This is a genomic window from Peribacillus sp. N1, from assembly GCF_054600815.1.
Genome location: NZ_BAAHZO010000002.1, coordinates 57,672 through 288,357 on the forward strand (window position 1 = coordinate 57,672; position 230,686 = coordinate 288,357).

Consider the following 230,686-nt stretch of genomic DNA (forward strand, 5'->3'; position numbering starts at 1 on the left):
TATTACGCACCATATTTTACTTTTTTCAAAGGATACTTCCCAAGTCAGGTATAATCCTAAAAGTGAAATAACAAGTAATAACATCATGATGAAAGGTGGTTTTCCAAACGGAATGGAGGCAAGCGGCAAATCCGATGCACCCTCCGCAGTTTTATTGCAGAGTATGAAGGTATAATTCAATAATGAGATGAGGGGTTGCCCCAAGGAAGGCAGTAATAGATGGGTGAAGAGGGAAATCAGTGAAAATGGCAGCAATATGATGGAATAAAGCGGAACATACAATACGTTCAGAAACACACCAAGAATGGATGCTTCATAAAAGTGAAAAAGCAAAATCGGAAGGGCTGCCAATTGGCAGATGGAACTGACGATGAATAGCTGCGTTGTTTTCTTCGGGTATTGCAAGAAAATGCTTGAAGACATGATAATGGAGAAAGTGACCGCGAATGAAAGCTGAAAACCTATATCATAGAGCATATTAGGCCGAAAAAACAAAAGTGCCATATAAGCCGATCCGATTGCGGCACCCGCCGAGATCCGCTTCTTGAATAGCAGAAGTAGAAAGAAAAGCATAGCCATTAAACAGGATCTCACCACTGATGGACTGGCACCTGAAAGTAACATGTAAACCGGAAGGAAGATTAAGATTGCCATCATCATTCTTTCCCGTGTAATCCCCACCCTGATGCCGAAGTAAAATAACAGCCCCGTTAAAAAACTGACATGAAGACCGGAAATAGCCAGTAAATGAACCAGACCGAGCCGCTGATAATTAGTAAGGTCGCCTTCATCTATATATGTCTGGTCGCCGAAAATTAGAGCAGTGACAAAACCGCTCGATTCTTCTGGAAAGTGTTCTCTAATATACGTAATCCCCTTTAGGCGCAAATTACGTATCGAAACAAGAATCGGATTTCCAACGACTTTACATTCCTGAAATGAAATGGAATCCGCTTTGAAAATCCAATGGGTGCCTTGACGCAAAAGATAACGCTGATAATCGAAACTGTTTTCATTTCTGTTTTTGTCGGGAATTTGCAATGTCCCTTCGGCCGGACATGATAAACCGATTCGCAGAAAACGACCCAGCTTTTCCTGTTCCAGTTCAGTGTTGATTTTATAACGAAGCACTAACCGTTCGCCTTTCTCACTGGAAACGAATCCTTTTAAAGAATTTCCATCTATATTCGGTTGATCCGTAAATGTAATGATAAATTGGCTTTCCGTTCCATTATAGGCAGTTTTGTTGCGGTGATCGGTGAAGGAGGCGGCCCCTAAAAACATCCCCATGATAACCAAATGAAAACTAAGGGCCTTCACACTTAATCCCACCAAAAAGTAAAGTAAACAGAGAAAAATAAGGATGATGATCAGCAGCCTTACATTAAAAAAAGAATGGGCCGTAACACCAAATGTGGCCGAAACGGCTAATAAGATAAGGTGTCGAGCCATGCCTGCCCCCCGTCCTATTTAATTTTCAAATATCTGATTGGCCTGCTTTTCCAGCTCCGATACAGCTTCTTTTCCCATGCCTGTTCGTTCAAGTTGAGCTAACAATGAGAATACAAAGTCCTTTTTTTGTTTTCCATTAACATCGATGGCCCCTTTTGCTTCAACCTTCTCGGTCTTGACACCAGCCTGTTTAAATAATTCCAGGGCATATGGATGATTTTTGTAATCTTCCGCATAATAAACAGCCTTGATGCCAGCTTGGATGAGTGATTTACAGCACTGAAGACACGGAAAATGCGTCACATATATTTCCGCCCCATCAGTAGGCACCCCAAATTTGGCACATTGTAAAAGTGCATTCATTTCTGCATGTATCGTTCTGACACAATGATTATCAATTACATAGCAGCCGTCATCAATACAATGCGTCCCTCCAGCAATGGACCCATTATATCCCCCCGCAATGATTCTGTTGTCCCTTACGATGGTCGCCCCTACAGTGAGGCGTGTACATGTGCTTCTTAAGGCTAATAAATGGCTTTGCGCCATGAAATATTGATCCCAACTAATTCTGTTCATGTTGTATCCCCTTACCACTAGAATGATTTTCTTCAATTTTACCCTCTTCCTGTCCATTTGTGTAGCATATTCAATCATTCATTTCACCGAAATGGAATCCCGTAACCTTTCAAACGTTTTATCACCGATTCCCGTTACCTTCTTCAATTCATCGACTTCATTGAATTTCCCAACCGTTTCCCTGTATTCCAGGATCGCATTCGCTTTGGATGGTCCAATACCCGTCAAGGTTTCCAAATCTTCCTGTGTAGCTGTATTCAAGTTCACCAGTCCTCCTGACGCCCCCTTAGTGGCGGCATCACCAGACGACCCGACTTGTATATTCTCCAAGTCCCCCGTGATTTCTTCACCTATTTCCGGAACATAAATGACCATTTGGTCTTCGACGATTTGGGCAAAATTCACTTTATTTTTATCGGCCTTGTCCGTAAAGCTGCCTGCAGCCGAAATTAAATCAATCACCCGTTCACCTGCCTGTGCAGTAAAAATGCCTGGGGACTTGACCGCTCCTTTAACGTCCACTTTAATGATTACAGGTTCGGCAGCCGTTTCATTTTCACTTTGTTCGATTTCAGCTTCCTTTTCAGAAATGGAAAATATATCTTCCGTATCCGCCGAATCCGCCCCTTGTTGCAAAAAAAAGTAAATGCCCGCTGCAACAAATGCCACCGCAACGGTAATCTTGGTCATTTTCCTTTTTAAAATTTCATCCATTTTCTTTGCCTCCTTATTGGATTTCGCACGATACATTGTCATAGGACAGATTAAAAATACATAGTGTTTTTAGGAGAATCAATCGCTTTAAGTGAGAGGAGTTGATCGGAATTGAAGAAAATCGGTGTTATCGGAACCGGAAATATGGGTACCATTTTAATCGAGGCATGGCTGGAGGCAAAAATATTGAATCCGGCAGATCTAGTCATTACAAATCGCACGCTTTCCAAGGCATTGGTGCTGAAAGATAAACACCCTGGCATCAAGGTTGCGGAAACCGCAGCCGAAATCGCCCAACAAGCCGACTTTATCTTTCTCTGTGTAAAACCATTACAAATTAACAGCCTATTACAAGGCATCAAACATCATATAAAAAGGGATCAGCTGGTCATTTCCATCACAAGCCCGCTTTCAGTCTCCCAGCTGGAATCGGCAGTGAATGCCCCCTGTGCCCGTTTTATACCGAGCATAACGAACCGTGTCGGTTCAGGGGTATCGTTACTGAGTTTCAGCAAGAGCTGCAGTAAAGAGAAAGTATCAGCTTTATATGATTTGGCCTCTGCCATATCGGCACCGGTCATCATTGAAAATGATATCACCCGGGTAGCTTCCGATATCGTCAGCTGCGGACCTGCCTTCTTCAGCTATTTAGCACAAGCTTTTATTGATGCGGCCTGCCAAACGACGAAGATAGATAAAGAAACGGCTACGACTTTGACTGAGAATATGCTGGTTGGCTTAGGGGAATTGCTTGGTAAAGGGGTTTATACATTGCCGACCTTGCAGGAAAAGGTTTGTGTAAAGGGTGGAATAACGGGTGAGGGGATCAAGGTTTTAGAAGCTGAAACAGGGGAAATGTTCCATCATCTTTTTCAAGCGACACACGAAAAGTTTGCAGAGGACCTTCACGAAGTTGAAAAGCAGTTCGGCCATCCTTATTAATATTCGTAATTTATATCTCAATTCCTTCTTAAAATAAAAAAAGAAGAGGTCAGACCTCCGCTCGTACAGGATGATGTACGAACGGGGATTCTTGACCTCTTTATTATTTACTGGCTACAAACAAGATTCTTTCGGTTTCCGTTACAAGCGGTGCTTCTTCAAGATCCGCCAGAATTTCAGAAACCGTAAAACCTGCTTGCTCCAACCACTTTTTATATTGTTCAACCGGATAGGTCCGTTGATAATGCAACTCATCAAAACGGTCATACAGTCCGCTTTCATCGTCCCTTACGAAAAAACTTAAATCATGCTCAACACTGTATGGTTCTTCACCCGGGAAGCAGTCCCATATATAGGACACTTCTTCACCGTTGACAGCAAACGTATTATCGCGAAAGATTTCTTCCATTTTATAAATGGAATGGATATCAAACAAGAATAATCCGCCATCCTTCAAATGCTCATGAACCCGGCTGAACGTCTTGACTATATCCTCCTCATCGCGAAGGTAGTTCAGCGAATCACAAAAAATCGTGACACAATCAAATTGGCCAAGTCCCTCGAGTTCTGCCATATTCTGCTGGAAAAACGGAATAGATAATCCAAGCTTAACCGCCTTTTCATTGGCAACAAGAAGCATTTCATCAGATAAATCCACGCCGGTGACTTCGAATCCGTGTTGCGCCAATTCAACGGTCATTTCCCCGGTTCCACACGCTAAATCCAGGACTTTCCTTCCACCAATTCCATACTGTTCCAGCTTCGCCGTAAGGATCATCAGCCATTTTTCATAAGGTGCGTCCTTCATCAATTCATCGTATACATAGGCAAAGCGTTCATAAGTCATGTAGTCAGTTCACTCTCTAGATCTTCAAAAGGTGCATCTCCCCATAAACGTTCAAGATTATAGTAGTTTCTTTCATCTTTATGGAAAATATGGGCCACTACATCGCCAAGATCCACAAGCACCCATTTCGCCTCGTCAAAACCTTCAAGACGTTTTACATTGATTCCTGATTCATCAGCTTTGCTCTTCATTTCACGAGCTATTGCTTGTACTTGTTTTTCAGAATTACCGTGGCAGATCAAAAAGTAATCCGCTACAAGGGAAATACCTTGCATGTTCAATGCCACGATATCCTCCGCTCTTTTATCATCCGCCGCTTTTGCTGCAATTACAAGAAGTTCACGTTCAGTCATTACATCTTCTCCTTCAAATTCATGATCAAGTCATTATATGTCTTAAATGTGTCAGGGTAAATTGCCTGATTTCTTTTCATTAAAAAAACAACTGTATTCCTTAACGCCTGGATGACAGCATGATCCAAATTTTGCTTTGCTGTCTGCCTGACTTCGTCGACACCGGGAAAAGAACGTCCCGGCTCAATATAGTCGGCAAGGTATACGACTTTATCCAAAAGGCTCATGCCAACCCTGCCAGACGTGTGATAGGCAATCGCATCCAAGATTTCAGCGTCCTGAATGCCAGCTTCCTTTTTCACCAGATAAGCCCCGACAGGAGCGTGCCATAGCTCCATATTGTATTCAAGTAACGCCGGGTCCATTTTTTCAGCGATTATAATTTGCTCCATTTCCTCTTTTGGACGGAATTTTGCATAATCATGGAAAATGGCTGCCAGTTCCGCTTTTTTGACGTCGGCACCATACCGTTCAGCAAGTTCAACCGCTGACTCGACCACACCCAAGGTATGAATGTACCTGCGCTCAGTGATTTGTTCTTTGACCAGTGCCAATGCTTCCTCACGATTCATATAAACCATTCCCTTTAATATACTTCACCACTGGATCTGCTATTAAATATTTCACGGTTTTCCCCGTTCTTAACTTCCTTCTTATCATGGAAGACGAAATGAACATCTGAGGGACTTTCACCATCGTTATTGGGTATACGGTCTTTTCATCATATCCAGGGCGCTTCACCCCGACGAAATTGACCATATGCACCAGCTCGTCGATACGGTGCCAATTCGGTAAGTACTCAATCATATCTGCGCCAATTATGAAATAGAACTCATTGGTTGGCTCAAGCTCTTTCAGCAATTTTATCGTGTCATACGTATAAGATGTGCCTTTTCTTTCTATTTCAATACCCTCAATATAAAAAGATGGGTTTCCGGCTATCGCGTTTTCCAACATAGCCAGCCTGTCCATATCGGTTACTTCCTCCGATTTTTCCTTATGTGGAGGAACGTGATTTGGCATGAACCTGATTTCATCTAGCTCAAGGGCATCAAGCACTTCATTCGCTATAATCAAATGCCCGATATGCGGAGGATTGAATGTACCGCCAAGAATTCCAATTTTTTTCATAGATAGGTTCCTTAAGGTAATTTAAGTTGTTTGTTTTCTTTTGATTCTTTATACAGCACAATTGTGTTGCCGATAATCTGAACCAATTCCGCCCGTGCACCCTTTGATAAAGAACGACCCACATCATCACGGTCCTCTTCACAGTTTTGCAGGATGCTGACCTTGATTAATTCACGTACTTCAAGCGCCTCACCAATTTGCTTGATGAGATTATCATTGACGCCGCCTTTACCAACTTGAAAAATTGGATTGAGGTGGTGGGCCTTTGATCGTAAAAATCTTTTCTGTTTACCTGTTAACATGTGTTACCTCCTAGTTTGTTCAAGACAATATCTGTCATTCTTGCTGTATCCGGCATAATGCCTGTCCATATCTCAAAAGCGAGCGCGGCCTGGTTGATGAACATCCCTAGCCCATTTTGTGTTTCCGCCCCTTTTCCCCCCGCTTCACGCAGCAGCTTGGTTTGCAAAGGGTTATAAATGATATCACTGACAATGGCACCGGTTTTAAGCTGGTCGACCTTTAACGGAGAATGATCCAATTCAGGACTCATTCCGGAAGAAGTCGTTTGGATGATTAAATCATATTGTGATAAGCTTTCTTCCGCTTCGATAATCGAGAGTGCCTTCGATACTTTATCATATGGGCAATCAGAAACAAGCTGGGCCGCCCTTTCCTTTGTCCGGTTTGCAATATCAACTTGCTTTACCCCTTCTTTCACGAGGGTAAAATAAATCGCACGCGCAGCACCGCCCGCTCCGATCACTAACGTTTTTTTAGCCTTGATGTCACCTGATATTTCATCGCATAAAGATTTGAAAAATCCATTTCCGTCTGTATTATACCCTATAAACCGACCATTTTTGTTAACAACCGTATTTACAGCCCCGATTGCAAGGGCCAGCTCATCCACTTCATCAAGGAAAGGGATGATTGAAGTCTTATGAGGAATCGTGATGTTAAACCCTTCTATACCAAGGGCCTTCATGCCTTTTACGGCATCGTTCAAACGCTCAGGTGTCACATGAAAATGATGATAAACCGCTTCTATATTTTCTTTTTCAAATGCATCATTATGAATGTCCGGTGACATCGAATGTGCAATTGGATCTCCCATTACCCCATATATCTTTTTCATAGACTAGACGACCCCTATATTTAGATTAATGATTTGCGAACGATCACATTGACGCCCTTTGGAACATGTGCAACGATTTTCGCTCCTGGCTCATTGACCGTCACCCAGCCAAGACCAGAAAACACAATATCCATTTTACCATCTTTCAAGGAGAATTCATGTGGAATCAGCTTCGGAAACTCCTCGATTTGTTCAGGCCGTGGGGGCGTCAATAATTCCCCGGCATGGTTTTTATACAATTCATCGGCATTTTCCAGTTTCGTACGGTGAATATTCAATTCATTCGAAAGGTAGCAAGTCAGTGAACGCCTTCCGCCTGAGACATAGTCCAGTCGGGCCAACCCTCCGAAAAATAGCGTCTGTCCTTCATTCAGTTGGTATACTCTCGGCTTGATTTCCTTTTTCGGCATGATCACCTTGAAGTCCCGTTTGTCCACATAGTGAGCCATTTGATGATGATTAATGATTCCTGGTGTATCGATCAATGCCTGTTCATCATCCAAAGGAATTTCGATCATATCCAAGGTAGTCCCTGGGAAGTGGGAAGTCGTAATGATATCGTCTTCACCGCTCAATTCTTTTATAAGGCGGTTGATGAAAGTGGATTTACCTACATTCGTACAGCCAACCACATAGACATCTTTACCTTTGCGGTACCGCTCAATCGCATCAGCAGCTTCCAGTATGTGCTTTCCCTTTTCCGCACTGACAAGCAGGACATCAACCGGGTTAAGACCCAATTCCTTGGACGATTGCTTCATCCAATTGATCAACTTGTTCGTTTTTACTGATTTAGGCAATAAATCGACCTTATTTCCGATCAAAAGAACATCATTTCTTCCTACAAATCGATGAAGGCCAGGCAGCCAGCTTCCATTGAAATCAAAAATATCGACGATTTTGACGATTAAAGAGTCGGTTTCGCCTACTTTATTCAAGATTTTCAAGAAGTCATCGTCTGTTAAGGATACATCCTGAACTTCGTTATAATGTTTCAATTTAAAGCAGCGCTGACAGACGATCGTTTCTTTTTCCAGGGCTGATTTAGGGGCATAGCCCAACTCTTTCGGATCTTCAGTCTGGACCTTCACACCGCAGCCGATGCACACTAATTCTTGATGATTGTTCAATTGTGATCCTCCCATTCTATCATTCCTTTTCGTTTAAAAAACGCCATGATCTTTCTTTCAAAATAACGATTGATCCTTGTTCTGAATTCGTCGGTTTGTGCTACAGGGAGCACTAAGATCGTATGAAACCCGCCTCTGTTCCCTCCCAATACATCCGTCAATAGCTGATCGCCGATTACCACCGTTTCTTCCAATTTCAATCCCATTGACTTACGGGCTTTATTGAAAGCTCTTACCATCGGTTTTCTGGCCTGGAAGATAAACGGAATGTGAAGCGGATCGGAAAAAGCTCGAACTCGATTTTCATTATTATTGGACACGATCGTCACTAAAATCCCATGATCCCGCAAATTGTCGAACCATTTGATTAAATCGGGGGTGGCAGTTGGCCTGTCCCATTCAACGAGCGTATTATCCAAATCGGTAATGACTCCCTTGATCCCTCTTTTTTTCAATTCTTGAGGATCTATATTAAAAATGCTTTTAACATGTTCACTCGGCAAAAATAATTTAAGCATATTGACACCTCTATATTTTCATTAAAATTTACCGTTTCCATCATATCGAATTTTTAGCTCACTTTCAAAAAAAATTAGGAAAGAAGGGCTGACGGTAAAGAAACATCATAATGGATGTTTTCAGATATGGAAAGGCATTTTTTATTAAATAATGGGAAATTTGCTGGCAGACCATAACCAAAGAACTAATTATTCATAAAAGATTTCGACAAAAATTTCATTTGTTCAACCTGTGGATAACTTTACTAACATTTTCCATACTGATGTGCACCATTTCGTTCACCTTGTAAACAACTTAACCACAGGTTATCCACTTTCAACTGTGGATAACAGAACGATTGTTCTCCACGTTTATTTCTGATACAGTAGGGGTACATCAAGGAAGACTTATCAATATATGCAAGTAAATACCAAATTATTCCTCGCAATCCCAACTGGAGGTGAGCAGCCGTATATGGCGTTCTGATGCAAAAACTATCTGATGACCTGTTGCTTGAATCCTATTTTAAAGCACAGAATTTAAAGTTGAGTACCGATTTCATCCGCCTCATAGAAACGGAAATTCATCGAAGATCCCTAACGCATAAAATCCGATCAATATTTTAATATGGAATACATAGGCTGACATCAATTGTCAGCCTCTTATTTTCAAATGAAGTTAGACGGCCCTCATGAAACCGATCGTTTCACCTACACGGACATCTGCTGGAATGGATATGTTTCCTTCAAGTTCAAAATTTCCTTTTTCAAAAAGAAGCACCACTGTTGAACCAAAGCTGAAATAAGAAAATTCCTGCCCTTTTTCCAATTCCTGAGATTCATCAGTAATGACGATCGAATTTATGAACATGGCACCGACTTTCACCATCGCCAAACTTCCCGCTTCATTTTGCAATTCAGTTACTGTCCGATAATTTTTTGATAAAGGCTCTTTTCCATATTTCATCCCCCATTTATTAACGGGGTACGATTTCCTTCCAAGGGTCCAGCGTTTGACTACAGAACCCTTGATTGGCGAATGGATCCTATGGTAATGACTCGGGCTTAAGTATAACACGAGATATTTGCCGCCTAAGTACTTTTCCAACCGAAGTTCATCCCCGAGCATTTCCTCCATTGAATATATCTTTCCCTTAACGACGATCTTTTTATCAGCCCGTATCTCCCCTGAATCCTCAAGAACACCGTCAACAGGACAAGCCACCGCGGAAGGAACTGCCGTAATTGGCCTGGAGTCCGCCTTTAACTGCCTTGTAAATAGTTCGTGCAGATTGGTATAAGCTTTTAACTCCTTACCAAATTCTTGTTGATTAAGGTTAAATGTTTTTACATAAAGTAATATTAAGGGCCTGCTCCAACGAGATTGGCTAAAATGCTTTAATAATCCTGATGAATACTGACCATTCGTCAGTTCAATAAGAATGCGATATAAAGACTGAAACAAATAAAACCACTCCAAATTGTAAAATTATTCTAAAATTCCCTTGCATAAATTGTGTTAAGTAAAATATTATTATATAATAAATACTTATGTTTACTATATTTTGTTTTAATTTGTTTCATTTGAAAGGAGTGAAAAGATGTTTTTATTACACGCCCTCGATCAAACCATTAAAAAAGTGAAAGCACAAACAGCAAATATACTTACTTTAATGAATTTATCCCTTGGTGGATTTGCAATAATTGCCGTGATGCACGGCCAATTGAATTTAAGCCTGCTTTTAATCTTCCTGGCTGCCCTTGCAGATCGCTTTGACGGTATGGTTGCACGGAAGTTCAACATTGAATCGGAATTGGGTAAGCAGCTTGATTCCATGTGTGACATCATATCTTTTGGCGTCGCACCAGCTCTATTATTATACCAAGGAATATTGATAGAATTCGGAGCACCCGGCACACTCTTCACCGTTTTCTATATTGGCTGTGGCGCATTTCGTCTCGCCCGCTTCAATATAAGTGAAAGCAATGGATATTTTACAGGAGTGCCAATTACGGTTGCGGGCTGCATCGCCACTTTAAGTTATCTCGCCATCCCGTATTTCCATCCGGTCTTTTTCTTATCCCTCATGATTATATTATCATTACTTATGGTCAGTCCATTTAAACTGAAGAAAGTTTAAATAAGAAAGCGGATGTCCTAAACCGGACATCCGCCTTTTTTCGTTCATATTCAGCCTAAAACCCACCTTATGCTTTTCGGACTAATGGGTCGGTCAAACGCATGAATTCTTCAACATCCTCCATACAGGCATTGACCGCTTCTTCCCAAAAATCCCGGGTCTCCAAATCGACGCCTAAATGTTTCTCCGCCAGATCCTCGACCTTCATGGAACCTGTATCCTTTAATAGAGCGATATATTTTTCTTCGAATCCTGCAGGTTCTTTCAGGGCATTCGCGTATATGCCTAATGAGAATAAGTAACCGAATGTGTACGGAAAATTATAAAATGGTACACCTGTAATATAGAAATGGAGCTTCGAGGCCCAGAACGTTGGATTATAATCACTTAAAGCATCGCCATAAGCTTCTTTTTGTGCATCTACCATCAGTTCATTCAATCGTTCGGCACTGACATACCCTTGTTTCCTCTCGTCATAAAACCTTGTCTCGAATAAGTAGCGGGCATGGATATTCATGAGTAATGCCACGGAACGCTGAATTTTATCTTCTAAAAGCACAAGCTTTTCTTCCTCACTGGCCGCTTCCTTCACAGCCGCATCCGCTACGACCATTTCAGCAAAGGTAGAGGCGGTTTCAGCCACATTCATGGCATATGACCGATTCAATGGATGGATATCCCTCATTGCATAAGAATGGAATGCATGTCCCAATTCATGAGCCAATGTCGATACATTGGATGGGGTGCCCGAATACGTCATGAAAATCCTTGACTGCTTATTTAATGGAAAGCCGGTGCAAAAACCTCCTGGTCTCTTACCTGGTCTGTCCTCCGCTTCAATCCAGCTGTCTTCAAAAGCTTTCTGGGTGAAGCTTGCTAATTGAGAACCGAACTTCGAGAATTGCTGTATGATGAAGTCTGCACCTTCTTGATAATCCATTACTTTGGACTGTGCCGTAACAGCAAGCGGTGCATCCAAATCCGCCCAACTTAATTTATCCAGATCCAATAACTCCGCTTTCCTTTTTAAAAACCTCACAAGCGGCTCCTTATGATCGGCAATGACATTCCACATGCTTTCGAGCGTTTCTTTTTTCATCCTCCCTATTTCAAGAGGCTCTTTCAGTATATCATCCCAGCCCCTTTTTTCATTCACACTGAGACGGAATCCAGCCAAGTGGTTCAGCGTCCGGGCAAAAAGGTCACTCTTTTCCTCCCAAGCCTGTTCCCACGCGGTAAATAATTCTTTCCTGGCCCCTTCATCAGGATCAGAAAATTTATTCGCCGCTTGGCCTACAGAAAGCTTTTCACCCTTATATGTGACGGTCATTGAACCGACGATCGTATCATACATTTGGCTCCAACCTTCGAAACCGTCCATGGCCAATTGGGTGATTAATGATTCTTCCTTTACGGAAAGCTTTTCCTTGGCCTTTTCCCGGCGTTCATTCAATACGAATTTCAATTCATCCAATGGTTCTTTTTCGAGGATTTTGTTAAAAACCGCATCATCAAGCTGTATCAACTTTTCATCCAGCCTGCTTAACACCATTTTTAGTGAAGCGACTATCTTCATTTGTTTGATCCGCAGCTGACCAGCCTTTTTATCCTGCGCATTTTGAGCTTCCAGGCATCCAATGAAGGCACTGGCCTGCGTGGATTTCATATTTGTATTTTTATAAAGATCAAATGCCTCGATTAAACTGATTTCATCATTGCCTTTTGGATTGATATTGCTTACAAGTCGGTCTAATTCTTTTACCTCTTCGTTAATTTCATCTAAAAAAATCAGGAACTCCTTAGAAGAGCTTCCTCCTTTAAAAAAAATATCCAAATCCCACGTCAAAGAATATCCCATCCTGCATTGCCCCCTTTTTATCACTAACCCCATTATAGGGGTTAATTCAAATTTTTTCTAATTAAAAGGAATTTTCAGATATTTGTCAGAACATTTTTCTATATCCCAGATTAAAAGCATGTTATGATGAATATATTCTTAGGAAAGGGGTGGTTGATTCATATGAAATTCTTTATTCACATGTCTGCCATCATCCTGCTCCTTTGGACGCTGCCCATACAGTTCCATCATCATGCACAGCAGCTGACCATTGAAGAACATACCGATGTTCACCATTGGGATAAGGCCGACAAGAAACAGCCTTTCGTGCCTTCCTTCAATTCCTGGCAGTCACTTATCATTGTTCTAATTTTCGAATTTTCCATTTTGAGTTTTCTTTATTTTCACTCAAATTTACGCCTGCGGTATCTCAGCCCGGTTTTTTTTCAGGCGAATTACGTAGCCCTACGCTCTGACATTTTATAAAAAAATAAAATGGAGGAGTGATTCATATGTGGTTCCGACTAATTATGATAGGGGTCTTTTCTTTAACCGCTTCACGTCTGTTCCTTTTTCAGGGAATCGAGATTTATCATGCATTTACGGATTTGATCCGAAATAAATATTAAAAAGAAGAGTGCGGGGAAATTTTCCCCGCACTCTCTTTGACTTTATCATTCCTATCCTTTAGCTTTCTTTTCCTTCTCTTTTTCTGCTCTGTAAAATTCGTGGAACATCTTCATCAAGGCACGTTTTTCGATCCTTGATACATAACTGCGGGAAATGCCAAGCTCCTTAGCGATTTCCCTCTGGGTTTTTTCCTTTTTCAAATCCAGTCCGAACCTGCCTACAATGACTTCCTTTTCCCGTTCATCCAAAATATCAATATACTTTTTCACTTTTTCAATTTCCATATTGAGCTGAATCGTATCGATGACATCTTCCGATTCCGATTTCAGTACATCGATTAAACTGATTTCATTTCCTTCTTTATCCTGACCGATCGGATCATGCAGGGAAATATCTTTCTTCGTTTTCTTTGTCGCTCGTAAATGCATCAGGATTTCATTCTCAATGCATCGCGCCGCATATGTGGCCAGCTTCGTGCCCTTCCCATCCGAATAACTCTCAATGGCCTTTATCAAACCAATTGTCCCAATCGAAATCAAATCCTCTGTATCTTCGCCCGTGTTCTCGAATTTCTTGACGATATGGGCAACAAGCCTGAGATTATGCTCGATCAGGATGTTACGGGCATCACCATCACCCTCACTCATAAGCTTCAGATATTTCTTTTCATCCTGAGATGACAGAGGCTGGGGAAAAGCGTTGTTTTTCACATAGGAAACGAATAAGTAAAATTCTTTGATAATATAACCGACAACTGTAAGTATTCCGGGCATTGGTTTCATCCCCCGTTTCTTTGGTTTCCCTATTCATACCTATGCAGCAGTGGGCTTGTTCGTGTCTGTCCCACTAAAAGAAATAAGGAAAGTGTTAAATGTTCAAACCAGCCAGGAGGAATTCCCAAGCGAACGAAGGCAATTGTTCATATAATGATAGGGAATTTTTTAGGGAAAGGGGGTTTTACGATGGGATATAACTATGGACCATACGGATGCAGCTATGGTTATCCGGCTCCTGCGCCTTGCTATGCAGGGTCCGGTTACGGCTTTGGTTATGGCCTGTTTATTGTCCTCTTGATTTTATTGCTCATTTTCGGGTTTTGGTGGTTGCCGGGATGTGGATTTGGTTATGGAGGATCAGGTCAGTGCTGCTGATCAGGCAAAGAAAAAAACTCGGCCGGAGTGCCGAGTTTCCCCTTTTACATATTCATTTCACTACGCTTGTAGCGTCATAACAACATAACTTCAATTTTATCCCTTGGCCTCTTCCCCTGTACATATATATAAACCATGGCGATGCACCGGCAAATCCGTTAGCCGGTATCCTTCTCCTGCCAATAGCAACGCTTCTCTCCTTTTACGTATAACAAGTTCAACATATTAACCTCCACCTTTCTTAATTTTTTATGAACGGAATACCAACCTCGTATTTTTTTTTAGAAAAAAGGACGATGCTTCATCGCTTTATCTAGATGTTCTTCCCGAATCTTGTGGATTCTCTCCTGCTGCAAACATTCCTCGGCAGTCATTTTTTTCATTTTAATCGTGATTGTGAAAAAAAGCATATTCAGTGTCATAATATCACCTCCTTTAAAGGGGCGGCCTACAAAAAGGCATAAAAAGGCCGCAGAAAGTTACGTCCTCCTGCGGGTTCTTTTTGAAAATATAAAAAGGCCGCAGGATAAAACACTTCTCCCTGCGGCCGCTATGTCTGAATGATTAATAAAGCCAAATTGCTTTAGAAATATTCCGCTTGGCACAGGTCGAATGTTATTTGATTGTCATTTGAAACGGACCGGCTGATTGCAATTGCGACGACTCCATGTAGATACAATGTCATTTTCTTCGACCTCCTTTGGAATATTTTTTATTACTTGGTAAGTATATCCACAAATTCGATATTTGTAAACGGCTTTTGCCTATTTATTTGAAAATTTCGATCTTTTCACCCATTTTCAAGGGCTATTATTACCTAAATGGCACGAAGTATGATAAATCCGCCCTATTGGCAACAACACTAGAAAAAAAACCTGATCCTTTTAAAGGATCAGGTTTTTTTATGAGGGTTTGTAACGTCGATTTCCGCGGGCGGTCCGGGAGCCTCCTAGGAGCGCTTTTCCCGCAGGAGTCTCGCACAACCGCTCCAATCAACTTTGTTTTGAAATTTAGATAAAACCCTTTTGTCTAAACTAAGGTTTGCTTTTATTGTTTTAAAGAGTCCTGGTCATCCATTTCGGCCAAGATCTTTTTATATTTTTTGGATAATGAGAAAAATACTATGGATATGCCCAGGAACGTTATTGTCGCTCCCATATAGACATATGTGTCAATGATCGCTTTGTCGCCAGAGGGAAGGATGGTTCCTAAATAGAAGAACGAACCCACACATAACAAAGTGATCGCAAATTGTTTAAAATCGACCATTTTCGAACGCAGCATTGCCGCCGTTTGTATTTTGCGGTTTCTCATGCCATTCCACCTTCTTTCAAGCTAATAAGATATCGATATCTCATTCTACCATATTTATTCCAAATTCCAGGGTGTAAATAATGGCAGTAAGCTTGGAAGCGTTCCCTCTCAGATTATCCTTGTAGCGCCTGTTCCAAGTCTTCCAACAGGTCTTCAACATCTTCCAGGCCAACTGAAATGCGAATCAACCCATCGGTTATTCCAAGCTCAGCACGGCGCTCAGCCGGAATGGAGGCATGTGTCATCAGGGCTGGAATGGAAATTAAGCTCTCCACTGCTCCCAGACTTTCCGCAAGTGTAAAGAATCTCACTTTATTCAAAACGGATGCGGCTTTTTCGGCACTGCCGACATCAAATGAAACCATACCGCCGAATCCACGCGATTGTTTTTTGGCAATATCATGATTCGGGTGGCTTTCAAGACCAGGGTAATAGATTTTCGAAACGTCTTTATGCCCGGATAGGAAACGGACGATTTCGGATGTGTTTTTTTCATGCTCTTCCATCCGGATACCCAGCGTTTTAATGCCTCGCATCAGCAGCCATGAATCCTGGGGCCCTAGCACGCCTCCTGTAGAGTTTTGGATGAAATGAAGGTCATTGCCAAGTTTTTCATCATTCACCACCACAAGACCCGCTACAACATCGCTGTGTCCCCCCAGGTACTTCGTGGCGCTATGAAGCACGACATCGGCTCCAAGTGCAAGTGGATTTTGCCAGTACGGCGTACTGAAGGTATTATCCACAATGGTCAGGATGCCGTTTTCTTTAGCTATTTTTGATACTTCCCCCAAATCGGTGATTTTCAATAATGGATTCGTCGGGGTTTCAATGAACAGCGCCTTCGTATTGTCCTTTATCTCTTTTTCGATCGAGTGTATGTCACTCGTATTGATGAACGTAGCCTCCACCCCGAAGCGGTTAAGCACTTTAGTGATGACCCGGAAAGACCCTCCATAAACGTCATCGGTCATCAATACATGATCACCTTGATTGAACAGCATCATAACCGCGGTCATCGCTGCCATTCCTGATCCGAAGGCAAAGCCTCTTTTTCCTTCTTCGAGATCCTTGATCAACTCTTCTAGGGCATGTCGGGTTGGGTTTCCTGTGCGGGAATATTCATAGCCCCGGTGATTTCCCGGTCCATCCTGTTTATAGGTGCTCACTTGATAAATCGGCACCGAAACCGCTCCTGTTTTTTCATCACCAACAATGCCGCCATGGATCAATTGTGTTTTTTTTCTCATTTTACATACCTCCCTGATAAATTTTTTTGCTTAAGTATCGTTCACTGGAATCCGGAAATATGACGACGATATTTGACCCACGTGGAGCCTTGGCTGCTTCTTTCATGGCCGCTGCAAATGCCGCGCCCGAAGAACTGCCGACAAGGAGGCCTTCTTTAAGCGCCAATTCCTTTACCATATGGAAAGCGTCATGATCGCTTATCGTATGGATTTGGTCAAAATACGTTTCATCCATATAGGTTGGCAAAAATTCCATCCCGATGCCCTCTGTTTTATGGGGTCCTGCTTTGCCGCCGTTTAAAATCGATCCTTCTGGTTCGACGATGACCGTTTTGACAGCAGTGTTCTTTTCTTTTATATATCGCGATGTTCCCATGAATGTCCCGCCCGTCCCGGCGCCGGCAACAAACACATCTACATCGCCTTCCATCTGTTCCCATATTTCAGGTCCCAGCGTTTTATAATATGCATCAGGATTGGATGGGTTGGCGAACTGCTGAGGACAATAAGATCCTGGAATTTCTGCCAGCAGCGATTTAGCCTTGGCAATCGCACCTGTCATTCCTTCCTCTGTCGGGGTCTGGATCACATTCGCTCCAAGAGCACGCATCAATTCCTGTTTCTCTGCACTGAATTTCTCCGGAACGCAAAAAATCACGTCCACGCCACTGTTTATCGCAGCCAACGCCAATCCGATTCCAGTATTTCCGGCAGTCGGTTCGATGATCGTCCCGCCCTTTTTCACCTTCCCTGTCTGTAACGCTTGAGCTAACAATTCCTGACCAAGCCGATCCTTCACACTGCCTCCCGGATTAAAGTATTCCAGTTTGGCAAAGATACGGACTTCATCCGGAAGCGGGAAATGGGTGATTTCCATCATCGGTGTTTCCCCTATCAGCTCATGAATGTTTTTAAAGACTTTCATATTCGGACATCCTTTCATAGTTATCCTACCAATTTAATAAGGATTATGCAATAAAGAATGATCAGCGGAAAGGCTTCCGCTGATCACTTACCATTCATTTCATTTTTTCGACCATTTTCAAAATCAGTGCCGCTGAATGAAGAGCCGCAGTTTCCAGGAATTTATCAAAGGAAATATTGGACTCCTTACCTGCGATATCCGAAAGGGAACGAATGATGACAAACGGTGTTTTGAATTGGAAGGCTACCTGTGCAATGGCTGCCGCTTCCATTTCCACCGCGTATAAATCAGAGAATTTCCCTCTGACGAATTCAACCCTGACAGGATCATTCATGAAAGAATCCCCCGTAACGATCAACCCTTTCGCCACTTGAATATCCTCGATTTCTTTTGCTGCTTCTTCTGCGATTGCGAGAAGCTTTTCATCCGGGATGAAAGCTGCCGGAAGCTGAGGGACTTGACCGTACTCATATCCAAAAATCGTCACATCGACATCATGGTGCCGAACTTCCGTGGATATGACCACATCCCCTACATTAAGTGCTGGATGATATCCGCCGGCAGAGCCAGTATTGATGACTGCATCCGGTTTGAATTTTTCTAACAGGATCGTTGTTGACATTGCCGCATTCACTTTACCTATTCCCGATTTAAGCAAAATGACCTCGACACCATTCAGTGTTCCTGTATTGAACTCGGAACCGGCAATGGTCACCCGCTCCAAACCTTCCAATTTATCACGTAAAATCGTAACTTCTTCTTCCATTGCTCCGATTATGGCTACCTTCATTAGTAAAAACCTCTTCCTATAATTTTTCCGCCTCCATAATCCAGACAAATTGATTGCAGCGCTCGAAGTTCACCTTGTAACCATTTGCTTCAAGTGCTTTTTCCAAAAAAGGAATCGTAGTATAATATTCCGTTTGCAAATCGTTCGCCAAATTATGAAAGCCTGCCTGCCTTGCATCTTGAATCGCCCGTTCATGAGCTTCCCTTGATTGATACATCGTATCCGCAAACACTATTTTACCACCAGTATTCAGTAACTTTCCATAGTTGGCTATCGCTTTTTCTTTTTCTTCATCGGTTAAATGATGAAACGCATACGTGCTCACGATCGAATCGACCTGTTCCGGCTTCGGAAAATCGATAAAATCCCCATCTGCAATTTCTGTTTTTCCACGCAGCTTGCCTACCGCTATTTCCCTCATCGCAGGTGATGGTTCAATTCCCGATACCTTTAGGCCTTTCCTCAAAAGCCTTTCCGTCAAATTCCCGGTACCTACGCCGAACTCCAGCACATGACCATGAGCCCGGTCCGTGACGCTATCCAATATCCTATCATAATGTTTAAAAACCTCTTGATACTCAATATCGTGTCCACTAACCGAATCATCATACGATTTCGACCATTCTTCAAATAAATCGATAAATTCTCTGCCCATTTTTAATCACCTTTTTATGATAAGATAATAAAACCTATAAGCATAATATGAAATAAACACAGAAACAGTTCTTGTTTTTTAGGCAAATCCATCATTCGGTTCAGATTCGGCGAAAATGGTGTTAAACTAACAGTATCTAAATGTTGGAGGGGAACAGTCATGAGTTTTCAACTTGACTTAAACTTATTTGAAGATAAAATAGAATTTTTCGAGGCAGAAAGCATCAAGAATCTTGAAGAAAAAATCCAAGCACAAATTGAAATCAATAAAGCGATCATGCTTCAGGTGGAATCAGTATCACACCAAATGTATGTAAGTGAGGAAGGCAGACGTTTTTATAGTGCTGTCGTCCACTTTAAAGCAAAAAAATGATCACGATGAAAAACCCCCGAAAGCGGAATTCCTTTCGGGGGTTTTATGTTTATGATTTGAACATTACCTTTTATCGTTTGTCTTCAGTTCTTCGACTTTTACAGGTTTCCAACCTGATCCGTCCACCCATTCAATATAAACTCGGAAGGTTTTAGGATTATCTCCTTCAGAAACGGTTCCGATTGCGGTGTTTGACGAACCGCCGTTTTGCAGCCACCATAGCTTCATGCTGCCTTCATCGATTCCGGCTCCGCTTGCTATGGCTTTACTCATTTCATTCCAATCGACCGAGCCCTTATCGAAGCTTGTAGTGTGCTCCCCGGATTGCTCAGTTCCAACTGGTTTCCAGCCTTCGCTCTTATAGGTGGCCGCAACATTGCCATCACCGCTGCCTTCCACTTCCACAAGGTCGGCATCCCCTGCTTTTTCTGGATCTTCACCATCTTCTGCCTTCTCTTCTGAATCTTCCTCTGTTGCTTTACTATCTTCTTCTGCATCTTCCTCTGTTGTTGCTTCACTATCTCCTACTGCGTCTTCCTTCTCTGAATCCGTTTCTTCCTTTTTGCCAGCAGGCTTGTCCGCTACCTTCCCTGAATCTGTATCGGCGATTTGCTTTGGTTCAGTCGTGGCTTTTTTTGTTTCGGTGCCATCGTCACTTAAGAAAATCGTGACTGCGACAATGACGATTAAAATGGAAACGATGGTGATAGCAATATTATATATTTTATTTACTTTTCTTTTTTGATCTCTCTGATTAAAACGTGAGCCCAAGGTCCATTCCTCCCTTACCTTTTCTTACTGCCTCATTTTAACATGATTTAGCTAGAGATAGAAGGGAAGGGTTTCCTACACTTTTCGTCAATTCTCGCTATTGTCCTGGTCCTTGGAGTACAGGACTTTTACAATATCTGAAAAAAGAGGCGTCATGCTGGAACTGTTTTCCTTTGTTTCAAAACTTACGGTAACAAGAGCATATTTGGGATCTTTATATGGAAAGTAGCCCGCAAACCATTTATTGAGCTCCCCTTTTTCGATATTGGTCTGAGCTGTTCCGGACTTGCCGGCGACCTCAACAGGCAAATCTCTCAGGGCAGCGCCCGTCCCCTTCTCTTCCGTCACGACCTTCCTAAGAAGATGCTGCATCTTCATCGCCGTATATGGAGACAGTGTCTCGCCGCCAATACTTTGATTGGGAAAATCGACTACGGTCGTACTGTTGTTAAATTCCACCTTTGAAACGGCTTTGACCTGTTCTTTCTTGCCGCCGCGTGCAATCGTAGCCATCATATTCGCTATAGCGAGCGGTGTCGTTTGGACATCCTGCTGGCCAATTGCCGTTTTGGCAATCATTTTCGGATCTTTTTTTAAATCGTCATCATGCCAGACCTTACCGGCTTGTTCATGATGCAACTGAGTGACTTCGGTGTGATACACGTCCCCTTGCCAGCCCGTTTCACCAACCAGCCCTAACATTTTAGCATATTTATCCAAAAAGTCCGGATCCTTCTCAGCTATTTCCTGTGACAATTCGGCAAACGTCCTGTTGCAGCTTTGGGCAAAGCTATTTTCAAAATTAAGCATGCCCAGTTCCCTCTGTTTATCCGTTTTCCCGTCTATCGTCAAATTACAATTAAATGTCCGGGTGTGACTAGCGGCTTCATAATCGATGGCAGCTGCTGCCGTGACCGTTTTAAAGACGGAGCCCGGAGTTTTTTGAGTCAGCATCATATTGACGGCTCCTTCGCCATTCGGATCTTTTATATTAAGCGCCGGACGTGATACCATTGCGACGATTTCACTTTTTTCAATATCGATCAGTACAAGACCGCCTTTTTTTATCCCGCGTTCATCGACGAGCTTCTCCGCTTTTTCCTGAATTTCTTTATCGACCGTCGTCACGACCTTCACCGGGTAAAGCGGATTTGCAGGTTCCACATATTTAACATCGACACCGAACATTGGTCCTCCGCTGGCGTCCACGTGAAAAACGAGCTTCGATTCCCCAGCGGAAAGCAAGAACTCATCGAAGGTCCTTTGCAGCCCCGTATTGCCTATTTTCGTTTCAGGAGATAAATTCATGTCCGGATAACGTTTTTTCTTTTCCGCATCTGATATATTCGTCGTGCCGATCAATTGCGCTGCAGGAGTTTGATCATGATATAATTTCTCGTTCACGGCAAAGACCCCGGGAATCTTCAGTTCATTGATTGCCTTCGATTGGCTGGATGACAACTCTATCGGTTCATCCCCGCCAAATACGAATGGTTCTTCCGCTTGTTCTATCGCACGTTTTAACTCCGCTTCCGATTTGCCTATTATCGAGGCCACTTCATCTATAGGCCAAGTCATTTTTTTTAAAAATGGAAATAGGACGAGCGTCGGGATTTCTTCATGTGCAAGCGGTTCTCCATTTCTGTCATAAAACTTTCCGCGTCCATCATCAATCTTTAATATCTGTGAACGCTGATTCACGCTTGCCTCTAACAGGTTCACATTATGCTTTGAAAAAGATTCAGTCGATACAAGTTGGATGTAGGCAAGCCTGCCCATGAGCATCAGCATGAAAGCGGTCAAAAAAAGAGCCAGCAACCTCATTCGTTTCTTTTTCATAAAATACACCTCGTAACCATTGTTGACGAGGTGCGAATTTTTAAACAATTATGAACAAATTTAACGCGGCATTTTTCCATAAAAAAGAGGATGCCCAATGGACATCCCTTTTGCATTTAATTAGTCGATGGAAACAATCTTGACGCTCATTTCGCCGCCAGGTGTCATGATTGATACCTTGTCGCCGACCCTTTTCCCTATCAGGCTTTTCGCGATCGGGGAATCATTGGAGATTTTCCCTTCGAATGGATCCGCTTCAACGCTTCCTACGATGGAATATGTTTCTTCGTCACCATTTGGAAGTTCAACGAACGTTACCGACTTTCCAAGTGAAACTGTATCTGTATTCGAATCATTGCCTTCAATGATTTTTGCATTACGGATCATGTTTTCGATAGTTGTAATACGTCCTTCAACGAAAGCCTGCTCTTCTTTTGCGGAATCGTACTCTGAGTTCTCGGAAAGGTCTCCAAAACTGCGGGCGATTTTGATTCTTTCCACCACTTCTTTACGTTTAACCGTTTTTAACTGTTCAAGTTCCTGTTCAAGCTTTAACTTACCTTCAATAGTCATTGGATATTCTTTTTCAATTGCCAAAACCCTTCACTCCTTCAAATTCTTTACAGCAAGCATTCGCTGTGACAAGTTTATGTACTATATAGTGCTTAACCCAGAAATCGAGTCAGAATATATAATTGCGCGACTTAAAAAGTACGCGCTTCGATACTAAGAAACATCCGTTCCTTAGTATATAAACCGACTGCGGTGTGCAGCCGGTTCGTTCAGTATCAAGAATAGAGTATTGCGTTTTCCAACATTTGTCCAGTCTTTCCCAATAAATAGTTGGGATTATTTAAATAAACGGAGGAAAATGGCACCTATCATTATTTATGCTATGTTATTACAAAAAAGACTTTTGTTCAAGGATTGTTTGAATTTTTGTCACCATGAGGTCAATTGCCACATGGTTTTGACCGCCTTCAGGAATGATGATGTCGGCATAACGCTTCGTCGGTTCTATGAATTGATTATGCATCGGCCGAACGACACTGATGTATTGTTCGATGACGGAATCTATGGAACGGCCGCGTTCTTTAATATCACGGGTCATCCGACGAAGGATCCGCAAGTCTGCATCCGTATCAACATATAGCTTCATATCCATCAGGTCCCGGAGGCGCTCGTCCTCCAGCACAAGAATCCCTTCAAGGATGATGACATCCTGGGGCTCAACTGTGATGACTTCTTCCGAACGCGTATGGATCGAATAATCATAAACCGGTTTTTCTATCGTTTCATAGCGCAGCAATGCGTTAATGTGATCGATTAGCAAATCATTATCAAAGGCAAGCGGATGATCATAGTTCGTTTTCAAGCGCTCTTCAAAAGGCAGATGACTTTGATCTTTATAGTAATAATCTTGTTCGATCATCAGGATGGAATGTCCTTGAAAGAATTCAAAAATGGAACGGGTAACACTTGTTTTACCTGATCCAGACCCTCCGGTAACTCCGATGACCACTGGTTTCTTTCTTGTCATGTCAATTCTCCTTCCGCATCATATTGTTCACATAAACTCTATTATCTACTTGAATGCGGACAATTTGAAGCGGATGGCGGGCTGCCTCCAGCTCCTTACCTGACTCATCCCAGATCGTACCGATTTTTTGAGTGAAGTTTTCGATTTCCGGTCCAAAAAACTCCACTTCATCTCCAGGCTTGAAGAAGTTACGTTGCTGCATGGTAACGATTTTAGTTTCCTCGTCGTAATCAAGCACCAACCCTGCGAAGTCGAAGCGAGTCTTTACGGTATGATTCCCGAACATTTGCTGTTTATACCCAGGAATTTCACCTTCCATGAACGATGATGCCGTCTCACGATTCGCACACTTATCAAGCTCTTCCAGCCATTCTTGTTCAATCTTGAAATTGTCCGGATCGGCACAATACGCATCAATCACTTTACGATAGACGCTGACAACTGTTGCTATATAATGAATGGACTTCATTCTTCCTTCGACTTTTAAGCTGTCTATGCCAATTTCAATCATGCCTGGCAGTGATTCAATCAGCTTCAAGTCTTTTGGACTCATTGCGAATGGAGCATCTTCTTTATCGAATAAAGCCTTTTCCCCGTCTTGATCCAACTCATATAAATCATAATCCCAACGGCAAGACTGACAGCAGCCGCCGCGGTTCGAATCACGCGCCGTCATATGGTTCGAAAGGGTGCATCGTCCAGAATAGGCAATGCACATGGCTCCATGAACGAAAGCCTCGATTTCGATATCGACCTTCTCCTTCATTTCACGGATTTCATCAGCACTCGTCTCACGTGCCAAAACAACCCGCTCCAAGCCTTCCTCTTTCCAATACTGAACAGCCTTCCAGTTCGATAGCGATTGCTGTGTGCTTAAATGGATCTCGACGTTCGGAGCGACCCGTTTACAGGTTTCGATGATTAATGGATCGGCTACGATGATACCATGAACCCCAGCCTCCTGAAGTCCTTCCAGGTATTCATCCAGGCCATCGATATTTTCATTATGGGCGAAGATATTTGTCGTTACATATACTTTAGCGCCATACTTTTTAGCGAATTCGACGCCTTCCTTCATTTCCTCAAACGTGAAGTTGCCGGCATTGGAACGAAGACCATATTCCTGACCGCCAATGAACACGGCATCCGCACCGTAATGGACGGCAATTTTTAATTTTTCAAGGTTGCCGGCCGGAGCCAGCAATTCAGGTTTTTTTACAATGACTCTCTTTCCATCAACGATCTTGGAAATTTTATCAGCAATAGCATTCAAGGCTATTCCTCCTCTTTCTCTTACCCTTTTCTTTAATAAACCGATTCTTTAAAGAAGAACCCGGTATCCAACTCGCGGTTATCCGGCTGAACCGCTTTGACCTTTTCAAAGAGCTCAGATTTCATATCATCATAGCGGTCAGGGTCTTCAGCACATACGTCAATCGCTTCCCGATATAGCTTTGTCATTTCAATGATATACTCCGGTGTTTGCAATACCCCTTCGATTTTCAATGAATCGATTTCCGCTTCAACCAATTCCTGAAGTTCATCAATCATGCACATATCATTCGGACTCATGATATGTGTGCCATTTTCATCTTCATAAATCGGATATTTATTTTCACGTTCCTTATCATGCAAGAACATACTTCTATTTTCCTTCCGATTTTCCACTTCCATTGCCTTGCCTTGGTATTCAAAGTAATTACCTAGAAGCGTACGCTTCGATTGGAACATGCATGTCATGCCGTGCACTTGCACTTCAATCTCCACTTCGGCATTTTCCTTCATTTCCACTATCTCGTCCAGACTTATCTCACGGGCAGCCACTGCACGGACAGCACCGCGTTTCCCCCAGTAATTACAGGTGTACCAGTTCGTTACCGTCATCTCTGTATTCCAGTGCAGGGGCATATCAGGTGCCACTGCACGGACAGCCATCAAGACTGCGGGATCACCGAATATGATCCGGTCGGCACCAGCTTCTTTAAGGAAAGTGACATACCCTTCAAGCTCGTCCACTTTTTCATTATGAAATATGGCGTTCATGGATACATACACTTTCTTGCCCGCGGCATGTGCAAGCTCAATCGCCTTCTCGACATCTTCACGTTTGAACTCTCCTGCCAGCCTTAGTGCATAGCGTTGTTCGCCAATGACGAAGGCGTCAGCGCCTGCATCGATGAGTTCTGTTATATGATCGACACTTGTCGGAGTCACGAGTAATTCAGGCTTTTTCATTTTTGTCACCTCTATGTTTACTTATGGCCACACCATCACCAATCGGCAAAATTACGGTATCGAAATTGGGATGGTCTTGTAACCAGATGTTAAAGTCTCTGATTTTTTTAATGAGAGCACGCTTTCTTCTCGTCATTTCCATTTCTTCAATGTTTTCGGCAACCAGGCCTTTGAATAAAACATTATCAGTAATGATTATGCCAGCACCAGCCAGGAATGGTTCAAACAGCTCAAAGAATCGCTTGTACTGCCCTTTAGCTGCATCAACGAAGATGATATCAAACGGACCATGTTCCATGACTTTCGGTCCAGCTTCAAGGGCATCCCCTTCAATGAGGGTGATCCTTTCCGACAGTCCCGCCTTCTTGAAGTTAGCTCTTGCCTGCTCAATACGGGCTTCATTCCGTTCAAGTGTGACGATTCGAGCTTCCGGAAGGGTCTCAGCCATCCTTATTGCCGAATAGCCAATCGCCGAACCAACCTCCAATATCGCCTTAGGCTGATGAAGCCTTAAAATCTGAAGCAGCACCTCAATGCCTTCGGGCTCCATGATCGGCACATTATTTTCCATCGCAAAATCTTCCAACTCCTTAAGCAAACCCGTACGCTCCGGAATTAAGGAATGAAGATATTGTTCTATTTTTCCGTTCAAAACGTTTCCTCCAATTATAAGGAAAACAAAAGCGCTTGGTCAGTAACATGAAGAAATTTATAGGTCAATTTCCTCACAAGGAGCAGCTGAAACAAGTATGCTTGACGATCTACATTTCCTTATCTTTCAAAATAAAACCCGGCATTCGCCGAGTTACGTCACCGATAGGAATCGGATCTAAAATTCACTTGTACTATTCTATCATAAAAACAAGGGGAAAGTAATATCTCTCCCCCCTCAGTCTCATTGCATTTTTTTATTTATTTATTGGAAATATGCTCTGCCTTTTTGATATTGTGGTCATCCAAGGTCTTCGAGTAAAGGACTTCCCCTTCAGGTGTTGCCAAAAAGTATAGGTAATCCGTTTTCTCAGGCTTCAGTACCGCATCGATCGATGTCGTTCCGGCATTTGCAATCGGCCCTGGAGGCAGCCCCTTATTCTTATACGTATTATAAGGCGATTTCACCTCAAGGTCTTTATAATACACCCTGCTCTTATGTGAACCTTTTGCATACAAAACGGTCGGATCCGTTTGAAGCGGCATATCTTCCTCGATACGATTGTAAAAGACGGAAGCTATTTTTCCGCGATCGACCTGTGCCGTCGCCTCTTCTTCAACAAGCGAAGCGAAGGTCAGCATCTCATGTACGGAATAATCGTTTTTGCCCATCTGGGTCTCGTATGCCTGCAATGTCTCTTCGGTTTTCTTCAGCATCTCGATGACGATCGATTCCAGTGTCGGCTTTTCCTCATAAAAGTCATAAGTAGCTGGGAAAAGGTATCCTTCAAGCGGATATAAAACCTTTTCATTTTCAATTTCAGAGGTCAAGAGCTGCGGAAATTTCTCTTGCATGGAATTAACGAATTTCTTATCATTCAATTTCTTAAAGACCTTTTTCGGATCTTCACCCGTCTTCACTGCGATGATATCGGCAATTTGAACAAGCTGCTTTCCTTCAGGAATCGTTATCTTCATTGCAGCTTCCTTCATGAGTTTTCCGGTTTTGATGCTTGTGACGATATCTTCAATTGGCATGGAAGGTGATAATTTATACTCTCCTGCCTGAAAACCGGATTCATTGCGGAATTTAATATAATATTTGAATACGCGTGCGTCCTTGATTATCCCCTGCTCTTCAAGCAGCGTTGAAATTCCGTTAACGGAAGAACCGATTGGGATTTTCACTTTTTTGATGGTATCATCATCCGGATCGACTGGTTTCATGGCTGAGTTGATATATAAAAAGCCCACAAGACCAACTATCCCAATTAGTACAATAAGCGAAGCTATCGTAATCATGATGATTTTACGAACCAGCTTGGCTTCTCCTTGCTGTTCTAACAATTTCATTCGGATATGTTCCTTTTTAGATAAATTTTTATCTTTTTCATCCATGTTCATTCCCCCTGCAAACTCACACCAACTACAGAATGGTTTCTAGATGATGCTTTCTCTAATTAATCTTTGCTTCGAACATTATACTAAAATCAACAAATAATTACATGTTTTTTGCAAAACTACATTCATCAATACTCTATTTATGGCAAAAACGCACTAGTTTTGTCAATATACAGGTGTGATTTAATAGGAAAATAGTGATATCTTTGTCTAAAGTGTTTTTGAGGGTATATTGATTTCCGCTCCAGGCACTCGCTTTCCGCGGGCGGTCCGGGAGCCTCCTCGGCTTACACCTGCGGGGTCTCCCCTAGACGCGCTTTTCCCGCAGGAGTCTCGCACCTTACTCTCCAATCAACTTTGTTTTAATTATTTACTCAGCTTAAAAATTTGTTTCCTGCATGTGTCAGGCATTTCAGGCAAGGGCAGGAATATTCATATAGGAATGCCATAAAAATTTGAAGAAAAAGAAAGGTGTGAAGGAGTTGGATAATTCTTATTTTGTAGGTTGGGGGACATCGGCACTCATAAACGCCGGACTTGCTCAAGGTAAAAATAGAACGGCATTGAATTGGTTCTTGCTATCATTATTTTTAGGTCCGTTCGCTACTTTTATGCTTTTATTCGCAGAGAAAAGATAAGGTGTTACTGGTACATAAATGAAAAAAACGACCTTCATGTCCACAGTTTATTACAGGTTTGTTGAACGTTTATTTGTTTTCAGGCACTCGCTCCAATCGATTCAGATAGTAACCCTTTTGTCTAAAAAAGTGGCTCGGAATGTCACAACCGAACCATGAAATGTTCTTTGGTGGTGGACTTAAATTTCCACTCCAGGCACTCGCTTTCCGCGGGCGTCTCGCACCTTCCGTTCCAATCGACTTTGTATTAAAAATTCAGATTGAAACCCTTTTACCTAAAAAAATGGCTCAGAATGGTCACAACCGAACCATGAAATGTTATTTGGTGGTGGACTTAAATTTCCACTCCGGGCACTCGCTTTCCGCGGGCGGTCTCGGGAGCCTCCTCGGCTTCCGCCTGCGGGGTCTCCTTAGATACGCTTTTCCCGCAGAAGTCTCGCACCTTCCGTTCCAAATCTTCCTCTTTTCAAAAAAAAAACCGACCTTTAAGGGCCGGTTTTTTCTCTTATTCTTCTTCCGCTTCTTCTTGGTCAAGGAATGTATTTAACATTTCCTCGACAAGATCCCACTCTTCTTCTGTTTCGATCGGTGTAAGTTCACCATCTTTATTATCTTCGCTAGGTACGAATGATGAAGCGTGGATTTCGATTTCTTCCTCATCATCTTCTGCAGACATCGGATAGTAAAGTACATAAGATTTGTTGAATTTATCTGAGTCGAATGTGAAAAGGATTTCGCAAAGCTGCTCGTTTCCGTTTTCATCTACTACTGTAATGTTGTTTTCGCCGTGTTCCATTTGTATTCACCTCATATTGAATTTGTTTGTCTGTCCAAGAATCCTTGCAGAATCATGACAGCCGCCATTTTATCAATGACTTTCTTGCGTTTGCTTCGGCTCACGTCCGCCTCAAGAAGGACACGTTCAGCCGCCATAGTTGTCAACCGTTCATCCCAGAGAAACACCGGCAGCTTGAATTTGTTTTCTAATCGTTTAGCGAAGTCTTGGCTGATCTCGCCTCGCGGTCCAACGGTACCATTCATGTTTTTAGGTAATCCGAGGACAATTTTAGAAACATCATGCTCTTTTATGATTTCATTGAGGCGTTTAAAGCCGAAGTCATTTCCAGCTTCGTTAATTTTGATCGTTTCCAATCCTTGTGCAGTCCAACCCATCGCGTCACTCAGGGCAACGCCGATGGTTTTTGAACCTAAATCAAGTCCCATTGTGCGCATTAGTATTCCTCTCGATGGTTCTTAAGATACGACTTAACCAATTCTTCGATGATTTCATCGCGTTCAAGCTTACGAATAATGTTTCGAGCATCCATATGGCGCGGGATGTAGGCCGGGTCACCAGATAATAGATAACCGACAATCTGGTTTATCGGGTTATAACCTTTTTCCTGAAGTGCAACATAAACTTGAGACAATACTTCTTGTACATCTCTTTCGAATGGTTCTTCGGGAAAATTAAATTTCATCGTTTTATCAAAGGAACTCATAAACATGCACCTCTCCTCAGCGTCCAGAATCCACTATTACCTACATTGTACAACACTTTCCATTGATTATGAAATCGATAAGACCCATTCTTCAACAAAATTAAGCGCTGCATCCAATTTTTCAGGGTCTTTTCCGCCGGCTTGGGCCATATCTGGACGTCCGCCACCGCCGCCGCCGCAACGGGAAGCAACTTCTTTGACCAATTTACCAGCATGGAAGCCGCGGTCGATGTAATCCTTAGTCACCCCGGCAATCAAATTGACTTTATCACCTTGGGCCGAACCTAATACGATAATGACAGAATCGAGCTTTTGTTTCAAATCATCCGCCATGGCACGCAGATTATTCATGTCGGTAGCTTGAACCTTTGCCACCAATACTTGAACTCCATTAACGTCTTTTACGTTAGAAACAAGGCTGCTTGCTTCAATATTACTTAATTTTGCAGTAAGGCTTTCATTCTCACGATGAAGTTCCTTCACTTCAGCTAGTACCGTTTCAATTCTTGAAGGTACATCTTTCAAGTTCGTTTTCAATTTGGAAGCCGCGTCTTTCAAGACACCGATTTGATCAGTCATCAATTTGTATGCCCCTGCACCCGTTACGGCTTCAATACGGCGAGTACCTGCACCGATGCCGCTTTCAGATACGATTTTGAACAAGCCGATTACCGCTGTATTCGGCACGTGGACACCCCCGCAAAGCTCGAGGCTGTAATCGCCGATTTGAACGACACGGACAATCTTGCCGTATTTTTCGCCGAACAACGCCATTGCGCCCATAGCCTTAGCTTCCTCGATGTTTTTATAGTCCGTATTCACTTGTAAGCTTTGCCAAATCTTTTCATTTACAATCGTTTCGATTTGTTCAATCTCTTCAGCCGTTATCTGGCCAAAATGAGAGAAGTCAAAGCGAAGGCGTTCAGCCTGTACGAGTGAACCTGCTTGATTGACATGTGTACCAAGCACATCTTTCAACGCCTGATGCAGAAGATGCGTCGCTGTATGATTTTTCGTGATATGGATCCGATTTTCTTGATTTACAGTAGCGACGATATCGGAATCTGCTGTTAAAGTGCCGGCAGTAACTGTTACACGGTGCAGATTTTGGCCATTAGGAGCCTTTTGGACATCATGGACATCAACCTTCACTGATTCACTGGCCATCGTTCCTATATCGGCTATTTGTCCGCCGCTTTCCGCATAGAAAGGAGTCTTGTTCAGTATCACTTGAACTTCTTCACCTTCTTGTGCCTCCGTTACAAGCTCGCCATTTTTTACTATGGCAGCAACTTTGGCTTCGACAGCGACTTGATCATAGCCGACAAATTCACTTTCAACTTTAATATCACCCAATACCCCGCCTTGGATTTGCATGGAATCCACATCTTGACGCGCTGAACGGGCACGTTCACGCTGTGCATCCATTTCCTTTTCAAATCCAGCATGATCGACCGTCATGCCTTCTTCTTCTGCATATTCTTCCGTTAACTCAATCGGGAAGCCATATGTGTCATATAAACGGAATGCGTCACTGCCAGGAATGGTTGTACCGCCTTTTTCCTTTTCCTTTTTAATGACTTCAGAAAGGATGGCGAGTCCATCATTTAGAGTTTCATGGAAGCGTTCCTCTTCATTCTTGATTACTTTTGCAATGAACTCTTTATTCTTAAGGACTTCAGGGTAGAAGTCTTTCATGATTTCGCCGACGACCGTCACAAGCTCGAACATGAATGGTCGATTGATGTTGATTTGCTTAGCATACCGAACCGCTCTGCGGAGTAAACGGCGCAATACATAACCGCGGCCTTCGTTGGATGGAAGAGCCCCGTCACCTACTGCAAAGGCTACCGTACGAATATGGTCTGCAATGACCTTGAATGCAACATCTTTTTCTGAATCAACACCATACTTCACATCGGAAATCTCTTCGACTGCCCGGATGATCGGCATGAATAGATCTGTATCATAGTTCGTCGCCACATCTTGAACGACGGAAGCCATACGTTCAAGGCCCATGCCTGTATCGATATTTTTCTTTGGAAGCGGTGTGTAAGAACCGTCCGGATTATGGTTGAATTGGGAAAACACAAGATTCCAGACTTCTAGATGCCGTTCATTTTCCCCGCCTGGATATAATTCCGGATCATTCGGATCATCGCCATATGCTGCTCCGCGGTCATAGAAAATCTCTGTGTTCGGGCCGCTTGGACCTTCACCGATATCCCAGAAGTTCTCCTCCAGGCGAATGATCCTTTCTGCAGGAACACCGATTTTCTTATTCCAGAGTTCGAATGCTTCATCATCTTCAGGATGGATCGTCACAGCCAATTTGTCCTTGTCGAACCCAATCCATTTTTCATCGGTCAAAAATTCCCATGCCCATGTGATGGCTTCTTCTTTGAAGTATTCACCAATGGAGAAGTTTCCGAGCATTTCGAAGAACGTATGATGACGTGCCGTTTTCCCCACGTTTTCAATATCGTTTGTACGGATGGCCTTTTGAGCATTTGTAATCCTTGGATTTTCAGGAATCACCCGTCCATCAAAATATTTCTTTAACGTCGCCACCCCGGAATTGATCCAAAGCAATGATGGATCTTCATGAGGAACCAATGACGCACTTGGTTCGATGTTATGGCCTTTTTCACTAAAAAAATCTAAATACATTTGGCGGATTTGAGCACCAGTTAAATACTTCATATATATATCCTCCTTTAAAAATTATGTAATTTTGAGCACACAAAAAACCCCCATCCCAAAAACAGGGACGAGAGTTAACTCGCGGTACCACCCTGATTATGGACGCAGGAATTCATCCTAGGCCCATCACCTTCATAAAAGCCTTAACGCGGCATGACGGCAGGTATTAGCTGCTCTCAGGACTAGCTTTCTGCTGCTCTTCACCTTACAGCCCCTTTCAGCCTGGGGGACCACTCTCTTTTAGATGGACTTCAGCATACTTCATCCTTCAACGAATTATCTTATGTAATGGATTATATTCACAAGACTTTTATTTGTCAATAAGGGGCGGCTTCTTTCTAAAGTGAACGCGGGCATGAAGTACAAAAACTTTCAATACTGCCAATATGGGAATTGAAAGGACCATGCCCATGATACCTCCTATTTCACCCCCGGCCAATAATGCGAGCATGATGAACAGCGGATGCATATGGAGGCTTTTACCGACTATAAGCGGCGAAAGGATATTTCCCTCAAGAAATTGAAGTACAAGCACGATGACGGCGATAATCAACACCATCTTAACCGACATTGTCGCGGCGATGACCAGTGCAGGAATCGCCCCAATAATCGGTCCGAAATACGGAATGACATTCGTTATCCCGATTATCGCCCCCAATAGAAGCGGATATTGCATTCCGACTATCCAGAAGAGCAGCGAGGAAATCAAACCGATCACGACACAGACGATGATTTGTCCGCGGATATAGCCGCCAAGCGACGCATCCACATCACGAATGAATGCCCGTCCCTGCTTGCGCCATTTTTTCGGCGTCATATACCATGCCATTTTTTTTAAAACAGTGAAATCTTTCAGGATATAAAATGCAATGAATGGAATCAATGCAATCAGGACGATGAAATCAATCATCTTCATTGCATACTCCATCGCCTTTTCAGGTATACGCTTCAGCCAATCTTCGAAAAGGGTGACACCTTCTTCGAACCTTTCATGAATTCCGAACGGCCAGGCAGCCGTTTGATGATTGAGTTTATCGATGCTGCCCCGGTACTGTTCAACCAGTTCCGGCACGCTTTCCGACAGCTCGCGGACCTGGCTGACGATCACTGGAATGCCTTTATAAACAGCAAAGCCGATCCCTCCGAAAAACAATAAATAGATGATCGTAATCGAAAGCCAGCGACGCATCCCCTTCTCATTTAAATATTCCACTACAGGGTGGAGCAAGTAACTGATGAACGCACCAATCAAAAAAGGCAGCAGTACCGTCACACATACAGTAACGACAGGTCCCCACATGGGCTTAAGTTTCATAAAAATATAGATAACGAAAAATAAGAGCAATAAAAAACCCAGGCGATAAAACCACTTTAGACGAATACTCACAATAAACACCTCCCGCTCATTTATTCTTCGAAAAGCGGGAGGTTTTCATACATAAAAAAGAGTGCCCTCATTATCAGGACACCCATTCCTGCTATAATAATGATTTTAATCTTTTGCGTATTTTCTTCATGTTCCGTTTAAACATCTTCGAGTTCATCAAGTCCGAACCCATATTCATTAGAGTATTGCGTGAACGTCTAGCCATTGCAAACACCTCTTCCGTTATTTACATACCGAAGCGGCGGTCATTTTCCTCAAACAAATCGTCCAATGAACTTAAACTTCCATCTTCCTCGACTTGGTGCGTATTTATGAGCCCTTCGGATAGAGTCATTTCAATAAAACAATTCCAACAATAATATTGATTTACGCCAATCTTCCCAACATCTTTACTGCGGCAATTCGGACATTTAATTTCCAAAATGGACACCTCACTGTTCATAAACTGAAACAATGATGGTATCCTTCCCTAATGCAGGCGGCTGTTTTGATTCTATCACTGTCGACTCCGAGAAAAACCCATCCGTTGTTTCATACGCTATAATCGTGCCCATTTTTCCCTTGAAATATACATCCTGCAGTAAACCAAGCTCTTCGCCCATTTCTGAAAAAAGCATGCGTCCCAATAATTCGTCCTTCGAAAGGCAAATGGAATCCGCAGGCACTTTCCTTAAGGTTGAATCCTGTTGCATGATGACGATCCCATCTGGACCGAATGAAGAAATATCGTCGAGTTTCAAATGAAAAGCTCTTTTGAACAATGCATGTTGATGAACGACCAAGCCTGTTACCTGACCCATTTCAGAAATTGATAAATCGTGGACCGTACCGATTCTTTCTCCTTTGATTGTAAAAACCGGCATCCCTTTCAATAAAGAAAACGTCCGCAAGGTCATCCCGCCTTTCCGAACATTTTTATTATCTCTTTACTATTGTAAATAGATGTGCTGAAAGGTTTTCCATTGTTGGTCCCTTTTCCAGTAATACAGAAACCAGGCCATAAAAAAAGACCGGTTTCCCGGTCTAATACACTTACTTTACCATCCTCTGCTGGCACCTCCGCCACCGGAACTTCCTCCGCCGCCGCCCCGTGGACCGCCGCTGCCGCCTCCACGGCCGCCGCCACCTCCGCGACTGATGATTATCAAGAGAATATTGATTAGCGTTTGAAGGAAAAATCCTTTAAAGAACTTGGCATCGAGGATGACTACGATGATGACTACGATGATAATGAGGAAAATCTGTAAACCTGATGGCTGAAAGGTTTCTGATTCGGGCTGAACGGAGAGATCTTGATAAAACTCGTCACCTAGGTCGTATTCCTTCGTGACATCGTTATATACAGCCTTATAGGTCTCCGTCAGGGCAACATCATATTTACCCTCTTTCAGCGCAGGGATAGCCACATCATCCAAAATCTGTCCAGATCTTATATCGGTAATGGCCCCTTCCAAACCGTACCCCACTTCAATGCGGATTTTCTGTTCTTCCATGGCCAGCACAATGAGGACTCCATTGTTCAGCTCGGCATCACCAAGCTTGAATGATCTAAATGCCTCGACCGAGTACTCCTCGATTTCGGATCCTTCGATCGAATCAACCGTCAAAACGGAAATTTGTGCTTTTGTGGCATCATCCAATCGTTTCCCAAGTTCGATGAGTTCGGATTTTTCCTGATCATCCAGGACTCCAGCAAAGTCCTGAACATATATATCCCCAACTGGTTCAGGGATGTTAGGTTGTGCTGCGGCTACGTTTGCTAAACCGAACGTGAGAATGAAGAATAGCGCAAACACAGCGAGTCTTTTCATTATTTATCGCTCCCGAAATCAACCTTTGGCGTTTCTTTTTCTTGATCGGTCACTTCAAAATATGGTTTGGCATCGAACCCGAACACTCCTGCCATCATATTCTTCGGAAAGCGTTTAATCATTTTATTATAGTTGGTAACTTCATCATTATAGTCTTTTCGTGCTACCGTCAGCCGATTTTCCGTTCCTTCCAAACTATCCATGAGACCCTTAAAGTTCTCATTGGCCTTTAAATCCGGATAGTTTTCGACAACCACCAAAAGTCGGCTCAAGGCCCCACTCAATTCTTGATCGGCATCAATCGCATCTTCAGTGGAATTGGCACCGGCCAGCTTCGAGCGTGCATCACTTACCGCTTTAATGGCTTCCGTTTCATGCGAAGCATAACCCTTCACCGTTTCGACAAGATTTGGAATCAAATCCGCTCTTCGTTTTAATTGATTATCCACTTGCGACCATTTATTGTCGACGTCTTCACTGGCACTTACAAGGCCGTTGTATGAAGATGCCCCATAAATGACAAGTAAAACGACAATGACTATTCCTATTATCCAACCTTTTTTCATCAAATCCCCCCTACTCTTTCACATATTAGTTATAATTCCACCAAAACTATGAATTTTAAACAAAATGCATCCAAAAGAACCCGCTACATAAAATCATAAGGCGTGACATTCTCCATCCCGATCATCGGGTCAGCATGCATGAGAATATCAAGATAACTCGATTGTTGAGGTACTTCTCCCTTTTCCGCCGGCATTTCTTCTTCGCTCAAAATTTCCCGCAGCTTTTCACGCAAAGTCGTTTTGCGGCGCATCTCATCATTACGCTCGATCCCTAAACGGAATGCATCTTCTTCACCACAAAGGATCAAGAAATTTTTACTGCGCGTAATCGCCGTATACAATAAATTACGTCGGAGCATCCGATAATAGCTTTTCACTACAGGTAAAATGACAATGGGGAATTCGCTTCCCTGCGACTTATGGATGGAGCAGCAATATGCATGTGTGATCTGGTTCAAGTCCTGCTTCGTGTATGTCACCTCAATGCCTTCGAACGATATGATTACTTTATCGACATGATCGGTATTTTCTTTAGCGAACAATATGGACACGATTTCTCCCATATCGCCATTAAAGACACCCTCCTCTGGCTGGTTCACCAGTTGAAGCACCTTATCTCCCGTTCTGTATATTACGTCTCCGAATTTTATTTCCCGCCGCTTTTCATCCGCATTGCTATTGAACACTTCCTGAAGCATTTTATTCAGTGCATCAATCCCGGCAGGCCCTCTATACATGGGAGCCAGTACCTGTATATCCTTGGCCGTGAAGCCTTTCGTCCTGGCATTGGCAACGACTTTCTCGATTACTTGGGCGATTTGACCGGTTTGGCAGCGAATGAACGATCGGTCTTCTTGCTGTTTCGTGACATCAGCCGGAAGCCTTCCCTTTTTGATTTCATGGGCCAATTCAATGATCGACGAGCCATCGGCTTGACGATAAATATGTTCCAGACTGACAGTCGGTACACAATTCGATGCAAGCAAATCCTTTAAAACCTGCCCAGGGCCAACAGATGGCAGCTGATCTTCATCACCAACCAATATCACTTGGACATTTTCCGGCAGAGCTTTAAACAATTGATGGGCCAGCCACGTATCCACCATGGAAACCTCATCGATGATTACAATACGGCCATCCAGCTGATTATCCTCATCATGGGAAAAGCCTTCACTCCCGTTCCACCCGAGCAAACGGTGGATCGTAACAGCGGGAAGCCCAGTCGATTCGGCCATGCGTTTCGCTGCACGGCCAGTAGGAGCCGCAAGTACGAATGGAAATGGATCGCTTCCTTCTTTTTTATAATCGTTAATGTCCATCGATACGCCATGCAACTCTGCATATAGCTCAACGATTCCTTTAATGACTGTCGTCTTACCGGTACCCGGTCCGCCCGTCAAGATTAACATGGGTGATTGCAGGGCCGTTTGGATCGCTTCCTTTTGGGCCGGGGCATAAGAAACATCCAGACGCTCTTCAAGCTCCCCAAGTGCAAGCAAGAACTCCGATTCGGGGAACTGGTCCTCATACTCGGTTTGAGCAAGCAGCCGCTTTATGTTCATTACGATTCCCTTTTCCGAATAGAATAGCGAAGGCGGATAAATTCGTTGATCCTCGACAACTATTTTCCCCTCTTGCGTCAATTCGATTATTTCCGAGGAAATGTTCGTGAATTCAATGCGATCCCGTTTATTTTCCTCCAACAGCCGTTTGACTGCTTCCAAAAGCTGCTCGGCTTCTATGTAGATATTTCCGTCCTGCAGGCATTGTGATTCAAGCGTATACAAGCACGCAGCCTTGATTCGGTCGGGATGGCTGCCGGAAATGCCCAGCTGATGCCCAAGCTCATCCGCCCGTCCAAAACCAATCCCTTCGATATCCTCTACGAGCTTATACGGATTTCCCTGAACCATCGTTATCGTATCCTGTTTATACATTTGATATATCTTCATCGACAACTGCGGACCGAAGCCATATTGATTCAGGGCGATCATCACCTGCTCCAGACCTTGATGCTCGACCAATGTATCATAGAGGCCCTTTGCCTTTTCACCGGATAGCTTCGGGATATCATCAAGCAGCGAGGGCTGAGCCAGAATTTTTGAAATTGCCTTTTCACCCAGTGTCTCAACAATGCTTTCAGCTGTTTTCTTCCCAATGCCCTTGAAAAGGTCACCTGATAAATAACTGACGATGCCTTCCTTGGATTGAGGCAAATCCTTGCGAAAATGCTCTACATGAAATTGAAGGCCAAAACGCGGATGTTCCTTCATGGCCCCATAAAAAATATAGATCTCATCCTCATGCATCCTTGGAAAATAACCAGTTACGACCGCTTCCTTCTCTTCATAATTCAGATTCGTTTCATGCACACGAATTCTTACAACCGAGTACATATTTTCTTCATTATGAAAGATCGTCACTAAATGACTTCCCTTCATGAACATTTTCTCTTCTGAAAACAAATCCAACGAGTCTTGCTGGCTCAACGCTTCTCCCCACCTTTCCATGCATATGCTTTTTATTTACTCTGCATTCATTTCTTCCAACAGTTTCTTACCGTGTGCAGCAAGCATATGGTCTGGCTGTGCTTCCAAAGCCTTGTCAAAATAAGCCATCGCTGCTTGCGCATCCTCACGATACCCTGCAAACGCAACACCTAAATTATAATAAGCATCCGCATGTCCCGGATCCTGTTCCACAACTAAATTCAGCTGGTTGATCAATTCATCATATAATTCCGCATTAGCAAGACATAACGCATATTGGAATCTTGCATCAACGTCCTCAGGGCTCAGCTCCACCGTTCTCTGTAAATAAGGCATAGCCAATTTCGGCTGATCCAATGCCATCAAAGTCAATCCAAGCATGAAGTAAGCATCGCTGTTATCCAATCCCAATCGGATTGCCTTTTCGAACATATCCTTCGCTTCGACCAGTTTAGAATCTGATTCATAATATAAGTTTCCTAATGAATAGTAAGCCGCTGCCGCATTTTCATCCAGCTCGATCGCCTTTTTGTAAAACTTGACCGCTTTTTCCGTTTCACCAACGGCAGTCAATACATTCCCAAAGTTTATGTAGGCAACAGGCTCATTCGGATTTTCCTCGATCGCCTCATTAAAAACCTTCGCCGCTTCTTCGTATTTCCCTTGCTGCATAAATTCAATTCCTTGTTGATTCTTATCCATATCCATTCACACTCCATTTTTATATTAAAAAGTATAGCATAAGCCAGTGGCCGAATTCAGGCGGTATACCCGCAATCCAAAAGAAGTCCCCAACCGCAAACACAGCTGGGGACATGCTTATTTTACCCTACGTAAGTCAGTTTTTCACCTTTTTTAAATACTTCATCAATCGTACCGCCGCCAAGGCATACTTCACCTTCATAGAATACGACTGCTTGTCCAGGTGTGATCGCGCGGACTGGCTCGTCAAAGATGACTTCGACGTCACCATTGTCCAAGACCTTCACCTTAACACCGCTATCCTCTTGACGGTACCTGAACTTTGCCGTACATGTAAATTCACCCGCAGGCGCATGTTCCGCTACCCAGCTGACATTCACTGCACGAAGGGAATTGGAATACAGTACATCATTATCAAAGCCTTGACACACATATAAAACATTGCGCTTCAAGTCTTTTCCCGCAACAAACCAAGGTTCGCCGCTGCCGCCGATCCCTAGACCGTGACGCTGACCGATGGTGTAATACATCAATCCGTCATGCTTGCCCATGACCTTGCCATCCATCGTGACCATATCACCGGGCTGAGCTGGGAGGTAATTGCTTAAAAACTCTTTGAAATTGCGTTCACCGATAAAACAGATGCCTGTAGAATCTTTTTTCGTTGCCGTGGCAAGACCCGCTTCTTTTGCAATTTCACGGACTTCCTTCTTATCAATGTGTCCAAGCGGAAACATGACTTTTTCCAACTGTTCTTGAGTAAGCTGGTTCAAGAAGTACGTTTGATCTTTATTATTATCGACACCGCGAAGCATTTTGTATTCGCCATCCCGGTATTCAACCTGTGCGTAATGACCTGTGGCCACATAATCGGCACCAAGGCTTACGGCATGTTCAAGAAATGCCTTGAACTTGATTTCCTTATTGCACATTACATCCGGATTCGGGGTACGGCCCGCTTTATACTCATCCAAGAAATAAGTGAAAACTTTATCCCAATACTGCTTTTCAAAATTGACCGCATAATAAGGGATGCCGATTTGATTACAAACGGCAATTACATCATTGTAATCTTCCGTTGCCGTACAGACTCCGTTTTCATCTGTATCATCCCAGTTCTTCATGAAAATCCCGACAACATCATAGCCTTGATTCTTCAATAGCAGGGCTGACACAGAAGAATCCACGCCTCCTGACATACCCACGACGACGCGGGTGTCCTGTGGTGCTTTTCTCATTCTGTCACCTCATTTATTTAAAGTGAGAATTATCTTCTCACTAATCTATTAACGATTTTAACGGTGGTTTCAGCCGCCTGCCTTACTTCCTCTTCCGTGTTGTTCAGACCGAAGCTGTAACGAATCGAATTCTTCGTCCGCTCCGAATCTTTCCCGAACATCGCCACAAGCACATGCGACGGATCGATTGACCCAGCAGTACAAGCGGACCCGCTCGATACAGCAACACCTGCCAAGTCCATATTAACGAGCATCGATTCCACATTCGTACCAGGAAAACTAACATTCAGCAAATGCGGCAGCGACTGTTCCATAGATCCGTTAATTTCATATTGTACATCCGCCTCATCAAAGACGGCAAGCAATACGTCTTTAAAACGCTTGTATTGCTCCTTTTTCTTTTCCATCATGCTTTGTGCAATTAAAACAGCTTCTGCAAAACCGGCAATTGAAGGCACGCTCTCCGTACCAGCACGGCGCTTGCGTTCTTGTTCCCCGCCATATAAATGTGGATTCAGCTTCAAGCCTTCACGTATATAAAGAAAGCCGATTCCTTTTGGACCGTTGATTTTATGTGCGGATACGCTAAGCAAATCCACACCCAACTCACGGACGTCGATAGAGATCAAACCATATGCCTGAACCGCATCCGTATGGAAAATGGCTTGATGCACCCTGAGCAGCTGCCCAATTTCAGCAATCGGCTGGACCGTTCCAACCTCATTATTGCCGAACATGACCGAAACCAAAATCGTGTCATCCCGCAATGCGGCCTTTAAATCGGCAATTGAAATAAGCCCCGCTTCATTCACAGGTAAATATGTGACCTCAAAGCCAGACTTCTCAAGGTATTGGCATGTATGCAAAACCGCATGATGCTCAATCTCCGTAGTAATGATGTGCTTTCCTTGTTCTTTATAAGCATTCGCAACACCAATGATCGCCGTATTATCCGCCTCGGTTCCGCCGCTCGTGAAAATGATTTCATTCCGCCCTGCACCGATGCTCGCTGCAATACTCGAACGCGCCTCATCCAAAACATGGCGCGCCTCCCGCCCGAACGCATGAATGCTCGACGGATTCCCGAAGTCATTACTCATGACCGTCATCATCCTATCGATCACATTCGGATGCATCGGTGAAGTCGCAGCATGATCTAAATATATTCTGTCCACTTTTTTGTCGCCTCCATTAAAAAACGCAAGCGCCTACATAATAGGCGCATTGCTAATCACTTAAATATAATACATATAAGAATCGATTTCACCCGTATCCTTGTAGCTCGCCAAATCCATAAGCGTCGTATTATCCAATACATCCTTCACAGCATCGCGAATCCGGATCCAAAGCTGGCGCTTCACCGGCTCCTCATCCTCAATTCCTTCAACAGGGGTAATCGGCCCTTCCAATACACGAATCACATCACCCGAAGTAATCTCCTGAGGATCCTTAGACAGGACATACCCGCCATACGCACCGCGCACACTCTTCACCAATCCCGCATTACGAAGCGGCGCAATCAACTGCTCCAAATAATGCTCCGACAGATTATGCGTCTGGGCAATCGATTTCAAACTCTTCGGGCCTTCACCATAATGTTTAGCAAGCTCGATCATAATCGTCAAACCATAACGGCCTTTAGTAGATATCTTCATACATATACACCTCAAATTATTTATCCGTTTCTAAATTCTTTTGAAATTATAGCATATTCCCGCCGGAAATGCATTCACCCGCCCTTCATTTGTCAAATTATCCTAATTGGATAGGTAGGAAAAGATATAAAAAAGGTTGGGTTAGGACGGATTTTTTGCCTGGAACGGTCAGATTTTTGCGGGGATAGGTCGAATCTTTCGCTCGAACGGTCGGATTATTGCAGAGATAGGTCGGATCTTTGTGAGGATAGGTCGGATCTTTCGTCCGGACGGTCGGATTATTGGGTGCTAGAACGAATTTTTCGATCAGAAGCTGGATTATTTACGCTAGGTCGGATTTTTCGCTCGAACGGTCGGATTATTGCAGAGATAGGTCGGATTTTTCGCCCGGACGGTCGGATTTTTGTGGGGATAGGTCGGATCTTTCGCCCGGACGGTTGGATTATTGCAGGGATAGGTCGAATTAATACAAAAGTTCATCCATGCCACATTTAATTTCACTAAAATACAGGAAATCACTTTATTAACCGAGAATACTTCACTTAAATCTATAAGGAGTGGTAATCATGATCATTAAAAACTGCAAGAGGCCTTTAAAAATAGACATGCTCGAAGCTCTGATGAGACGCTTACCTCCTGGGCATGCGAAGCACCCGGCAATTATTGAAGATATTAAAAAAATCAAGGCTGGATACAACGGTGAAAACAGAGTCTTTCAATCTCTTAAATCCCTTCCTGAAAAAGAGTATCTACTCTTTCATGACCTCCGACTTATTGGATCACCTTTCCCCTTCCAAATGGACATCCTCATTCTCACATCCTCTTTCCTTTTAATCCTTGAAGTCAAAAACATGGCTGGTGAAATCTTTTTCGATAATGCATTCAATCAACTTATCCGTACAAATCCAGATGGAAAAACCGAAGCTTTTGATGATCCCATATTGCAAGTGAGCCGGCAGCGCCAGCACTTGTTAGACTGGTTAAAAACAAAAAGAACGAACAACCTTCCAGTTGAAACTCTCGTAGTCAGTGCCAATTCTTCAACGATCATTCGGGCCGGGAATACGGATATTAATAGAATAGTGACACGCAAGGATCGGATTCTACTTAAAATTGAGGAATTAAAAAACAAGTATAACGAAGCGGTCCTTTCTACTAGAGCAATGAAACGATTATCGAATTTATTGCTTGATAGTCACATCCCTTATATTCCTAAACCGCTCGAGAATTATAGAATTCCGATTACCGCCCTCCAAACCGGAGTATTCTGCGATAAGTGTCATGCATTTTCGATGGAGCGGAAATCAAGAAAGTGGATTTGCCGTACCTGTTTGGATATTTCCCTCGATGCACACATTTCGGCACTATATGATTATCTATACCTCGTCAAACCTACCATTACCAACAGGGAATTTCGAAACTTCCTACAACTCCAATCCCCATCCAGTGCAAAAAAACTATTACTTTCACTAAAACTGAATCATTCCGGCCATACTAGAGGCAGAGTTTATCTATTAAATTCTCTCATAGAAGGAGAGGTCGGATTATTACGTCAGTAGGTCGGATTTTTCCGCCGGTAGGTCGAATTCGTCAACCGCTAGGTCGGATTTTTCCGCCGATAGGTCGATTTAGTCACCTGCTAGGTCGGATTTTCCCGCCGGTAGGTCGAATTCGTCCACTGCTAGGTCGAATTATCGATCTCACAGCATAAATTAAATCCCGAAACGGACTACTATAATAGGAATTCACCCTCTTTTACAGCATAATCAGCGCATTTCCCCTATCAGTTGTGATACCTTATATTAAAAGGAGAGGTGCGCAATGAATATTAAACCGCTTGCTTTCCGGATGCGGCCTCGTTCGATTGATGAGATCATCGGGCAGGAGCATCTGGTCGGTGAAGGGAAAATTATCGCAAGGATGGTGAAAGCCAAGCAGCTTTCTTCCATGATATTGTATGGTCCGCCGGGAATTGGCAAGACTTCGATTGCAAGTGCGATTGCCGGAAGCACGAAGTTTGCTTTCAGGACACTGAACGCGGTGACCAATAATAAAAAGGATATGGAAATCGTGGCTGCCGAGGCTAAGATGTCCGGAAAAGTGATTCTGCTGCTTGATGAGGTTCACCGGCTCGATAAGGCGAAGCAGGATTTCCTTTTGCCTTATCTTGAAAACGGGATGATCACCTTGATCGGTGCAACGACCAGCAATCCCTATCATGCAATCAATCCGGCCATCCGAAGCAGGTGCCAGATTTTCGAGCTCAAATCATTGGAAACCAATGATATTACCAAAGCTCTGGAACGGGCACTTCATGATGAAGAGCGCGGGCTTGGTGCGTATATAACGGATGTCAGCCTTGATGCCCTTACCCATTTCGCGACGGCTTCGAACGGAGATGTCCGCAGTGCGCTTAACGCTCTTGAGCTCGCCGTCATTTCCACCGAACCCGATGAGTCCGGAACGATACATATAGATTTGCAAATTGCCGAGGAATGCATGCAGAAAAAAAGCTTCTCACATGACAAGGATGGAGATGCCCATTATGATGTTCTGTCGGCTTTCCAAAAATCTATTCGCGGCAGTGATGTGAATGCAGCCCTTCATTATTTGGGGCGCTTGGTCGAAGCCGGCGATCTTGTCAGCATTGCCCGCCGCATGGTGGTCATTGCCTACGAAGACATTGGTCTCGCCAATCCGCAGGCTGGTCCCAGGGCCCTCGCTGCAGTCGAAGCCGCTGAACGGCTCGGGTTTCCTGAAGCCCGGATTCCACTTGCCAACTCCGTGATCGAGTTATGCCTATCACCTAAATCGAATACGGCCATTACCGCAATTGATGCGGCTCTTTCCGACATTCGCAGCGGCCATAGTGGAGATGTACCGGATCATCTTAAGGATGCCCATTACAAAGGGGCCACTGAACTCGGACGCGGCATCGGCTACCTATATCCGCATGACTACGAGAATGGCTGGGTGAAGCAGCAATACTTACCCGACAAACTGCGCAGAAAAAAATACTACAAACCGAAAAAGAGCGGGAAATTCGAACAAGCCCTTGCCTCGGTCTATGAAAATATCGAGAAAAAGAAATAACTCCGGATCGCTTCAGACCCGGAGTTTCTTTATTGTGGGAAATGAAAACTTTTAACATGCCTCATGTTGACAAAAATCGCCTCCCCTTGAGCATTCACCATCTCAATGATGCCATCTTTCACTGCACTGATCATCCCGATATTCTGCGGATGCATCCCCAAGTCGAGCACCACCAGTTTATTGGTTAACTTTTTCACCTGTTCCTCCAATGTCCTGGCCCAGCTTAAAGAAGAAACCTGTGCCAATTGTTCCCCTTTATTCAAACCGTATGGACCCTTTTCATCATCACAAACCGAAAGCCACTTTAAATGATCCATCGAAATGAACATCGTTTTAAATACTGGCGAATAAAAGACGAAATAGTTATTCATGATGCCCACGATATAACCATGAACCGAGTTTTTTTTCGTGAGCAGGATTTCAACAAACATCCCCTTCGCATTCATCAGTAATTTTCGGAACGAGGTCTCGTCAATCTCCGGCTCTCCTCCCGAACCAATCTCCTCATCGATTATAGGAAAGGAAATATTCTTAATGTGCCGGAATGGAACGTAACGGTAGGCTTTTCCAGTATACAAAACGATGATGTCAGAACTTACTTCAATTAAAATTCCCGCTTCATGTATATTCCCTGATAGCTCCAGTTCCATATACTGGCCTATATGTTTTGCTAACAAGCGACGCTTCCCCCTTTATATTAAGATCAACCAAACAAAATGGTTGCTTGGCCATTTTAAAAGCATTTGAACATAAACTTTTGCAAATGAAAAAATAAATCAAAGGTGTATTGAATCCCAATGAATCCATCTTAGGCAATAACGGCATGTCCACCTTCCATAAGAAGGCACAACAACTCGATTTTGGTTGCTGTACCTGTTTGGTATTTCTTTACCGAATATTTTGATTTGAAGCTTTGATTAAGTTCTCAATCCAAATTTGCTTGAATGCATTTGCACGAGGACTTCTGCGTCTTCCTAATCTTTCATCTGAGCTTGAGCTTGAAGAGCTTTCATATGAGCTTGAGCTTGAAGAGCTTTCATATGAAGAACTGCTCTCTTCTAATGAACTGCTTTCATCCTTTCTACTTCCGTTTGCTGAATTTCCATTTGCTGAATTCGCGTTTGATGCACCTCCGTCCGACGAACCTCCATCTTCGGAATTTTCATCTGTCTCCTCTTCAGCTTCTTCCTCTACCCTCACAGTTAAGGCAACGAATTGGACATGATCAGTTGGCACATAAAATAATTCTTGATTATGCACAACGATAAGGTACGTATCAGCCACTTCCATCAGGATGCCCTCAACCCTCTCAGGTCCACCAGCGAAAACGGATACCCAGTTGTGGACTACGCGAGTCAGAAGGCCATTAAGTGTATCGGTTCCGTTATAAACAAATTCAGGCAATAATTGTTCGTCTGATTCTTCGATCACTGTTACACTTTTAATATGGGAAATCGGGTATAAAACAAGCCCATCCTTCTCCGTGGATAAAACTAAAAATTCATCTTTCACATCTACAACCCGGCCAACTTTAGATCCCGGACCGCCGCCATTCACTTGAATGCAGCTAGTTTGAAGTGTTGACAGCACTCCTAAAAAACTGGTCGGATATACTGTTTCTTCTTCCTCGGCCAATAAATCGACTTGTGACTTTTTCGCATTCGCGACAACTATTTTCAAATGATCCCTTGCGTAATACACAAGTTGAGTTTGTTCATCTTTCCCTGTTTGTAAAACGATATAATCGCTTAATACTCCTATAAGCCTGCCTTCTCTAGAATCAGGCCCGCCTTTAAACACCCTCACCGGTTTTCCTGTTAAAGCATCAAGGTACGGTAAACCAACAGTCTCTGCCATTTTTCCTTTAGCCTCCAATAGTTATTTATACTTTAATGATATCCGTACTGCATATATATGCGCCTGCTTTCCAATACGGACTCTGCTTATCACCCATTTTGTGGGAAATCGTCGTACGCCTAGAAATTCCCTTTTGAAAAATCACTTTTTCCATTCTATTCAACTTTTAATAAAGGGCCTTACTTTTTAATAAAAAAACTCGGGAATTTTTTCCGGAGTTACATCAACATATTTCTATATAGAATGAAATGGCTACACAGGAGCTTTCTTTTGCCTGGATTTTGTCACGGTTCATGCAGCTTGCCAAACTATAACTTCGTTTACATCACAGAATAACTGGTGATTTTTTTCTGATTCTGTATATAGCTCCACATACTGCTCAGCTGAAACATTTTGCGGAGCTGCCTCGATCAGCGGCGGATACCGTCCTTCCCCTACCGGGAATTGAAAAGGTAGCTGGAACTCACCGTTTTCAAAACAGCCTACCCTTCATAAATTCCACGACTATTTACCTAGATGAAATCCAGACTTTTATATAGCCGTGCTGCTACAACGTCATAGCTTTAAACCCCTGCTATATCAGCATTCAATTCAAAAAAATTCAAACCAATTATAAAAACCTATTAAACTTTCATGTCATAACAATAACCTTTTATTGGCTTCCAAATATGTCAAAGGTATTATAAAGTAGCAAAATATACTATTCTTTTATTATGAAATTAAATATAATAGATGAAGTGGTTACAAAAAGAGGAAGGAAGTAAAATATGAGACATGAAAAAAAGAAGAAAAAGAAACGGACATGGCTGAAGGTAGTCGGGGTAATTGTCCTGCTATTCATATTAGCTGGGGGAGCCTTTGCCTATTCCATATGGAATTCACTGACAAAAACCGTTGACACGATGCATACACCAATAGACCGTACCACCGATAAACGAACTAAGGACCTTGCACTATCAGACCAGGAGCCATTCTCGATGCTCATGCTCGGTGTCGATGAGCGTGATGGCGACAAAGGCCGCTCAGATACAATGATCGTCTTGACGGTCAATCCGCAAAAGAAATCGGTCAAAATGCTAAGCATTCCGCGTGATACACGGACCGAAATCGTCGGTCATGGAACACAGGATAAAATCAACCATGCATTTGCCTTCGGCGGCGCGAAAATGTCCATGGATACCGTTGAAAACTTCCTTGATATCCCAATCGACTATTATATGAAGATCAATATGGAAGGCTTTAAGGATATCGTTGACGCAGTCGGCGGTGTGACTGTGCAAAACGATCTGGATTTCACTTATGAAGGCGTCCATTTTGCAAAGGGAAGTATTAATCTAAATGGAGAAGATGCGCTTAAATATTCACAAATGAGGTATGATGATCCGAATGGTGATTATGGCCGTCAATCCAGACAACGTTCTATCATCGAGGCTGTCATCAAGGAAGGCGCTAGCCTTTCATCATTGACGAAATACGATGAAGTCTTCGCTGCACTTGGTAATAATATCCAGACGAATTTGACGTTTGATGACATGATGGACATCCAAAAGAACTACAGAGATGCAAGCAAAAGCATAACGCAAGCAACCATTCCAGGAAATGGAACGAAAATCGACGGAGTCTACTATAATATCGTGTCGGATGAAGAAAAAGAAAAGGTTCAATCCGAATTAAAAGAACAATTATCCATAAAATAAGAAAAAGTGAAAGAGCTGTCCGGACCCGCATCCTGACAGCTTTTTCATTTTCCCCGTCCAATATTCTGACAAAAAACGAACACCAATTGTAGAGATTTGTTGGAATTTTTGTTGTTTATTAGGCACTAAAAGACGGTATAATCTAATATGAGCTGACAATTCCATCTTCCCCTTGCCCCTATAATCACTTGACACTATCATTCACTGGACCCGGAATTCCATCAACCGTCATTCATCAACCATAATAAATAATCCTAAACCAAAGGAGTGGATTTGTATGAAAATCAAAGCAGGCAGCTGGGCTATGCTAAGCAAACAGGACAAAATGTTTATTCTGAAAGCCATCAGTGATCGATCAAGAATGAAATATGTTTCATGAGAAGTAGCTCTTTTCGGCAATACATGAGAGCATTGCCTCTCCCTTTTCAATAAAACGAACTCGAGCCTGAAAAAGGAGAGGAACCTATTTAAACCGAATAATCCCATAACAAACAGCTTTCGCCTTTTTCTGTGAAAACATAGCTATCTTGTTCAAGATAAACACCCTAATGCGAGAATTGAAGACCTGTGTAACTGGAATTTCATAGGCCGTTTTATGCTGCCCTCCAACCTTATCCAGAATCCAGTTCTTCACATTCTTAAGTATCGGCCTGCAAATCATATTGAAAGGACTTCACATTCATATGCTGTAAAAATACATGTGACCGATTTTGCACATAATCTGCACGATTCGGAAATCGAAGCTTTATTTTAGAGCTTAACAAATCCCAGGACTTCCCGAACTCCGCCTCACTTTCATCACTCGCTTTTTGAACCGCTTGAAAAAAAAGAATGATACTAACTCCTGCAGCTAACACCCCGAGAATAGCCGTCAATTCTCCTCATACTCATCACCCTCACAGGTTATCATTCATTTATATATAAATGAAAACGATAAAAAAGAAGCATGTTTTAAACATGCTCCTTTAGTATATGTAACGGAAATGATTTCTTAAATTCATTGACGCTTTCTTCTTCGATACCAGAAAAGAGAAAAGAAGATTCCTAGCAAACCGCCAAACGTGTCCGTGATAACATCCACAAAGGGACACGGCCACCGGTTAGTTTTTGATGCAGATCATCTGCACTAAAAAGGCAACATATAAGAGCCCCTGAAAACGATAGAATAACATTCTATACAAAACTGCACCAAACAACACCCAACGTCAATAAGCCCGGGAAGAAGTATCTACGGATCATATTCTTTCAGGTTGTTCAATAATCCCGCTTAATTTCTCCTTAATCTCTTCCACAAGTTCATTTACAGTAACATCTTGTCCAGACTCACCCTTGGCAAAAGTGTCTTTTAAAATATCAAAAAAATCCATTTAAAATTTCCACTCCACAATCTCATAAGTTGTCCCAATTTTTTTCAAAAATAAGGAATATAGCTCTTTTATAATCACATATATAGTAGCGATTGGCAAGTAGGAACTAGTTTAAAAACCAAAAATTTACCCAATTTTAACATTTCTGAAATATCCCTTTGGAATGAACACTAGTATGTTTTAGGTAAATACGTGAGGATATAAGAAAACAAAAAAAGGACCGATTCCTCAGCCCTTCGAAACCCCATATTATGCTTGTCCCATAAAATATGTCATTAATGCAATTAAAACTAATGTAATGGTAATATAAGTCCCAATAAAAATTTTCTTGCTTCTTTGTTTCTTTTCATAAACTTCCTCGAACGTAATGAACCTGTTTTTTGTCATCAAATAATCTCCTTCTATTTTGATGGCAGCTATCTGACATCGCCTTTTGCGAAGTCCCTTTGCTTAATCTCTATATGTAGTATCGGCACATAACCAAAATATTTAAGTATTATTAACTGTTTTTTATAGGTAATATTTCTTAAATCTGTAGAATTTAACGACTAACGTATTATGTACTTTAACTAAATTCTATGATCATTCTGTTAAATCCTGCCTAGGTATCATTTTAATATCTAAATTTATTAAGCGCTTACTTTATAAAATTCATTATTATTTTTATCCAACCGCAAAATGATAACCATAACGGTACACAGAATAAAGTTCCCCATATTAATCCCCTTATAAAAGTACAAGGTACATCCATAATAAAATCCCTCTCATTTAGGTTGCATTTTTAATATTGTCCCCTTGTTCTTTATTTCAGATACTTTTTTACGAAAAAAAAACAAAAAAAGAAGACTGTATAACAGCCTTCCCTAACGTATTTTTTCATTTTCCTTTGATGAACTCCCGCACATCTTCAATAGATAATCCTAGATTTTTAGCCTCCAAAATTAGATGAAACCATTCTTCCCGTTCATTGTTAGCTTCCATGATAAATCCCACCCAACTTGTGGTAACACAGCCGTCTTAGCAATTAGCCTTAGACCTGTAATTTTGCGTCCCTACTTTTCAATAGGTTTGCCTTTCTCAAGAATATTTCACATTAGTTTTTATTACTCTTTCAAGTTTAATAAATATCTTGAAAAACTCTTTCGATTCCCTTGTCCAAGTGAACCATTATGCCCTAAAAAAATTTCCCCTTAATTAAAACTATATTAATGTTAATTATACTTAAAAACGTAATAATAGCTCTTAATACTATTCGTTTTTTTATGTCATTTTTCAACACAATTCATCAAAAAGTGACATTATAATGTAAAAATACTGGTAGAATGCGATTTCTTTAAAACAATTTTCTAAAAAGCAGAGATATAATCGCTATAACAATTTATTATTTACTATTCTAAAAAAGTATTTTTTCGAATTAAGTAGGCTAAGTCATTCATTATTAATTTATCTCCCCTAAGAAAAAAGCCAGCATTACAAACCATAAAATGGTTGTAACCTGACTGTCGTGAACTTCCAATTTATACTCTTGATTCCATTTGGATACCTAATAAATTGCTAAACATCCCTCTTTTTTCATTCGCTAATTGGTTATATTCACCGACCTGAATGATTTCTCCCTGATCCATGACCAGTACTTGGTCGGCATTGCGAATCGTCGATAATCGATGAGCTATTACGATGATGGTCATTTTTCCTTTTAATCGTTCAATAGCGGATTGAATCTTTGCTTCGTTCTCCGTATCCAATGCACTTGTGGCTTCATCCAATACCAGGATGGCCGGTTTGCGTAAAATTGCTCTGGCTAACACTAACCGTTGCCTTTCTCCTCCAGACAGTCGCACACCTCGATCTCCGATGAGTGTATCCAAACCTTGTGGAAGTTTACTGACAAAATCAGCAGCTGCAGCGAAATCCAAAGATTCCCATATGAATTCATCACTTGCATCAGGGTCAATGATCAGCAAATTTTCCCTTATTGTTGCATTAAAGAGATATGGATCTTGCGGGATATAACTTATGGACCTCCGCAGTGATAATAATCGGTCATTAGTAAGGGGACTATCATCTATTCTGACTTCGCCCCTATTAGGATGATTCAACCCCATTAATATATCTATTAATGTGCTTTTTCCGGCACCCGATCGGCCGACAATAGCCGTCATACGGTTAGAGGGGATGTGTAGGCTTATATTTTTAAGGGCATAAGTGCTCTCATTTTGATCATAACTAAAAAAAACATTACGGCAATCCAGCCCTCGTTTAATTTCAATAGGCATGATATTTTTATAATCAGATTCATATAATTCTCTTGCATCTCTACATTCGTTTTGTAAATCGGACAATGCTTTAAAAGACGGAAGCGTAGATCCTATTTGCTCTAAATTGGATTGAATGCTTGTAAACCTTGGCCATAACCTTGAAAAAATAACCATTATCAGCATTAATTGTGCTGGCTGGGCCATGAACATCTTTATCGAAAAAAAGACGAAGATCGCAATTAAGACTGAAGATACAATTTTGAAAATCATCTGGGAGGTAGTATTTAAAGTCGTTAACTTGATTCTATTTTTTTCTATTCTTTTACTTAAGGAAAGAAACCAATTCAAATGTGATTCCTCTAGTGAATTACTTTTGATATCTTTCATTCCGTTAAGGTGATCAGTCATGCCCGCTAAATATGTTTGTGTTAGCTGAAAGGTTTCCTTTCCAATAGACTGAGACTTTTTTACAAACTTCCGGGAAGAAAAAATAAGAATGATCCCAAAAGCTATTATAAAACTTGTCATTGGAACAGATAAATAAAAAGCTATACCGATTTGAATGAAAGTAAATATAAGAGAGGATATAAATTGTAAAAATAAATTTATCCCTGCACTTACATTGAAGGTTTCATTTGTCATGATGTTGATAATATCGGATTTCCTCTTTTTTAAGTAAAATCCCCAATTGACTTGCAGCAGACTGCCATACGCCTCATCCCTTAACTTTCTAACAAAACCTTGTTGGATTTTCACTCCCAAGATAGTTTGATTCCGCTTAAATACACTTTGTCCCACCATTAATATCACATAAGCGCCAAGTATTATTAAAAGACTTACCGTTTCCGGAATTCCTATGAATAATCCATTAACCCAGCTTAAGAAAGGAACTTCATCCGTTTTTATATCCATTATACCGGTCAATCCAATCAGAGGGATCAACAAGAAAATTCCTACGCCTTCTAAAAAACCTATTAAAATCATACAAATAAGATTGATATATAGTATTTTTCCTGAAAAATCATGTATTCGTTTCGTAAAAAGTAAAAGATGCTTCATAACCATATCCTCCATTCAGGCCATATTTGATCGTTTTCCTTCATGTTACTAGTGATAAAGCGCGAAAATGGAAGGAAAGGTATTAGGTTCTAAGATTATTATTCACATTGAAGATAGTATGGGTGGGGTGGTGACGCGTGGACTCCTGGATAAACCTTGGAGGGTTTATTTTGTTCAAATTGAATGTTATCAGATTAACCAGACTCTTGTTCTTTCAGACTTCCACCCCTGTTCTTTTTAGAGAACTTAGAAACAACAGTGAACCTATCCATCACTTCTGCTCCCGTTATGTAAAAAGGTCCACTGCGTAGCCAAGCATGTGCAATGAGCCCTCCATTCTCATCTTTGGCTGTACCTAAATAAAGAGTGCTATCAATTTCTCGTTTTTCCAGCATCTTCATAGCCGCCATTGCCTTTACAAGACACTGGCTTTCCCATATGGTGTAGCGGCTCATAATATTTATAGCCCGTGAAACATTTGCTAAAATCTCTTTATCCGCTGCAATCAACTCATATGATGACTCTTTCATCTGTTCACCAAGTGTTGGGGCAACTTTTGAAAAGGAAATGCTTTTAAGATAACGGGCCTTGCCTAAATGTATAAAGGCCTCGATATACAGCAGCTTTGTCTTGAAGTTTAATTTAAGAAAAGTCTGAGCTTTCTTTACGATGTTCATTTTTTAGCCTCCTAGACTAAAGATTCATGATACTAGGAATGGATGCTAACTAAACCTTGTTCTAGCAATTGACTTAAAAAGTCAGTGACATGTGACTGACAATCGGTTTGATGGACATTGTATTGTGACTGTAATGTTGTTACTAACTCTTGAATCGTGATGGGCTCCTTCATTAACTCCCATATTTCCCCGCCTAGTTCACCTAAATTATAATATTTACCGTTAGAAACACTTAACATTACTTTTTCCCCATCCATATCACTTACTATGTTCCCTGGACTTTGGCTATATTTCGTATCAAGTTGTTTAGTAATCATGAACTTTTTCCTCCCTTTTTAAAACATTTAAAATAATTTCCGATAAGTGTGGCGCCGTGAAGCGATTCGTTGGTCTACGTAATTGGAAAAACTCGATTTTCTTAATCATTTTGGCAGAAGTATTAAAGTGCCAGTCCATCAACCCAGATTTTTGGATAAAAAAATTACGGTATGTATGATGATACAATTTATAAAATCTTTGAAGAGATGGTATAGGCGTAATATCTATCTCGTTATTTTCTCCCTTGATCAATTCAAAAACACCAGCGAGCGGGAGTTGTTCGGTAATAAACTGTTCTTGAACAGGAACAGCGAATTTATCTTCTCTAACAATGAGTGGCTGATAATTATTTGAATCCATTTCAAAATGATTTAAGCTTTCCAGCCATAATTTTTGTTGTGGATATGAAGGTGTTACAATTGGTACATTTTCATCATTTAGTGTTACTGGTATGACATCATCACTCATGAGCTTATAGCCCCTTTTTAAAAAAGCTGAAGCAAGAGTGGATTTCCCAGCCCCAGAATCACCAACAATTGCATATGCCTTTCCATCTATGGCTACCGCACTTCCGTGTATAGGAAGGATTTTTCTTTGCATCAAAATGGCACCCATGCATGTTCCGAGGATATAAAGACGAATCTCATCCTCTTGTGCCGCATCAATTGGACAAAATTTTATTCTATTTCCGCCTTGGATCAGGAAAATGGCCGTCCTGGAAACATGGAACATAATCCAGTCTTTCTTAATGACAAAATCATCATCAGGAACTGAATGCTCAGACCATAATGTATGTAGATCCGCTTTTTCAATAACAATATCCGTTTTATCATCCACTATATTAATAGGAAGCAATTCAGGCAAAGCTATATCACTTGAGACGGTTAAACCATATGCTTCATAAACTGTCCTTGTTTTAATACCAATCATATAAATACCCCCGAACATAAATAACGTCTAGACAGGTCTAATGTTTAATACTTTATTATTCTTGAAGTCATACCCCTATTAACTGGATAAATAGGGGCTTAGGGGAACCTAACAGACTTTATTGCGTAAAAAGTTTAACTAAAAGTTATGTCACCTTTAGGAGTGCCTGCTGGAAATGCAGCATCTGTGTAATCACCATCTGTTCCAAGCATTGTTTGATTAACATCAAGAACTTCTAATTCAGGCTTTTTCCATTCCTTTTTCATAGTATTCACCTCCTTTTAATTGAATCGTTTTAAAAATCGATACACGATTAAACTTCGCATTAGGAATTTATGGTCAGGGTTTGTAGCAAGTTCGGGTTCCGTTCCTTTTTTAACCGTTACTAAGGCATTCTTTATCGCTTGTCCATCCAGGAATTCCAGGGCTTTATCATCTGTGCTCAGCTGCTCAATCTCCTCTATGAATTCACCCCATTTAGGAAGCATACGGTGAACCCAATCAGCACCTTGCACACCCCTGTACCGTTGATTTAGCCTTACTTTATCGGGTAAGACATTCAATGTAGCATTTCGAATCAGGGCACGATCCATCCCATTCTGTACATATTGACTTTCCGGGAGTGATAAACAAAAGCGAATAACTCGGATATCATTCGTCGGATCTCGCTTCCACAACTTGTATCGTAAGGAGAGCTTTGTGGAAAGCGTATTCCCTGCATTCCACTGAAAGATATCTTCAAAATGTTTTTTTCTTTCATTAAAAATATCAGATTTCGAATACCAGCCTGTTTCATCCATGCCGAATTCTTTAAATCTGTCATATACCCCTGTTCCTTCTGCAAATCTTGGATTGATTAATGAAGGAATTTTATATGGCACACCTTCCGGAAAGATCCGATCAATGATTGGAAAGCCGATTCTTGCAATGGTTTTCACCTTTCGCAATCTAGATCCGCCAACATTACTCCTATATTGTTCCAACTCTTGATATAATAGAACCCACTTTAGCCTTTTTAATAGAAGGGAGTAATACTCCAAGGGGAATCCCCAGGAAATTGAAAAGTTCCCTCTATCTCCATTAAGTAAAACACCTATGTCATCCTCATTCGCTTTTTCAAACATCCCTTTCAACCAGAAAGAATTTTCAAAAAACTTATATGGCATCTCCATGATGTCGAGAAAGTCTTCCATTTCAGAATAGGAGTCTTTCCCCTTAAAGTCACAATAATGATCAATAATGCCACCAACATGTCCTACCGTCGATTTGATGAAAGGCCGCTCATCAGCCAATAAGTATTTAGGAGTAAAATCCTTGAAATCTTCGGGAGGAATATAACTATATGTATGTAGTGCAGTGCTTTCCCGCTGCAATTTATTCACAGCAAAGCCAACAACAGCCCCAGAATCCAGCCCACCACTTAACTGGGCACCAACTTTTCGATGTGTCCTTAATCTAGATTTAACAGCCTCCTGGAATACACCTTGAAATGCTTCGATGTAATCTTCATTAGATTTAAGTTTTAACTTATCCCCTTGAGTTAAAAAGGAATATCGTTTTAAAGTCACCCTATTATTCTCTATTGTTAAACTATGAGAGGGTGGTATCTGACTTATGGTTGTATACGGCGTTAATGAAGAATCTACTGCATCAATCATTCCCGATACGGCCAAATACTCAGCAAGCCACTGCTCATTCAACCTTTTTTCAATAAAAGGTAATGACAAAAGCGGATCCATAGTCGTGCAAAAGGCAAATTTCTGATAGTTTTGGTGATAATAAAGGGTTCTGCTTCCTGAAAAATCCCTTGCCCCAAACAACTTCTGTTTCTTTTCGTCCCAAATGACAAAAGCAAAATCCCCTACTAAGAATTTGGGAGCATCTTCACCCCACTTATAGTATGAAAGTAGAATCAGTTCACTATCCGTCATGCCTTTTTGATCTAATGGTTTTACTTGCAACACCTGAAATAAATCTTTACGATTATCAATAATAGCATCCGCAGTGATTGTACATCGCCTTTCAAAATCGTAAAACGGGAGTTGTTCACCTACAGATTCAGGAGTAATCCATTGAGCGTGACAACCGAGAAAAACCTTTTCTGAATGCCATATTTGAATAGAATCCGCAGGGTACTTTTGTAATGCTGTCATTAAATTGCGGCATTGCTTGAGATCTACAGGCTCTTCATTTAAATGATAAATACCGGTTATAGCACTCATGTTTTCCCCCTGCTCGTTTTGTTATGTAAATGATTATTACAATAGCTTCCTTCGATGTTGATTAAAAACTTTAATGAAAATACTTCTATCATCTGATTTAAAAAATTTCACCCCCACTAATTTTAAGGGTGTCCATATTTCTTTCATATATATAAGTGGCATATTTTTCATCCTTTCCTTATCCCAACAAGCTACTTCCATAACTATTTGTGAAAAAAAAAAAAAAAATAAACATCGTGCTATGTTAAGAACTCTTTGTTCTCTATAACGAATTATATAAGCTAAATTTACCATCTTTTTAGGCCTATGTCAATAATTTAAGACACCACTAGTTATATAAATTCAATATAGGTTTTCACTAATACTCGTATCAAAGTTGATTAAATTGCAATATTTATTTAGAAAGGAAGTTAAAGAAAGTGGAACTACTAAGGGAGAAAACAACCTTTGAAAAATATTTTTTTAAAATGAATTCATATATTTCGGGGATAATCATCATCAACTTATTAAGTAATAATGAGGTGGAAAGACACATTGTAAAAAAATAGGAAAGGCTAATTGATCTTTTCGAAAAGTTTTTAGACTATACTTACATTGGGAACCATTTTAAATATTTAATTTTTCTATAGTTAACCAATCCCCGGCTTAGTGAGTTTTACATTTATTCATTTTACCTCTTGGCTGTCTAAACCATAATTTTCTTCAAGTCATTGGACAAGAGGAACTTAGAATACCTGATTCACCACAAAATATACGAGTCTCTTGGTAAGAATCCAAGAAACCGTATATGTGGTGAGAGGAACTCATTTTTTTGACATACCCAAAACCAAGCAGCTGCTACGAGGAACTTCTAAGCAATCATAGAAAAATCATTCAAATAATCATCCTAATTAATGGCAATGAACAATTTAAAATGCTAGATGAAAGTTACGTTGCCAACCCAGAAATTGCAGAATTGTTTAACATTCTTCCCGAAATAAGTATTCGAGTATTTATAGGTAAATCAGCTAAGGAATTGTTCTCTTTTTTCACTTCAAACAATAGCTTTTCACCATCACTCATAACACTTTTTAAATTCAAAAAATAGGTTTCATTATCATCACTTTCTAATAAAAGTTGTACTGCGAAAGTGTAGTTGTATAATTCTCCTTTAGTAAAGGAGTCCCACTCATACTTACCAGTACTTATTTTGGAAATTGTATTTACTCGTCCAAAAATATTTGTGGTATATGCACTATCCCCCTCCCCATTTCCATTTGAGCTAATTTTGAAAACTGCATTTATATTAATAGGGAATGGCCTAATACCTTCAGTGAAACTTCCAGATAATCTACAATTTTCATGATAAACTTTTATTGCCATACCCGATTTATCCCATGTTAATATTGAGGAAGAAGTAAGAATCAAACAATCTCTTAAATAAACCATCTGATTGTGTTTTGGGTTTTTAACTTCCATTCCGTTCGACTGAGTCCAAGTTAAACCTTCTAAATAATATTTTAAAGCACTTCCACCGGATTGTGCTGCAGAAAATAGCCAGTTACCAATTTTGACATCTAAATAATTTTCGTTAATTATTTTAACAATATTGTGGTAGTTAGAGAATTTAGTTCCTGAGTCTTTATAAAAACGATACACATAAGAACATCTATTTGTAATGTAGATATTTTCCTTAATGATAATTTTCCCTTTATTATCATGTGTCCAGTTATAAATTGAGATAATAGTACCTTTTCCTGTTGTCTTAATGGTATTTCTTTCAATAATGGCTGAATTACATTTTATAAATATAGCTCCTATACCTAAATCATCTTCAGGAGTAATTCTAGTAATTTCAATTTCATTATCTATTATCTTCAGGTTTCCACCTGTAGAGATAATAGCATACTGGTCATCCTCTATAACCACTTTATTATTATGGAAACTCATCCATGTATCCTTATCTCCTATCCACCCAGTCTGCCATCCCCAATTACTTAGGTTAACGGTACCATAAATTAAATTATTACTAATACTTAGACTATCTATTGCATATCGTTTACTGGGATCTGACTCAACATGAAGTACATCACCTATTATTGGAGCTAATAATAGTTTAGTTCCTCCAAAATGATTGTTAGTAATATTTCCAGATACACAACCAACGGCAGTTAGCCCTCCACGGCCATTATTATTAAAGTAGCAGTTCTGGACAAGCATACTTTGCGTAGATTTATTTCTATCATTTACTTGCTCAGATGAAATGAATAGTCCATCTCCAACAAACTTTGTAAAGGAACAGTTTACAACATATAATCGTTTTGTTGAGTATACACCAATGCCTATTGCATTTTGATTTGGAGAAACACCTACTTCTCCTGGCCCCTCAAAATTTATGCCGACTATATTTATATATTCCATTTTAAAAAATGAAATATAAGCAATATCTAATCTTTTAAATAAAACTGTAGCACTTTTTCCAACCCAGTCTATGAACCTTCCATCAAAGGCTCCATCCATAAAAAGGGTTGTCGCTCGGTCATATAGGTAAGTCCCGCTTTCGAAGTCTAATGCTTTTTTATTATTAAATGCAAAGCTAATGGCACTGTTAATAGCGTTTGTATCATCTGTTACTCCGTCACCAACTGCACCAAAATCTTTTAACCTTATGCTTTCTGGCCTAATTGATAATTCTCCCATTTCCACTTCAAGATTATTATTTTCCATGGAATTAGAAGCCCCCCCCCATCATTAATAAACACTATAATTCACTTCCTTTATAAAACTTTTCAAAATAAAATATAGAATATAACTTACCAGCTTAATAATCTTTCAGATCTAATGGTCAGAAGGAAATAAAAAGCATTATTTATTCCCTTAATAATCAATCAAAATTTATATACATAGTTTAAAAGTACCTTTCTAATTGATGAAAGAAATCTAAGAAGGTCTCATTATAGGTAATATGATCTAATATAGTATATGAGTTATTATAATTTTTGTTACCACCTCAAAGTCATAAAATTAATTGTTTAGTAATGAATTAAAATTAATATTAATGGGATAAAGATTTAAGTGGTATTGGAGAGTGAGCAATGGAGTTAAAGTTGATAGGTACCATGCAGTAAGTGTCATTCAGTTTATGAAATAGGTAAGAAATCCTTAAGCCTGGGGCTATTTAGGCAAAGTAAACAGTCAAAGACTTCTATTATATAATTTAAAAATATCTAAAAGAGGGAGTTTAAAAAAACAGTCATCATCAATACCTTCAAATATTTAAAATGCGAACGAAATTAATAAATTACTAAAGAAATTCTGCAAATTTCCAGAGCATCCCGTTTTTTAAATTCACTCTGACCTGTTTTATTAAGTCACTATTTTTTTCATAAAATAAATACAATAATTGCCAGATTATAAAAACTTCACGTATGAACTAGTAAATTATTCTTTTTCTCTTTAGTTTATATATTATAGTTTTATTGATTGTTCTAATTCAGGTCCCAGCTTCCCATAGCTACTTTTTAATGGGGAAACAATTACTTATCTTCAGCTTCTAGAGTATTGTTAGACTTTTAAGTAATCTTCATATATGTCTATTTCCATTATCATTCGTCACTTATAAAATCGTAAAAAAGATACTTTGACAGGAGATTCCCCCTTCCAAAGTATCTTTATAGTATTCTGAAGAAAATAATGAAAAGTAAATTTTAATAAAAGAAAAAATATGGATTATTTATCAAATTCACTATAAGAAACTATTTTTTTGCGAATATAGGTTTGCAATATCTTTACCCTTTGTGCTAAATTGGTTTCCTTGACTTTCTCCATACCCATAAAAAAGGACGTAACGGAAAATATAATAGATGTAATGGTTTAGGCAACCTTAATGTCATAGCATCAATAGGTTTTGGATATAAAAATCTAATAATAAAGAAGCATTTTTGAAAGCTACTCATCATTGAAAACAGAACTCGATCAAAGAAAATTGAATTTTTAAAATAAAAAAGTGTTGAAATTGGATTATACTTATACTTTTTACCAGGAACATCTGTAGCCTTGTTGATATGTAACTGTCCCATTTCTATAATATATCGTATCGTCAATTTTGCTAGCCTTCTTGAACGTTTTCCTACTGTTAATAAATACATCTCACTATTGATTGGAGATTTTAAGAGTTGAGAGGTTAATATAAATGCTTGTCCTATTATATGAGAATGTTGATAAATATTTAATCCTAACTGATTTTTTCCAGTAATAAATCCTTTTCTTATTATTAGGTCAATGTCTACCAACCATCGAAGACGAAACCAACCATGTCTAGCCCCATGTACAACAAGGAATAAAAATAAATCTTGTTTTCCTAAAAAATAGATAGGAGTGCTTGTCAGAATACTAGTCCTTTTTCGTTCCCATAATTCATTAAAGCTTGGTTCTTTTGAAGGGTAAGGATGTAGTCTCCAATGAATTTCAATTTCTATTCCCATTAGGGGATGAAAGTATGTTTTGTGATGATTAAGCCATTGCCACTCGTTAAATATCGCTGGAAATTCTTCTTTTTTTACATATCCAAAATTCAATAAAAGTTCTTCTGCCCTTTTTAAATCGGTTAATGGTATTATTATATCTAAATCCTTGGAAGTTCTTAGAGAAATATCTCCGTAAATGTCAGCAGCAATTGCCGGACCTTTCAAAAAAAGTACACGTATTTGCTGTTCTGAGAAAACCTTACCTAATCGTTCCATTTCTCCGCATAATTTAAGCATCTGAAACGTATTTTTTTTATAGTCTTGGAACAAGATTTCAATAATATTATCTGGAATCATTTTTTCTTCTAATTTACTTAACTTTGAGTAAATTAAAGGATAAACACGATGATGCCTTGCTAATTCTAAAAAAAATCCCCAATCTATACCTACCAGTAATTCTTTTAGTGAGGTTGTAATTTCATCATTATTTTCTGCTCTCACAATTTCAAGTAATAATCTTAATTCTTTAGGTAGAGAAGACAAATCGAGATTGTAGTTGTAATCCATATTCCTCTCCTTTAATGTAATTTACTAGTTTAATAAGGTTTTATATACATGCATAAAACTTTATTAAACTAATTATAGTGAAAACCGTAAAGTAACTTTGCATGGATAATCATTTGTCCATTATTTTAGTAGAAGAACTAGATTTTTTAGTATGATACGAAATGTTAATTTCATTTTTAATACCCTAATCATAGGGATAAATTCTCTATCTCTTCTTATTAGCTCCAAAACTATGGTAAACAAATCGAGAATTATCAATTTTTTTAATTTCTAAATAAAGTTCAGTAATAAAAATAGTTCATTGCAAAATCAACCTATTAAGAGATCAGAAAACTCCAAAATTAGAAAATATTCTTTATCAATGGAGGGGAGATTTTGTAATTCATAACTTCTTCCCCACAATTTTTATATCCTCCTATACATGTCCCTTATTAACCTTCACATTTACCTTATTAAGGAAGACTTTTATTATAACCTATACCATATATTAGACACTGTAACAAGTAAGTCATCTAAGGTAATAGATTTCAGAAAACAGAAGTTTCCATTCCTATATAGAGAACCGAATGGTCCAATTAGGGAAACATATTTCATTTTAAACATTTATATTTAAGAATGAAAGTATAAATGATTAATTTAAGATTCTAAACTTAATAATAAAACTTTAAGAAGCAACAACTGAAATTGCATTTTCACTTAAATTTTTTCCAACAATTTGAATTCTGCTGTTATCTGGTAGATCAGCTAATAAATTTAATTCATTTTTTATTTCAATTGTTAGCATCCCTTTATCATTGCTAGGGTGCTGAAAAGATAAGTTGTAAAATCCTGTTTCTTTAGAATTGAGCAGAATTTGAGCAGAGAATGTGTAATTATATAAGTCTTCAAGTGTGAATGTATCCCATTTATATTTACCCTTGGAGATTTTCGTTAGTGTATTCTTTCTTCCAATAATGCTGGATGGATATTTAATATCCATGTTACTTATTTTTCCTGATATTTTATATACAACAGTTAAATCAATAGGGTACGTAGGAATATTGGAGGCAGCATTTCCCAACATATTACAATTTTGATAATAAACCTTAATTGCTGTTCCAACGTTATTCCATGAAATAAGAGATTCTTTACAATCAATTATACAATCTCTTAAATACAAAATATGATTTTTGGTTGTATTTTTAAATTCCATTCCATTTTGATGTGTCCACATTATTCCTTCCAAAAAATATTTCAGTGCATTTCCACCAGATTGTGGCGCTGACAGCAACCAATTAGCATTTGTTATTCCTATATAATCCTCATTTTGAATTTTAACGATTTTATGGTTTTCTGAGAATGTAACACCATTATCTTTAAAGAAACGATAAATATACGAACAATGACTTGCGGTGTAATTATTTTCACGAAAAATAACTTTGCCTTTATTGTCGTGGGTCCAATTGTAAACTGAAATAAGGGTCCCTTTTCCTTTTGTTTTAATTGTATTTCTCTCAATTATTGCAGAATTACATTTGAGAAACAGGGCACCTATTCCCAAATCATCCGCCGTTGTAATTCGAGTGACATCTATTTCATTATCAATAATTTTGATGTTTCCTCCAGCCGAAATGATTCCATAAAGGTCGTCATCAACAATTACCTTATTATGGTGAAAGTTAATCCAGGTATCTTTTTCTCCAAAATACCCATCTGTCCAAGTTGAATTAGTTAAATTAACAGCGTTATAAATCAAGTTATAACAAATAGTTAATCCCTCTACACCATATCTTGAGTTAGGATCTGATTCTACATGAAGAACTTCACCAACAACTGGTGCAAGCATAAGCCTCTCCGCTCCGAAATGATTATTTTCAATCACCCCCGACACACAGCCAACTACCGTTAAACCACCACGACCATTATTACTAAAGTAACAATTTTGAACCTTTATATTTTGAGAAGATAGTTTACGATTGTCGATTTGCTCCGAAGATATTAATAATCCATCACCGATAAAATTTATAAAGGAACAGCGGTTAACTATTAATCGTTTGGTTGAATAAACAGCTATCCCCACAGCGTTTTGATTCGGTGAGCCTCCAACTGCGGCAGGTCCCTCAAAATCTATTCCCACTATATGAACATATTCCATTTTATAAAAGGCTATATATGCAATATCTAGCCTTTTAAAAATGATTCGTGCTCCCTTTCCAATCCAATCAATAAAATGTCCATTAAATTCTCCATTGATATACCAAGTTGTTTTCTTATCGTACAAGTAAGACCCGCTTCCGAAATTTAACGTTTTTTTGTTCTTAAAACAATATTCAATGGCATTATTAATAGCGGTTGTATCATCTGTTTCTCCATCGCCCTTTGCCCCAAACTCCTTTACATGAATTATACCTTCTGTTTTTTTAGATATATTATCTATTTTTTTACCATGATCACTTGAAGTAACTATTAAATTTTTTACTTTGTCTGAAAGTTTTTTTCCATATTCAGCTCCATCCTGTTGGTTAAGTATCCTACCACCTTCTTCATTAATTGTGTAACCAAAAAAGAAAGCTAATATCCAAAGTAATAAGTCTCTCAAAAAATTTCTACGGCCCACTTTATCACCTCTTCCTAAACTCTAATTTAACTGTTAAAAACTACATGATTATGTACTGTAAAAATTTTGTATTTACCTTTATAATTCATTTCACCTCTTATTCCTCTCCATATTTATTAACATTAAAGGTTATGAAATTATATCTCGGGTTAGAAGTAACACTTTGTTAATTGTCTCTATTCCAAAAATTAAAAAAGAAATAAACTACCTCTTAGACTTTTATTATGGAGGCCTCTTTCTGTAGAAACTTTACCATTAGCCTAAGTTACTTGTGCAAGAGTACACAACTAATATTAAAAATGCTGATTACCTTTACTTTAGGGAACCAGCATTTACTACTATATTTCCAAATTTTATACCCTTCTAATTCATAATGCTAATATGCTTACAATCTTCATATCCATTAGGATTTTTTATCTGCCAATGCCAAGAATCAACACACATATCTCCTATTGCCCTAGTAGCGGCCCAACCTAACTCCTTTTTTGCCTTAGTTACATCTGCATAACATATAGCAATATCCCCTGGTCTTCTCTCAACCACTGTGTATGGCACCTTTTTGCCAGATGCCTTTTCAAATGCTTCGATCACTTCTAAAACACTATATCCTCTTCCTGTACCCAAATTGTAAGCATCGATTCCCGAAGTTGACATAACTTTTTCAAGTGCCTTTAAATGACCTAATGCAAGATCAACTACGTGTATATAATCTCTAACACCAGTACCATCAGATGTTGGATAATCATTACCAAACACACTTAACTCCTTTAGTTTCCCTATACCTACCTGTGTTATATATGGCATTAGATTGTTAGGTAATCCATTTGGATCTTCACCTATTCGACCACTAGGATGAGCACCTATTGGGTTAAAATAACGTAAAATTACAATATCCCAATCTCTATTCGGAATATAGAGGTCCCTCAAGATTTCTTCAATCATTAATTTTGTTCTACCATAAGGGTTAGTTGCGCTAAGTAAAAAATCCTCAGAGATTGGAACATTTATTGGAACTCCATAAACAGTGGCAGACGAACTAAACACTAATTTCTTAATATCATATTTTTCCATTAGTTCACAAAGAATAAGTGTTCCTGTAATATTGTTATGATAATAATGAAGAGGGATTTTAACAGACTCTCCAACAGCTTTTAACCCAGCAAAATGAATGACAGCCTCAATGCTATTTTCTATAAAAACGTCTTCTAAACTTGATTTATCAATGAGATCTACTTCATAAAATTTGAAATCTTTTTTAGTTAGCTCCCTTATTCGATTTAGTACATTAATATTACTGTTCGAAAGGTTATCAACCACTATTATTTCATACCCTGCTATTAAAAGTTCTACACAGGTATGGCTGCCTATATAACCAGCTCCTCCAGTTACTAAAATCGCCAATGTCCAATTCCTCCTTCTATTTTATATCTATAAAATACAAAAAATACACTCAACTTAATTTGTTTATTTTTTTACTTTATTGCAAGAAATGTCACAAATCATGCATCTGAAAGCAAAGTTCTACCACTAGAAAAAGTATTTTAGTTTTTAAACTTTTTAAACACTCTTCCTACTCTTACTACAATAATCTGCTTTAATAGTGCGACTTCTTCTATTTTTAACAAGATTATCATTCCCACATAAAATACCATACCTACCAGAATACTTAGTAATAAAGGAATTATATTGTTAGAAGTTGCAGTATAAAATATCACATAACAATAATCAACAATTATTCCCATCACTATACTTACAATCAGTATCTTAGTAAATATTAATAAGATATTTCGATAACCATAATCGCCTACCTTTTTATGCAAACTGATCATAAGTAAAATAGTTCCAACAATTGCTGATATTGATGTTCCTAACACCAATCCACCCAAACCCAGGTAAGGTACCAATATAATCGAGGCAACAATATTTATTATCACCGCTATAGAACCATTTATCATTGCAGTTTTTGTATCTTTTATTGCATAAAAAGCTCGACTAATCACCTCGCGAAGAGAAAAACCAATCATCCCTAGTGTAGCAAAATAAAGAGCATAGGCAGTCATTTCTGCAGCTTCAATGTCAAACGAACCTCGAAGAAAGATTAGCTTAACAATTGGTAATCGTAGCACAAAAAATCCTATCGATGCTGGAATAATTAAGATAATCAGAATATTAATTGTTTTTCTAAGCATTTCTTTAAACTCTTTTTCTTTGCCTTGCGAATAATAATTAGACATTGATGTATAAAAAATAGTTGTAACTACTGCAGAGAGCAGGCCAATTATAAAAGCATTCAATCTATTAGAATAATTTAAAGCTGCAATACTACCCTCAGGTAATCCAGAAGCTAACATACGATCCACTATCCAATTAATTTGTTGAACACCTGATCCAATAATAATTGGAATAATCAAAACTCCAATACGACGTAAGCCATCCTCTTTTAAATCAAAATCAAATTTAAAATGGTACTTAAGTTTTCGGGTAAATGGTAATTGAATTATTACTTGAAAAAGAGTTCCTACGAATACTGCAACAGCAAGCCCATAAATTCCATAGGAGTCTGTAAAAAATATCATCGCCGTAATTAAAATGATATTTTGAGGAAAACCTATTGCTGTGGGTATTAAAAAGTTACCATGATTTTGCAATTTGGCATTATTTAATGTAACAAAAACCATGAGTATTATAGATGGTAATATTATTCTAGTTAGTTGAATAGTCAATGCTTGGACTTCTGTAGAAAAATTCGGAGCAAATATACTAACCAACTCTTTAGTAAACACCATTCCCAACACACAGATTAATAAAGAAACACAGGTAGAAACATTATAAACTACATTTAAAAACTTATTGGTTTCTTCTTTTGATTTACTATTAAGATAATCCGACATCACTGGGATAAAGGTAGTACCAAGAGCCACTATAACTACACTAGTCACTACCTCGACTATTGATTGTGCCATAATAAAGGCGTCTGCCTTATATGTCGTACCATAGGTAGCAGCCAAAATAACGTCTCGGAAAAATCCTAAAACTTTGCTAAACAAAGTAATACATGTGATTATTATAGCCGTAATTGCTATTTTATTAGACATTTTATTTTCTAAACTCCCAATTCCACTTTAATTCAGCAATGAACTTAAAGCATGTACTACAATGATATCTTCCCTACTGTACTCATCCTTTATTACCTGAATAATCTATGATATTCATATGATTTCATGCGATTAAGTTTCATAACTTTATGTCCTTACAAACCCCTTTGGATTTTCTATATTTTTCTAGTTTTATATCTGTATAAATCATAGAATTTTAATATATAATATTTGCTTAATAAAGCACTTTTAATAAGGTTCATTACTCCTCTGATTTTGAAACCTTTTTTAATCATTTCCAGTCCTTGATTAAAACGATAAGAAGCCATATTAAATTTAGTGTTTTCACTATTTGTAGCTATTTTTTTGGATTCCAATTTCATTTTTTCTACGTCATTATTATTTTCTATTTTTCCTTGGCTATATAATTTTGATAATCCTCGCATATTCAAATATTGATTTAAAGCATTAGATCTGGATATACTATTTTTTCTTATTCTATACAATAGTGTACTTTTATTAATTTTGCCGATTTTAAAACCAAAATTTAAAGTTCTAAGAGAAAAATCATAATCCTCACAATAATTAATATCCCTATACCCAGATAAAGAATTATAAATTTCTTTCTTTAAAAACCAAGTAGGATGGTTTGATATATTTAGTATTTCTAATGCATTTTTAACTTGTATATAATCTAACTCATTTTTCCTAGATTCATATAATTGATTTCCATCTTCATCTATGTACACTACATTAGAAAAGACAAAATCCAGACTATTTTCCTCTAAATACATTTTTTGAGTTTCAAATCTTTCTTTTAATGATATATCGTCAGCATCCATTCTTGCTATATATTTTCCTTTGCAATGACTTAATGCATAGTTTAGACTTCCTACCAACCCTATATTTTCTTCATTTAATAATATTTGGATTCTACTGTCTTTAAGTTTATATGAAATAAGCAAATCTCTTAAACTAATATTGTCAGGCTTATCAAGTACAATTATAAATTCAAAATTTGTGTACGTTTGATTTAAAATAGAATCGATACTCTGAGTAACAATTTCAACATCCTCATTGTATGTGCTCATGATTACAGAAACCAGATCCACCAAATTCGCCTCCTTAAGTATCGGTAGTCGCTTCAAATATATTTGTATCAAGTACTGCTAAATTAAGATTTGAATAAAATTAACAATAAACATCCTTAAAAATGAATAAAAAATCACTTTTTAGTTGCCCATAAATAAATAAAGGTTTTTGTAATCTCATTTAAATGTAGGCATAATAAAGAGACTAATTATTCAATCTTTGCATAAACATTTTTTATCACATATATAAGTAGAATATAGAAGCTTTCAACCTCAATGCCATTAATCGACATATAACCAATAGCCATACAAAGAAATGGAAGCCATACAACTAGGCTTGGTTTTTTTTAAAAATTATTAACTTTTTCCATATTAAACAGTACGCATACGTAAAAAGCAAACAAGATAGACCCAATAATCCCCCATGACACCAATAATTCCATAACAATATTATGTGCATAGATGTTTGTATCATGGCCAGTTCGAAGATAGTACTTTTGAATCCCAACACCAAATAGCATCTGAACAGGGTGAGATAGTAGAAAGTTAATATAGTGTTCTAAAATTACATCTCTATTACTTGTAAGTGACGATAAATCACTCGAAGTAGTAAACCTAGAAAAAATTAGAGTTATATTATTTATAATTGTATTGAGATAAAATACACTAGAAGATGCTGCTATGACTATCAAACCAAACAAAAACCTTCTATGCCTAGAATATTTCTCAAGTGATAAAGCAGCAATTAATAGGTAAATAATCATGACAAAACAAAATACTATCATGAACATTCTCGATAAACTAGTAAAGCCGAAAAAAGTGAGAAAAATAAAAACTATCATCATTATGGTTTTTAGGAGAGTTTTTGTCTTCTTATTAACTAACGAGACCATACTAAATAATCCTACTAAAATATAGATAGAATAGTAATTAGCATCACCAGCACCACCACTGAATCGGTCAGACATACTTAATCGACTAAAGCTAGAAAAAGAACTACTTTTCAAGAACCCCACATAAATGCCATAAAGAGTTGATATGCATACTCCACTCACAAAATATTTAATTGCTGTAGGATGATAATAATCTAATTTCTGTCCTATAAATAAAAAAATGTATAGTATCGAAAAAGTCCAACTTATTAATGATATGGAGGTAGATAAGTCGTATGCAAAAGCATGTAGCCATTCATAAAAAATAAATATAAAAGAAAGTAAAACAAAACTCATATGCTTACTTTTATATTGAAGCCCCATCTTAATTACAGCTATTGGTATTATTATATTCACTAAGGGTGTAGCAATCCCAGGTATAAAAGCAATTCCCAAATTAGGTATTAGCATAAGAATTATATTGAATGAATACTGAGATGTATTAACTATAATCTTGAAAACTATATACAATAAAAGAATATAGAATAATAATGAAGTATTCAGTGCTTTACTTCCTAAAAGTAAACTTCCAACAATAACTAAATCAATTAAAAAACTTTTATTAGAGAATATTGAACCCTTAATGCTTACTGATTTATTTTCCATGTTATTTTGCATTCTTTTACTTTTGTAGAGAAAGTTATTTGACATTACTATAGACCTCAATAAATTCACGGCAATATTTCGTCATATCAAACATACTCTCTGCTTTTAGTTTAGACTTTTTGGACATGGCTAAGTAAATTTCATTATCCTCTAATATCTTTAACAAACCTTCCAAGTATTCATCATCGTCTCTACAAATCAGACCACAGGTTGAATCCACCACTTTGTCCATACCATCTAATAAAGGCACAATTACAGGTTTCCCCAATACCATTGCTTCAATTACTGTCATAGGTAAACCTTCTGATTTAGATGTCATAACAAAAACCCTGGAGTTAGAAAGAATAGGGTAAGGATTAGACAAATACCCTTTTAAAATTATATTCTTTTCTAGATTTTTTTCTTTAATAGCCATCTCACACTTATCTTTAAGCACACCCTCACCAATGATTACAGTTTTTATCTCTGGTTTTTTTCTAACTAATTTTTCCACTATATTTATAAATCTTAATGGATCTTTGACGTCTACTAGCCGACCAATAAATGCAATATCATAATATTCATCACAAGGGATGCTAGATTTTTCAATTACCCGTTTAGTATCTACAGTATTTTCTATTACACTTACTTTATTTTTAAAGAAAGATTTAAATATTGTAGAGTCTACTATCGCAGATGTTACAGCAACAATATGTGAAATCCTAAAACATGTCATAAAAAAAAGTACTGAACGAAAATTTAATCTCTTTAACCAACTTGGATTTTGGTGAATATGAGATACAATCGGTATATTGGTACCAGTAAGTACACATTTTACTGAAGCGCCAAAGTCATGTGCATGAATTATATCTGGCTTCCATTGATTTATTACCTCTTTTATGTTAGAGACTGAAGCATTTTCCATTGGAAGATATGTTACTCCACGTTCTTCCAAAGCAATCTTAATAGGTCCATTAGGAGAAGTATATGCACTTACAAATTGTTTACTTAGGTTTGTAATTATACTTGTAGCAATATTCTCGGCCCCTGAGTACTTATTGGAACTTAAAATGTGCAAAATCTTTTTTTTCATAATTCCACCAAATCCGATCTATATATTAGAGTAATGAGTATCTTTCAATATTGATAATTCCTCACTCTGTTATACGGCAAATCTTTTCATCAATATTGGCTTTGTTTTTATAAAAATTGTAATATCTATTTAGCATGATATCCTTCCCGAAGTCAGAAATAAATTTTTCATAAGCTGTTTCTGCTAATAGTTTTCTTGAATTCTCATCTTCTATTAATAATTGGATGCCTTCTTTTAGTCCAACTGAATCCATTGTTTTGATTATAAAAGCTTCTTTTTTATTTTCTACAACCGTCTTATTACTCCCAATATCAGTACATATTATAGTTTTTTTCGCAGCCATTGCCTCTAGTAACGCAATTGATAAGCCTTCCCATAAAGATGGAAGAACCATAATGTCAGCGGCTGACAATAAATTATTTACATCATCTCTATATCCTAAGAAAGTAACCTTATCTTTTATGTTTAATTCATTTGACTTATTTATTAACTCTTTTTCTAATTCTCCGGATCCAGCAATATAAAAATGGTATTTATTATTAATTTTCTCCTGATTTAATAGTGCTATTGCGTCTAAAAGATATTCAATTCCCTTTTGCTTCGCTAACCTTCCAATAGTGAATATTGCAATTTCATCTTTATTAATTTTTAATTCTCCACGAATTTGTTCTCTATCCACAGTTGGCTTTACCCTAGTAGGGTCTAATCCATTAGGAATTGATATTACTTTGTCTTCCGATGCAATTTTAAGCTTAATAGCCCAATTCTTATGAAAATCACTGACAGTTATAATATAATTACAACATTTACTTCCTATTTTCTCTAATAATGAGAAGATTTTAATAGATAGACTTGAAGATTGTTCGTGAAATGCAAATCCATGAACAGTATGAAACACAAAAGGAACTTTTGCTTTTTTAGCAGCAATTCTTCCTATTATGCCACCTTTTGAAGTATTAGTATGAACTATATCAAACTTCTCTTTTTTCATTAATTGGTAAAGGTTGTTTATACTGATATAATCAGAAAAAGGATTTATTTCACGAACCATTTTAACATGATGAAATGTGACATAATCAAAGTATTTTTGATAATTATATTTTACTTCTTCCTTTCCATAGGTCATATGTATATCGACTTCAAAATTCTCATGTAACATTCTAATTAAAGTAATAATATATTCTGTGGCACCACCTATTTCATTTCCTCGTCCTACAATAAGTAATTTTTTTTTCATATAATACCCCTCATAAAATATAGTTGAATTATTGATGTATGTCCTTAGTTTATTTCTGGTTTGTATATATACCTTCCTGTTTAAAAACTGTGAGTACTGTTTTTAAACAGATTTTTAAATCCAGGACGATTGATAAATTGTTCACATAATATATATCACTTTTTTGCTTTTGTTCAATTGATGCCCCATTTCTAAAAAAAGCCTGTGTGTAGCCTGTAATACCGGGCCTAACATTGAATTTCATTAAATATTCTTGGCTATATAAATGGGTATTTCCACAAGGACTAGGTCTAGGGCCGATTAAAGCCATATCTCCTTTTAGGATATTTAATATTTGTGGCACTTCGTCCACACTTAACCTTCTGATAATTCTTCCAACTCTTGTTAGCCTATCATCATTGCTAGAATTAAATGTACTACCATCGTTATTTCGTATATCTCTAGCATCTATCACCATAGATCTAAACTTATACATTTTATATTTTTTTAAATCTTTCCCTAATCTTTCTCCACAGTAAAAAATGGGTCCTCCATCATCTAATTTAATAGCAATCCCTACTATAGAATAAAATATTAGAAAAAAAGGAAGTGCAATCAAACTTAATATAAAATCTATCATCCTTTTTAAGAATACTTTATACAAAGCAAACACCCTCTCATTTTATATTTTTAATATCAATTAACGCCTCTTTTAATGAAAATTGTGCACTATAACCTAATTCATTTCTTGCCTTTGAACTATCCATTATTGATGACTCTATACCTTCAGCTTTCAAATCGTTATATATTAAATTCCCTTTATTATCAAAACATTCATTTACAATTTCTGCTATCTCTAAATTAGAATAAGCTTCTCCACTTCCTATATTAAACACCCCATGAACTTCAGGTTTTAATATTGCAAGTAGGATTGCTCTAGCAACATCTTTCACGTAAACAAATTCTCTCTTAGCTAGACTTTCGCCAATAACATTTAGTTTTCTCTTTTCGAAAGCAGTATCTATAAACGTATTCATCATAAACCCTTTTTGTTCCCCTTCACCCAAGATATGACCAATTCTCAAATACTTTATATTTAACCCATCTTTTTTATGGTATATATCTCCTATATATTCGCAGGCGATTTTACTAATACCGTATAATGTTTTTGGGGAGGGTAATTGTTCTTCTACCCAAGGCATCTTTGTTATATCCGAATACACAGATATCGATGAAGCAAAAATAATATTATTTATTCCTAAATCTACACAGCTTTTGTATATATTTTCAGTTATTATTTCATTTTGATGAAAATCCAAAATGCTTCCATTTGCCCCTCTTACAGATGCTAAATGAACCACCGCTTCACTATTTTTCAATACTTTTGTTAAACTTTCATTAGAATAATCAGTCGAGAGATATTCATATTTTGTATTCAAAATCAAGGAACCCCTGCCGATGATGACGGGGGTGTGTCCCTCTTTTTCCAATAATGAACAGACTTCTTTCCCTAGAAAGCCAGAGCCACCTGTTATTGCAATCCTCATAATAATCACCTATTATTTTTAGTAATAAAATACCCTATTTTTTCGTACTGCCCATTAATTGGTCTTATTAAGTCTCCATTCTTGTAATAATTCATAGAAAATAGCGCATCTGGTGGGATGGTATATCTTGAATAATCTACTTTAGTATTTGGTACTTCACATAAAAATTCCAGAGTGTATCCCGAATCGACACTTTTAAATTTATTTATTTCCTCTGTATTTTTATAAAGCAAATGTTCAAACGTCAACTTAATAAGATCAACCCCTGTATAATGATTGAGAAGGTTCCACATATGACACCCATCAAGTCTAGGGGTGACTTCAATAATATAAGGTTGATTATTTTTCACCTTTATTTGGAAGTACAAGGGGCCATTAGAAATTCCTAATTTTTTAGCCGCTCTGAAAACCAGATCTTTTAAATTGTGTTCAGACTCACTATTCAAAATTTTAGAAGGTACTACATGCTTTTTAATTAAACCACCTTGGAATTGAGGCCAAACTTCACGGTCTGAAGGAATCATAAATGCAACATCACCATCTAATATATAAGCATTCACAGATATTTCTGGCCCATTTATATAATCTTCAATAATCACCAAATCTGATCGCGAATAATTCTTTGCTACTTCAAAATGAGCTAAGAATTCATTGAAGTTATTAATCAAACGAACTCCTCTTTGACCTTGAGAATCCGACGGTTTCATTATAAATGGATAATCAAGAATTATTTTTGTACTACTATTCTCCAAAATTTGATATCTAATATTACCTTTAAAGTCATTACCAAAAAAGTCCCTCATTTGGTTTTTATTATTGCAAATTCTTGCTATCTCTGTGGTAACAAAATAAGGTAGGTTCATCTTTTCACTAATATCTGTAGATATAGGCATAGCTATATCAGATCCTACAGAGTATACACAATCTATTTCCTCATTTTTAATTAGTTCGATAACTTTTTCTTCATCGACGAAATTAATTAATTCAAATTGGTCCACAACTTTACTCCCAGGACCATCATTCGCCTGAGCACAAGCATAAGTTGTTATACCCATTTCTTTAAGCTTTAGAATTGCATCCATTTGAACAGAAGCAACTCCAAGGACTAAAACTTTTTTCATACAGCAAAATTCCCTTCTAGGCATTAAGTATTTTTTCGATTTCATTTAATACTTCGTTATTTGGAACTTTTGAAAACAATTCGCAATTTTGTTTTATAGTTTCATCATCTAATGTCCACCACTTAAGCTCCAATAACCTTGAAATAATGTCCTGATCAAACCGATACTTTATAATTCTAGCCGGGTTTCCTGCCACAATTGCATATGGAGGAACAGATTTGGTAACTATTGAATTTGCACCTATTACAGATCCATCTCCTACGGTAACTCCTCTTAAAACAGTCGAATTAGCACCAATCCAAACATCATTACCAATTCCACATTCTTTGTCAAACCTATCATAATAAATATGACCATTGTTAAGCTTATCATATGAATTATAAAGAAAAGAGTGTGATGTCACATTATTGAAATCATGCTCTCCTGCACCAATGGTAACGCCCCAAGAAATTGATGAAAACGCTCCGATTTTTGTATGCATAATAACCGTACCCTGACCAGTATATGTATGCTTTCCCATCTCAACGAAATAAATATGGTTATACTTACCTACCCGTGCATAATCTGAAATATAACTGTTATCTAACTTTGAACCATCACCAGCAAAAGTGTTTTTCTCCAGTATGGTTTTAACAATCCATGTGTCCTTATAAACATTAGAATTCTCTGAGACTATTGAATCAATTATATGTGCAAATGGTCCCACAGACGCATTTTTATGAACTTTAGAATTAATTACTTCTGAACTCTCTAATTTTCCCATACTCCGACCTCATTCAAATCTATTTCTTATTAATAGAAAATTAATAACTCAGGAAAGAATTTCAATCTATTCCCCTATTCGCAAATGCTAAATTATACCATTACTACATTATCATTAACTATTGATTTTAGGTTTTTTAATACATATTCTACCTGTTCGTCTGTAAGCAGTGGATGCAATGGTAGTGTTATTTCATTTTTATACATATTATACGCATTCGGATAATCCTTTATATCAAAACCCAGTTGCTGATAAGCTGAATGCATAGGTAAAGGTTTATAATGTACATTTGTTGGAATGTTTTTTTCTGCCAATTTTTCTATAACCCTATTCCTGTAAGATTCATCCTTACCTAAAAGTCTTACAACATATAAATGACCACTTGATGTATTTTCCTTACTAAAATGCTTTAAAGGAGCAAAAGGATATTTTTTTAAAGCTTCATCATACAACTCAATAACCCTTTTTCTTCTATCTAACATTTGCGGGTATCTTTGAAACTGACCTAAACCAATTGATGCCATAATATCAGTCATATTACACTTATATGCAGGATAGACAATGTCATATTCCCAAGAGCCAAGCTTCGTTTTTTCCAGTGCATCCCTTGACTGCCCGTGAAGGGATAGCAACATATACTTTTTATAAACATCGGCATTATCTACACCAGGTATATCACGCCATGTTACTGCACCACCCTCACCAGTGGTAAGGTTTTTTACTGCATGAAAGGAAAAACTTGTAAAGTCAGCTACATTTCCACTTCTTTTTCCTTTATATTTTGCACCGAAAGAATGAGCAGCATCAGCAAGTACTATGATTCTTCCAAATGCTTTTTGTAGATCATTTGATGGAAAAAAAAGATTAGACTTTCTATTAACTATTTCAAATACTTTATCATAGTCACACATCACACCAGCAAAATCGACAGGGATAATAGCTTTAGTTTTAGTCGTTATAGCTTTTTCTAACTGCTCATAATCCATTTGGAATGAGTCTTCTTTAGTATCGACTAGTACAATCTTTGCTCCAACATGCTCTATTACGCTTGCAGAAGCTGTATAAGTATAGGCAGAGGTAATAACCTCATCACCTTTTCCTACACCTAACAACCTTAGAGTTAGTTCCATGGAAGCAGTTGCTGAATTTAGGCATACCGCCATCGATGTATTCGAAAATTCAGCTATCTTTTTTTCAAATAATTTTGTTTTTGGTCCAGTTGTTAGCCACCCGGATTTTAAAGTATCTATAACCTCTTTTATTTCAATATCTGAAATGTCTGGAGGTGAAAATGTAATGTTCATAATTTCACTCTTTTCTTTAACTTTTTTTAACGAATTAGTTCTTTTTCCAATATATTCGAAAGAAAATCTATCAAGTCACTTTTTAACTCTTTTTTTTGTAACGCTAATTCAATAGTTGTTGTTATAAATCCAAGTTTCTCTCCGACATCATACCTCTTGCCTTCAAAATTATATGCAAAAACTTGCTGCATTTGATTCAATTTCTGAATAGCATCAGTTAACTGTATCTCCCCACCTGCTCCTGCCTCCTGCTTATCAAGAAACCCAAAAATTTCAGGAGTAAGTATATAGCGTCCCATTATTGCTAAATTAGAAGGGGCTGTTCCTAATGGTGGTTTTTCTACAAAGTTTTCAACTTGGTAAAGTCGCCCATCTTGAAAAGAAGGGTCTACTATTCCGTAGCGATTTGTTTCTTCATTAGCCACAGTTTGAACTCCAATTATAGAATTCTTTGTTTCTTCATATTGGTTAATCAGCTGTTTTAAGCATGGAGTATCACTCTGTACAATATCATCACCTAAAAGTACGGCAAATGGTTCATCCCCAATAAACTTACGTGCGCACCATACTGCGTGACCTAACCCTTTGGCCTCTTTTTGTCTAATATAATGAATATTAGCAAGGCTATTAGAGTACTGTACCTTATCAAGTAATTCAAACTTTCCTTTTTCCTTTAGAATTTGTTCAAGTTCAGGTGCGAAATCAAAATGATCCTCTAGGGCACGTTTGCCTTTTCCTGTTACTATTATAATATCTTCTATTCCTGATGCTACGGCTTCCTCCACTATGTACTGAATAGTAGGTTTATCAACAATTGGCAGCATCTCTTTTGGCATAGCTTTTGTAGCAGGCAAAAACCGAGTTCCTAAACCGGCTGCTGGAATTATTGCTTTTCTGACTTTTTTCAATGATATTCCCCCATTTACTTATTTAACTGCTGAGAAAGTATTGTTCTTTCTTCGGTTAGCTAGATTTATAACGAATTCTTTAAGTTCTATCAAAGATAAAGAATCATGTGTGCTTAGAAGGTATTGTATTTCCTCTTCCTGTTCCAGTACCGCTTTTCCAATAAATATTTTAGGGAATACAGCTTCACTATGAACCTCTTTCTCCCCTAATAGTTCTTCATACATTTTCTCACCTGGCCGAATTCCTGAGAATTCGATTCCAATTTCGTCTATGGAATAACCTGATAACTGGATAAGGTTTGTTGCTAATTCAACTATCTTAACAGGTTCACCCATATCAAGAACGAATATTTCTCCGCCACGGGCTAAAGAACTTGCCTGAATGACTAATCTGGATGCTTCAGGTATAGTCATAAAATACCTGGTCATGTCTGGATGTGTGACGGTTACTGGTCCACCGGCTTGAATTTGTTTTTTAAATAAAGGAATGACACTTCCTCTGCTGCCTAAAACATTTCCGAAGCGAACGGCAACAAATTTTGTTGCGCTATTTTTTGCTAACTGCTGGATGATCATTTCAGCGATGCGCTTGGTTGATCCCATGACGTTTGTTGGGTTAACGGCTTTATCGGAAGAAATCATCACAAACGCTCCTACACCAAAAGTCTCTGCAGCTTCTGCAACATTCTTTGTACCAAAAACGTTATTCTTAATTGCTTCTCGAGGATTGTATTCCATTAGTGGAACATGTTTGTGTGCAGCCGCATGGTAAACAACATCAGGTCGGTGGGTGTCCATCACTTCAAAAATTCTATCTCGATCTTGAATATCTGCAATGACAGGTATGATCTCAATTTGATCTGCATATAGCTTTTTCAGTTCCATGTCAATCTGATAAATGCTATTTTCTCCATGTCCTAGTATTATAAGAGTTCCCGGAGAGAATCTACATATCTGACGGCAAATCTCCGAACCAATAGATCCTCCAGCTCCAGTTACTAATATGGTCTTACCTGTTACATATTCAGAAATACTATTAATATCTAATTCAACTGGTTCTCTTCCCAATAAATCTTCTACTTCCACTTCTTTAAACTGATTAACCGCTACTTTCCCTAACATAATATCTTCAAGCATCGGCATGATTTGTGTTTTTGCATTCGTTTTCACACATTCATCAAAGATGACCTTCAATTCTTTTTTACTTAATGAAGGAATAGCAATGACAATATTATCAATATGGTATTTTTCTACCATTTCAGGGATATGTTTCGAGTTACCGACAACGGGTATTCCTAATATGTCTAGCTTATCTTTTTTCGGATCATCATCAATGAATGCCACTGGTTTAAGTTCCGTATCATGATTATTGAGGAGCTGACGTACAACCATGGTTCCAGCAGAACCCGCACCAATAACCATTGTTTTCCGTGTTTCCTTTTGATTATTTATTAAGCGGTCACGCAGCATTCTCCACGAAAAACGGGAACCGCCAATTAGGATGACATGCATCATCCATGTCAATGCCATGGCTCTAACATAAACATCTTGAAAAACTATTAACTGGATGGCGATAACGGTGATCATCGATAAGCTTACAGCTTTAACAATGGACAGTAACTCCCGGATACTCGCATATTCCCAGGCCTTTTTATAAAGTTTATAAATAGAAGCAAAAAAATGATGGCTAAGTAATAGAGAGACAGACGTGACTAATAGTGTTGGTAATTTAAATATCTCCAAATAGGGATACAAGAATAAATAACTTACATAAATGGCCGATAATACTATTAATGAGTCTAATAGAGCCAAAAGTGTTAATCGTTTTCGATAGGCCAACCACATTTCCCCCTTTAATATTGTTTGATTTACTCTCTATTAAATACAGTTTTGATGAGTTGTATTCTATTTCACATGTATTAATTTATAAGATAAGAATGATTTATGCTGTATATCTAATTTGCAAAAATGTCCTTATAACCTAAGGGTTATTTGTCGTTTAACAAGTCAATATCGAAAATGCAATTTATCAATCATCCCAATAACTATATAACGTAGAACTTTACATGAAGACAAATTTTTTATAATAATGTAAGCGTTCCTAGTTTTCAGTCGTTCTAAAATATTCCTAAAATTTTCTTTTTGAATGGAATTGGTTTTTCAACAGCAGGACTTTGGTCCTTTAATAGCTGTTCAGCATTTTCTTTAAAGTAAAATGTACGCTGTACACCGTGTGTTTTTGTGATTGTTTCATAGGCTTGTTGTAACGTGAACCCTCTAGAACCTATATTGTGTGCATCTGTTGCAATAAAATGAGCCAGATTATGTTCGATTATCTTTTTTGAAAATGATTGAATACTTTTACCGAAGTCCCCGATGATACTGCCAGAGGTAATTTGAGTTAACGCGCCTTCCTGGACCAATTCAAATAATAGTTTAGGATTCCCTATCAATTCCTTATTTCTTTCCGGATGTACGATAATTGGTGTTATTCCTTTCAGCAGCAGCTCATATATCACTTCTTGTGTGTACGAAGGAGCCCTTCCCGAGGGGAGCTCTAGCAGCAAATATGTACCATTATCATCTATGGTTAGGATTTCTTCCTTTTCAAGTGAAGAAAATATGTCTCGGTGTATTCTTACTTCTTGTCCAAGGTGAATGGTGAGAGGAATATTGTTTTGTTGCAAACTCTCAGTTAACCTCACTGCACGGTCAATGATGTTACTTTTAACATTTACATATTTCTCATTTAAGTGATGTGGCGTGGCAAAAATATGGGTAATTCCTGCTTCTACCGCTTTTCTTGCCATATTCAAGCTTTCCTTCATGTCCGCGGAACCATCATCAACTCCTGGTAGAATGTGACAATGTATGTCGATCAAATTTCATACACTTCCTTTATAAAGCGAATAGGAAAAAAGACCTAATCTTTGAAAATAGGGATTATTACCCTGTTTAATAGTAGCATATAAAACTACCATCAAACAGGGTGTTATTTTGTCGAAAAATGTTTTATTTTTGTTAAGATTGATAGTAATAATAATTGCTGTTATCGGTTTCAACGCCATTTAAAACGACTCCAAGCAAAGGTGTGTTAGCTTTCACTAAAAGCTCCTTTGCTTTCACTGCACTTTGTTTATTTGTCTTGCCGCTCGCCACTACCATAATCACGCCATCACATTTATTAGCTACAATCTGGGAATCCGGCACTACCAGCACGGGCGGTGTATCAAAAACGATATAATCATACATTCCTTTTAGTTCCTCAATCGCTGCTTCTATCGCCTTGGAATTTAATAACTCTGAAGGATTAGGTGGTATCGGTCCACTTGTTAAAATGTCTAAATTTGAAACATTTGAATTCAAGATAGTTTTTCTAAAATCCATTTTCTTTGTCAATACGCTAGTAAGTCCATGTATATTACTAAGGTTAAAAGCATAATGAACCGATGGTTTCCTTAAGTCCGCATCCACAAGTAATACTTTTTTCTCTTCTTGAGCAAGCACAATCGCTAGGTTGGCAGCTGTAGTCGATTTCCCATCATTAGGCTCCGATGAAGTAACCACAATCGTTTTGATTTCTTTATCTACTGAAGAGAATTGTATGTTTGTCCTAATTAATCGATATTGTTCAGTAATAGGCGATTTAGGATTAGTCTGCGCAATTAAATTTACTTGTTTTTCATCTTTACTTCTCAAAAATCCCACTTCCTTTCTTAATGTCACTGAATGGTTCTTTATTTATGTTGCGATATTTTTTGAATAGATCCGAGTAATGGCAAGTCAAGGAGTCTCTCTATATCATCCTCGTCCTTAATCGTATTGTCCAAATACTCTAGTAGGAATGCCAAGCCTATTCCAGCCATTAATCCAACCACTACCGCTATAGCGATATTCAATAATGGATTAGGTTTTACAGGTGTAGGATTTTCCTTAACTTCTGCCTTAGCAAGTATGCTAACATTGTCGACTTTCATAATATCTTTGATTTCCTTTTGAAAAATTGAAGAAACCGTGTTGGCAATCTCTACTGCCTTGGCCGGATTACTATCTTGAACCGTTAATGAGAAGACTTGTGAATTTTCTTGACTGTTGATCGTAATTTTTTGACTAAGTTGATCTACGCTTTGGTCTAGTTCAAGTTCATCAATGACCTTCTCCAAAATGACTGGGCTTTTTATAATCACACTGTATGTATTGATCATGTCAATATTTGATTTGATTTGTGTAGAGTCCAATTGGTTTTCCGATTGTTTCTGATTAACGAGAATCTGTGTTGAAGATTGGTACACTGGTGTTAATAAAAAATAAGAAATTGATCCACTAACCAAAGCGGCAATTAATGTCAGCAGCATGATTAGCTTCCAACGTTTCTTTAATGTTTTAAAAATATCATTAATACTAATAGTTTCTTCCATTTTATCCTCCTGTTATGTTAAAAATGACCTATTGCATTATACCATAATATTACCTATTATTATGTATTTTCAAGGAAATTTACATGAAACTTACAATGAAAGAATACTTTTCAAATCCCTTAGTTATTTTACAAAAAAGAAAATGGTAATACAAAGGAAATAATTCCTAAATTTGAAATACTGTATTGAACATATATATATTACACATTTACCAGAATATTTTTGACTAAAATTTTCAATAAATCTAAGTATACACCCATTACCATTTTTTGCTAGTATATTGTCACACCTTACAATATTTACTAAAAATAAACCTAACTAAATGCCTACCTAAACAGAAAAATCCATTTATACATATAATTGAGTCAAGTATTTTAGTGCCTAGTTATCATTAAAAATGCTAGGAAAATGTGTAAACTGAAAGTGATAGGTTAAATCAGTATATTATTTTCATATTAATGGTTAGGTGTGGTCTATATGATAGGTTACCGAGTTAAGTCGCTTAGGGAAGAAAGGAAAATGTCAATAAGTGAACTCTCCGCAAAATCCGGCGTTGCCAAATCCTATATAAGCTCACTGGAAAGAAACCTTCAAACAAACCCTACTATTTTAGTTTTGGAAAAAATCGCTAAAATCCTTTGTATTAAAGTGGATGCTCTGTTGTTGAATGAACAAGCAGACAAGGTCATGGATGAAGAGTGGTTTGAGATCATGCAGGATATTATGGGATCAGGAATATCGAAAGAGGAAATGCGCGAATTTATTCAAGATAGAAAGTGATGTTCTTAAAGATTTAGAACAATGTTTACGCTTTCTTTTAGGTGCAAAGAGTAAACTTTAATAGGGGGAAAAGTGGGTATAGCCACTTTTCCTCCTTTTACTATTTATTCAACTTATAATATTCCTCCATAACCTCGAACCATATGAAATGCCCTTGATCATTGGGATTGATATTATCATTAGTCAGGATATCAGCCAATCTCATATTCTTTTTACTTAGTTTCTTTTTTATCTCTTCTTTGCTATTCAAATAAGACCATTTATTCGTTTTGATGACCTGCTCGGAAGCTTTAATATATTCTAAATAATTCAACCCTAAACTATTCTCCGTTTTACCATTTGCGACTGGGTTTGGTGAAAGTATTAGAATCTTTGCATTTGGTAGCTCTTTCTGTAACTTTGCCATGATGCTTTCCAAATCTTTTTCCGTCTGTTCCAAGCTTAATGATTGATAATGATTATTTATCAGCGAATTTTCAAAAATAATCAGATCGGGATCATCTTGTATGACTGCTTCAATTTTCTTACCTTTTATCAAATCCTCTGTTGAATACCCCTCAGATCCATGATTAATGAAACTTAGTGTTTCTAAATCATCACGATCTGCTCGCAGACCCTTCTCTAATCGTCCAGCCCAACTATTGGAAGTCTTACTTGCCCCGGTTCCGGAGGTACCATTACTTCCCACTAAGGATACAATAACTCTTTCTTGAGTAAGCGACTTATAATGCAGGTAATCTATTAGCGGCTGCTGTTTATTATTTTCCGGTTTTAAACTTTCTATCAAAGCTTCCCTTTCTTCTTTTTCCTTTTCTTTTACTTTTGCTGCAGCTTCTCTAGCCTCTACCCCTGCTGCCTGGCTTATTTTTTTCCATTGCAGATGGCCAAAAACCAGTACTGCTAAGCAAATTCCAGCGATAATGATTAAACCATATTTCCTCATCTTTACCTCCCATATTTGAACATTAATGACTGACATGGAAGTCTTATAAAATAGTGTAAACTCTTATTTGAATACATTGCCTAGACTCTATTTCACTTTTTTGGTTATTTTTCTCTCATTAATTATAACTATCAAATTTTCAGCAATAAAGAATATTTTTCCAATTTATTCCGACGACACTCGACATTTTTGTAATACCGTCTTCGCCTTTTAAGGGGTATTTTAATATTAGGGTGCAATTACTCACACTGGATAGCTCTACCTGATTTGAATACTAGATTAAGTGGTATGAGCAGGTGTTGAGATGGGACAGTTGGTCGCACTTCGAAAAAAGCTATAAAGTGCAGCAAAATATCAGAAACAGGTAAGATATATTTATGATTATATTGTTTTCATGAGAAATCCTTAAGATTCAACTTGTCTTCTTACTCTTTAGGATTAAATTGTAAAGTAATTGCTTCTAATTGTCTCTTTTAAAAAGAAAGCGCTTTCATATATAATTATCACAAGAAAACCAAGCCGAGAGGTGTGTTCTATATGGTAGGTGAAAATGATGGGAATTTCTTGAAAGGACTTTTGTTTGGTACATCTTTGAGCATACCGTTATGGATTTCTTTTATTGGGTGGATAAAATTGATCATTAATAGTTTATTTTAGAGCCCTAGGGCTCTTATTATTTTGCTTTGGTCGAGACAAACTCTTGCAATGCCGAATAAACATCCCTTTTATTTTTTATAGTAGTTTGAGCTTGATTCCGCTTTGCCCGCTTTTTGTCCCTATGGTCACCTCCTCCATTTCCTGCCTGTTTCGCAGGTGCTGTTTTATCTTTCTAGATCTCTCAACTTTGCTGCCAGTGAAACCGCTAAAACCAGAGGAAATTGCTTTAATCGTTCATTTATTTTTTTGAGCATAAATAATCTTAATGAAGTTTAGTGGGTACCAAAAAAGATACAGCCTTCTTTTTTACTGTTACAAAGAGATTATCACCCATTTAAGGTTTTATACCTTTGCCAATTAGTTTATAATTAAATTTAATTAAGAAACTTAAATGGGGGAAGATAAATGGGAAAAAACCTTCTCAGGGGCAGTTTCAAGCTGATGAAATCAATTAATCGTTCTTTAATATTAAATATCATACGGGAAAAAGGCCCGATTTCGAGAGCAGATATTGCAAAGCTTACAAAGCTTACGCCTCCGACTGTAAGCAGCTTTGTAAAAGAGCTACTGCAGGCTGAGATTGTCATCGAACGAAACCTGGGTGAATCGAGCGGCGGCCGCAAGCCGACTCTATTAACGTTAAGTGAAGATATGTTTCATGTCATCGGTATGGATGTGGGATCACAGAATATCAAAACTATCCTGACTAGCATTACAGGCAAAGTTATTAAAAAATCGGTTGTTCCTCTTCCAGCACAAACTACGAACGAAACTCTTCTATCTTTAATGATTGATTCTGTCAGCGGCATTCTAGATCATACTAAAATAGATGAGGAGAAAATAGTCGGTATAGGGGTAAGTATGCACGGTATTGTAGATGTGGAGGAAGGTAGCTCCGTTTTTGCTCCCAACCTAAACCTGCAGGATATTCCTATTAAAAGAGTGCTTGAAGAGCGGTTTAATATGATGGTAAAAGTGGAAAATGACGGCCGGGCAATGAGCCTTGGAGAACTCTGGTTCGGGAACGGTGCAGGCATTGACAGCTTTGTTTGTATAAATGTGGGGCGCGGGATCGGTGCGGGTATCATTATTAATGGCAAGCTTTATCACGGCAGCCATTTTATTAGCGGCGAAATCGGACATATGATTATTGATATCGATGGGCCACAATGTACTTGCGGCAATTACGGCTGTTTACAAACGTTCGCTTCAGGTCCGTCCATTGTCGAATGGGTAAAAAAAGAAATGCGGTTAGGCCACTCCAGTTTGCTTACTAATCTGACTAAAGGCGACCTTGAAAAGGTTACAGGAGAATTAATTTATTTATCGGCTCTAGAGGGCGATACTTTATGCAAAACGGCTCTGCAGCAGGCAGGCAGATATTTGGGAGTGGGGATAACAAATGTAATCCACACTGTAAATCCAAGACGAATTATCATCGGGGGCGGTGTCTCCAATGCCGGCGATTTAATTATGGATAACATCATTCAAACCGTTAACCAGCGGGCGTTGACAAATCCAGCCAAACAAACGGAAATTATCCTTTCTAAATTCGGCGATGATGCCACTGCGATGGGTGCCGTTGCTCTAATCCTCGCTGAACTATTTACTTCTAGAAATACAGAATCAGCTGCTGCTCATTGAGCGGCTGCTGCGGTTCTGACGTCTAGCACCCGGTACTCTACTAAAAACTGTCTTCATGAGTTCTCTAATTCCCCCCTCCACTTTCAATACAACCTTCAACAATACATTTATATCAATAAAAAACCTGCACTCTTATGAGCACAGGTTTTCTTCATCATTATTTCTTATTATTTATTTCCCTTATTTTGCTAAGATCACACTTTGGTTCACGATCATAAGTCAGCAATCCGTTGATTTCCTGCTCCACATCGGTTAACTGAGTGTAACAAAACCCCTGAATCACTGGACTATTGAAAAGAGCATCCGTTACTTTGCGATATTCTTCCACTAGGTCTTCAGAGGATTGTACGGCTGAGTAGCCCCATCCTTCTGTTTCGTCCATTTTATAAGCAATTCCGCCGTATTCCGTTATTAAAATCGGTTCTCCACCGTAAGAGAAGCCTTGAGCATAAATCACCCGGTTTGCAGGTGTAGTGGAAATCGCACTATCCACGTCTTTATAGGCATTACTCATTTCTTCTGCACTGCGGTAGTTATGTATACCGCATATATCAGAAATCGTATGCTCCCACCCGTCGTTGGAAAGAACTGGACGAGATTGGTCAATTGATTTGGTCTGCCAGTACATAGATGTTGCGTGTGCCTGCTGCTGTTTGTCATAGGCAACCCTTGAGATGCCCCAGCTTTCATTAAGCGGAAGCCATACGATAATGGAAGGATGGCTATAATCTCTCTTAACGACATCAAACCATTCAGTGGCTAAGCGTCTGGCAGCTTCTTCACTGTATTCGGAAGCATTCGCCATTTCACCCCATATGAGAAAGCCGAGTTTGTCAGCCCAGTGAAGGAAACGGGGATCCTCAACCTTTTGATGTTTCCTTGCCCCGTTGAAGCCCATTTCCTTAGCAAGCTCGATGTCCCTTTTTAACGCTTCATCAGACGGGGCAGTAATCAATGCCTTAGGGAAGTAACCCTGATCAAGGATAAGCTTTTGATAATAAGGCATATTGTTCAGCATGAAAATGCCTTTTTCGATGGAAACTTTCCTCATTCCAAAATAGGTTTCGACCTGATCCAGGATCTGCTCCCCATTTTTTAACGTCAGCGTTGCCTCGAATAAATGAGGGTGCTCAGGGGACCAGTAATACCCCGGCCCATGGATATTGCTTCTGTCGGTGAAGCGGTTACGCAGGTTGTAGCTTCGTTTATTATACATTTCAAAAAGATTTGAAGAATCAGAGATGAGTTTTTTCCCATTAAATGAGATGTCAACAGAAAGTGATACCCCTTCAGGTAAGCCGCCTTCAATTTCAAATTCCAGGTCAATATCCCCCCGATCAATTTCGGGTGTCCAGCGAATGGCACTTAAGCTAGTCTGTTCACATGGCTCCATCCAGACAGTCTGCCAGATTCCAGTCGTTCTTGTGTAAAAGATAGATTCAGATTTTTCATGCCAGTATTGCTTCCCTCTTGGGATCGTTACATCCTCGGATGGATCTTCCACACGGACCGTTACTTCATCTTCCCTGCCATCATTTTTCAAAAGATGAGTGATGTTGACTGAAAAAGGTGTATGTCCCCCTTCATGGTGATAGGCAAGGTTCCCATTCACATAAACCCATGAACGGTAGTCAACGGCTCCGAAATGCAGCTGAATCTGCTTGCCGGACCACTTTTCAGGAATCATGATTCTGCGGTGATACCAAACTACATCATGGAAAGTAGGGTCATTAATTCCGCTCATTTCCGTTTGGAATGCAAAAGGGACAGTAATGGTTTGTCCTGATGGAAATTGTTCAAACCACTTTTCCGAAAGGCCTTTATTTTCATCATCAAATGCAAAGTCCCATTGTCCGTTCAAATTTTCCCATTCTTGACGGACAAACTGGGGTCTTGGATATTCATTGCGGGGAATAGACATGTATTTTCAATCCCTTCTAAAATTGAATATTATTTAATTCCTGTTTGGTTCACGCCTTTAATAAATGAGCGCTGACCAATGATAAATAAAATGACGGCTGGTATCGTTGCAATGGACGTTAATGCCATTAATTTAGCCGGTGATGAAACGAAGCTTCCCTGCTGCATGATGGCGATACCAGTTGTGATCGTTCTCATTTCAGGTGAATTCGTTGTCACTAATGGCCATAGGAAATCGTTGTATATTCCCATAAATGTAAAGATTCCAAGTGTCCAGATGACAGGACGTGCAGAAGGCAATACGACCTTCGTGAAAACTTGCCATTTATTTGCTCCGTCAAGGAAGGCCGCTTCTTCAAGCTCCCTTGGGAATGTTCTGAAATATTGATAGAGGAGGAAAACCCCGAAAGCATTAGCTGAATAAGGCAGAATTAACACGGCATACGTATCCAGAAGTCCCAATGTATTAAATTCCATATATAATGGAAGGAATGTAATGACCCATGGAATGGTTAAGGATCCGATAAACAACCCGATCAACAGCTTTTTAAAAGGAACGTCCAATCGTGCTAGACCATATGCGGCCAATGTATCAACGACCAGAACAATAAGAGTTCCGACAATACCAACAAAAAGTGAATTGGCCATCCATGATAATACTGGAGTTTCTCCATCGCCTGAAAGCGCATATGTATAATTTTCTAGTGTAAAAACTTCCGGCAGCCACTTCAGTCCAGCCGTAAATGCTTCCTGGTCACTTTTGAAAGAAGTAGCAAGCATCCAGAAGATTGGAACTAGAAACATTAAGCCAATAAGAATGGCCAGGATGACAATAACCGCTTTACTCGCTTTTCTTTGCATACCCTACTCCTTTCGATTCGTGATGCGCAGCTGAACCACAGAGATAATGATCATGATCAACGCCATCATAAGTGACATGGCAGCTGCATTTCCCAATTGTCTTTGTTTAAATGCTTCATCCACAATGTTCATCAATAAAACCTTTGTTTCTGTTCCCGGGCCGCCCCTTGTCATCAAGTACGGCTGGCCATAAATATTAAACGAAGCAATTGTTGATGTGATCAGAACAAACAGCATGGTTGGCTTGATGCTTGGCAAGGTTATATAGATGAACCGCTGCCATTTTGAAGCGCCGTCAAGGGAACCTGCTTCATATAGTTCTTCAGAAACATCATTTAGTGCGTTAATGAAAATGACCATGTTAAACCCTATTGTCCACCAGAGAGTGGCAATAATAATGGAAACCCATGCCCATGGCAAATCCGTCAACCATGGAATGCTTGGCAAGTGGAGAGCCTGGAGATACCCATTTATCAGCCCGCTATTTGTATCAAGAAGCCATAGCCAGATGATCGCTACTACTGAAACGGATACTGAATAAGGGATAAAGTACATGGTGCGGAATAAACCTTTAAGCCTGCCAGGCAGATTATCAATTAATAGTGCCAGCCCAAGGCCTATACCTACTAATAAAGGAACACTGAATATAACGAATAGTAGGGTGTTTTTAAGACCTTCGAAGAACAAATCGTTCAAATAAGATTCCGAATCAAATATCTTTAGATAATTATCCAATCCTACAAATTCATGGACAGGATTGAGTAAATCCCAATTGTGCAAGCTCATCCATGCTCCATAGATAATGGGGATTAAAAGGAAAACAGTAAACAGAAACAAATAGGGAAGCACGAAAAGACTAGAAGTTAGTTTGGATCTCCAGTTCGTTTGGTCCATATTGCCTCTCCCCCTTTCAATGAAATAATCTAGCCGCCTAGAAACCATTTAGGTCGTTATAATTAAGAAGAGACGAGCAGGTTAGTTTTCACTAGTCACCTGGCCGTCCTCCTTTTAAAGTTACTTTTTCATTATTTGTTCTGCTTTTTTGTTAGCATCGTCCAAAGCTTTTTGAGGGTCTTTCTTGCCTAATAAAGCAAGGTTGACTTCAGCCCATAACGGCTCTGATATTTGACCCCAGTTAGCTACGCGCGGAGCGAATTTAGCATATTCGAATTCCTTAGCAACTTGTGGCTGCTGAACCATCTTTTTAAATTCTTCGTTTTGCTCATAGATTGCTTTAGAAGCTGGAGCCTGGCCTGATTTAGCCCACTCCATTGTGTTGTCTCCAACATATTTCAAGAAATCTGAGATTCCTTCGAGTTTTTTAGAATCCTTTACAGAAGCGGGAATTGCAAAATTATGACCGTTTGCATATACTGCCTGCTGTTTTGTACCTAATGTAGGCACTGGTGCCACACCGTAGTTGATGCCCGCTTTATCCCATTGTTCCATCATCCAAGGACCGTTTAACTGCATGGCATTTTTGCCTTGAAGGAAAAGGGTCACTTCTCCATCTTGCTGAACGTTAGCAGGAGATACTTTGTCTTTTTGTACCAGATCACTTAAGAAGGTTAATGCCTCGACACCTTCAGGGCTGTTGTAGTTAGGTTTGCCATCTTTAAGCAATTCACCGCCATTCTGGAAGAAGACAGTTGGATAGATGAATTGATTTGGCCATAGAGTCGGCACTACGAACCCATATTGCTTTTTAGACTCGTCTGTAAGCTTCTTAGCAGCAGCCACGAACTCTTCACGGTTAGTTGGCGGCTTCTCCGGATCAAGGCCGGCTGCTTTAAACATATCTTTATTGTAGTACATGACTAATGGGTGAATATCTAAAGGAATGGTATATTGCTTCCCGTCGATAGTTCCGCCCTGCCAAGCCGTTTCAGAATAATCTTCAGCATTTACACCATTTTTTTCAATCGTGTCTGTCATGTCTTTCAAAAGATTTTTTTCAGCATAGTTTGTAAGCTGGTCAGTATGCATGATCAATAAATCTGGAGCATTTTTTTGACCGGAGAACCCAAGGTCAACCGTTTTATAGTAGTCTGTTTGAGGTATAATCTGTAAATCCACCTCGTATTTGTCTTGAGACTTATTGTAGTTTGCTACAATTTCCTTCATACGCGGACCATCCGCACCTGAGAACGGAGCCCAATAAGTTATTTTATTGCTTTTGCCGCCGTCGTCAGTCGAAGAACCTGATTCCTTTTCAGCACAGCCAGCTAATGAACCGATCGCAAGTGCCGCTGTCAATGCAACGCCAAGCCACTTTTTCTTCTTCATTCCTATTTTCCCCCTTATGTAGAAAAATCGTTTATTGCTTCTGTAGAAGCTTTATTACTAGTGTAAAAGTTCAAGTGACTTAAGTTAATTAAATTAATTTACTTTCTATTTTTATAATAATCTGATAGATTCCTTTTGTCAACGCTTTCAATAGGAAAACCATTTAAAATAAGGGAAAAAGTAGGTGCAATCTATTGGATTGAATCCCTTCCCTCTTTAAACTTCCAAATTAATTTTTAACGTAAATAATATAAACATGGTAAGTAAATAAAATAATTTAATTAATGGAGAAAATTTCCTGACTGTTAGGCCTCTATCCTGCAATAACGGCTATTGAAATCAGCAAGGATGTATACTCTTATAATCTTCTTCCTTCCTTTTCCACGTTTTTTAAAAAACTAAAGCCTCAAAAATACAGATGCTTTAGCTTTTTCCCGGTACTTGATTATCTTACCAAAATATCAGGTCGAAGATACTTCTGCCCTGCATGTTCCACTTCAATATAGACCCACTCACCAGTAAAAGTCAGAAATTCATTTTCATGTTCACTAACAAGAATGGTATCTTCGGATTTAATTCCTTTGATCGCAGGATTCCATGCAAAGGCCTGATTTACTTGAACGTTCCCTTCCACTTCAGGGGTTGCCAGGAATTCACGGGAGGCGTATCCGGTTGGGCCGCCCTGATGTAGCAAGCGCCAGTCGTCTCCGTGGCCGACCTTCCTGTATGTATCAAATCCATACTGAAGAATATCCTTGATAGCTGCTCCAGGCCTTGTTGCCATATTCATTGCAAGATCTATCTGAACAAGCTTTTGCTTATTTTCCCTGAGTTCTTGAGGAAGTTCGCCAAAATGGACAAAGCGCGTTACGTTAGCGACCAATCCGCTTTTTTCCGCACAGATTACAACCATGGCATAATTACTCAGTTTTTTATCCGTCGGAATGGGATGGCGGTATTTAAATACCCTCTCATCTGTAGAAACAAGAATAACCTGTGGTGTGATACCGTCTTTGACTACCTTTGAACCTAAATGTGCCGCGATTTCATATTCTGTCCAGCCCGGCTCAATTTCCCGGCAAGTGTCTTCAACTGCTTTTGCTGCCTTAAGTGAAAGCCAGCGATAGCGTGAAATTTCATCCTCATTTAAGGAATAGCGCAAACTGGTCAATTGGGCTCCAAAATCAAGAAAGTCACCAAATGGCACATCGCTTGCGATCTTTTTACCTGCACATAATTCCCGTACGTCTGCATCCTGATTTTCATACCACTCCGGAGTTATGAATTCATAGCCTAATCCTGCAAGCTCCTCGTCATGAATCCGTGCCGACTCCATTTTGGAGGTAATGCAATATTTTTTATCAGCCGTAATTAACAGGTCAGCCACTCCGTTTTCGGTTGTGTTAACAATATGATTTACTTTACCCTCCGTGATCCAGGAAAAATTACTTCTTTTACGGAAGAAAACCCCATCAATTTCTTTTTCTTTAATGAATGTACGGACTCTTTCTATAGCTGTTGACATATATGCATTCCCCTTTGCTTATTTGTCGTGATAACCATTTGGTTTGGCCTCATGCCATTTCCATGCTGTTTCGATAATTTTTTTTAGATTATTATACTTTGGCTTCCAGCCTAATAGAGTTTGAGCCTTTTCAGAGGAAGCGATCAGGATAGCCGGGTCTCCAGCGCGTCTTTCACTAACTACTTCTGGGATCGGATGACCGGTAACTTTTCTGCTTGTTTCAATGACTTCTTTAACAGAAAATCCTTTGCCGTTCCCTAAATTGAAAACATCACTTTCATTTTTGCTGCGCAAATGCTCAAGAGCTAGCCAATGAGCATTTGCGAGGTCCATGACATGGATGTAATCACGAATGCAGGTTCCATCTTCGGTAGGGTAATCATCGCCAAAAATGCCGATATGCTCTCTTTGTCCGAGTGCAACTTGAAGTATTATTGGAATAAGATGGCTTTCTGGAGTATGATCTTCGCCAATTATTCCTTCTGGGTGTGCACCTGCCGCATTAAAATAACGCAGAGAAACGGACTTTAGCCCATTTGCCCCATCACACCACCGGAACATATTCTCCATCGCCAATTTAGTCTCCCCGTAAGGGCTTGTTGGATTGGTAGTGTCCCCTTCTAATATGGGCACTTGCTCCGGCTCTCCGTATGTTGCTGCTGTGGAAGAAAACACAATCTTCTTTACGCCGTGCTTTAGCATCACTTTTACAAGAGTGTGTGATGAGAGTAAGTTATTTTCATAATATTGGAGAGGCTTTTGGACGCTTTCCCCTACCAGTGAACTCGCAGCAAAATGAATGACGGCTTCAATATCATATTTTTTAAAAACGGAATTAAGGAAGCCTTCATCCTGGAGATCACCGATGTGAATGGCGCCGCCAGACACAGCCTTTTCATGTCCTGTCATGAGGTTATCGACAACAACCACTTCTTCACCTTGGTTCAACAGTTCGATCACAGTATGACTGCCAATATATCCTGCACCGCCGGTTACCAAAATCGCCATTTTCTATTCCCCCATATCCACTTCTTTAGCACCATCCCCTATTTCACACACATAAAAGATAGGTTCCAGGCCAGTTTTTTTCGAATAATTTTTTGCTACTTTTTCCTTAAATTCATCTACAGCTTCTTCTTTAACAAGGCTTACGTTGCACCCGCCAAATCCAGCACCGGTCATACGGGTCCCAACACAGCCTTCGACCTTTGATGCTTCTTCAAAAATTGTATCCAGCTCAATGCCGGTCACTTCATATAAATCCCTTAATGATTCGTGTGATTGCTTCATCCTTGCACCAAAAGCATATATATCGTTATCCTGTAAGCTTTTCGTTGCTGCAAGGACACGTTCATTTTCTGTAATGACATGCTCTACACGCCGGTGTATAACATCATCTTCAATAAAGTGGTGAACTTTTTCCCATTCAGCTAAACTGACATCTCCTAAGTTACGTACCAAAGGAAGCTGTTGTTGAATGATTGAAAGCCCTTCTTCACATTGAGCCCTTCGCTCATTATATTTTGAATCAGCAAGGCCGCGGCGTTTATTTGTATTGGTAATAACCAGCTTATAGCCATCAATCTCCAATGGTACATATCGGTATTCCAACGTATCACACTTCAGCACCATAGCATGGTTTTTCCTCCCCATGCCAACCGCAAATTGATCCATGATTCCACAATTGACACCAACAAAACGATTTTCTGCTTTCTGTCCTAATTCAACTAACCCCATCATGGGAATATCAAAGTCGGCAAGCTTGCTTAAAGCAAGTCCAGTAACAAGTTCGATTGATGCGGATGAGGATAACCCTGCACCATTTGGGATATTTCCGTAATACAGCACATCTGCCCCCATGAATTTTTCGGCATCTTCTTGCCCTGCTACCTGCAGCAATTCCTTTAAGACACCTTTTGGGTAATTAGCCCAATCATCCTCTACTATGTATAACAATTCCTCGGTTGCCGAACAGGTTGCTGTTGATGGAAAATTCGCTGAAGCAAATCGGTACATCCTATCAGTCCTTGGTGCCGCAGCTGCCCAAGTTCCATATGTTAAAGCTGCGGGAAAAACATATCCACCATTATAATCCGTGTGTTCTCCGATTAAATTAACACGCCCGGGAGCAAAAAAGATTCTGACCCCTTCTTCGTATCCAAATTGATCACGGAATAATTGGCGAAGCTGAATCGCATTCATTTGTGCAACCACCTCTCTCTGAATCTATGTTTTGAGTTACATATCAAGAATCTAATATCTAAATTAAATTAATTAATAAACTAATTATGCTACAACATCATATTGAAATGACATCCATTACTTATTTAGTCTGGATGCTTCTTTTAACGAGTTAAAAAAATTCAAGAAAGCATTTTTCCCCTCCCTTGTTCTTTTAAAAATACCTGCATGTTCCAATACAGTCTGGAATACTTCCCCAACCTCAGCTTCAATAATATCCATCACATTTTCTTTGGTTATGGTTTGATGCTTAGTTAATATTTTCTGTATCCAGTCAAAATGTTTTACTATAGATTCATCCCACTTCTCTTTAGGAACAGGACAGAGCAGATATTCTGCTGCAAGACCTAACTCTTCGGCCAATCTTCCCGGAAGGACAGCAAGGCCCATTACTTCTATTAAGCCGATATTTTCTTTTTTAATATGATGCAGCTCATCATGAGGATGAAAAATCCCATGGGGAAATTCTTCGGATGTACGGTTATTCCTTAATACGACATCCATTTCAAACAGCTCGCCGCTTCTTCTTGCAATCGGCGTTACCGTGTTGTGAGGAGTATTGCCGGTAAAAGCAAACACTTCAGCTTCCGGGTCACTATAGTTTTGCCAGCTCTTCCAAATAAGCTCTGTCACGGCTTGAACTTCATCCTTTTTTCCGCGGACCCTGATGACTGACATCGGCCAATTGACTATTCCCAGTGTGACTGATGGGTAGCGGGTCAGGCTAATGCTTTCCTCAACTTCCGCTCTTTCAATCGCAAACTCAAATCTACCTCCCTGGAAATGGTCATGAGTTAAGATGGATCCTCCGACGATCGGCAAATCCGCATTCGAGCCGATGAAGTAATGCGGAAACTGGTCTGTAAATTCAAGTAACCGTGTGAATGTAGCAGCAGAAATCTTCATAGGCACATGTTCTCCCCTAAAAACAATCGAATGTTCATTATAATAAACGTAAGGAGAATACTGCAGGAACCATTCCTCATTATTTAATGTCAGAGGTATGATCCTATGTGTCGCTCTGGCTGCATTTTGCAGGTTCCCTCCATATCCTTCATTCTCCCTGCACAAAGCGCAGGCCGGGTAAGATCCTTGAGGCGTACTTTTCAACCGCGATATTTCCTCCGGATTTTTTTCAGGTTTTGATAAATTGATGGTGATGTCCATTTCGCCGTATGGTGTCCTACTTTTCCATTGTATATTTTTTGCAACTCGTTCTTTGCGGATATAATTCGAAGCCAGCGATAGATGGTAATATTGATCGGTTGCCGCTTTAGGACTTTTGAGGTAATTCTCTTTAAATTCTGATATTACGGCAGATGGACGGGGCATCAGGCAATTCATCAATTCAGAATCAAGAATATCTCGTTCTGTAATAGAATTGGATGGTAAAATACCATTTTCGAATGCCCAGTCTAAAATTTCATTAAGAATAACTCCGAGAGAAAACTCTTCCCCTTCTCCCTCACATTCCTCCCAGTCATCCAAGCCCAGTACATATAAGATTCGGTTGCGTGAATAGATAACATCTTCCTTCTCCAATAAACGCTGCTGAACTCCGTATTGTAATAAACTTTGTATAGATTGATAGATTTTCACCTGATTCACCCCTAGAAAGGATATAAAACTCAACTTAATTAAATTAATTAATTATCTTTATTCTATCATAGAGGTTTCTATGAATTTTTTCAATGATTTTGTGCAGGGATATAAAAATCTGATTCCTAACTGTTCACCCTACTTTCATTGAAATGTTCTAAATCAGGTATATATCAACACTTTTTTAACCCCATGTAAACTATGTTATGGTTTTATTTGATTTAAGTAATGTTATTGTATTTCCAGTTTCCTTCTCTCTTTTTCGTTGTATGATAGAAAAAAAAAGGAGTTTTGGGAATGATTATTCTGCAGTATATTGGAAAAGTTTTTTCATTCATGCATAAGGATATACCGGAAACTCATGTTAAATGCCATGTTTGTGCAGGTACAGGTGCCTACGATATTTATACGGATTGTCTTACCTGTAATGCAAAAGGGTTAATAAGTAAAGTTGAGTATAATAGGAGGCTTGAAGAGGGTGAGATTTAATGAATTTCATGCGTCGATATATGTAATCAAAGAAGCAGTATTGGCTATTGCTTCTTTTTTTTGTTCAAAAACGGCACCGTTTGCCCCTCACCTTAAAAGGGTATTTTAATGATCAGGGGGGATACATATGACAGCAATTACTCATGTTGGATTGGCTGTACCTGATTTGGATGCGGCGATTAAGTGGTATGAGCAGATGTTGGGATTCAAATTATTGGCGGGTCCCTATTCGTTTGATGCAAGAAAGGAGAATGAACATAATATGACGAATGATCTTCTTGGTGAGGAAGTTAAAAAGATGCGTAATGCTCATATGATGGCGGATAATGGAGTGGGGATTGAGCTTTTTGAGTTTGAGGAGCCGAGAATGCCTATAGGTGGGAGTCGCGGTTATGAGGGCTTTTTTCATATTTACTTAGTATCGGATGATATCGAAAAGCTGGCTGATGATATTGCTGCTTCTGGCGGAAGAAGGCGAAGCGGTATATGGAATACGTGGGAGAACAAGCCCTATTATTTAATCTATTGTGAGGATCCTTACGGCAATATCATTGAGCTTTACAGCCGAAGCACAGAATTGATGTATGGAAATAAAGATTGATATAAGATCAGCCCCCAATCAGATTATTGGGGGCTTTTCCTGTTTTCCCATCACTTTTTAACTGTTACTTTTCTTGATTCGCTTACGTTTTTCGCTTTGTCTTTGGCATAAATATATAGGTTCTTTCCGGCTTTTTGCTTGGGGATTTTAACCGAGAATGTACCTTTACTTGTTGCTGTGGCAGAGCCGATTACTTTTTTTGATGCTTTGATGGAGACAGTGGAGTTGGCTTCTGCTTTGCCTGTTACTTTTGTCGTTTTTGTAGTTACAGTGTTGACCGTAGGTTTACTTGGCGCTGTTTTGTCTGCGACGGTCACTGTTTTGATCGAGCTAACATTTCCTGCTTTATCGGTTGCTGTAAAGGATAGGACTTTTCCGGCTTTTTGTTTTTTTGCCATCGTTACGGTGAAATTCCCTGCGCTGTTCGAATTTGCTTTGCCTAGAACCGTACTGCCAGTTTTGACAGTGACGGAAGAGCTCGCTTCCGCTTTGCCGGTCACTTTGACGGTATTGTCACCTACCGTATTTACCGATGGTCTTGCAGGAGCCGTTTTATCTGCCACTTTAAATGAAACGGGTACACTTTTATTTCCCGATTTATCGATGACCCTAGTAGAGATGGTCGTTCCGGCTGTTTGTTTTGCGATAGTTGCTGTAAACGTTTTTTCGCCATTGATTTTCACTGTGGCGAGTTGTTTATTACCGGTATAAATGGAGACGGTCCCTGTTTTGAAATCGGTCGGGATTTTCCCATTGATCTTGGTGTCCTTATCGGATATTGCGGTCACGGCCGGTTTGGTCAGCGTCTTCATTTCCAGTGCTTTTTTGGCATTGACCCGCCCGTTTCCATAGTAGATGTCTTTCCCTTTTGCACCTAGGTCCACGGCTGAATCATAGAGGCGGTATTCGACCTCCTTTGTGTTGAGTTTGGGCTCATGGGACCAAATCAGTGCCGCTACACCCGCCACCATCGGCGTGGCCATCGATGTTCCGCTCATCCAGCCATATTTACCATAAGGCAGGGTCGAAAGGATATCATCTCCAGGGGCCGCGATATCGACTGTTGAATGGTAGTTGGAATAACTGGGACGCTTGTCACTTGAGTTAGTGGCAGCAACGGAAATGACATGGCTGAATGCGGCTGGGTACACACGCTGTACACTTTTCCCCATATCCCCTTCATTCCCGGCAGCCGCGACGATCAGGACGCCTTTTTTATAGGCTTCCTGGACAGCCTTGTTCAAGGCCTCTGAATAACTGGTGTCTCCTAAACTCATATTGATGATGTTTGCCTTTTGCTGAACGGCATAATGTATCGCTTCAATGATATCGGCCGTATCAGCATACTCTCCATCAAAGACGTTGATCGGCATTAGTTTAACGTTCGGGGCAACACCCGTTCCGCCTATGCCATTGTTCGCAGAACCGGCAATGATGCCTGCGATATGCGTTCCATGCGCCCCTTTTGGGACGATATGCTTCCGATTGCGTATCGTATCATAGGCATTGACGATCCTCCCTTTTAAATCTTCGTGGTTGCGATCGATTCCGTCGTCAATGATGGCCACGATCAATTCCTTCGAGCCCATTGATTTTGTCCAAGCAGCACTCGTACCAAGCCTTTTATGATGCCACTGGTCTATGTAGGCTGGATCGTTCGGACTATCCATCTTCTTGAAAAGATAATTTGGTTCTGCATATTCCACATTCTTCTGTTCTTCAAGTTCCTCGATCAGATTGTCGGTTGTTTCCCCTTTAGGAACCTCCACCTTTTCTATCAACTCGTTGATCGGCTCATCGTTTTCCTCTTTATACTTGACGATGACGCCATCAGATTGCGGCGTTTCTTCTGCAGAAGCAGAATCTGGCTGGTAGATTGGCAGAATCATAAACAGTAATAATACCGGCGTTATGCCCTGAATAAATTTGTGCATACAATCACTCCAAAAAATATGATTAAGAATAGCTAACGATGAGGTTTTATCATGAACCAATTCTACTATTATTCCTAACTAGATTGTATACCGTCTGATTTGGATTTACTAACCTTTTTATCTAGTTAAATTAACTTATTTGCACAACAAAAAAACCGCTATAAAGCGGCTTCAGCTTGTCGACAAAATGGGGTCTACCTAAATCTTAAAACAAAGCGGTTGACTGTAGGTAATAATTTTACTGTAAAATTTGCACTTTGATTTCCACTCCAGGCACTCGCTTTCCGCGGGCGGTCCGGGAGCCTCGCTTTTCCCGCAGGAGTCTCGTACCTTCCGTTGCAATCAACTTCGTTTGAAAAATTCAGACAGAAGCCCTTTTGTCTAATAAAGGAGGTTCCGTTTGGTCTAATCCTAAACTATGATTTTTTAAACATGACTAAATTATTCTTCATGTTTTTTTACTGTAATCCTTAATAGATGGAAGAAATTTGCGACACTCCTGCCGAATTACTGGCTAGCCGAGACACCGCAGCCGCTAGGCGAGGAGGCTTGGCAGGCAGTCGGCGGAAAGGGAGCGGATTTCTGAAATCAACTGGTACTTTTTTCAATAAAAAACTGCAGGTAAACTCGCTTTTCCTCGAGTTCGTCTGCAGTTTGTAACCGCTATAAAGCGGTTTAATGTCCGCCTAAATAGGCATTCTTGATTTCTTCGCTTGCGGTCAGTTCCTCTGATTTGCCTGATAGGACAATTCGGCCGGTTTCGACAACATAGGCTCTGTCCGCGATGGATAGTGCTAAGTTGGCATTTTGTTCGACCAGCAGAATCGTTGTACCCGTTTTGTTGATTTCTTCGATGATATTAAAGATTTGCTTCACCAATAATGGCGCGAGTCCCATGGATGGCTCGTCCAATAACAGGAGCCGGGGCTTGGCCATGAGTGCCCTGCCCATTGCGAGCATTTGCTGTTCCCCGCCGGAAAGTGTTCCGGATTGCTGTTTCAGGCGCTCTAGCAAACGCGGGAATAATTCATAGACTTTCTCCATATCCTGCTTGATGCCTGCCTTATCCTTACGTAAATAAGCACCAAGCTGAAGGTTTTCTTCGACGGTCATGTTAGCAAATACCCGCCGGCCTTCAGGGACATGCGAGATGCCCATTTTCACGATGGATTGTGCTGCCTTTCCGCCGATGGATTGCCCTTCGTATACGATCTTCCCTTGTTTTGGTTTTAATAGGCCGGAAATGCTTTTCAGCAGCGTGCTTTTCCCGGCTCCGTTCGCCCCGATCAGGGTTACGATTTCGCCTTCGTTAATAGAAAGCGAGATTCCTTTCAAGGCTTGAATGTTTCCGTAATAGACGTTGATGTCCTCGATTTTTAACATTATGAAACCTCCTCGCCCAGATAGGCCTCGATGACTTTTGGATTGTTACGGATTTCCTCTGGCTTTCCTTGAGCGATCAGTTGTCCGTGATCGAGTACATATATGCGTTCGCAAACACCCATTACAAGCGGCATATCATGTTCTATCAATAATACGGTCAAATCAAATTTCTCACGGATGAGGGCAATCAGGTTCATGAGCTCATGCGTTTCCTGAGGGTTCATCCCCGCAGCTGGTTCATCCAGCAAAAGCAGTTTCGGGTTGGCTGCAAGTGCACGGGCGATTTCCAAACGTCTTTGTTTACCATATGGCAGGTTCTTCGCCTTTTCATCCTTATATTGATCGAGGTTGAAAATCTTCAGGAACTCAATCGCCTTTTCATCCATTTCCTTTTCGCCTTTAAAATGGATCGGCATGCGGAAGATCGAACTTAAGATATTATGTTTCGAAAGCGAATGATAGGCAACTTTTACATTATCGATCACGGATAGCTCACTGAATAAGCGAATGTTCTGGAATGTCCGGCTGATACCTTTTTGCGTGATTTTATATGGAGGCAGTTTTCTTAAGTTCTCACCTTCCAAAGAAATCGTGCCCTCGGTCGGGACGTAAACTCCTGTCAGCAAGTTAAAGAAAGTCGTTTTTCCAGCGCCGTTCGGCCCGATCAAGCCAATCAGTTCTCCTGGATATAACTCGACGTTAACATCAGAAACGGCTTTAAGCCCCCCGAACTGGATGCCGACTGAATCGACTTTAAGCAGCGGTGTTTTTATTTTTTTCATGGCCGCTTCCTCCTTTACGTTTGAACATGGATGTTATTTCTTTTGTCCCCATTAAGCCTTGTGGGCGATAGAGCATCATCACGATAAGCACAAGGCTGTAGATGATCATTCGTGTTTCCGGATAATCCTGCAGGAAAGTCGTTACAACAGTCAATAATATCGCGGCCAATACGGCACCGGAAAGACTTCCAAGACCGCCAAGCACGACTAGGATCAAAATATCAAATGATTTCAGGAATCCGAAGTTCGATGGCTGGATGATATAGAAGTTATGAGCGTAAAGTCCTCCGGCAATACCGGCAAAAAAAGCACCGATCGCAAACGCGACAACTTTATAATACGTCGTGTTGATTCCCATCGAATCGGCAGCCGTTTCGTCCTCGCGGATCGATATGCAGGCCCTGCCGTGGGTCGAGCTAGTAAAGTTTCGGATGACGATGATCGTTACGATAACGGAAGCGAATACCCACGGCCAAGTGGTCAAATGGGAAACCTGCATGCCGCTCGCCCCGCCGACATAATCGATATTCAAAAGCATGATCCGGACGATTTCACCAAAACCAAGGGTCGCAATCGCCAGGTAGTCACCTTTTAAGCGTAAGCTTGGAATTCCGATGATCAAGCCTGCCAGCGCTGATGCCAAACCGCCGACTATCAATGCCGCATAAAATGGCATTTCCAGCTTCATCGTCATAACGGCTGAGGCATAGGCACCGACTGCCAGGAATCCAGCATGTCCGATGGAGAACTGTCCGGTTATCCCGATGATCAAATGCAGGCTCGCTGCCAGAATGATATTGATCCCGATGAACATGAGCGTATTTTGATAAAAAGGATTTAGCGATCCGCCGCCGATTAACACTTGAACTGCGGCGAAAAAGATCAATGATAGTGAAATCGAGAGCCAAAAACCTTTTGCTCGCTTAATTGTAGTCATTGCTTTGTCTCCCCTATACTTTTTCTTTTTTGTTTTTACCGAATAAGCCTTGTGGCATGAAAATCAAGATAAGAATCAGTACGACGAAGGCTACAGCATCACGCCATAATGAGTAACCGGCGGCACTGACCAAAGCTTCGATGACACCTAGCAATAGGCCACCGACCATCGCGCCCGGTATAATCCCGATCCCTCCAAGTACGGCGGCAACGAATGCCTTCAATCCCGGAAGCACACCCATGAGCGGCTCGATCTTAATATAGTAAATACCGAAAATGACGCCTGCTGCCCCAGCCAATGCGGAACCGATTGCAAAGGTGGCAGAAATCGTGTTATTGACATTTATCCCCATCAGTTTGGCTGCATCCGCGTCAAAGGAAACGGCACGCATCGCTTTTCCTATTTTTGATTTATGAACGATGATTTGAAGGATGATCATCAGGACTACAGCCACTCCAAAAATCAAAACCGATTGACTATTGATGGAAACTCCAAAAATATTGAACTTGTCTGTCGGCAATACATCATTCGGATAAGCTTCCGGCTGTGCACCGCGGACGTAGATAAATCCGTACTCGATCAAAAGGGAAACACCGATGGCAGTGATAAGTGCCGCAATACGTGTTGCGTTACGCAATGGCTTGTACGCGATACGCTCGATCAATACCCCAAACAGCGCACAAACCGTCATCGAGATTAATAGGGCGGGCACGAATGACAAATCAAGAACCGTTATCGAGTAAAACCCAACGAATGAGCCGACCATGAATACATCACCATGTGCGAAGTTTATCAATTTAACAATCCCGTAAACCATCGTATATCCGAGAGCGATAAGGGCATAAATACTTCCTAGTGAAACCCCGTTTATTAACTGTTGTATCAATTCCATGTTCGACTCTCCTTGAAAATCTATATTTTATAAGTGATACGCCCAGGCTCTTTGCATTCCACTTAGGGGATGTTCAGCGAGCTGGCATGCTTGAAAAATGAGAATTCGCCAGCACCTTCTTATTTATGAAGGGCCGGCGAAAGGGTTGGAGTTGTTCTCCGAAATTAAGGATTGATTTTTGTGTTAAATACTTGTTTTCCCTCTTTAAATTCAAGGATGGTAGCAGATTTGATTGGATTATGTTTTTCATCCAATGTGAATGTACCCGTTACAAGCTCAAGGTCAGCCGTTTTTTCCAGCGCTTCCTTGATTTTTTCTGAATCCGCTGATCCAGCACGTTTAATCGCGTCTGCAAGGAAGTATCCTGTGTCATATCCTAGAGCGTTAAATGCATCCGGGGATTTATCTTTGTACTTCGCTTTAAATGCAGACACAAAATTCTGAATTTTCTCATCAGGGTCGCCTGAAGAATAATGGTTCGTGATGAACGTATTATTTAGAGCTTTTGCACCGGCAATTTCAACTAGCTTAGGAGAATCCCAGCCGTCGCCGCCCATGAAAGGAACGTCAAGTCCAGTTTCACGTGCCTGCTTCACGATAAGACCAGCTTCCTCATAGTAACCAGGAAGGAAAATGAAATCAGGTTTTGCCGATTTCAAACGAGTCAATGTGGAACGGAAATCAGTATCCTTCGCGATGTAAGCTTCCTCAGCAACGATTTTTCCGCCATTTTTTTCGAATTGTTCTTTAAAGGCTGCCGCTAATCCTTTTGAATAATCACTTGCGCTGTCAATATAGATGGCTGCACTTTTCGCTTTGATTTCTTTAGAGGCAAAGTTCGCAGCTACCGTCCCTTGGAACGGATCGATGAAGCTTGTCCTGAAAACGTAATCGTTCAATTTATCCTTGCTGAAAGTGATTTCAGGGCTTGTACCGGAAGGTGAGATGACCGGCACTTTATTATCTTGGGCAATCTGTACTTGTGCAATCGAGTTCGTGCTTGTCGCCGCACCTACGATTGCTGCAACCTGATCTTGTGATGTCAGCTTGATCGCTCCGCTAGTCGCTTCTGACGCTTCTGATTTATTATCGACTTTAATAAGTTTGATTTTTTTACCGTCAATGCCTTCTTTATTTATTTCTGCAGTCGCAAGCTCCAGACCTTCTGCAATCGATTGGCCATATGAAGCAACACCGCCTGATAATTCAAGGTTGACACCGATTTTTATCGTATCTCCATCTCCGCCTGATTTTTCTGATGAACCAGAGCTGGAACAACCGGCTAGCACTCCTGCAGCAAGTGTTAGAGAAAGGAATGCACCTGCTAGTTTTTTCTTTTTCATAAATAATCCCCCCGTTTTGTAATCATCGCTCTGATGCATGAATATTTATTCAAGATGCCTCAGAAAAAGTTGATTAGATGAAATTTTTGAAATTAAATTAATATTTCGAAAAATAGTTTACCGCATAATTTTCATTCCGTCTATATAATAATTGTGAGAAGATTGCGCCAAATAGGATATTTTTCACAGGAAGTACTATATCATTTTTATCTTTATATATTTTAAATATTGCGAAAATAGGCAGTATAATCAGAAAAAACTGATAATTTAATTATATTAATATTGCAAATCCCTTATTTACTGCTCAAAAAAATTTATTCATTTCCTTATTTTTTTCATCCTTTTAATTACATTTTTGCCAAAATAGAAGTATATTGATAGGGAATTAAACCCAGTTTTCTTAATCTTTTTTAGTCTTAATTCCTATATCAAAATTGAATAATACTATATTGGATGTATAAAATCATGCATGAAGCTCCTCTGTTTTTTTATCTTTCTGTATATTTTGCATAACCCGATCATCAAACAAAAAACCGCCAAACGGCGGTTCATGACTGTAGACAAACTCGATAATATTTGATTTTTGTATAATTCGACCTTTGATATCCACTGCAGGCACTCGCTTTCCGCTGGCGGTCCGGGAGCCTCCTCGGCGCCCTTTGCGCCTGAGGTGTCTTCATCGGTTGCACTTTTCCCGCAGGAGTTAATTTATGAAACGGAGGTTCAATGTCCTCCTAAATAGGCCATTTTTATTTCTTCACTTGAAGTGAGTTCCTCGGCATTGCCCGACAGGACGATTCGGCCCGTTTCAACTACATAAGCCCGATCTGCAATCGATAATGCAAGGTTGGCGTTTTGCTCGACCAAAAGGATCGTTGTTCCGGTCTCACTGATTTCCTGGATGATGTTGAATATTTGCTTCACAAGAAGCGGTGCAAGGCCCATCGAAGGTTCATCGAGCAGTAATAACCGTGGTTTGGCCATTAAGGCCCGGCCCATTGCAAGCATTTGCTGTTCGCCGCCTGAAAGCGTGCCAGCCTGCTGTTTGATTCTCTCCAGCAGCCTCGGAAATAGCTCGTATACCTTTTCCATATCCTTATGGATGCCATCTTTGTCTTTCCGCAAATAAGCCCCTAGCTCCAGGTTTTCGGCTACCGTCATGTTGGCAAAGACACGTCGTCCTTCAGGTACATGGGATATGCCCATTTTCACGATGGACTGTGCAGCTTTTCCTCCAATCGGCTCGCCTTCGAACAGAATCTTTCCTTGCTTTGGTTTTAACAGACCGGATATCGTTTTGAGCAGCGTGCTTTTTCCCGCTCCGTTCGCCCCGATCAAGGTCACGATCTCGCCCTCGTTTATCTCCATGGAAACCCCTTTTAACGCTTGGATATTGCCATAATAAACATTGATGTCCTCTATTTTCAGCATCAGGAAACCTCCTCCCCTAGATATGCCTCGATGACCTTTGGATCGTTGCGGATTTGTTCCGGCTTTCCGTGAGCGATAAGCTGTCCATGATCAAGAACGTAAATCCGTTCGCATACCCCCATGACAAGTGACATATCATGCTCGATGAGCAACACGGTAAGGTTGAATTCCTTCCGGATAAAAGCAATGAGGTTCATTAATTCTTTCGTTTCGTGCGGGTTCATCCCGGCTGCGGGTTCGTCCAGTAAAAGAAGTTTCGGATTGGCGGCAAGGGCACGGGCGATTTCCAGCCGCCTTTGCTGTCCGTATGGAAGATTCTTCGCTTTTTCATCCTTAAAATGGTCAAGATTGAAAATCCTCAAGAATTCCAGCGCCTTTTCATCCATTTCCTTTTCCCCGGAAAAATGTCCCGTCAGCCGGAATATGGAGCTTGGAATTCCATGCTTGGCAAGCGAGTGGTAAGCAACCTTCACGTTATCGATCACGGATAACTCACTGAAGAGGCGAATGTTCTGAAAGGTCCTCGAGATCCCTTTTCGGGTAATTTTATAAGGCGGCTGCTTATTTAGATTTTCCCCGTTCAAGGCAATCGTTCCTTCTGTTGGTACATACACACCCGTCAATAAATTGAAGAAGGTCGTTTTCCCAGCTCCATTCGGCCCGATCAGGCCTACAAGTTCCCCTGGAAATAATTCCACATTCACATCGGACACAGCTTTCAAACCGCCAAAACGGATACCCACCGAATCTACTTTAAGCAACGGTATTGTGGCTTCCATCCTTTGGGCCCCCTTTCGTTTTTTTATTTGTGAACAATGCCGTGATTTCTCTTGTTCCCATTAAACCCTGCGGGCGGAAAATCATCATCAGGATCAGGACAAGGCTGTAGATGATCATTCTCGTTTCTGGATAATCCTGAAGGAATGTCGTCACGATCGTCAGTAAAATTGCGGCCAAAACCGAACCTGAAAGACTTCCAAGACCGCCAAGTACGACGAAAATCAGAATATCGAAGGATTTTAGGAAACCGAAATTCGATGGCTGGATAATATAGAAATTATGGGCATAAAGCGATCCGGCGATTCCGGCAAAAAAGGCTCCGATGACGAAAGCCGCCACTTTATAATAGGTCGTATTGATTCCCATCGCATCAGCGGCCGTTTCATCTTCCCTTACGGATATGCATGCCCTTCCGTGAGTCGAATTGGTGAAATTCCGGATGACTAAGACGGTGATCATCACACAGGCAAAAACCCATGGCCAAGTAGTCAGGTGGGATACCTGCATCCCGCTTGCCCCGCCTACATAATCAATATTCAAAAGGACGATCCGGACGATTTCCCCAAATCCAAGCGTAGCTATCGCCAGGTAATCCCCCTTCAGGCGCAAGCTCGGTACCCCGATCACCATGCCCGCAACAGCTGCTATTACGCCCCCAGCCAATACAGCTATGATGAATGGAAGTTCCAGCTTCATTGTCATGACTGCCGAAGCATAGGCCCCTACCGCTAAAAAACCTGCATGCCCGATCGAGAACTGTCCGGTTATTCCAATGATTAAATGCAGGCTCGTCGCCAGCATGATATTGATGCCGATGAACATGAGCGTGTTGATATAAAATGGGTTGAGCATACCGCTTGAAATGGTGTACTGCATGATTCCGAAAAAAATAAGTGCGAGCACGATCGAGAGCCAAAAACCCTTTGAATTCTTTAAAGTAGTCATCGCCATGTCTCCCCTATACTTTTTCTCTTTTATTTTTACCGAACAGACCCTGCGGCAAGAAAATCAAAATCAAGATAAGTACGACGAAAGCCACACCATCGCGCCATAATGAATAACCGGCAGCACTGACCAAAGCCTCGATCACTCCAAGCAGCAGACCGCCGACCATCGCGCCAGGAATGATGCCGATGCCGCCCAAGACTGCTGCAACAAATGCTTTAAGGCCAGGAAGGACACCCATCAACGGCTCGATTTTAATATAGTAGATTCCAAAAATGACACCAGCCGCCCCTGCAAGGGCCGAACCTATGGCGAATGTAGCTGAAATCGTATTATTCACATTGATTCCCATCAGCTTAGCCGCTTCGGAATCGAATGAAACGGCACGCATCGCTTTGCCAATTTTGGTTTTATGGACAACGAATTGTAGGATGATCATTAATATGATGGAAACAGATAAGATCAATATCGATTGACTGCTGATGGAAACTCCCAATATATCGAGTTTATCCATCGGAAGGACATTATTTGGATAGGCTTCCGGCTGGGCGCCCCGGATGTAAATCAGCCCGTTTTCTATCAGAAGGGAAACACCGATGGCCGTTATCAAGGCCGCGATCCGTGTTGCATTACGAAGGGGTTTATAGGCAATGCGTTCAATTAAAACGCCAAAGATGGCACATGAGACCATCGAAATCAATAAAGCTGGGATGAAGGATAAGTCCATTACGGTAATGGCGTAAAACCCTACAAATGAACCGACCATGAATACATCGCCATGGGCGAAGTTTATGAGCTTGACGATTCCATATACCATCGTATAACCAAGCGCGATCAAAGCATAAATGCTTCCGAGTGAAATGCCATTTACCAATTGCTGAATCAGTTCCATATTGCACTCTCCCCGTTAAGGTGTTTTTTAAGTGAATATAGAATAGGGGGGACTTGCCCCCTATCCACGTAAGGTATTATGGATTGATTTTTGTTTTGAATGTTTGTTTGCCATCCACATATTCCAAGATGGTCGCCGATTTGATCGGATCATGGTTTTCATCGAGGTTCAGCGTTCCGGAAACTAATTGAAGATCTTTGACATCTTCCAACGCTTGTCTGATTTTTTCTGGAGAAGCATCACCAGATCTCTTGATGGCATCAGCCAGGTAGTAGCCAGTGTCATAACCAAGTGCGGCAAAGGCATCCGGTGTTTTATTGTATTCCTTTTTGAAGGCTGCAACGAAATCCTGGATTTTTGCATCTTCATCTTCCGGAGAATAGTGATTCGTGATATAGGTATTTTTCAAAGCCTCAGCACCGGCAATTTCAACGACCTTCGGGGAATCCCAGCCGTCCCCGCCCATGAATGGAAGGTCTATGCCGTCTTCACGAGCCTGTTTTAAGATCAATCCGACTTCCTCATAATAACCAGGAAGGAAAACGAACTCCGGTTTTGCGGATTTGATACGTGTCAATGTAGAGCGGAAATCAGTATCTTTAGTTACATAAGCTTCTTCCGCCACGATTTTACCGCCCTTGGCAGTGAACGCTTCTTTAAAAGCTGCGGCCAATCCCTTGGAATAATCACTTGCGCTATCCACATAGATCGCAGCCGTCTTTGCTCCTATTTCGTCAGTTGCGAAATTGGCTGCCACCGTACCTTGGAATGGATCGATAAAGCACGTCCTGAACACATAATCATTTAATTTTCCAGCTTTGTTGGTGATGTCGGGATTTGTTGCAGTTGGTGTGAGTAGAGGAACTTGATTATCTTGTGCGACTTGAACCTGTGCCAATGTATTAGTGCTTGTCGCAGATCCGACTACAGCCACAACCTTGTCCTGGCTGACCAGCTTGATCGAACCGCTTGTAGCTTCTGCTGCATCTGATTTATTATCAACCTTAACGATTTCCAGTTTTTTACCGTCGATGCCCTCTTTATTAATCTCATCGATGGCCAGTTGCAAACCATCGGCAGCCGATTGGCCGAATGATGCCGTGCCTCCGGACAATTCAAGGTTGGCCCCAATTTTGATTGTGTCACCCGAGTTTGATGAACCCCCGCCTGAACTGCTAGTTTTCGAGTCGCCGCCGCTACAACCTGCCAGCGCCCCTGCAACCAATGAAAGTGATAGAAACACTCCTGCTAGCTTTTTCTTCTTCATTTGAAACCCCCTTGTTTTGTATGTTCTTTTAAACAAATAGAATATCTGAATAAAAATAATATTCTGAAAACAAGTTTATCTCATTCTTTCGACCCCGTCTATATGATATGGATAAAAAAGTTATTAAAAGGGAATATCTACTATTCGACACAAAAAAAACTGACCCTTTATAGAGTCAGTTAACTTTCTTATCAATCGTTTACACGGCGAACTTCAATGTCTTTTAAAATATCATTGATCACCCAGCTAGCTGCAATCAAGCCCGCTACGGATGGTACGAAAGCATTCGAAGATGGCGGCATTTGCGCTTTACGGATTTTTGCCTCATCATTGCCGACTTCTTTTCGGACATCCTCACGAATGACAATAGGGCTCTCGTCGGAAAAGACAACCGGGATTCCCTTTGTTATGCCCTCTTTACGCAATCTAGTGCGAATGACCTTGGCAAGCGGATCGGTATGCGTTTTGGAGATATCGGCAATTTGAAAACGCGTCGGGTCCATCTTATTAGCGGCACCCATGCTTGAAATCACCTTGATATTCCGTTTCAGGCATTCCTTCATCACATGAATCTTATAAATGACCGTATCCGATGCATCAATGACATAGTCCAGGCCATAACTGAAGAATTCCTCAAACGTTTCTTCTGTATAGAACATTTTAAGAGCGATCACTTCGCAGTCGGGATTGATGTCTTGAATGCGGTTTTTCATCAATTCCGCTTTCGGTTGACCGACTGTTGATAATAGAGCATGGATCTGCCTGTTTACATTTGTGATGTCGACATCGTCTTTATCCACAAGAATAATACGGCCTACCCCCGTACGTGCCAAAGCTTCGGCTGAAAAGGAACCAACGCCTCCTACACCCAGGACAGCAACGGTCGTGTTTTTCAGAATATCGATTCCTTCCTTGCCAATTGCCAATTCATTTCGTGAAAACTGATGCAGCATATATATTCAACTCCAATAAATTCTGTTCTTATTTAGCTTCCCAATAAACAATATATCATAAACATCATTTATGACAAGCGAAATATGAGCAGTCTAATCGGAATTAGTGCACTAGGTCATTTTTGATAATTTTTGAAGGACGGTAGCCAAAAGGAGCGTCCTTTCCGTCAGGCTCGGAATTTCCAAATACTCCTCTTCACTATGTGCATTTCCTCCAATGGGCCCGAGTCCATCCACTGTCGCGATTCCCAATTCAGAAGTGATGGAAGCATCCGAGCCTCCACCCGTGGCCGTATCCGTGATTTCGATGCCGATTTCCTTCCCAGCCTGACGGATCGTCTCTAAAAGCAAGTTCGATTTCTCATTCTTTTCCATGGGAGACCGGTCCATTTTTCCGCTTAATGTCGTTTTCGTTCCGGGAATATAGGTTTCTGCACAGATTTTTTTCAGCTGCTTGAGAACGGTGCCTTCCTGCTTTTTTTCCGAAATCCGCACATCGACGAAGGCAGCCGCATGGGAAGCGATCATATTGACAGCGGAGCCTCCTTCAATTTTGCCGACATTAACGCTGATTCCTTTCTTTTGATCATTCAATAGATGTAAGGCGATGATCTTATGGGCCAATTCTTCAATTGCACTTCGTCCCTTTTCCGGTTCGATCCCCGAATGGGCAGCAACTCCCATAATATCGACTTTAAACTGACCGCAGCCCCTTCTTGCCGTGACAAGCGAACCATCCGTCCTTGCCGGTTCAAGAATTAACGCAAACTTCTTACCTGCCGCCTTTTCCGAGATGAGTGAAGCGGACGACGGAGACCCGATCTCCTCATCACTATTAAGAATGATTTGGATATGCTTATAGCCTGTCTGCCCCGTCTGTTTCAAGCAATGGATCGCATAAAATAACTCAACCAAGCTAGACTTCATATCCGCCACACCAGGACCGTATGCCCGATTTCCTTTCACCTTAAAAGGACGTTTTTGCGCTGTCCCCTCCGGAAACACCGTATCCATATGGGCAACGATCAAAATATGCGGTTGATTCGCCTCACGATGCTGGATGACCAGCTGATTGCCATAATTCTGTTGCTCAACGGTATTTACAATAAAATCCAGACTTTCAAATTTCGTTTTTAAAATCGAACCAATTTCATCAATACCCTTTTTCGTATGAGAACCACTATCTATATTCACTAGCCGCTCCACTAATTGAAGCATTTCCTTCCTCTTTGCATATAATAAATCTTTCAAAGCCCTCACTACTTTCTATCCTTGGCTGAATATTGCTCAGCCTTACTATAATTTACGAATCTATATTGCCGAATGTTACTTAAATGGGAAGATTTGAAGTATATTCGAGGGTTTTTGGGTTTTATTCGTTAGATTGGGGTGTCTACTCGGCTTTTCACCAAGATTAGCTATGAATCATAGGTGTATTTTCAATTCAGTATATATGCTATATGCACCAGGAACGTTTAGAAAAACGAATGGGTATCTCCTGTTTCTGTGCTTTTTTTATAATAACTTATAATAACTATTGAAAGGTTAATTAATGTAGTCAGTCAAAACTTAGATTAAATCGACATTCCTTGATATTTCCTTTCGAGTCATTCTGTCTGTTCCTTCCGTTAAGATGAATCACTTCCTTAAACCCTTCCCACTCAAGCTTTTTGGTGATGTTACCGAGTTTATACCCACCAACAACTAACAATGATTGCATATCCTAATTCCCTCCTTTAAATAGAAAAGACTTTAACTCTTAGGCTTAAAAACTCCTAAGGGTTAAAGTCATTATACCTGTCACTGACAATGAAAAAAGTTTACTCGACCCCAAAACAATTTCCAAGATAGCCGCACAAAAAGGTGCGATGAATCCCGTCACGAGGGTGAACCCTGTCATGAGCCATTGCACCGTAGTCAAATCCGTATCGAAAATACCCCTGAAACCAGGTAATGAGACATTCAAGGAAACTGACTGATAAATTGCATAAAAGAATCGATTACTAATGCCGCCAAAATAAAAGAATTCTTCCGAGACTCTTGGGCTAATCCTTTTATGATTTCCATCTCCATTCAAGAAAACCTATAGAAACAAACAAGAACTAGGTTCGCGTCTGCTCCTACATCCGTTATATCATTTCCTTTACTTTAGCGATCAGAGTGTTCGTTGGTCGTTCCAATCCTAAATTCTCCCTTAAAGTGCTACCTGTGTACTCTGTACGGAACAATCCGCGTTGTTGTAGCACAGGAATGACTTGGTCGACGAAATCATCCAGGCCGCCTGGTAAATAAGGAGGCATTATATTGAATCCATCTGCTGCCCCATTTTCAAACCATTCCTGCATTTGATCTGCAATTTGCTCGGGCGTACCCTTTATTTCTCTATGTCCGCGGGCACCAGCTATCTTTTGATACAGTTTGCGGATCGTCAACCCTTCGCGATCAGCAAGGTCCTTCAATAGCTTGAAACGACTTTTCCCGCCGTTAACCTGATCCAATTCAGGTAAATCCGGCAACGGCCCATCCACTGGGTAGCCTGATAAATCAACACTTATCATACCAGACAAAAGGGCAATTCCCGCATCCTCTGGAATAAGCTCCTCTAGCAGTGCTTTATTTTTTTCCGCTTCTTCTTCTGTTCTGCCGATGACCGGGAATACGCCAGGCATGATTTTTAACTCATCTGGAGTTCGTCCGTATTTCGCCATTCTTCCTTTAACATCGGAATAAAATTCTTGAGCTTCTTCAAGTGTTTGCCAAGCTGTGAAAATTACCTCTGCAGTGCGTGCCGCAAGCTCCTTCCCGTTTTCGGAAGAACCAGCCTGGATGACAACAGGATGGCCTTGCACAGGGCGGGAAACATTTAGTGGTCCTTCAACGGAAAACCATTCTCCTTTATGATTAATCGAATGTATTTTGGAAGAATCAGCGAATTGGGCCGATTCTTTATCAAAGATTAGAGCTTCATCCTCCCAACTATCCCAAAGTTTCGTGACAACATCGACAAATTCTTCAGCACGTTCATAGCGCTTTGAATGCAGTAAGTGGTGATCTTGGTTAAAGTTGCGCGCCTCTGCTTCCGTATTCGATGTCACCACATTCCAAGCCGCACGACCATCGCTCAGATGATCAAGGGATGCAAACTTACGAGCCACATTAAATGGCTCATTATAGGTAGTCGATACCGTCCCTGCAAGTCCGACATGATTTGTGACGGAAGAAAGTGCGGATAACAGCGTGAATGGTTCAAAAAGAGTATTCACCGTTTGCCCTACTACCTTTTGATTTTTGGCTCTTACTGCATAACCATCCGCAAGAAAAACCATATCAAACTTCCCACGTTCAGCGGTTTGAGCCAGCCTTTTTATAAAATCAAAAGTCATCACATGATGGGCTTCTGCTTCGGGATGTCGCCAAGCTGCAACATGATGTCCCGGTATCATGAAAAATGCGCCTAATTTCATTTCACGTTTATTAATAGTCATCCTAATTCCTTCTTTCTTTTATTTTTCGTTTGGATTAGTTTTCCAGCTTGAGAATTTTCTCTCTAATGACACTAAAAGATAATTTAGTATAAAACCGAGCAGAGAAATGGTAATAATACCAGCATACATTTGAGGGATTTGAAAATTCATCTGAGCATAATTAATTAAATAGCCTAACCCTTCCTTGGCCCCAACCATTTCGGCAGCAATTAAAACAAGAATGGATGCTGTGCCGGCCATACGTATTCCTGTAAAAATAGTCGGGATTGATGCAGGCAAAATGACTTTATAAAACAACTTGTAGGACGGTAATCCCATTGATTTGGCTGATTTAATGAGTAACGGATCGACATTTCGAACAGCGTTAATCGTATTCAATAGAATCGGAAAAGTACAAGCAAATAAGACAATTGTAACTTTGGATGTTTCCCCAATACCAAGCAGCAAAATAAAAACTGGCAATAGAGCTAATGCAGCTGTATTACGGAACAACTCTAAGACCGGGTTCAACAGTTCATTGGCTAACGGATACCACCCAATGATTAGACCCAAAGGGATCGCAATGAGTATGGCCAATCCAAATCCAAAAAACGAACGGCGAATACTTGCTTGAAAGTGGGCATATAAGTCACCTGAAATCACTAAGCCCCACCAACCTTCTGCCACTTTTGTAAAAGGTGGAAAGAAGGTAGAATCAACTAAGCCAATTCGGGGAGCTACCTCCCATAGCACAAGGAAAAGAAAAATGGCTGCAGTTTGTTTCACAAACTTTCGAGTCAAGTTAAAAGAAAAACGAATTCGTTGCGATGCATGAAAGGGCGCCGTTAATGATTTATTAAAACTAGTCAATTTTTTCACCTCTTCTATAAAATGACAACTTTTATTAAGCTGATTGCTCCTTTTTCTCAAACGTTTGGGCTTTACTCACTTCTTCACGAAGCAGATCCCAAATTTGGTGACGTGCCTTTGCAAATTCTGTGGTCGAGCGTAAATCTTCTACCTGACTGCTTGAATGGAGAGGATTATCTATAATTTGTTTAATGGTTCCTGGTCGAGAAGTCATCACTGCCACACGTTGTCCTAAATATACCGCCTCATCGATCCCATGTGTAATGAAAACAATGGTCTTCTTTGTTTGCTCCCAGATTCGAAGCAATTCGGTTTGCAACGTTTCCCGTGTTTGAGCATCCAGTGCGGCGAATGGCTCATCCATTAATAAAACTTCCGGGTCAAAAGCCAAACTCCGAGCAATGGCAACACGTTGCTTCATTCCACCTGAAAGTTCGTGAGGATAACGATTTTCGAATCCTGATAATCCGACTAGTGACAAAAAGTGCCGGGCAATTTCTGTCCGCTCCTTCTTTGGAACTCCTTTTGACTCTAAGCCAAATTCAATATTCCCTTTCGCTGTTTTCCAAGGAAACAACGCATACTGCTGAAAGACGATCCCACGATCTAAACCAGGCCCCTCAATCGGTTTTCCATCCAGCAAAATCTGTCCCGAAGTGGGTTTTGTTAAACCACCTAGAAGATCAAGCAACGTCGATTTGCCGCAACCTGATGGCCCTACTAATGTAAGAAACTCTCCACTTTTCACGGAAAAATGAACATTTTTAATGGCCGTAAACTCTTTAACAGCTCCCTTTCTTTGATCTGAATCTCTTATTTTAAAAACTTTACTAACATATTCAAATTGAATTTTGTCTACCATACCATCACCTCATTATTTTATTTTCAACTCATCTTTATAAGGATTAAATTCATTCGTATATAAATCATCCAATTTCACTTGACCTTCTTTAAACTCACCACTTTTCTCCAGCCAGTCGACCCACACTTGGAATTCTGGTTCCTGAATAAACCCGCCTTTCTCCGCTATACCTGGGCTCTTCCAATATTGAATCGTTTCTGTATCTTCCTTACGACCCCTTTTTTCAATAATCGATTCAAAGCGAGCAATGACTTCTTCTCGAGGCGTTGTCCGTGTCCATTCAATGGCCTTTGCCGTTGCTTCTACAAACTTGTTCACCGTGTTCGGATTTCCTTTAATAAATGCCTCTTTAAATACAAGGCTACCTGCTGTAAAGGAGCCAAACAAATCATAATCACTAAAGAGCTTTCTGATACCTCCTTTTTCTAATGCTCGATCACGCAGCATTCCACCTAAAACCGCTACATCAATTTGCTTCTGACGAAGCGATTGTTCTGTATTCACTGGTGGCACAACAACTAAAGTAACTTGCTTAATTTCCTCATTCGTTAGCCCATTTTGTTTTAAATATTCTTTTAAAATGAATTCAGAATGTGCTCCCATAGTGTTCATTCCGACTTTTTTACCAATTAAATCTCGAGCGTTCTTAATCGGGCTGCCATCCAATACATAATAACCACTAAATGTATCCTTATCACTGCCGTAATATCCAATGACCGATTTAATCGGTGCCCCGCTTGCTATCAATTTGGCAATCGCACCGTTAAAAGCACCGCCAAAATCCGTTTCACCAGTTGCTGCATTTTGAATAGACGATGGTCCACTAGTCGTATTTCCTATCCATTCCAATTTAATTGGATCTAGATATCCTAAATCTTGTGCTAACTCTGGAAAAGTAACAGTACCAACAGAGCCCTCATATTTTAAACTCAGAGTTTCATACTCTCCGTCACTTTCCGCTACCGTTTTCTTCTCCTGACATCCAGTCGATAAAACGACTGATAATACAGCTATTAATAAAATTCCTGTTGCTCGCCAACTCTTCAAAATCTTCAATTCCTTTCCCTCCATCTTCCCTCCAATAGAAAAAACCTTTACCACGAACGAATAACGCTCGCTGTAAAGGCCTCCAGAAGACTAGTCGGCTATTTCATCTACCAAAAAAACCGGAGACATCACTTTAAATTAAAGAGAGGTCTCCGGTTGTCCGGTCAATGAATTAATAATTCCTATTGAAATACTAGGTATTTATTTTCCTTATACTAACAAGTTAATTTTCAATAGTCAACCCGAAATTCAGATAATTCTAAATTAACAATATGATCTCCTGTTCAATTGTCGATTAACTGTTCCCTAAAACTGAGAAGCTTTTTTATAAAGGATCTTTATTTATTTTTGGAAAGTTATCTTTATAATCAACGAGTCCATTTCAATTTGAAACAACTAATTTTTCCCATTTATTAATTAACAAAAAATTCAAAAATAATAATTGACATACTTATCCTACCAGTTTAATATTTTATCAAACCGATAGGAATTATATTATTTCGGATTCGTATTGCTGACCAGTCACCTGGAAGCCAGAGCTATTATGCTCTGGCTTTCTTTTGTATTATCGGTTTACCATAAATGCTCGCTATGCGGTCTAAAAACAAGGAGGCAATAAAATGAGTAATGTCAAACAAGTTCAAAGTTCATCAACAATCGTTGTAAAACCAGTTGCTGCACGTATTGGTGCAGAAATATCAGGGATTAAACTTTCTGAAGATCTTGATGCTAACACAGTTAAATCAATCCGAGAGGCGATCTTAAAGCATAAAGTTGTTTTCTTCCGTAATCAGGATCATCTAGATGATGAGGGACAAGAAGCTTTTGCAGGGCTACTTGGAAATCCAGTTGTTCATCCAACCGTACCAGTAAAGAATGGCTCAAATTATATATTGGAATTGAATTCTGATCATGGTGGTGGTCGAGCCAACTCATGGCATACAGATGTTACATTTGAAGCCGCATACCCGAAATTCTCCATTTTACGGGGAGTTGTGATACCTGAAGTAGGTGGCGATACCGTTTGGGCGAATACAACCACTGCTTATGAAAACCTACCAGCAGAATTACGAAATCTTGCTGATCAATTATGGGCACTCCATACAAATGACTATGATTATGCTTCAAAACGCTCCAATGTCTCTTCTGAAGCTGATAGTCACTATAAAGACGTATTTACTTCCACTCTATATGAAACCGAACATCCAGTTGTCCATGTACATCCTGAAACCGGAGAGCGCCATCTTTTACTCGGTCATTTTGTGAAAAAATTTGTCGGCCTTTCTTCCTTCGATTCAGCCCAATTGTTTTCCGTCCTCCAAGAACATGTTACACAAATAGAAAATACCGTTCGCTGGCGATGGAGTGCTGGAGATGTCGTCATCTGGGATAACCGTGCAACTCAGCATTATGCAGTAAATGACTATGATGATGCACAAAGAGTTGTTCGAAGAATTACAATTGACGGGGAGGCACCGATTAGTTTAGATGGTCGTCGTAGCATCACAAGAACGAAAGTCAAAAATAATTAATAGCAAGTATCATCATCAACATCAAGCTAAGGAAAATCAATATCCCAAATATGAAAAGGACGCTATTCTTTCTATTATTTGATGGAAAGGATGGTGTTTTTTTATATGTCACGAGTTTTCAGAAAAAGTTGTGGATTCGCACCATTTACCCGTAAATATACACATTCTCCTGTAAATTGACTATTTTTACGCACAAAAAAACCCATGTTATGTAACATGAGTTGCTTTGTAAGGTGTAAGAGTCCCAATTGTGCCGTTTACGCCTTTGTTTTGAACCCGCTCTCCGCAGGTGGGTGCTCGGTTCCTCGCGTTTGTAAGTCCTCTTCGAGGGAGGCTTTTACGCGGCCAGGAAACTAGTGCTCCCGGTAACTATAAGTGTTCGGTCAAAACTTATAGGTTAAAGAACGAACACATCAGGACTCTTACTTATTGGAAATATCATATCATAATGCTTAGCTCAGTTTCAAGAAAAAACACCTAGGTATTTTTTCATATTTTTCCCAAATGAATTATTTTTTAAGTGCAGCAAGTCTTAGGTTAAGTTCGGCTAATTGCTTGTCACTTACAGTACTCGGTGCGTCAACGAGCAGGTCGCTTGCGCTTGCTGTTTTCGGGAACGCGATGGTGTCGCGAAGGTTCGTGCGGCCTGCGAGCAGCATGACCATGCGGTCCAATCCAAGGGCGATTCCGCCGTGTGGAGGCGTTCCGTATTCGAATGCATCCATTAGGAAGCCGAATTGTGCGTTTGCTTCTTCTTCGGAGAATCCAAGTACTTTGAACATTTTTTCCTGAACGTGACGTTCGAATATCCGCAGTGATCCACCGCCAAGTTCGTAGCCGTTCAGTACAAGGTCATATGCTTGGGCACGGACGCTTGCTGGGTCTGATTCCAATTTGTCCATGTCTTCACGGAATGGCATTGTGAATGGATGGTGTGCTGCATAGTAGCGTCCTTCTTCTTCGTCATATTCAAATAATGGCCAGTCGGTCACCCATAGGAAGTTGAATTTGCTTTGATCGATCAAGCCTCTTTCTTTACCAAGCTTGATGCGTAGTGCTCCAAGTGAATCAGCGACTATGCCTTTCTTATCCGCCACGAATAGGATTAAATCGCCCACCTCGGCTTCCAATACAGATACTAATTGCTCTTGATCTTCAGCGAAAAATTTGGCGATCGGCCCTTTTACGCCGTCTTCTTCAACTTTCAGCCATGCAAGGCCTTTTGCACCGTAAATCGCTGCAAATTCAGCCAATCCATCAATGTCTTTACGGGAATAATCCGCATTTCCATCTTTAACGACGATCGCCTTTACTTGTCCGCCGCTTGCAACAGCTCCGGTGAACACTTTGAAATCACTATCTTTGACGATTTCGGAAACATCTTTAAGTTCCATTCCGAAGCGTGTATCCGGTTTGTCGGATCCGTAACGGCTCATCGCTTCATTGTAGGTCATTCTAGGGAATGGCAGTGTTACGTCCAATCCCTTTACGTCTTTCATCACTTTAGCCATCATGTTTTCTGCGGTCTTGATGATATCTTCTTGGCTCATGAAGCTTGTTTCGATATCGATTTGCGTGAATTCAGGCTGTCTGTCAGCACGTAAATCTTCATCACGGAAACAGCGGGCAATTTGATAATAACGTTCGAAACCTGATACCATCAATAGCTGCTTGAAGATTTGCGGTGACTGCGGAAGTGCATAGAACTCCCCTTCGTGCACACGGCTAGGCACTAAATAGTCACGTGCTCCTTCAGGTGTACTTTTTGTTAAGATAGGTGTTTCGATATCAAGGAAGCCTTCACCATCCAAGTAATCACGGATCGCTTTTGTTGTTTGGTTACGCATTTTCAGCGTTTCGAACATCGCTGGACGGCGCAGGTCCAAATAACGATATTTCAAGCGGATGTCTTCTGATACATCCGTTCTTTCATCAATGATGAATGGAGGGGTCTTTGCTTCGTTTAAAATTGTAACGTTTTCTGCTTGAACTTCAACTGTCCCTGTTGTTACGTTCGGATTGAAGTTGGCTTCATCACGTTTGATGACTGTCCCTTGGATATCAAGGACGTATTCATTACGGATTTTTTCGGCTGTAGCCAGCGCTTCTGCCGAAATGTCCGGATTGAAAACGACTTGGACGACTCCGCTTCTGTCACGTAGGTCGATAAAGATGACACCGCCCAAATCCCGGCGTTTTTGTACCCATCCTTTTAATGTTACTTTTTCACCAATAGCTGCTTCTGTCACTTCACCATTGAAGTATGTTCTGCCAAACATGGTATTTCCCCCTTAAGCCTGTAGCTTTTTAAATTGTTCAACGAATGTAGCAAGATCCATCTGGACTTGTTCACCGGTTTCCATGAACTTCACATTGATTTTATTATTTGCCAATTCATCATCCCCGAGTGTCGCCACATATCTTGCTTCAAGGCGGTCGGCTGATTTGAATTGTGCTTTCACTTTACGGTCTTGATAGTCTTTTTCGACGGTAAAACCGGCATTCCGCAATTGATGGGCAAGTTTGACGGTATAATCCTTGGCTGTTTCACCTAATGAAACAAGATAGCAGTCAATTCCCTTTTTGATCGGAAGCTCGATGTTTTCTGCTTGGAGGGCTGCAATCAGGCGTTCAATGCTAAGTGCAAAGCCGATTCCTGGTGTTTCCGGTCCGCCAAGTTCTTCAGACAGCCCGTTATAACGGCCGCCTCCGCAAAGTGTAGTGATGGCGCCAAAGCCTTCTGCATCACTCATGATTTCAAAGGCGGTATGATTATAGTAATCCAAGCCGCGCACTAGAGTCGGATCTTCTACGAAATCGATTTCCAAATCGGTTAAATGCTGTTTCACCTTTTCGAAATAAATACGGGATTCATCATTTAAATATTCAATGATGGATGGAGCCGTGTTCATCAATTCGTGACCGTGATCCTTTTTGCAATCCAGGATACGCAAAGGATTCTTTTCCAGACGGTTTTGACAATCGCCGCAAAACTCGCCGATGCGGGGTTCGAAATGTTTGATTAACGCATTGCGATGCGCTGTCCGGCTTTCCTTATCACCAAGGCTGTTGATCACAAGTTTCAGCTTTTTCAAACCAAGTTCCTTGTACAGGTTCATCGCAAGTGACAGAACCTCTGCATCGATTCCTGGATCCTTACTTCCTAAAGCTTCGATGCCGAATTGAACGAACTGACGGAATCGGCCTGCTTGCGGACGTTCGTAGCGGAACATCGGCCCGATATAATAAAGCTTGACCGGTTGATTGGCCCACCCGAACATTTTGTTCTCGATATATGACCGTACAACAGATGCGGTGCCTTCCGGACGAAGGGTTAAGTTCCTTTCACCGCGATCTTGAAATGAATACATCTCTTTTTGAACGATATCGGTTGTATCCCCTACACCACGTAAAAATAATTCCGTGTGCTCAAAAATTGGAGTGCGGATTTCTTTATATTGATAACGGTGACAAATCTCACGCGCCGTGTTTTCGATATACTGCCAAATTTCCGTTTGGCCAGGCAATAAATCCTGGGTACCTCTAGGAATCTGAATAGACATGTGTGTTTCCTCCTTTAAAGCAAGGCGCCCTTTCTGATACGGCGCGCTATACTGATTTTTTCCAAACAAAAAACTCCCGCCCCTTGTAACTTATATGTTACAAGGGACGAGAGTTTGGATATCCCGTGGTGCCACCCTAGTTGAAGCACAAAAAAAGTGCCCCCGCTCAAAAACAGTTAACGCCTGTTTTACGTTCATCTCCTATTAAGTAAATCCGTTCGGAGTGAAGCCTACGGAGGGTTCTTTCATTAAGTCATCATGTGGAATGCTTTCAGCCTCGGCATTTCCTCTCTTTTCATGTGTTTCTTAATTACTCTTCTCCATCATTGGTTATTGCAGTAATAAGTCTGATATTTTATAATCATACGGACGTTAACATCAAATGTCAAGGCAGACTGAGGATTTTGTCGCATTTTATTGGTTCAAACGTTTTTTCAGATTTTTGATTGTCCGGACATTGACTCCGAATTCAGAAGCCAATTCAACAAGGTTTGCGCTTTGTTCCTTTTGGATGAAATCGTGAAAATCGACACCCAATACTTGATTGCCTCCGCTTAAGCTCGTTTGATCTTTTTCGCTGAATTTCATGTGGTTTCCCTCCTAGAGTTATATAAGCTCTATTCTTTCCTAAAAAAAATGTTTTTTGCACAAGGAAAGAGGGAAATTTTCATTGAACGAGAATACATACATATAGACATTAAAAGGGAGAGACAACTTATGAAGAAGAAATCGGGTTTATTTGGCCTGACACTGATGCTGATACTCTCAGCGATTTTCCCCGTCAATCACGCTTTTGGAAAAGATGAAGGGGAAAAAATCGTGACGACCCAAGTGGTCAATGTCCGTGAAGGTGCAGGCCTCAGTTTCCCTATCGTAAAAAAACTGGAAAAAGGGGACTCGTATCCCATTCTGAATGAGGATGGCGACTGGATCGAAATCCGGATTGGCGCCGGCAAAACGGGATGGGTTGCCAATTGGTTAGTGGAGAAACAAACTGGGTCTGAAACCAATCAGGTCAAAAAGGAATCCGGACAAGGCGTGATATCAGGCAGCTCGGTCCGCGTCCGTACAGGCCCAGGCACTACATTTCAAACGGTTGGGTCCTTGAGTAAAGGTACAGCTGTTGACATCATTGAAAAAAATGAAAATTGGATAAAGATCAAAACGGCGGATATCGAAGGTTGGGTCTCTTCTGACTACCTTAATCTCCCCGCCGCATCAGGAAATGCAGCGAAGAAAGATTCAACTAAGAAAAAAGAAACGAATCAATCCGTAAAAACCGGAGTAACTTTGGTGGACCGGCTCAATGTCCGTTCGGAACCATCGACAAGCAGTGCCTCGCTAGGAAAGCTGAATAAAAATACGTCAGTGACCGTTTACAGGGTTGAAAATGAATGGGCTGAAATAGATTTCCAAGGAGTCCGCGGTTGGGTAGCTGAACCTTACATACAAGTGAGCGAAGGTAAAGAAGACATGAAAAATGAAACGGCAGGCGCCACTGCAAGGGTGACCGCTGCGGGTTTAAATGTCAGGAAAGAAGCCTCTCTCTCCAGCAAGGTCATCGGTTCGGTGAACAAGGATGAGACGTACGCCGTACTGCAAACAAAGGGAAATATGACACAGATCAAGCTCTCCGGTTCAAAAAAGGGCTGGGTCGTGAGTTGGTACCTGGAAAAAGAGAATGTTGAACAAATGGCTAAGGAAAAAAAGGTTGATGTAAAAGGAAACGAGATTACCATCATTCATGATGGTACGATTCTTAGAAGCGAGCCTGATGGCAACTCGAAGATTGTCGAGCAGGCCAATGCAGGTGAAACGTTCTCCGCATCAGGTATGGAAGGCGACTGGTACTCCATTAAACTGAAGAGCGGAAAAACGGCTTATGTAGCCGGATGGATCGTGACGATCGAAGGGAATTCGGAGCAGATCCAACGACCTGGCGTTGAAAAGTACTTAAAGGATAAAACCATTGTGATCGATCCCGGCCATGGCGGCAGGGATAGCGGTACGATAGGCGTCGGTGGAACACTCGAGAAAAACCTGACGATTCGTACGGCAGAGCTGCTGCGGGACAAACTTCAGGCGGCAGGAGCTAAAGTGATCCTGACCAGAAGCGGAAATACCTATGTTCCACTCCCTTCCCGGGTCAGCACTTCTCATATACATAACGCGGATGCTTTCATCAGCCTCCATTATGATAGCACCAAGGACCAGATCACCAGCGGGATAACCACATACTACTATCATGACTACCAGCATGCATTGGCGGCTACTCTGGCCAATTCACTCGGTTCAACCATGCAGGTGCCCAATCGCGGATCACGTTACGGGAATTTTCATGTTACCCGCGAAAATAAACGGGTAGCAACACTTATTGAACTAGGTTATTTAAGCAATCCATTGGAAGAATTGACGTTAACATCGAATGAGTATCAAGAAAAAATCACATCTGCCATCTATAATGGATTGGCGCGTTATTTTAAATAAGAATTAGAAAAGCCAGCTTCGAATCGAAGCTGGCTTTTCTACAAAAATAACCTGCCGCAGCAGGTTATTTTTTGCTTTCAAGTATTAGTGTAACGGGACCGTCATTAGTAAGCTGAACATCCATCATGGCACCAAATTGACCGGTTTCAGTATGGACGCCTTTCTTGCGGAGTTCCTCGTTAAATGCTTCATATATTTCATTCGCCTCTTCAGGACGGGCGGCGTCCATGAAGTTCGGTCGACGGCCTTTGCGGCTATCGCCGTATAAGGTGAATTGTGAAACTGATAAAATCGAACCTCCCACATCCAAGAGTGAATGGTTCATCTTTTCATTTTCATCTTCAAATATTCTGAGATTTACAATCTTATCGGCCAAATAGGCGGCGTCATCGACGGTATCCCCATGGGTGACACCAACCAACAGGACGAGCCCGCTGTCGATTTGCCCGATGACTTGGTCTGCGACAACGACTTTTGCCGCTTTGGAACGTTGTAAAACAACACGCATGGCAATAAAAACTCCTTAGTTCATTATCCTTCTAACGGAATAAACATCTGAAATTTGTTTGATACGGTCGACGACCTTTTGTAAATGGGCAATGTTATGGATATAGATCGACATGTGAATGGTCGCCACCTTATTCCTGTCCGATTTACCCGAGACCGCCGAAATGTTGGTCTTGGTTTCATTGACGGCCTGCAGCACTTCGTTTAATAAGCCGCGACGGTCATAGCCGCTGATTTCAATTTCAACGATGTATTCCTTGCGTTCATTAATCGTACTTTCCCATTCAACAGGTACAAGGCGATGGTCGGAATCCCCGCTATCCAGGTTCGGGCAGTCCTGTCTGTGAACTGAAACTCCACGGCCTTTGGTTATATAACCAACAATTTCGTCCCCTGGCACTGGGTTGCAACAGCGCGATAAACGGATAAGCAGGTTATCAATCCCCGGTACCTGTACACCTGAGTCACGTTTTTTCGATGTATTGGAGAAGGTTTTCAGATCGGCTACAGCTTCAGAAATATCCGCTTCTTGCTCGACCATTTTCTGCTTACGCCATTTTTCGGTAAGGCGGTTAGCTACCTGAAGGGCGGTGATTCCGTTATATCCGACTGCTGCATACATATCTTCTTCATTCAGGAAGTTGAATTTATCTGCAACACGCCTGATATTCTCGGCCGTCAGGATTTCCTTCAGGTCGAACTCCATATCCTTGATTTCCTTTTCAACAAGCTCTTTGCCTTTTTCGATATTTTCTTCCCGGCGCTGCTTCTTGAAAAATTGGCGGATCTTGTTTTTCGCCTGAGATGTTTGCGTTAGTTTAAGCCAATCCTGACTTGGACCATATGAATGCTTAGAAGTTAAGATTTCTATGATGTCGCCAGTTTTCAGTTTATAATCCAGCGGCACCATTTTCCCATTCACTTTAGCACCAATCGTTTTGTTTCCGATTTCCGAGTGAATCCGGTAAGCGAAATCTATCGGGTTGGATCCTGATGGCAGTTCGATGACATCGCCTTTTGGTGTAAAAATGAATACCATATCAGAAAAAAGATCTATTTTAAGGGATTCCATGAATTCCTCTGCATTAGTCGCATCATCCTGGAATTCAAGAATTTCCCGGAACCATGTCAATTTTTCTTCCAGTGAAGGCTGTTCACCGACATCTTTTCCTTCTTTATAAGCCCAATGCGCGGCAACCCCGAACTCGGCAATGCGATGCATATCGGAAGTACGGATCTGCACTTCCAGCGGGTCGCCTTTCGGTCCGATCACCGTCGTATGGAGCGATTGATACATATTCGGCTTCGGCATCGCAATATAATCTTTGAATCGGCCTGGCATCGGCTTCCAGCATGTATGGATGATCCCTAAAACGGCATAGCAATCCTTTATGCTATTGACGACGATACGAACGGCAAGCAAATCATAAATTTCGCTGAACTGCTTATTCTGCAAAGCCATTTTACGATAAATGCTGTATATATGTTTCGGTCTCCCGGAAAGGTCAGCCTTAATATTGACTTCCTCAACGTTTTTACGCACTTCATCAATGACTTCTTCCAGATACTGTTCACGTTCTGCACGCTTTTTCTTCATCAGGTTGACGATTCGGTAATACTGCTGAGGATTCAAATACCTTAGTGCAGTATCTTCAAGTTCCCATTTAATTGTACTGATACCAAGACGATGAGCAAGCGGTGCGAAAATTTCCAACGTCTCGTTCGATATCCTTCTCTGCTTTTCCTGCGGCAGATGCTTCAATGTCCGCATATTATGAAGTCTGTCCGCAAGCTTGATCAGGATGACCCGTATATCCTGGGCCATCGCCACGAACATTTTCCGATGGTTTTCCGCCTGTTGCTCCTGCTGTGATTTATACTTGATTTTCCCTAACTTTGTCACGCCATCCACAAGCATGGCGACTTCAGGACTGAAATTTTCTTCAATATCCTTCAGAGTGATCTCCGTGTCTTCAACAACATCATGTAAAAAACCTGCCGCAATGGTTGCAGGGTCCATTTCAAGTTCAGCCAGAATGCCCGCCACTTGAATCGGATGAATAATATAAGGCTCTCCCGATTTACGAAATTGTTCTCGGTGAGCATATTCTGCATACTTAAACGCTCTATGAATAAATTCAGCTTCTTCCGGCTGAAGATATAAGCTGGCCCGTTCTACAACCTGCTCGGCAGTCAATATTTGATCATTAGCCATTTAATCACCTTTACCCCACTTTAACTGCCACCGGATATGATCCGGATTGAGTATGATTGGTAGCACTTCCCTTTATTCTGCAAAACGTGACAATTTTTGCGAAAAAAAATAAATCCGCTTAAACGGATAAAAGTGCAAATAAACTTATTAGCAGAAAAACTCTTTATTATTACTATTATCGAAAAAAAAGGCAAGGATGTAAAGAGATAAACGTGTATTTTATAAAGAATACTGCTTTTTTTCACTGGAAATTCGACAAAGTCCAGAAAAAACGGGTAAAAACAGAAAGAGCACCCTGGTCAGAGTGCTCTTCTTTATTAAAAGCTCATTAATGTCAAGACATCATAGCCGTCTAATTTATCTTTACCATCCAAGTCAGTCAATTCAATGAGGAATGCAATCCCGGCTACAATTCCGCCAAGCTGTTCAACCAATTTGATCGTCGCTTCGATTGTTCCCCCGGTAGCAAGTAAATCGTCCGTAATCAGTACACGCTGTCCCGGTTTAATGGCATCTTTATGGATTGTCAATACATCCTTGCCATATTCTAATCCATATTCGACTTTTATCGTTTCACGTGGAAGTTTTCCTTCTTTTCTCACTGGAGCAAAGCCCACTTCCAATGAGTATGCGACTGGACATCCGATAATGAATCCGCGCGCTTCCGGCCCGACCACCAAGTCGATATTCTTATCGCGAGCGTACTCGACGATTTGGTCTGTTGCGTATTTATAAGCTGCACCGTTATCCATTAATGTTGTAATATCTTTGAAGACAATACCCGGTTTTGGCCAGTCTTGCACAATTGTTACATATTGCTTTAAATCCATTGCTTTGTTTCCTCCTCAAGGTCTGTTGCCTCATGAACTAAATAATGATTGAACCAATCGAATAATTGCTGATAGGAAGAATAAACAAGCTCTTGTTCAAGCTCAAATTGCTCTTTCTTTCTTGTATACGATTCAGATTCACTGAGATCGCGTTTTTTCGCATTGGTTGTGAGCATAATTAACCCATTCTCTATTGTAACAAAATCAAGCTCAAAAAACACCTTAGAAATGAAATCCACAGTATCTCTTGACCAGCCGCGATATTTGGCTAGGTCATCACCATATCTTTTCACATCGAGCGGTCCCTTTTTGGCAAGGAAGGCATAAAACCATTTGAAATGATCCCTTGTTGGCATCGTACTTAGGAAATGGTCCTGTTCATGGGAAAAGTGAGCGTAGATACGCGAAGGGTGCTTATCGGCAATCACCCGTTTCAAATATTCCCTTGACTGCGGCATGTCCATAAATACCAAATGACCTTCGAAGCAGTCGAGCTGCTCTGCATCCAGTTCATTCTTGATAATAACGAGATCCGGATGGCTTTGTAAAAATGGATATCTGCTATAGATATCTTCCGAGAAAATGACGATTTTCCGGTTTTGTGCAGGAATGTCGGCAAGCCACTTCTCTGCCTGTCCCTTGCCGCGGTAATCGAATAACTGCCAATGGTTTACCGACACATCCTGGACAAAGATCTGGGGCTTTTTCATATTATTCCACTCATTGATGGAAAGCTCACCAATAACCGAGACCTCAGCGTGCGGAGCTATTTCATCGACAAAATGACCAAGACCGAAGCCCACACCGTCAAGTTTGTGATTTTCACCATCTTCAAGCGAGACCTTCAAGTGATTTTGGTTGGCACCTATTTTGCGGACACTTGAAAGCTGTACGGAATCTATCAATATCTTCGGCTTGGGATTCGTTACCCCAAATGGCGCCAGCAAGCTCATTTCCTGAATCGTTTGAATGGAAACGTCAGCTAAAGTCGTAGCCCCGTCCAAGTTTGTAATCGGTGTGAAGTCCTCTTCGTTCAGTTGTTCCTTCGCAATCAAGTTCATACGGTCCCTGAGCTCCTGGACATCTTCAATTTTCAATGTCATTCCAGCAGCCATCGGATGCCCACCGAAATGAGGCAGCAGTTCACGGCAGGCGGAAAGACTTTGAAAAAGATCGAAACCGGCGATGCTCCGAGCAGAACCTTTCGCGTATCCCTTTTCCCGGTCATAGCTCAATACAATCGTGGGCCGGTAAAAGCGTTCGACAAGTTTAGAGGCAACAATCCCCACGACTCCTGCGTTCCAGCCTTCCCTTCCGATGATGAGCACGCCATTGGACTCCGACGGGAAGTTTTCCTCGACTTCAGCAATCGCTTCTTCCGCCATTGCTGCAACCATTTCCTGCCGCTCTTTATTGATATCATTAATTTCATTCGCAAGTTCCACCGCTTCTTCCAGGCTTTGTGACATCAATAAATCGACAGCGGGATCGGCATCTCCAAGGCGCCCGACAGCATTGATCCTCGGTGCCATCGCAAAGCCGATTGATTCTTCATTCAATGCTTCCTGCTGAACATTAGCCACTTTCATTAACGCAACAAGTCCCGGGCGGCGAGTCAAACGCAACTGCTCGATGCCTTGCGCAGCAATGAGGCGGTTTTCCCCTTGCAATGGCACTAAATCCGCTATCGTGCCGATTGCCGCTATTTCAAGCAGATCCTCAGGCAATTCCCCAAGCAGGGCGTGTGCAAGCTTAAATGCGACCCCTACTCCGGCAAGGTCTTTAAATGGATAGGAACTGTTCTCAAGTTTAGGATGGATGATTGCCAATGCCTCAGGCAGTTCCGGCCCCGGTTCGTGGTGGTCGGTCAATATATAATCCATGCCAAGCTCGCCGGCAAGTTTCGCTTCATCGATTGCAGAAATTCCGGTATCGACGGTTATTAATACCTTCACCCCTTGCTCAGCTGCAAGGCGGAACGCCATCGGATTCGGACCATACCCCTCTGTAAACCGATTCGGGATATAAAAATCAACATTGGCCCCCAATTTCATCAGCGCAGTCATCATCACTGTGGTCGATGTCACGCCATCCGCATCATAATCACCGAATATACGTATTTTTTCCCCATTTTGAATGGCTTCTCTTATTCTATATACTGCTTTATCCATATCCTTCAATAAAAATGGATCATGAAAAGTTTGATTTTTTACAAATAAAAACGATCGGGCACTTTCAATTGTATCCAGGCCTCGATTCACAAGCAGGGCTGCAACCAAAGGTGTGATATGAAGCTCTTCAGCTAGTACAGCAACTTTGTTTTCATCGGCAGATTGCAAGTTCCACCGTGTTTTTGGCTTTAACATTTATTCACCCCTCAACCTACTCATTATACAAAACGAATATACCAGTTTCAATTTTATTTTAAACTCATAAATGGCTGTAATTCCCTATCCAATAAACTTAGTTTAACAAAAAGAAGGCTGGCATCATGCCAGCCCCCCTCACCTATTAAACTTGTCCTTCAAGACTTTGTTTCTTTTCTTTTGCGGTATTCAGCGGACCCTTCTTCTTCAATTCCCTGATTTTTAAATCAAGCCAGAATTGGGAAGCGATCAATAGCGATGAATAAACGCCGCATATCAAACCGATGAACAAGGCAATGGAGAAGTTTCGGATAGCTTCACTACCGAAGATCATCAATGCGATGACCGTAATGAGAACGGTCAAAACCGTGTTAATGGATCTCGTCAAAGTTTGCCTGATACTGATGTTAACAATGTTCTCAAGCTCTTCGGCGGTTTTGATTTTACGGCTGAAGCGTAGGTTTTCACGAATACGGTCAAAGGTTACGATCGTATCATTGATCGAATAACCGACGATCGTCAGAACCGCAGCAATGAAGGTGATATCCACTTCGAGCCGGAGTAAGCTAAAAATCGTGATGATGAAGAATGCATCATGTATAAGCGCGACAACGGCAGGAACAGCCATTCGCCATTCAAATCGTATCGATACATACAATATGATTCCGATTGATGCAATCGCTAACGCAAACATGGCATTTTTAGCAAGCTCTTTCCCTACAGTCGGTGATACGGTGCTGACATTCGGTTCTGCTCCGTAATCCTTCTTGAAATGGTCCTTCAATTCAGCAATCTCTTGTTTATCGAGGACACCGACTGTCCGAACGACAGCATTCTTATTGTCTTGTCCAGCGAGCCTGACATCCTTGATATCCCCTTCGTCGATACCGACCTTTTCCATTTCGGTTTTGACTTGCTGTGTCGTCAAGACGTCTTTGGAAGCAATCTCGATTCGGGTGCCGCTCGTGAAATCAATCCCGAGATTCAATCTAAAGACGAGCAGGAATATGATCCCGATTATGGTGACACCAATTGAAATGCCATAAAAAACTTTCCGATGTTTGACGAAATCGATTTTATCAAAGCGTGTTGGCAATGACATTAAATCCATCTTCTCGGATAAATCGTGAATGTGCTTCTTCTTCACGCCAAACCATCCTGTACGTTTGTCGAGGAACCCGCTATTCACCCACAGGCTCATGAAGAGGCGTGTACCATAAACGGCTGTAATGAAACTCATTAAAATCGAAATGATCAAAGTGGTGGCAAACCCTTTAACCGAGCTTGTTCCATAATAGAACAGTACGGCCGCAGCCAGCAGGGTCGTTAAATTCGCATCCGTGATTGTAGCAAGTGAATTCTTAGTACCTTCTTTATAAGCCGCCTTAACGGATCTACCAAGTTTCAATTCATCCCTGATTCGCTCATAGGTTATGATATTGGCATCGACAGCCATCCCGACCCCGAGTACCAATGCCGCAATACCAGGCAGCGTAAGGACCGCATTCATCCAATCAAACACTAATAGAGTCAAGAAAATGTATATGCTTAAAGTAACGACTGCAATGAATCCCGGGAAGCGGTAATACACAAGCATGAAGATAAAAACAAGTGCAATTCCGATGATTCCTGCAAAAATAGTATCATTCAGTGCACCTGCACCGAATTGGGCACCTACAGAAGTGGAGTACTTTTCTGTTAAATCCACAGGCAGGGCGCCTGCATTCAGAAGGGCTGCAAGCTCTTTCGCTTCTTCAACCGTGAATTGACCGGTAATATACACCTTCTTCGTATTAAAAACTTCACTGACAGCTGGAGCTGAAATCATATTGTCCTGTGAAGAGGTATCTTTGATGGAATCTTTTCCTTCCTCAAAATCCAGCCAGATTGCAAGTACATTAGTCGGACTTTCCATCGTGGATATTTTTTGAGTGATGTCCTTAAATTTATCCACATCTTTCAATGTGACTTCAACAACCGGTTGATTATCTTGGAACGTTTGTTTCGCGCCTCCTTCTTTCAGGTCGGCCCCGGTCATCATTTCCTTATCGTTGTAATCACGGAAGGATAATTTAGCTTGTGTCGAAAGGATTTCCCGAGCGTTGTTCTGGTCTTTGACCCCAGCCAATTGAACGCGGATCCGGTCTTTCCCTTCGATTTGTATGTTAGGCTCGCTAACACCCAAAACATTGACACGCCGCTCAAGCGAGCTTACTGTAGCCCGTAAAACATCCGGGGTGATCTTCTCCCCAGACAGCGGTTTTACTTCATATAACACTTCAAAACCGCCTTGAAGATCAAGACCCAGCTTGATATCCTTTAGGATTCCTTTTGAAGTCGTCCCCATCGCTGCGAAAATCAAAAGTGCGATTAGAAAAAACGCAACGATCCTGCTTCTTTTTACCATTATGTAGTAGGCCCCTTTCTATAATACGCCTGTTCCTGAAGTTAAAAAAACTGTCATTTTTTGTTCATATGATAACTGCATGCCCTTTTCTTCTTGAGAAAAAAGACACAGCTTTCCATGCTTTTCCAAAAAAAGCATGACCATATCTATTATGAGTCAAATACAAACAGCTGTCAATTTAAGTATATCTTTGCGTCATTCTTTCAAAAGTTCCTTCAGTTCATCTTCAGAAAGCGGCTCAAATAGGTTTGGTGATTTATAAGCTTCGACCATTTGGAAGGTCATGAACTGGTTGCTCGAAAATGTCACGATATCTGCGACAAGTTCATGTATATGAATGTTTTCCTGAGGACGCTTCCATTTATTTTTGGTTAAGGTTCCCCATATGTCTTCCTCCGTTACGGCATTCAATCCGACCATTTGGAATTCCTCACGCTTGCTCTTTAAAAATGGACGCACCTTTAGATAATACCTTTGATAGGGATGATTCTTTTTTGCCATCACTTTGCCTCCAGTAAAAATGATTCTCAAATGAATGCGCATTTTCTTAGAAGGGTTTCTTATCATTTGTTAGAACGCAAACAAACACTTTTGTCATGCTTTGTCCAAGTACAAGCATATAGATAATTGTATAGCATAACCGCTTTTTTGAGAAGGCAGGGAGGGAGTTCAATGTCCAAATTTTTAAAAGGGACGCTGATTTTATTAATCGCAAGCCTGATTACACGGGTTCTTGGTTTCATTAACCGCATTGTCATCGCCCGCTTCATCGGCGAAGAAGGCGTTGGTTTATATATGATGGCTTTACCGACCCTCTTTCTCGTCGTGAACATAACCCAGTTAGGCCTGCCAATCGCCATTTCGAAATACGTGGCTGAGGCAAATGCCAGAGGTGATGAACGGAAAATCAAGAAAATCCTTGTCGTCTCTTTGGCTTGCACCTTTACTCTATCGATGATTTTCACTCCTGCGATGCTCCTTTTCGCACCGGCTCTCTCAGAATACCTATTCACTGATAAACGGACGGTATGGCCGCTCATGGCGATTGCCCCTATCGTACCGATCATCGCCATATCTTCCGTACTGCGCGGTTATTTCCAAGGCAAGCAAAATATGAAGCCATTCGCTTTCTCACAAGTTATCGAACAGGTGGCCCGAATCACTTTCATAGCCGTCCTGACAAAGGCCTTTTTGCCATATGGAATCGAATATGCTGCAGCCGGGGCGATGTTCGCATCGATTATCGGTGAGCTTGTATCTCTCATCTACTTATTGACCAGCTTTAAATTAAAGAAACATTTTAAGTTCAGAAAGGGTTTCTTCAAGAATGTCAAATCCGGAAAAGGAACGTTCACCGAATTGATGGGGATTGCCCTTCCTTCCACCGGAAGCAGGATGATTGGATCGGTTTCGTGGTTTTTCGAACCGATAGTGGTCGCCCAGAGTTTGGCACTCGCCGGAGTCACCGCGGCCGCAGCCACAAGCCAATACGGGGAGCTGACAGGGTACGCCCTGCCTTTACTCATGCTTCCTTCCTTCGTTACGTCATCATTGGCGACGGCACTTGTCCCGGCAGTGAGCGAAGCCCGTACGACAGGGAACTTTTCACTCGTTGAACACAGGCTTCAGCAGGCCCTGAAAATCACCTTTATCACAGGCTGTTTAGCTATCGTCATTCTGTTCATCTTTGCCGAACCGATTTTACAAGTCATGTATGGCTCTTCGCATGCTGCCGTTTTCATTAAATTCCTGGCACCCTTTTTCATCCTTTATTACTTTCAATATCCGCTGCAATCCATGCTGCAAGCACTGGATCTTGCAAAGGCAGCAATGTTCAACAGCCTGGCAGGTAACATCCTTAAAATCGGTGTGATCTGGCTGCTGGCGTCAAAGGAAAGTTTCGGGATCATGGGTGCCGCAATCGGGATAGCCGTCGGTACGATGCTCGTTACCTTCCTGCATTTTTCAACTGTGCTGAAGGTCGTCCCTTTCACGCTTCATTTCCGCAGCTATATGTCAGCATTGGTCCTTGCCTTAATTTCCGGGTGGGGCGGTTATTATCTTTATCAATTCCCGCTCTCCTCACAGCCTCTTGGCATACGGCTTTTGCTTTCCGTGACGGTCGTTATCCTGCTGTTCACATTTTTCCTGCTCATGACCGGCAGCATAAAAAAGGCGGATCTGATCAGGATTCCTGTAGTGGGCGGCTTTTTATCAAAATTCGCTTGGAAATAAAATGAACCGAAGCATTAAAAGGCTTCGGTCATTTCTTCGTTTCATTTTTGTCGATGTAAAATTGGCCATCTATGTACCCACAAATCGAAATCTCTTTAATCTTCGTTTCTCCCAGCTTTTTCAACTGGTGCCGGAGCCAAAAATGATTTTTGCCAATTCTATCGAGATTCCTCTCCTGTATCTCCCCGTCGATTATAAGGGGAAAAGGTGTTTCCTTGGTTTTAGACCTTTTGTCTTTGGTATTCTTGATGATCGAAAGCTTCCCGGTAGATTCGAGGATTGCGAATTGCACCTCATTTAAATCACTAATCCCCTGTTCTCGCAGCTGGGTCAATAAATCATCGAAAGTATATCGTTGCTTACGCATCGCTTTTTCATCTATTTTCCCTTGATTGATGATGATCTGGGGCGTACCGTCCACGATGTTTCGAAATCTAATGCTTTTCAATGAAATGAAAGCCAATATTATTTGGATGAAAGCAAGAACGAACATCGGAATGATTTGCCTGAAAAATGGTCTATCCAAATCTTCAAAGGAAAGGACGGCAATGTCCCCGATCATGATGGATACCACTAAATCAAGAATGCTCAATTCCCCAACTTCCCGCTTACCCATCATTCGAAAAAGGATTAAGATGACTAGATAGATCACTGTTGTTCTAAAAATAATAGCCAGGATATCCACTTCAATACCACATCCTTCATCCATAGCATGGCTTGGGAACTGAAAAATTACTCCATATTCTTTTCTAATTTTGCGGGAAGCTTCCTAAACCTGGTCTAAAGGTTCGATATCGGGAATATGCTTGTACAAACACATAAACAGGCTATACGTATCAGCCTTTCAAAAAGGAGGAATACCCATCGAAACTAAAAAAATGAGTGTCGCCGTAATTTATGGCGTAGGCTCCATCTTTGCCATAGCGATGATTGCTAGTTTAATCGTTTCCATCCTTCTTCGTTTTACTTCACTGACGGAATCATCCCTGACATACGTGATCATGATCGTGTCCTTTTTATCGCTGTTCATTGGTGGATTCATTTCAGGAGGCAAAGGGAAAAAGCAAGGACTATTCTTGGGCGGGAGCACTGGGCTGCTTTATCTGTTGGTCGTGTTCCTTTTTCAATATTTAGGTCACGATGCACTTTTCACCATCAAGCAATGGATATACTATGGCTGTTTTGTGATTACGGCCATGATGGGCGGCGTGCTTGGGGTCAACATGAGTTCCGACTCCCGCTCCGATTAAAAAACACAGCAAAAAACCGGGCACATGGCCCGGTTTTCGTTTGTCTTATAGGGATGTTTCTTTATTCGGTGCGCTTTCCGTAATTTCACGGATTGCTGCACGGTCAAACGTCAGTTTTGTACCGTCTGGTGATTTAATGACGATTTGCAGTTCATCGATTGCATCGATTGTTCCGTGCATGCCGCCGATAGTAGCAACTTTATCACCTTTTTTCAAACTGCTTTGCATGCTTTGCGTAGCCTTTGCACGTTTTTGCTGCGGGCGGATCAATAAGAAATAGAACAATACGAACATTAAAATCAACGGAAGTATTTGTGTTAAAGAACCCATTTTTATATTCACTCCTTTCGTTCATTAAAATATTTATGGAATTAGAAGTTTCTCGCATTTGGTTCATTGAAACCATACTGCTCAAAAAACTCTTCCCTAAAGTCTCCAAGACGATCTTCTCGAATAGCTTGTCTGACCTGTTCCATCAAGTTTAACAGAAAATGAAGATTATGGTAAGTCGTAAGACGAATCCCAAAGGTTTCTTCACACTTAATCAAATGGCGGATATATGCCCGGCTATAATTCTTGCAAACATGGCAATCGCAATTTTCATCGATTGGACCGAAATCGCGTGCATACTTCGCATTTTTCACAACCAGCCGCCCATTGCTCGTCATGAGCGTACCATTACGCGCAATTCGCGTCGGCAGTACACAGTCAAACATATCGATACCGCGGAGTGCACCATCGATCAATGAGTCCGGCGAACCGACTCCCATCAGGTAACGAGGTTTGTTACTTGGCAGCAGCGGACTTGTAAACTCAAGGACGCGGTTCATGATATCCTTCGGTTCCCCAACGGATAACCCTCCAATAGCATAACCCGGGAAGTCAAGGGAGACAAGGTCTTTTGCACTTTGTTTGCGAAGGTTTTCAAACTCCCCGCCTTGAACGATACCAAACAGCCCTTGGTCATTAGGACGCTCATGTGCATTCAAACAGCGTTCCGCCCAGCGTGATGTTCGTTCAACCGACTTCTTCATATACTCTTCAGTCGCCGGAAATGGCGGACATTCATCAAATGCCATCATAATATCCGAGCCAAGTGCATTTTGTATTTCCATCGCTTTTTCCGGGGATAAGAATAATTTATCGCCATTCAGATGGTTCCTGAAATGCACGCCCTCTTCTTCAATTTTGCGAAACTCGCTCAAACTGAAGACTTGAAAGCCGCCTGAATCGGTCAAAATCGCCCGATCCCAGTTCATGAACTTATGCAATCCGCCAGCTTCCTTGATGATTTCATGCCCCGGACGCAGCCATAGGTGGTACGTATTGCTCAGGATGATGCCAGCCCCCATTTGTTTCAAATCTTCCGGGGACATCGTTTTGACAGTAGCCATCGTTCCAACCGGCATAAATGCCGGAGTTTCGAAAGAACCATGCGGCGTATGGACCCGGCCTAGCCGTGCCCCTGTCTGTTTACATGTTTTGATTAACTCATATCGTATTGCAGTCAACGCAATAACTCCCTTCAAGAGCTTCTCACTCTTATATTACTTAATTAACATTGCATCTCCAAAACTAAAGAACCTGTATTTTTCTTCCACAGCCGTTTCATAGGCATGAAGGACATGCTCCCTGCCCGCAAGTGCAGAAATCAGCATGATTAAAGTCGATTTGGGCAAATGGAAGTTCGTTATCATCGCATCGATTCCTTTGAACTCATAACCAGGATAAATGAAGATGCTCGTCCAGCCATTCTCTTCCTTGAAAGCCCCATCATTGCGGGACGCAATCGTTTCCAATGTCCTTGTGGAAGTAGTGCCGACCGTAATGATTTTCCCGCCATTTCCTTTCACATCATTCAGTAATCTGGCAGTGCCTTCCGTCATTTGATAAAATTCGGAATGCATCTCGTGGCTATCAATATCGTCGACACTTACTGGACGGAATGTACCAAGCCCGACATGCAGCGTGATGAATGCGATGTGGACACCCATCTCTTTAAGTTTCCCGAGCAACTCCTCCGTAAAATGCAGGCCAGCAGTAGGTGCGGCTGCAGATCCCCGTTCACGCGCATAAACCGTTTGATAGCGGTCCTGGTCGTCGAGTTGTTCCTTGATATAGGGAGGTAACGGCATTTCGCCAAGCTTCTCCAGTATTTCATAAAATATGCCTTCATATTTAAATTCAAGGATTCGGCCGCCATGCTCAAGTACACCTGTACAAACGGCACTCAGCTTACCATCGCCAAAAACGATTGTCGAGCCTTCTTTAATCCGTTTGGCCGGCTTCACAAGCGTTTCCCATACATCATCATGCTCTTGCTTAAGCAGCAAGACTTCTATTTTTGCACCCGTTCCTTCTTTACTGCCGTAAAGCCGGGCCGGAAGCACCTTCGTATCATTCAACACCAGGCAATCTCCCGGTTTGATATATTCCGTGATATGGCTGAATACATCATGCTGAAGCTTGCCGGTTTCTTTGTCCAGCACCATCAATCTACTTGCTTCCCTATCCTCCAAAGGAACTTGGGCAATCAGTTCCTCCGGTAAATGAAAATCAAACATATCCAATTTCATCTGTTCCACTTCCTTACGTGTCTATCAAGCTGTAATCATTATTTAAAACGGCCGATCAAATAAAAAATCGCGGACAATACAACACTGACGATGATTGATGTAACGATGGGAAAGTAAAACGTCGTATTCCCCTTTTTCAGAAAAATATCTCCCGGCAGCCTGCCGAGACTGATATATTTCATCGCAAAACCAATCACGAATATAATCACACCTAGAATCATAACCATCTTTGGTATATTCATCATTCAGGCATCTCCATTCCGAAATGCTCATAAACAAGCTGTGTTGCCATCCGGCCTCTTGGGGTACGCTGAAGAAAACCGACTTGTAACAGATATGGTTCATACACATCTTCGATCGTATGTGCCTCTTCGCCAATCGTTGCAGCAATCGTTTCCAGACCCACGGGCCCGCCACGGAATTTTTCAATAATCCCTTTAAGTAATTTATGGTCAATATGATCGAGTCCTAAACGGTCGACCTGCATTAATTCAAGCGCATAATCGGCAAGCTCGGCCGTTATCGTACCATCACCGCGTACCTGGGCGAAATCCCTGACCCTCCGTAAAAGCCGATTGGCTATTCTTGGTGTGCCCCTTGATCTTCTTGCAAGCTCTGCCGCTGCTTGATCATCCATTTCCGTATCCATGATTCTTGCAGTACGGATGATGATATCAGTCAAATGGTTTTCCGTATAATATTCAAGACGGCTCAAAACGCCAAAACGGTCCCTGAGCGGTGCAGAAAGTGAGCCTGCACGTGTCGTGGCCCCTACGAGGGTAAACGGCGGCAAGTCGATCCTGATCGAACGGGCTTCCGGCCCCTTACCGACTACAATATCCAGACAGAAGTCCTCCATAGCCGGGTATAGCACTTCTTCAACGACACGGGGAAGACGGTGAATCTCATCAATGAACAATACATCACCAGGTTCAAGTGCACTCAAAATGGCCGCCAGATCTCCCGGCCGCTCAATGGCGGGACCGGAAGTCGTGCGGATATTCACACCCATTTCATTGGCGATGATGACGGCAAGCGTCGTCTTTCCAAGGCCAGGCGGTCCATATAAAAGTACATGATCGAGCGTTTCTTCACGCATCCTTGCCGCTTCGATATATACACTTAAATTCGCTTTCACTTTATCCTGTCCGATATATTGCTTTAAGTTTTGCGGCCGCAGGCTTTGTTCAAAGGACAGTTCGTTCAAATCGGCTTCCTGATTGAATATTCTCTCCTCCATTGCGCCACTCCTTATCTTAACATCATTTGCAATGCTTTCTTAATATATTGCTCGGTCGTCATATCTTCAGCCTGCAATTTCTTGGCAACCTTTTGGACTTCCTTTTCAGAATAACCAAGAGCCTTCAATGCAAGAACGGCTTCATCCAATTCCTCTGTATAACCATTTGGACTTAGTGCAGCCGTGACGCCTTCGTTAAACAAGCTTGGAAACGCATCCGGAATTATATTCTCAAGTTTCCCTTTTAAATCGAGGATCATTTGCCTTGCCGTTTTCTTTCCGACTCCCGGGAATTTCACCAAAAACGATTCATCTTCATTTTCGATTGCCTGCACCACCTGATCAACCTGGCCTGATGCCAATATGGCTAGAGCACCCTTCGGCCCGATTCCGGTTACATTCAATAATTTTGTGAATAACGCCTTTTCTTGACGAGTCTGGAATCCATATAATGCTGCCATATCCTCACGAACATAATGATACAGGTAAACTTGAATTTCTTTCTGGTATTGAGCGGAAAAAATAAAAGGATTCGGCGTCATCACTTGATATCCGATCCCCCCATTTTCCACAACTATGTATTCAGGCCCAATATAATCGACCTTGCCTTTTATATAATCATACAAATTAATTCTCTCCCTGATTTTGCTGTACCTCTCATTTTATCATAAAAAGGGGGTGTTGTTCATTAAAAGTTATTTCATAGTCTGCAAAGTCCTTTCACATTACTTCCGGTGTCATTGTCATCCATAAAACAATGTTAATTGGAATGGGTATGCGAGACTCCTGCCGGAAATACGCGTCCAAGCGAGACCCCACAGGCAGAAAGGCTCCGAGAGCGGACCGCCCGCAGAAAGCGAGTGCCTGCAGTGGAAATCAACAGTTAAATTGTAAATATAAAAAAACTGTAGACAAACTCCATTATTATCGAGTTTATCTACAGTCTGAAGGATCGGATATCATCCCACCCTAGTTTACCGAATATGGCTCATATTCTTTAATAAGCTGTTTATATTGGTCTTTATTCATGATCGGAATCCCTTTTTGCAGTTCCTCCTGCTTGTATGCTTCTAGTTTACCAACGTCTATTTGGTAAAAAGTATGAATGATCTTGGCATGCTCAGGCCTTCCGATAAAAATGGATAACGTACCATCTTCCCTCATACCAAGGTAACCGTTCGCTTTTAAGAGCGGAGATATGTCATTTTCAATTTTCTTCATGACAATCTGCTCTTCATTTTGATCGACTACTTTCCATCCTTCATATTTTGACCAAAAGTCCTCCATCGACCAAATGGTTTCTGTCAATTTCTCTTCACTTAACTCGCCATCCAGATACATACGCTGAAGAATGACCTTCCTCTCAATTGGATCATTTTCCTTTTGAACGGTTTCTTCGGCAAAAACGGTTAAGCAAAATGGCAATATGAAAAGCGTCATGAAAAATTGGATTCTGAGTTGATTAATCAATATACTCACCTCTTAAGGCGTTTACTTTTTATGTAGTTTGACCCAAATAAGGATTATTAACCAGAAAAAAATCAAAAAGAGCTGACTCCATATCGGGTCAGCTCACTAATTATTTCAAGTGATTTTCGTGAATGTTAAGGTTATCGAACATGTCATTGGCATCTAAAATGATCATTTCCCTCGTGTCGCCATCCCGAAGATTGTTATCAAGTGTCATCGTCCTGAAATAGACACCTTCATCTGTGGTGACATATAGGGTACGGCCATTGGTAAGCGGTCCGATTTCCTTCTTGATTCTTTCTTTAACATCTTTTGCTTGGCTGTAGTCATCAAGCAGCAAGGCTACCAGCATTTCGTCTTTCATGATGATCGTCCTGGTATCGATGACCGGCTCCACTTTATTGGCGACACCATTGACTTTGTCTGCTAAAGCGCCTTCATAAGAATTATAATAAGATGATCGCGCCTTAAGCGGTTTACTCTCATGTCCATGGTAGTTACGGTCACTCTTACTGTACGCATCATCTTTATTGTATAAACCTTGCACCATATTCTCATAATTGATGTTGCGAACCAATGCATCTTTTTCATGGTATCCTGTATCATTCGTGATATTTTCATTTTCCGCTGTATCATTATTAGCACATCCAACCAAACTGACGGCGGCCAATACCGTACAAAGCGGCTGTGCCCATTTTATTTTCTGCACCAATAACCCTCCCATTGCAATTGAATGAGCTATATTACGCTCATAATTAGCATGGGTGTCGAACGGGAAATGTACTCTGTAAGATACGGCCAAAAACCCGTATTAATTCCTATTAAGGGAAGAAATCCTTTTTGCCAATTTTTCATTCATCGTCATCCGCTCCGAAAAACCTTCCACGGACATTTTCCAGACCGAATGAAGCTGGGAAGAACTTTTATTAAGACGATTCCATTCACGGAAAATATCGGTAGGATAAGTTAAAGCATATAAAAAGGCCGGGTCTGACTCATACCTTTGCAATTGCGGCAATTCCCACAGATCGGTGGCCGCATCTTCCAAATGATGCGATATTCGATTTGCATACTGTAAATAATCAATGCACCTCGGGGCATTTGCCATTAGGTCAAAATCGATTAAAGTCAAAGTGCCATCCGCTCTGCGCAAGAAATTATGGTGGGCACAATCACCATGAATGATTACTTTCTTTTCCTTATTCCATAAAGACTGATTTTTATCAAACCCCTCTAGCGCCCATTCACCCCATCTAATCCATTCCTTGATAATATCTTCGGAAACATATTGGCGAACATAAGAAAAGTTCTTTTTAAAAAGTGATAAACGTTCTTTCCACTTTTTGTATTGATTGAACACAGGCGCGTTAATGGAGAGATGTTCCGACACATCATGGAAGCTTTCCAGTAACTTAATTCCCTCTAAACGGTCCTTATGATTGGAATATCTGAATTTTTTCTTACTCGGCGGAAAATAGTCCATACTCCCATACCATTTCCCTTTAAATTCAAAGGGCATTAAATTCTGATGAATATAATACGTTTGATGAAAACCCTTTTGTTTTAACAAAGAAGTCAATTCCCTTTGCCGATCCCACTTTTCAAAGCTGTCGAATCCTTTAAGGATCATTGAATGACCCTTTTCAAAAGTTATTAAATAGACACTGCTTTGAATATGGTGGACATTCCTTGGCTTACGATTTAAATAAGAGAGGAGACGAGTGTTAAAAACACTGTCTCCTTGATAATTAGTAGTCATCGCTTTCATCTACATATGTCGGTATCCCAAATGTTTCAGGCGCACGAACTCCCCCGAATTGGCCTGGCTGGCCACCCATTTGTCCAGGTAACATAGCTTCAGGTTGCCCCCCTAGCTGACCGCGCATCATGTCCGGCTGACCACCAAATTGTCTAGGCATCATTCCCGGCTGGCCTCCGGTTTGACCGCCCATCATACCTGGCTGGCCTCCGTTTTGATCGCCCATCATCCACGGCTGACTTCCATTTTGACGGCCCATCCACGGCGGACCTCCGGTTTGACCGCCCATCATCATACCTGGCTGACCTCCATTTTGGCCGCCCATCATCATGCCTGGCTGACTTCCGTTTTGGCCGCCCATCATCATACCTGGCTGACCTCCGTTTTGGCCGCCCATCATCATACCTGGCTGACCTCCATTTTGACCGCCCATCATACCTGGTTGACCTCCGTTTTGACCGCCCATCATGAATGGAGGACCTCCATTTTGGCCGCCCATCATCATACCTGGCTGGCCTCCGTTTTGACCGCCCATCATCATACCTGGCTGACCTCCATTTTGACCGCCCATCATACCTGGCTGACCTCCGTTTTGGCCGCCCATCATCATACCTGGCTGACCTCCGTTTTGGCCGCCCATCATCATGCCTGGCTGGCCTCCGTTTTGGCCGCCCATCATCATGCCTGGCTGGCCTCCGTTTTGGCCGCCCATCATCATACCTGGCTGACCTCCGTTTTGGCCGCCCATCATCATACCTGGCTGGCTTCCATTTTGGCCGCCCATCATCATACCTGGCTGGCTTCCATTTTGGCCGCCCATCATCATACCTGGCTGACCTCCGTTTTGACCGCCCATCATGAATGGAGGACCTCCTAATTGAATCTCTTTTATTCCTGGTAGACCTCCGTTTTGACTGCCCATCATCATGCCTGGCTGACCTTCGTTTTGGCCGCCCATCATCATGTCTGGCTGACCACCGTTTTGGCTGCCCATCATCATGTCCGGCTGACCTCCGTTTTGGCCGCCCATCATCATGTCCAGCTGACCTCCGTTTTGGCCGCCCATCATCATGTCCGGCTGACCACCGTTTTGGCTGCCCATCATCATGTCCGGCTGACCTCCGTTTTGGCCGCCCATCATCATGTCCGGCTGACCTCCGTTTTGGCCGCCCATCATCATGTCCGGCTGATCACCGTTTTGGCCGCCGCCCATCATCATGTCCGGCTGACCTCCGTTTTGGCCGCCCATCATCATGTTCGGCTGACCACCGCTTTGGCCGCCCATCATCATGTTCGGCTGACCACCGCTTTGGCCGCCCATCATCATGAATCCTTCATATTGAGCCGATTCTACTGACTCTTCTTCATATTGTTGCATCTCTTTCTCCATTTGAGACTCATTAAGCGACATCCCTTGGTATGGGGCCTGTTGCTGCTGTGACTGAACGGATTGATATTGGTGATAATCTGGATGGTGATGTGCATTGGTATCCATTTTTTGGTTCCCTTGATACTGTCCTTTCACTTCCGGCCCATAAGTTCCAAGTAACCCCTTATTACAGCCGCAATCTTCCTCTTCCTCTTCCTCACCGGCAGCCTGGTTATACTGCTGAGGGAAGTTATAGTTATTGTTGTATGAAGATGGCGATTCGCCTGGTGACTCATAATCTTGCTGCATATATGAACCTGCTACTTGTGCTTGTTGTTTCATCCCTCCATAGTAATGGTGCGGAACCGGTGCGGAGGCTTGATATGGATATTGTTGCTGGCTTGGTATATTCATGCTCGCCCCTTGAACGAATCCTTGATCCATCATTTCCATGTCAGGGGATTCGCCCCAAATATCAGAGCTCTCTTCCATCATATGATAACCATATGTTTCCGGAGCCGTCTGATACCCTGGAACTCCTTGATACGGAGCTTGCATATGCATCTGCGCCCACGGTGGCGGCTGAATGCAATAACCGCTTCCGGGCAAAATTGGTGTTACTGGAATACAATCATCCACCGGCTCAATGTATTCCTGTGCTGGCTGTACAGCTGGCTTTTTCTTCTTTTTAGTGGCTACCGGCTCTTCTTTTTTCTTTGGTAAAGGTGGTGGTGCAGGAGGCTTTTGCACACTCATATTGGTCATGTTGACCATATAGTAATTATTGATATCGATTTCCGGAATCACCGGCATGGGCACCGGAATTTCTTTTGGAACGATTTTTTGCTTTTCTTTAATGATTGGCTTTGGCTGAATGATCTGCTGCTCTTTCTTAACTGGTTTTTCCTTCACTGGCTGTTGAACGATTGGTTGCTCTTTTATCGGCTGTTGATATTTCGGCTGTTCTTTTACCGGCTGCTGAAATTTCGGCTGCTCTTTCATCGGCTGCTGAAATTTCGGCTGCTCTTTCATCGGCTGCTGAAATTTCGGCTGTTCTTTTACCGGCTGTTGATATTTCGGCTGTTCTTTTACCGGCTGCTGAAATTTCGGCTGTTCTTTTACCGGCTGTTGAAACATCGGCTGTTCTTTAACAGCCGGTTTTTGCATAATTGGCTGCTCTTTTATAGGCGCTGGCTGAGCCTGGTACGGTTGAATTTGGGATTCTTTAATTCCCGGTTGAATATTCACGTTTGGTTTAGCCGTTTCTTTTATTACAGCTCCGGATGTCCCTGGTATTTTAATTTTCATTCCGGGCATCATCATATCCGGGTTGCTCAATTGCGCGTTAACTTTTTTAAGTTCTTCAAAACTGACGCCGTATTTTTTGGCGAGTTTCCAAAGTGTATCGCCTTTTTGGACTATATGAATTTTCACGCTGTTAACCCCTCCTGTGCATATGTCCATATATTCTATGAAGCAGTGGGTGAATTGCTATTATTTTTATCATGAAAACTTATGCTTGAAAAATGACATTTATGATTGGATCAATGATTTAGAGAAATGGAAGGTACTTTTTTGGAGAGGAACTAAATGATATGACATCTTCAAAAAGGAAATTTAATTGGGACCATTGCCTTCATTCTAAAAAAAGGAGGCAATGGCTTTTAGGTTTGAAGCCATCATGTTATGAAACGCTTCTTTCAAACTTCTGTCTAAACTCAGGGTAATCCGGGTATAAGAAAGTAAATGACCTAAGGCTTTGTCTTCAGGTACTTATCTTACATCCCTGGGGGGAATAATAATGAAATGGAAAGGTAGACAGGGCAGCTCGAACGTCGAGGACAGAAGAGGCATGAGCGGAAAAGGCATGGCCGGAATCGGCGGAGGAATCGGATTGGTAATTGTCTTGATCGTGACGCTTCTTGGCGGTAATCCTAGCGAATTGTTAGGCAGTTTGAATTCTACTGAATCGAACAATGGCAGCACTTATGTCGAGACTGATGAAGAGAAGGAACTTGCGCAGTTCGTATCTGTCGTCCTTGCAGAAACGGAGCAGGTCTGGACAGAAGAATTCCGAAAAAATGGACTGGAATATAAGAAACCGAACCTTGTCCTGTATTCAGGCAGTGTCGAATCGGCATGCGGAATGGCAGCTTCTTCCGTAGGGCCATTTTATTGTCCGGGTGACATGAAACTATATATTGATCTCAGCTTTTATCAAGAGTTGAAGCAAGAGTTCCAGGCACCTGGTGATTTCGCCATGGCCTATGTTATTGCCCACGAAGTCGGACATCACGTTCAGACACTTTTAGGGACAACGGAAAAGGAAATGCCCGATCGTTCACAGGTCAGCGAGACTGAATATAATAGGTATTCTGTCCGTCTTGAACTACAGGCCGATTATTTGGCTGGAGTTTGGGCACATCATGTCCAAGGAGAAAATTTGCTTGAAAAAGGCGATCTTGAGGAGGCCTTGAATGCAGCAAGTGGTGTGGGGGATGACCGTATCCAAGAAAAGGCGCAGGGGTATGTGGTTCCGGACAGCTTCACGCACGGTACATCCGAACAGAGAAAACGGTGGTTCAATAAAGGTTTTAAATCCGGGGATATGAATGAAGGCAATACTTTTAAAGCGAGTAACCTTTAAAAGTTCTTACCTGTTTAGATTAAAAGAAAAAAGGGGGGCTTATCCCCCCTTCAGATTGTAGACAAATTCGAAGAAAAGCGAGTTTGTCTACTTTTTTCATGTTAAAAATTGCAGTTGATTTCAGAAATCCGCTCCCTTTCCGCCGACTGTCTGCCAAGCGTCTGTAGGGTCTAGGCTAGTCAGCTATTCAGCAGGGGTGTCGCAAATTTCTTCAATCCTGTGAGGTTCAGCTAAAACAGTAAAAATACATGGATTACTCGGTCTTGTTTTAAAGTCATGGCAATAATTCTTTGATAAAATTGTAATAGGGATATGGGACAAAACCATTCCAATCCACATCAAGCGGACAAACTCAAAGGGGTATTGCCCCTCTTTTTCTTATGATCCAAAGTCTTTTTAGAAAGCACTGACTCAAACGCGTTCCAGCATTCTGTTTAAAGCCAGGATTGCATTATCCGCAATGTTCTTCTCCACTTTGATCGGATTGATGATTATACCTTCTTCAATGGATTCAAGTGCCCACAGCAGGTGAGGCAGATCAATTCGGTTCATCGTAAGACATGGACACATATTCGGATTTAACGAGATGATGTTCTTGTCAGGATTATTGGCGATAAGTCGCTTGACAAGGTTCATTTCCGTTCCGATTGCCCAGGAACTGCCTGGTTCGGCTCTTTCGATCATATTGATGATGTACGATGTCGAACCCGCATAATCTGAAAGGGCGACTACCTCACGGCGGCATTCGGGATGAACGATGATATTCATTTCAGGCTGCTCCGCTCGAAGCGTTTCAATATTCGTTGTGGTGAAATTTTCATGGACTGAACAATGTCCTTTCCAAAGAAGTACCTTCAGATCTTCGAGCTCCCCTTCATAAATCAATTCATCCTTATGCGGATCCCAGACAGCCATTTCATTCAATGAGATGCCAAGATCAAAGGCTGTATTCCTCCCAAGATGCTGATCGGGAAGAAAAAGGATCCTTTCCTTTTGCGAAAGGGCCCACGAGACCATCCCTTGTGCATTGGAAGAAGTCACTGTCGCCCCGCCATTTTTACCTACAAATGCTTTGATGGCCGCGGTGGAATTAACATAAGTTAGCGGAAGGATCGTATCGCCAAATAAATCCTGAAGCTTTGTCCAAGCCCGTTCCGTTTGTTCAATATCCGCCATATCCGCCATGGAGCAGCCTGCACGCATGTCAGGAAGGATAACCGTCTGCCCTTCTTCCGTCAAAATATCAGCTGTTTCAGCCATGAAATGCACACCGCAAAACACGATATAATCCGCTTCGCGATTTTGCGCTGAAAGCTGAGCCAATTGAAGTGAATCTCCCGTTGAATCCGAAAATTGAATGACTTCCTCCCGTTGATAATGATGACCTGGGATATAAAGGCGGTTCCCCAGTCGTTCCTTAATGTCCCGGACCCGATTCTCCATCTCTTCCTTTGTCATCGTTTTATACGTTTTAGGCAATGCATTTCCTGCTGTTTTAGCCATTTCCAATATGTTCATTTCAATATCCCCTCACATTCTTTGACCTTTGCGCTAATATCAAGTGCCCTTACACTGTGGGTCAAGCTGCCCAACGAAATATAATCTACCCCTGTTTCCCGATATGAGGCTAGATTGTCTAAATTGATCCCTCCAGAAGCTTCAGTTATGACGTGGGCGGGAACCAATTTAATCAGTTGCTTGATTTCTTCTGGGCTTCGATTATCGAACATGATGATATCTGCACCGGCTTCCACTGCTTCAAGCACCTGTTGTGGCGATTCCGTTTCCACTTCCACTTTAGTGGTATGTCCCAGTTTGGATTTTACCGTTTGAACCGCTTTCGTTATGGACCCAGCGAAAGAAATATGGTTGTCCTTTATCATGACTGCATCATACAGACCATTTCTGTGATTGTATGCCCCGCCGGAACGGACCGCATACTTTTCAAGCATCCGCAGGCCAGGTGTAGTTTTCCTCGTATCACATGCTCTCGTCTTCGTCCCCGCTAAAATCATGGCAGCTTTATTAGCCTGTGTAGCAATGCCGGACATACGCTGCACTAAATTCAAAACGACCCGTTCCCCTTTTAAAAGAGATGCCATATCGCCGGTCATTCTTGCAAGCTGCTGTCCTTCTTCAAAGACTTCGCCATCTTGAACAAAAAGGAAAACCTCGATTTGCTCATCCAATAATGCAAATCCCGTCTTGATGACGTCCCCTCCACTAAAGACCCCGCCTTCTTTTGCGATGAATGTCAAAGACCCTTGTTCACCTTGATCGAAAATCGTATCACTCGTTACATCGCATTCCCCTATATCTTCCAATAAAAATTGTTGCAGCATCTGCTTAAGCTTCAATATATTCATATAGTCGTCTCCCTTTCACTCGGTTTTTCACATCGGTGCAAGCAAGGATAACCGAATTTTCAAGCCATTTGGCGTCATCTTCGCTTGGATAGTCACTGCGGAAATGACCGCCCCTGCTTTCCGTTCTGGTCAATGCGGATTCGGCAATCAGCCACGCCACTATCATGGCATTTATTTTCGTTATTTCGTCTATCGTTAATTCCGTTACTTCCAAATGCAGCAATTTTTCGATATTAAATGTCTCAAGATAATCCTTCAGTCGAGTTAATCCCGCTTCATCTCGAACGATTCCCGCTTCGTTCATTAATTTTTCCTGCAATGTCGTGAGATCAGGTAAAAAGGTAACCGGACTGGAACTCTTGGACTGCTCTTTTTCTTCCTGTATCGCCCTTGCCGGCACTTTAGCAAGGAAACGGCCAAGTGTATTTCCAAAAACCAGCCCTTCGAGAAGTGAATTGCTTGCCAATCGGTTTGCACCATGTACACCCGTGCACGCTACTTCACCAACAGCAAACAAAGAAGGAACTGAGGTCTGCCCGAATTCATCCACTTCAATTCCTCCCATTAGAAAATGGTTTCCAGGTGCAACGGGGATTTTCCCCGATTGAAGGTCCAGCCCGCTTTTTTCACATAATGAGCTCACTGTCGGAAAACGAATCTTAAAATCCTTAATCATCGAAATATCCAAAAATACCTTTTCACCGCGCTGCAAATAAGAAAAAATCGTTTGTGCCACAATATGCCTTGGAGCTAGATCCTTCAAGCTATGGACATCCTCCATGATCGGCCTTCCCATTTCCGTCACTAATCTCGCACCATCCCCGCGGACCGCTTCTGAAACCAGCCCTTGCGCTTTGCCATTTACAAAAAGCAGGGTCGGATGGAACTGAATGAATTCCATGTCACGAACTTTTGCCCCGGCCTTGAATGCAAGTGCAATTCCATCACCTGAAACCGTTTGTGAATTTGAAGTGAAATGGTATAGGGAACCACAGCCGCCTGTAGCCAAAACCGTCTGTTCAGCATGATAGGCAGCAAGATTACCTGCCTTATCAAGTGTTTTGACCCCTATGCAGGAATTATCTTTCCCGATGATCAACTCCACTGCAGCAACATTCTCCAGCACAGTAATCGATGATTTTTTCAAGCACCCTATAAGATGTTCCATCATGTACTTCCCGGTAGCATCTCCGTGACTATGGAGGATTCTTCGTTCACTGTGGGCGCCCTCCATGCCAAGCAATAGTGTTCCGTCATGATCATGGTCAAATCGCATACCCGATTCAATAAGTTCAGCTATTACAGAAGGTGCCTCTTCGACGAGTTTTTCCACTGCCTTCACCTTGTTATAACGCTGACCAGCCGCCAGCGTATCTTTTTTATGTAAGGATACTCTGTCACGATCAGATATTGCAGCAGCAATCCCGCCCTGAGCTAAATAAGAATTGCCATGACGGATATTTGATTTTGTGATGAGTATCACATGCTTATGTTCACTTGCTTCCAATGCCGTTTTCAAGGCAGCAATACCGCTGCCTATCACGATGATTTCCGCTTTTACCATTATTTCATTCCTCCTGTTTATGACAGGTGTCTTGACAACTATATTTACATATTATTAAACTATTATCAAGAAGTTTTTTAAGATTAAAGGATGGAAGTGATTTCTTGATTTATTTGGATTATGCCGCTACAACTCAGATTGATGAGGAGGCTCTCGACGTATTCAGCCAAGCATCCCGGAAGTTTTTCGGGAATGCGAGCAGTTTGCATGATATTGGCTCTGAGGCGGCACGTTTATTGGATATGTCACGACAGCAACTCGCAGAAATGCTGAACATAAAAAAGGAAGGAATCATCTTTACGAGCGGCGGATCAGAAAGCAACATGCTTGCCATAGATACATTCATCGCTTCGAAACCATCCTGGCAGAACCACTTGATCGTAAGCCGAACTGAACATGCATCTCTTGCCAACTTCGTGACAAAGCTTGAACAAGATGGCTTCGAGGTTACTTATTTACGGCATTTGGAAGATGGCCGTGTTGATATTGAACATCTCCAGGAATGTATGTCGGAGAAAACATGCTTGGTCATTGTCCAGCATGTGAATTCGGAAATCGGGGTCATTCAACCCATTGAGCAAATAAGTGAAATCGTTCGTAAACACCAGGCCTTTTTTCATGTGGATTGTGTCCAATCATTTGCTAAATTACCGCTTGGCAAGATAGCTGCCTCATGTGATGGACTATCCGTTTCCAGTCATAAGATTTATGGTCCAAAAGGGACTGGGGCCGTCATTTTCCCGGCCATCCATCAGTTGAAGGCTTCGGTCCCGAATATCACTCATGAATATGGTTTCCGACCAGGAACAGTGGACGTCCCCGGAATAGCTTCCTTTGTAACCGCTGCTAAGAAATTGGGGGATATCATGGAAGATGAACGAAAACGGATTTCAACACTTAGGATGCAATTGATCCAACGGCTAACGGATAGGAAAATCGATTTTCAAATCATCGAAGCAAAAAACGAGCAATTGCCTCACATTCTGGCGCTGACCTTCGCTGGATTGCAAGGACAGTACATCATGCTGGAATTAAACCAGAAAGGATTCGCCGTTTCGACGGGAAGCGCCTGTCAAATCGGTAAACAGGATCCTTCAAAAACGATGATGGCCATTGGTAAAAGCGAAGATGAAGCCCATCAATTCGTCCGCTTTTCCTTTGGCAAATACACGACGGCCGACGACATTCACAAGTTGGCGGACTGCATCGAAGGAATAGCTGCCATTCGATAAAATCCTCCAATCTGTGTTAGAATGTTTGTAATTAAAGAGGTGAATGTTTATGGAAAGAAAGAAATTACTCGGGGAAGAAAGACGGACGAAACTCTTACATTTATTGCAAACAAGCGCGGAGCCTGTAACAGGCAGCGAGCTTTCGCAGATAACGAATGTAAGCCGGCAGGTTATCGTTGGTGACATAACCCTCCTGAAAGCGCGGAATGAGCCTATCATTGCGACGAGCCAAGGCTATCTGTACTTACAAACGGGGAGCACGCAAAAGCCGGAACGGATCATTGCTTGCCAACACGATCCTTCCCGGACCCAAGAAGAGCTATATTTACTCGTGGATATCGGCATCACGGTGAAAGATGTCAAAATCGAGCACCCCGTATACGGTGACCTAACTGCTTCCATCATGGTCAGCAGCCGTAAGGAAGTCCAGCAATTCCTTTCAAGGGTGACGGCAACGAATGCATCTTTTTTATCGGAGCTAACGAGCGGCATCCATCTCCATACACTGAGCGCATCATCTGAAGAACTGCTCGACGAAGCGGAGTGTGCTTTGAGGGATGCCGGCATTTTAGTCGATTGAATGAACGAAAAAACCTCAAAAGCCATATCTTTTGAGGTTTTTTTTATGTTCCTTATGTTCACTCATCATTGGAATTGCTTTCATTTGAGCTGCCATCCCCGGAGTTTTCATCTTCGTTACTTCTTAACTGCCCGATAAGACTAATGACGGAACCGACCGCCTGTACCCAGCCTCCCATCACTTGGATTGATTCAGCATCTGATGGCTTCTCTTCCAAATAAGGATATTGATATTTTTGCAGTTCCTGCTCCTTATCTTGTTCTTCTTGCTCTTGATCCTTATCTTGGTCTTTTTCTAGAATGCTATTTTTAAGTTCGGCAATTCCACCTATCGCTTGCATCGAATTCCCAATCGCCTGCAACAAATTTCCCGTAGCATTGAAGGCCTGCTCCGGTTCATCCGGATTTTCGTATGCCCCCGCCAAAGCGGTGCCTCCGCCCAACGCTTGAATCAGATTACCTTTGATGATTAATTCCTGTTTCGTTATTTCATCAAAATCAATGACTAGGCCTAAGATAACGGTCGAATTCCCGATCGCCTGTATTATATTACCGAATTTATCCAGTGACCAGGTTTCTTCCGCATCAGCCAATAAGGCATTACCTGTTGCTTGAAGTTCATTTCCAATCAAATCCAAGTTCGTACGAAATTCTTCGTCCAAGACTTTGGATGGTGTACCAGCAACAGCAGAAATGACGGTTCCTATCGCTTGAGTCCAAGAACCGAAAGTTTCTTTGAATTGACTATCCATCTCTGCTGACCACCACCCTCTCTCTGCATTTTTGATTAAAAAGGTGCATCCACTGAATCAGTCATCAAGGTATGTATTACTGCTCCTATTTCCACATGTGGCCTACCGGGATTTACTTATTGTATTTGCTTTCATCACAATCGGTGTTTGTTTTTCATCCAGAATCATGCTGCCTACTTTTATATATTTCATAAAATGCACGCCAAGGGAATACAAAACCTTCGCAAAAAAATGCCCCGGGAAAACCCCGGGGCACTTACATATTCATTGGATAAAACTCAGCTGAGGTTGTACCATTTATCATTTTAGAAAAAAATTCCACAAAAGAAAAATCAGCGCTGCGGTACACCTGTTTGGACTTTAAAGCATGAATAGCTTCCCATGATCGATACCGTACATCCTAAGGCCTCAAGCTCGGAAATCGCTCCTGGGATAAGGACATCGTCAAGGGGCATTTCGATGTCGATGATGAAAAAGTAATTGCCCAATCCAGTTTTCATAGGTCTTGATTCAATCTTGGAAAGGTTAAGTTTCCTCCAGGAAAAAGCGGAAAGGACTTGGTGCAGCTGCCCTGAGTGGTCGGCAGGCAGCTGAATCATCAAGGTCGTTTTCTTGTCGCCTTCAACGGTCAAATGCCCTTCATAGTCGACTTCACTGTTGGATACGACAATAAACTTGGTGTGATTATGTTCGTAATCGTGAATATTTTGTTTTGCAATCGTCAAACCGTATTCCTCTGCAGCCATATCATTTGCAATCGCTGCAATATTGATATCGGGATTCTCCATCACCATCTTCGCTGCGGCAGCTGTGGATGTGACATACTCATACGGAATGCCCCTTAGCTCATTATGTAGAAATTTGCGGCATTGAGCGATGGCATGGGAATGCGAATATACCATGTCAGGTTTGAAACCAGGATATGCATGGTCCGGATGCACCATATAATGCTGTTGGATTGGAATCGTCACTTCGCCTTTCATAGGCAATGTGACTTCATGGACTAAGTAATCCATCGTTATATTTACCGAACCCTCCAAAGCATTCTCGATCGGCACGAGCGCGTGATTCACTTCCCCGTCCCGAACAGCATCAAGGCAGTCCGGAATCGTGTTCATCGGTATTTTTATATCATTAGGAAATAGTCGCGATACAGCTAAATCCGTGAACGTTGCTTTTGGTCCAAGAAATGCAATTTTTGATGTCATATTATAAACTCCTTCTCACGGAAAATCTACTGTTTATGTTATGACATTTTCTGATTTTTTACAATAGTTAATCGTTAATTTCCTCTTTCAAATGAAAACAGCCTGAAGACAAACCCTATAATAAATGAGTTTGTCTTCAAGCTGTTTTAGGTTTTTAAACTTTGACCGTTGATTGGAACGGAGGGCACTCGCTTTCCGCGGGCGGACCGGGAGCCTCCTCGGCGCCATCGCGCCTGCGGGATCTCCCTTGGACGCGCTTTTCCCGCAGGAGTCTGTAACTTAAATTCCAATCAATGAGTTCAATTTGACATGATTACTAGAGTCCGTTGGTCTTTAGGTTACGGTTTCCATGATAAATGCCTCACTTCTCTACGTTCGGCAAAAATTATGAGCCACGCTTTAAAGATACTGACCTGTTTGAACAGATTTTCTCGGAGCTACTATCCTCCCCAACATACATCCATCACGGTCTGCGCCGCATGAAACGAATAGGCAAACTGTTTTGTTCGTTCATCTTTACATAGTAGACACTCTAATGATCAGTTGGAAAAGGTTTCTTAATGAGACCAATTCGAAACCTTTTGTCTACAAACTGACAGCCTGTACATGTGAAATGTACAGGCTGTTTTCATGCGCCGTTACCAATGATTTCGACTTTTTCGACGAACTCCATTTTACGCAGTTTAGTAAGCAATTCATTAATATCCATCGTCATCCCACCCGTATTCAGGGATAGGGTGACATTTGCACGTCCCTGCAAAGGAATCGTTTGGTGGATGGTCATGATGTTGCAACCGGATGAGGCGACGAGCCGTAAAAGCTCCGATAGAGTACCAGAACGATCTTCGAGATAGAAGAACAGTGTAATCAGCTTTTCCTTAACAACTGTATGAAACGGAAAAACCGTGTCACGGTATTTGTAAAAAGCACTCCTGCTTAGGTCCACTCGCTGTACCGCTTCCCAAACTGATTCCGCTTTTCCCCGTTCAATCATTTCTTTTGCATCCAGCGTTTTTTTCATCGCTTCGGGAAGGACATCCTCTCGAACGAGGAAAAATTTCTGATCGGACTTATTCAAACTCCGCACGCCTCCTTTTGCCTGCCATCATGGTCTCCAATCAATCAACAAATTCAAATTCATATTCAAGGATACGGACGATATCGCCATTTGTCGCACCTTTTTGGCGAAGGCCTTCGTCGACTCCGAATGAACGAAGCTGTCTGGCGAAACGACGTATGGACTCTTCACGGGTGAAGTCAGTCATTTTGAATAAACGCTCGATCTTGAATCCTGATACGGCAAAGCTGCCATCGGGTTCGCGTTCAATGTTAAATTCATCCGACTGTGATGTATGTTTATATAGAACCCGGTGGATTCCAGTATTCTCTTCTTCATGTTCAAGAGGGAACTCTGGGGTCTCTTCGATTTTATCAGCAATAGCATAAAGAAGCTCACGGATCCCTTCACGCGTCACGGCAGAAATCGGGAAGACAGGGTAGTCTTCTTCCAGCTTTTCTTTGAAAGCCGCTAAGTTATCTTCTGAGTCCGGCATATCCATTTTACTTGCTACAATGATTTGCGGACGTTCAGTCAAGCGCAGGTTATACTCTTCCAACTCTTTATTGATTGTTTGGTAGTCTTCATATGGATCCCGGCCTTCAAGACCCGACATATCGATTACATGAACGATTACCCTCGTTCTTTCAATATGGCGCAGGAATTGATGTCCAAGGCCCACACCTTCTGAAGCGCCTTCGATCAGACCAGGTAAATCGGCCATGACGAAGCTGCGGTGATCTTCCGTTTCCACCATTCCGAGGTTCGGGACGATCGTCGTAAAATGGTATTCGGCAATTTTAGGTCTTGCTGCGGATACGACGGAAAGCAAAGTGGATTTCCCTACACTTGGGAAACCAACCAAACCGACATCAGCCAACAGTTTCAATTCCATGACTATATCACGTTCTTGGCCCGGTTCGCCGTTCTCCGCGATTTCAGGTGCAGGATTGGCAGGTGTGGCGAAACGGGAATTTCCCCGGCCTCCGCGGCCACCTTTGGCAATAATGGCGCGTTGTCCGTGCTCAACTAAATCAGCAATGACTTCCTTTGTTTTATCATCAATGACAACGGTGCCTGGTGGAACCTTGATGACCATATCCTTTGCAGCCGCACCGTGCATGTTTTTGGACATGCCATGTTCTCCGCGAGGTGCCTTAAAGTGACGTTGGTAACGGAAATCCATTAATGTACGCAAGCCCTCTTCCACTTCAAAAACGACATTGGCCCCATTTCCGCCATCTCCGCCGGCAGGTCCGCCTTTAGGTATGAATTTCTCACGACGATAAGCAACTATCCCGTTACCACCGTCTCCGCCTTTTACATAGACTTTCGTTTGATCGACAAACATGCTATCACTTCCTTGTTTTCTGCAAGTCATTTCTTGCTGTATGCTTCTCTAAAAGTTAATATCCATCTTAAAAAATATTTCATCCTCATTACATTCAAGAATTTCAATTGATTGCTCGGCCGTCAATGAACTTTCCAAAAACTCGATCACTGGGGATTGATCAATGAACCTGCCTTGCATATGAAATGAACAGCGCATATCGCTCACTTCTTTTTTACACATGGAAACAGCCAGTATATTTTCAAAAAACGGATCGAGATTCTTATCGAGAATTTTAAAGAAATCATTTGTCCAGCGATACATCAGCCCGTCCATCTCAGTTGAGCCTTCAAAAACATCAATGATTTCATATTCGCAATAAAATGATCCATTATTCCAATTCGACGTCAACAACATCTCGGTGAACTTAGGTAAATTCAAACTGGAGAGGCGTGCTTCATTCTGGGTTTCAACAATGATTTCATCAATGATGCCCTTGACACGATCAATTCTGTTCAACTCCAGATTCCCTTTGATGATTTGAATTTTATTCAGCCAGTCATGCCTGGTTTGACGCAGAGTTTCAATAGTCGTCCAATTTTTGTCCATTATTAACACCTTCAATTATGATAAAGAAACTTTTTTTTCAGCTCTATCATGTTGAATACTTCCATTTGTACAGTATATCAAAAAAACAACAAACAGGAAATGAAGCTCGATTCACATGCCTTCACATGAAAGCCCCCGTCCAAAAAATACAGCCGCACACCCTGAGTTCTTTGGACGATGGTAGAGCCATTTGAACTAAAAAAGAGAATGGGCCTTTTATGCACCAATTGGAGATATTATAGTTGAATTGGAGTGTCTATTTGGTTTAAACCAAATCGGATGGATGAGTAATCTTGGATTTACCCCCTGAAAGTTTAAGAAAGCCCGCCGATTGGCGAGCCTTTTGTAAGTCAGAGGTTGTTTTCCTTATACTAATGACTAAAGTCTCCTGCAAACTGCTGGTTCATTTCCTATAGTATAAATAAAGGGCCGGACCCCTTCATCACTATATAGCATACCATTATTAAAAATGACGCGGTATATAGTGTCTTGTAGAAGGAATCAGACCCTTTTGAGTCAGCCTCTGTTCAAAGATGCCAATTATGCTTCTTGTGCAACTGGATATACGCTTACTTTTTTACGGTCACGTCCGAAACGTTCGAATTTAACAACACCGTCTACTTTAGCGTATAGAGTATCGTCTCCACCACGGCCTACGTTCTCACCAGGATAGATTTTTGTTCCGCGTTGACGGTAAAGGATAGAACCACCAGATACGAATTGACCATCTGCACGTTTAGCACCAAGGCGCTTGGAGATTGAGTCACGTCCGTTCTTTGTAGAACCTACTCCTTTTTTCGAAGCGAAGAACTGAAGATCTAATCTTAACATTTGTTCCACCTCCTACTGGTTGAGGATAATTTTCATGTATTTACCATAATCACGTTCGATGGTTTGCAGCGATATGAGCATGCCGTTCAAAAGCAGCTGAACCTTCTCTTCCGATTCCGGCGAAAGATTCCCCGGAATGACGCAGCGAAGATAGCCGCCTTCTCTCCCTTGCTCAATCTCAGGCTCTACGTCCGTTAAGGACATGATTGCATTGACTGCCCCGAAGGAAACAGCCGATACACCTGCACAAACGATATCAGAACCTTTTTTAGCAAAATTAGCATGTCCGCTTAAGGTGAACGAAGCAATCCGTTCCTGCGGAGCATCAAATACAACTTTGATCATCTAGAATCAGCCCTTACGCGTTGATTGCTTCGATAACAACTTTAGTGTATGGTTGACGATGACCTTGTTTTTTACGATTGTTTTTCTTCGCTTTGTATTTGAAAACAGTGATTTTCTTTTGCTTACCTTGTTTTTCGACAGTACCTGTTACAGTAGCGCCTTCAACTAATGGAGCACCGACTTTCACGTCTTCGCCACCTACGAATAAAACTTTGTCAAATGTAACAGTTTCGCCTGCTTCTGCGTTTAATTTTTCAATGTAAACCGCTTCGCCAGCTGCTACTTTAATTTGTTTACCGCCAGTTTCGATAATTGCGTACATACTTGCACCTCCTTAAATGTCTCAGACTCGCCAATCACAGGCGTTTTACCAGAAAGGCAAAAGCTTAAAACCTGATGTTGAGCGGTTGTAGCACGGGTGCTACAAACATAACATTAAAATCCTAACATGAAACAGGAAAGGCTGTCAATATATTTATAACAATTCCCGCCCTTCACTCGAAAGCCTTCCCGATTTCCTGAATGCTCCCGAAGCGCTTGATGGAGTAAGCATTCCTCGAACCTGGGATAAAAGACAGGAATACCTTTTTACCGATCAATTCCTCCAATGTCGGCCGATATGATTCCTTTTCACCTAGCAGCACGTCCGCCACCGCTTTACTGGCCTCCACCCAGACCGCTTCATCATCTGTCTTCCTGTGTTCCAGCAGTTCACGTTCCAACCGGAAGGCAACCGTTTCAGGGCTCTCGATTTTACCGCTTCCACTGCACACTGGGCAAGGCACCGTCGTCATCTCACTTAAAGATGGGGAGGTTCGCTTTCTCGTCATTTGTAAAATGCCCAGTTCCGTAAAACCGATGACCTGGGTTCGCTTCTCATCCCTCACCGCTTCCTTTTTAACGATTTCGATGATTTCCTGCTTATGCCGGGACTGCTCCATATTGATGAAATCTATCAGGATGATTCCGCTGATATTCCTCAATCTCAGTTGACGGGCGACCTCTTTCGCCGCAGCCTGATTAACCGCAAACAACGTTGCTTCCTTCGCCACCTTGCCGGTGAACTTACCTGAATTGACATCGATTACGGTGAAAGCTTCCGTTTCTTCAAAAATTAAATATCCGCCATTCTCAAGCCAAACGATTTTCTTGGCCATTTTCTCAACTTGCGCTTCCACATTCCATTCGGAAAAAATATTCTTTGTACCCGATACATGGGATATTTCCCACTCCTTACGGTTTTCCTGTATCCATTTTTTCAACTCGAGATAGGCCTCGAAGTCATCGATGGCAAGTTCCCCGGTCGCCGTTCCCGACATTTCGGAAATGATCATATCAAGGTATTCATCCCTCTCATAGAGAAGGGAAGGGGCCTTGAGGGACGCAGCCTTAAGTTCAAGCCCTTTAAAGAGCTCCCGCAATCCATTTAACCTGTCAAGGAAGACCGATTCACTTTCGTTCTCCATCGAGGTGCGGACAATCAATCCCTCATCAGGCTTTTTATGCTGCAAGGCAGTTTCCCGCCATTGCTTCTGAAGATCATTGTTTTTGAATTTCTTTGAAACACCAACATAATCTATTCCATGTATGTATACGAGGGAATCTGTCGAAAACTCGATCAGCCCAGTCAATTTAGCTCCTTTGGTGCCCGTTTCATCCCGCGTCACCTGAACTAGCAGCTTTTCTCCCTGACGGACAAATTGACCGATCGATGCTTTCCCATCACTTTTTTTTATCAGCTGGAAAGAGGGAATCTCGTCACGGTGTAAAAAACCATTTTTCTCTGCTCCATAATCAATGAAGACGGCATCCATGCCCGGTAACACCTTCGTCACCTTCCCAAGATAAATATTACCGACCGTACTGCGCTTTTGAGGCGGAATGATTTCAAGTTTACGTAAAACACCATTCTCAAGTACAGCCACTCTTTTTTCGCGTGAAGCCAGGTTCGCGATCATTTTTTTCATCAAAAAAAATCCTCTCCTCAATTTGAGGAAAGGATAACATATTTAATAAGAATATAATAGGTCGCCGATTTTCCCGTTTGTCATTTTCTCGGAAAAATAGGCATGAAGGATTTCCGTTTCATCCAACGAGCCGCTCTCTTTCCCGTTTTTCATGATGATCACGGGGTGTTTACAGCCGCGTTGAAACATTTCCAGCACTTTATAAATCGGTTCTTGTGAATCCACCGAGATTGGCTTCAGTTTCGCCAAATCATTCGTATGCCCGTAATGGCGCTGCAAAAGAAAACGGATGAACGCATAATACCTCTGCCGCCATTCCATGACGAGTGAGAGACTTATGAAAAAGATGATGAGCCAGATGTTCAAATTGAGCGGATCCAGAATGAGCCAGGTCAAAAAAGCAAGGAAAGCGAATACTGCAGAAAAGTGAAGTGTATGCTTCTGCGCTTCCAGAAAGGTGCAGTATAGGGAAACACCGATGAATAGCAGCCTTCCCCCGTCCAGGGGCCAAATTGGCAGCAGATTAAAAATCAGCAGCATAAGATTCATATACAAAAATGGCTGGTACAGCTCATATGGAATAATGGTAAAGAAATAGAGCAGAAAAGCTGCGCCAATGAGCCAAACGTGTTGAAGCGGACCGGCAAGCACCACCGCCAAATCCTCCTTCAAACTCTTGTTTCCATATTCCTCAGTCTCGACAGCCCCGCCAAAAGGAAGAAGCTGGATTGACTTTATCCGCCATTTGAAGTGCTGCGCACAGACGGCATGCCCCATCTCATGTATGAAGACGATGAGCAACAGCATCATCACTTCAACGAAATGGGCTGTGAGGATGGCGATGCCAATGACAAACCACAATGTCGGATGCACCCTGATTTTAAACAGTAACTTCCCATATTCACTCAAAGGAAATCACCTTTTTAGGATCGACGAAAGCATCATTTTCCTTTATCGCTAAATAAAACCTGCCCATGGATCCATCTTCACTTAGTGTAACCTGTCCGACTTCATTGCCCTTTTTAACGAACTCATACAATTTCACATCAATTTCTTTCAGCTGCCCATACCAAGATTCAGTTTTATTGGCATGCTGAATGACTACCGTCTTTCCGATCCCCTCCTTTTCACCGGCAAAAATGACTACCCCTTCATTAACGGCCTCGACCTTTGAGCCTTTGCTCGTTTCCAATATGACTCCCTCACCGTTCGTCTCGAAGTTTTGGGTAATCTTTGCAGAAGCTGGCATTGCATATTCTTCATTCGAATCAACAGTTTCCGTATTGGCTTCATTCGGTAAAAAAGCGATTGGTTTACCAAACGCACTTTCGTACCAATTGGAGATTGAAGCGAACTGAAATTCCTTGCTCATGTTCTCCATGACAAAACTCCTGGCAGGGTCAAGCCGCACAGAAGGGTGTTTGAACATCACCGCGACAATCAGGAACAGGCATACACTGGCAAGGATTTTAAAGAAAAAATATTCTTTCTTGAAGAGCGGATGGTCTTTTTCGGAATATCCGTTATATGAATCAATCCCATATGGTTCCTCATTGTTGATCTCCGTCCAACTACTGCTTCCTGCAGGTTTATCATTAAACTTGCGTCTCTTGGCGATACGATTGCGGATATCTTTCCTGCGATCATCCATTCCAGACTTCCCCCCCTGCTCATGTCAAAGCGCTATATTACAACGTATGAGCAACTTGTCCAGACTATTCTGCACTTCCCTTAAAAAATTTTTTCCGATGAAAAATTCACCGAAACTTATGAATTTCCAAGGTGGTTCGGGCAATCGATTCAGAAAATCGAATAATTGAGATTGATATTGTTCCCCGGAATTTGTTATAATAAAGTGGTTTTAACATTATTGAGGGGGAACATTTTTTTATGTCAATCGAAATAGGCAGCAAAGTACAAGGTAAAGTAACAGGTATCACTAATTTTGGAGCATTCGTAGAATTACCAGGAGGCTCAACAGGTCTTGTGCATATCAGTGAGGTAGCAGATAGCTATGTAAAAGACGTAAATGACCATCTTAAAGTAGGCGACCAAATTGAAGTAAAAGTGATTAGTGAGAAAGACGGAAAAACTGCCTTGTCCATCAAAAAGGCTATAGATAGACCCGAAGGGCAAACCTCTTCTTATACCAAACGCCCACCACGCCAAGGGGATAGCCGTTCTAAAGATTTTCGTTCAAAAGGTAATTTCCAACCAAAGGAAAATTTCGAAGATAAAATGGTGCGCTTTTTAAAGACTAGTGAAGAAAATTTATCGACTCTTAAACGCAGCACCGAATCAAAACGCGGCGGCAGAGGCGGAAGACGCGGATAACCCGCTGCATTTTTAGCATATAGATCAGGCAAGCCAGTATATGGCTTGCCTTTTTTATTTCACAAGAAGCATAAAAAAAAGCGAGGGCATCAAATGCTCCCCGCTTCTTGACAAAAGAATATAGATTTACCGCACGCTGAAGAATTTTTTCAATTTGGACATGAAGCCCTTTGGTTCGCTGCCAATTGGAGTCAAGGGCACAGATTCACCAAGGATCCTTCTGGCGATGTTCCGATAGGCAAGCGAAACTCTATTATCCGGATTATAGGCAATGGGTTCCTTTTTATTCGCTGCCACAATGACCTGGTCATCATCAGGAATGACGCCGATCAAATCAATCTTAAGAAAATCGGCAACTCCATCGATATCCATTTCTTCATCCTCATGAAGCAAATGGCCACGGATCCGGTTGATGATCAATTGGGGCGGTTCAATATGCTCTTCTTTTTCAAGCAGGCCAATAATACGGTCAGCATCCCTGACAGCCGGTCTCTCTGCAGTCGTAACGATGATAGCCTTGTCTGCCCCAGCTATGGCATTCCTGAAGCCCTGTTCAATGCCTGCAGGGCAATCAATGATGACATAATCATAGTCAGGCTTCATATCGCTGATGAGTTTCCTCATCTGCTCTTCATTCACCACTGTTTTGTCACTATTTTGCGGAGCGGGAAGCAGATAAAGCAAATCCTCGAAATGTTTATCTTTTATAAGCGCCTGGTGTATCTTACAGCGCCCTTCGACCACATCGACCAAATCATAGATGATGCGATTCTCCAATCCCATGATCACATCCAAATTCCGAAGACCAATATCCGTATCAATCAAGCAAACCTTTTTGCCTAGAAGAGCTAAAGATGTTCCTAAATTGGCGGAGGTGGTCGTTTTCCCGACACCACCCTTACCGGATGTTATAACTATTGCCTCTCCCACGATTAGAGACCCCCTTCTAATCTATTTAAATTAGGTCTATATTTCTTTAAGACTTGCAATTTTTCTATTATGATATTTTGTTCTTCATCCATGAAGGCACATTCCAAGTCATGTCCCCATTTCGTATATTGGTCAGGAGATAAATTCACTTTTCCGGCAATACGCAGTTGGGCAGGCTTCATGACAGAGGCAGCTATAATGGCCTCGTTATTCCCTTTATATCCGGCATGGGCTATTCCCTTTAACTGTCCCATGATATATATGTTGCCACCCGCACGAACCGTTCCGTCGGGATTGACATCCCCTATCAGCAGTAAGTCCCCGGGAACTTCAAAAACCTGTCCCGACCTTATCACCTTGGTCACGGTCGTCACTTGGTTTTCATCTTTCCATCGTTTCGCTTCATCCTTCGTCAGGACATTCGAAATCATCTCATCCACGAAAAGCTTCTTCTTTTTATGGATGACCTCTTTAATCTGTTCTTCTTGTTGTTCATCAAGATAGCGGTTCCCTGTATGTACTTTTACGGAAATGGACGGGTCATTTTCTTGAAACTGATAGTTTGCCGAAAGCTTCACTTCTAACTCTTTCAATAATTCGGAAAATGAGCAAGAATCATCGAGATGAAGCATAAACCCGTCTTTTGTTCCCTTAATCATGACATTTTGCTGAATTCTTTTATTCATGACGTTTGTTTCACCTCAATGAAATATAATTCGACATAGGAAAACAAATTTCCTTTTTCTACGTACACGGAAATGAGAAAATACATTTCCCACCTGCTTCTTAAGACACAGGAACGTTATTCCGTTTCTCCTTGCAAATCAAGCTTTTCAATCATTCTCTTTAAAGGGTAGCAGCTAATAATAATGAATGCGAGATTCAATAATAATGTCGGAATCAATCTCCGTTCCGCAAATTCAGCAAATCCCATATCTGCAAAAGAGAGTATGATATTCATCTGAAAGATGACAACCTCTAAAACTGCCGTGAATAAAAGCGCAGTAAGACAGGCAATCAATATATTATTTTGCAGGATTTTCATGCATTTCGATATCAAATAGGCAAGAAAAGGCAGCAGGAACATGTAAGTCCCAAGGATTTCCGTATATACGACATCATAAGTCAACCCAAGAATCGCACCATAAAGCATACCCATTTTCCTTGAGCCGAACATGGTCAGGAAAAAAACGAAAACCATCATGAAATGGGGCACGAGGATTTTATCGGCCCCGAATGCATCTCCAGCGAACATCTGGGCGAAGATGCTTTCAAAAACAAAAAAAACCAAGGCTATAAAAGAAAGGATGAAATATCTCACTCAGCTTCATCCTCCCCTTCACTTTCTTTCGGTACACCGTCCACTTCGCGCTGAACGACCATGACATTATTAATATCATAAAAATCCGTCGAAGGTTCAATATATGCAGTCTGGTTCAATCCATATTGATCCACTTTAACATCGACAACTTTCCCGATCAGCAGACCTTTCGGAAAGATGCCTCCATAACCGGATGTGATGACCAATGAATTTTTCTTGATCTTTTTATCATATGGGATCCGTTTCATCAGCAAAAGGTTCTTCTTATCATCGAATCCTTCAATCAAGCCATATGCTTTATCATCACCTTGGACGATCGCTGAGACACGATTGGCTTTATCGATCGAGCTTAAAAGTTGAACCGAGGCCGTGAAATCCGTCGCTGATTTCACCTTACCGACTAACCCATTGGACGTGATGACAGCCATATTTTTTTCTACCCCATTGCGCTTCCCTTTATTAATCGTCAGCATTTCATGCCAGCGGTCGGGATTGCGTCCAATGACCGTCGCCTGAGTGGGCGAATACTTGCGCAGGTCATCTTCTTTTTTGAGGTTATCGCGAAGTTCTTCATTTTCTTCCTTTAAATCTTGGACTTGGGTTTTCAATAATACATATTCATCCAAGCGGGCTTTCAATTTTTTGTTTTCATCGTATGTATGTTGTAGGTCTTTTAAGCCCCCTACAAAACCTGTTATACCCGATACTGGCTTATTAAACACATTTCCAACCCAGCCTGTCGTATCTTTCAGGAATTGCTCCGGCCAAGTCAACTCTTCTCTCTCCCTTAATGAAAAACCGATCAATGCCACGAGAACGATAATACTAACGAGCAAGAGAAGGAGCTTTTTATTAAAAAACTGTGGCATGGTGATTACACCTCTATCTAAAATTTCTTAAAAATACACTATGGATTTAATTAAACAGCAAAACATAAGAAAACCGGCTCAAAATTGCACCTTTTGTTGAGCCGGCCCTATTTGAGAAGTAATGCTTATCGCGAATCTCTTGATTTAGTCTTGAATAAGTGAATGTGGTCCAGCGCTTTTCCCGTTCCGATTGCAACACAATCCAGCGGGTTTTCAGCGATGATCACCGGCATTTGCGTTTCTTCACTGATGACTTTATCCAAATTGCGCAGCAAAGCGCCCCCGCCTGTCAGCACAATGCCTCTGTCCATGATGTCAGCCGCTAATTCAGGTGGTGTTTTCTCTAAAGTGTTTTTCACGGAATCCACAATTGCAGAAACTGTGTCGCTTAATGCTTTGGATATTTCCTCAGCTGTAATTTCGATCGTTTTTGGTAATCCAGTCAATAGGTCACGGCCGCGAATTTCCATGTTTTCTACGCCTTCCGTATCCCCAGCAGAACCAATTTCCATTTTGATCGCTTCAGCAGTACGCTCACCGATCATCAAATTGTAGTTCTTACGGATGTAAACGATAATGGCGTCGTCCATTTCGTCACCTGCGATACGGATCGATTGGCTTGTAACGATTCCGCCAAGGGAAATGATTGCCACTTCCGTCGTTCCTCCGCCGATATCAACGACCATGCTTCCTGTAGGCTCCCAAACAGGAAGGTCCGCACCGATCGCTGCTGCAAACGGTTCTTCGATTGGATATGCGTCACGGGCTCCAGCTTGTCTTGCTGCATCGATGACTGCACGCTGCTCAACTGCAGTAATCCCAGAAGGCACACAAATCATGACATATGGCTTGTTGCCAAATACGCCCTTCTTTTGAGCTTCCTTCATATAGTACTTCATCATGGTAGCCGTCGTTTCATAATCGGCAATTACTCCATCCTTCATCGGGCGGAGGGCAACCACGTTACCAGGTGTACGGCCGATCATGTTTTTCGCGTCGTTTCCGACTGCAACGATTTGCTTTGTATCTGTTTGCACAGCTACAACCGATGGTTCACGTACTGCGATGCCTTTTCCTTTCACATAGACAAGCGTATTCGCCGTTCCTAAATCAATCCCTATATCTCTAGCGCCAATTCCAAACATTATGGTATCTCCCTTTCGTAAACAAAAATGCCTTTTTATAAGTTCAAATAATAATTTGTCGTTTTTTGACAATAAGAGTTTTGAAAAAGTTTCCTCTTTTAAAAATCATAAACAATATTATATCGCATCGTCAAAAATTTTGATAGTGTCATAAATAACCTTTTTCCTTCAAACTAACATATTTATGCTCCCCGATGATGATATGGTCCAATACTTCAATCCCGATTATTTTACCACATTCTACTAACCTTTTCGTCACTTCAATATCTTCTCTGCTGGGAGAGGGGTCTCCGGAGGGGTGGTTATGAAGACAGATGATAGAGGCAGCGGACCTTTTGAAAGCCTCTTTGAAGACCTCGCGCGGATGCACGATCGAGGCATTGAGGCTGCCGATGAATACCGTAGTTTTTTGAAGCACTTGATTTTTCGTATTTAAATAAAGACAGACGAAATGTTCCTGTGATAAAAACCGCATTTCTTCCATACAATAATTGGCTCCATCTTCTGGAGATCTAATCACATAACGGTCTTGATCATTCAAATTGTTAATTCTCCTGCCAAGTTCGACAGAGGCAAGGATTTGAATCGCTTTCGCTTCACCAATCCCTTTAATCACGGTCAGTTCTTCCACTGAGGCTTCTTTTAGCAGGCGAAGGCCCTTGAAGGAATTGATGAGCCTGCCGGATAGCTGCAGGACGGATTCTTCCCTTGATCCCGTCCTCAATAGCAGAGCGAGCAATTCCTGATTGGAGAGACCCTGCGGTCCGTCTTGCAGAAACCTTTCGCGCGGCCTCTCCTCTTTCGGGTAATCCCGTATTAACATTTTTTCGCTCAAAAAATCAACCCTTCCTTAGAAAAGGGAAGATGCCAGAGGAAATCGATCATTCTAACTCTTGCTGCATCGCTTTAAGTTCCCGGGCCAGTCTTGAGACCGGAAGCCCGACGACTGAGAAATAGTCCCCTTTGATTCGTTCGACAAGTAGAGATCCGTATCCTTGAATCCCATAGCCGCCAGCTTTGTCAAAAGGTTCCCCGCTATCCAGATAACGTTCGATTTCAGCTTCTGGCAGCTCCCAAAATGTCACTTCCGTTTTTTCTGCGAATACTCTGCGATGCTTGCCGAATAGAATGGCGACACCTGTGTATACCTCATGTGTCCGTCCCGATAACATTTCCAGCATTCTTTTTCCATCCGCACGGCTTGTCGGCTTACCCAATATCTCTCCATCAAGGACAACAACGGTATCCGAGCCGATTACCCAGCTTTCCTGAAATTTTGCGGCGATGGCTTCCGCTTTACGGGATGCCAGTTCTTTCACCGCTGCATCAGGACACATGTTTTCATCAATACTTTCATCGACATTGGAATTCATGCTTTCAAAGGGGATTTGAAGAAATTGTAGAAGTTCTTTACGACGTGGTGATGAAGAAGCTAAAATCAATGGCTGCATAATATAAAAGTCACCTTTCTTTACATAGGGAGATACATAACTATCCTATCAAATTATGGTGCAATCCACAATTATTGTTTACTAGGAATCGACAAATGCCTGTAAGTATTTCCCGGAAAATAAAAAAGGTGTCACAGATGGTTTCATATTGGGGAGCTTGTCCATTTGGCAGCCCCCCCTTCTTTTCTTTACTTAACTCGATTTGTTTTGGTAATTCAATAAAAAATCAAGAAGACTTTCTTGAGCCTGGAATAGCTTTTCTTCGTTTTTGGAAGTCTCATATTCATCAATCGACTTTGCGGCAGCAGTCAGGTCATCGTTCATATTCGAAAACTCCGGCGATAATTTCCCCGCCTTCAGTTCATCCAAGTTTTTTTTCAGGGTTTCTTTGTTTACCGTCCCTTCCTTTCCGCGAAGCTTGGTTGCGGATGTTTCTGCCAAGGAAGTATATACTTCCTTCATCTTGTCGAGGGTTTTCTCATCTTCCTGGCTTGTCCCAGCCGCTTCAAAATTGATTTCCTTCCAATATACGTCCACATCATAGGACTTTAAGAATAAGGCCAGCTCCTTACTTGAAGCTAGACTCTCTGCCGACCCCAAGAATAGATAATAGCTGTCTTCCAATTTGAAAATTTCAGCAGGAACCTGCTTTTCAATGATTTTCTTTTGTATTTGCCTTGCCGCATCCTCGCTGCTGAATACTCCTCCCTGTACAAGGAATGTCTTCAGCTGGTTTCCTGGTTCAGTCACTGCCGCTTTTTTATCCTCAACAGTGGCTTCCGTTGGAACCGGGGTCTCGACCGAAGATACTTCGGCTTTTTCCTTTGTAATCGTTTTAACGGCGATCAAGCCAAGAATCGACCCAAAAAAAACAGCACAAATGACAGCGATCATGAATGTCTTGATCGGTCTTTTATCAGAACTTTTCAGCGAACTGGTACCAAAACCGATGAGCTTCGGCATTTTTTTCTTTGGCGGTGAGGGTACCAATACGATTTTGTTTTCGTTTGAATCCTCAGGGAGTATCCATTCGAAACTCTCGTCTGTGTGTCCCTGTTCCTGCTCCTTACTCGCCGCCTCTTGACTTTCAGCCTTTTTATCGGCAAATACTTTTTCTTCCCCATTTATTTTAATCGTTACACCCTTGCTTTGTTCCGGCTTGCCCAATTTTTTTCCTCCCCTCCAGATCATTTTTTTCATCCTAACATAGAGGTAAAAAAAAATAACAAGACTTTTGTCGTCTTGTCATTAATAGGTTTCGTCAAATTTCCCTATTCATATATGGGTGACGAAAATAGAATTCCAGGTACTGGTACTTCTGGTTCACAAACCATTCAATATCGCCTCTCACCAATTACATACATCACTCTTTCATGCCAGCTTCACTTGCAGCCAATTGGGGATAGTTCCCTACTGAGCTATTGTTCAAGTGATTTTTGACAAATTCCTCTTGGATCAGGTTGGTTCTTTAAGCTCATCTTAAAAAAGTTACATACCAATGCAGAAGGGAATCGCCCCAAAAATAAGCAGTCAATGTCCCAAAAACGATATACGGACCGAAAGGAATAAGTGTTTTCTTTTTTAGGATTCCGCTCAGCAATCCGATGAAGCCCACGAATGCCCCATAAAAGCACGCAAAAAGAAACGATAACAGCATCATCTTCAGTCCCAGTACAAAGCCAATCACTGCAAATAGCTTGATATCACCGCCACCCATGCCACCCTGACTCACGACTGCGATTAATAACAGCAGGCTAAAGCCCACCACTGCCCCGACAATTGAATCCCACCAGGGCGACAGTGGAAATGAGACTCTTAAAACGATAAAAATCACCGTAAAGAAAAGCAGTATTTTATCTGGTATGAGCATATAGGCGACATCAGTCACGAAGATGATCATAAATAATGAAATCAATGCCAAGCCAACCAAGAGTTCGCTCGACCAGCCAAGGAATATGGGAGCAGAGGCAAACAAAACACCAGTCAGCATTTCCACTATCGGATAAAGGGGGGAAATCCTTGCTTTACAGCCCCGGCATTTTCCGTCTTGCAACATATAGGAAATAACCGGCATCAACTCGAAGAATGTCAATGTACGCCCGCAAGAAGGGCAGGCGGAGCGACGATTCGCAAATGTCTGACCAGCTGGAACACTTAAACCGACAACGTTAAAGAATGAGCCTAAAATTAAGCCGAAGACGAAGAGATAGATATGGATAGCCATCATTTATACAAAGTGCATGAGGATTCGATTGCTTTTCTATGAAACCCTAATAAAAAAGTCCCTTCCGCTATGTAATCATCACTGGGGCTCTTCATGATCATTCATTCCTCCCATCATTTCATTAAGTAGATCCTACTATTCATCAATCATGTAGAATCAATATATAAACATATTTTAACAAAAATACTTGGTGATTTGTTATCAATCACCCTATTAGAGTTTTTTCTTTTCAAACGGCTCTGTTAACAAGGAAAAAGGACCTTTGAAAAGGTCCTTTCAGACTGTAGACAAACTCGATGAAAATCGTGTTTGCTTTCATTTATGATTTGGTGAAAGATAGGTATTCAGAGAATGGAAGCCCAAGTATTGATCCAGTTATATTAGCCAAACTGACTTTCAGTCAATTTACCTTCTGTATTCGTTCAATTCTACAATTGAAGAAGTAGAAACAAATATGGCTTACCGTTGGTTCTTAAGCTTTGGTTTCCATGATAAAGCGCCTCATTTCTCAACAATCGGGAAAAATAATTAGTCCACCGGTAAAGGCACATCCCTTTAGGCATCTTCTCTGATTAGGAACTCCCTCACAAGTGAAAGGAAATGGAGCGACCCTGTGATGACAAGAATCTCTTTTTCCCCTGTTTTCCTTCTGCCTTCCGTAATCGCCTCCTGCCAATCCTTGTTTATCCGTTTATTGGGATGACTGCATTTTTCATATAGCGTTTTCGCATCCGCCGCCCGTTCATGGTCGAATTCGGTAATGATGATTTCCATCGCTTCAGTTTCCAGTCCATGAAGCATCTCGGAATAATTTTTATCTTTAAATGAACTGAATACGAATCGGTACTTATAGTCGGGGTAATGCACTTTTAGCGTTTCCTTCAGCACGTCGATGCCGGCAGGATTATGTGCACCATCGATGATCACCAACGGCTCATCCGATATTTTTTCAAAGCGGCCATCCCATTTCGCTTCTCCTATTCCTTTAAGGATGCTTTTTTTATCGATATTTTCCATTCCTAATGTGACAGCAGCAATGGCCAGTGCCGCATTCTCCATTTGATGACGTCCTAGCATCCGCATTTCCACATTTTCGATGTACCTGTCGGCAAGCGAAAATGAGAAACTTTGCCCTCGTTCACTTTGCTTTATATTGCCTATATGAAAGTCTTTACCTAATTGGTAATAAGGTACCCCTAATGATGACGCTTTTTCTTCAATTACTTTTGCTGGTTCCCCGGCTGTGACTCCGCTGATGATCGGCGCCCCGCTTTTAATGATGCCAGCCTTCTCAAAAGCAATTTCCCCAAGTGTGTTACCCAGGATGCTCGTATGTTCCAAAGAAATCGAGGTAATGATCGAAAGAAACGGCTGGATGACATTCGTTGTATCGAGCCTGCCTCCCAAACCGGTTTCCATCAAAACCAAATCCACTTCCTTTTTGCTAAAATAAGAAAATGCCACCGCAGTCAAAATTTCGAACTGAGTGGGACCGTCCCCTTTACTGTCCATCTCTTGTATAATCGGCCAAAGCTCACGGAAGACAGCGATAAAATCCTTATCACTGATTTCATCTTCATTAATCTTGAGCTGTTCATTCATCCGTATTAAATAAGGTGATGTGAAGGAAGCGACCCGAATCCCTTGGGCAAGTAGGATCTCTTTAATATATTGCAGTGTTGATCCTTTCCCGTTAGATCCTGCAATATGAATATATTGTAGCTCCTCATGCGGGTCTCCTAATTCAGTTAACAATGCTTCCATCCGTGATAGGCCAAAATTCATGCCCAATTGAACTTGGCGCCGTTCAAAAAAATGATTGATTTCTTTCATGGTCGTTACCATTATCGTTGTGCCTCCTCTTTCTTTATACCGCTCTTATGCGTTAAGATTATTTTATCAATATATGAACGATTAACCTAGATGAAAGGTAGTGTTTTACCATGAAACCTTCAGATTACCACTGTTGGATTGTCGTTAACGGCTATTTACAGCATGATAAGTTTTCCAGTTTAGCTTTGTTCATTAAAGAGGCGGCTGAAAGGAAAGATATCATGGCAACTCTTATCCGTAATTCAGATCTCATTCCCATAATCGAAAAAGGAGTGCCGCTGCTTAAAGGAGCTTTTGATAAGCTTCCTGATTTTGTTCTGTTCATGGATAAAGACATTCATTTGGCACGCCATTTGGAATTGCTCGGCATCCCCGTTTATAACAGCAGTAAAGCGATCGATATTTGCGACAGTAAAGCAAAAACACATCAAGCATTAACCGGGCATGGCATACCAATGCCGAAAACCTTATTTCCCCCTTTTACATACGAAGGGATTGAAAGGGTCAATATGGATGCTTTTATCCAAATCGGCAATGAGCTTGGGTATCCGCTTATCGTTAAGGAAGCATACGGTTCTTTTGGGGAGCAAGTATATTTGATCCAAACAGAGGATGAGTTACTAAAGACGATCCGTAATCTTGGCCACAAACCATTTATAATCCAGGAATTCATCGAGCACAGTAAAGGTCGGGATATTCGTGTGAATGTCGTGGGCAATCAAGTCATAGCAGCGATGCAACGCCATTCGGAGCAAGACTTCCGAGCTAATATGACTGCCGGAGGGCAGGCTGCACCATATATACCCACCAATGAAGAAGCACAACTTGCCATCCGATGTGCGCAAATCCTGGGTGCCGACTTCGCTGGCGTCGATTTGTTGTTCGGTGAAGAAGGTCCGCTTTTGTGCGAAGTGAATTCGAATTCGCATTTACTGAATATTTATGAATGTACAGGCATCAACATCGCTGAAAGCATGTTCGATTATATCTTGAAAGAATTAGGAAAAGGAAGTGCATCTGATGAAAAAACAAGCAGGCTGGTTGATTTATAACCGTGAGGATGCCTTGAAAAACAAAGGATACATAGATTGGATGCTTGAGGAAGCCAGTAAGCTTGATCTTGATTTACACTTTCACTTTCGGGAAGACCTTAGGATCGGTCATCGTTTCAACGAGTTGTACGTGGAACATGGGACGCAGCCAATTTCATTGCCAGACTTCGCTATCGTCCGGACCATCGATCCTTTTTTTACAAAGCAGCTTGAGCAACTGGGGATTGCTTGCTTTAACTCCTCCTTCGTATCGGAAATCGCGAATGACAAAGCAAAGACGCACCAATATATGTCCTCGCTTGGGATTCCAATGGCCGATACCGTATATTGTAACGGAAGACCGAGTGCCGATGACATGGAGTTCCCTTTCATTGCTAAAGAAACAAGTGGACGCGGCGGGAAACAAGTATATCTAATACAACATGCCGATGATCTTGCCATACTGAAAGATGGAAATTGGATTGTCCAAAAAACCGGCTTATTCGGTAAAGATATCCGCGTTTTTGTAATTGGAAAAAAAGTGAAGGCTGCTGTACTTAGGGAGTCCGCTTCAAGTTTCAAGGCAAATTATACGCTTGGCGGATCGGCTTCACTATATGAGCTATCTGCAGCTGAATTAGCCCTTGTCGAAAAAGTAATGAAGTCGTTTGATTTCGGCCTGGTCGGAATCGATTTCATATTTGCCGAAGATGGCAGCCCCATGCTCAACGAAATCGAGGATGTCGTCGGCAGCCGGACATTAAGTGCATTAAGTGATATGAATATCGTATCGGAGTACCTCACATTCATAAAAGAAAGAATATCCTCCTAACGAAGCACAAAAAGGATGAACCGGCATAAAGCTGGTTCATCCTTTTGTTTTACAGTTGTTTCAGTTCGCTGATCCTGTGGATTACAGAGTCGCGTTTTTCGCTATAGTCTTTTTCCTTGGCACGTTCTTCTTCGATGACGCTTGCCGGCGCCTTTTTGACGAAGCCCTCGTTGCCTAGTTTTTTCTGTACACGCTCAACTTCTTTATTAAGTTTGTCGAGTTCTTTTTCAAGACGTTTCACTTCTTCGTCAATATTGATCAGTCCTGTCAGCGGAAGGATCAGTTCTACGCCAGTTACGACAGCTGTCATGGCTTGAGCAGGTTCCTCGACTTCAATTCCGATCGTCAATTGTTCAGGATTACAGAAACGCTCGATATAGCTGCTGTTTTTCTGTAACGTCTCTAAGATTGACTCATCTTTCGCTTTTAAAATCAAATTGATTTTTTTGCTTAGCGGTGTGTTCACCTCAGCACGGATATTACGTACGGAGCGGATGATTTCAACAAGCAGCTTCATTTCCTCGGCTGCAGCTGTATCTGTCAATCCTTCATTCACTTCCGGCCAAGCGGCAACAGTGATGGACTCACCTTGATGCGGAAGGTTCTGCCAGATCTCTTCGGTAATGAAAGGCATGAACGGGTGTAACAATCTCATCGTGTTATCCAGTACATAAGCCAAGATCGAGCGCGTCGTTTTCTTCGCTGCTTCGTCTTCGCCATATAGCGGAAGCTTCGCCATTTCAATATACCAGTCACAGAAGTCATCCCAAATGAAGTTGTATAGCACACGGCCCACTTCACCAAACTCATAACGGTCCGCAAGTCTGGTTACGTTGGAAATCGTTTCATTCAAGCGCGTCAAGATCCATTTATCGGCTACAGACTTCTCACCGCTTAAATCGATTTCGTCATAAGTCATGCCATTCATGTTCATCAAAGCAAAACGGGATGCGTTCCAAATCTTATTGGAGAAGTTCCAGACCGCTTCCACTTTTTCCGTGCTGTAACGAAGATCCTGTCCTGGCGAGCTGCCAGTGGACAAGAAGTAACGCAGTGAATCGGCACCGTATTGATCGATGACATCCATCGGATCGACACCATTGCCAAGCGATTTACTCATCTTGCGCCCCTGTTCGTCACGAACGAGTCCGTGGATCAGCACATCTTCAAATGGTCGTTCACCCGTGAACTCAAGAGCTTGGAAAATCATCCGTGATACCCAGAAGAATATGATATCATAGCCTGTCACAAGTGCCCCGGTTGGATAGTAACGTTGGAAATCGATACTGTCCTTGTCAGGCCAGCCCATAGTCGAGAACGGCCATAATGCCGAGCTGAACCATGTATCCAGAACATCCGTATCTTGTTCCCAGTTTTCAGCGTCCGCAGGCTCTTCGTGACCTACATACACTTCACCTGTTTCTTTATGGTACCAGGCTGGAATGCGGTGACCCCACCAAAGCTGACGGGAAATGCACCAGTCACGGATATTTTCCATCCAATGCAGGTACGTCTTTTCGAAACGATCCGGTACGAAATGAACTTTTTCCTCATCGGATCCTTTTTGAAGCTCAACGGATGCATCAGCCAGCGGCTGCATTTTAACGAACCATTGCGTCGAAAGATATGGTTCAACAACAGCACCGCTTCTCTCTGAATGTCCAACTGAGTGAAGGTGATCTTCGATTTTGAAGAGTACTCCTTCTTCCTGAAGGTCTTTGACGATTTGTTTCCGGCATTCAAACCGGTCCATGCCTTCATATTTACCAGCCTTTTCATTCATCGAGCCATCTTCATGCATGACAAGGATGCGCTCCAAATCGTGACGGTTCCCGATTTCGAAATCATTCGGGTCATGAGCCGGAGTAATTTTGACCGCGCCTGAACCGAATTCCATATCGACATAATCATCACCGACAATCGGAATTTCCCGGCCTGTAATTGGCAATCGGACCATTTTGCCGATCAAGTGTTTATAACGGTCATCTTCAGGATGTACAGCAACAGCAGTATCACCAAGCATCGTTTCTGGACGGGTGGTGGCAATTTCGATTTCACCTGATCCGTCAACCAACGGATATTTCATATGGTAAAATGCGCCCTGCACATCTTTGTAAATAACCTCGATATCGGATAAAGCCGTTTTCGTCGATGGATCCCAGTTGATGATGTATTCGCCGCGATAAATCAAGCCCTTGTTATAAAGCGAAACGAACACTTCGCGCACAGCTTTTGAAAGCCCCTCATCAAGAGTGAAGCGTTCACGTGTATAATCAAGTCCAAGACCCAGCTTTGACCATTGTTCACGGATATGGCTCGCATATTCCTCTTTCCATTTCCATGTCTCTTCTACGAATTTTTCACGTCCAAGGTCATAACGGCTCACGCCTTCCGCACGAAGTTTCTGTTCTACTTTCGCTTGAGTGGCGATACCGGCATGGTCCATGCCCGGCAACCATAAAACATCATAGCCCTGCATTCTTTTCATGCGTGTCAAAATATCTTGAAGTGTCGTATCCCAAGCGTGACCAAGATGAAGCTTACCTGTCACGTTAGGCGGCGGGATGACAATCGTGTATGGTTCTTTTTTATCGTCACCCGTCGTTTCGAAAAACTTTCCATCAAGCCACCATTTGTAGCGGCCTTTCTCTATCGTCTGCGGATCATATTTAGTCGGCATAGAAATTTGGTTCTCTTCCATATCATTTCCTCCTTTTTAGGCATAAAAAAAACTTCCATCATCACAAAAGGACGAAGGAAGTTGTTCGCGGTGCCACCTTTTTTCCGAAAAAGAAAAAAACTCTTTCGGCTCTCAAATCGGATAACGGCTCTTCACCGGCCTTCGCTACTAAGAGGTTCACGAAGACTGCTCGCGGACGACTTCGGATGCTGCTTCCTGGAAACCTCGCACCAATTTGGTTTCCTCTCTGAAAAGTGCATATCATCTTACTATTTCCGGTCTTTGCATTGATTTATATTCATATGTAAATTCATTGAATGCATATAGTATATAGTACAAAAAATATGGGGCTCCAGTCAATCATCTTTTCGCTTACTTTCCCAGGAATCATCCCATTTGATACATTCAAGGTCGTTTTCTTTATTTTATCCTCCAGGAACAGTGAATGTGACGGCTTTATCACCTTTTCCACTGCCCACCCATAGAATATAAGAAGTCCTAAAAAGGAAGGTAATAATATGAAGCGAAGATATACTCCCTATACTTTACCGCCTTGGATGAAGAAATTCCGCGGTGTCTGCCAGCAGTTCATCGTCCCCTTTATCGTATTCCAAGGATTACGCACGTTGATTTTTCCGACTTTCTTCGATATGCTCCTGCTAATCGCATTTATTTTCCTGGCCATGTCTTTATATTTCGAATGGATATAATTATTCCCTTACAGCAAAAAAATATACATGACTGGAGATAATCCAATCATGTATATTTAGCTTGGAGGTGATTGTTCTTCTTTGGCAGCCTCGGCAGCAGCCTTTTTCTGCTGTTCGATCTCTTCGATTTTCATCACCATATATTCAATATTTTTCAGAAGCCAAAATTGCCGCTGCAGTTGAGTAACATTTTCAAGCTCTGAACGATGGACCCTGCCATCGGAATAACTCTTCACTAATTCCAAAGCTGATCCAGGGAATGCCAGATAACTTTGCATGAGCAGCAATTCTTCTTCCTTCAACGGAAAATAACGAAAATAGTTATATAGCCAGTCAACGCAGTCATTGCATTGGACAGGATAGGTCCTGGCCGATTTAACGAGAAATGGCAGTAAATCGAAATGCGGCGGAGCCGTATTCGAATTCTCAAAATTGATGAAGTAGCCATACCCCCGCTCATCATAAACGAAATGCTTCAAAGAAACCTTTCCGTGCGTGACCACGGTTCGCACCTTTTCACTATCCTTCGTTTTTTCATACCAGGTTTCAAACTTCTTGATCGAGTACTTCAGCGCCTGTGAAATATCAGTGTAGAAAGAACAAACCGTCATTTCGAATGGAGACATATACCACTTCTTTTCACAGCTGACAATATACTCATCCATAAAGTCCTTCTCGTTATTCCAGGCATCAAGCGTCCGCTCATAATGGGCTTCCCTTTCCTCAATATCCACTTGTATTTCCTTAACGGAAAGTGTATGCATCCGAGCAAGCTCCCTGAACATTTGCTTATGTTTTTCATCGCGCTCCCCGTCCCCCTCATTATTGAGCCAGGGCATCAGGTAATACAAACGGCCATTATGAAGAACGGCGTAACGCTGATCCATCGTTTGATAAATCGGAACGATCCGATTATAGCCGCGATGGTACAGTTTTTGAACATTTTTGATAAAATCAATGCCGTTCTGCGGTAACATCGATTTCAAAGCAAATGTACCGCGATCACTGTACACTTTTTTCACACGCCCGAAGTCCTCGATATATTGTACATACATGGCATATTCCTTCAATACGGTTTCCGTGTCCCGATTCAGATTGGCAGGCTGCTGATTCTCGTTTTCCCTCACGAGACTCACTCACTTTCTCTAAAAAACTAAAGATTCTCCAGCACCTAAAAAACAGGAGCAGACCATATGCTCTGCTCTCTGTCCCGATCAATTCTTATATGCAACCGCCTTCGGTATATAGATGACTTGCCCTTCATGAACGTTTTGATTCGACTCCAATTCATTGCTGAAAAGTATCGATTGAACCGTAACATCATATCGTTGAGCCAAGTCATCAAGCGTTTCCCCTTGCTGAACAATGCAAACTTTCATCCTTACCAGTTCTTCTTCCTGTTTCCGTCCGAATAAATCCATGATGGAAGGCTGCTTCTCACCATGATCGGCCGTTTCTTTATCATCACGTTCTGCGGCTTGTTTCCTGCCTTTGAAATTCTTAACCTCCTTAGCCGGTGGCGCAGGTCTTTCCCTCTTTTTGAATAGATCGCTTAAGGACGAATGAGATTCCTCTTCCTGCTCCACCTTTACATGTTCATTTAGAATAGGACCCGCTGCAACGCCATCCTCCTCCTGCCGTATGACCTCCTCGGTTTCTAAATTGGAAACAGGGCTATTTTGATGGATGGCTGCTTGACTTGGCTCTTCTACTACTTCTTCTTCTACTTCTTCTACTTCTTCTTTCAATGTCACTCTAGGAACCTCTATCTTCTCCACTGGATCCTGCCTGCTTGGTTCTTCCTCCAGTTTCCCCTCTTCCATGGAAGGTACCTTATCCGTTGGGTCAGACGGATCTCCAATAACTTCTTCCTCTACAGCTTCAGCTTCTTCCTGTCTATGCACTTCCGTTTCCCACTCCTCCTCTTCAGGATATGGTGAAACGGGAATTTCAAAAACTGGGGCACTATGCTGATCGCTTAAATAAATCGGCTCCTTTTCCTCTTCTTCATTTGCTTCAGAAACTCGTTTTGACTCTGCAGAAAAGGGCGCGTATAACTCTTCTTCCTCCTCATCACGGAAAACAGGCTGAAAGTCCGGAATCGGCGGCACTGCAGCCGCATAAGGAATATACGACTCATTTTCCCCATCCGTTTCTTCTTGTTCCTCTGTTTCCCCAACTTCCTGCTCCGTATCGAACCGTTCTTCCACATATGAATCATTATAGATTCCGGTTATCAAAAGATCCGCCTGCAATTTCAAACAGTTATGCTCTGGCAGGGCATAATCAAAGCTTTGAATCGAGACATCGACCTCATCCAATGAGGCAATCCGATTATTCGGAATCGTTATGTCAACCGGAAAACGGTGTGTGAACTCATTTAGTCCATTGAGATGCCTCTCGACCTTTTGAACCGCTTTTGGCAAAAAGGTCTGCGAAAACTCCTCTTCTTCACCATTTTGCGAGTCTTTATATTCACCGCTTAAATCCAACGAGCCTCGTATAAAAACATATTGGTCACTTTCTTGAATCGTCACATTTGGATCAAGCGAAATGGAATATAGCTCAGCCACTTCCTGTCCCTTCTGGAACCAAACGGATTCCTCTAAAGAAAATCGTAAATACGATTCATTTTCTTGCGACAAAAACAACTCCTCCTTTCAGCTTCAGGAAACGGTACCTATACCAATATCAATCTATGAAGGAAGGAAGCCGATTATTCCTTAATTTCATATGCCACACTCGAGACCTTTTATTTCCTGAACCTTTTAAAAAGAAGGGATTCAAATATTTCAGGCTAAAATCATAAGGGATTGTAACAATGGGCATGAAAATCCTGAATGAAACCATTAATTCGACTTTCCACGTACTGATTGAATTCAAAAAAACTGGCTGCCCTTCTCCAAAAGTTCTTGGAAAATGGCAGCCAGTTCAAAGTTATCATTATTCAATTTATCGGTAGTTCGTGAAGCCTTGCATCATTTTTTTAATTTTGCAAAAGCCTGTTCTGCCGCTGTAATGGTCTTTTCGATATCTTCATCACTATGTGCAGTGGAAAGGAATAAACCTTCAAACTGTGACGGCGGCAAGTAGATGCCTTGATTCGCCATTTCCCTATAGTAAGAAGCAAAGAACTCTAAATCGGATGTTTTTGCTGTATCATAGTTTACCACTTCTTCATTCGTAAAGAAAAGTCCAATCATGGAACCGGCACGGTTGAATGTATACGGGACTCCGTACTTTTTCGCTGCTTCCCCAATACCTTTTTCGAGCATATCCCCTTTTCGGGTAAACTCATCATAAGATTCTGGAGTCAATTGGCTCAGCGTTTCAAGACCGGCCGTCATGGCAAGAGGGTTACCCGACAATGTTCCCGCTTGATAGATTGTCCCACTCGGGGCAATTTGTTCCATGAATTCTCGCTTGCCTCCGAACGCTCCTACAGGCAAGCCGCCGCCAATAACTTTCCCAAGGCAAGTCAAATCAGGTACGATGCCAAAATAGCCTTGTGCACAATTATAGCCGACACGGAACCCTGTCATAACTTCGTCAAAGATCAATAGAGCCCCGTATTGGGTGGTCACTTCACGTAAGCCTTCGAGGAAACCAGGTTGTGGCGGAACCACACCCATGTTCCCTGCAACAGGTTCTACGATGATACAGGCAATGTCTTCGCCAAATTGTTCAAATGCGTATTTGGTCGCAGCTAGATCATTATATGCTACGGTAATCGTATTTTTTGCAATGCCTTCCGGTACTCCCGGGCTATCCGGTAAACCTAATGTCGCAACGCCGGAACCCGCCTTGATCAGCAAGGAATCGCCATGTCCATGATAGGAGCCTTCGAATTTCAGGATTTTATCACGGCCTGTAATGCCTCGTGCCAACCTTAGTGCACTCATCGTCGCTTCCGTGCCTGAAGATACCATACGGATCATTTCAATCGAAGGCACCCGTTCAATGACCAGCTTGGCCAGTTCATTCTCAATCAGTGTCGAGGTCCCAAAGCTTGTGCCTGATTCCGCTACCTTTTTCAATGATTCCACGACACGGTCATTCGTGTGACCCAGGATAAGCGGTCCCCATGAAAGAACATAGTCGATATATTCATTTCCATCGATATCATACATTTTTGAGCCTTTTCCGCGCTCCATGAAAATGGGATCCATGTCCACAGATTTGAAGGCACGTACCGGGCTGTTCACGCCGCCTGGCATCAAATTTTTTGCTTCAGCAAACGCTTTTTTCGATTTTTCATATGACCGCATGATTCAATCCCCTTTTTCCATTACAGGTTATATTTTTATATCATTGATTATCTTCGTTTATCCAGCGTGCTACCTCTTTTGAAAAATACGTAATGATCAAGTCGGAACCTGCGCGTTTCAAGCCTGTCAGCATTTCCATCACTATCGCTTTTTCATCAATCCAGCCATTTTGGGCAGCTGCCTTAACCATTGAATATTCACCGCTGACATTATAGGAAACGATCGGAAGATTAAAGTTATTTTTAACGTCCCTGATGATGTCCATGTAGGAAAGGGCCGGTTTCACGATTAGGAAGTCCGCACCTTCAGCAACATCGGATTCAGCTTCACGGAATGCTTCAAGGCGATTGGCGGGATCCATTTGGTAAGTTTTCCTGTCGCCGAATTGCGGCGCACCATTTGCGGCATCACGGAATGGGCCGTAAAAAGCCGAAGCATATTTCACCGCATAGGACATGATTGGGATATCTTCATAACCCGCTTCATCCAGACCTGCACGGATGGCCGCAACAAAACCGTCCATCATGTTGGAAGGTGCAATGATATCGGCGCCGGCCTCTGCCTGGCTGATTGCCGTTTTGGCAAGAAGGTCAAGTGAAGCGTCATTGAGGATTTTTTCCCCTTCTACGACCCCGCAATGGCCATGGCTTGTATACTCACATAGGCAGGTATCCGCTATGACAATAACATCGGGATATTGTTTTTTAATAAAACGGGTTGCTTCTTGCACAAGTCCGTTATGGTGAAATGCCCCTGTACCCTGTTCGTCTTTATCATGATCAAAAGGGACACCGAATAAAATGACTGATTTAATGCCCAGACTCACGACTTCATCCATTTCGGCCCCCAGATTATCCATGGATAGCTGATAGATCCCTGGCATGGAGTTGATCTCATTTTTCACATTTTCTCCGTCGATAACGAAGATCGGATAGATCAAATCCTCTTTATGTAATTGTGTTTCACGGACTAAAGCCCTCATGCCGGCACTTGCACGCAAGCGACGGTGGCGATTGAATGGAATGTTTTTCATTTTAAAGTTCCTCCTTTTTACTTCTTTTCAAAATGAAGCGTATTAACTCAGCAACCATGGCATCCGTCGTATAAACTTCTGGACAGACATCGACGGATAGCCCATGTTTTTCAGCCGTTTTAGCGGCAATCGGCCCGATGCAGGCGATGATGATCCGGTCTATGTATGTATCCAATTCATGGCGTTTCATGATCTGTAAAAAATGATTGACCGTCGATGAACTCGTAAAGGTTATGATGTCGATATCGTCGTTCCTTATAAGCTGCACCAGTTTTTTTTCACTGCTTCGAGGAAGCACGGTATGATAAATAATCACTTCATCACAGGATGCACCAGCTTCATTGATTGCCTCCGCAATAACCGCCCTTGCGAGATTTCCTTTTGCCAGCAACACGCGGGACCCTTTATCAAGCATGGCATTGAACTCCGCCACGAACCCTTCGGCAACAAACTGAGTTGGAACGAAATCCGCCTTATATCCAAGCCGTTTCAGGGCCGCTTCTGTTTTGGAGCCGATTACGGCTATTTTCGGAAGCTTTAAAGGCTGGTTACCAAGAAGCTTAAAGAAGAAATCCACCCCATTTTGACTGGTCAAAATGATCCAGTCATATGTAAGTAACTCATCTAACCGCTGTTGTACATCTTCCAAATGATCAGGAAGAGTGAACTCAAGCAATGGCACAAGAAGCGGCGTTCCGCCATTTTTTTCGATCGACTCTTTTAAACCATCTGCCTGTCCTTTCCCTCTGGTGATTAATACCTGATAATCCTTAAGAGGTTGAAAGGGATTCATTACTGATCAAGCTCTTCTTTTACGCGATCGATCAATTCTTTACCGCCCATTTCGCTAATCTGTTTGGCAGCAGCATGCCCAACCGCCTCGGGATCGGTTCCCTCAACCATTTCTTTATAAATCACCTTTCCATCCGGGGCAGCGACCAAAGCCGTCAAGGAAACGGATCCATTATCTTTTGCCACCGCAAATCCGGCAATCGGTACCTGGCATCCGCCTTCCATTTTATCCAAAAAGGCACGTTCCGCTTCAACCGTTCTTTTAGTTTTTTCACAGGTCAATTTAGCAAGTTCCGCCAGCAGCTCTTTGTCGTCTTCACGGCACTCAATGGAAAGTGCTCCTTGTCCAACTGCCGGAATGCAAATATCTTCATCTAAAAATTCCGTTACGATGTCTTTCTCCCAACCCATTCTTGATAGTCCGGCAGCAGCTAAAATGATAGCATCATAATCTTCCGTTTTCAGCTTATTCAGACGGGTATCGATATTACCGCGAATCCATTTAATTTCAAGGTCCGGCCTTCTAGCCAATATTTGCGCGCCACGGCGCAAGCTGCTTGTACCTATGATGGAACCCGGCTTCAGTTCGGAAAGGTTTTCATGATTTTTTGAAATCAAGGCATCCCGATGGTCCTCCCTCGGTGGTATGCAGCCAATCGTCAAGCCTGGAGGCAGCACTGCTGGCATATCTTTCATACTATGTACAGCCATATCAATTTCTTTATCCAGCATCGCTTGTTCGATTTCTTTAACGAATAAGCCCTTTCCGCCTACCTTGGAAAGTGTTACATCAAGGATTTGGTCACCCTTTGTGACAATTTCCTTCACCTCGAAATCGTATGGGACCCCAAGCTCTTTAAGTTGATCGATAACCCAGTTAGTTTGGGTGATCGCTAATTTACTACGTCTAGAACCGACAATTATTTTTCTCATAGTTTCCTCCTATGTATTCCAAAAGTGGAATGTTGAAAGGCTTCCGAAAAGGAAAAAGTTTATTAACACAATCATGAAAGATCCAATATTCAGAAAGGCTAGCGTCCTTCCATACATTTGTTTCCGAATTTTCAAGTATAAAAACACACTGTAAGCGATAAGCAAAATAAATGAGCCGATGATCTTCATGTCCAGCCAGGATACCCCAGGCACTTTTATATATGCCCATTGAATCCCCAGGATAAGGGAAACCACTAATAATGGAACACCTATTACTGCGAGGACATAAGACATTTGCTCGAGCTTTGTTAGATCGCCGAGTCGAAGCAGGCGTTTTCCCCATTTCTTCCGTTTCAGTAAATCATATTGGATTAAGTATAAAAGTGAAAAAACGAAAGAAAGCGTGAATGCCCCATAGGATAGGATGGCAAAAGTGATATGTATGAGCAGTAGTTCTGAAACCAGGCGCTGTGCAAGCACTTGAGATTCTATCTGAACAGGTGCAAAGGTATGGATGGCCATAACCATGAAACCTAATACATTCGTAAAAAAGACCGTAAAATCGACTCTTAGCAATCGGTTAATGATTAAAGATAACGATATGAGGACCCATGCATAAAAATATAATCCTTCAAAAATCGTCAATACCGGGAACCTTCCCGTTTTCAACACATACAGAAATAAAAAAATTGTTTGCAGTACCCAAACAATAGAAAGCAACCAGAAGGCGACCCTGTTCGCCTTCTGGTTATTATTGAGGAAATCGATAAAATATAAAAGCATACTGATGGCATACAACAATACAGTGGCTTCATGCAATCTTGTCATTAGTAATTCCATATCTACCTCATTACTGGACAGGAACTGGATTCAATAGGGATGACTTGGAGCTGTTCCGTTCTTTTTCATCCGCAACCAGCTGGTCTTCAATCAATTCCTCTAAATGGAAGATTTTCACGAAATTATTTAATTGCTCTTTTGCATTCGGCTCATCTGCCAGCTCTTTTGCATAAAGAATCGGATCTTTCAGCATTTGGTTGATGATGCTTTTCGTATGCTTATTTAAAACTTTTTTGTCACGTTCGCTCAAATGCGGAAGCTTTCTTTCGATGCTTTCCATCGTTTCCTTTTGTATCGATAGGGATTTTTCCCGTAAAGAAGAAATGACGGGAACCACACCAAGTAAATTAATCCATTGATTGAAATCAACGATTTCTGATTCGATCATCAATTCTATTTTCTCGGCAGCTTTTTTACGTTCTTCGATATTGGCTTGCACGATCCCTTCAAGATCGTCAATATCATACAAGAAGACATTTTCCAGCTCAGCCAATGTTGGATCGAGGTCACGCGGCACTGCGATATCGACCATGAAAATAGGACGGCCTTTACGAAGCTTATTGACGAATGACATCATTTCTTTTGTTACAAGGAGATCTTTTGATCCGGTGGAAGTAATCAGGATATCAGCTTCCACTAAAGCGCATTGCAGCTCTTGAAGCTGTTTCGCCGTACCATTGAATCTTTCCGCCAGGTCGACCGCTTTCTGGAAGGTGCGGTTAATGACTGTAATGCTGTCGGCACCATTGCTATGAAGATTTTGAATGGCCAGCTCACCCATCTTACCGGCCCCAAGAATCAAGACATTCTTGCCGTTGAGGCCACCAAAGATTTTCTTGGCAAGCTCGACTGCCGCATAGCTGACGGAAACGGCATTTGTATTGATTTCGGTTTCCGAATGAGCTTTTTTAGCCAATGTAAGGGCTTGCTTGAAGAGATGGTTAAAAACGGTACCGATCGTATCTTCCTTCTGCCCTAACAGATAGCTTGAACGTACTTGTCCCAAAATCTGAGTTTCGCCCAGTATCATGGAATTCAAGCCGCAGGTAACTGAAAATAAATGCTCAACAGCCCCATCGCCTTCATAAATGAACAGATATTTAGAAAATTCTTCTTTATCGATATTAAACCATTCCGAAAGAAATTCCTTTATATAATACCTGCTTGTATGAAGCTGGTCACCGACCGCATATATTTCCGTCCTGTTACATGTTGAAATAATAATATTTTCCAAGATGCTTTTTTTATTTTTAAGAGCTTTCATTGCCTCGGCAAGTTCGGCTTCGTTAAACGATAGTTTTTCCCGAATTTCTACAGGGGCAGTTTTGTAATTTATACCAACCGCTAGAATATGCATCCTTTTGTTTTGCACCCCCAAAATTTTTCATGTAAATTTATTATACCATGTACTAAAATGGTTTTACGCAAATAATATGAACAGTTTATGAATAACGTATGCTACCATGAAAAGACAGCCAAAACGCCCGAAATGCTACAAAAGGTGTCTTAGCAGGATTGGTAAGTTACATACATATTTCGACATTGTGTACAAAAGTACCATATCAAAAATGGCAAAAAACTTCAAGTAATCGAATTGCATAGGAGGATAAAATGAAAACGCAGCGTATTTTCCCAGGAATCGTATTAATCGGTTTCGGGCTCTATTTTTTTCTTGAACATTCCCAAATCGAAATCTTTCCAGGCTTTTTCAGCTGGCCCACTTTATTATGTATAGTTGGTGCAGCCTTCCTGATTCAGGCATATAGCGGTAATGAATATGAGTCCATCCTGCCAGGCGTCATCTTACTGGGTTTCGGGGCTCACTTCCATATCGTCGAGAATCTGGATATTTGGCCGGATAATATAGGTATCTTTATTTTAATCATCTCGCTGGGATTTATTCTCCGGGCACGTAAAACAAATTCTGGAATGTTTCACGGGATGGTAATACTTCTCATCTCGATCACTTTCTTATTCTATGATCAAATCACTTCTTCTTTTGGGCTTGTTGAAACAAGCACTGCGAACATCGAAAGGTTTTGGCCATTTGCGTTGATGGCAATCGGCATTTATTTTTTGGTTCGAAAAAAGTGAGAATTGCCGATTCACATTTTTTGCAAATTCCATGATGAAAAAGGGTATTCCAGTTGCGGAATACCCTTTTCTTTTACATATATTTCTTAAGGACGCCCCAGGCTTGTTCCTTGCCTTCGCCTGTTTCACCAGAGAATAGAAGCAATTCATCTTCTTTTTCCATATTTAGCGTTTGGCGCGTGATTTTCAAGTGTTTCTGCCATTTGCCTTTTGGAATCTTATCCGCTTTGGTTGCAATGACGATCCGGGGCAGATCATAATGCTTCAGGAATTCATACATCGCGATATCATCCTTTGTAGGCGGATGACGCAAATCCACAATCAGAAGCGCAGCGCGGAGCTGGTCTCTGGAAGTGAAGTACGTTTCGATCATTTTTCCCCAAGCATCACGTTCCGTCTTGGATACTTTTGCATAACCATAACCCGGTACATCCACAAAATGGAGTGCTTCATTTATGATATAAAAATTCAAGGTCTGCGTCTTACCCGGTTTAGAGGATGTGCGCGCCAAGTTTTTTCGATTGATCATTTTGTTGATGAAACTGGATTTTCCAACGTTGGAACGGCCTGCCAAGGCAAATTCCGGTATTGGAGTATTGGGATATTGTTCAGGCTTCACAGCACTGATGACAATATCTGAACTTGTCACTTTCATTCGTTCACACCTACCAATGCATGCTCAAGGACTTCATCGACGTGTGAAACTGGAACAAATGTTAATGCTTTACGGACACTTTCCGGGATATCATCAATATCCTTTTCGTTATTTTGCGGGATGATGATTTTCGTAAGTCCTGCGCGATGGGCCGCTAAAGATTTTTCTTTAAGCCCGCCGATTGGAAGAACCCGTCCGCGTAATGTAATTTCGCCTGTCATGCCTACCTCTTTTCTGATCGGCCTATTTGTAAGGGCCGATATTAACGCTGTTGCAATCGTGATGCCTGCAGAAGGGCCATCTTTTGGGACCGCACCTTCAGGGACATGAATATGAATATCATATTTTTCATGGAAGTTCGAATCAATCTGAAGTTTCTCGGTTTTTGAACGGACATAACTGAAAGCAGCCTGGGCTGACTCTTTCATTACATCGCCAAGCTTTCCTGTCAGGATCAGCTTGCCTTTACCTGGTGATAAGGAAACCTCGATTTGCAGCGTATCGCCGCCTACCGATGTGTATGCCAATCCATTAGCTACACCGACTTGGTTCTCGACCTCCGCCTGTCCATAATGGAACATGGTTTTCCCTAAAAACTCCTCGACATTCTTTTCTGATATGACGACCCGCTTTTTATCTCCGGACACGATGATTTTCGCAGTCTTCCGACAGATGCCTGCAAGCTGTCGCTCCAAACTTCGAACACCGGCTTCCCGAGTATAATAACGGATGATTTTTGTAAGAGCTTCCTCACGGATTTGCAGTTGTGTCTTCGTTAAACCATGGTTTTCCAGCTGTCTAGGCAGCAAGTGATCCTTGGCTATATGAAGTTTCTCTATCTCAGTATAACCTGCAATCGAAATGATTTCCATACGATCACGAAGCGGGCCGGGAATCGATCCCAAATTATTCGCCGTCGCCACGAACATGACTTTGGAAAGATCGTAAGTTTCTTCAATATAATGATCACTGAAATTATGATTTTGCTCTGGATCGAGCACCTCCAGCATCGCTGCAGATGGATCTCCCCTAAAGTCATTGGACATCTTATCCACTTCGTCCAGTAAAAAGACTGGATTGATCGTTCCAGCTTTTTTCATGCCTTGAATGATCCTTCCTGGCATCGCCCCTACATATGTACGGCGATGTCCGCGGATTTCTGATTCATCGCGCACCCCACCTAAAGATATACGGACGAAATTCCTATTCAGCGATGAAGCGATCGATTTAGCCAAGCTGGTTTTCCCGACCCCTGGAGGTCCCACCAAGCAAAGGATCGGTCCCTTCAATGAATTGGTCAATTGCTGGACGGCCAGATACTCAAGTACCCGCTCCTTCACCTTTTCCAAACCATGATGGTCCCGGTTCAGGATTTTTTCAGCTTTATGAATATTCAAGTCATCTTTGGTCGCTTTGGTCCAAGGAAGCGAGATCAACCATTCGATATAATTGCGGATGACAGAACTTTCGGCCGAGCTGGAAGGAACCTTTTCATAACGGTCCAATTCCTTTAATGCCGTTTCTTTGATGTGCTCAGGCATTTCCGCTTCCTCTATTTTTTCGTTGAGAACCTCAATTTCCCCTGTTTTTCCTTCTTTATCTCCCAATTCCTTTTGGATCGCTTTCATTTGTTCTCGTAAATAATATTCCTTTTGAGTCCGTTCCATCGAACGCTTAACACGCTGGCCGATCTTTTTCTCGAGAAAAAGAACTTCTTTCTCGTTATTGATGATCTCGATTACACGGCTTAAACGCTCTTTCATATCAATGGTCTCAAGCACTTCTTGCTTCTCCTTCAATTTCAAAGGCAAATGGGAAGCGATTATATCCGCTAATCGCCCAGGCTCTTCAATATCCGAAGTGGACGAAAACGTTTCACCGGTTATTTTCTTGGACATTTTTATGTATTGTTCAAAATAATCCAGTAGTGTGCGCATTAATGCTTGATGTTCAGCATCCTTTTCATCACTGTCTTCATATATTTTAATCTTGGCACCATAATGTGTCTCATAATCGTAAAATTCCATGACTTCTGCGCGGTTCAACCCTTCCACCAACACCCGGATTGTACCATTCGGAAGCTTAAGCATCTGTTTTACCTTTGTTAAAGTTCCCATTGTAAATAAATCTTCTTCACCTGGTTCGTCCAACGAAACATCTTGTTGTGTCGTCAAAAATATAAGATGGTCTTCCACCATTGCTTTCTCAAGGGCTTGTACCGATTTATCTCGGCCTACATCTAAATGAAGTACCATCGTTGGATATACAAGCAGTCCTCTAAGCGGCAGGAGGGGGACGATGATTTCTTTATCAGTCATTTCCTGACACCTCCATCTAATTAGTATCGTCGTTGTAAACTATTTACCCATGTTCTCAACCTTTTAACAATTCTATCCTATTTATATAGAAGTGTCTATTCGTTTACCTTAACACGTTTCGACTGCTATTATTATCTCCAATATTAGATAAAAAAGCACGTCTGAATGCGTGTTTATTTTATACTTCAGGTTTGTCCGGAACGCCAATATGGTCCTTAAAATGCCCCGGTTCTTGTTTTTCCCGGGGCATCTCCTTTATACACTTTCTTTTTTTGATAGGTCCAAGGTTGTGAGGATTTGTTCCGACATCAATTCTTTTTTCAATGCCTGATCCAGCACTTCTTTCACATTTGAAACGGGAATGATTTCTATATCCTTGATTTCAGATAGAAGTGGCTGCATGTTTTCGGCTGGGATGATTACTTTCTTTGCCCCGGCCAGTTTTGCCGCCTTTATTTTCGGAATGACACCGCCGATCGGTTTAACGCCGCCATGAATGCTTATTTCTCCAGTCATTGCCACTGTGTGATCAACAGGGATTTTATAAATGGCCGAGTATATGCCTGTGGCCATTGCAATTCCTGCAGAAGGGCCATCTACTGGACTTCCGCCTGGAAAGTTCACATGGATATCAAATTGACCGGCAGGCACTCCCATCGACCGTAAAACCGTAATGACATTTTCAATTGAACCTTTTGCCATGCTCTTGCGGCGAACCGATTTGCCGCTTCCACCGCCGATACTTTCTTCTTCAACGATACCAGTAATGTTTATCGATCCTTTTTCATCAGTAGCGGCCATGACCGTAACCTCGATTTCCAGCAATGCCCCGCTGTTGGGACCATAAACTGCAAGACCGTTGACAAGACCTATTTTAGAATTCGCTTCTATTTTTCTATCCATTCTTTGTGTCAGCTGACTGCTATGGGCCATCCAATCTATATCTTCTTCTCTGATAAAAGTCCTGTTTTCATTAATTGATATACCAGCAAGAGTCTGAATCATGTTGACAGCTTCCCTGCCATTTCGGGCATAATCCGAGATCGACTGCAAGCCTTTTTCACTGATGGTGATTCCCACTTTATCTGAGGCATTCTTAGCCACGGTGATTATTTCCTCACGGTCAAGTTCACGGAAAAACACTTCTATGCATCTTGAGCGTATCGCAGGCGCGATTTCATTCGGTGTTCTTGTTGTGGCCCCAATCAATCGAAAGTCAGCCGGCAATCCATTTTTAAAAATATCATGGATGTGAGTCGGAATATTTTGATTTTCCTCTTGATAATAAGCACTTTCAAGAAAGACCTTACGATCCTCCAATACCTTTAACAGTTTATTCATCTGTATTGGATGAAGCTCCCCTATTTCATCTATGAACAGTACGCCTCCATGAGCATTGCTGACTGCACCCTGCTTTGGCTGCGGAATGCCTGCCTGTCCCATTGCCCCGGCTCCTTGATAGATTGGATCGTGCACAGAACCAATGAGCGGATCGGCAATCCCCCGTTCATCGAACCTGGCTGTGGTGGCGTCCAATTCAACGAAAACGGCTGAATTCTTAAAAGGGGACTTGCCATTTTTCTTCGCCTCTTCCAAAACAAGTCTGGCAGCTGCCGTTTTCCCTACCCCTGGAGGACCGTAAATTATCACATGCTGGGGATTCGGCCCGCATAAAGCAGCTTTTAAAGATTTAATCCCATCTTCTTGACCGATGATTTCATTAAATGTGCTTGGTCTGACTTTCTCTGCCAATGGCTCTGTTAACGAAATCGATCTCATTTTCCGTAATTGGTCCATCTCCTTACGTGAATCACGGTCAATGGAAACTTTTTGTGTCCGCTGCCCTTTCAATAAGTTCAAAAAATACAATCCAATAATAATCCCAAAAAACAGCTGGATAAACAACGCCAATCCTGTCCAATTCATCGTATTCCCTCCTGCACTCTCCTAGTTTGTCATTTCTGTTAGTATCTCCTTTGGAAGGGCGATATTATCCAAGAAATTCGTGTTGAAAATTTTGGCGTTTTTATCCTAAGTAACAACAAATTGAAAAAAAGACTACCAGGATGAACCGGCAGTCTCAGACTGTAAACAACTCGAAATTAACTGGTTTTACCTACTGTTTTGAGGTTTTAACGTTGATTTCCACTACAGGCACTCGCTTTCCGCGGGCGGTCCGGGAGCCTCCTCGGCGCTCAGCCCCTGCGGGGTCTCCCTTGGACGCGTATTCCCGCAGGAGTCTCGTACCTTACGTTACAATCAACTTTGGTCTATAAACAAAAAGACTGCCAGCATTAACTGGCAGTCTTTCTTTTCCATTCCATATTATCAAGCAGATGTTTTCTTTTCTTGTCCTTTGATGGTTGTACCGTCTTTAAGGACGAGCTTTGGAGATTCATTTTTCGAAATCGTGCTGCCTGTGATTACACATTTTGCTACATCATCACGTGAAGGCAGATCGAACATCACTTCAAGAATGATGCCTTCGATGATGGACCGCAGACCACGTGCACCAGTTTTACGTTCAATTGCCTTTTTAGCAATTTCACTTAGCGCTTCCTGTTCGAATTCCAATTCAACATCGTCTAGTTCAAGCAACTTTTGATATTGTTTAACAAGGGCATTTTTCGGTTTTGTCAGGATTTCAATCAACGCAGCTTCATCCAATTGCTCAAGAGTCGCAATTACCGGAAGACGACCGATGAATTCCGGAATTAATCCGAAACGAAGCAAGTCTTCAGGAAGGACTTTTGAAAGCAATTCTTTTTCTGCAACATCATCCTTTTTCACGTCAGAGCCAAATCCAATGACTTTTTGACCAAGACGGCGTTTGATGATCGGTTCGATGCCATCAAAGGCACCGCCGCAGATGAACAAAATATTGGTCGTATCGATTTGGATGAATTCCTGATGTGGATGTTTACGTCCACCTTGAGGCGGAACGCTTGCAACCGTTCCTTCAAGGATTTTCAATAATGCTTGTTGCACACCCTCACCAGACACATCACGTGTAATAGAAGGATTTTCCGATTTACGGGCAACTTTATCGATTTCATCAATATAAATGATGCCTTTTTCCGCTTTTTCCACATCATAATCAGCGGCTTGGATCAGCTTTAGAAGGATGTTTTCGACATCTTCCCCAACATATCCAGCTTCCGTCAATGAAGTGGCATCAGCAATCGCAAATGGAACATTCAGTAAGCGCGCCAATGTTTGCGCAAGAAGGGTTTTCCCGCTTCCCGTCGGTCCGATCAGGGCGATGTTACTTTTAGAAAGCTCCACATCGTCGACTTTGCTATTGGAATTGATACGTTTATAATGGTTGTAAACAGCGACAGCCAAAGATTTCTTTGCCTGTTCTTGTCCAATAACATATTCGTCAAGAATTTCACGGATTTCCATAGGTTTAGGAACATCCCTGAATTCTACTTCTTCATCAGTGCCCAGCTCTTCTTCGACGATCTCCGTACAAAGTTCTATACACTCGTCACAAATATAGACACCTGGACCAGCAACCAGTTTACGGACTTGTTCTTGTGTTTTACCGCAAAAAGAACATTTTAACTGTCCTTTTTCATCATTAAATTTAAACATGTACGTTCACCCCTTTAAATACTCTTCCAACTCTATTACATAGCGGTACCTAATCGTAATGAAAAAAAACGAGGCACACATCTACTTAAACATTCCAAAATCCCTAGTATGTTTTGCATTTTATCATGTTCTTGGAAGTTTAGTAACAAAAATGCTCACGCGTCCGAGTTGTTAAATAAGTACAATAATCAATCAATATGTATTTGCCCTTTACCAGTATGCCCAAAACTTTGGATTTTTAAAAGCAGGATTTGCTGTATAAATATGTATATGCGGTATTAGAACTAATCTACACTGAAATCCAAAAAAAATCAATCAGGAAATAACCGATATTTGAAATTTACACTAATTCTCAATATGTATAAAACAAGGCACGATTACTCGCGCCTTGTTTTTTTAAAAGGAAATATTTAAATCTACTTATTTATAAAAATTATTTTGCGTCAACTGTTTTGCTGTTTTCTACCAAGAAGTCAATTGCTTTCTTAATTTTAAGATCGCCTTTGATTCCTTCTAAGTTTCCAAGCGCTTGTTTGATCGCATCAACTTCCATATTGTACATAGTAGCCATTTGTGCAAGTTCAGCTTCTACGTCTTCGTCAGTCGCTTCAAGTTTTTCAACTTCAGCGATTGCTTCAAGAGTTAGGCTCGTACGAACTTGTCCTTCAGCTTCTTCTTTCATTTGCGCTTTTAAAGCTTCTTCGTCTTGACCTGAGAATTGGTAGTAAAGTTCCAAATTCAGACCTTGAGATTGAATGCGTTGAGAGAACTCATTCATCATGCGGTCAACTTCATTTGAAATCATCGCTTCAGGAACGTCCATTTCTGCGCCTTCAACAGCTTTACCAATTACAGTGTTTTGAATGAAGTTTTCTTCTTCGTGCTTTTTGTCATGCTCTAATTTATGTTTTGTTTTTTCTTTAAGTTCAGCCAAAGTTTCCACTTCGTCGTCGACATCTTTCGCGAACTCATCATCCAACTCAGGAAGTTGTTTTGTTTTGATTTCGTGAATTTTCACTTTGAATACTGCTGGTTTACCTGCAAGTTCAGCAGCATGGTATTCTTCAGGGAATGTAACTTCGATATCTTTTTCAGCACCAGTTTCAAGACCAACAAGTTGCTCTTCAAATCCTGGAATGAAAGAGTTTGAACCGATTTCCAATGAATGGTTTTCTGAAGCTCCGCCTTCGAATGCTTCACCATCAACGAATCCTTCAAAGTCAAGAACAACTGTATCGCCTTCAGCAACTTGTCCTTCTTCTTTAACGACAAGCTCAGCTTGACGCTCTTGTAAAGTTTTCAATTCGTTTTCAACATCTTCGTCAGTTACTTCAGTATTGAATTTTTCAACTTCAACACCTTTGTAATCTCCCAATTTAACTTCAGGCTTAACTGTTACAGTTGCAGTGAAGATCAGGTTTTCGCCTTTTTCCATTTTCTCGATGTCGATTTCAGGACGATCTACAGGCTGAATTCCAGCTTCTTCGACAGCATTTGCATAAGCATCTGGAAGAATGATATCAAGCGCATCTTGGTAAAGTGATTCTACGCCGAATTTTTTTTCGAACATTTGACGTGGCATTTTACCTTTACGGAAGCCAGGTACATTTACTTGTTTCACTACTTTTTTGAAAGCTGCGTCTAAACCTTCGTTTACTTTTGCAGCGTCAACTTCAATTGTTAGTACGCCTTGATTACCTTCTTGTTTTTCCCATTTTACAGACATGTGTTTCCCTCCAAAAAATCTATATACTTCAATAATAAGCATTGGATGAATATGCTTTGCAAGTGTTAACAAGTCATCCTTCAAATATACCCAAAAAATATTGGGGAAATCGTCAAAATTAGACGAATATACATTACAACCACTACATTATACCACAGGATTAATCTGTTACAACAGCAATAGCTTAAATAATGGGATAAGAAATTTCTTCAATTTCTTTTAAATAGGAAAGAATATCCGCAATGCTTTCCTCATCAGCCTGGTACAGGTCCGCTAAGTCCCTACCGAAAACTTCCCCGGTCATGTATTCTTCCGCCAAGGCATGATAGGCAGCTGCCCATGCAGGCAAGCTTTCAGGTCCGGGTTCAAAAGGGAACAATAAAAAAGAATGACGTTCAATCAAACTATGGACCATTTCAAATAAGCTCGGATTATCCTGACTGATTTCCTCTTCGGTCAGTCCGGTTACCTTCTTATAGAAGTCCGTCTCCTTCAAACTTTTCAATCCCCTTGGTATGACCGACTTCGATTGATTGAATTTCCTCAACGTCACTTCCTCGTTATATTCCTGGTCGATAAGAATGTTAAGGAGCATCGTTTTAAAGAAAGGGTGTCCCTCTTCTTTTTGTAGAAATTTTTCGATTTGAGGGATAAATGGTCGAATATTGATATTCGTTAGTTTTGAAATGACCATTAGCATTTCATTATCCGTTTTCCCTTCAAAAAGTTCATCCTCCTGCAATTCCTCTGAAAGCTGCTGATTTTGCCTTTCCTTCTCCTCTTTTTTATCCTCAAGGGCCCTTTTACTGAACTGAAGCATCTTTTCGAAATGTTCCTCTTTATCAAAAGGAATTTGGCTTTCTTCAAATAGCAGTTCGATCGTCGTGACCATTTCCTGATGCTCGCCTAATTGCAGCAGAACCATCAAATAAATATTGATCAGTTGAAAATAGTCACCGATGCCTTTATTCAGCATCTCTATACACAACTCTTTTGACTCCTTGTAATGCTCAAGTTCGACTAGTGAGACCACTAGTCCCATGCAAACTTCATCATTCTCGGGCTCATACTCCCTAGCTTGGCTGAAAAGCTGTGCAGCCGCTTTAAAGTTTCTGTTTCCAAGCTCATCCAGTCCCTTTGCAATCAGCCTATCACCGAGATTTGGAAAGGCGATAATCTTGGTTTCTTCGGCCTTCTTTTGGTTATTCTCATTATCCATCCTATTTTCCGCCTCACCGTTCGCTTTTTGAGAAACAGTTTAGCATGTAATAGCAGGAAACACAAAATTTATATGGGATGGATGAACACCTTTCTTTCTTTCCCAGATAAAAAAATCCCGCATCCTTTCTAATCAAGAAAGGAGAACGGGATATGACCTTCTTCTATTAATATTAAATGCTCGAAACAGCCTTTTTTTGAGATTCATAGGCAGAAATCTCTTTATCATATTGAAGCGTTATCGAAATTTCATCCCAGCCTTTGATGAGCATTTCCTTCCAATATGGATGAATTTCAAAGCTTGTTTCAAACCCTTGACCATCATTCAATGTCTGATTGGGGAGGTCGATCGTCAACTCATAGTCAGGTGCCGACACTCTCTCCATTAAATAGTTTACTTCAGCCTGGGTTAAAGCGATGGGGACCATCCCATTTTTCATGCAATTACTTTTAAAGATATCAGCATAAGATGGAGCGATGATGATATCGAATCCATAGTCTTTCAATGACCAAGGGGCATGCTCACGCGAAGAACCGCAGCCAAAATTTTCTCCTGCTATTAAAATGGACGTGTTTTGATTATGAGGCTGATTCAATTCAAAATCAGGACGCTTCTGTCCATTTTCATCAAAACGCCAGTTATAGAATAAAAATTCGCCAAATCCGCTTCGCTCAATCCGTTTTAAAAATTGCTTTGGAATGATTTGGTCCGTATCCACGTTTTTACGGTCAAGTGCCGCCGCTCTTCCTTTATATATAGTAATGGGTTCCATTCTATGCACCTCCGGTTAATTCGTATTCTTAATGGACTTGTTCAGTTCTTTTCAAATTCCTAATATCGACAAATTTCCCATGAATGGCGGCCGCGGCAGCCATAGCCGGACTAACCAGGTGCGTTCTTGCTCCAGCGCCTTGCCTGCCTTCGAAGTTCCGATTACTTGTGGAGGCACAATGCTCACCGGACGGAACCACGTCAGGATTCATGCTCAGGCACATGCTGCAGCCCGATTCACGCCATTCGAAGCCCGCAGATTTGAAGATTTCATCCAACCCTTCATCTTCCGCTTGCCTTTTGACGCTTTGTGAACCGGGAACGACCATCGCCCGAACTCCTTTTTGAACAGTTTGGCCTTCGATCATTTCTGCAGCTTGCCGTAAGTCCTCAATGCGCGAATTGGTACACGATCCTATGAAAACATGTTGTACGGTAATTTCCGTGATCGGCATGCCTTCCTTAAGACCCATATACTCAATGGCTCGATTCAGTTCCTTGGGATCCATGATATCTTCCGCGAAGGTAGGCACTTTACCGTCCACGCCACTAGCCATTCCAGGATTCGTCCCCCAGCTCACCATCGGTGGAATCAAACTGCCATCAAGAATGATTTCTTGGTCATAAACAGCATCCTCATCACTGGAAAGTGACTTCCAGTCCTGAACACATCGTTCGAACTCTTCTCCTTTCGGCAAATATTTACGACCTTTCAAATAAGAGAACGTGGTTTCATCGGGAGCTACCAGCCCCGCTCTTGCCCCGCCTTCGATCGACATATTGCAAACCGTCATTCTCTCTTCCATCGACATATCCCGGAAAACTTCCCCACAATACTCAATGATATGTCCAGTACCGAAATTGACGCCGAATTTAGAAATCACATATAAAATGACATCTTTCGCCATCACACCATGACCAAGCTTGCCATTAACCTCAAGCTTTAATGTTTTCGGTTTAGTTTGCCATAGGGTTTGTGTAGCCAAAACATGCTCGACCTCACTCGTACCGATTCCAAATGCAATCGAGCCAAACGCACCATGTGTGGAAGTATGACTGTCTCCGCAGACAATCGTCATTCCTGGCTGTGTAAGCCCTAATTCCGGCCCGATAACGTGAACGATACCTTGATCCGGGCTGTCTAAATCAGCAAGGCGGATGCCGAACTCCTTACAGTTTTGCTCAAGCGCCTCTAGTTGTTTCCTTGCAATATCATCCTCGATGAAATAGCGGTTAACGGTTGGCACATTATGATCCATTGTCGCGAAAGTACGGTCGGGTCTTCTGACTGTGCGTCCTTTTAATCTCAATCCTTCAAATGCTTGCGGAGAGGTCACTTCATGAATATATTGAAGGTCTATATAAATTAAATCCGGTTTATTCTCCTCTTCATTTACAATATGGCGATCCCATATTTTCTCTATTATCGACTTTCCCATCACTATCCCACCTCGATCAATCTTGTATTTTTTTAAAAAACACGGCCTATTGTTAGGCCGTGAAAGAAGTTTATGCGTAAGCTCCCATGATATTGGAAATGGCTTCCTGGTCTAAAAGATTTGCTTTTATTTCTGCGATCATCTCTGAAGTGGATGTAATATTTGGTTGGCCATTTGCGATGTCGCCTGTTCTTAAGCCATATTCAAGGACCGTTTCCACAGCCTGCTCAACGGCTTTCGCCTCATCTTCCAAACCAAAGGATAGACGCAGCATGGAAGCTGCTGATAAAATCGTCCCAATCGGATTAGCCAGGTTTTTGCCTGCGATATCCGGGGCGGAGCCATGAATCGGTTCATATAGATTAGGCCCATTTGTTGATATGGAGGCGGAAGGAAGCATTCCAAGCGAGCCAGTCAATACCGACGCTTCATCGCTTAAAATATCACCGAACATATTCTCCGTCACGATAATATCAAATTGTTTCGGGTTTTTGATCAATTGCATGGCCGCATTATCAACAAGCATATGTTCAAGGATTACATCCGGATAGTCCTTGGCAATTTCTTCAGCTGTCTCACGCCACATCCTGCTTGATTCAAGAACATTCGCTTTATCCACGGATGTTACTTTTTTCTTGCGATCCGATGCTAATGCAAAAGCAAGTTCAATGATGCGCTTCATTTCGCTTTTCTGATAGAAAAGTGTATCGACGACCGCCTCTTGCCCTTCTTTTTCCATGCGCTCACTTGGCTTTCCGAAATAAAGGCCGCCTGTTAGTTCCCTGACAATCACGAAATCCACATCTTCAATGAATTCCTTTTTAAGAGGAGAAGATTCCGACAAGCTGGAATAATAGCTGATTGGACGGATGTTAGCATAAAGATTCAAATCTTTGCGGATTTTCAACAAACCTCGTTCCGGTCTTAGGTGCGCAGGCTGGTCATCCCACTTAGGTCCTCCAACGGCCCCTAATAATACCGCATCGCTGTTTTTACAAATCTCCACTGTTTCATCCGGCAGGGGTGCACCTGTGTTATCGATGGCCCCGCCGCCAATCTCACCATATTGAAATTCAAAATCGTGTCCATATCTTTGGGCAACGGCTTCGAGGATTTCTACAGCGCCTCTTGTTACTTCTTTCCCGATGCCATCTCCTTGAAGCACCGCAATATTCCTTTTCATCGAAATCTCCCCTTCCTATTGTAATACTGCTTTTTCTTCCAGTTCCTTCATGATGATCACTCGGTTCACAGCGTTCAAATACGCTTTGGCGGATGCTTCCAAGACGTCCTGATCAAGACCCCTGCCGCTTGTTTCCACACCGTTATAATCAATTTTTACAAAAACCTGAGCAAGGGCATCCATTCCGCCGCCCACCGATTGAATTCGATAGTCCAGCAAGCTGATCTCGCTGCCCAAACATCTTTCAAGCGTGTTATATAAGGCTTCTACACTTCCTGCACCTGTAGCCGCTTCCTGAATCTCTTCATTATCGCCTTTTTTCAGCGTGACCGTTGCTGTCGCCGTCTGATGGGTACCATGGGAAATCTGTAAGGAAATCATGTCATAAAAACTGATATCCGTCGCTTTCTCTTCAAGCACCAGCGCAACGATATCTTCATCCGTCATGTTCTTTTTATTATCGGCCAATTCCTTGAACTGAATGAATAATGAGTTCATTTCCTCATCCGTTACCGTAAAATTCAACTCTTGTAATCTTTCTTTGAAAGCATGGCGTCCTGAATGCTTTCCTAAAACTAACGAATTGGACGAAACCCCGACAAGTTCTGGTGAAATGATTTCGTATGTCGTTTTTTCTTTTAACACGCCATCCTGGTGAATGCCAGATTCATGTGCGTATGCATTGGCACCAATAATGGCTTTATTAGCAGGTACTTGCATTCCCGTAAGGCGGCTGACCAAATCACTGGTCCTTTTTATTTCATTCAATACAAGACCCGTTTCCGCTTGATAGAAATCTTTACGGATGTAGAGTGCCATGGCCACTTCTTCAAGGGCCACGTTTCCGGCACGTTCCCCAATTCCGTTGATTGTGCCTTCGACTTGCGTAGCTCCGCCTTCGATGGCAGCCAATGAATTGGCCGTCGCCATTCCAAGATCGTCATGGCAGTGTGCGGATAAACTAACTTTATCAATAGAAGGAACATGTTCACGAAGGTATCTGAAAATGTTTCCGTACTCGATTGGAGCTGCATATCCAACAGTATCCGGGATGTTAATGACCTTGGCACCAGCCTGAATGACCGCTTCAACGATTTCAGCCAAATAGTCAAGTTCTGTACGGCTTGCATCTTCTGCAGACCATTGTACGATCGGAAAACGCGCTGCCCCGTACTTGACCATATCAACTGCCTTTTCAATCACTTGCTGCTTCGTCATTTTCAACTTATATTCACGATGAATGGGCGAAGTGGCGATGAAAGTATGCAACCTTGGTTCTTCCCCGCCCCTTAATGAATCCCAAGCTGCATCGATATCTCCTTTTACAGCGCGCGCCAGCCCTGTGACAGAGCTGTTTTTGATTTTGCGCGCGATTTCCTGTACGGAGTTGAAATCCCCTTTGGATGCTGCCGGAAAACCGGCTTCGATAATATCAACACCCAATCTTTCAAGCTGATAAGCAATTTCAAGTTTTTCGGTAAAATTCAAATTTACACCGGCTGATTGCTCCCCATCTCGAAGTGTAGTTTCAAATATATTAATTTTTCGCAACGGCTACCACTTCTTTCTCTTTTTGTTGAGGTTTTACGAATGGCATCATTTTTCTTAATTCACGGCCAACCACTTCGATTTGATGTTGGTTTTCACGATTATTGATAGCATTGAAGACTGGACGATTCGCTTGGTTTTCCAAGATCCATCCTTTAGCGAACTCACCGTCTTGGATGTCTTTCAAGATCGCTTTCATTGCCTCTTTCGTAGTTTCCGTCACAACGCGTGGTCCAGAAACGAAATCTCCCCATTGAGCTGTGTCAGAAATGGAATAGCGCATGTTTTCCATACCGCCTTCATACATAAGGTCGATGATTAATTTAAGTTCATGCAAACACTCGAAATATGCTACTTCCGGTTGGTATCCAGCTTCTGTCAATGTTTCGAATCCAGCTTTCACAAGGGCAGTCAATCCGCCGCAAAGTACGGCCTGTTCTCCAAATAGATCCGTTTCCGTTTCTTCTTGGAATGTAGTTTCCAAACCGCCAGCTCTTAAAGAGCCGATTCCCCGAGCGTACGCAAGGGCCAAATCTTTTGCTTCACCCGTAACATTCTGATAGATGGCGAATAATGCCGGCACCCCTGCGCCTTGTTCATATGTACGGCGAACAAGATGTCCCGGACCTTTTGGAGCGACTAATAGTACATCTACGTCTGCCGGAGGAACGATTTGATTGAAATGGACGTTGAATCCGTGTGCGAACATTAACGCTTGACCTGCGCGCAATACCGGCTTGATTTCTTCTTGGTATACTTTCGGCTGAGTTTCATCCGGTAATAGGTTCATGATCACGTCTGCCTGTTCAGCTGCCTCTTTCACCGTGTAAACATTGAAGCCGTCTTCCACCGCTTTATCGAAGGATTTACCTTTCCTGATTCCGATGATTACATCTACACCGCTGTCACGTAGGTTTTGTGCATGTGCGTGTCCTTGTGAACCATATCCGATTACCGCTACCTTTTTATTGTTGAAGAAATTCTCGTTTGCTTCTGCGTTATAATATACTTTTGCCATAATAATTACATCTCCCTTTTCATCATTGTTTTTTGTTTTGGTTTGTTTTGGTTTGTTTTGGTTTTTATTTTTATACGATTGTCGCACTCTTAGCGTGTGCAATTTGCATTCCACGCGGGATGGCGGCTGTCCCTGTCCTTGCCAATTCCTTGATGCCATATGGCTTGATCAGTTCAATGAAGGCTTCGATTTTATCCGATTCCCCTGTGATTTGAACTGTCAGGCTATCTTTACTGACATCAATAACTGAAGCTCGGAAGGGTTCGATGACTGAATAAATCTCAGCTCGGGTTTGTGTAGTCACCAATATTTTAATGAGTGCAAGTTCCCTCGCCACAATCGATTGATTCGTAATATCATATACTTTCAAAACATCGATCTGCTTATTCAATTGCTTGGTGATCTGTTCAATGACAGCTTCGTCATCAACATCGACCACGAAGGTCATCCTTGAAATGCCATCCTGTTCGGAAGGTCCGACAGTCATGCCTTCAATGTTATAATTTCTTTTCGTGAACAGGTTCGTAATCCGATTCAGGACGCCTGGCCTGTTGTTCACGGTGAGGCTAAGAATTCCCTTCATTGATTAAACTCCTTCCATTTCATCAAGCCCTTTTCCTTGTGCTACCATCGGAAAGACATTTTCATTTTGTTTTACCCGGAAATCAATCAACACTGGACCATCAGTCTTTAACGCTACATCCAGGCAGTTGCTTGCTTCTTCCTCCGTCGTCACTTTGTACCCCGGAATTCCATAAGCATCAGCCAATTTCACGAAGTCCGGATGCGATTGAAAAATACTGTGCGAGAAACGTTTTTCATGAAATAGTTCCTGCCACTGTCTTACCATACCTAGTGCCCCGTTGTTGACGATGATGATTTTGATTGGCAGATTCATTTCGGCAATGACTGAAAGTTCCTGCAGGCACATCTGGAATCCACCATCCCCAGATATGGAAAGCACCGTCGCTTTCGGATTCGCCAGTTGCGCTCCGAGAGCCGATGGTAAGCCAAAGCCCATCGTTCCCAATCCACCGGAAGTGACCCATGAATTCGGTTTGTTAAATGGATAGTATTGCGCTGCCCACATTTGATGCTGTCCAACATCCGTCGTAACGATGGCTTCCCCATTCGTTTTTTCGTGAAGCATCTGGATGACCCGCTGAGGTTTCAATACGCCTTCTTCATGGGTATAACGCAATGGGAACTCTTCATTCCATGCAGTAAGCTGTGTTGTCCATTCATCAATTTCCGGTTTCTTGCCATTTTGCGCAATCAACTCTGCCAGTGCTTCCTTGGCACTTCCGACAACCGGAATTTTTGTCGGCACATTTTTACCGATTTCCGCTGGATCAATATCGATATGGGCCACCGTTGCATGCTGTGCGAATTTCGCTAGGTTCCCAGTCAATCGATCATCGAACCTGGCACCGATATTGATTAATAGATCACATTTCGCTAACGCCATGTTTGCTGCATAGCAGCCATGCATACCACCCATACCGATAAAGAGAGGATGTTCCGCCGGAAAGCCCCCAAGACCCAATAAAGTGTGGACGACGGGAATGCCTTGCTGCTCGACATATTCCTTTAATAGATGGGAGGCCTTTGCATGCAGGACACCTGCCCCTGCAAGAATGACCGGTCTTTTCGCCCCGCTTACTGCTTCAACAAGCTTTCTGATCTGTAAGTAATTCGGCTTGGTCGTCGGCTGATAGCCCGGGAGATTCATCTCTGGCTCCTCTTCAGTCGATACACCTTCTATAATGGCCATGTCCTTAGGTATATCGATTAATACTGGACCGGGCCGGCCGCTTGAAGCGATATAAAAAGCTTCTTTTATAATGCGTGGAAGGTCTTCCGGCCTCCTTACCTGATAGTTATGTTTTGTGATCGGGGTAGTAATCCCCAGTACATCAGCCTCCTGGAAAGCATCCGAGCCAATTACACTGGTAGCTACCTGACCCGAAATTACCACAAGCGGTAAAGAATCAATCATTGCATCGGCCAAACCGGTGACAATGTTCGTTGCCCCTGGACCGGATGTAACTATGACAACTCCCGGCTTGCCGGTAATCCTGGCGTATCCTTCCGCTGCATGAATCGCACCTTGTTCGTGCCTTGTCAAAATATGAAAAAGTTCTGAACTGTAAAGCTTGTCATAAATCGGCAATACAGAACCTCCCGGATAACCAAAGATGACTTCAACATTTTCCTTTTTCAATGCATTCAGCAGAAATTCAGCACCAGTATAATGTGTCTTTCCACTTTTCCGATCAGCAACAACTGACTTTTGTGTCATTTCGTAAAAAACCTCCTTCGCTTTTCTATTGAATATTTCTTAACATTCAGAATTTTCAGCTTTTTATGCATACAAAAAAGCCTTTTCACCCCAAATGTACTTGCACTCGGCAAGTTAAAGGGGTGAAAAGGCTTGATGAGCCACTCCACGGTACCACCCTTTTTCGCATGAAACTCCATGCGCACTTTGAATAGCCTACACTATTCTCTGTTTTGGTAACGGGTACTGGTACGCACCCGTTCAGCCCTACTAGTCTGACGTTCAAGCTGAAACTCCAAGGTGAGTTCATCTTTCGGGACAATACCGGCTCTCAGCTACCCGGCTCTCTGTGACTGCCTTTTTAAAAGACTACTTATCCTCTTCAATGCTTTTCGCATTATTCATATTTTTTGAAACGCTTATGTTTGATGTCTTGTATTTGTGATTATCTTACGTGTATTTCAGGTAGTAGTCAACAGGTTTTTTGAAATTTTTTGATAATTCTAAATTGAAAGATTTGTTGTATCCGCTTACATACCTATCATGACCACATTCTATAAAAAAAGTTTTTTCAATATTTAATTTTTAAAAACGTCAGATATCCCATTAAAATTATTAAAATGATAACAAAACTTCTCCACTGAAATATCCTCGCACTACGCACATGATGCCAGTCACTAGTATTAGTATTCTCAAACAGCGGATCATCCATTTTCCCTTTCACTGTTCGCTGACGCCACTCTTGATATAAGATTCGGCCTCAATCCCTTTTGAAGATCTCTAGTGGATAAACCGCCTGACATTCCAAGATGAGGAAAATCACGGAACAATTCAAAATCCCCTCCCCAAACAAATCCCAGGGATTTTGCTATGGCCGCTACCCTTGTCCACTTTTCGCCCTCTGTCCACAATGTCCGCTTGCCGTCATCACTAACAATGACAAAATCTACAGCAAGTCCATAGTTATGCAAGGACTGGCCAGCTCTGGCATAAGTCACGATAGGCATTGATTTATTCGTTCTGCCCCGTTCATACAATTCATTTTGTTCTGGGAAACTTCGATAACCAGCTGTTATTTGAACAAATATCCCCGCTTCATAAGCTAATTTAACCACTTCGAGTATCGTCTCGTTCACGACCGGATCCATACCGCCTCCCATATTTTCCTTTGCGCGATTCAATAGGGTTTTTAAAATGATGGCCATCCTAGCACCTCCCCTATATTAAATGCGAACAACACTGTAGGCGGAAAGGCGTTTAATATTTTTTTCTTGGGGAATTGATGGTGTGAAGATTATCTAAAAAAATGACAATGGGCTGAACACAGGTGATATTAATCATCCCCTGGTCCAGCCCTCTAGTTCATTTAGCCAATACATCCTCGTATTCTTCATTTTTTTCAAATTGTTTTTGAACGAACGAACATACCGGAACAATTTTCAGTTTTTCCTCCCTTGCGAATCCTATTACCTTTTCAACAAGGGCATTTCCTACCTTTTGTCCGCGCAGCTTGTCAGAAACAACGGTATGATCGACCGTGATTTCATCATCACCTGATTTAAAGAATGTAATTTCCGCTAATTTCTCACCAGATTCTTCGACAAAAAAAGAACTTTCACCTTTTCTAATATCAACCATGTTAATGACCTCCTTTTAGTTCCTCTTTATCATATCTCACAAAATGGAAATTAAACAAATATTTAAAATGCGATTGAAATTGAATAAAGTAAAGTACTTTCAAAAGTTTTAATGCTAGCATTGCCCATGTGAAGTTTATTCACAAACTGATGGTGGCTAATATATATTTTTTCAAGAAAGGCAAAACTTGACCGATTTTCCCTTACCGCTAATATGCCCTTCCGGTACTTCAAATTTCACCATGGCTACGTGCACAACACTGTATTTAATGTAATAAAAAGGTTTTAATTATTCCAGTTTGTCGACAATAGGGTTCAGAAAATTTATCTTTCATCAAATGATGCACCCGAATCAACGGACACAAAGTAGCCATACCTTCAAGACCTTTATGATTTCCATCTGAATTTTATTACGAAGTTGATTGTAGAGGAAGGTGCGAGACTCCTGCGGGAAAAGCGAGTCTAGAGGAGAACCCCACAGGCTCAAGCCGAGGAAGCTCAAGCTCCCGAGCCGCCCGCGGAAAGCGAGTGCCTGGATCGGAAATCAACGTCCAAATTGTAAACACCATAAAATTACTGCAGGCAACAGGTTTTCTTCGGATTTTCTACAGTCTGAATAATTCTTCATAACCTGAAATACAGTGTTTTTCAAGCTTTCGTTTTTTGATTGCATTTAATCAATGGAAGAAATCATCCCGTAACGATGTAAGAATAAGTATATAATAGTAGAAATTGAAAAAAACTGCCCTTTAAATGTTAGGACAGTTTTACACTTTTATGAAAACAAAATATAAAATGATCATCGATAACAATATGACCATAAAAACAGCGATTAGAATAACGTCGCACTCGAGGGCTCGAATGTCCCTTCATTGATTTGCCGCTTCTTCTGAAGATAACCGAACTTCGCCAGCCCTGCAATCACAAGGCCCAATGCACATGTAAACATCCCCTGCACGATACTGATCAGGTCAATCCGGGGATCCCGATGCACACCAAACGTAAAATGTAGGCTAGTCGCAAGAAAACCACCCCCCACTATCGCAATCACCGTTCTTACCCAGGCTAAAAGGTACGTTCATTAGCCAGATGCTGCTGGGCATATTTCAATTGGTTTTTCTCCATGTCATCACCTTAATAAAATCAGTCATCTTTTCAGGAGTGAAAAGGCCCTGAACATAGACCCGACAAACATAAGCCCTGCACCGCCGAGCAATAAATATATACATAGAGTTTTATCAATAACATTCAAAGGATAAAGTAAGGCCCCCAGCGCTATGATTGCTCCTATCCCCGTTATGGTCCATCCTATTTTTTTCATTCGCAACTCCTAAAATAAATTATTTAGTGAAGGTCTCCACTGGTTTCCCCCTATTTCATAAACAGGACCCTCATTATTAGCTTAAACCATTTAAAAACTTACAACAAGTGAGATCCTCTGATTTTTTTCCCACAAAAAAAGAGCCACAAATGACTCCCTGTTTTAAAGGCCACTTACAAGTCAGTGGATTTCATTCTATTGTATCCCCGTTCTTCGTATGGCTGTATTTTTTCCATCCACATTTCTTCAAGTTTTTTCAATTCCCGTTTAACATCAAAAAATCCTGTTTCTTTCGGCTTCAATACTTCCAGCACCTCAAAAGAAAAAGCATCTTTCCCATATTGGTTCCACTCACCTTGCAGCACTTTATTGGTGTTTGTTCCGACTTCCAATTCAAATTGTTTCCCCTTCAACGTCTTTAAATTCCTCGTGCTTCCGATAAAAACTTTATTATTTACCGTATTTCTGATTTGGTATACACCTGCTTCAACTTTCGTTTCTTTATATAATTGCTTCAATTCTTTTTTACGATCCATCTTTCTTGCCTCCAGTCATCATTTCTTCAGCCAATATTGGCTCCCATCAGGCTTTCTATCCAAAAATCCATATTCTATTAAATACCTTCTCAAAAGAACGTAATCATGATAAACGGTACCCAAAATTTGATTGATTTCTTTTTCTTCATATTTCCGCTCATTTTCAAATCGGTTCATAATTTCTTGAAGAATGATCAGCCTTTGTTTTTCCTTTGGCGGGAAAGACTTTAATGCATCCTGACTGCCTTTAGGGAAGTATTTTTTCAGTACAGCCACCTTTTCATCCTCGGTAACGTTATAACGATCATCAACCATCGTCGCTTTTTGATGAAGCGGGATAAATGCCGGCGCATGTTCATCTTTATCTTTCAAAAGTTCCATCAGGGCTAAAAACAACTTAGCCTGACGCTCTTTCTCTTTCAACACAAAACGATGGTTCCGAATGGTGGACGGACTGCCTATCCCCATTTCCTCCTGAACCTCAGCATCATTCTTCCCTTGGTAAAATAGGCGAAGAAGGCGGTTTTGATGGTCCGTGAGACCTGTAAGTTTTTTATCGAGATCGATCAAGTATTCAAAAACGGAGTTGTGTGCATGTTCAATATGAATCCGCATATACCTCTTTGCTTCATAAAGAACCCCATCTTTCGGGTATACCACCCCCTTTTCAACTGCATTTCCGCACAGCAAACAAACATATTGGTTCTCACCTTCTATATACCCTTGTTTAAGCTCATCCTGAGATGCGCTCCAAAACATTTCAGCGTCCTTCATAAAACAAACACTTCCCTATAAAGTTTATAATATAATAAACATAATATTAATTCGTTTGCATTATGTCAATGTTTTTTCTAATTTAACTCCAGCAAAGTATCCAAAGATGAACTCGATGGCCAGAGGGCTTCATAACATACAATACAGCTGACAGGCGCTACACCATCCATTAAACGAAACGATCCCCCTGACACTATGCCGTATAGCACATTGAATAATAAGCTTAATTTCCCCAATAATATGCTATATAAGCGTGAATAAGCTTTAGAGGAGGATATATATTGAAAGATGAAAACAATGCAATTGTTCCATCAATCCATAACACCGATTTACACAAGGCAATACAACATTTATCTGAACAATTCAAGGTATCACTGCCAGAATTACGCGATTCGATTGAATTACTTATACAAAACCAATCAAGTGGGATGCAGCTTAGTTTAGGAGATGATAAAAGTTCACCCGTCGAAGAATTGAATACGGCAATAATCAAAAACCGTGAAATCATTAAAAAAAATCTCCAAACATTAAATAGAATTTGATATAGAAAAAAGGCATCCGATTATGGATGCCTGAGTTTGTGGAACATATGAAATTCCTAATATAAGTCCTTCGTTGAGCTCTTTAAGTATTAGCTAGGCACAAACTTAAGTATTCCTTCCAGATAAACACCTTGCTCTTTTCGTTTGCATTCCCTCAACTTGATTCTTCCTTCTTTTTCTAACTCCTTGGCTAATTGGACCACTTCTGTTCCATCTTCGGTTATTTCGACTGAGAAGAAATTGCCCCGAGTGGAAGTTTGAATGAACTTGAATAATCTATCTTTATTCATTTAAACATCTCCTTATTTATAACAAGTTCGACATAAAAGGTCATCCACCTGCGATAAATATGAAATAAAAAACTTCTTGTCGTCATACGAACTTTAACAGTTAAAAGGATAGCAAATTTAAATTACCCTCATTGTCTTAAGCCAAAAGTAAAAAAGCCAAAACCTTTGAAGGTTTTGGCTTTTTTTAGTAGTGTCCCAGGAGAGATTCGAACTCCCGACCGACGCCTTAGAAGGGCGTTGCTCTATCCAGCTGAGCTACTGAGACGTTTATGATATAAGTTGCGGTAAAACTTATGTATTACCTTAACTGTTCCCTTAGGACACTTCTTATTATAGTAGGATATAAAAAGAAAGTCAACGCTTTTTCAAAAAAAGTTTTTTCTTTTTTAAATAACCAGGAAGCGGGGAAAAACGCTTCCTGTTCATTATACATGAAGTCATTCCATTTGATAAGCATTTCTTAGTTCTTCAACGATTTTTCCTTCAAGGTCATAATAGATGATTTCAAGTTGGTCATTTCCGATTTCCAAAATGGCATAGGTTTTTTCTTTTCGTCCACGCGGCTGACGAATGCTTCCCGGGTTGATGAAGAGCTTGCCGTCAATCAATTCAGAGCCTGCAGCGTGGGAATGACCAAAGCAAACAATATCCGCCCCTGTTTCTTCACTTTTATAAGATAGGTTCATCAAGGTCATATTTATGTTATAGAGGTGTCCATGTGTAAGGAAGAAACGCTTGCCTGCGATGTTCTCCACAATGTCATTCGGATATGCCGAATCATAGTCACAATTCCCGCGTACGGCTAAGAACCCCGACATGTGAGGGTCATTTCTTTCCAACTCTGAATCACCGCAATGGATCATGGCTGCAACCTCTTGTTTATGACGGTCGGTAATCATGCTGATTTCATGAGTTAAGCCATGACTGTCACTCATTATTAGCACTTTCATCGTCACATTCCTTCTTCCCTTTTTAGAAATAGATCAAGTTTTTCATCTAGGGCCCTCAATGCATTGGCACGGTGGCTGATTTTGTTTTTTTCCTCTTTTGTCAATTCTGCGTTTGTTTTACCCTGTTCCTCAACAAAAAAGATGGGATCATAACCAAATCCATTCGCTCCTGAAGGCCGTTCTGTAATCAAGCCTTCCATCGTTCCCGATACCGTAATCGTTTCCTGGTTGGGTGACGCTAGTGCCAATGCGCAATAAAACCTCGCCGTTCTATCCTCTTTTGGCACGCCTTCCAGTTCCCGGAGGACTTTTTCCGTGTTCGCTTCATCACTCTTGGACTCTCCAGCATAGCGCGCAGAATATACGCCTGGACGGCCCTCCAATGCATCTACAATCAATCCGGAATCATCAGCAATGACAAAACGGCCTAGCTGATGGGCAATGGCCTCTGCCTTCAGGATCGCATTTTCTTCAAATGTCGTCCCTGTTTCCTCAACATCCGGAGCATCCGGTACATCAAGAAGTGTTTTGACTTCATATCCTTTAGCAGAGAATAAGCTTTCGAACTCCTTTGCTTTCCCTTTATTTTTCGTTGCAATTATTACTGTCTTCATTTTTCATTTCACCCTTTTTCATTTTATCGGCATGTGAGCTCTTTTCGGGCTAAGAAAGAATTTGCTGTACTCATTATATGTTAAGCCGCTTATTCTCCAGTGCCAAACGGACGAATTCAACGCTGCCTTTCATGATCAATAACGGCTGCTGAATTTTCTAGATAAGTTAAGTCTAACACAACTCCCTCATCTGCAATAACCTGAAACTTATAAACTAACGTTTGTAATTTTCACTATGTTCAATATGGATATTAACTTTTATGTTATTTATTGAAGTCTTATCAAAGGAATTAATAATTCTGTTATCCCACTTATTGACATGGTATCTGTATGCCTTTTCACTTATGTTAAATAGGTCTGTATTGATTTTCTCCCCCGTCTTCAATGTCTTCAAAATATCATGCTTAACTTTTGTTTCTACCTTTTTTTCGATTTTTTCCATATCCAAGTTATCTATATTTTGTTTCAATATTCCATTTGCTCTAACCTCTAAGTCATATAAGGGTTTCTTTTGTTGTTCCAATACTATGATGTTTGTTTTAGGGTCCATGATTTCAACACTTACCTTTTGTTTGTTCAGGGAAAAAAACATTACTGTCGCCTTGTTTTCAACCCATTTTAAACCTATCAAATCTTGTTTACTTACGTACCCTTTATATTGTTGTTTTGATAAAACATAGCCGCCATTCAACGTTGGTATCTTCTTTTCTTTCCCGCCCTCTGAGTAATGATGCTCATTTATGACCAAAGAGGGAATTAAAATGGAACCAACCGGTTGATAAAACTTCGAAACCAGTTCACTGAATTTTAACGGGGAAATGAAATAGTTCTCGTTAATAACGGTCTCTGGCCTTTGAATGATCGTGAATAAGTTAGGAAGATTAAAGAAACTATCACTGTCAAACACCTTTTTAATATCCTTGTTCGTAACGAACAGCCATGAATTGTATCGCAATAAGGGCTCTTTTCCTACATATTCAATGAAATCCTTCATTTTATTCTTGATTACATTCTCACTTAAAATGAAGGAGTTAATATGCCCGATATAAAGCGGTAATGCGGCATGTTGTTCTAATTCGGTAAATGCTTCCTCGATACTTTCCCCTTTACCTTCCCCAATGACAACAGTAGATCTTTCTTGTAATGCAGTGGCCCCCTCTTGTTTTGCTATATCCGCAAAATTCAACGCTTGAAAGTATAAGATGAATTCACCCTCTTTATAATCGATCCCTAGAGCGGATCCATATGTTTGAGCTTGAATTTCCTTCATTCCCCAGCATCCTGTCGTCAATAAAAGTTGACAGCCAATAACCATGACTGCAATTAGCTTTCTCATTTGTTCGACTCCTTTTGCGGTTCATTATCACTGGACTGTATAGCTTGATTCCGCTGCCTTAACATCCCATACGGAAGCTTGAATAAGACTTTTAACATATCCGATTTATTTGGTTTGGAAAATGGATTCACAAAAGGCTGTCCGAAACTTTCCAAGGAAACCACAACAATCAAGATAAGGAATATTCCCATGAAGAATCCAAACAAGCCTAAAAACGCTGAACAAGCAAATATGAATAACCTTATAAGAACGATATTTCCAGCAATATTCTGATTGATTAAGGTATAGCTTGAGAGAACTGTAACAGCTATTACTACTAACATGGAGGGTGAAGTCAGCCCTGCCCGAATCGCTGCATCACCTATAATCAATCCACCCAACACAGAAACCGTCGGACCTACAGCTTTTGGCAGGCGAAGACCAGCTTCTTTAAATAGTTCAAACAATATGATCATCATGAATGCCTCTAAAGAAGCAGGTATCGGTAATCCTTGTCTCGTGATTGAAATCGTCGCAAGAAGCGAAAAGGGAATTTGGTCGAATTGATAGGAAACTAACGCTATAAAAAAACCCGGTAACGCAACCGTTACAAATAAGGCGACTACACGAATGATGCGCATAAAACTAATGTAAAAAAAGCTTGCATGTGCGTCATCAGCAGAATAAAGTAACTGATTAATACTGGTCGGTCCGATCAAGCATGTGGGATTCCCGTCCACCAGGATGGCAAAGCGTCCTTGATTCAAGGATTCAACAACATAGTCCGGTCGACCGATATAATCCATTAAAGGGAAGATGGAAAGTTGAGTATCATATAGGAGTTCTTCAACTTGGTAACTGCTGACTATGATATCAACATTTAATGAATCCAATCGTTTTTTAATATCCAAAAGAATCGAAGGATTAATAATGTCATCTATATAAAGTAGCAATATTTTGGTTTTACTTCTTTTCCCGATTGTATATTCTATGCATTTAAGTGTTGACGTTTTTAACCTTTGGCGAATTAAAGACATGTTATCCGAAATATTCTCAATAAATCCATCTCTAGGTCCGCGAATGGAAGATTCTATATTGGACTCTTCCGGACTACGCTTAGGGGAATTAGCTAATGGGGTATAATAAATTTCATTAGAAGATTCATTAATAATGATTAAGTCTCCTGAAAATAGAATGCTTTCTACTTCCTCTTTTAAATCGGCGTCTTTTTTTAGCGTACTGATCTCCATAATATTGCTTAATTGATCAATTGTTAATTCCCCATTTTCTTGAACCGCTTTTGATATTGTAGGCAGTATCACTTCATTGATAAATTGCATATCGACTAAGTTTGGCGCATATAAAAACCCCAACAAATAACGACCTTCAGGATCAAATGTTTTTTTTCTTAAAACAACATCAGAGGAATGTTCGAACCATTTTTGGATTTGGTCAATGCAAGAAGGAGTTCCATTCAATTTTCCCTTCCTCATAATGTTTCACCTTTTCCTTTTCCCTTTTTTATAATAAGGAATAACAGTATAATTGCAGCACCCAAGAGAAACAGACTACTGATCGGAAAGAAATATTTGTATATAAAATAAAAAAATGAAGTGGCATCCCAATGGATTAGCGTTCCAATAACAATTAATGAATATAGTGAGAGCAGTATCCACTTCTGATGTTTTGAATTTGAGATTAATTTATATCCTATAAATAAACATAAACTTATTCGAATCATGGCACCTGAAAGCCATTGGAAAATGGACAGGAAATCGAGTCGAGTAATATAATAGCCAAACCTTAACAGCTTCCACTGTTCATAAGCTGGATTCCTCATTTTAACTGCTTCCACAGAACCAAATTCTGCAATCGCCCCCATCAGGGGTCCTAACGTAAGCATGATTAAAATTACACTAACTAATAAAAGCCACTTGGCTTTTAGCTTATCTTTCAGGTAAGGAGTCAAAAATAAAAAAACGATAATTTCTAAATATCCTGCACTCGTATACAAAATACCATTTAGAGTATTGCGATACCCGCTTTCAAATATCGGGAACAATAATTCGTAATTCTTATTACTCGTATTCCCCAGCCCCACAAATATCCCAAAAAAAGTGACGAACGGAAGAAACAGGAGAGCCAAAGTACTTATGGTGCGTATTCCTTTATAAGTTGCAAAAATACAAATAAAAGTGAATAGGCTAACGACTACGATGTTCGGTATGTCATGAGTATAATTAGCTTTTGCCCAAATCACTGTAAACTTGACGGTAATGAAGGCGTTAAATATAAAGTACAACCCAAATGCTATTGTGAAAATATATGTAACAAAAGGTGTAGACCATTTTTTTAGAAAAGCGATTATATCTTCTTTATCTAGTTTTTTATAAATATAAAAAATAAATAGGGTCCAAACGATACATGGAACAACACTTATTATGACACTTATCCATGCGTCGCGTTGAGATGCGGTCAATATATTGGGAAGGAGTAGGACATGTACCATGAATCCTGTATTCATGATGATTAAAACATAGATGTGTAAAGCCTGAATGATCTTTTGATCCATAATATCCCCCCATTAATTACACGATTAAAAGTAATTTCCCCTTTTAAAAATTTATTTATGTAAAAACTTTCTCTTGATACTAGAAATGCTTGGCGGCGGTATTAGTATTCAACTAAAAACAATGTATACAACAGGTGCAATAACAGCGTGGTAATTCAATTGTGGAATAAAAAATAGAGGCAGCTGCAGGCTGCCTCATTGTGATTTCCAGATATAAATTGCTCTTTAAAAACTACCTGTGTTGACTTTCTCTGGACGGACCACTGGTTCGGATAATTTCTTGCCTTCTTCATTAAGAACATCTGCGCTGCCCTGCACTTGCACTTCAACGCTTTCAATTCCTTTCTGTTCCGTTAAGGAAAGGACCAAGGCATCAAGGACTTCTTGTGATACCTTTTTCTCTTTAAAGCTTCCAAGGATATTTTCATTAAAATTGAGGCTGACCTTACCTTCTGCGACTTTAGGCTCGTCAAGTAAAGCTACATCACTCATGAACCCTGTTTGCAGGCTTGAACCTGAAGGACTCTTCGTTAATTCCTGAATGACCGCTGTTACATTATCAGACACCGTTTCGCTGATCCTGCGTGTCACCGGAACATAATAGGTGTACTCCTCGTCACCGCCTACATAATAAACGGTCAGTGATTTGGTATTGGAAATGTCGACTACGTCACTCGTATCGATATTGATTCCTGACGACCTTGAGACATTCTCATCTATCGGTGTGCCATTGACAGGCATTTCGGATATATCTTCCCCATTAATTCTCATTTGGATTTTCTCGACCGAGTCGAATTGTGTCAGTGTCCATGTAATGGCTTGGAGGATTTTAAGTTCATCCTCTTTCTGATAATTTTTGAACTCCGGCGAAAAGTCCGCCACAGCCACTCCGTCTTTAATGTTCACGCTTATTTGGGTATCGGCAGGAATGACGGCCCTGAATCCATTCGGAAGTTTATCCGTGACAGGTCCGTTAGTGACAAGGTAATCAAGGGCCTGTTTGGCGACAGCTTCCGATTTAGGAAGTTCCAATGTTTGTGGAACCACATACCCGCTTTTATCAATTAAATATAACTCCGTCTTCACTGTTTTCGTTTCAACAGCGCCCTCTTCTCCATCAGTCGCGGGCTTTTCCTCACTATTCATTTCTGTTTCTTTTAATGAAGATTCATCCTCGACTAATGAAACATCCTTTGGCGGATCTATTTCCTTTTTCTCTTCACCGCCAAATAATCCGCAGCCTGAAAGCCAAAAAGAAGATGCCAGAATGGTCACAGCCATTGTTACTTTTGATTTATTGGACATAAAATCACTCCTAGGACAGTTTGTACTCCTATTTATACGAGCCCTAGGGGAAAATAGACCAATTATTTTTCTCTTTGATAATGGGGCTGGGCAATTTGCCCGTTTGTCAGCTTCACTGGGATTTCGGGACTACCTGAATGGAACAATCGAATCCGATTCCCCAATATAACCGGAATGATGGACAGAATCATTTCATCCACCTGCGTTTCCCTTATGAAATCTCTCACTAATTCTGCACTGCCGACAAGCCAGATCCTTGAACCTTCTTTCTTTTTTCCGATGAAATCACCTACATCTTCGTCCATAACCCTTTCGCACTTCTTGAAAGCAGGCTTTATGTTGATAGGGAAATTCTTGTTCCAAAATATGAATCTGTCATATGTCTCATAATCACCGTATCGATACTAACACCGTCTGTTCAAGACAAGAAAAAAAGACTTCCAAATGGAAGTCTTATAAGTGATCGATTTTAATTGTTTCAATGGTATTGACATGAATACCGAGCCAGCTCGACGCGATGGAACCAAACATATCTCTGGAACCGGTTGTATAAAAGCGATGAACTGGGCGGAGCTTGCTTTTATTGATTAATTTATAGTAATCCAAAATGACACTTGCCTCACGGGCGGTTTCTTCCCCAGAGGAAATGACTTGTACTTCATCCCCCATATAGGAAGAGATTACAGGCCCCAGCAGTGGATAATGGGTACATCCAAGGATCAATGTATCGATCTTCGTTTTCTTCAACGGGTTCAAGGTTTGTGCCACGACCCTATTGACGATACCCCCTTCAAACTCCCCGCTTTCTACGATTGGGACAAATTTCGGGCATGCTAAACTATCTACTTTCACATCGGAATTGATGGAGGCAAGCGCGTCGTCATATGCTTTGCTTTTCACCGTGCCTTCCGTACCAATCACGCCAATATGCAAGGAATCAGAAACTTTCAATGCCGCCCTTGCCCCTGGATGGATGACACCCAACACCGGAATCGGAAGTGTTGCCCTGATTTCATCCAGTACAGCTGCAGTCGCTGTATTGCAGGCGATGATCAGCATTTTTATTTCCTTCTTCATCAAAAACCTCGTCATTTGCCATGTAAAGGTTTGGACATCTTTTTTGGTCCTCGGCCCATAAGGGCATCTTGCTGTATCACCTAAGTAAATTATATTTTCATTTGGAAGCTGACGCATGACTTCTTTAGCTACTGTCAAACCGCCTACCCCTGAATCAATGATGCCTATCGGTTGTTTCAAAAAACTCGCCTCATTTTTCTTTCATTTCTTGATGTAGTTTTACTAGAATCCCTTTGAGGGACATGATGTCAGATTCGTTAAAATTGACTAACACGCCACTCAAGTACTGCTGCCGCTTATTAATCACTTCTTCGATTATCCGTTCACCTTCTTCAAGAAGGTGAATTCGAACCACACGCCGGTCCTTTTCATCCCTGACACGCTGGACAAGCTGATGTTTCTCCATGCGGTCAATCAGATCCGTCGTTGTGCTGAAGGCGAGAAACATCTTCGTGGACAATTCGCCAATCGTCATGTCACCTGATTCAAAAAGCCATTGCAAAGCCACGAATTGAGGAATGGTAATTTTATAATCATGGAGAATTTCTCTTCCCCTTTGTTTAAGCCATGACGATACATAGCGCAATTCCCTCTCGATATCGGCTACATATGCCGCCTGCTTCTCTTCATCCATACACACAGCTCCCCACTTCATGAAACTTATCATACTACCATTTTGGATGAAAGTGAAATGATTTTCAAGATTGATTACCTGGAATCATAATGAAACGCTCTCATAAAAATAAGCAGCATCCAAAGAAGTCAAAACAACCAAATTGTTTTGCCCTTCCTTATATGCTGCCAATGAACGGGAGAGAAAATATTTATAAGGCTTACGTATTAAGAGTTAACACATTAAAGCTTAAGTTCTCCCATACGAAGGAGTTCTATGACTGCCTGCGAACGTCCTTTAACTCCAAGCTTCTGCATCGCATTCGAAATATGGTTTCGAACTGTTTTTTCGCTAATAAACAATTCACCTGCGATTTCTTTTGTTGTTTTGTCTTGTACTAGTAACTCAAATACTTCTTTTTCTCTTTTGGTGAGTAGTGGCTTATGAGTGAATTCGTTCTCCTTCAAGTAATGTTACCCTCCTTGCCTTCACCAGCATAAAACCCGGAGTGGGTGTCTATTTAGTCAAGATATAGTATGTCGGCTGAGGCAATGGAGTGACTATTTTACTTGTCTAAATGGAAATATTTTTAGGAATGTTCCAGCACAGTTTGCCACATCGAGTGCTTCATCTCTTCCGTCCAAGGTATCGGCTTTCCGGTGGCCTTGGAGACTTGTACAATCGTCCCCCTGCCCGTTAAACAAATTGATCCATCCTGTTTGGTCCCCATATAATGTATGTCCACTGAAGAATTTCCGATATGGTCAGCTTTCACATGGATTGTCAATCGATCATTGAAAAAAACCTGCTTCAGGTAATCACACTGTAAGTTAGCAACAACCGGCATCTCACCGCATTCAGCAGAGGTCCAATCCGACATGAATCCCATGCTATTGAAATACTCAATCCGTGCTTCCTCAAAATAAGTAAAAGGAATCGTGTTATTCAAGTGCCCAAACATATCAGTTTCTGAAAAGCGGACCTTAATCTCATGTTTAAAGGAAAAATCATTGATCCACTCCGTTATATTATCGATATATGATATTTTGCCCAACTTGTGCACACCCTTTCTAAAATGAATGGCTATTCACTCATTTTATAAGAAAAAAGCCATAATGAAAAGTATTTTATATTGGAAGATGTTTAATTTTATCATTCTCACTTCATTAATTTAGTCATTCAGCATTTGCGGGTGCCACAAATCATTTTACACATCAATCCAAGCTATCAATCGATAAAAAAAGAACCCATATCATAAGATATAGGTTCTTTCATGTTCATTTTTAAACTTCATCGCTGCCGAAGAAGTTACGGAATTGTTGGATCGTAGTATCACGGTTCAACGCTGCAATCGAAGTAGTTAATGGAATGCCTTTAGGGCAAGACTGCACACAGTTTTGTGAGTTACCGCAGTTTGCAAGTCCTCCATCACCCATGATTGTATTTAAACGTTCAGCTTTGTTCATTGCACCTGTTGGATGTGCGTTGAACAACCGAACTTGTGATAATGGTTGTGGCCCCATGAAGTCTGAATTGCTGTTTACGTTCGGACAAGCTTCCAAACAAACACCGCAAGTCATACATTTAGATAACTCGTAAGCCCATTGACGTTTCTTTTCTGGCATACGCGGTCCCGGTCCAAGATTGTACGTTCCATCGATTGGAATCCATGCTTTTACCTTTTTCAATGAGTCGAACATACGGCTGCGATCGACTTGCAGGTCACGAACAACAGGGAATGTACGCATTGGAGCTAGACGAACTGGCTGCTCCAATTGATCGATAAGAGCTGTACATGATTGTCTTGGTTTACCATTGATAACCATTGAACAAGCACCACATACCTCTTCAAGACAGTTCATGTCCCATGCGATTGCTGTAGTGTGCTTGCCTTGTACAGTTACCGGATTACGACGAATTTCCATAAGAGCCGAAATTACGTTCATATTCGGGCGGTATGCTAATTCGAATTCCTCATCATAAGGAGCTGAATCCGGTGTATCTTGACGAGTGATTATAAAACGGACTGTTTTAGTCTCAGATTTAGTTTCAACCATTTTTTTGCTCCCCCTCTTTAGTGTTTCGTAGTGTAGTCACGTTTACGCGGTGCGATCAGTGATACATCAATATCTTCATAATGGAATTCAGGTGCTTGATCCAAGCCTTTGAATGTTGCCATAGTAGTTTTCATGAATTCCTCATCATTACGTTCTGGGAAATCAGGTTTGTAATGCGCTCCGCGGCTTTCGTCACGGTTTAACGCACCAATTGTGATTACACGAGCCAATTGCATCATGTTTTGCAGCTGTCTAGTGAATGCAGCTCCTTGGTTACTCCATTTAGCCGTGTCATTGATGTTAATTTTCTTGTAACGTTCCATCAGTTCAAGAATCTTGTTATCCGTTTCTTTCAGCTTGTCATTGTAACGAACTACAGTAACATGCTGTGTCATCCACTCACCAAGTTCTTTGTGAAGGACGTACGCATTTTCGTTACCATCAAGAGACATGACTTCATTCCATTTCTCTTGTTCTTGTTTTTCGTACCCTTCATACAATGAAGAAGGAATGGATTCTGAAGTTTTATCAAGGCCTTCAATATATTTAACGGCGTTCGGTCCAGCGACTGAACCACCATAGATTGCAGAAAGAAGTGAGTTAGCACCAAGACGGTTACCGCCATGTTGTGAGTAATCACACTCACCTGCAGCGAATAAACCTTTGATGTTAGTCATTTGGTCATAATCCACCCAAAGTCCGCCCATAGAATAGTGAACGGCAGGGAAAATTTTCATTGGAACTTTACGAGGATCTTCACCCATGAATTTCTCGTAGATTTCAATGATTCCGCCAAGTTTAATATCAAGTAATTTCGGATCTTTATGTGATAGATCCAGGTAAACCATGTTTTCTCCATTAATGCCAAGCTTCATGTTCATGCAGACGTCGAAGATTTCACGAGTCGCGATATCACGAGGTACTAGATTACCATAAGCAGGGTATTTTTCTTCAAGGAAATACCAAGGTTTTCCGTCTTTATATGTCCAGATACGTCCACCTTCACCACGAGCGGATTCACTCATTAGACGAAGTTTGTCATCTCCAGGGATTGCTGTCGGGTGAATTTGAATGAACTCACCATTTGCATAATTTACACCTTGTTGATAAACGATGGAAGCTGCTGAACCTGTATTGATCATTGAGTTAGTTGATTTACCGAAAATGATTCCAGGGCCGCCGCTCGCCATGATGACTGCGTCTCCAGGGAATGATTTGATTTCCATTGAAGTCAGGTTTTGAGCTACGATACCGCGTGCTGTTTGCTCATCATCGATTACAGCTCCAAGGAATTCCCAGCCTTCATATTTCGTTACAAGGCCTTCAACTTCATAACGGCGAACCTGCTCGTCCAATGCGTAAAGTAATTGCTGACCAGTTGTTGCACCAGCGAATGCTGTACGGCTATGTTGAGTACCACCGAAACGACGGAAATCAAGAAGACCTTCCGGAGTACGGTTGAACATAACACCCATACGGTCAAACATATGGATGATCGATGGTGCTGCTTCGCACATCGCTTTAACCGGCGGTTGGTTAGCCAAGAAATCTCCGCCATAAACTGTATCGTCGAAGTGGATATATGGAGAATCCCCTTCACCTTTTGTATTTACTGCCCCGTTGATTCCGCCTTGGGCACAAACTGAGTGAGAGCGTTTAACAGGCACTAAAGAAAATAAATCAACCTGTTGTCCCAGCTCTGCTGCTTTGATCGTAGCCATTAATCCAGCTAGACCTCCACCAACGATAACTATTTTACCTTTACCCAATTCTGTCACTCCCTTATTTCCATTAGCCAAGCTATGTTTTTCCTAATTCTTATAAATGAACTCTATCTTCTTATACGAAAGCGAAAATTGCGCTGATTCCGATATAAGAAAGAAGAACGAAAACGATCAATGTAAAGTAAGTCATGATTCTTTGCGATCTTGGTGAAACTGTAAGACCCCAGCTAACTGCAAATGACCATAATCCATTAGCAAAGTGGAAGATTGCCGAGATAATACCAACAATATAGAACACAATCATAAATGGACTAGAGAAAATTTCAGCCATCATGTCAAAGTTAACTTCAGCACCCATAGCTGCTTGAATTCTAGTTGCCCATATATGCCAAACAAGGAAAATCAACGTTATGATTCCAGTTAGACGTTGTAGCATGAACATCCAGTTACGGAAGAAACTAAATCTGCCTAAATTGTTTTTTGCTGTAAAGGCAATATAAATTCCGTACACAGCATGGAAAATGAGCGGTAGATAGATGACGACCCATTCTACCAGAATCTTCACGGGCGTATACTCAATTAAATGAACTGCCCCATTAAAAGTCTCTTCTCCTTTTGTTGCCATAAAGTTTACCGATAAATGAAAAATTAGGAATAGACCAATTGGAATTACTCCTAGAAGTGAATGAAGCCTGCGATTCCCAAACTCACGATTTTTTGCCACTAAGTGCCCCCCCTTAATTTGTGAAAAATCATGCAAAGATAAACTGGTGGCTACCTTTTATCTCCGCGTGAAAATACAGTATAGAGTCAAAAAAACTCCTCTATACTTCCTTTACAATTATGTGACATGTCCATTTTACTCCTGACTTCTATATGCGTCAAGAAAACGGATACAAGAAATCTCTTTTTCAGAATAGATTTTATTGGATTAAATTAGCTATTTTTTGTATGTCAAGATGATATTTTGAATAAATTTCTAATTTAACTATTAATATCTCGATATAATTTCTCATTTTTTTCCAATTGTTATTTAAATAAATAAAAAACAGTATAATTTGCAAAAGAAATACGTTTATAATAGATTTACAGAAAGAGGCGATAAATTATGAAAAAAAATATTGCTGCTGCGATAGAAGAAGAGATTCAAACTGAAGAAATTCAAACTGAAGAATTCCTGGTTCCAGCTTTCGGATACGAATTAATCAGAGAAGTTCTATTGAACGATATTCTCGGAAAAGACTCTAATCAAATCCTCTATTGGGCAGGTAAACAATTAGCAAGAAAATTCCCATTGAATGGCGATCAGGAAGTGATTGAATTTTTCCAAAGCGCTGGATGGGGCAATCTGGAAATCTTGAAATATACGAAACACGAGATGGAATTATCCCTGACGGGTGAAATAATCAGCCGCCGCCTGGATTTACACCCTGATTGTCACTTCCAACTTGAAGCCGGTTTCCTTGCCGAGCAGTTTACACTGCAAAAAAAATTCCTCAGCGAATCAACGGAAGAAATTAAACGCCGCGCAAAAAAAGTGATATTCACCATCCAATGGGATCCCAGAGATCCAATCTAATAAGCCCTTAAAACAGACTTACCCTTTTTACCGGAAGTCTGTTTTTTATTGGACTCCTGACACTTAAGCTAGCACATTTGCATGCTGACCTAGTTTAAATGCTTCATGAAGAGATTCAACCGCCTTCACCATTTCCTTTTCATTGACGACAGTCGAAACTTTAATTTCCGATGTGCTGACCATTTTCACCTGGATGCCTGTATTGGCCATCACTTCAAACATCTCGGCAGCCACTCCCGGATTGGATACCATACCAGAACCGACGATGGATACTTTTGCCAATCCGCTCTCCGTTTCGACTCGGTCGAATCCCAATTGTTCTTTATTATTTTCCAGCACGATCAAGGCCGCTTCCGTATCTTCACTTTTTGTGGAAAAAGATAGATTGGTCGTATCCTCGGCAGTCATGCTTTGAATGATGATGTCCACATTAATCCGGTTTTTCGCAAGTGTTGTGAAGATTGTGGATAATGCACCAAGTGATTGGGGCAAACCATATATTGTGACCCTCGTAATACTGTCTTCAAAAGCAATCCCGCGTACAATTAAGTTTTCTTCCATAGTTGCTTCCTCCTCAATGATCGTTCCTGATTCTCTCTCCATGCTTGAACGGACTTCAAGCGGTATTTGATAATTTTTTGCATATTCGACAGCCCTTGGATGAAGGACGCCCGCCCCCAAGTTGGCAAGTTCCAGCATTTCATCATAAGAAATCGATTGGAGTTTTCGTGCGCCTTTTATGTAGCGAGGGTCCGTTGTGAAAACACCCGTTACATCCGTATAAATATCGCATCTATCCGCATTCAGCGCTGCAGCGATGGCAACCGCTGTCGTATCGGAACCGCCTCGCCCTAAGGTAGTGATTTCCCCATTTGCATCGTTCCCCTGGAAACCAGCCACGACCACTATTTTCTTATCCTGAAGCTGAGCTTGGATCCTCGTGGCATCGATGTTTAAAATCCGGGCATTCCCATGAACGGATTCCGTTTGCATGCCAGCCTGCCAGCCAGTATACGAAATGGCTTCATGACCTTCTTCAATCAATGCCATCGTTAACAGGGAAATCGTTACCTGTTCCCCCGTAGTCAATAGCATATCCATTTCCCTCTTGCTCGGGGTTCCGGAAATATCCCGGGCCATGGAAACCAATTGATCCGTGGTTTTCCCCATGGCTGAAACAACGACGACTACCTCATTTCCATTCTGCGCTTCCTCGATTACCCGATTGGCAACATTTTTGATTTTTTCTACGCTTCCGACGGATGTTCCGCCAAATTTTTGAACGATTAATGCCATCCTCATGCACCCTCTCTACCTTTTTAGGCAATAAAAAAAGCAATGAGAAATATCTCATTGCTGTGATCACATATCTAAATACTGTAAACACAGTGAGATAGCTCTCCAGGATATAAACCCTGACAATCCGACATTTATTAAATGTCGGACCAGGAAAACAAGGTATGAGTCTTGTCTTCCTTCGGCGTCATCCCCTTTCAAAACCTTTCATGGAAGCTCATACTTCTCCAGGTTTTTACTCTTGAATTCCGCACCTCTATCAGCACTTTTAAGTTGTCTAGTTAAAAATTCTTTTTAATCATAGCATAGAGATTTATCGGTAGCAAGATTATTCTTGTAATTTTCTAACGATTCCCTCTGCTACCCCTTTTGGCATGCCAGCTTCCATGATTTCCTCGGCGGTTGCCTCTTTGATTTTCTTCAATGATCCAAAATGCCTTAATAATTGCTTCCTTCGCTTTTCCCCGACTCCTGGAATATCATCAAGCTGGGAGTGAACTGCATTTTTCCCGCGTAGCTGGCGATGGAATGTAATCGCGAACCGATGGACTTCATCCTGAATTCTTTGCAATAGGTAAAATTCCTGGCTCCGTGAATCAAGAGGTACGATTTCAAGCGGATTTCCGATCATCAATTGCGAGGTCCTATGCTTTTCATCCTTAATGAGGCCTGAAAGTGGAATATCAAGGCCCAATTCATTTTCCAGAATATCCCGAACGGCTTCCACATGTCCCTTTCCGCCATCAATGATGATCAAGTCCGGAAGCGGCAGCCCTTCTTTCAATACCCGTGAATACCTTCTTCTGACCACTTCACGCATCGATTCATAATCATCAGGCCCTTGGACCGTCTTGATCTTATATTTGCGGTACTCCCTTTTTTCCGGCTTTCCATCAATGAACACGACTAAAGCGGAAACTGGGTCACTTCCCTGGATGTTGGAGTTATCGAAAGCTTCAATTCGATGCGGGGTGTAGATACCCAGTTGCTTCCCGAGGTTTTCCACCGCATTGATCGTTCTTTCTTCATCCCTTTCAATCAAAGAGAATTTTTCCTGAAGCGCGATGGAGGCATTTTTATTCGCCAATTTAAGCATGTCTTTTTTCGCTCCCCGTTTCGGGTGAATCGTTTTGACACCAAGCAGCCCTTCGGCCATTTCGGCATCCACTGATTCAGGCAGCAAGATTTCCTTTGGTTTAAAGTGGTTCGTAATCTCGTAAAACTGACCGAGGAATGTAAGAAGTTCCTGTTCGGGTTCATCGTAGACCGGAAAAAGTGAAACATCCCTTTCTATTAATTTACCCTGCCGGACAAAAAATACCTGAACGCACATCCAGCCTTTATCATAAGCAAAACCAAATACATCCCTGTCGATGAAATCTGTCGTCATCATTTTCTGCTTCTCCATCGTAATATCGATATGGGCAATTTTGTCACGGAACTCCTTGGCCCTCTCGAAATCGAGATCTTCCGATGCCTCCAGCATTTTTTCAGTCAGTTCTTTTTTTATTTCAGTATGCCCGCCGTTCAAGAACCTGTTGATATCATCCACCATTTTTTTATATTCCTGTTCCTCTACATCATATACACATGGGGCCAGGCACTGGCCAAGGTGATAGTAGAGACAAACGCGATCAGGTAAAGTATTGCATT

The 230,686-nt window shown here is 41.3% G+C and carries 217 protein-coding genes, 1 tRNA gene, 1 other RNA gene, 2 pseudogenes, 2 riboswitches and 4 other annotated features (2 of these 227 only partly in view); of the genes and pseudogenes, 30 read left to right on the top strand and 191 right to left on the bottom strand.

From position 1 onward, the window contains the following. The 3 genes from ACYP5M_RS08740 to ACYP5M_RS08750 form a co-directional block, all read right to left on the bottom strand. On the bottom strand, nucleotides 1–1,452 hold the 5' portion of the coding sequence (locus tag ACYP5M_RS08740) for a DNA internalization-related competence protein ComEC/Rec2 (protein ID WP_459734918.1). It extends 855 nt beyond the left edge of the window; the window shows 1,452 of its 2,307 coding nt (coding positions 1–1,452); its start codon is at nucleotides 1,450–1,452; its stop codon lies off the left edge, out of view. Between the two features lie 18 nt (nucleotides 1,453–1,470). Then, a complete protein-coding gene (locus ACYP5M_RS08745; RefSeq protein ID WP_101223472.1) occupies nucleotides 1,471–2,031 on the bottom strand; it encodes a ComE operon protein 2 in 561 nt (186 codons plus the stop codon). Between the two features lie 78 nt (nucleotides 2,032–2,109). Further along, nucleotides 2,110–2,745, bottom strand: coding sequence for a helix-hairpin-helix domain-containing protein (locus tag ACYP5M_RS08750; RefSeq protein WP_459734919.1), 636 nt, complete (start codon nucleotides 2,743–2,745; stop codon nucleotides 2,110–2,112). A gap of 111 nt (nucleotides 2,746–2,856) precedes the next feature. Between ACYP5M_RS08750 and comER the strand changes: the two genes are divergently transcribed. Continuing rightward, complete coding sequence (gene comER, locus ACYP5M_RS08755) at nucleotides 2,857–3,687, top strand: late competence protein ComER (RefSeq protein ID WP_286141410.1); 831 nt, start codon at nucleotides 2,857–2,859, stop codon at nucleotides 3,685–3,687. A 103-nt stretch (nucleotides 3,688–3,790) separates the two neighbouring features. On the opposite strand, the gene ACYP5M_RS08760 is transcribed toward comER, so the two are convergent. Genes ACYP5M_RS08760 through ACYP5M_RS08795 form a run of 8 tightly spaced genes read right to left on the bottom strand, consistent with a single transcriptional unit; the run spans nucleotide 3,791 to nucleotide 8,804 of the window. Next, complete coding sequence (locus ACYP5M_RS08760; protein ID WP_459734920.1) at nucleotides 3,791–4,534, bottom strand: class I SAM-dependent DNA methyltransferase; 744 nt, start codon at nucleotides 4,532–4,534, stop codon at nucleotides 3,791–3,793. Continuing rightward, a complete protein-coding gene (rsfS, locus tag ACYP5M_RS08765) occupies nucleotides 4,531–4,887 on the bottom strand; it encodes a ribosome silencing factor (RefSeq protein ID WP_101222622.1) in 357 nt (118 codons plus the stop codon). Before rsfS ends, ACYP5M_RS08760 begins: the two co-directional genes overlap by 4 nt. Further along, complete coding sequence (gene yqeK / locus ACYP5M_RS08770; RefSeq protein ID WP_101222623.1) at nucleotides 4,887–5,459, bottom strand: bis(5'-nucleosyl)-tetraphosphatase (symmetrical) YqeK; 573 nt, start codon at nucleotides 5,457–5,459, stop codon at nucleotides 4,887–4,889. Before yqeK ends, rsfS begins: the two co-directional genes overlap by 1 nt. After that, complete coding sequence (locus ACYP5M_RS08775) at nucleotides 5,449–6,018, bottom strand: nicotinate-nucleotide adenylyltransferase (protein ID WP_101222624.1); 570 nt, start codon at nucleotides 6,016–6,018, stop codon at nucleotides 5,449–5,451. The genes yqeK and ACYP5M_RS08775 overlap by 11 nt, the downstream gene beginning before the upstream one ends. An 11-nt stretch (nucleotides 6,019–6,029) precedes the next feature. Beyond that, entirely contained in the window at nucleotides 6,030–6,320 is a 291-nt protein-coding gene (gene yhbY / locus ACYP5M_RS08780) for a ribosome assembly RNA-binding protein YhbY (protein ID WP_230177040.1), read from the bottom strand. Continuing rightward, nucleotides 6,314–7,156, bottom strand: a complete 843-nt coding sequence (gene aroE / locus ACYP5M_RS08785) for a shikimate dehydrogenase (RefSeq protein WP_459734921.1) — start codon at nucleotides 7,154–7,156, stop codon at nucleotides 6,314–6,316. Before aroE ends, yhbY begins: the two co-directional genes overlap by 7 nt. A 20-nt stretch (nucleotides 7,157–7,176) precedes the next feature. Beyond that, complete coding sequence (yqeH, locus tag ACYP5M_RS08790) at nucleotides 7,177–8,286, bottom strand: ribosome biogenesis GTPase YqeH (protein ID WP_397315176.1); 1,110 nt, start codon at nucleotides 8,284–8,286, stop codon at nucleotides 7,177–7,179. Further along, complete coding sequence (locus ACYP5M_RS08795; protein ID WP_101222627.1) at nucleotides 8,283–8,804, bottom strand: YqeG family HAD IIIA-type phosphatase; 522 nt, start codon at nucleotides 8,802–8,804, stop codon at nucleotides 8,283–8,285. The genes yqeH and ACYP5M_RS08795 overlap by 4 nt, the downstream gene beginning before the upstream one ends. A 465-nt stretch (nucleotides 8,805–9,269) precedes the next feature. Between ACYP5M_RS08795 and ACYP5M_RS08800 the strand changes: the two genes are divergently transcribed. After that, entirely contained in the window at nucleotides 9,270–9,410 is a 141-nt protein-coding gene (locus tag ACYP5M_RS08800) for a sporulation histidine kinase inhibitor Sda (protein ID WP_034311351.1), read from the top strand. A gap of 52 nt (nucleotides 9,411–9,462) precedes the next feature. Here the strand turns inward: ACYP5M_RS08800 and ACYP5M_RS08805 are convergent, their stop codons facing one another. Then, nucleotides 9,463–10,248 carry a phosphatidylserine decarboxylase gene (locus ACYP5M_RS08805; protein WP_459734922.1) on the bottom strand — a complete coding sequence of 262 codons (786 nt, stop codon included), beginning with the start codon at nucleotides 10,246–10,248 and terminating at the stop codon, nucleotides 9,463–9,465. Nucleotides 10,249–10,384: 136 nt separating this feature from the next. Between ACYP5M_RS08805 and pssA the strand changes: the two genes are divergently transcribed. Beyond that, on the top strand, nucleotides 10,385–10,924 hold the full coding sequence (pssA, locus tag ACYP5M_RS08810; protein ID WP_207437093.1) for a CDP-diacylglycerol--serine O-phosphatidyltransferase: 540 nt from the start codon (nucleotides 10,385–10,387) through the stop codon (nucleotides 10,922–10,924). A gap of 67 nt (nucleotides 10,925–10,991) precedes the next feature. Here pssA and ACYP5M_RS08815 read toward each other — a convergent pair whose 3' ends face one another. Further along, on the bottom strand, nucleotides 10,992–12,782 hold the full coding sequence (locus tag ACYP5M_RS08815) for a M3 family oligoendopeptidase (RefSeq protein ID WP_459734923.1): 1,791 nt from the start codon (nucleotides 12,780–12,782) through the stop codon (nucleotides 10,992–10,994). 162 nt (nucleotides 12,783–12,944) lie between these two features. Here ACYP5M_RS08815 and ACYP5M_RS08820 point away from each other — a divergent pair, with 162 nt between their 5' ends. Further along, a complete protein-coding gene (locus tag ACYP5M_RS08820; protein WP_101222631.1) occupies nucleotides 12,945–13,247 on the top strand; it encodes a hypothetical protein in 303 nt (100 codons plus the stop codon). Between the two features lie 194 nt (nucleotides 13,248–13,441). On the opposite strand, the gene sigK is transcribed toward ACYP5M_RS08820, so the two are convergent. The 7 genes from sigK to ACYP5M_RS08855 form a co-directional block, all read right to left on the bottom strand. Continuing rightward, nucleotides 13,442–14,164 carry an RNA polymerase sporulation sigma factor SigK gene (gene sigK / locus ACYP5M_RS08825; RefSeq protein WP_034308596.1) on the bottom strand — a complete coding sequence of 241 codons (723 nt, stop codon included), beginning with the start codon at nucleotides 14,162–14,164 and terminating at the stop codon, nucleotides 13,442–13,444. Between the two features lie 659 nt (nucleotides 14,165–14,823). Beyond that, entirely contained in the window at nucleotides 14,824–14,964 is a 141-nt protein-coding gene (locus tag ACYP5M_RS08830) for a YrzI family small protein (RefSeq protein WP_072273247.1), read from the bottom strand. Between the two features lie 625 nt (nucleotides 14,965–15,589). Next, nucleotides 15,590–15,856, bottom strand: a complete 267-nt coding sequence (locus ACYP5M_RS08835; protein ID WP_230177044.1) for a YrhC family protein — start codon at nucleotides 15,854–15,856, stop codon at nucleotides 15,590–15,592. A gap of 113 nt (nucleotides 15,857–15,969) precedes the next feature. Then, nucleotides 15,970–17,106, bottom strand: coding sequence for a bifunctional cystathionine gamma-lyase/homocysteine desulfhydrase (locus ACYP5M_RS08840; RefSeq protein ID WP_459734924.1), 1,137 nt, complete (start codon nucleotides 17,104–17,106; stop codon nucleotides 15,970–15,972). A gap of 1 nt (nucleotide 17,107) precedes the next feature. After that, nucleotides 17,108–18,031, bottom strand: a complete 924-nt coding sequence (locus tag ACYP5M_RS08845; protein ID WP_459734925.1) for a PLP-dependent cysteine synthase family protein — start codon at nucleotides 18,029–18,031, stop codon at nucleotides 17,108–17,110. A 94-nt stretch (nucleotides 18,032–18,125) separates the two neighbouring features. Next, on the bottom strand, nucleotides 18,126–18,821 hold the full coding sequence (gene mtnN / locus ACYP5M_RS08850) for a 5'-methylthioadenosine/S-adenosylhomocysteine nucleosidase (RefSeq protein WP_101222634.1): 696 nt from the start codon (nucleotides 18,819–18,821) through the stop codon (nucleotides 18,126–18,128). Nucleotides 18,822–18,837: 16 nt separating this feature from the next. Next, a complete protein-coding gene (locus ACYP5M_RS08855) occupies nucleotides 18,838–19,476 on the bottom strand; it encodes a class I SAM-dependent methyltransferase (protein ID WP_434167427.1) in 639 nt (212 codons plus the stop codon). Nucleotides 19,477–19,635: 159 nt separating this feature from the next. Here ACYP5M_RS08855 and ACYP5M_RS08860 point away from each other — a divergent pair, with 159 nt between their 5' ends. Next, nucleotides 19,636–19,848, top strand: a complete 213-nt coding sequence (locus tag ACYP5M_RS08860) for a DUF2536 family protein (protein ID WP_076365145.1) — start codon at nucleotides 19,636–19,638, stop codon at nucleotides 19,846–19,848. A 63-nt stretch (nucleotides 19,849–19,911) separates the two neighbouring features. Here the strand turns inward: ACYP5M_RS08860 and ACYP5M_RS08865 are convergent, their stop codons facing one another. The 8 genes from ACYP5M_RS08865 to mltG all read right to left on the bottom strand — a co-directional run bounded on the left by ACYP5M_RS08865 (nucleotide 19,912) and on the right by mltG (nucleotide 28,282). Further along, nucleotides 19,912–20,619: a YrrS family protein gene (locus tag ACYP5M_RS08865; protein ID WP_459734926.1), complete on the bottom strand. Its 708-nt coding sequence runs from the start codon at nucleotides 20,617–20,619 to the stop codon at nucleotides 19,912–19,914. Nucleotides 20,620–20,706: 87 nt separating this feature from the next. After that, nucleotides 20,707–22,458: a peptidoglycan D,D-transpeptidase FtsI family protein gene (locus tag ACYP5M_RS08870; RefSeq protein ID WP_459734927.1), complete on the bottom strand. Its 1,752-nt coding sequence runs from the start codon at nucleotides 22,456–22,458 to the stop codon at nucleotides 20,707–20,709. A 120-nt stretch (nucleotides 22,459–22,578) separates the two neighbouring features. Beyond that, nucleotides 22,579–23,055, bottom strand: coding sequence for a transcription elongation factor GreA (gene greA, locus ACYP5M_RS08875; RefSeq protein ID WP_101222638.1), 477 nt, complete (start codon nucleotides 23,053–23,055; stop codon nucleotides 22,579–22,581). A 304-nt stretch (nucleotides 23,056–23,359) separates the two neighbouring features. Further along, nucleotides 23,360–23,998: a uridine kinase gene (gene udk / locus ACYP5M_RS08880; protein ID WP_034308619.1), complete on the bottom strand. Its 639-nt coding sequence runs from the start codon at nucleotides 23,996–23,998 to the stop codon at nucleotides 23,360–23,362. Between the two features lies 1 nt (nucleotide 23,999). After that, the gene (locus ACYP5M_RS08885) at nucleotides 24,000–25,271 is read right to left on the bottom strand and encodes a peptidase U32 family protein (RefSeq protein WP_260358131.1); all 1,272 of its coding nucleotides are present in this window, start codon (nucleotides 25,269–25,271) and stop codon (nucleotides 24,000–24,002) included. Nucleotides 25,272–25,303: 32 nt separating this feature from the next. Next, nucleotides 25,304–26,233 (bottom strand): peptidase U32 family protein, encoded by a 930-nt coding sequence (locus ACYP5M_RS08890; RefSeq protein ID WP_434167430.1) that lies wholly within the window; start codon nucleotides 26,231–26,233, stop codon nucleotides 25,304–25,306. Then, the gene (locus tag ACYP5M_RS08895) at nucleotides 26,220–26,885 is read right to left on the bottom strand and encodes an O-methyltransferase (RefSeq protein ID WP_101222641.1); all 666 of its coding nucleotides are present in this window, start codon (nucleotides 26,883–26,885) and stop codon (nucleotides 26,220–26,222) included. The genes ACYP5M_RS08890 and ACYP5M_RS08895 overlap by 14 nt, the downstream gene beginning before the upstream one ends. A 260-nt stretch (nucleotides 26,886–27,145) precedes the next feature. Further along, nucleotides 27,146–28,282, bottom strand: coding sequence for an endolytic transglycosylase MltG (mltG, locus tag ACYP5M_RS08900; protein WP_434167431.1), 1,137 nt, complete (start codon nucleotides 28,280–28,282; stop codon nucleotides 27,146–27,148). A 458-nt stretch (nucleotides 28,283–28,740) separates the two neighbouring features. Between mltG and ACYP5M_RS08905 the strand changes: the two genes are divergently transcribed. Both ACYP5M_RS08905 and ACYP5M_RS08910 read left to right on the top strand, forming a co-directional pair. After that, nucleotides 28,741–28,923: a hypothetical protein gene (locus ACYP5M_RS08905; RefSeq protein WP_459735141.1), complete on the top strand. Its 183-nt coding sequence runs from the start codon at nucleotides 28,741–28,743 to the stop codon at nucleotides 28,921–28,923. A gap of 139 nt (nucleotides 28,924–29,062) precedes the next feature. Then, nucleotides 29,063–29,470, top strand: coding sequence for a hypothetical protein (locus ACYP5M_RS08910; RefSeq protein WP_434167432.1), 408 nt, complete (start codon nucleotides 29,063–29,065; stop codon nucleotides 29,468–29,470). Here ACYP5M_RS08910 and ACYP5M_RS08915 read toward each other — a convergent pair. The 14 genes from ACYP5M_RS08915 to cymR all read right to left on the bottom strand — a co-directional run bounded on the left by ACYP5M_RS08915 (nucleotide 29,429) and on the right by cymR (nucleotide 42,976). Next, the gene (locus tag ACYP5M_RS08915; protein WP_063232962.1) at nucleotides 29,429–29,719 is read right to left on the bottom strand and encodes a DUF1292 domain-containing protein; all 291 of its coding nucleotides are present in this window, start codon (nucleotides 29,717–29,719) and stop codon (nucleotides 29,429–29,431) included. The two genes, ACYP5M_RS08910 and ACYP5M_RS08915, sit on opposite strands and share 42 nt — an antisense overlap. Before the next feature lie 11 nt (nucleotides 29,720–29,730). Continuing rightward, a complete protein-coding gene (gene ruvX / locus ACYP5M_RS08920) occupies nucleotides 29,731–30,156 on the bottom strand; it encodes a Holliday junction resolvase RuvX (RefSeq protein WP_034308633.1) in 426 nt (141 codons plus the stop codon). After that, nucleotides 30,156–30,425 (bottom strand): IreB family regulatory phosphoprotein, encoded by a 270-nt coding sequence (locus ACYP5M_RS08925; protein ID WP_034311358.1) that lies wholly within the window; start codon nucleotides 30,423–30,425, stop codon nucleotides 30,156–30,158. The genes ruvX and ACYP5M_RS08925 overlap by 1 nt, the downstream gene beginning before the upstream one ends. A gap of 66 nt (nucleotides 30,426–30,491) precedes the next feature. Continuing rightward, nucleotides 30,492–33,128, bottom strand: coding sequence for an alanine--tRNA ligase (alaS, locus tag ACYP5M_RS08930; RefSeq protein ID WP_434167433.1), 2,637 nt, complete (start codon nucleotides 33,126–33,128; stop codon nucleotides 30,492–30,494). Nucleotides 33,129–33,438: 310 nt separating this feature from the next. Then, nucleotides 33,439–34,515 (bottom strand): AI-2E family transporter, encoded by a 1,077-nt coding sequence (locus ACYP5M_RS08935; RefSeq protein WP_434167434.1) that lies wholly within the window; start codon nucleotides 34,513–34,515, stop codon nucleotides 33,439–33,441. 226 nt (nucleotides 34,516–34,741) lie between these two features. Further along, nucleotides 34,742–34,957, bottom strand: coding sequence for a hypothetical protein (locus ACYP5M_RS08940; RefSeq protein WP_034311361.1), 216 nt, complete (start codon nucleotides 34,955–34,957; stop codon nucleotides 34,742–34,744). Further along, a complete protein-coding gene (locus ACYP5M_RS08945; protein ID WP_459734928.1) occupies nucleotides 34,947–35,405 on the bottom strand; it encodes a PRC-barrel domain-containing protein in 459 nt (152 codons plus the stop codon). Before ACYP5M_RS08945 ends, ACYP5M_RS08940 begins: the two co-directional genes overlap by 11 nt. Nucleotides 35,406–35,552: 147 nt before the next feature. After that, entirely contained in the window at nucleotides 35,553–36,326 is a 774-nt protein-coding gene (locus tag ACYP5M_RS08950) for a TPM domain-containing protein (RefSeq protein ID WP_434167435.1), read from the bottom strand. After that, a complete protein-coding gene (locus tag ACYP5M_RS08955; RefSeq protein ID WP_397315188.1) occupies nucleotides 36,326–36,895 on the bottom strand; it encodes a LemA family protein in 570 nt (189 codons plus the stop codon). The genes ACYP5M_RS08950 and ACYP5M_RS08955 overlap by 1 nt, the downstream gene beginning before the upstream one ends. A gap of 80 nt (nucleotides 36,896–36,975) precedes the next feature. Beyond that, nucleotides 36,976–39,381: an SF1B family DNA helicase RecD2 gene (gene recD2, locus ACYP5M_RS08960; protein WP_101222648.1), complete on the bottom strand. Its 2,406-nt coding sequence runs from the start codon at nucleotides 39,379–39,381 to the stop codon at nucleotides 36,976–36,978. A 36-nt stretch (nucleotides 39,382–39,417) separates the two neighbouring features. Further along, complete coding sequence (locus ACYP5M_RS08965) at nucleotides 39,418–40,083, bottom strand: tetratricopeptide repeat protein (RefSeq protein WP_434167436.1); 666 nt, start codon at nucleotides 40,081–40,083, stop codon at nucleotides 39,418–39,420. 122 nt (nucleotides 40,084–40,205) lie between these two features. Next, on the bottom strand, nucleotides 40,206–41,321 hold the full coding sequence (gene mnmA, locus ACYP5M_RS08970) for a tRNA 2-thiouridine(34) synthase MnmA (protein ID WP_434167437.1): 1,116 nt from the start codon (nucleotides 41,319–41,321) through the stop codon (nucleotides 40,206–40,208). A 29-nt stretch (nucleotides 41,322–41,350) separates the two neighbouring features. Beyond that, entirely contained in the window at nucleotides 41,351–42,496 is a 1,146-nt protein-coding gene (locus ACYP5M_RS08975) for a cysteine desulfurase family protein (RefSeq protein ID WP_434167438.1), read from the bottom strand. 60 nt (nucleotides 42,497–42,556) lie between these two features. Further along, nucleotides 42,557–42,976, bottom strand: coding sequence for a cysteine metabolism transcriptional regulator CymR (cymR, locus tag ACYP5M_RS08980; protein WP_034308657.1), 420 nt, complete (start codon nucleotides 42,974–42,976; stop codon nucleotides 42,557–42,559). 566 nt (nucleotides 42,977–43,542) lie between these two features. On the opposite strand from cymR, the gene ACYP5M_RS08985 reads away from it, so the two are divergent. Together ACYP5M_RS08985 and ACYP5M_RS08990 are read left to right on the top strand one after the other, a co-directional pair. Further along, complete coding sequence (locus ACYP5M_RS08985; protein ID WP_434167439.1) at nucleotides 43,543–44,535, top strand: nuclease-related domain-containing protein; 993 nt, start codon at nucleotides 43,543–43,545, stop codon at nucleotides 44,533–44,535. 262 nt (nucleotides 44,536–44,797) lie between these two features. Continuing rightward, the gene (locus tag ACYP5M_RS08990) at nucleotides 44,798–46,069 is read left to right on the top strand and encodes a replication-associated recombination protein A (RefSeq protein WP_260358142.1); all 1,272 of its coding nucleotides are present in this window, start codon (nucleotides 44,798–44,800) and stop codon (nucleotides 46,067–46,069) included. Between the two features lie 29 nt (nucleotides 46,070–46,098). On the opposite strand, the gene ACYP5M_RS08995 is transcribed toward ACYP5M_RS08990, so the two are convergent. Both ACYP5M_RS08995 and ACYP5M_RS09000 read right to left on the bottom strand, forming a co-directional pair. After that, nucleotides 46,099–46,746: a DUF2642 domain-containing protein gene (locus ACYP5M_RS08995; protein WP_459734929.1), complete on the bottom strand. Its 648-nt coding sequence runs from the start codon at nucleotides 46,744–46,746 to the stop codon at nucleotides 46,099–46,101. Between the two features lie 211 nt (nucleotides 46,747–46,957). Beyond that, on the bottom strand, nucleotides 46,958–47,926 hold the full coding sequence (locus tag ACYP5M_RS09000) for a hypothetical protein (protein ID WP_459734930.1): 969 nt from the start codon (nucleotides 47,924–47,926) through the stop codon (nucleotides 46,958–46,960). 767 nt (nucleotides 47,927–48,693) lie between these two features. Here ACYP5M_RS09000 and tagU point away from each other — a divergent pair. Then, nucleotides 48,694–49,623, top strand: a complete 930-nt coding sequence (tagU, locus tag ACYP5M_RS09005) for a polyisoprenyl-teichoic acid--peptidoglycan teichoic acid transferase TagU (protein ID WP_459734931.1) — start codon at nucleotides 48,694–48,696, stop codon at nucleotides 49,621–49,623. A gap of 638 nt (nucleotides 49,624–50,261) precedes the next feature. On the opposite strand, the gene ACYP5M_RS09010 is transcribed toward tagU, so the two are convergent. From ACYP5M_RS09010 to ACYP5M_RS09150, 29 genes are all read right to left on the bottom strand, one after another. Beyond that, a complete protein-coding gene (locus tag ACYP5M_RS09010) occupies nucleotides 50,262–50,498 on the bottom strand; it encodes a hypothetical protein (protein WP_459734932.1) in 237 nt (78 codons plus the stop codon). 360 nt (nucleotides 50,499–50,858) lie between these two features. After that, nucleotides 50,859–50,990: a hypothetical protein gene (locus ACYP5M_RS09015; RefSeq protein WP_260397978.1), complete on the bottom strand. Its 132-nt coding sequence runs from the start codon at nucleotides 50,988–50,990 to the stop codon at nucleotides 50,859–50,861. A 249-nt stretch (nucleotides 50,991–51,239) separates the two neighbouring features. Continuing rightward, a complete protein-coding gene (locus ACYP5M_RS09020) occupies nucleotides 51,240–51,377 on the bottom strand; it encodes a hypothetical protein (RefSeq protein WP_459734933.1) in 138 nt (45 codons plus the stop codon). A gap of 489 nt (nucleotides 51,378–51,866) precedes the next feature. Next, complete coding sequence (locus ACYP5M_RS09025) at nucleotides 51,867–51,971, bottom strand: anti-repressor SinI family protein (protein ID WP_459734934.1); 105 nt, start codon at nucleotides 51,969–51,971, stop codon at nucleotides 51,867–51,869. Nucleotides 51,972–51,989: 18 nt separating this feature from the next. Further along, a riboswitch (cyclic di-GMP riboswitch) is annotated at nucleotides 51,990–52,073 on the bottom strand. A gap of 434 nt (nucleotides 52,074–52,507) precedes the next feature. Further along, complete coding sequence (locus tag ACYP5M_RS09030) at nucleotides 52,508–54,307, bottom strand: ABC transporter ATP-binding protein (RefSeq protein ID WP_459734935.1); 1,800 nt, start codon at nucleotides 54,305–54,307, stop codon at nucleotides 52,508–52,510. Nucleotides 54,308–54,501: 194 nt separating this feature from the next. Beyond that, on the bottom strand, nucleotides 54,502–54,984 hold the full coding sequence (locus ACYP5M_RS09035; RefSeq protein ID WP_459734936.1) for a lasso peptide biosynthesis B2 protein: 483 nt from the start codon (nucleotides 54,982–54,984) through the stop codon (nucleotides 54,502–54,504). 32 nt (nucleotides 54,985–55,016) lie between these two features. Then, nucleotides 55,017–55,301 carry a lasso peptide biosynthesis PqqD family chaperone gene (locus ACYP5M_RS09040; RefSeq protein WP_459734937.1) on the bottom strand — a complete coding sequence of 95 codons (285 nt, stop codon included), beginning with the start codon at nucleotides 55,299–55,301 and terminating at the stop codon, nucleotides 55,017–55,019. Beyond that, nucleotides 55,291–56,232 carry an HPr kinase/phosphorylase gene (locus ACYP5M_RS09045; RefSeq protein ID WP_459734938.1) on the bottom strand — a complete coding sequence of 314 codons (942 nt, stop codon included), beginning with the start codon at nucleotides 56,230–56,232 and terminating at the stop codon, nucleotides 55,291–55,293. Before ACYP5M_RS09045 ends, ACYP5M_RS09040 begins: the two co-directional genes overlap by 11 nt. Nucleotides 56,233–56,366: 134 nt before the next feature. Further along, complete coding sequence (locus ACYP5M_RS09050) at nucleotides 56,367–56,498, bottom strand: paeninodin family lasso peptide (protein ID WP_141489635.1); 132 nt, start codon at nucleotides 56,496–56,498, stop codon at nucleotides 56,367–56,369. A 15-nt stretch (nucleotides 56,499–56,513) separates the two neighbouring features. Continuing rightward, nucleotides 56,514–58,454: a lasso peptide isopeptide bond-forming cyclase gene (locus tag ACYP5M_RS09055; RefSeq protein WP_459734939.1), complete on the bottom strand. Its 1,941-nt coding sequence runs from the start codon at nucleotides 58,452–58,454 to the stop codon at nucleotides 56,514–56,516. A 927-nt stretch (nucleotides 58,455–59,381) separates the two neighbouring features. Further along, on the bottom strand, nucleotides 59,382–61,160 hold the full coding sequence (locus ACYP5M_RS09060; protein WP_459734940.1) for a glycosyl hydrolase family 28-related protein: 1,779 nt from the start codon (nucleotides 61,158–61,160) through the stop codon (nucleotides 59,382–59,384). 1,073 nt (nucleotides 61,161–62,233) lie between these two features. Beyond that, nucleotides 62,234–63,466: a nucleotidyltransferase domain-containing protein gene (locus tag ACYP5M_RS09065; RefSeq protein ID WP_459734941.1), complete on the bottom strand. Its 1,233-nt coding sequence runs from the start codon at nucleotides 63,464–63,466 to the stop codon at nucleotides 62,234–62,236. Nucleotides 63,467–64,130: 664 nt separating this feature from the next. Beyond that, nucleotides 64,131–66,062, bottom strand: coding sequence for a glycosyl hydrolase family 28-related protein (locus ACYP5M_RS09070; RefSeq protein ID WP_459734942.1), 1,932 nt, complete (start codon nucleotides 66,060–66,062; stop codon nucleotides 64,131–64,133). 363 nt (nucleotides 66,063–66,425) lie between these two features. Further along, the gene (gene galE, locus ACYP5M_RS09075; RefSeq protein ID WP_459734943.1) at nucleotides 66,426–67,463 is read right to left on the bottom strand and encodes a UDP-glucose 4-epimerase GalE; all 1,038 of its coding nucleotides are present in this window, start codon (nucleotides 67,461–67,463) and stop codon (nucleotides 66,426–66,428) included. Nucleotides 67,464–67,603: 140 nt separating this feature from the next. Beyond that, nucleotides 67,604–69,157, bottom strand: a complete 1,554-nt coding sequence (murJ, locus tag ACYP5M_RS09080) for a murein biosynthesis integral membrane protein MurJ (protein ID WP_459734944.1) — start codon at nucleotides 69,155–69,157, stop codon at nucleotides 67,604–67,606. A gap of 176 nt (nucleotides 69,158–69,333) precedes the next feature. Then, on the bottom strand, nucleotides 69,334–70,269 hold the full coding sequence (locus tag ACYP5M_RS09085) for a glycosyltransferase (RefSeq protein WP_459734945.1): 936 nt from the start codon (nucleotides 70,267–70,269) through the stop codon (nucleotides 69,334–69,336). 326 nt (nucleotides 70,270–70,595) lie between these two features. Continuing rightward, the gene (locus ACYP5M_RS09090; RefSeq protein ID WP_459734946.1) at nucleotides 70,596–71,786 is read right to left on the bottom strand and encodes an O-antigen ligase family protein; all 1,191 of its coding nucleotides are present in this window, start codon (nucleotides 71,784–71,786) and stop codon (nucleotides 70,596–70,598) included. Between the two features lie 34 nt (nucleotides 71,787–71,820). After that, a complete protein-coding gene (locus ACYP5M_RS09095; RefSeq protein ID WP_459734947.1) occupies nucleotides 71,821–72,858 on the bottom strand; it encodes a glycosyltransferase in 1,038 nt (345 codons plus the stop codon). Nucleotides 72,859–72,919: 61 nt separating this feature from the next. After that, complete coding sequence (locus ACYP5M_RS09100; RefSeq protein WP_459734948.1) at nucleotides 72,920–74,095, bottom strand: glycosyltransferase family 4 protein; 1,176 nt, start codon at nucleotides 74,093–74,095, stop codon at nucleotides 72,920–72,922. A 49-nt stretch (nucleotides 74,096–74,144) separates the two neighbouring features. Next, on the bottom strand, nucleotides 74,145–74,747 hold the full coding sequence (locus ACYP5M_RS09105; protein ID WP_459734949.1) for a sugar transferase: 603 nt from the start codon (nucleotides 74,745–74,747) through the stop codon (nucleotides 74,145–74,147). A gap of 4 nt (nucleotides 74,748–74,751) precedes the next feature. Then, complete coding sequence (locus ACYP5M_RS09110; RefSeq protein ID WP_459734950.1) at nucleotides 74,752–75,621, bottom strand: NAD-dependent epimerase/dehydratase family protein; 870 nt, start codon at nucleotides 75,619–75,621, stop codon at nucleotides 74,752–74,754. A 5-nt stretch (nucleotides 75,622–75,626) separates the two neighbouring features. Further along, the gene (locus ACYP5M_RS09115; RefSeq protein WP_459734951.1) at nucleotides 75,627–76,742 is read right to left on the bottom strand and encodes an ATP-grasp domain-containing protein; all 1,116 of its coding nucleotides are present in this window, start codon (nucleotides 76,740–76,742) and stop codon (nucleotides 75,627–75,629) included. A 16-nt stretch (nucleotides 76,743–76,758) separates the two neighbouring features. Continuing rightward, nucleotides 76,759–77,505 (bottom strand): xenobiotic acyltransferase family protein, encoded by a 747-nt coding sequence (locus ACYP5M_RS09120; RefSeq protein WP_459734952.1) that lies wholly within the window; start codon nucleotides 77,503–77,505, stop codon nucleotides 76,759–76,761. A 92-nt stretch (nucleotides 77,506–77,597) separates the two neighbouring features. Further along, a complete protein-coding gene (locus ACYP5M_RS09125; protein WP_459734953.1) occupies nucleotides 77,598–78,809 on the bottom strand; it encodes a DegT/DnrJ/EryC1/StrS family aminotransferase in 1,212 nt (403 codons plus the stop codon). Between the two features lie 26 nt (nucleotides 78,810–78,835). Then, nucleotides 78,836–79,717, bottom strand: a complete 882-nt coding sequence (gene galU / locus ACYP5M_RS09130; RefSeq protein WP_459734954.1) for a UTP--glucose-1-phosphate uridylyltransferase GalU — start codon at nucleotides 79,715–79,717, stop codon at nucleotides 78,836–78,838. Nucleotides 79,718–79,735: 18 nt separating this feature from the next. Beyond that, nucleotides 79,736–81,556: a polysaccharide biosynthesis protein gene (locus ACYP5M_RS09135; protein ID WP_459734955.1), complete on the bottom strand. Its 1,821-nt coding sequence runs from the start codon at nucleotides 81,554–81,556 to the stop codon at nucleotides 79,736–79,738. 278 nt (nucleotides 81,557–81,834) lie between these two features. Then, the gene (locus ACYP5M_RS09140) at nucleotides 81,835–82,599 is read right to left on the bottom strand and encodes a tyrosine-protein phosphatase (RefSeq protein WP_459734956.1); all 765 of its coding nucleotides are present in this window, start codon (nucleotides 82,597–82,599) and stop codon (nucleotides 81,835–81,837) included. Between the two features lie 139 nt (nucleotides 82,600–82,738). After that, nucleotides 82,739–83,416 (bottom strand): CpsD/CapB family tyrosine-protein kinase, encoded by a 678-nt coding sequence (locus tag ACYP5M_RS09145; protein WP_459734957.1) that lies wholly within the window; start codon nucleotides 83,414–83,416, stop codon nucleotides 82,739–82,741. 38 nt (nucleotides 83,417–83,454) lie between these two features. Then, nucleotides 83,455–84,135, bottom strand: a complete 681-nt coding sequence (locus ACYP5M_RS09150; protein ID WP_459734958.1) for a YveK family protein — start codon at nucleotides 84,133–84,135, stop codon at nucleotides 83,455–83,457. 477 nt (nucleotides 84,136–84,612) lie between these two features. Between ACYP5M_RS09150 and ACYP5M_RS09155 the strand changes: the two genes are divergently transcribed. Beyond that, on the top strand, nucleotides 84,613–84,915 hold the full coding sequence (locus ACYP5M_RS09155) for a helix-turn-helix domain-containing protein (RefSeq protein ID WP_459734959.1): 303 nt from the start codon (nucleotides 84,613–84,615) through the stop codon (nucleotides 84,913–84,915). Nucleotides 84,916–85,015: 100 nt separating this feature from the next. Here the strand turns inward: ACYP5M_RS09155 and ACYP5M_RS09160 are convergent, their stop codons facing one another. Next, entirely contained in the window at nucleotides 85,016–85,858 is an 843-nt protein-coding gene (locus tag ACYP5M_RS09160) for an SGNH/GDSL hydrolase family protein (RefSeq protein WP_459734960.1), read from the bottom strand. A 1,062-nt stretch (nucleotides 85,859–86,920) separates the two neighbouring features. Between ACYP5M_RS09160 and ACYP5M_RS09165 the strand changes: the two genes are divergently transcribed. Further along, the gene (locus ACYP5M_RS09165) at nucleotides 86,921–88,159 is read left to right on the top strand and encodes an ROK family transcriptional regulator (protein ID WP_459734961.1); all 1,239 of its coding nucleotides are present in this window, start codon (nucleotides 86,921–86,923) and stop codon (nucleotides 88,157–88,159) included. A 157-nt stretch (nucleotides 88,160–88,316) separates the two neighbouring features. Here the strand turns inward: ACYP5M_RS09165 and ACYP5M_RS09170 are convergent, their stop codons facing one another. From ACYP5M_RS09170 to galT, 8 genes are all read right to left on the bottom strand, one after another. Continuing rightward, complete coding sequence (locus tag ACYP5M_RS09170) at nucleotides 88,317–90,080, bottom strand: glycoside hydrolase family 2 protein (RefSeq protein WP_459734962.1); 1,764 nt, start codon at nucleotides 90,078–90,080, stop codon at nucleotides 88,317–88,319. 29 nt (nucleotides 90,081–90,109) lie between these two features. Then, the gene (locus ACYP5M_RS09175; protein WP_251539702.1) at nucleotides 90,110–90,940 is read right to left on the bottom strand and encodes a carbohydrate ABC transporter permease; all 831 of its coding nucleotides are present in this window, start codon (nucleotides 90,938–90,940) and stop codon (nucleotides 90,110–90,112) included. A 3-nt stretch (nucleotides 90,941–90,943) separates the two neighbouring features. After that, a complete protein-coding gene (locus ACYP5M_RS09180) occupies nucleotides 90,944–91,834 on the bottom strand; it encodes a carbohydrate ABC transporter permease (RefSeq protein WP_459734963.1) in 891 nt (296 codons plus the stop codon). A 120-nt stretch (nucleotides 91,835–91,954) separates the two neighbouring features. Further along, entirely contained in the window at nucleotides 91,955–93,226 is a 1,272-nt protein-coding gene (locus ACYP5M_RS09185; RefSeq protein WP_459734964.1) for an ABC transporter substrate-binding protein, read from the bottom strand. Nucleotides 93,227–93,671: 445 nt separating this feature from the next. Continuing rightward, nucleotides 93,672–94,751 (bottom strand): M24 family metallopeptidase, encoded by a 1,080-nt coding sequence (locus ACYP5M_RS09190; protein WP_459734965.1) that lies wholly within the window; start codon nucleotides 94,749–94,751, stop codon nucleotides 93,672–93,674. A gap of 18 nt (nucleotides 94,752–94,769) precedes the next feature. Then, entirely contained in the window at nucleotides 94,770–95,759 is a 990-nt protein-coding gene (gene galE, locus ACYP5M_RS09195; protein WP_459734966.1) for a UDP-glucose 4-epimerase GalE, read from the bottom strand. A gap of 3 nt (nucleotides 95,760–95,762) precedes the next feature. Beyond that, complete coding sequence (locus tag ACYP5M_RS09200; RefSeq protein WP_459734967.1) at nucleotides 95,763–96,953, bottom strand: galactokinase; 1,191 nt, start codon at nucleotides 96,951–96,953, stop codon at nucleotides 95,763–95,765. A gap of 117 nt (nucleotides 96,954–97,070) precedes the next feature. Beyond that, entirely contained in the window at nucleotides 97,071–98,591 is a 1,521-nt protein-coding gene (galT, locus tag ACYP5M_RS09205; protein ID WP_459734968.1) for a UDP-glucose--hexose-1-phosphate uridylyltransferase, read from the bottom strand. 297 nt (nucleotides 98,592–98,888) lie between these two features. On the opposite strand from galT, the gene ACYP5M_RS09210 reads away from it, so the two are divergent. Together ACYP5M_RS09210 and ACYP5M_RS09215 are read left to right on the top strand one after the other, a co-directional pair. Next, nucleotides 98,889–99,080, top strand: coding sequence for a hypothetical protein (locus ACYP5M_RS09210; RefSeq protein ID WP_048681418.1), 192 nt, complete (start codon nucleotides 98,889–98,891; stop codon nucleotides 99,078–99,080). A gap of 127 nt (nucleotides 99,081–99,207) precedes the next feature. Then, on the top strand, nucleotides 99,208–99,681 hold the full coding sequence (locus ACYP5M_RS09215) for a VOC family protein (RefSeq protein ID WP_459734969.1): 474 nt from the start codon (nucleotides 99,208–99,210) through the stop codon (nucleotides 99,679–99,681). Between the two features lie 50 nt (nucleotides 99,682–99,731). On the opposite strand, the gene ACYP5M_RS09220 is transcribed toward ACYP5M_RS09215, so the two are convergent. The 18 genes from ACYP5M_RS09220 to ACYP5M_RS09305 form a co-directional block, all read right to left on the bottom strand. Next, nucleotides 99,732–101,615 (bottom strand): S8 family serine peptidase, encoded by a 1,884-nt coding sequence (locus ACYP5M_RS09220; RefSeq protein WP_459734970.1) that lies wholly within the window; start codon nucleotides 101,613–101,615, stop codon nucleotides 99,732–99,734. A 675-nt stretch (nucleotides 101,616–102,290) separates the two neighbouring features. Beyond that, nucleotides 102,291–102,998, bottom strand: coding sequence for an ABC transporter ATP-binding protein (locus ACYP5M_RS09225; protein ID WP_101222746.1), 708 nt, complete (start codon nucleotides 102,996–102,998; stop codon nucleotides 102,291–102,293). Further along, nucleotides 102,998–103,780 (bottom strand): ABC transporter ATP-binding protein, encoded by a 783-nt coding sequence (locus ACYP5M_RS09230; protein WP_101222747.1) that lies wholly within the window; start codon nucleotides 103,778–103,780, stop codon nucleotides 102,998–103,000. Before ACYP5M_RS09230 ends, ACYP5M_RS09225 begins: the two co-directional genes overlap by 1 nt. Further along, nucleotides 103,752–104,717: a branched-chain amino acid ABC transporter permease gene (locus tag ACYP5M_RS09235; protein WP_459734971.1), complete on the bottom strand. Its 966-nt coding sequence runs from the start codon at nucleotides 104,715–104,717 to the stop codon at nucleotides 103,752–103,754. Before ACYP5M_RS09235 ends, ACYP5M_RS09230 begins: the two co-directional genes overlap by 29 nt. A gap of 13 nt (nucleotides 104,718–104,730) precedes the next feature. Next, a complete protein-coding gene (locus ACYP5M_RS09240; RefSeq protein ID WP_427571876.1) occupies nucleotides 104,731–105,609 on the bottom strand; it encodes a branched-chain amino acid ABC transporter permease in 879 nt (292 codons plus the stop codon). Nucleotides 105,610–105,773: 164 nt separating this feature from the next. Then, nucleotides 105,774–106,952 carry an ABC transporter substrate-binding protein gene (locus ACYP5M_RS09245; RefSeq protein ID WP_402938675.1) on the bottom strand — a complete coding sequence of 393 codons (1,179 nt, stop codon included), beginning with the start codon at nucleotides 106,950–106,952 and terminating at the stop codon, nucleotides 105,774–105,776. A gap of 723 nt (nucleotides 106,953–107,675) precedes the next feature. Then, a complete protein-coding gene (locus tag ACYP5M_RS09250; protein WP_260358217.1) occupies nucleotides 107,676–108,383 on the bottom strand; it encodes an ABC transporter ATP-binding protein in 708 nt (235 codons plus the stop codon). After that, entirely contained in the window at nucleotides 108,383–109,162 is a 780-nt protein-coding gene (locus ACYP5M_RS09255) for an ABC transporter ATP-binding protein (RefSeq protein WP_230176815.1), read from the bottom strand. Before ACYP5M_RS09255 ends, ACYP5M_RS09250 begins: the two co-directional genes overlap by 1 nt. Beyond that, on the bottom strand, nucleotides 109,137–110,108 hold the full coding sequence (locus ACYP5M_RS09260) for a branched-chain amino acid ABC transporter permease (protein WP_260358219.1): 972 nt from the start codon (nucleotides 110,106–110,108) through the stop codon (nucleotides 109,137–109,139). Before ACYP5M_RS09260 ends, ACYP5M_RS09255 begins: the two co-directional genes overlap by 26 nt. Nucleotides 110,109–110,121: 13 nt before the next feature. Then, nucleotides 110,122–111,000, bottom strand: a complete 879-nt coding sequence (locus tag ACYP5M_RS09265; RefSeq protein WP_101222754.1) for a branched-chain amino acid ABC transporter permease — start codon at nucleotides 110,998–111,000, stop codon at nucleotides 110,122–110,124. Nucleotides 111,001–111,076: 76 nt separating this feature from the next. Then, nucleotides 111,077–112,267, bottom strand: coding sequence for an ABC transporter substrate-binding protein (locus ACYP5M_RS09270; RefSeq protein WP_137020398.1), 1,191 nt, complete (start codon nucleotides 112,265–112,267; stop codon nucleotides 111,077–111,079). A 191-nt stretch (nucleotides 112,268–112,458) separates the two neighbouring features. Continuing rightward, nucleotides 112,459–113,220 (bottom strand): tRNA threonylcarbamoyladenosine dehydratase, encoded by a 762-nt coding sequence (locus ACYP5M_RS09275; protein ID WP_101222756.1) that lies wholly within the window; start codon nucleotides 113,218–113,220, stop codon nucleotides 112,459–112,461. 111 nt (nucleotides 113,221–113,331) lie between these two features. Then, complete coding sequence (locus ACYP5M_RS09280; protein WP_101223482.1) at nucleotides 113,332–114,438, bottom strand: M20 family metallopeptidase; 1,107 nt, start codon at nucleotides 114,436–114,438, stop codon at nucleotides 113,332–113,334. 340 nt (nucleotides 114,439–114,778) lie between these two features. Next, a complete protein-coding gene (locus ACYP5M_RS09285) occupies nucleotides 114,779–114,940 on the bottom strand; it encodes a hypothetical protein (protein WP_459734972.1) in 162 nt (53 codons plus the stop codon). Between the two features lie 409 nt (nucleotides 114,941–115,349). Further along, nucleotides 115,350–116,705 carry an LLM class flavin-dependent oxidoreductase gene (locus tag ACYP5M_RS09290; RefSeq protein WP_459734973.1) on the bottom strand — a complete coding sequence of 452 codons (1,356 nt, stop codon included), beginning with the start codon at nucleotides 116,703–116,705 and terminating at the stop codon, nucleotides 115,350–115,352. A gap of 18 nt (nucleotides 116,706–116,723) precedes the next feature. Beyond that, on the bottom strand, nucleotides 116,724–117,554 hold the full coding sequence (locus ACYP5M_RS09295; protein ID WP_459734974.1) for an ABC transporter permease: 831 nt from the start codon (nucleotides 117,552–117,554) through the stop codon (nucleotides 116,724–116,726). A 34-nt stretch (nucleotides 117,555–117,588) separates the two neighbouring features. Continuing rightward, on the bottom strand, nucleotides 117,589–118,416 hold the full coding sequence (locus tag ACYP5M_RS09300) for an ABC transporter ATP-binding protein (protein ID WP_377408060.1): 828 nt from the start codon (nucleotides 118,414–118,416) through the stop codon (nucleotides 117,589–117,591). A gap of 12 nt (nucleotides 118,417–118,428) precedes the next feature. Then, on the bottom strand, nucleotides 118,429–119,463 hold the full coding sequence (locus tag ACYP5M_RS09305; RefSeq protein ID WP_459735134.1) for an ABC transporter substrate-binding protein: 1,035 nt from the start codon (nucleotides 119,461–119,463) through the stop codon (nucleotides 118,429–118,431). Nucleotides 119,464–120,083: 620 nt separating this feature from the next. On the opposite strand from ACYP5M_RS09305, the gene ACYP5M_RS09310 reads away from it, so the two are divergent. Continuing rightward, a complete protein-coding gene (locus ACYP5M_RS09310) occupies nucleotides 120,084–120,995 on the top strand; it encodes a TauD/TfdA dioxygenase family protein (protein ID WP_459734975.1) in 912 nt (303 codons plus the stop codon). Between the two features lie 237 nt (nucleotides 120,996–121,232). On the opposite strand, the gene ssrS is transcribed toward ACYP5M_RS09310, so the two are convergent. The 4 genes from ssrS to ACYP5M_RS09330 form a co-directional block, all read right to left on the bottom strand. Further along, nucleotides 121,233–121,418: non-coding RNA, 6S RNA (gene ssrS / locus ACYP5M_RS09315), on the bottom strand. Between the two features lie 86 nt (nucleotides 121,419–121,504). Continuing rightward, the gene (gene aspS / locus ACYP5M_RS09320; RefSeq protein WP_434167479.1) at nucleotides 121,505–123,274 is read right to left on the bottom strand and encodes an aspartate--tRNA ligase; all 1,770 of its coding nucleotides are present in this window, start codon (nucleotides 123,272–123,274) and stop codon (nucleotides 121,505–121,507) included. 12 nt (nucleotides 123,275–123,286) lie between these two features. After that, complete coding sequence (hisS, locus tag ACYP5M_RS09325) at nucleotides 123,287–124,558, bottom strand: histidine--tRNA ligase (RefSeq protein ID WP_101222759.1); 1,272 nt, start codon at nucleotides 124,556–124,558, stop codon at nucleotides 123,287–123,289. Nucleotides 124,559–124,657: 99 nt separating this feature from the next. After that, nucleotides 124,658–124,894 (bottom strand) — a binding site (T-box leader). 78 nt (nucleotides 124,895–124,972) lie between these two features. Next, nucleotides 124,973–125,146, bottom strand: a complete 174-nt coding sequence (locus tag ACYP5M_RS09330) for a hypothetical protein (protein ID WP_034308777.1) — start codon at nucleotides 125,144–125,146, stop codon at nucleotides 124,973–124,975. A 129-nt stretch (nucleotides 125,147–125,275) separates the two neighbouring features. On the opposite strand from ACYP5M_RS09330, the gene ACYP5M_RS09335 reads away from it, so the two are divergent. Further along, nucleotides 125,276–127,045 (top strand): SH3 domain-containing protein, encoded by a 1,770-nt coding sequence (locus ACYP5M_RS09335; protein ID WP_452444597.1) that lies wholly within the window; start codon nucleotides 125,276–125,278, stop codon nucleotides 127,043–127,045. A 64-nt stretch (nucleotides 127,046–127,109) separates the two neighbouring features. Here the strand turns inward: ACYP5M_RS09335 and dtd are convergent, their stop codons facing one another. The 6 genes from dtd to ACYP5M_RS09365 all read right to left on the bottom strand — a co-directional run bounded on the left by dtd (nucleotide 127,110) and on the right by ACYP5M_RS09365 (nucleotide 135,871). Continuing rightward, entirely contained in the window at nucleotides 127,110–127,553 is a 444-nt protein-coding gene (gene dtd, locus ACYP5M_RS09340; RefSeq protein WP_434167481.1) for a D-aminoacyl-tRNA deacylase, read from the bottom strand. 15 nt (nucleotides 127,554–127,568) lie between these two features. After that, complete coding sequence (locus ACYP5M_RS09345) at nucleotides 127,569–129,767, bottom strand: RelA/SpoT family protein (RefSeq protein ID WP_101222762.1); 2,199 nt, start codon at nucleotides 129,765–129,767, stop codon at nucleotides 127,569–127,571. Between the two features lie 317 nt (nucleotides 129,768–130,084). Continuing rightward, entirely contained in the window at nucleotides 130,085–130,597 is a 513-nt protein-coding gene (locus ACYP5M_RS09350; protein WP_034308789.1) for an adenine phosphoribosyltransferase, read from the bottom strand. Further along, nucleotides 130,588–132,963: a single-stranded-DNA-specific exonuclease RecJ gene (recJ, locus tag ACYP5M_RS09355; protein ID WP_459734976.1), complete on the bottom strand. Its 2,376-nt coding sequence runs from the start codon at nucleotides 132,961–132,963 to the stop codon at nucleotides 130,588–130,590. Before recJ ends, ACYP5M_RS09350 begins: the two co-directional genes overlap by 10 nt. A gap of 145 nt (nucleotides 132,964–133,108) precedes the next feature. Then, entirely contained in the window at nucleotides 133,109–135,370 is a 2,262-nt protein-coding gene (secDF, locus tag ACYP5M_RS09360; protein ID WP_402938702.1) for a protein translocase subunit SecDF, read from the bottom strand. Between the two features lie 195 nt (nucleotides 135,371–135,565). Next, entirely contained in the window at nucleotides 135,566–135,871 is a 306-nt protein-coding gene (locus tag ACYP5M_RS09365; RefSeq protein ID WP_157831013.1) for a post-transcriptional regulator, read from the bottom strand. 171 nt (nucleotides 135,872–136,042) lie between these two features. Between ACYP5M_RS09365 and spoVB the strand changes: the two genes are divergently transcribed. After that, entirely contained in the window at nucleotides 136,043–137,605 is a 1,563-nt protein-coding gene (spoVB, locus tag ACYP5M_RS09370; RefSeq protein ID WP_101222766.1) for a stage V sporulation protein B, read from the top strand. A 28-nt stretch (nucleotides 137,606–137,633) separates the two neighbouring features. Here spoVB and ACYP5M_RS09375 read toward each other — a convergent pair whose 3' ends face one another. Continuing rightward, nucleotides 137,634–138,314, bottom strand: a complete 681-nt coding sequence (locus ACYP5M_RS09375) for a DUF421 domain-containing protein (RefSeq protein ID WP_230176809.1) — start codon at nucleotides 138,312–138,314, stop codon at nucleotides 137,634–137,636. Nucleotides 138,315–138,483: 169 nt separating this feature from the next. Here ACYP5M_RS09375 and ACYP5M_RS09380 point away from each other — a divergent pair, with 169 nt between their 5' ends. Continuing rightward, a complete protein-coding gene (locus tag ACYP5M_RS09380) occupies nucleotides 138,484–138,855 on the top strand; it encodes a TIGR04086 family membrane protein (protein WP_170971607.1) in 372 nt (123 codons plus the stop codon). A 45-nt stretch (nucleotides 138,856–138,900) separates the two neighbouring features. On the opposite strand, the gene yajC is transcribed toward ACYP5M_RS09380, so the two are convergent. The 10 genes from yajC to safA form a co-directional block, all read right to left on the bottom strand. Next, the gene (gene yajC / locus ACYP5M_RS09385; protein ID WP_452444594.1) at nucleotides 138,901–139,185 is read right to left on the bottom strand and encodes a preprotein translocase subunit YajC; all 285 of its coding nucleotides are present in this window, start codon (nucleotides 139,183–139,185) and stop codon (nucleotides 138,901–138,903) included. A 41-nt stretch (nucleotides 139,186–139,226) separates the two neighbouring features. Further along, nucleotides 139,227–140,366 (bottom strand): tRNA guanosine(34) transglycosylase Tgt, encoded by a 1,140-nt coding sequence (gene tgt / locus ACYP5M_RS09390; RefSeq protein ID WP_101222768.1) that lies wholly within the window; start codon nucleotides 140,364–140,366, stop codon nucleotides 139,227–139,229. 36 nt (nucleotides 140,367–140,402) lie between these two features. Beyond that, entirely contained in the window at nucleotides 140,403–141,431 is a 1,029-nt protein-coding gene (gene queA, locus ACYP5M_RS09395; protein WP_434167484.1) for a tRNA preQ1(34) S-adenosylmethionine ribosyltransferase-isomerase QueA, read from the bottom strand. A 38-nt stretch (nucleotides 141,432–141,469) separates the two neighbouring features. After that, nucleotides 141,470–141,676 (bottom strand): DUF2905 domain-containing protein, encoded by a 207-nt coding sequence (locus ACYP5M_RS09400; protein WP_137020415.1) that lies wholly within the window; start codon nucleotides 141,674–141,676, stop codon nucleotides 141,470–141,472. Then, nucleotides 141,673–142,671, bottom strand: coding sequence for a Holliday junction branch migration DNA helicase RuvB (ruvB, locus tag ACYP5M_RS09405; protein WP_034308811.1), 999 nt, complete (start codon nucleotides 142,669–142,671; stop codon nucleotides 141,673–141,675). The genes ACYP5M_RS09400 and ruvB overlap by 4 nt, the downstream gene beginning before the upstream one ends. 11 nt (nucleotides 142,672–142,682) lie before the next feature. Beyond that, nucleotides 142,683–143,297 (bottom strand): Holliday junction branch migration protein RuvA, encoded by a 615-nt coding sequence (ruvA, locus tag ACYP5M_RS09410; RefSeq protein WP_101222771.1) that lies wholly within the window; start codon nucleotides 143,295–143,297, stop codon nucleotides 142,683–142,685. A 343-nt stretch (nucleotides 143,298–143,640) separates the two neighbouring features. Then, on the bottom strand, nucleotides 143,641–144,141 hold the full coding sequence (locus ACYP5M_RS09415; protein ID WP_230176806.1) for an intercompartmental signaling factor BofC: 501 nt from the start codon (nucleotides 144,139–144,141) through the stop codon (nucleotides 143,641–143,643). Between the two features lie 109 nt (nucleotides 144,142–144,250). Continuing rightward, complete coding sequence (locus tag ACYP5M_RS09420; protein ID WP_157831014.1) at nucleotides 144,251–144,850, bottom strand: YhcN/YlaJ family sporulation lipoprotein; 600 nt, start codon at nucleotides 144,848–144,850, stop codon at nucleotides 144,251–144,253. A 102-nt stretch (nucleotides 144,851–144,952) separates the two neighbouring features. Next, the gene (locus tag ACYP5M_RS09425; RefSeq protein WP_459734977.1) at nucleotides 144,953–145,771 is read right to left on the bottom strand and encodes a phosphotransferase; all 819 of its coding nucleotides are present in this window, start codon (nucleotides 145,769–145,771) and stop codon (nucleotides 144,953–144,955) included. A 118-nt stretch (nucleotides 145,772–145,889) separates the two neighbouring features. After that, entirely contained in the window at nucleotides 145,890–148,703 is a 2,814-nt protein-coding gene (gene safA / locus ACYP5M_RS09430) for a SafA/ExsA family spore coat assembly protein (RefSeq protein WP_459734978.1), read from the bottom strand. A 367-nt stretch (nucleotides 148,704–149,070) separates the two neighbouring features. On the opposite strand from safA, the gene ypfJ reads away from it, so the two are divergent. Beyond that, on the top strand, nucleotides 149,071–149,916 hold the full coding sequence (ypfJ, locus tag ACYP5M_RS09435; protein ID WP_434167488.1) for a KPN_02809 family neutral zinc metallopeptidase: 846 nt from the start codon (nucleotides 149,071–149,073) through the stop codon (nucleotides 149,914–149,916). A gap of 411 nt (nucleotides 149,917–150,327) precedes the next feature. Here ypfJ and nadA read toward each other — a convergent pair whose 3' ends face one another. The 3 genes from nadA to nadB are packed head-to-tail and all read right to left on the bottom strand — an operon-like array spanning nucleotide 150,328 to nucleotide 153,846. Then, complete coding sequence (nadA, locus tag ACYP5M_RS09440) at nucleotides 150,328–151,434, bottom strand: quinolinate synthase NadA (RefSeq protein WP_459734979.1); 1,107 nt, start codon at nucleotides 151,432–151,434, stop codon at nucleotides 150,328–150,330. After that, nucleotides 151,431–152,282 carry a carboxylating nicotinate-nucleotide diphosphorylase gene (gene nadC / locus ACYP5M_RS09445; protein ID WP_230176802.1) on the bottom strand — a complete coding sequence of 284 codons (852 nt, stop codon included), beginning with the start codon at nucleotides 152,280–152,282 and terminating at the stop codon, nucleotides 151,431–151,433. Before nadC ends, nadA begins: the two co-directional genes overlap by 4 nt. Then, complete coding sequence (nadB, locus tag ACYP5M_RS09450) at nucleotides 152,263–153,846, bottom strand: L-aspartate oxidase (protein ID WP_459734980.1); 1,584 nt, start codon at nucleotides 153,844–153,846, stop codon at nucleotides 152,263–152,265. Before nadB ends, nadC begins: the two co-directional genes overlap by 20 nt. A 104-nt stretch (nucleotides 153,847–153,950) precedes the next feature. Between nadB and ACYP5M_RS09455 the strand changes: the two genes are divergently transcribed. Together ACYP5M_RS09455 and ACYP5M_RS09460 are read left to right on the top strand one after the other, a co-directional pair. Further along, on the top strand, nucleotides 153,951–155,078 hold the full coding sequence (locus ACYP5M_RS09455; protein WP_459734981.1) for an IscS subfamily cysteine desulfurase: 1,128 nt from the start codon (nucleotides 153,951–153,953) through the stop codon (nucleotides 155,076–155,078). A gap of 49 nt (nucleotides 155,079–155,127) precedes the next feature. Continuing rightward, nucleotides 155,128–155,658 (top strand): transcription repressor NadR, encoded by a 531-nt coding sequence (locus tag ACYP5M_RS09460; RefSeq protein WP_101222780.1) that lies wholly within the window; start codon nucleotides 155,128–155,130, stop codon nucleotides 155,656–155,658. Nucleotides 155,659–155,716: 58 nt separating this feature from the next. Here the strand turns inward: ACYP5M_RS09460 and ACYP5M_RS09465 are convergent, their stop codons facing one another. Together ACYP5M_RS09465 and pheA are read right to left on the bottom strand one after the other, a co-directional pair. After that, nucleotides 155,717–156,409 (bottom strand): DUF6944 family repetitive protein, encoded by a 693-nt coding sequence (locus ACYP5M_RS09465; protein ID WP_230176800.1) that lies wholly within the window; start codon nucleotides 156,407–156,409, stop codon nucleotides 155,717–155,719. Between the two features lie 332 nt (nucleotides 156,410–156,741). Next, complete coding sequence (gene pheA, locus ACYP5M_RS09470) at nucleotides 156,742–157,617, bottom strand: prephenate dehydratase (protein ID WP_101222781.1); 876 nt, start codon at nucleotides 157,615–157,617, stop codon at nucleotides 156,742–156,744. Nucleotides 157,618–157,941: 324 nt separating this feature from the next. Between pheA and ACYP5M_RS09475 the strand changes: the two are divergent. Continuing rightward, nucleotides 157,942–158,060 (top strand): annotated as a pseudogene (locus tag ACYP5M_RS09475) (transposase); the annotation flags it as partial. A 185-nt stretch (nucleotides 158,061–158,245) separates the two neighbouring features. On the opposite strand, the gene ACYP5M_RS09480 reads toward ACYP5M_RS09475, so the two are convergent. The 9 genes from ACYP5M_RS09480 to ACYP5M_RS09520 form a co-directional block, all read right to left on the bottom strand. Continuing rightward, nucleotides 158,246–158,695, bottom strand: coding sequence for an ACT domain-containing protein (locus ACYP5M_RS09480; protein WP_034308837.1), 450 nt, complete (start codon nucleotides 158,693–158,695; stop codon nucleotides 158,246–158,248). A 40-nt stretch (nucleotides 158,696–158,735) separates the two neighbouring features. Continuing rightward, complete coding sequence (obgE, locus tag ACYP5M_RS09485; protein WP_101222782.1) at nucleotides 158,736–160,025, bottom strand: GTPase ObgE; 1,290 nt, start codon at nucleotides 160,023–160,025, stop codon at nucleotides 158,736–158,738. Nucleotides 160,026–160,073: 48 nt separating this feature from the next. Further along, nucleotides 160,074–160,613: a Spo0B domain-containing protein gene (locus ACYP5M_RS09490; RefSeq protein ID WP_101222783.1), complete on the bottom strand. Its 540-nt coding sequence runs from the start codon at nucleotides 160,611–160,613 to the stop codon at nucleotides 160,074–160,076. 540 nt (nucleotides 160,614–161,153) lie between these two features. Next, complete coding sequence (rpmA, locus tag ACYP5M_RS09495) at nucleotides 161,154–161,444, bottom strand: 50S ribosomal protein L27 (protein WP_048688955.1); 291 nt, start codon at nucleotides 161,442–161,444, stop codon at nucleotides 161,154–161,156. A 12-nt stretch (nucleotides 161,445–161,456) separates the two neighbouring features. Further along, nucleotides 161,457–161,789, bottom strand: a complete 333-nt coding sequence (locus tag ACYP5M_RS09500) for a ribosomal-processing cysteine protease Prp (RefSeq protein ID WP_101222784.1) — start codon at nucleotides 161,787–161,789, stop codon at nucleotides 161,457–161,459. 13 nt (nucleotides 161,790–161,802) lie between these two features. Continuing rightward, complete coding sequence (gene rplU / locus ACYP5M_RS09505; RefSeq protein ID WP_034308849.1) at nucleotides 161,803–162,111, bottom strand: 50S ribosomal protein L21; 309 nt, start codon at nucleotides 162,109–162,111, stop codon at nucleotides 161,803–161,805. 13 nt (nucleotides 162,112–162,124) lie between these two features. Further along, nucleotides 162,125–162,208, bottom strand: a sequence feature (ribosomal protein L21 leader region). A gap of 75 nt (nucleotides 162,209–162,283) precedes the next feature. Beyond that, nucleotides 162,284–163,756 (bottom strand): Rne/Rng family ribonuclease, encoded by a 1,473-nt coding sequence (locus ACYP5M_RS09510; RefSeq protein WP_459735135.1) that lies wholly within the window; start codon nucleotides 163,754–163,756, stop codon nucleotides 162,284–162,286. A 42-nt stretch (nucleotides 163,757–163,798) separates the two neighbouring features. Then, on the bottom strand, nucleotides 163,799–164,665 hold the full coding sequence (locus tag ACYP5M_RS09515) for a M50 family metallopeptidase (protein ID WP_101222786.1): 867 nt from the start codon (nucleotides 164,663–164,665) through the stop codon (nucleotides 163,799–163,801). Further along, nucleotides 164,658–165,407, bottom strand: coding sequence for a peptidoglycan DD-metalloendopeptidase family protein (locus ACYP5M_RS09520; RefSeq protein ID WP_459734982.1), 750 nt, complete (start codon nucleotides 165,405–165,407; stop codon nucleotides 164,658–164,660). The genes ACYP5M_RS09515 and ACYP5M_RS09520 overlap by 8 nt, the downstream gene beginning before the upstream one ends. Nucleotides 165,408–165,646: 239 nt before the next feature. On the opposite strand from ACYP5M_RS09520, the gene ACYP5M_RS09525 reads away from it, so the two are divergent. After that, complete coding sequence (locus ACYP5M_RS09525; RefSeq protein WP_034308861.1) at nucleotides 165,647–166,090, top strand: S1 domain-containing RNA-binding protein; 444 nt, start codon at nucleotides 165,647–165,649, stop codon at nucleotides 166,088–166,090. Nucleotides 166,091–166,216: 126 nt separating this feature from the next. On the opposite strand, the gene minD is transcribed toward ACYP5M_RS09525, so the two are convergent. The 9 genes from minD to ACYP5M_RS09570 all read right to left on the bottom strand — a co-directional run bounded on the left by minD (nucleotide 166,217) and on the right by ACYP5M_RS09570 (nucleotide 174,033). Further along, a complete protein-coding gene (minD, locus tag ACYP5M_RS09530; protein WP_034308862.1) occupies nucleotides 166,217–167,020 on the bottom strand; it encodes a septum site-determining protein MinD in 804 nt (267 codons plus the stop codon). Between the two features lie 2 nt (nucleotides 167,021–167,022). Then, nucleotides 167,023–167,706, bottom strand: coding sequence for a septum site-determining protein MinC (gene minC / locus ACYP5M_RS09535; RefSeq protein ID WP_230176797.1), 684 nt, complete (start codon nucleotides 167,704–167,706; stop codon nucleotides 167,023–167,025). A gap of 116 nt (nucleotides 167,707–167,822) precedes the next feature. Then, the gene (mreD, locus tag ACYP5M_RS09540) at nucleotides 167,823–168,341 is read right to left on the bottom strand and encodes a rod shape-determining protein MreD (RefSeq protein WP_101222789.1); all 519 of its coding nucleotides are present in this window, start codon (nucleotides 168,339–168,341) and stop codon (nucleotides 167,823–167,825) included. After that, nucleotides 168,338–169,210 (bottom strand): rod shape-determining protein MreC, encoded by an 873-nt coding sequence (mreC, locus tag ACYP5M_RS09545; protein WP_034308869.1) that lies wholly within the window; start codon nucleotides 169,208–169,210, stop codon nucleotides 168,338–168,340. The genes mreD and mreC overlap by 4 nt, the downstream gene beginning before the upstream one ends. A 125-nt stretch (nucleotides 169,211–169,335) precedes the next feature. Next, nucleotides 169,336–170,355, bottom strand: a complete 1,020-nt coding sequence (locus ACYP5M_RS09550) for a rod shape-determining protein (RefSeq protein WP_034308871.1) — start codon at nucleotides 170,353–170,355, stop codon at nucleotides 169,336–169,338. A gap of 148 nt (nucleotides 170,356–170,503) precedes the next feature. Further along, nucleotides 170,504–171,178, bottom strand: coding sequence for a RadC family protein (radC, locus tag ACYP5M_RS09555; RefSeq protein WP_101223484.1), 675 nt, complete (start codon nucleotides 171,176–171,178; stop codon nucleotides 170,504–170,506). Between the two features lie 58 nt (nucleotides 171,179–171,236). Then, nucleotides 171,237–171,806, bottom strand: coding sequence for a Maf family protein (locus ACYP5M_RS09560; RefSeq protein ID WP_101222791.1), 570 nt, complete (start codon nucleotides 171,804–171,806; stop codon nucleotides 171,237–171,239). Nucleotides 171,807–171,998: 192 nt separating this feature from the next. Next, the gene (locus ACYP5M_RS09565; RefSeq protein WP_459734983.1) at nucleotides 171,999–172,973 is read right to left on the bottom strand and encodes a hypothetical protein; all 975 of its coding nucleotides are present in this window, start codon (nucleotides 172,971–172,973) and stop codon (nucleotides 171,999–172,001) included. Between the two features lie 307 nt (nucleotides 172,974–173,280). After that, on the bottom strand, nucleotides 173,281–174,033 hold the full coding sequence (locus tag ACYP5M_RS09570; RefSeq protein WP_459734984.1) for a prepilin peptidase: 753 nt from the start codon (nucleotides 174,031–174,033) through the stop codon (nucleotides 173,281–173,283). Nucleotides 174,034–174,332: 299 nt separating this feature from the next. Here ACYP5M_RS09570 and ACYP5M_RS09575 point away from each other — a divergent pair. Further along, nucleotides 174,333–174,556: pseudogene (locus ACYP5M_RS09575) on the top strand (transposase); the annotation flags it as partial. Nucleotides 174,557–174,585: 29 nt separating this feature from the next. Here the strand turns inward: ACYP5M_RS09575 and ACYP5M_RS09580 are convergent. Next, the gene (locus tag ACYP5M_RS09580; RefSeq protein ID WP_459734985.1) at nucleotides 174,586–175,875 is read right to left on the bottom strand and encodes a bifunctional folylpolyglutamate synthase/dihydrofolate synthase; all 1,290 of its coding nucleotides are present in this window, start codon (nucleotides 175,873–175,875) and stop codon (nucleotides 174,586–174,588) included. 98 nt (nucleotides 175,876–175,973) lie between these two features. Between ACYP5M_RS09580 and ACYP5M_RS09585 the strand changes: the two genes are divergently transcribed. Beyond that, nucleotides 175,974–176,915: an ATP-grasp domain-containing protein gene (locus ACYP5M_RS09585; RefSeq protein WP_101222795.1), complete on the top strand. Its 942-nt coding sequence runs from the start codon at nucleotides 175,974–175,976 to the stop codon at nucleotides 176,913–176,915. After that, a complete protein-coding gene (locus ACYP5M_RS09590; protein WP_459734986.1) occupies nucleotides 176,884–177,726 on the top strand; it encodes an ATP-grasp domain-containing protein in 843 nt (280 codons plus the stop codon). Before ACYP5M_RS09585 ends, ACYP5M_RS09590 begins: the two co-directional genes overlap by 32 nt. A 49-nt stretch (nucleotides 177,727–177,775) precedes the next feature. On the opposite strand, the gene ACYP5M_RS09595 is transcribed toward ACYP5M_RS09590, so the two are convergent. Beyond that, complete coding sequence (locus ACYP5M_RS09595; RefSeq protein WP_101222797.1) at nucleotides 177,776–180,427, bottom strand: valine--tRNA ligase; 2,652 nt, start codon at nucleotides 180,425–180,427, stop codon at nucleotides 177,776–177,778. A gap of 43 nt (nucleotides 180,428–180,470) precedes the next feature. Then, nucleotides 180,471–180,698 (bottom strand) — a binding site (T-box leader). A gap of 226 nt (nucleotides 180,699–180,924) precedes the next feature. Here ACYP5M_RS09595 and ACYP5M_RS09600 point away from each other — a divergent pair. Next, a complete protein-coding gene (locus tag ACYP5M_RS09600; protein WP_101222799.1) occupies nucleotides 180,925–181,116 on the top strand; it encodes a hypothetical protein in 192 nt (63 codons plus the stop codon). Nucleotides 181,117–181,172: 56 nt separating this feature from the next. On the opposite strand, the gene ysxE is transcribed toward ACYP5M_RS09600, so the two are convergent. From ysxE to hemA, 8 genes are all read right to left on the bottom strand, one after another. Next, a complete protein-coding gene (gene ysxE / locus ACYP5M_RS09605) occupies nucleotides 181,173–182,243 on the bottom strand; it encodes a spore coat protein YsxE (protein ID WP_434167501.1) in 1,071 nt (356 codons plus the stop codon). An 87-nt stretch (nucleotides 182,244–182,330) separates the two neighbouring features. Continuing rightward, a complete protein-coding gene (locus tag ACYP5M_RS09610) occupies nucleotides 182,331–183,761 on the bottom strand; it encodes a LysM peptidoglycan-binding domain-containing protein (RefSeq protein ID WP_459734987.1) in 1,431 nt (476 codons plus the stop codon). Nucleotides 183,762–184,094: 333 nt separating this feature from the next. Then, nucleotides 184,095–185,384 (bottom strand): glutamate-1-semialdehyde 2,1-aminomutase, encoded by a 1,290-nt coding sequence (hemL, locus tag ACYP5M_RS09615; protein WP_230176788.1) that lies wholly within the window; start codon nucleotides 185,382–185,384, stop codon nucleotides 184,095–184,097. Between the two features lie 40 nt (nucleotides 185,385–185,424). Continuing rightward, on the bottom strand, nucleotides 185,425–186,417 hold the full coding sequence (hemB, locus tag ACYP5M_RS09620) for a porphobilinogen synthase (protein WP_260358251.1): 993 nt from the start codon (nucleotides 186,415–186,417) through the stop codon (nucleotides 185,425–185,427). Nucleotide 186,418: 1 nt separating this feature from the next. Next, the gene (locus ACYP5M_RS09625) at nucleotides 186,419–187,210 is read right to left on the bottom strand and encodes a uroporphyrinogen-III synthase (RefSeq protein ID WP_101222804.1); all 792 of its coding nucleotides are present in this window, start codon (nucleotides 187,208–187,210) and stop codon (nucleotides 186,419–186,421) included. Next, on the bottom strand, nucleotides 187,210–188,142 hold the full coding sequence (gene hemC, locus ACYP5M_RS09630; RefSeq protein ID WP_101222805.1) for a hydroxymethylbilane synthase: 933 nt from the start codon (nucleotides 188,140–188,142) through the stop codon (nucleotides 187,210–187,212). Before hemC ends, ACYP5M_RS09625 begins: the two co-directional genes overlap by 1 nt. A 9-nt stretch (nucleotides 188,143–188,151) precedes the next feature. Further along, a complete protein-coding gene (locus tag ACYP5M_RS09635) occupies nucleotides 188,152–188,982 on the bottom strand; it encodes a cytochrome C assembly family protein (protein WP_133349505.1) in 831 nt (276 codons plus the stop codon). Nucleotides 188,983–188,992: 10 nt separating this feature from the next. After that, complete coding sequence (hemA, locus tag ACYP5M_RS09640; RefSeq protein WP_101222807.1) at nucleotides 188,993–190,339, bottom strand: glutamyl-tRNA reductase; 1,347 nt, start codon at nucleotides 190,337–190,339, stop codon at nucleotides 188,993–188,995. A gap of 254 nt (nucleotides 190,340–190,593) precedes the next feature. Between hemA and ACYP5M_RS09645 the strand changes: the two genes are divergently transcribed. Beyond that, nucleotides 190,594–191,076, top strand: a complete 483-nt coding sequence (locus ACYP5M_RS09645; RefSeq protein WP_101222808.1) for a LiaI-LiaF-like domain-containing protein — start codon at nucleotides 190,594–190,596, stop codon at nucleotides 191,074–191,076. Nucleotides 191,077–191,149: 73 nt separating this feature from the next. Here ACYP5M_RS09645 and yihA read toward each other — a convergent pair whose 3' ends face one another. From yihA to ACYP5M_RS09740, 19 genes are all read right to left on the bottom strand, one after another. After that, nucleotides 191,150–191,731, bottom strand: coding sequence for a ribosome biogenesis GTP-binding protein YihA/YsxC (gene yihA / locus ACYP5M_RS09650; RefSeq protein ID WP_034308918.1), 582 nt, complete (start codon nucleotides 191,729–191,731; stop codon nucleotides 191,150–191,152). Further along, nucleotides 191,728–194,049: an endopeptidase La gene (gene lon, locus ACYP5M_RS09655; protein ID WP_402938777.1), complete on the bottom strand. Its 2,322-nt coding sequence runs from the start codon at nucleotides 194,047–194,049 to the stop codon at nucleotides 191,728–191,730. The genes yihA and lon overlap by 4 nt, the downstream gene beginning before the upstream one ends. A 255-nt stretch (nucleotides 194,050–194,304) precedes the next feature. After that, nucleotides 194,305–195,975, bottom strand: coding sequence for an ATP-dependent protease LonB (lonB, locus tag ACYP5M_RS09660; protein ID WP_101222810.1), 1,671 nt, complete (start codon nucleotides 195,973–195,975; stop codon nucleotides 194,305–194,307). Nucleotides 195,976–196,377: 402 nt separating this feature from the next. Then, nucleotides 196,378–197,646, bottom strand: a complete 1,269-nt coding sequence (gene clpX / locus ACYP5M_RS09665) for an ATP-dependent protease ATP-binding subunit ClpX (protein ID WP_101222811.1) — start codon at nucleotides 197,644–197,646, stop codon at nucleotides 196,378–196,380. A gap of 433 nt (nucleotides 197,647–198,079) precedes the next feature. Further along, the gene (gene tig, locus ACYP5M_RS09670; RefSeq protein WP_101222812.1) at nucleotides 198,080–199,372 is read right to left on the bottom strand and encodes a trigger factor; all 1,293 of its coding nucleotides are present in this window, start codon (nucleotides 199,370–199,372) and stop codon (nucleotides 198,080–198,082) included. 184 nt (nucleotides 199,373–199,556) lie between these two features. Next, a complete protein-coding gene (locus ACYP5M_RS09675) occupies nucleotides 199,557–200,591 on the bottom strand; it encodes a tetratricopeptide repeat protein (RefSeq protein ID WP_452444584.1) in 1,035 nt (344 codons plus the stop codon). A 172-nt stretch (nucleotides 200,592–200,763) separates the two neighbouring features. Continuing rightward, nucleotides 200,764–201,363 (bottom strand): 3-isopropylmalate dehydratase small subunit, encoded by a 600-nt coding sequence (gene leuD, locus ACYP5M_RS09680; RefSeq protein ID WP_101222814.1) that lies wholly within the window; start codon nucleotides 201,361–201,363, stop codon nucleotides 200,764–200,766. Nucleotides 201,364–201,391: 28 nt separating this feature from the next. Beyond that, complete coding sequence (gene leuC / locus ACYP5M_RS09685) at nucleotides 201,392–202,801, bottom strand: 3-isopropylmalate dehydratase large subunit (RefSeq protein ID WP_459734988.1); 1,410 nt, start codon at nucleotides 202,799–202,801, stop codon at nucleotides 201,392–201,394. Between the two features lie 70 nt (nucleotides 202,802–202,871). Continuing rightward, nucleotides 202,872–203,984: a 3-isopropylmalate dehydrogenase gene (gene leuB / locus ACYP5M_RS09690; protein WP_101222816.1), complete on the bottom strand. Its 1,113-nt coding sequence runs from the start codon at nucleotides 203,982–203,984 to the stop codon at nucleotides 202,872–202,874. 15 nt (nucleotides 203,985–203,999) lie between these two features. Beyond that, nucleotides 204,000–205,535, bottom strand: coding sequence for a 2-isopropylmalate synthase (locus ACYP5M_RS09695; RefSeq protein ID WP_101222817.1), 1,536 nt, complete (start codon nucleotides 205,533–205,535; stop codon nucleotides 204,000–204,002). Then, nucleotides 205,522–206,550, bottom strand: coding sequence for a ketol-acid reductoisomerase (ilvC, locus tag ACYP5M_RS09700; RefSeq protein ID WP_101222818.1), 1,029 nt, complete (start codon nucleotides 206,548–206,550; stop codon nucleotides 205,522–205,524). The genes ACYP5M_RS09695 and ilvC overlap by 14 nt, the downstream gene beginning before the upstream one ends. Nucleotides 206,551–206,620: 70 nt before the next feature. After that, nucleotides 206,621–207,133, bottom strand: a complete 513-nt coding sequence (gene ilvN, locus ACYP5M_RS09705; RefSeq protein ID WP_101222819.1) for an acetolactate synthase small subunit — start codon at nucleotides 207,131–207,133, stop codon at nucleotides 206,621–206,623. A gap of 3 nt (nucleotides 207,134–207,136) precedes the next feature. After that, on the bottom strand, nucleotides 207,137–208,852 hold the full coding sequence (gene ilvB / locus ACYP5M_RS09710; protein WP_434167505.1) for an acetolactate synthase large subunit: 1,716 nt from the start codon (nucleotides 208,850–208,852) through the stop codon (nucleotides 207,137–207,139). A gap of 115 nt (nucleotides 208,853–208,967) precedes the next feature. Beyond that, nucleotides 208,968–209,226: a binding site (T-box leader), on the bottom strand. A gap of 309 nt (nucleotides 209,227–209,535) precedes the next feature. After that, nucleotides 209,536–210,036, bottom strand: a complete 501-nt coding sequence (locus ACYP5M_RS09715; RefSeq protein ID WP_459734989.1) for a M15 family metallopeptidase — start codon at nucleotides 210,034–210,036, stop codon at nucleotides 209,536–209,538. 157 nt (nucleotides 210,037–210,193) lie between these two features. Continuing rightward, nucleotides 210,194–210,469: a GNAT family N-acetyltransferase gene (locus ACYP5M_RS09720; RefSeq protein ID WP_101222823.1), complete on the bottom strand. Its 276-nt coding sequence runs from the start codon at nucleotides 210,467–210,469 to the stop codon at nucleotides 210,194–210,196. 831 nt (nucleotides 210,470–211,300) lie between these two features. Further along, entirely contained in the window at nucleotides 211,301–211,507 is a 207-nt protein-coding gene (locus ACYP5M_RS09725) for a YidH family protein (RefSeq protein WP_459734990.1), read from the bottom strand. 108 nt (nucleotides 211,508–211,615) lie between these two features. Continuing rightward, nucleotides 211,616–211,789 carry a hypothetical protein gene (locus ACYP5M_RS09730; RefSeq protein WP_170971560.1) on the bottom strand — a complete coding sequence of 58 codons (174 nt, stop codon included), beginning with the start codon at nucleotides 211,787–211,789 and terminating at the stop codon, nucleotides 211,616–211,618. 173 nt (nucleotides 211,790–211,962) lie between these two features. Beyond that, a complete protein-coding gene (locus tag ACYP5M_RS09735) occupies nucleotides 211,963–212,325 on the bottom strand; it encodes a GIY-YIG nuclease family protein (protein WP_101222824.1) in 363 nt (120 codons plus the stop codon). Nucleotides 212,326–212,343: 18 nt separating this feature from the next. After that, nucleotides 212,344–213,099, bottom strand: coding sequence for a DUF2087 domain-containing protein (locus ACYP5M_RS09740; RefSeq protein ID WP_452444582.1), 756 nt, complete (start codon nucleotides 213,097–213,099; stop codon nucleotides 212,344–212,346). Between the two features lie 281 nt (nucleotides 213,100–213,380). Between ACYP5M_RS09740 and ACYP5M_RS09745 the strand changes: the two genes are divergently transcribed. After that, nucleotides 213,381–213,641 (top strand): hypothetical protein, encoded by a 261-nt coding sequence (locus tag ACYP5M_RS09745; protein ID WP_434167508.1) that lies wholly within the window; start codon nucleotides 213,381–213,383, stop codon nucleotides 213,639–213,641. Nucleotides 213,642–213,730: 89 nt separating this feature from the next. On the opposite strand, the gene ACYP5M_RS09750 is transcribed toward ACYP5M_RS09745, so the two are convergent. From ACYP5M_RS09750 to ACYP5M_RS09825, 16 genes are all read right to left on the bottom strand, one after another. After that, entirely contained in the window at nucleotides 213,731–213,931 is a 201-nt protein-coding gene (locus ACYP5M_RS09750) for a hypothetical protein (protein ID WP_063575539.1), read from the bottom strand. Between the two features lie 191 nt (nucleotides 213,932–214,122). Then, a tRNA-Arg gene (locus ACYP5M_RS09755) sits at nucleotides 214,123–214,196 on the bottom strand. A 172-nt stretch (nucleotides 214,197–214,368) separates the two neighbouring features. Continuing rightward, nucleotides 214,369–214,881 (bottom strand): metallophosphoesterase, encoded by a 513-nt coding sequence (locus ACYP5M_RS09760; RefSeq protein WP_260358268.1) that lies wholly within the window; start codon nucleotides 214,879–214,881, stop codon nucleotides 214,369–214,371. A 2-nt stretch (nucleotides 214,882–214,883) separates the two neighbouring features. Then, nucleotides 214,884–215,495, bottom strand: coding sequence for an XTP/dITP diphosphatase (locus ACYP5M_RS09765; protein WP_101222828.1), 612 nt, complete (start codon nucleotides 215,493–215,495; stop codon nucleotides 214,884–214,886). Between the two features lie 214 nt (nucleotides 215,496–215,709). Further along, entirely contained in the window at nucleotides 215,710–216,831 is a 1,122-nt protein-coding gene (locus tag ACYP5M_RS09770; protein ID WP_434167510.1) for a Ger(x)C family spore germination protein, read from the bottom strand. Next, on the bottom strand, nucleotides 216,828–218,303 hold the full coding sequence (locus tag ACYP5M_RS09775; RefSeq protein WP_402938807.1) for a spore germination protein: 1,476 nt from the start codon (nucleotides 218,301–218,303) through the stop codon (nucleotides 216,828–216,830). The genes ACYP5M_RS09770 and ACYP5M_RS09775 overlap by 4 nt, the downstream gene beginning before the upstream one ends. Next, nucleotides 218,300–219,382 (bottom strand): GerAB/ArcD/ProY family transporter, encoded by a 1,083-nt coding sequence (locus ACYP5M_RS09780; protein WP_434167512.1) that lies wholly within the window; start codon nucleotides 219,380–219,382, stop codon nucleotides 218,300–218,302. Before ACYP5M_RS09780 ends, ACYP5M_RS09775 begins: the two co-directional genes overlap by 4 nt. A 225-nt stretch (nucleotides 219,383–219,607) precedes the next feature. Beyond that, on the bottom strand, nucleotides 219,608–220,687 hold the full coding sequence (locus tag ACYP5M_RS09785; RefSeq protein WP_459734991.1) for a GerMN domain-containing protein: 1,080 nt from the start codon (nucleotides 220,685–220,687) through the stop codon (nucleotides 219,608–219,610). 62 nt (nucleotides 220,688–220,749) lie between these two features. Further along, the gene (locus ACYP5M_RS09790; protein WP_434167513.1) at nucleotides 220,750–220,992 is read right to left on the bottom strand and encodes a dihydrofolate reductase family protein; all 243 of its coding nucleotides are present in this window, start codon (nucleotides 220,990–220,992) and stop codon (nucleotides 220,750–220,752) included. A gap of 148 nt (nucleotides 220,993–221,140) precedes the next feature. Beyond that, the gene (gene racE, locus ACYP5M_RS09795; protein ID WP_101222834.1) at nucleotides 221,141–221,944 is read right to left on the bottom strand and encodes a glutamate racemase; all 804 of its coding nucleotides are present in this window, start codon (nucleotides 221,942–221,944) and stop codon (nucleotides 221,141–221,143) included. Between the two features lie 10 nt (nucleotides 221,945–221,954). Continuing rightward, on the bottom strand, nucleotides 221,955–222,398 hold the full coding sequence (locus tag ACYP5M_RS09800; protein WP_101222835.1) for a MarR family winged helix-turn-helix transcriptional regulator: 444 nt from the start codon (nucleotides 222,396–222,398) through the stop codon (nucleotides 221,955–221,957). Nucleotides 222,399–222,619: 221 nt separating this feature from the next. Then, nucleotides 222,620–222,844 carry a helix-turn-helix domain-containing protein gene (locus tag ACYP5M_RS09805; protein WP_028392149.1) on the bottom strand — a complete coding sequence of 75 codons (225 nt, stop codon included), beginning with the start codon at nucleotides 222,842–222,844 and terminating at the stop codon, nucleotides 222,620–222,622. A gap of 122 nt (nucleotides 222,845–222,966) precedes the next feature. After that, on the bottom strand, nucleotides 222,967–223,431 hold the full coding sequence (locus ACYP5M_RS09810) for an acyl-CoA thioesterase (RefSeq protein ID WP_101222836.1): 465 nt from the start codon (nucleotides 223,429–223,431) through the stop codon (nucleotides 222,967–222,969). 229 nt (nucleotides 223,432–223,660) lie between these two features. After that, on the bottom strand, nucleotides 223,661–224,434 hold the full coding sequence (sdhB, locus tag ACYP5M_RS09815) for a succinate dehydrogenase iron-sulfur subunit (protein WP_048689018.1): 774 nt from the start codon (nucleotides 224,432–224,434) through the stop codon (nucleotides 223,661–223,663). Nucleotides 224,435–224,451: 17 nt separating this feature from the next. Next, the gene (gene sdhA / locus ACYP5M_RS09820; RefSeq protein ID WP_095390769.1) at nucleotides 224,452–226,203 is read right to left on the bottom strand and encodes a succinate dehydrogenase flavoprotein subunit; all 1,752 of its coding nucleotides are present in this window, start codon (nucleotides 226,201–226,203) and stop codon (nucleotides 224,452–224,454) included. Between the two features lie 70 nt (nucleotides 226,204–226,273). After that, nucleotides 226,274–226,882: a succinate dehydrogenase cytochrome b558 subunit gene (locus tag ACYP5M_RS09825; RefSeq protein ID WP_034308986.1), complete on the bottom strand. Its 609-nt coding sequence runs from the start codon at nucleotides 226,880–226,882 to the stop codon at nucleotides 226,274–226,276. A gap of 384 nt (nucleotides 226,883–227,266) precedes the next feature. Here ACYP5M_RS09825 and ACYP5M_RS09830 point away from each other — a divergent pair, with 384 nt between their 5' ends. Then, nucleotides 227,267–227,737, top strand: coding sequence for a YslB family protein (locus ACYP5M_RS09830; RefSeq protein WP_101222837.1), 471 nt, complete (start codon nucleotides 227,267–227,269; stop codon nucleotides 227,735–227,737). Nucleotides 227,738–227,800: 63 nt separating this feature from the next. Here the strand turns inward: ACYP5M_RS09830 and ACYP5M_RS09835 are convergent, their stop codons facing one another. Further along, entirely contained in the window at nucleotides 227,801–229,033 is a 1,233-nt protein-coding gene (locus ACYP5M_RS09835; protein WP_434167514.1) for an aspartate kinase, read from the bottom strand. A gap of 90 nt (nucleotides 229,034–229,123) precedes the next feature. After that, a riboswitch (Lysine riboswitch) is annotated at nucleotides 229,124–229,300 on the bottom strand. Nucleotides 229,301–229,361: 61 nt separating this feature from the next. Further along, nucleotides 229,362–230,686: the 3' portion of an excinuclease ABC subunit UvrC gene (gene uvrC / locus ACYP5M_RS09840; protein WP_230176777.1), read on the bottom strand. The gene runs 448 nt beyond the window's last position; only the last 1,325 of its 1,773 coding nucleotides appear in the window; the start codon falls outside the window, past its right edge; it ends in the stop codon at nucleotides 229,362–229,364.

Excerpts from the sequence above, each read along its gene's own strand:
- ACYP5M_RS08745 (WP_101223472.1), bottom strand. The coding sequence starts at position 2,031 with ATGAACAGAATTAGTTGGGATCAATATTTCATGGCGCAAAGCCATTTA.
- ACYP5M_RS08750 (WP_459734919.1), bottom strand. The coding sequence starts at position 2,745 with ATGGATGAAATTTTAAAAAGGAAAATGACCAAGATTACCGTTGCGGTG.
- ACYP5M_RS08760 (WP_459734920.1), bottom strand. The coding sequence starts at position 4,534 with ATGACTTATGAACGCTTTGCCTATGTATACGATGAATTGATGAAGGAC.
- rsfS (WP_101222622.1), bottom strand. The coding sequence starts at position 4,887 with ATGACTGAACGTGAACTTCTTGTAATTGCAGCAAAAGCGGCGGATGAT.
- yqeK (WP_101222623.1), bottom strand. The coding sequence starts at position 5,459 with ATGAATCGTGAGGAAGCATTGGCACTGGTCAAAGAACAAATCACTGAG.
- ACYP5M_RS08775 (WP_101222624.1), bottom strand. The coding sequence starts at position 6,018 with ATGAAAAAAATTGGAATTCTTGGCGGTACATTCAATCCTCCGCATATC.
- yhbY (WP_230177040.1), bottom strand. The coding sequence starts at position 6,320 with ATGTTAACAGGTAAACAGAAAAGATTTTTACGATCAAAGGCCCACCAC.
- aroE (WP_459734921.1), bottom strand. The coding sequence starts at position 7,156 with ATGAAAAAGATATATGGGGTAATGGGAGATCCAATTGCACATTCGATG.
- ACYP5M_RS08795 (WP_101222627.1), bottom strand. The coding sequence starts at position 8,804 with ATGCTTAAATTATTTTTGCCGAGTGAACATGTTAAAAGCATTTTTAAT.
- ACYP5M_RS08800 (WP_034311351.1), top strand. The coding sequence starts at position 9,270 with ATGCAAAAACTATCTGATGACCTGTTGCTTGAATCCTATTTTAAAGCA.
- pssA (WP_207437093.1), top strand. The coding sequence starts at position 10,385 with ATGTTTTTATTACACGCCCTCGATCAAACCATTAAAAAAGTGAAAGCA.
- ACYP5M_RS08815 (WP_459734923.1), bottom strand. The coding sequence starts at position 12,782 with ATGGGATATTCTTTGACGTGGGATTTGGATATTTTTTTTAAAGGAGGA.
- ACYP5M_RS08820 (WP_101222631.1), top strand. The coding sequence starts at position 12,945 with ATGAAATTCTTTATTCACATGTCTGCCATCATCCTGCTCCTTTGGACG.
- sigK (WP_034308596.1), bottom strand. The coding sequence starts at position 14,164 with ATGCCCGGAATACTTACAGTTGTCGGTTATATTATCAAAGAATTTTAC.
- ACYP5M_RS08830 (WP_072273247.1), bottom strand. The coding sequence starts at position 14,964 with ATGACACTGAATATGCTTTTTTTCACAATCACGATTAAAATGAAAAAA.
- ACYP5M_RS08835 (WP_230177044.1), bottom strand. The coding sequence starts at position 15,856 with ATGAGAAACCGCAAAATACAAACGGCGGCAATGCTGCGTTCGAAAATG.
- ACYP5M_RS08840 (WP_459734924.1), bottom strand. The coding sequence starts at position 17,106 with ATGAGAAAAAAAACACAATTGATCCATGGCGGCATTGTTGGTGATGAA.
- ACYP5M_RS08845 (WP_459734925.1), bottom strand. The coding sequence starts at position 18,031 with ATGAAAGTCTTTAAAAACATTCATGAGCTGATAGGGGAAACACCGATG.
- mtnN (WP_101222634.1), bottom strand. The coding sequence starts at position 18,821 with ATGAAGGTAGCCATAATCGGAGCAATGGAAGAAGAAGTTACGATTTTA.
- ACYP5M_RS08855 (WP_434167427.1), bottom strand. The coding sequence starts at position 19,476 with ATGGGCAGAGAATTTATCGATTTATTTGAAGAATGGTCGAAATCGTAT.
- ACYP5M_RS08860 (WP_076365145.1), top strand. The coding sequence starts at position 19,636 with ATGAGTTTTCAACTTGACTTAAACTTATTTGAAGATAAAATAGAATTT.
- ACYP5M_RS08870 (WP_459734927.1), bottom strand. The coding sequence starts at position 22,458 with ATGAAAAAGAAACGAATGAGGTTGCTGGCTCTTTTTTTGACCGCTTTC.
- udk (WP_034308619.1), bottom strand. The coding sequence starts at position 23,998 with ATGACAAGAAAGAAACCAGTGGTCATCGGAGTTACCGGAGGGTCTGGA.
- ACYP5M_RS08890 (WP_434167430.1), bottom strand. The coding sequence starts at position 26,233 with ATGAAAAAGCCTGAATTACTCGTGACTCCGACAAGTGTCGATCATATA.
- mltG (WP_434167431.1), bottom strand. The coding sequence starts at position 28,282 with ATGGATGAAAAAGATAAAAATTTATCTAAAAAGGAACATATCCGAATG.
- ACYP5M_RS08910 (WP_434167432.1), top strand. The coding sequence starts at position 29,063 with ATGTCACAACCGAACCATGAAATGTTCTTTGGTGGTGGACTTAAATTT.
- ACYP5M_RS08915 (WP_063232962.1), bottom strand. The coding sequence starts at position 29,719 with ATGGAACACGGCGAAAACAACATTACAGTAGTAGATGAAAACGGAAAC.
- ruvX (WP_034308633.1), bottom strand. The coding sequence starts at position 30,156 with ATGCGCACAATGGGACTTGATTTAGGTTCAAAAACCATCGGCGTTGCC.
- ACYP5M_RS08925 (WP_034311358.1), bottom strand. The coding sequence starts at position 30,425 with ATGAGTTCCTTTGATAAAACGATGAAATTTAATTTTCCCGAAGAACCA.
- alaS (WP_434167433.1), bottom strand. The coding sequence starts at position 33,128 with ATGAAGTATTTAACTGGTGCTCAAATCCGCCAAATGTATTTAGATTTT.
- ACYP5M_RS08940 (WP_034311361.1), bottom strand. The coding sequence starts at position 34,957 with ATGAACAGTGAGGTGTCCATTTTGGAAATTAAATGTCCGAATTGCCGC.
- ACYP5M_RS08950 (WP_434167435.1), bottom strand. The coding sequence starts at position 36,326 with ATGAAAAGACTCGCTGTGTTTGCGCTATTCTTCATTCTCACGTTCGGT.
- ACYP5M_RS08965 (WP_434167436.1), bottom strand. The coding sequence starts at position 40,083 with ATGGATAAGAATCAACAAGGAATTGAATTTATGCAGCAAGGGAAATAC.
- mnmA (WP_434167437.1), bottom strand. The coding sequence starts at position 41,321 with ATGAGAAAAGCACCACAGGACACCCGCGTCGTCGTGGGTATGTCAGGA.
- cymR (WP_034308657.1), bottom strand. The coding sequence starts at position 42,976 with ATGAAGATATCTACTAAAGGCCGTTATGGTTTGACGATTATGATCGAG.
- ACYP5M_RS08985 (WP_434167439.1), top strand. The coding sequence starts at position 43,543 with ATGATCATTAAAAACTGCAAGAGGCCTTTAAAAATAGACATGCTCGAA.
- ACYP5M_RS08990 (WP_260358142.1), top strand. The coding sequence starts at position 44,798 with ATGAATATTAAACCGCTTGCTTTCCGGATGCGGCCTCGTTCGATTGAT.
- ACYP5M_RS09000 (WP_459734930.1), bottom strand. The coding sequence starts at position 47,926 with ATGGCAGAGACTGTTGGTTTACCGTACCTTGATGCTTTAACAGGAAAA.
- tagU (WP_459734931.1), top strand. The coding sequence starts at position 48,694 with ATGAGACATGAAAAAAAGAAGAAAAAGAAACGGACATGGCTGAAGGTA.
- ACYP5M_RS09015 (WP_260397978.1), bottom strand. The coding sequence starts at position 50,990 with ATGGATTTTTTTGATATTTTAAAAGACACTTTTGCCAAGGGTGAGTCT.
- ACYP5M_RS09020 (WP_459734933.1), bottom strand. The coding sequence starts at position 51,377 with ATGACAAAAAACAGGTTCATTACGTTCGAGGAAGTTTATGAAAAGAAA.
- ACYP5M_RS09025 (WP_459734934.1), bottom strand. The coding sequence starts at position 51,971 with ATGGAAGCTAACAATGAACGGGAAGAATGGTTTCATCTAATTTTGGAG.
- ACYP5M_RS09030 (WP_459734935.1), bottom strand. The coding sequence starts at position 54,307 with ATGAAGCATCTTTTACTTTTTACGAAACGAATACATGATTTTTCAGGA.
- ACYP5M_RS09035 (WP_459734936.1), bottom strand. The coding sequence starts at position 54,984 with ATGAACATCGTAAAGAAAGCTCAGACTTTTCTTAAATTAAACTTCAAG.
- ACYP5M_RS09040 (WP_459734937.1), bottom strand. The coding sequence starts at position 55,301 with ATGATTACTAAACAACTTGATACGAAATATAGCCAAAGTCCAGGGAAC.
- ACYP5M_RS09045 (WP_459734938.1), bottom strand. The coding sequence starts at position 56,232 with ATGATTGGTATTAAAACAAGGACAGTTTATGAAGCATATGGTTTAACC.
- ACYP5M_RS09050 (WP_141489635.1), bottom strand. The coding sequence starts at position 56,498 with ATGAAAAAGGAATGGAAAAAGCCTGAATTAGAAGTTCTTGATGTTAAT.
- ACYP5M_RS09055 (WP_459734939.1), bottom strand. The coding sequence starts at position 58,454 with ATGAGTGCTATAACCGGTATTTATCATTTAAATGAAGAGCCTGTAGAT.
- ACYP5M_RS09060 (WP_459734940.1), bottom strand. The coding sequence starts at position 61,160 with ATGGAAAATAATAATCTTGAAGTGGAAATGGGAGAATTATCAATTAGG.
- ACYP5M_RS09065 (WP_459734941.1), bottom strand. The coding sequence starts at position 63,466 with ATGGATTACAACTACAATCTCGATTTGTCTTCTCTACCTAAAGAATTA.
- murJ (WP_459734944.1), bottom strand. The coding sequence starts at position 69,157 with ATGTCTAATAAAATAGCAATTACGGCTATAATAATCACATGTATTACT.
- ACYP5M_RS09090 (WP_459734946.1), bottom strand. The coding sequence starts at position 71,786 with ATGGAAAATAAATCAGTAAGCATTAAGGGTTCAATATTCTCTAATAAA.
- ACYP5M_RS09095 (WP_459734947.1), bottom strand. The coding sequence starts at position 72,858 with ATGAAAAAAAAGATTTTGCACATTTTAAGTTCCAATAAGTACTCAGGG.
- ACYP5M_RS09100 (WP_459734948.1), bottom strand. The coding sequence starts at position 74,095 with ATGAAAAAAAAATTACTTATTGTAGGACGAGGAAATGAAATAGGTGGT.
- ACYP5M_RS09110 (WP_459734950.1), bottom strand. The coding sequence starts at position 75,621 with ATGAGGATTGCAATAACAGGTGGCTCTGGCTTTCTAGGGAAAGAAGTC.
- ACYP5M_RS09115 (WP_459734951.1), bottom strand. The coding sequence starts at position 76,742 with ATGAAAAAAGTTTTAGTCCTTGGAGTTGCTTCTGTTCAAATGGATGCA.
- ACYP5M_RS09120 (WP_459734952.1), bottom strand. The coding sequence starts at position 77,505 with ATGGGAAAATTAGAGAGTTCAGAAGTAATTAATTCTAAAGTTCATAAA.
- ACYP5M_RS09125 (WP_459734953.1), bottom strand. The coding sequence starts at position 78,809 with ATGAACATTACATTTTCACCTCCAGACATTTCAGATATTGAAATAAAA.
- ACYP5M_RS09150 (WP_459734958.1), bottom strand. The coding sequence starts at position 84,135 with ATGGAAGAAACTATTAGTATTAATGATATTTTTAAAACATTAAAGAAA.
- ACYP5M_RS09155 (WP_459734959.1), top strand. The coding sequence starts at position 84,613 with ATGATAGGTTACCGAGTTAAGTCGCTTAGGGAAGAAAGGAAAATGTCA.
- ACYP5M_RS09160 (WP_459734960.1), bottom strand. The coding sequence starts at position 85,858 with ATGAGGAAATATGGTTTAATCATTATCGCTGGAATTTGCTTAGCAGTA.
- ACYP5M_RS09165 (WP_459734961.1), top strand. The coding sequence starts at position 86,921 with ATGGGAAAAAACCTTCTCAGGGGCAGTTTCAAGCTGATGAAATCAATT.
- ACYP5M_RS09170 (WP_459734962.1), bottom strand. The coding sequence starts at position 90,080 with ATGTCTATTCCCCGCAATGAATATCCAAGACCCCAGTTTGTCCGTCAA.
- ACYP5M_RS09175 (WP_251539702.1), bottom strand. The coding sequence starts at position 90,940 with ATGCAAAGAAAAGCGAGTAAAGCGGTTATTGTCATCCTGGCCATTCTT.
- ACYP5M_RS09180 (WP_459734963.1), bottom strand. The coding sequence starts at position 91,834 with ATGGACCAAACGAACTGGAGATCCAAACTAACTTCTAGTCTTTTCGTG.
- ACYP5M_RS09185 (WP_459734964.1), bottom strand. The coding sequence starts at position 93,226 with ATGAAGAAGAAAAAGTGGCTTGGCGTTGCATTGACAGCGGCACTTGCG.
- ACYP5M_RS09190 (WP_459734965.1), bottom strand. The coding sequence starts at position 94,751 with ATGTCAACAGCTATAGAAAGAGTCCGTACATTCATTAAAGAAAAAGAA.
- galE (WP_459734966.1), bottom strand. The coding sequence starts at position 95,759 with ATGGCGATTTTGGTAACCGGCGGTGCAGGATATATTGGCAGTCATACT.
- ACYP5M_RS09200 (WP_459734967.1), bottom strand. The coding sequence starts at position 96,953 with ATGAATGCGATTCAGCTTCGCCAATTATTCCGTGATCAATTTGGATAC.
- ACYP5M_RS09210 (WP_048681418.1), top strand. The coding sequence starts at position 98,889 with ATGATTATTCTGCAGTATATTGGAAAAGTTTTTTCATTCATGCATAAG.
- ACYP5M_RS09215 (WP_459734969.1), top strand. The coding sequence starts at position 99,208 with ATGACAGCAATTACTCATGTTGGATTGGCTGTACCTGATTTGGATGCG.
- ACYP5M_RS09220 (WP_459734970.1), bottom strand. The coding sequence starts at position 101,615 with ATGCACAAATTTATTCAGGGCATAACGCCGGTATTATTACTGTTTATG.
- ACYP5M_RS09225 (WP_101222746.1), bottom strand. The coding sequence starts at position 102,998 with ATGTTAAAAATCGAGGACATCAACGTCTATTACGGAAACATTCAAGCC.
- ACYP5M_RS09230 (WP_101222747.1), bottom strand. The coding sequence starts at position 103,780 with ATGAAAAAAATAAAAACACCGCTGCTTAAAGTCGATTCAGTCGGCATC.
- ACYP5M_RS09235 (WP_459734971.1), bottom strand. The coding sequence starts at position 104,717 with ATGACTACAATTAAGCGAGCAAAAGGTTTTTGGCTCTCGATTTCACTA.
- ACYP5M_RS09240 (WP_427571876.1), bottom strand. The coding sequence starts at position 105,609 with ATGGAATTGATACAACAGTTAATAAACGGGGTTTCACTAGGAAGTATT.
- ACYP5M_RS09245 (WP_402938675.1), bottom strand. The coding sequence starts at position 106,952 with ATGAAAAAGAAAAAACTAGCAGGTGCATTCCTTTCTCTAACACTTGCT.
- ACYP5M_RS09250 (WP_260358217.1), bottom strand. The coding sequence starts at position 108,383 with ATGCTGAAAATAGAGGACATCAATGTTTATTATGGCAATATCCAAGCG.
- ACYP5M_RS09255 (WP_230176815.1), bottom strand. The coding sequence starts at position 109,162 with ATGGAAGCCACAATACCGTTGCTTAAAGTAGATTCGGTGGGTATCCGT.
- ACYP5M_RS09260 (WP_260358219.1), bottom strand. The coding sequence starts at position 110,108 with ATGACTACTTTAAAGAATTCAAAGGGTTTTTGGCTCTCGATCGTGCTC.
- ACYP5M_RS09265 (WP_101222754.1), bottom strand. The coding sequence starts at position 111,000 with ATGGAACTGATTCAGCAATTGGTAAATGGCATTTCACTCGGAAGCATT.
- ACYP5M_RS09270 (WP_137020398.1), bottom strand. The coding sequence starts at position 112,267 with ATGAAGAAGAAAAAGCTAGCAGGAGTGTTTCTATCACTTTCATTGGTT.
- ACYP5M_RS09275 (WP_101222756.1), bottom strand. The coding sequence starts at position 113,220 with ATGCTGCATCAGTTTTCACGAAATGAATTGGCAATTGGCAAGGAAGGA.
- ACYP5M_RS09280 (WP_101223482.1), bottom strand. The coding sequence starts at position 114,438 with ATGCTTCAATTAGTGGAGCGGCTAGTGAATATAGATAGTGGTTCTCAT.
- ACYP5M_RS09285 (WP_459734972.1), bottom strand. The coding sequence starts at position 114,940 with ATGCAATCATTGTTAGTTGTTGGTGGGTATAAACTCGGTAACATCACC.
- ACYP5M_RS09290 (WP_459734973.1), bottom strand. The coding sequence starts at position 116,705 with ATGACTATTAATAAACGTGAAATGAAATTAGGCGCATTTTTCATGATA.
- ACYP5M_RS09300 (WP_377408060.1), bottom strand. The coding sequence starts at position 118,416 with ATGGTAGACAAAATTCAATTTGAATATGTTAGTAAAGTTTTTAAAATA.
- ACYP5M_RS09310 (WP_459734975.1), top strand. The coding sequence starts at position 120,084 with ATGAGTAATGTCAAACAAGTTCAAAGTTCATCAACAATCGTTGTAAAA.
- aspS (WP_434167479.1), bottom strand. The coding sequence starts at position 123,274 with ATGTTTGGCAGAACATACTTCAATGGTGAAGTGACAGAAGCAGCTATT.
- hisS (WP_101222759.1), bottom strand. The coding sequence starts at position 124,558 with ATGTCTATTCAGATTCCTAGAGGTACCCAGGATTTATTGCCTGGCCAA.
- ACYP5M_RS09330 (WP_034308777.1), bottom strand. The coding sequence starts at position 125,146 with ATGAAATTCAGCGAAAAAGATCAAACGAGCTTAAGCGGAGGCAATCAA.
- ACYP5M_RS09335 (WP_452444597.1), top strand. The coding sequence starts at position 125,276 with ATGAAGAAGAAATCGGGTTTATTTGGCCTGACACTGATGCTGATACTC.
- dtd (WP_434167481.1), bottom strand. The coding sequence starts at position 127,553 with ATGCGTGTTGTTTTACAACGTTCCAAAGCGGCAAAAGTCGTTGTCGCA.
- ACYP5M_RS09345 (WP_101222762.1), bottom strand. The coding sequence starts at position 129,767 with ATGGCTAATGATCAAATATTGACTGCCGAGCAGGTTGTAGAACGGGCC.
- ACYP5M_RS09350 (WP_034308789.1), bottom strand. The coding sequence starts at position 130,597 with ATGGATTTAAAGCAATATGTAACAATTGTGCAAGACTGGCCAAAACCG.
- recJ (WP_459734976.1), bottom strand. The coding sequence starts at position 132,963 with ATGTTAAAGCCAAAAACACGGTGGAACTTGCAATCTGCCGATGAAAAC.
- secDF (WP_402938702.1), bottom strand. The coding sequence starts at position 135,370 with ATGGTAAAAAGAAGCAGGATCGTTGCGTTTTTTCTAATCGCACTTTTG.
- ACYP5M_RS09365 (WP_157831013.1), bottom strand. The coding sequence starts at position 135,871 with ATGGCAAAAAAGAATCATCCCTATCAAAGGTATTATCTAAAGGTGCGT.
- spoVB (WP_101222766.1), top strand. The coding sequence starts at position 136,043 with ATGTCCAAATTTTTAAAAGGGACGCTGATTTTATTAATCGCAAGCCTG.
- ACYP5M_RS09375 (WP_230176809.1), bottom strand. The coding sequence starts at position 138,314 with ATGGATGAAGGATGTGGTATTGAAGTGGATATCCTGGCTATTATTTTT.
- ACYP5M_RS09380 (WP_170971607.1), top strand. The coding sequence starts at position 138,484 with ATGAGTGTCGCCGTAATTTATGGCGTAGGCTCCATCTTTGCCATAGCG.
- yajC (WP_452444594.1), bottom strand. The coding sequence starts at position 139,185 with ATGGGTTCTTTAACACAAATACTTCCGTTGATTTTAATGTTCGTATTG.
- queA (WP_434167484.1), bottom strand. The coding sequence starts at position 141,431 with ATGAAATTGGATATGTTTGATTTTCATTTACCGGAGGAACTGATTGCC.
- ACYP5M_RS09400 (WP_137020415.1), bottom strand. The coding sequence starts at position 141,676 with ATGATGAATATACCAAAGATGGTTATGATTCTAGGTGTGATTATATTC.
- ruvB (WP_034308811.1), bottom strand. The coding sequence starts at position 142,671 with ATGGAGGAGAGAATATTCAATCAGGAAGCCGATTTGAACGAACTGTCC.
- ACYP5M_RS09425 (WP_459734977.1), bottom strand. The coding sequence starts at position 145,771 with ATGATCCTTAAAGGATTCGACAGCTTTGAAAAGTGGGATCGGCAAAGG.
- ypfJ (WP_434167488.1), top strand. The coding sequence starts at position 149,071 with ATGAAATGGAAAGGTAGACAGGGCAGCTCGAACGTCGAGGACAGAAGA.
- nadA (WP_459734979.1), bottom strand. The coding sequence starts at position 151,434 with ATGAACATATTGGAAATGGCTAAAACAGCAGGAAATGCATTGCCTAAA.
- nadC (WP_230176802.1), bottom strand. The coding sequence starts at position 152,282 with ATGAATATATTGAAGCTTAAGCAGATGCTGCAACAATTTTTATTGGAA.
- nadB (WP_459734980.1), bottom strand. The coding sequence starts at position 153,846 with ATGGTAAAAGCGGAAATCATCGTGATAGGCAGCGGTATTGCTGCCTTG.
- ACYP5M_RS09460 (WP_101222780.1), top strand. The coding sequence starts at position 155,128 with ATGGAAAGAAAGAAATTACTCGGGGAAGAAAGACGGACGAAACTCTTA.
- ACYP5M_RS09465 (WP_230176800.1), bottom strand. The coding sequence starts at position 156,409 with ATGGATAGTCAATTCAAAGAAACTTTCGGTTCTTGGACTCAAGCGATA.
- pheA (WP_101222781.1), bottom strand. The coding sequence starts at position 157,617 with ATGACATCAAAAATTGCATTTCTTGGACCAAAAGCAACGTTCACGGAT.
- obgE (WP_101222782.1), bottom strand. The coding sequence starts at position 160,025 with ATGTTTGTCGATCAAACGAAAGTCTATGTAAAAGGCGGAGACGGTGGT.
- ACYP5M_RS09490 (WP_101222783.1), bottom strand. The coding sequence starts at position 160,613 with ATGGACAAAAATTGGACGACTATTGAAACTCTGCGTCAAACCAGGCAT.
- rpmA (WP_048688955.1), bottom strand. The coding sequence starts at position 161,444 with ATGTTAAGATTAGATCTTCAGTTCTTCGCTTCGAAAAAAGGAGTAGGT.
- ACYP5M_RS09500 (WP_101222784.1), bottom strand. The coding sequence starts at position 161,789 with ATGATCAAAGTTGTATTTGATGCTCCGCAGGAACGGATTGCTTCGTTC.
- rplU (WP_034308849.1), bottom strand. The coding sequence starts at position 162,111 with ATGTACGCAATTATCGAAACTGGCGGTAAACAAATTAAAGTAGCAGCT.
- ACYP5M_RS09510 (WP_459735135.1), bottom strand. The coding sequence starts at position 163,756 with ATGAAAAAAATGATCGCGAACCTGGCTTCACGCGAAAAAAGAGTGGCT.
- ACYP5M_RS09520 (WP_459734982.1), bottom strand. The coding sequence starts at position 165,407 with ATGGATGATCGCAGGAAAGATATCCGCAATCGTATCGCCAAGAGACGC.
- ACYP5M_RS09525 (WP_034308861.1), top strand. The coding sequence starts at position 165,647 with ATGTCAATCGAAATAGGCAGCAAAGTACAAGGTAAAGTAACAGGTATC.
- minC (WP_230176797.1), bottom strand. The coding sequence starts at position 167,706 with ATGAATAAAAGAATTCAGCAAAATGTCATGATTAAGGGAACAAAAGAC.
- mreC (WP_034308869.1), bottom strand. The coding sequence starts at position 169,210 with ATGCCACAGTTTTTTAATAAAAAGCTCCTTCTCTTGCTCGTTAGTATT.
- ACYP5M_RS09550 (WP_034308871.1), bottom strand. The coding sequence starts at position 170,355 with ATGTTTGGAATTGGCGCTAGAGATATAGGGATTGATTTAGGAACGGCG.
- radC (WP_101223484.1), bottom strand. The coding sequence starts at position 171,178 with ATGTTAATACGGGATTACCCGAAAGAGGAGAGGCCGCGCGAAAGGTTT.
- ACYP5M_RS09560 (WP_101222791.1), bottom strand. The coding sequence starts at position 171,806 with ATGCAGCCATTGATTTTAGCTTCTTCATCACCACGTCGTAAAGAACTT.
- ACYP5M_RS09570 (WP_459734984.1), bottom strand. The coding sequence starts at position 174,033 with ATGATGGCTATCCATATCTATCTCTTCGTCTTCGGCTTAATTTTAGGC.
- ACYP5M_RS09580 (WP_459734985.1), bottom strand. The coding sequence starts at position 175,875 with ATGGTAACGACCATGAAAGAAATCAATCATTTTTTTGAACGGCGCCAA.
- ACYP5M_RS09585 (WP_101222795.1), top strand. The coding sequence starts at position 175,974 with ATGAAACCTTCAGATTACCACTGTTGGATTGTCGTTAACGGCTATTTA.
- ACYP5M_RS09590 (WP_459734986.1), top strand. The coding sequence starts at position 176,884 with ATGAAAAAACAAGCAGGCTGGTTGATTTATAACCGTGAGGATGCCTTG.
- ACYP5M_RS09595 (WP_101222797.1), bottom strand. The coding sequence starts at position 180,427 with ATGGAAGAGAACCAAATTTCTATGCCGACTAAATATGATCCGCAGACG.
- ACYP5M_RS09600 (WP_101222799.1), top strand. The coding sequence starts at position 180,925 with ATGAAGCGAAGATATACTCCCTATACTTTACCGCCTTGGATGAAGAAA.
- hemL (WP_230176788.1), bottom strand. The coding sequence starts at position 185,384 with ATGCGGTCATATGAAAAATCGAAAAAAGCGTTTGCTGAAGCAAAAAAT.
- hemB (WP_260358251.1), bottom strand. The coding sequence starts at position 186,417 with ATGAAAAACATTCCATTCAATCGCCACCGTCGCTTGCGTGCAAGTGCC.
- ACYP5M_RS09625 (WP_101222804.1), bottom strand. The coding sequence starts at position 187,210 with ATGAATCCCTTTCAACCTCTTAAGGATTATCAGGTATTAATCACCAGA.
- hemC (WP_101222805.1), bottom strand. The coding sequence starts at position 188,142 with ATGAGAAAAATAATTGTCGGTTCTAGACGTAGTAAATTAGCGATCACC.
- ACYP5M_RS09635 (WP_133349505.1), bottom strand. The coding sequence starts at position 188,982 with ATGGAATTACTAATGACAAGATTGCATGAAGCCACTGTATTGTTGTAT.
- hemA (WP_101222807.1), bottom strand. The coding sequence starts at position 190,339 with ATGCATATTCTAGCGGTTGGTATAAATTACAAAACTGCCCCTGTAGAA.
- ACYP5M_RS09645 (WP_101222808.1), top strand. The coding sequence starts at position 190,594 with ATGAAAACGCAGCGTATTTTCCCAGGAATCGTATTAATCGGTTTCGGG.
- yihA (WP_034308918.1), bottom strand. The coding sequence starts at position 191,731 with ATGAAAGTGACAAGTTCAGATATTGTCATCAGTGCTGTGAAGCCTGAA.
- lon (WP_402938777.1), bottom strand. The coding sequence starts at position 194,049 with ATGACTGATAAAGAAATCATCGTCCCCCTCCTGCCGCTTAGAGGACTG.
- lonB (WP_101222810.1), bottom strand. The coding sequence starts at position 195,975 with ATGAATTGGACAGGATTGGCGTTGTTTATCCAGCTGTTTTTTGGGATT.
- clpX (WP_101222811.1), bottom strand. The coding sequence starts at position 197,646 with ATGTTTAAATTTAATGATGAAAAAGGACAGTTAAAATGTTCTTTTTGC.
- tig (WP_101222812.1), bottom strand. The coding sequence starts at position 199,372 with ATGTCTGTAAAATGGGAAAAACAAGAAGGTAATCAAGGCGTACTAACA.
- ACYP5M_RS09675 (WP_452444584.1), bottom strand. The coding sequence starts at position 200,591 with ATGGATAATGAGAATAACCAAAAGAAGGCCGAAGAAACCAAGATTATC.
- leuD (WP_101222814.1), bottom strand. The coding sequence starts at position 201,363 with ATGGAACCCATTACTATATATAAAGGAAGAGCGGCGGCACTTGACCGT.
- leuC (WP_459734988.1), bottom strand. The coding sequence starts at position 202,801 with ATGGGAAAGTCGATAATAGAGAAAATATGGGATCGCCATATTGTAAAT.
- leuB (WP_101222816.1), bottom strand. The coding sequence starts at position 203,984 with ATGAAAAGGAATATTGCGGTGCTTCAAGGAGATGGCATCGGGAAAGAA.
- ilvC (WP_101222818.1), bottom strand. The coding sequence starts at position 206,550 with ATGGCAAAAGTATATTATAACGCAGAAGCAAACGAGAATTTCTTCAAC.
- ilvN (WP_101222819.1), bottom strand. The coding sequence starts at position 207,133 with ATGAAGGGAATTCTTAGCCTCACCGTGAACAACAGGCCAGGCGTCCTG.
- ilvB (WP_434167505.1), bottom strand. The coding sequence starts at position 208,852 with ATGACACAAAAGTCAGTTGTTGCTGATCGGAAAAGTGGAAAGACACAT.
- ACYP5M_RS09715 (WP_459734989.1), bottom strand. The coding sequence starts at position 210,036 with ATGGCCATCATTTTAAAAACCCTATTGAATCGCGCAAAGGAAAATATG.
- ACYP5M_RS09720 (WP_101222823.1), bottom strand. The coding sequence starts at position 210,469 with ATGGTTGATATTAGAAAAGGTGAAAGTTCTTTTTTTGTCGAAGAATCT.
- ACYP5M_RS09730 (WP_170971560.1), bottom strand. The coding sequence starts at position 211,789 with ATGAAAAAAATAGGATGGACCATAACGGGGATAGGAGCAATCATAGCG.
- ACYP5M_RS09735 (WP_101222824.1), bottom strand. The coding sequence starts at position 212,325 with ATGGATCGTAAAAAAGAATTGAAGCAATTATATAAAGAAACGAAAGTT.
- ACYP5M_RS09740 (WP_452444582.1), bottom strand. The coding sequence starts at position 213,099 with ATGAAGGACGCTGAAATGTTTTGGAGCGCATCTCAGGATGAGCTTAAA.
- ACYP5M_RS09750 (WP_063575539.1), bottom strand. The coding sequence starts at position 213,931 with ATGAATAAAGATAGATTATTCAAGTTCATTCAAACTTCCACTCGGGGC.
- ACYP5M_RS09760 (WP_260358268.1), bottom strand. The coding sequence starts at position 214,881 with ATGAAAGTGCTAATAATGAGTGACAGTCATGGCTTAACTCATGAAATC.
- ACYP5M_RS09765 (WP_101222828.1), bottom strand. The coding sequence starts at position 215,495 with ATGAAGACAGTAATAATTGCAACGAAAAATAAAGGGAAAGCAAAGGAG.
- ACYP5M_RS09770 (WP_434167510.1), bottom strand. The coding sequence starts at position 216,831 with ATGAGAAAGCTAATTGCAGTCATGGTTATTGGCTGTCAACTTTTATTG.
- ACYP5M_RS09775 (WP_402938807.1), bottom strand. The coding sequence starts at position 218,303 with ATGAGGAAGGGAAAATTGAATGGAACTCCTTCTTGCATTGACCAAATC.
- ACYP5M_RS09780 (WP_434167512.1), bottom strand. The coding sequence starts at position 219,382 with ATGGATCAAAAGATCATTCAGGCTTTACACATCTATGTTTTAATCATC.
- ACYP5M_RS09785 (WP_459734991.1), bottom strand. The coding sequence starts at position 220,687 with ATGTCCAATAAATCAAAAGTAACAATGGCTGTGACCATTCTGGCATCT.
- ACYP5M_RS09790 (WP_434167513.1), bottom strand. The coding sequence starts at position 220,992 with ATGGACGAAGATGTAGGTGATTTCATCGGAAAAAAGAAAGAAGGTTCA.
- ACYP5M_RS09800 (WP_101222835.1), bottom strand. The coding sequence starts at position 222,398 with ATGGATGAAGAGAAGCAGGCGGCATATGTAGCCGATATCGAGAGGGAA.
- sdhB (WP_048689018.1), bottom strand. The coding sequence starts at position 224,434 with ATGGTTGAAACTAAATCTGAGACTAAAACAGTCCGTTTTATAATCACT.
- ACYP5M_RS09830 (WP_101222837.1), top strand. The coding sequence starts at position 227,267 with ATGAAAAAAAATATTGCTGCTGCGATAGAAGAAGAGATTCAAACTGAA.
- ACYP5M_RS09835 (WP_434167514.1), bottom strand. The coding sequence starts at position 229,033 with ATGGCATTAATCGTTCAAAAATTTGGCGGAACATCCGTCGGAAGCGTA.